The sequence below is a fragment of the Wolbachia endosymbiont (group B) of Episyrphus balteatus genome (assembly GCF_947250575.1).
GTDB lineage: Bacteria > Pseudomonadota > Alphaproteobacteria > Rickettsiales > Anaplasmataceae > Wolbachia.
This window is the reverse complement of the sequence record NZ_OX366325.1, coordinates 1,038,088-1,268,773: the sequence shown is the minus strand read 5'-3', so window position 1 is coordinate 1,268,773 and position 230,686 is coordinate 1,038,088. Positions and strand designations below refer to the sequence as shown.

The 230,686-nt window shown below is 34.2% G+C and carries 208 protein-coding genes, 14 tRNA genes and 12 pseudogenes (2 of these 234 running past the window's edge); 116 read left to right on the top strand and 118 right to left on the bottom strand.

Going from position 1 to position 230,686, the window contains the following annotated elements; translation table 11 throughout:
- From OOL05_RS06070 to ccmE, 4 genes and pseudogenes are all read left to right on the top strand, one after another.
- Nucleotides 1–1,132: the 3' portion of an NADH-quinone oxidoreductase subunit N gene (locus OOL05_RS06070; RefSeq protein ID WP_264730216.1), read on the top strand. The gene continues 254 nt to the left of window position 1, outside the view; only the last 1,132 of its 1,386 coding nucleotides appear in the window; the start codon falls outside the window, past its left edge; it ends in the stop codon at nucleotides 1,130–1,132.
- A 4-nt stretch (nucleotides 1,133–1,136) separates the two neighbouring features.
- Nucleotides 1,137–1,972: pseudogene (locus OOL05_RS06065) on the top strand (biotin--[acetyl-CoA-carboxylase] ligase).
- The gene (locus OOL05_RS06060; protein ID WP_007302385.1) at nucleotides 1,969–2,106 is read left to right on the top strand and encodes a CcmD-like small membrane protein; all 138 of its coding nucleotides are present in this window, start codon (nucleotides 1,969–1,971) and stop codon (nucleotides 2,104–2,106) included. Before OOL05_RS06065 ends, OOL05_RS06060 begins: the two are co-directional and overlap by 4 nt.
- Nucleotides 2,090–2,482 (top strand): cytochrome c maturation protein CcmE, encoded by a 393-nt coding sequence (gene ccmE / locus OOL05_RS06055; protein ID WP_264730214.1) that lies wholly within the window; start codon nucleotides 2,090–2,092, stop codon nucleotides 2,480–2,482. Before OOL05_RS06060 ends, ccmE begins: the two co-directional genes overlap by 17 nt.
- Before the next feature lie 77 nt (nucleotides 2,483–2,559).
- Here the strand turns inward: ccmE and OOL05_RS06050 are convergent, their stop codons facing one another.
- The 4 genes and pseudogenes from OOL05_RS06050 to tnpA all read right to left on the bottom strand — a co-directional run bounded on the left by OOL05_RS06050 (nucleotide 2,560) and on the right by tnpA (nucleotide 5,762).
- Nucleotides 2,560–3,021 (bottom strand): hypothetical protein, encoded by a 462-nt coding sequence (locus OOL05_RS06050; RefSeq protein ID WP_264730213.1) that lies wholly within the window; start codon nucleotides 3,019–3,021, stop codon nucleotides 2,560–2,562.
- An 86-nt stretch (nucleotides 3,022–3,107) separates the two neighbouring features.
- Nucleotides 3,108–3,578 carry a hypothetical protein gene (locus OOL05_RS06045; protein ID WP_264730212.1) on the bottom strand — a complete coding sequence of 157 codons (471 nt, stop codon included), beginning with the start codon at nucleotides 3,576–3,578 and terminating at the stop codon, nucleotides 3,108–3,110.
- Nucleotides 3,579–3,620: 42 nt separating this feature from the next.
- The gene (locus OOL05_RS06040; protein ID WP_264730210.1) at nucleotides 3,621–5,087 is read right to left on the bottom strand and encodes a magnesium transporter; all 1,467 of its coding nucleotides are present in this window, start codon (nucleotides 5,085–5,087) and stop codon (nucleotides 3,621–3,623) included.
- A 283-nt stretch (nucleotides 5,088–5,370) separates the two neighbouring features.
- Nucleotides 5,371–5,762 (bottom strand): annotated as a pseudogene (tnpA, locus tag OOL05_RS06035) (IS200/IS605 family transposase).
- A gap of 240 nt (nucleotides 5,763–6,002) precedes the next feature.
- Between tnpA and OOL05_RS06030 the strand changes: the two are divergent.
- Nucleotides 6,003–6,242, top strand: coding sequence for a hypothetical protein (locus tag OOL05_RS06030; RefSeq protein ID WP_264730208.1), 240 nt, complete (start codon nucleotides 6,003–6,005; stop codon nucleotides 6,240–6,242).
- Nucleotides 6,243–6,267: 25 nt separating this feature from the next.
- Here OOL05_RS06030 and OOL05_RS06025 read toward each other — a convergent pair.
- Together OOL05_RS06025 and OOL05_RS06020 are read right to left on the bottom strand one after the other, a co-directional pair.
- Nucleotides 6,268–7,086: pseudogene (locus OOL05_RS06025) on the bottom strand (IS630 family transposase).
- A gap of 116 nt (nucleotides 7,087–7,202) precedes the next feature.
- Nucleotides 7,203–7,793: a nitroreductase family protein gene (locus OOL05_RS06020; protein WP_010403959.1), complete on the bottom strand. Its 591-nt coding sequence runs from the start codon at nucleotides 7,791–7,793 to the stop codon at nucleotides 7,203–7,205.
- Between the two features lie 85 nt (nucleotides 7,794–7,878).
- Here OOL05_RS06020 and OOL05_RS06015 point away from each other — a divergent pair, with 85 nt between their 5' ends.
- The 6 genes from OOL05_RS06015 to petA all read left to right on the top strand — a co-directional run bounded on the left by OOL05_RS06015 (nucleotide 7,879) and on the right by petA (nucleotide 13,321).
- Nucleotides 7,879–8,406 (top strand): biotin transporter BioY, encoded by a 528-nt coding sequence (locus tag OOL05_RS06015; RefSeq protein ID WP_010403957.1) that lies wholly within the window; start codon nucleotides 7,879–7,881, stop codon nucleotides 8,404–8,406.
- A complete protein-coding gene (locus OOL05_RS06010) occupies nucleotides 8,403–8,801 on the top strand; it encodes a DUF1284 domain-containing protein (protein ID WP_064085958.1) in 399 nt (132 codons plus the stop codon). Before OOL05_RS06015 ends, OOL05_RS06010 begins: the two co-directional genes overlap by 4 nt.
- 68 nt (nucleotides 8,802–8,869) lie before the next feature.
- A complete protein-coding gene (locus OOL05_RS06005) occupies nucleotides 8,870–9,736 on the top strand; it encodes a tetratricopeptide repeat protein (RefSeq protein WP_264376159.1) in 867 nt (288 codons plus the stop codon).
- Nucleotides 9,737–9,800: 64 nt separating this feature from the next.
- Nucleotides 9,801–9,873 (top strand) — tRNA-Val (locus OOL05_RS06000).
- 51 nt (nucleotides 9,874–9,924) lie between these two features.
- Entirely contained in the window at nucleotides 9,925–12,627 is a 2,703-nt protein-coding gene (gyrA, locus tag OOL05_RS05995) for a DNA topoisomerase (ATP-hydrolyzing) subunit A (protein ID WP_264376160.1), read from the top strand.
- 94 nt (nucleotides 12,628–12,721) lie between these two features.
- The gene (gene petA, locus OOL05_RS05990; protein ID WP_264730205.1) at nucleotides 12,722–13,321 is read left to right on the top strand and encodes a ubiquinol-cytochrome c reductase iron-sulfur subunit; all 600 of its coding nucleotides are present in this window, start codon (nucleotides 12,722–12,724) and stop codon (nucleotides 13,319–13,321) included.
- A 327-nt stretch (nucleotides 13,322–13,648) separates the two neighbouring features.
- Here the strand turns inward: petA and OOL05_RS05985 are convergent.
- A pseudogene (locus OOL05_RS05985) lies at nucleotides 13,649–14,467 on the bottom strand (IS630 family transposase).
- A gap of 118 nt (nucleotides 14,468–14,585) precedes the next feature.
- On the opposite strand from OOL05_RS05985, the gene OOL05_RS05980 reads away from it, so the two are divergent.
- Together OOL05_RS05980 and OOL05_RS06805 are read left to right on the top strand one after the other, a co-directional pair.
- The gene (locus OOL05_RS05980) at nucleotides 14,586–14,714 is read left to right on the top strand and encodes a hypothetical protein (RefSeq protein WP_264376161.1); all 129 of its coding nucleotides are present in this window, start codon (nucleotides 14,586–14,588) and stop codon (nucleotides 14,712–14,714) included.
- The gene (locus OOL05_RS06805; protein WP_406718456.1) at nucleotides 14,680–14,808 is read left to right on the top strand and encodes a reverse transcriptase N-terminal domain-containing protein; all 129 of its coding nucleotides are present in this window, start codon (nucleotides 14,680–14,682) and stop codon (nucleotides 14,806–14,808) included. The genes OOL05_RS05980 and OOL05_RS06805 overlap by 35 nt, the downstream gene beginning before the upstream one ends.
- A gap of 25 nt (nucleotides 14,809–14,833) precedes the next feature.
- Here OOL05_RS06805 and OOL05_RS05975 read toward each other — a convergent pair.
- Nucleotides 14,834–15,654: pseudogene (locus OOL05_RS05975) on the bottom strand (IS630 family transposase).
- A gap of 80 nt (nucleotides 15,655–15,734) precedes the next feature.
- Nucleotides 15,735–15,962 (bottom strand): annotated as a pseudogene (locus OOL05_RS05970) (transposase); the annotation flags it as partial.
- 274 nt (nucleotides 15,963–16,236) lie between these two features.
- Here OOL05_RS05970 and cutA point away from each other — a divergent pair.
- The 3 genes from cutA (at nucleotide 16,237) to OOL05_RS05955 (ending at nucleotide 17,201) form a co-directional block, all read left to right on the top strand.
- On the top strand, nucleotides 16,237–16,572 hold the full coding sequence (gene cutA / locus OOL05_RS05965) for a divalent-cation tolerance protein CutA (protein ID WP_010402294.1): 336 nt from the start codon (nucleotides 16,237–16,239) through the stop codon (nucleotides 16,570–16,572).
- Nucleotides 16,563–16,634 (top strand) — tRNA-Gln (locus OOL05_RS05960). The genes cutA and OOL05_RS05960 overlap by 10 nt, the downstream gene beginning before the upstream one ends.
- Nucleotides 16,635–16,772: 138 nt before the next feature.
- Nucleotides 16,773–17,201: a hypothetical protein gene (locus tag OOL05_RS05955; protein WP_264730201.1), complete on the top strand. Its 429-nt coding sequence runs from the start codon at nucleotides 16,773–16,775 to the stop codon at nucleotides 17,199–17,201.
- Here the strand turns inward: OOL05_RS05955 and OOL05_RS05950 are convergent.
- Both OOL05_RS05950 and dapE read right to left on the bottom strand, forming a co-directional pair.
- Complete coding sequence (locus OOL05_RS05950) at nucleotides 17,198–17,488, bottom strand: hypothetical protein (protein WP_007301973.1); 291 nt, start codon at nucleotides 17,486–17,488, stop codon at nucleotides 17,198–17,200. The genes OOL05_RS05955 and OOL05_RS05950 overlap by 4 nt on opposite strands.
- A gap of 440 nt (nucleotides 17,489–17,928) precedes the next feature.
- Nucleotides 17,929–19,125 carry a succinyl-diaminopimelate desuccinylase gene (dapE, locus tag OOL05_RS05945; RefSeq protein ID WP_264730199.1) on the bottom strand — a complete coding sequence of 399 codons (1,197 nt, stop codon included), beginning with the start codon at nucleotides 19,123–19,125 and terminating at the stop codon, nucleotides 17,929–17,931.
- 42 nt (nucleotides 19,126–19,167) lie between these two features.
- On the opposite strand from dapE, the gene OOL05_RS05940 reads away from it, so the two are divergent.
- The gene (locus OOL05_RS05940; RefSeq protein ID WP_264376164.1) at nucleotides 19,168–20,433 is read left to right on the top strand and encodes an iron-containing alcohol dehydrogenase; all 1,266 of its coding nucleotides are present in this window, start codon (nucleotides 19,168–19,170) and stop codon (nucleotides 20,431–20,433) included.
- A gap of 554 nt (nucleotides 20,434–20,987) precedes the next feature.
- On the opposite strand, the gene OOL05_RS05930 is transcribed toward OOL05_RS05940, so the two are convergent.
- The 6 genes from OOL05_RS05930 to dnaE all read right to left on the bottom strand — a co-directional run bounded on the left by OOL05_RS05930 (nucleotide 20,988) and on the right by dnaE (nucleotide 27,566).
- Nucleotides 20,988–21,059, bottom strand: a tRNA-Met gene (locus tag OOL05_RS05930).
- Entirely contained in the window at nucleotides 21,059–22,351 is a 1,293-nt protein-coding gene (purB, locus tag OOL05_RS05925; protein WP_064085669.1) for an adenylosuccinate lyase, read from the bottom strand. The genes OOL05_RS05930 and purB overlap by 1 nt, the downstream gene beginning before the upstream one ends.
- Before the next feature lie 236 nt (nucleotides 22,352–22,587).
- A complete protein-coding gene (gene rplI, locus OOL05_RS05920; RefSeq protein ID WP_010402757.1) occupies nucleotides 22,588–23,142 on the bottom strand; it encodes a 50S ribosomal protein L9 in 555 nt (184 codons plus the stop codon).
- A gap of 3 nt (nucleotides 23,143–23,145) precedes the next feature.
- The gene (gene rpsR / locus OOL05_RS05915; RefSeq protein WP_010402759.1) at nucleotides 23,146–23,424 is read right to left on the bottom strand and encodes a 30S ribosomal protein S18; all 279 of its coding nucleotides are present in this window, start codon (nucleotides 23,422–23,424) and stop codon (nucleotides 23,146–23,148) included.
- The gene (gene rpsF / locus OOL05_RS05910) at nucleotides 23,424–24,197 is read right to left on the bottom strand and encodes a 30S ribosomal protein S6 (RefSeq protein WP_264376165.1); all 774 of its coding nucleotides are present in this window, start codon (nucleotides 24,195–24,197) and stop codon (nucleotides 23,424–23,426) included. The genes rpsR and rpsF overlap by 1 nt, the downstream gene beginning before the upstream one ends.
- Nucleotides 24,198–24,245: 48 nt before the next feature.
- Complete coding sequence (gene dnaE / locus OOL05_RS05905; RefSeq protein WP_264730195.1) at nucleotides 24,246–27,566, bottom strand: DNA polymerase III subunit alpha; 3,321 nt, start codon at nucleotides 27,564–27,566, stop codon at nucleotides 24,246–24,248.
- Between the two features lie 200 nt (nucleotides 27,567–27,766).
- Here dnaE and OOL05_RS05900 point away from each other — a divergent pair, with 200 nt between their 5' ends.
- Nucleotides 27,767–28,885 carry an ankyrin repeat domain-containing protein gene (locus tag OOL05_RS05900; protein WP_264730193.1) on the top strand — a complete coding sequence of 373 codons (1,119 nt, stop codon included), beginning with the start codon at nucleotides 27,767–27,769 and terminating at the stop codon, nucleotides 28,883–28,885.
- Between the two features lie 197 nt (nucleotides 28,886–29,082).
- Here OOL05_RS05900 and OOL05_RS05895 read toward each other — a convergent pair whose 3' ends face one another.
- Nucleotides 29,083–30,042, bottom strand: coding sequence for an LD-carboxypeptidase (locus OOL05_RS05895; protein WP_264730191.1), 960 nt, complete (start codon nucleotides 30,040–30,042; stop codon nucleotides 29,083–29,085).
- Nucleotides 30,042–30,659, bottom strand: coding sequence for a lipoyl(octanoyl) transferase LipB (lipB, locus tag OOL05_RS05890; RefSeq protein WP_264730189.1), 618 nt, complete (start codon nucleotides 30,657–30,659; stop codon nucleotides 30,042–30,044). Before lipB ends, OOL05_RS05895 begins: the two co-directional genes overlap by 1 nt.
- 298 nt (nucleotides 30,660–30,957) lie before the next feature.
- On the opposite strand from lipB, the gene OOL05_RS05885 reads away from it, so the two are divergent.
- Nucleotides 30,958–32,133 carry a phage portal protein gene (locus OOL05_RS05885; RefSeq protein ID WP_264730187.1) on the top strand — a complete coding sequence of 392 codons (1,176 nt, stop codon included), beginning with the start codon at nucleotides 30,958–30,960 and terminating at the stop codon, nucleotides 32,131–32,133.
- Between the two features lie 53 nt (nucleotides 32,134–32,186).
- Nucleotides 32,187–32,636, top strand: coding sequence for an ankyrin repeat domain-containing protein (locus OOL05_RS05880; RefSeq protein ID WP_064085664.1), 450 nt, complete (start codon nucleotides 32,187–32,189; stop codon nucleotides 32,634–32,636).
- Nucleotides 32,637–32,705: 69 nt separating this feature from the next.
- Here the strand turns inward: OOL05_RS05880 and OOL05_RS05875 are convergent, their stop codons facing one another.
- Both OOL05_RS05875 and murJ read right to left on the bottom strand, forming a co-directional pair.
- Nucleotides 32,706–35,186: an AsmA-like C-terminal region-containing protein gene (locus tag OOL05_RS05875; protein ID WP_264730185.1), complete on the bottom strand. Its 2,481-nt coding sequence runs from the start codon at nucleotides 35,184–35,186 to the stop codon at nucleotides 32,706–32,708.
- A 375-nt stretch (nucleotides 35,187–35,561) separates the two neighbouring features.
- Complete coding sequence (gene murJ, locus OOL05_RS05870; protein ID WP_264730182.1) at nucleotides 35,562–37,058, bottom strand: murein biosynthesis integral membrane protein MurJ; 1,497 nt, start codon at nucleotides 37,056–37,058, stop codon at nucleotides 35,562–35,564.
- Between the two features lie 144 nt (nucleotides 37,059–37,202).
- Between murJ and OOL05_RS05865 the strand changes: the two genes are divergently transcribed.
- From OOL05_RS05865 to OOL05_RS05830, 8 genes are all read left to right on the top strand, one after another.
- A tRNA-His gene (locus OOL05_RS05865) sits at nucleotides 37,203–37,278 on the top strand.
- A gap of 147 nt (nucleotides 37,279–37,425) precedes the next feature.
- A complete protein-coding gene (locus OOL05_RS05860) occupies nucleotides 37,426–37,986 on the top strand; it encodes a hypothetical protein (protein WP_264375806.1) in 561 nt (186 codons plus the stop codon).
- An 89-nt stretch (nucleotides 37,987–38,075) separates the two neighbouring features.
- The gene (mnmG, locus tag OOL05_RS05855) at nucleotides 38,076–40,124 is read left to right on the top strand and encodes a tRNA uridine-5-carboxymethylaminomethyl(34) synthesis enzyme MnmG (RefSeq protein ID WP_264730181.1); all 2,049 of its coding nucleotides are present in this window, start codon (nucleotides 38,076–38,078) and stop codon (nucleotides 40,122–40,124) included.
- A gap of 1 nt (nucleotide 40,125) precedes the next feature.
- Complete coding sequence (locus tag OOL05_RS05850; protein WP_264730179.1) at nucleotides 40,126–41,922, top strand: aminopeptidase P family protein; 1,797 nt, start codon at nucleotides 40,126–40,128, stop codon at nucleotides 41,920–41,922.
- A 94-nt stretch (nucleotides 41,923–42,016) separates the two neighbouring features.
- Nucleotides 42,017–42,382: a hypothetical protein gene (locus tag OOL05_RS05845; RefSeq protein WP_264730177.1), complete on the top strand. Its 366-nt coding sequence runs from the start codon at nucleotides 42,017–42,019 to the stop codon at nucleotides 42,380–42,382.
- A 97-nt stretch (nucleotides 42,383–42,479) separates the two neighbouring features.
- On the top strand, nucleotides 42,480–43,124 hold the full coding sequence (locus OOL05_RS05840) for an alpha/beta hydrolase (RefSeq protein WP_149168658.1): 645 nt from the start codon (nucleotides 42,480–42,482) through the stop codon (nucleotides 43,122–43,124).
- A 5-nt stretch (nucleotides 43,125–43,129) separates the two neighbouring features.
- Nucleotides 43,130–43,909, top strand: a complete 780-nt coding sequence (locus OOL05_RS05835; RefSeq protein ID WP_007302062.1) for an SDR family oxidoreductase — start codon at nucleotides 43,130–43,132, stop codon at nucleotides 43,907–43,909.
- A gap of 90 nt (nucleotides 43,910–43,999) precedes the next feature.
- Nucleotides 44,000–45,028, top strand: coding sequence for an ankyrin repeat domain-containing protein (locus OOL05_RS05830; protein ID WP_264375802.1), 1,029 nt, complete (start codon nucleotides 44,000–44,002; stop codon nucleotides 45,026–45,028).
- A gap of 254 nt (nucleotides 45,029–45,282) precedes the next feature.
- Here the strand turns inward: OOL05_RS05830 and OOL05_RS05825 are convergent, their stop codons facing one another.
- The 6 genes from OOL05_RS05825 to OOL05_RS05800 all read right to left on the bottom strand — a co-directional run bounded on the left by OOL05_RS05825 (nucleotide 45,283) and on the right by OOL05_RS05800 (nucleotide 54,068).
- Nucleotides 45,283–48,180: a hypothetical protein gene (locus OOL05_RS05825; RefSeq protein ID WP_264730173.1), complete on the bottom strand. Its 2,898-nt coding sequence runs from the start codon at nucleotides 48,178–48,180 to the stop codon at nucleotides 45,283–45,285.
- The gene (locus OOL05_RS05820; protein ID WP_264375800.1) at nucleotides 48,161–50,515 is read right to left on the bottom strand and encodes a VirB4 family type IV secretion/conjugal transfer ATPase; all 2,355 of its coding nucleotides are present in this window, start codon (nucleotides 50,513–50,515) and stop codon (nucleotides 48,161–48,163) included. Before OOL05_RS05820 ends, OOL05_RS05825 begins: the two co-directional genes overlap by 20 nt.
- A 54-nt stretch (nucleotides 50,516–50,569) precedes the next feature.
- Nucleotides 50,570–50,935 carry a hypothetical protein gene (locus OOL05_RS05815; RefSeq protein ID WP_010402638.1) on the bottom strand — a complete coding sequence of 122 codons (366 nt, stop codon included), beginning with the start codon at nucleotides 50,933–50,935 and terminating at the stop codon, nucleotides 50,570–50,572.
- A 104-nt stretch (nucleotides 50,936–51,039) separates the two neighbouring features.
- Nucleotides 51,040–52,413 carry a DUF350 domain-containing protein gene (locus OOL05_RS05810; protein WP_264730171.1) on the bottom strand — a complete coding sequence of 458 codons (1,374 nt, stop codon included), beginning with the start codon at nucleotides 52,411–52,413 and terminating at the stop codon, nucleotides 51,040–51,042.
- Between the two features lie 132 nt (nucleotides 52,414–52,545).
- Nucleotides 52,546–53,541 (bottom strand): NAD(P)H-dependent flavin oxidoreductase, encoded by a 996-nt coding sequence (locus tag OOL05_RS05805; protein WP_214303224.1) that lies wholly within the window; start codon nucleotides 53,539–53,541, stop codon nucleotides 52,546–52,548.
- 5 nt (nucleotides 53,542–53,546) lie between these two features.
- Nucleotides 53,547–54,068, bottom strand: coding sequence for a cytochrome b (locus tag OOL05_RS05800; RefSeq protein ID WP_264730168.1), 522 nt, complete (start codon nucleotides 54,066–54,068; stop codon nucleotides 53,547–53,549).
- 265 nt (nucleotides 54,069–54,333) lie between these two features.
- Between OOL05_RS05800 and OOL05_RS05795 the strand changes: the two genes are divergently transcribed.
- The gene (locus OOL05_RS05795) at nucleotides 54,334–55,506 is read left to right on the top strand and encodes an NADH-quinone oxidoreductase subunit D (protein ID WP_264336240.1); all 1,173 of its coding nucleotides are present in this window, start codon (nucleotides 54,334–54,336) and stop codon (nucleotides 55,504–55,506) included.
- Nucleotides 55,507–55,524: 18 nt separating this feature from the next.
- Here OOL05_RS05795 and recJ read toward each other — a convergent pair whose 3' ends face one another.
- A complete protein-coding gene (recJ, locus tag OOL05_RS05790; RefSeq protein WP_264730166.1) occupies nucleotides 55,525–57,264 on the bottom strand; it encodes a single-stranded-DNA-specific exonuclease RecJ in 1,740 nt (579 codons plus the stop codon).
- Between the two features lie 665 nt (nucleotides 57,265–57,929).
- On the opposite strand from recJ, the gene miaB reads away from it, so the two are divergent.
- A complete protein-coding gene (gene miaB / locus OOL05_RS05785; RefSeq protein WP_264730164.1) occupies nucleotides 57,930–59,252 on the top strand; it encodes a tRNA (N6-isopentenyl adenosine(37)-C2)-methylthiotransferase MiaB in 1,323 nt (440 codons plus the stop codon).
- 64 nt (nucleotides 59,253–59,316) lie between these two features.
- Here miaB and OOL05_RS05780 read toward each other — a convergent pair whose 3' ends face one another.
- Nucleotides 59,317–59,550: a hypothetical protein gene (locus tag OOL05_RS05780; protein WP_010402600.1), complete on the bottom strand. Its 234-nt coding sequence runs from the start codon at nucleotides 59,548–59,550 to the stop codon at nucleotides 59,317–59,319.
- 138 nt (nucleotides 59,551–59,688) lie between these two features.
- Between OOL05_RS05780 and ileS the strand changes: the two genes are divergently transcribed.
- Together ileS and OOL05_RS05770 are read left to right on the top strand one after the other, a co-directional pair.
- Nucleotides 59,689–62,859, top strand: coding sequence for an isoleucine--tRNA ligase (gene ileS, locus OOL05_RS05775; RefSeq protein ID WP_264730162.1), 3,171 nt, complete (start codon nucleotides 59,689–59,691; stop codon nucleotides 62,857–62,859).
- Nucleotides 62,860–62,903: 44 nt separating this feature from the next.
- Nucleotides 62,904–65,735, top strand: coding sequence for a hypothetical protein (locus tag OOL05_RS05770; protein WP_264730161.1), 2,832 nt, complete (start codon nucleotides 62,904–62,906; stop codon nucleotides 65,733–65,735).
- Here the strand turns inward: OOL05_RS05770 and pheT are convergent.
- Nucleotides 65,732–68,071 (bottom strand): phenylalanine--tRNA ligase subunit beta, encoded by a 2,340-nt coding sequence (gene pheT, locus OOL05_RS05765; protein ID WP_264730159.1) that lies wholly within the window; start codon nucleotides 68,069–68,071, stop codon nucleotides 65,732–65,734. The genes OOL05_RS05770 and pheT overlap by 4 nt on opposite strands.
- Before the next feature lie 112 nt (nucleotides 68,072–68,183).
- Nucleotides 68,184–68,453 carry a hypothetical protein gene (locus OOL05_RS05760; RefSeq protein WP_010402566.1) on the bottom strand — a complete coding sequence of 90 codons (270 nt, stop codon included), beginning with the start codon at nucleotides 68,451–68,453 and terminating at the stop codon, nucleotides 68,184–68,186.
- A 216-nt stretch (nucleotides 68,454–68,669) separates the two neighbouring features.
- Here OOL05_RS05760 and OOL05_RS05755 point away from each other — a divergent pair, with 216 nt between their 5' ends.
- The 6 genes from OOL05_RS05755 to OOL05_RS05730 are packed head-to-tail and all read left to right on the top strand — an operon-like array spanning nucleotide 68,670 to nucleotide 73,215.
- A complete protein-coding gene (locus OOL05_RS05755) occupies nucleotides 68,670–69,395 on the top strand; it encodes a F0F1 ATP synthase subunit A (protein WP_064085861.1) in 726 nt (241 codons plus the stop codon).
- A gap of 59 nt (nucleotides 69,396–69,454) precedes the next feature.
- The gene (locus OOL05_RS05750; RefSeq protein WP_006014985.1) at nucleotides 69,455–69,682 is read left to right on the top strand and encodes a F0F1 ATP synthase subunit C; all 228 of its coding nucleotides are present in this window, start codon (nucleotides 69,455–69,457) and stop codon (nucleotides 69,680–69,682) included.
- 3 nt (nucleotides 69,683–69,685) lie between these two features.
- Nucleotides 69,686–70,165, top strand: a complete 480-nt coding sequence (locus tag OOL05_RS05745; protein WP_264730157.1) for a F0F1 ATP synthase subunit B family protein — start codon at nucleotides 69,686–69,688, stop codon at nucleotides 70,163–70,165.
- A 7-nt stretch (nucleotides 70,166–70,172) separates the two neighbouring features.
- Nucleotides 70,173–70,649, top strand: a complete 477-nt coding sequence (locus tag OOL05_RS05740) for a F0F1 ATP synthase subunit B family protein (RefSeq protein WP_010402542.1) — start codon at nucleotides 70,173–70,175, stop codon at nucleotides 70,647–70,649.
- Between the two features lie 5 nt (nucleotides 70,650–70,654).
- Entirely contained in the window at nucleotides 70,655–72,244 is a 1,590-nt protein-coding gene (locus OOL05_RS05735) for a glycosyltransferase family 2 protein (RefSeq protein ID WP_264730155.1), read from the top strand.
- Nucleotides 72,226–73,215: a COX15/CtaA family protein gene (locus OOL05_RS05730; protein WP_264730153.1), complete on the top strand. Its 990-nt coding sequence runs from the start codon at nucleotides 72,226–72,228 to the stop codon at nucleotides 73,213–73,215. Before OOL05_RS05735 ends, OOL05_RS05730 begins: the two co-directional genes overlap by 19 nt.
- Here the strand turns inward: OOL05_RS05730 and OOL05_RS05725 are convergent.
- Both OOL05_RS05725 and OOL05_RS05720 read right to left on the bottom strand, forming a co-directional pair.
- Nucleotides 73,198–75,177 carry an acetyl-CoA carboxylase biotin carboxylase subunit gene (locus tag OOL05_RS05725; RefSeq protein WP_264730151.1) on the bottom strand — a complete coding sequence of 660 codons (1,980 nt, stop codon included), beginning with the start codon at nucleotides 75,175–75,177 and terminating at the stop codon, nucleotides 73,198–73,200. The two genes, OOL05_RS05730 and OOL05_RS05725, sit on opposite strands and share 18 nt — an antisense overlap.
- Nucleotides 75,178–75,238: 61 nt before the next feature.
- Nucleotides 75,239–75,910, bottom strand: coding sequence for an ankyrin repeat domain-containing protein (locus tag OOL05_RS05720; RefSeq protein WP_264730149.1), 672 nt, complete (start codon nucleotides 75,908–75,910; stop codon nucleotides 75,239–75,241).
- A 151-nt stretch (nucleotides 75,911–76,061) separates the two neighbouring features.
- Here OOL05_RS05720 and gltX point away from each other — a divergent pair, with 151 nt between their 5' ends.
- Entirely contained in the window at nucleotides 76,062–77,414 is a 1,353-nt protein-coding gene (gltX, locus tag OOL05_RS05715) for a glutamate--tRNA ligase (RefSeq protein WP_264730147.1), read from the top strand.
- A gap of 835 nt (nucleotides 77,415–78,249) precedes the next feature.
- Here gltX and OOL05_RS05710 read toward each other — a convergent pair.
- Complete coding sequence (locus OOL05_RS05710) at nucleotides 78,250–78,705, bottom strand: Hsp20/alpha crystallin family protein (protein WP_017532141.1); 456 nt, start codon at nucleotides 78,703–78,705, stop codon at nucleotides 78,250–78,252.
- Nucleotides 78,706–79,077: 372 nt separating this feature from the next.
- Here OOL05_RS05710 and OOL05_RS05705 point away from each other — a divergent pair, with 372 nt between their 5' ends.
- Nucleotides 79,078–79,785, top strand: coding sequence for a pyridoxine 5'-phosphate synthase (locus OOL05_RS05705; RefSeq protein WP_010402508.1), 708 nt, complete (start codon nucleotides 79,078–79,080; stop codon nucleotides 79,783–79,785).
- Nucleotide 79,786: 1 nt separating this feature from the next.
- On the opposite strand, the gene OOL05_RS05700 is transcribed toward OOL05_RS05705, so the two are convergent.
- From OOL05_RS05700 to rplM, 3 genes are all read right to left on the bottom strand, one after another.
- On the bottom strand, nucleotides 79,787–80,089 hold the full coding sequence (locus tag OOL05_RS05700) for an HU family DNA-binding protein (RefSeq protein ID WP_264730146.1): 303 nt from the start codon (nucleotides 80,087–80,089) through the stop codon (nucleotides 79,787–79,789).
- Nucleotides 80,090–80,234: 145 nt separating this feature from the next.
- Nucleotides 80,235–80,684, bottom strand: coding sequence for a 30S ribosomal protein S9 (gene rpsI / locus OOL05_RS05695; RefSeq protein ID WP_010402504.1), 450 nt, complete (start codon nucleotides 80,682–80,684; stop codon nucleotides 80,235–80,237).
- Nucleotides 80,684–81,142 (bottom strand): 50S ribosomal protein L13, encoded by a 459-nt coding sequence (gene rplM, locus OOL05_RS05690; RefSeq protein ID WP_006014941.1) that lies wholly within the window; start codon nucleotides 81,140–81,142, stop codon nucleotides 80,684–80,686. The genes rpsI and rplM overlap by 1 nt, the downstream gene beginning before the upstream one ends.
- Nucleotides 81,143–81,261: 119 nt before the next feature.
- Between rplM and OOL05_RS05685 the strand changes: the two genes are divergently transcribed.
- From OOL05_RS05685 to OOL05_RS05670, 4 genes are all read left to right on the top strand, one after another.
- Entirely contained in the window at nucleotides 81,262–82,485 is a 1,224-nt protein-coding gene (locus OOL05_RS05685; protein WP_264375843.1) for a TolC family protein, read from the top strand.
- A gap of 10 nt (nucleotides 82,486–82,495) precedes the next feature.
- Nucleotides 82,496–83,011 carry a PopZ family protein gene (locus OOL05_RS05680; RefSeq protein ID WP_010402496.1) on the top strand — a complete coding sequence of 172 codons (516 nt, stop codon included), beginning with the start codon at nucleotides 82,496–82,498 and terminating at the stop codon, nucleotides 83,009–83,011.
- A gap of 75 nt (nucleotides 83,012–83,086) precedes the next feature.
- Nucleotides 83,087–83,665, top strand: coding sequence for an RlmE family RNA methyltransferase (locus tag OOL05_RS05675; RefSeq protein ID WP_064085440.1), 579 nt, complete (start codon nucleotides 83,087–83,089; stop codon nucleotides 83,663–83,665).
- A 169-nt stretch (nucleotides 83,666–83,834) separates the two neighbouring features.
- A complete protein-coding gene (locus OOL05_RS05670) occupies nucleotides 83,835–85,109 on the top strand; it encodes an ankyrin repeat domain-containing protein (RefSeq protein WP_264375812.1) in 1,275 nt (424 codons plus the stop codon).
- A 529-nt stretch (nucleotides 85,110–85,638) separates the two neighbouring features.
- Here OOL05_RS05670 and OOL05_RS05665 read toward each other — a convergent pair.
- The gene (locus OOL05_RS05665) at nucleotides 85,639–87,216 is read right to left on the bottom strand and encodes a lysine--tRNA ligase (RefSeq protein ID WP_264730143.1); all 1,578 of its coding nucleotides are present in this window, start codon (nucleotides 87,214–87,216) and stop codon (nucleotides 85,639–85,641) included.
- Nucleotides 87,217–87,280: 64 nt separating this feature from the next.
- Here OOL05_RS05665 and OOL05_RS05660 point away from each other — a divergent pair, with 64 nt between their 5' ends.
- The 9 genes and pseudogenes from OOL05_RS05660 (at nucleotide 87,281) to ltrA (ending at nucleotide 103,553) form a co-directional block, all read left to right on the top strand.
- Nucleotides 87,281–87,577, top strand: coding sequence for a type IV secretion system protein VirB3 (locus OOL05_RS05660; protein WP_006015054.1), 297 nt, complete (start codon nucleotides 87,281–87,283; stop codon nucleotides 87,575–87,577).
- 9 nt (nucleotides 87,578–87,586) lie between these two features.
- Complete coding sequence (locus OOL05_RS05655; RefSeq protein WP_010402460.1) at nucleotides 87,587–89,992, top strand: VirB4 family type IV secretion/conjugal transfer ATPase; 2,406 nt, start codon at nucleotides 87,587–87,589, stop codon at nucleotides 89,990–89,992.
- On the top strand, nucleotides 89,985–92,558 hold the full coding sequence (locus tag OOL05_RS05650; protein WP_264730141.1) for a TrbL/VirB6 family protein: 2,574 nt from the start codon (nucleotides 89,985–89,987) through the stop codon (nucleotides 92,556–92,558). The genes OOL05_RS05655 and OOL05_RS05650 overlap by 8 nt, the downstream gene beginning before the upstream one ends.
- Nucleotides 92,559–92,575: 17 nt before the next feature.
- Nucleotides 92,576–95,107, top strand: coding sequence for a TrbL/VirB6 family protein (locus tag OOL05_RS05645; protein WP_264730139.1), 2,532 nt, complete (start codon nucleotides 92,576–92,578; stop codon nucleotides 95,105–95,107).
- Nucleotides 95,104–98,010 (top strand): TrbL/VirB6 family protein, encoded by a 2,907-nt coding sequence (locus tag OOL05_RS05640; RefSeq protein WP_264730137.1) that lies wholly within the window; start codon nucleotides 95,104–95,106, stop codon nucleotides 98,008–98,010. Before OOL05_RS05645 ends, OOL05_RS05640 begins: the two co-directional genes overlap by 4 nt.
- 81 nt (nucleotides 98,011–98,091) lie before the next feature.
- Nucleotides 98,092–101,337, top strand: a complete 3,246-nt coding sequence (locus tag OOL05_RS05635; protein ID WP_264730135.1) for a TrbL/VirB6 family protein — start codon at nucleotides 98,092–98,094, stop codon at nucleotides 101,335–101,337.
- Nucleotides 101,321–101,737: pseudogene (locus tag OOL05_RS05630) on the top strand (WD_0853 family protein); the annotation flags it as partial. The gene OOL05_RS05635 and the pseudogene OOL05_RS05630, both read left to right, overlap by 17 nt.
- A gap of 378 nt (nucleotides 101,738–102,115) precedes the next feature.
- Complete coding sequence (locus OOL05_RS05625; protein ID WP_255446080.1) at nucleotides 102,116–102,238, top strand: hypothetical protein; 123 nt, start codon at nucleotides 102,116–102,118, stop codon at nucleotides 102,236–102,238.
- A gap of 43 nt (nucleotides 102,239–102,281) precedes the next feature.
- Entirely contained in the window at nucleotides 102,282–103,553 is a 1,272-nt protein-coding gene (gene ltrA, locus OOL05_RS05620) for a group II intron reverse transcriptase/maturase (protein ID WP_264377358.1), read from the top strand.
- Here ltrA and OOL05_RS05615 read toward each other — a convergent pair.
- The 3 genes from OOL05_RS05615 to OOL05_RS05605 form a co-directional block, all read right to left on the bottom strand.
- Entirely contained in the window at nucleotides 103,527–104,357 is an 831-nt protein-coding gene (locus OOL05_RS05615; protein WP_264730131.1) for an ankyrin repeat domain-containing protein, read from the bottom strand. The genes ltrA and OOL05_RS05615 overlap by 27 nt on opposite strands.
- A gap of 258 nt (nucleotides 104,358–104,615) precedes the next feature.
- On the bottom strand, nucleotides 104,616–105,713 hold the full coding sequence (locus tag OOL05_RS05610; RefSeq protein ID WP_264376044.1) for an ankyrin repeat domain-containing protein: 1,098 nt from the start codon (nucleotides 105,711–105,713) through the stop codon (nucleotides 104,616–104,618).
- 91 nt (nucleotides 105,714–105,804) lie between these two features.
- Nucleotides 105,805–106,056: a DnaJ domain-containing protein gene (locus tag OOL05_RS05605; RefSeq protein WP_236607909.1), complete on the bottom strand. Its 252-nt coding sequence runs from the start codon at nucleotides 106,054–106,056 to the stop codon at nucleotides 105,805–105,807.
- 169 nt (nucleotides 106,057–106,225) lie between these two features.
- Between OOL05_RS05605 and OOL05_RS05600 the strand changes: the two genes are divergently transcribed.
- Both OOL05_RS05600 and hisS read left to right on the top strand, forming a co-directional pair.
- Nucleotides 106,226–106,798 (top strand): NifU family protein, encoded by a 573-nt coding sequence (locus OOL05_RS05600; RefSeq protein ID WP_006015115.1) that lies wholly within the window; start codon nucleotides 106,226–106,228, stop codon nucleotides 106,796–106,798.
- The gene (hisS, locus tag OOL05_RS05595; protein ID WP_064085321.1) at nucleotides 106,795–108,018 is read left to right on the top strand and encodes a histidine--tRNA ligase; all 1,224 of its coding nucleotides are present in this window, start codon (nucleotides 106,795–106,797) and stop codon (nucleotides 108,016–108,018) included. The genes OOL05_RS05600 and hisS overlap by 4 nt, the downstream gene beginning before the upstream one ends.
- On the opposite strand, the gene surE is transcribed toward hisS, so the two are convergent.
- Both surE and OOL05_RS05585 read right to left on the bottom strand, forming a co-directional pair.
- Nucleotides 108,015–108,785, bottom strand: coding sequence for a 5'/3'-nucleotidase SurE (surE, locus tag OOL05_RS05590; RefSeq protein WP_264376043.1), 771 nt, complete (start codon nucleotides 108,783–108,785; stop codon nucleotides 108,015–108,017). The genes hisS and surE overlap by 4 nt on opposite strands.
- A gap of 202 nt (nucleotides 108,786–108,987) precedes the next feature.
- Nucleotides 108,988–110,427 (bottom strand): hypothetical protein, encoded by a 1,440-nt coding sequence (locus OOL05_RS05585; protein ID WP_264376042.1) that lies wholly within the window; start codon nucleotides 110,425–110,427, stop codon nucleotides 108,988–108,990.
- A 145-nt stretch (nucleotides 110,428–110,572) separates the two neighbouring features.
- On the opposite strand from OOL05_RS05585, the gene OOL05_RS05580 reads away from it, so the two are divergent.
- Both OOL05_RS05580 and OOL05_RS05575 read left to right on the top strand, forming a co-directional pair.
- Complete coding sequence (locus OOL05_RS05580; RefSeq protein ID WP_029237623.1) at nucleotides 110,573–111,847, top strand: APC family permease; 1,275 nt, start codon at nucleotides 110,573–110,575, stop codon at nucleotides 111,845–111,847.
- A 70-nt stretch (nucleotides 111,848–111,917) separates the two neighbouring features.
- On the top strand, nucleotides 111,918–113,204 hold the full coding sequence (locus OOL05_RS05575) for an APC family permease (protein ID WP_264376041.1): 1,287 nt from the start codon (nucleotides 111,918–111,920) through the stop codon (nucleotides 113,202–113,204).
- Between the two features lie 28 nt (nucleotides 113,205–113,232).
- Here OOL05_RS05575 and OOL05_RS05570 read toward each other — a convergent pair whose 3' ends face one another.
- Complete coding sequence (locus tag OOL05_RS05570; protein WP_015587974.1) at nucleotides 113,233–113,658, bottom strand: hypothetical protein; 426 nt, start codon at nucleotides 113,656–113,658, stop codon at nucleotides 113,233–113,235.
- Between the two features lie 138 nt (nucleotides 113,659–113,796).
- Here OOL05_RS05570 and OOL05_RS05565 point away from each other — a divergent pair, with 138 nt between their 5' ends.
- Nucleotides 113,797–114,819, top strand: coding sequence for an aspartate-semialdehyde dehydrogenase (locus tag OOL05_RS05565; RefSeq protein WP_264730128.1), 1,023 nt, complete (start codon nucleotides 113,797–113,799; stop codon nucleotides 114,817–114,819).
- A gap of 1 nt (nucleotide 114,820) precedes the next feature.
- Here the strand turns inward: OOL05_RS05565 and OOL05_RS05560 are convergent, their stop codons facing one another.
- Nucleotides 114,821–115,897: a 5-(carboxyamino)imidazole ribonucleotide synthase gene (locus OOL05_RS05560; protein WP_010402894.1), complete on the bottom strand. Its 1,077-nt coding sequence runs from the start codon at nucleotides 115,895–115,897 to the stop codon at nucleotides 114,821–114,823.
- A gap of 106 nt (nucleotides 115,898–116,003) precedes the next feature.
- Between OOL05_RS05560 and apaG the strand changes: the two genes are divergently transcribed.
- Nucleotides 116,004–116,408 carry a Co2+/Mg2+ efflux protein ApaG gene (apaG, locus tag OOL05_RS05555; protein ID WP_010402892.1) on the top strand — a complete coding sequence of 135 codons (405 nt, stop codon included), beginning with the start codon at nucleotides 116,004–116,006 and terminating at the stop codon, nucleotides 116,406–116,408.
- Nucleotides 116,409–116,610: 202 nt separating this feature from the next.
- Here apaG and OOL05_RS05550 read toward each other — a convergent pair whose 3' ends face one another.
- Nucleotides 116,611–118,209, bottom strand: coding sequence for an ABC transporter permease (locus tag OOL05_RS05550; RefSeq protein WP_264376040.1), 1,599 nt, complete (start codon nucleotides 118,207–118,209; stop codon nucleotides 116,611–116,613).
- A gap of 130 nt (nucleotides 118,210–118,339) precedes the next feature.
- Here OOL05_RS05550 and trhO point away from each other — a divergent pair, with 130 nt between their 5' ends.
- Nucleotides 118,340–119,185, top strand: a complete 846-nt coding sequence (trhO, locus tag OOL05_RS05545; RefSeq protein ID WP_264730125.1) for an oxygen-dependent tRNA uridine(34) hydroxylase TrhO — start codon at nucleotides 118,340–118,342, stop codon at nucleotides 119,183–119,185.
- Here the strand turns inward: trhO and OOL05_RS05540 are convergent.
- Complete coding sequence (locus OOL05_RS05540; protein WP_264376038.1) at nucleotides 119,182–119,598, bottom strand: hypothetical protein; 417 nt, start codon at nucleotides 119,596–119,598, stop codon at nucleotides 119,182–119,184. The two genes, trhO and OOL05_RS05540, sit on opposite strands and share 4 nt — an antisense overlap.
- A gap of 137 nt (nucleotides 119,599–119,735) precedes the next feature.
- Between OOL05_RS05540 and OOL05_RS05535 the strand changes: the two genes are divergently transcribed.
- Nucleotides 119,736–119,894: a type II toxin-antitoxin system RelE family toxin gene (locus OOL05_RS05535; RefSeq protein ID WP_019236727.1), complete on the top strand. Its 159-nt coding sequence runs from the start codon at nucleotides 119,736–119,738 to the stop codon at nucleotides 119,892–119,894.
- A gap of 324 nt (nucleotides 119,895–120,218) precedes the next feature.
- On the opposite strand, the gene OOL05_RS05530 is transcribed toward OOL05_RS05535, so the two are convergent.
- Both OOL05_RS05530 and OOL05_RS05525 read right to left on the bottom strand, forming a co-directional pair.
- Nucleotides 120,219–120,491, bottom strand: a complete 273-nt coding sequence (locus OOL05_RS05530; protein WP_264730123.1) for a type II toxin-antitoxin system RelE family toxin — start codon at nucleotides 120,489–120,491, stop codon at nucleotides 120,219–120,221.
- Complete coding sequence (locus OOL05_RS05525; RefSeq protein ID WP_007302130.1) at nucleotides 120,454–120,663, bottom strand: DUF6290 family protein; 210 nt, start codon at nucleotides 120,661–120,663, stop codon at nucleotides 120,454–120,456. Before OOL05_RS05525 ends, OOL05_RS05530 begins: the two co-directional genes overlap by 38 nt.
- A 199-nt stretch (nucleotides 120,664–120,862) precedes the next feature.
- Between OOL05_RS05525 and OOL05_RS05520 the strand changes: the two genes are divergently transcribed.
- Entirely contained in the window at nucleotides 120,863–121,267 is a 405-nt protein-coding gene (locus tag OOL05_RS05520; protein WP_264730121.1) for a hypothetical protein, read from the top strand.
- Nucleotides 121,268–121,383: 116 nt separating this feature from the next.
- Here OOL05_RS05520 and OOL05_RS05515 read toward each other — a convergent pair whose 3' ends face one another.
- Together OOL05_RS05515 and OOL05_RS05510 are read right to left on the bottom strand one after the other, a co-directional pair.
- Nucleotides 121,384–121,659 carry a type II toxin-antitoxin system RelE family toxin gene (locus tag OOL05_RS05515; protein ID WP_264682880.1) on the bottom strand — a complete coding sequence of 92 codons (276 nt, stop codon included), beginning with the start codon at nucleotides 121,657–121,659 and terminating at the stop codon, nucleotides 121,384–121,386.
- Nucleotides 121,650–121,865: a hypothetical protein gene (locus OOL05_RS05510; RefSeq protein ID WP_264730119.1), complete on the bottom strand. Its 216-nt coding sequence runs from the start codon at nucleotides 121,863–121,865 to the stop codon at nucleotides 121,650–121,652. The genes OOL05_RS05515 and OOL05_RS05510 overlap by 10 nt, the downstream gene beginning before the upstream one ends.
- A gap of 233 nt (nucleotides 121,866–122,098) precedes the next feature.
- Between OOL05_RS05510 and OOL05_RS05505 the strand changes: the two genes are divergently transcribed.
- Nucleotides 122,099–122,641: a hypothetical protein gene (locus tag OOL05_RS05505; RefSeq protein ID WP_264730117.1), complete on the top strand. Its 543-nt coding sequence runs from the start codon at nucleotides 122,099–122,101 to the stop codon at nucleotides 122,639–122,641.
- 357 nt (nucleotides 122,642–122,998) lie between these two features.
- On the opposite strand, the gene OOL05_RS05500 is transcribed toward OOL05_RS05505, so the two are convergent.
- Both OOL05_RS05500 and OOL05_RS05495 read right to left on the bottom strand, forming a co-directional pair.
- Nucleotides 122,999–123,085, bottom strand: a tRNA-Ser gene (locus tag OOL05_RS05500).
- A 31-nt stretch (nucleotides 123,086–123,116) separates the two neighbouring features.
- Nucleotides 123,117–123,905, bottom strand: coding sequence for a DUF2163 domain-containing protein (locus OOL05_RS05495; protein WP_029237622.1), 789 nt, complete (start codon nucleotides 123,903–123,905; stop codon nucleotides 123,117–123,119).
- Between the two features lie 77 nt (nucleotides 123,906–123,982).
- On the opposite strand from OOL05_RS05495, the gene OOL05_RS05490 reads away from it, so the two are divergent.
- Nucleotides 123,983–124,168 (top strand): hypothetical protein, encoded by a 186-nt coding sequence (locus OOL05_RS05490; RefSeq protein WP_264730114.1) that lies wholly within the window; start codon nucleotides 123,983–123,985, stop codon nucleotides 124,166–124,168.
- Between the two features lie 120 nt (nucleotides 124,169–124,288).
- Here OOL05_RS05490 and OOL05_RS05485 read toward each other — a convergent pair whose 3' ends face one another.
- On the bottom strand, nucleotides 124,289–126,331 hold the full coding sequence (locus OOL05_RS05485; protein ID WP_264730112.1) for a WD0745 family porin: 2,043 nt from the start codon (nucleotides 126,329–126,331) through the stop codon (nucleotides 124,289–124,291).
- Between the two features lie 328 nt (nucleotides 126,332–126,659).
- On the opposite strand from OOL05_RS05485, the gene OOL05_RS05480 reads away from it, so the two are divergent.
- Nucleotides 126,660–127,973 (top strand): lipase family protein, encoded by a 1,314-nt coding sequence (locus OOL05_RS05480; protein WP_007302125.1) that lies wholly within the window; start codon nucleotides 126,660–126,662, stop codon nucleotides 127,971–127,973.
- 42 nt (nucleotides 127,974–128,015) lie between these two features.
- On the opposite strand, the gene OOL05_RS05475 is transcribed toward OOL05_RS05480, so the two are convergent.
- From OOL05_RS05475 to OOL05_RS05460, 4 genes are all read right to left on the bottom strand, one after another.
- Nucleotides 128,016–128,843 carry a 3'-5' exonuclease gene (locus OOL05_RS05475; protein WP_007302124.1) on the bottom strand — a complete coding sequence of 276 codons (828 nt, stop codon included), beginning with the start codon at nucleotides 128,841–128,843 and terminating at the stop codon, nucleotides 128,016–128,018.
- On the bottom strand, nucleotides 128,836–129,720 hold the full coding sequence (gene era / locus OOL05_RS05470) for a GTPase Era (RefSeq protein ID WP_007302123.1): 885 nt from the start codon (nucleotides 129,718–129,720) through the stop codon (nucleotides 128,836–128,838). The genes OOL05_RS05475 and era overlap by 8 nt, the downstream gene beginning before the upstream one ends.
- Before the next feature lie 41 nt (nucleotides 129,721–129,761).
- Nucleotides 129,762–130,220 carry a hypothetical protein gene (locus OOL05_RS05465; protein WP_264730110.1) on the bottom strand — a complete coding sequence of 153 codons (459 nt, stop codon included), beginning with the start codon at nucleotides 130,218–130,220 and terminating at the stop codon, nucleotides 129,762–129,764.
- A gap of 102 nt (nucleotides 130,221–130,322) precedes the next feature.
- Nucleotides 130,323–130,395 (bottom strand) — tRNA-Gly (locus OOL05_RS05460).
- A 159-nt stretch (nucleotides 130,396–130,554) separates the two neighbouring features.
- Here OOL05_RS05460 and OOL05_RS05455 point away from each other — a divergent pair.
- The 4 genes from OOL05_RS05455 (at nucleotide 130,555) to OOL05_RS05440 (ending at nucleotide 132,600) form a co-directional block, all read left to right on the top strand.
- Nucleotides 130,555–131,175 carry a ribonuclease D gene (locus OOL05_RS05455; RefSeq protein WP_007302121.1) on the top strand — a complete coding sequence of 207 codons (621 nt, stop codon included), beginning with the start codon at nucleotides 130,555–130,557 and terminating at the stop codon, nucleotides 131,173–131,175.
- A gap of 79 nt (nucleotides 131,176–131,254) precedes the next feature.
- Entirely contained in the window at nucleotides 131,255–131,581 is a 327-nt protein-coding gene (trxA, locus tag OOL05_RS05450; RefSeq protein WP_007302120.1) for a thioredoxin, read from the top strand.
- A 39-nt stretch (nucleotides 131,582–131,620) separates the two neighbouring features.
- Nucleotides 131,621–131,697, top strand: a tRNA-Ile gene (locus OOL05_RS05445).
- 561 nt (nucleotides 131,698–132,258) lie between these two features.
- Nucleotides 132,259–132,600, top strand: a complete 342-nt coding sequence (locus tag OOL05_RS05440) for a hypothetical protein (protein WP_264730108.1) — start codon at nucleotides 132,259–132,261, stop codon at nucleotides 132,598–132,600.
- 15 nt (nucleotides 132,601–132,615) lie between these two features.
- Here OOL05_RS05440 and OOL05_RS05435 read toward each other — a convergent pair whose 3' ends face one another.
- On the bottom strand, nucleotides 132,616–133,749 hold the full coding sequence (locus OOL05_RS05435) for an alpha/beta hydrolase (protein WP_264730106.1): 1,134 nt from the start codon (nucleotides 133,747–133,749) through the stop codon (nucleotides 132,616–132,618).
- 180 nt (nucleotides 133,750–133,929) lie between these two features.
- Between OOL05_RS05435 and OOL05_RS05430 the strand changes: the two genes are divergently transcribed.
- From OOL05_RS05430 to OOL05_RS05415, 4 genes are read left to right on the top strand one after another with little or no spacing between them, the layout of a single operon-like run.
- On the top strand, nucleotides 133,930–134,589 hold the full coding sequence (locus OOL05_RS05430; protein ID WP_264376025.1) for a CADD family putative folate metabolism protein: 660 nt from the start codon (nucleotides 133,930–133,932) through the stop codon (nucleotides 134,587–134,589).
- Between the two features lie 22 nt (nucleotides 134,590–134,611).
- Nucleotides 134,612–134,998 carry a dihydroneopterin aldolase gene (locus OOL05_RS05425; RefSeq protein ID WP_052264775.1) on the top strand — a complete coding sequence of 129 codons (387 nt, stop codon included), beginning with the start codon at nucleotides 134,612–134,614 and terminating at the stop codon, nucleotides 134,996–134,998.
- Nucleotides 134,995–136,248: a dihydropteroate synthase gene (folP, locus tag OOL05_RS05420; protein ID WP_264730103.1), complete on the top strand. Its 1,254-nt coding sequence runs from the start codon at nucleotides 134,995–134,997 to the stop codon at nucleotides 136,246–136,248. The genes OOL05_RS05425 and folP overlap by 4 nt, the downstream gene beginning before the upstream one ends.
- Nucleotides 136,245–136,724: a dihydrofolate reductase gene (locus OOL05_RS05415; RefSeq protein WP_052264777.1), complete on the top strand. Its 480-nt coding sequence runs from the start codon at nucleotides 136,245–136,247 to the stop codon at nucleotides 136,722–136,724. Before folP ends, OOL05_RS05415 begins: the two co-directional genes overlap by 4 nt.
- Nucleotides 136,725–137,217: 493 nt before the next feature.
- Here OOL05_RS05415 and purF read toward each other — a convergent pair whose 3' ends face one another.
- Entirely contained in the window at nucleotides 137,218–138,603 is a 1,386-nt protein-coding gene (gene purF / locus OOL05_RS05410; protein ID WP_264375095.1) for an amidophosphoribosyltransferase, read from the bottom strand.
- Between the two features lie 249 nt (nucleotides 138,604–138,852).
- Here purF and OOL05_RS05405 point away from each other — a divergent pair, with 249 nt between their 5' ends.
- The gene (locus OOL05_RS05405) at nucleotides 138,853–140,085 is read left to right on the top strand and encodes a hypothetical protein (protein WP_264730101.1); all 1,233 of its coding nucleotides are present in this window, start codon (nucleotides 138,853–138,855) and stop codon (nucleotides 140,083–140,085) included.
- A 131-nt stretch (nucleotides 140,086–140,216) separates the two neighbouring features.
- Here the strand turns inward: OOL05_RS05405 and OOL05_RS05400 are convergent, their stop codons facing one another.
- From OOL05_RS05400 to def, 3 genes are all read right to left on the bottom strand, one after another.
- The gene (locus OOL05_RS05400; protein WP_007302313.1) at nucleotides 140,217–140,744 is read right to left on the bottom strand and encodes a demethoxyubiquinone hydroxylase family protein; all 528 of its coding nucleotides are present in this window, start codon (nucleotides 140,742–140,744) and stop codon (nucleotides 140,217–140,219) included.
- Between the two features lie 446 nt (nucleotides 140,745–141,190).
- Nucleotides 141,191–141,964 (bottom strand): uracil-DNA glycosylase, encoded by a 774-nt coding sequence (locus OOL05_RS05395; protein ID WP_264376021.1) that lies wholly within the window; start codon nucleotides 141,962–141,964, stop codon nucleotides 141,191–141,193.
- On the bottom strand, nucleotides 141,954–142,493 hold the full coding sequence (gene def, locus OOL05_RS05390) for a peptide deformylase (RefSeq protein WP_010403849.1): 540 nt from the start codon (nucleotides 142,491–142,493) through the stop codon (nucleotides 141,954–141,956). Before def ends, OOL05_RS05395 begins: the two co-directional genes overlap by 11 nt.
- A gap of 137 nt (nucleotides 142,494–142,630) precedes the next feature.
- Between def and ftsA the strand changes: the two genes are divergently transcribed.
- The gene (gene ftsA / locus OOL05_RS05385) at nucleotides 142,631–143,869 is read left to right on the top strand and encodes a cell division protein FtsA (RefSeq protein WP_010403853.1); all 1,239 of its coding nucleotides are present in this window, start codon (nucleotides 142,631–142,633) and stop codon (nucleotides 143,867–143,869) included.
- Between the two features lie 296 nt (nucleotides 143,870–144,165).
- On the opposite strand, the pseudogene OOL05_RS05380 reads toward ftsA, so the two are convergent.
- From OOL05_RS05380 to OOL05_RS05365, 4 genes and pseudogenes are all read right to left on the bottom strand, one after another.
- A pseudogene (locus OOL05_RS05380) lies at nucleotides 144,166–144,984 on the bottom strand (IS630 family transposase).
- A gap of 29 nt (nucleotides 144,985–145,013) precedes the next feature.
- Complete coding sequence (locus OOL05_RS05375; protein ID WP_264704516.1) at nucleotides 145,014–145,322, bottom strand: hypothetical protein; 309 nt, start codon at nucleotides 145,320–145,322, stop codon at nucleotides 145,014–145,016.
- Nucleotides 145,323–145,639: 317 nt separating this feature from the next.
- Nucleotides 145,640–145,704 (bottom strand) — tRNA-Val (locus OOL05_RS05370).
- A gap of 17 nt (nucleotides 145,705–145,721) precedes the next feature.
- Nucleotides 145,722–145,797: transfer RNA gene (locus OOL05_RS05365), tRNA-Ala, on the bottom strand.
- Between the two features lie 299 nt (nucleotides 145,798–146,096).
- Between OOL05_RS05365 and OOL05_RS05360 the strand changes: the two genes are divergently transcribed.
- Together OOL05_RS05360 and nuoF are read left to right on the top strand one after the other, a co-directional pair.
- Nucleotides 146,097–146,169 (top strand) — tRNA-Lys (locus tag OOL05_RS05360).
- Between the two features lie 17 nt (nucleotides 146,170–146,186).
- Nucleotides 146,187–147,440, top strand: a complete 1,254-nt coding sequence (gene nuoF, locus OOL05_RS05355; RefSeq protein ID WP_264730098.1) for an NADH-quinone oxidoreductase subunit NuoF — start codon at nucleotides 146,187–146,189, stop codon at nucleotides 147,438–147,440.
- A 22-nt stretch (nucleotides 147,441–147,462) separates the two neighbouring features.
- On the opposite strand, the gene infC is transcribed toward nuoF, so the two are convergent.
- The 3 genes from infC to nuoI all read right to left on the bottom strand — a co-directional run bounded on the left by infC (nucleotide 147,463) and on the right by nuoI (nucleotide 150,562).
- Nucleotides 147,463–147,981 carry a translation initiation factor IF-3 gene (gene infC / locus OOL05_RS05350; protein ID WP_010404127.1) on the bottom strand — a complete coding sequence of 173 codons (519 nt, stop codon included), beginning with the start codon at nucleotides 147,979–147,981 and terminating at the stop codon, nucleotides 147,463–147,465.
- An 11-nt stretch (nucleotides 147,982–147,992) separates the two neighbouring features.
- A complete protein-coding gene (gene thrS / locus OOL05_RS05345) occupies nucleotides 147,993–149,894 on the bottom strand; it encodes a threonine--tRNA ligase (protein WP_264704515.1) in 1,902 nt (633 codons plus the stop codon).
- A 185-nt stretch (nucleotides 149,895–150,079) separates the two neighbouring features.
- Nucleotides 150,080–150,562, bottom strand: a complete 483-nt coding sequence (gene nuoI / locus OOL05_RS05340; protein ID WP_264376017.1) for an NADH-quinone oxidoreductase subunit NuoI — start codon at nucleotides 150,560–150,562, stop codon at nucleotides 150,080–150,082.
- Between the two features lie 131 nt (nucleotides 150,563–150,693).
- Between nuoI and mnmE the strand changes: the two genes are divergently transcribed.
- From mnmE to OOL05_RS05325, 3 genes are all read left to right on the top strand, one after another.
- Entirely contained in the window at nucleotides 150,694–152,022 is a 1,329-nt protein-coding gene (gene mnmE, locus OOL05_RS05335) for a tRNA uridine-5-carboxymethylaminomethyl(34) synthesis GTPase MnmE (RefSeq protein WP_264376016.1), read from the top strand.
- Nucleotides 152,023–152,069: 47 nt separating this feature from the next.
- Nucleotides 152,070–152,154, top strand: a tRNA-Ser gene (locus OOL05_RS05330).
- 170 nt (nucleotides 152,155–152,324) lie between these two features.
- The gene (locus tag OOL05_RS05325; protein ID WP_264376015.1) at nucleotides 152,325–153,329 is read left to right on the top strand and encodes an NAD(P)/FAD-dependent oxidoreductase; all 1,005 of its coding nucleotides are present in this window, start codon (nucleotides 152,325–152,327) and stop codon (nucleotides 153,327–153,329) included.
- A gap of 615 nt (nucleotides 153,330–153,944) precedes the next feature.
- Here OOL05_RS05325 and OOL05_RS05320 read toward each other — a convergent pair.
- Nucleotides 153,945–154,313: a TrbC/VirB2 family protein gene (locus tag OOL05_RS05320; RefSeq protein WP_007302310.1), complete on the bottom strand. Its 369-nt coding sequence runs from the start codon at nucleotides 154,311–154,313 to the stop codon at nucleotides 153,945–153,947.
- A gap of 128 nt (nucleotides 154,314–154,441) precedes the next feature.
- Between OOL05_RS05320 and OOL05_RS05315 the strand changes: the two genes are divergently transcribed.
- From OOL05_RS05315 to OOL05_RS05300, 4 genes are all read left to right on the top strand, one after another.
- Nucleotides 154,442–155,257 carry a YihY/virulence factor BrkB family protein gene (locus OOL05_RS05315; protein ID WP_007302309.1) on the top strand — a complete coding sequence of 272 codons (816 nt, stop codon included), beginning with the start codon at nucleotides 154,442–154,444 and terminating at the stop codon, nucleotides 155,255–155,257.
- Entirely contained in the window at nucleotides 155,244–156,008 is a 765-nt protein-coding gene (locus tag OOL05_RS05310; RefSeq protein WP_007302308.1) for an SDR family oxidoreductase, read from the top strand. The genes OOL05_RS05315 and OOL05_RS05310 overlap by 14 nt, the downstream gene beginning before the upstream one ends.
- A gap of 437 nt (nucleotides 156,009–156,445) precedes the next feature.
- Nucleotides 156,446–159,733 (top strand): carbamoyl-phosphate synthase large subunit, encoded by a 3,288-nt coding sequence (gene carB / locus OOL05_RS05305; RefSeq protein ID WP_264376013.1) that lies wholly within the window; start codon nucleotides 156,446–156,448, stop codon nucleotides 159,731–159,733.
- Nucleotides 159,734–160,004: 271 nt separating this feature from the next.
- Nucleotides 160,005–160,352: a diacylglycerol kinase gene (locus OOL05_RS05300; RefSeq protein ID WP_064085518.1), complete on the top strand. Its 348-nt coding sequence runs from the start codon at nucleotides 160,005–160,007 to the stop codon at nucleotides 160,350–160,352.
- Nucleotides 160,353–160,358: 6 nt separating this feature from the next.
- Here the strand turns inward: OOL05_RS05300 and OOL05_RS05295 are convergent.
- The 3 genes and pseudogenes from OOL05_RS05295 to OOL05_RS05285 form a co-directional block, all read right to left on the bottom strand.
- Nucleotides 160,359–161,313 (bottom strand): annotated as a pseudogene (locus OOL05_RS05295) (RluA family pseudouridine synthase).
- Nucleotides 161,313–163,112, bottom strand: coding sequence for a coiled-coil domain-containing protein (locus OOL05_RS05290; RefSeq protein WP_264730094.1), 1,800 nt, complete (start codon nucleotides 163,110–163,112; stop codon nucleotides 161,313–161,315). Before OOL05_RS05290 ends, OOL05_RS05295 begins: the two are co-directional and overlap by 1 nt.
- A gap of 45 nt (nucleotides 163,113–163,157) precedes the next feature.
- Nucleotides 163,158–165,182: a ComEC/Rec2 family competence protein gene (locus tag OOL05_RS05285; protein WP_264376011.1), complete on the bottom strand. Its 2,025-nt coding sequence runs from the start codon at nucleotides 165,180–165,182 to the stop codon at nucleotides 163,158–163,160.
- Between the two features lie 96 nt (nucleotides 165,183–165,278).
- Between OOL05_RS05285 and OOL05_RS05280 the strand changes: the two genes are divergently transcribed.
- Nucleotides 165,279–165,355: transfer RNA gene (locus tag OOL05_RS05280), tRNA-Met, on the top strand.
- A 364-nt stretch (nucleotides 165,356–165,719) separates the two neighbouring features.
- Nucleotides 165,720–165,983 (top strand): hypothetical protein, encoded by a 264-nt coding sequence (locus OOL05_RS05275; protein WP_264375198.1) that lies wholly within the window; start codon nucleotides 165,720–165,722, stop codon nucleotides 165,981–165,983.
- A gap of 426 nt (nucleotides 165,984–166,409) precedes the next feature.
- Here the strand turns inward: OOL05_RS05275 and tmk are convergent, their stop codons facing one another.
- On the bottom strand, nucleotides 166,410–167,003 hold the full coding sequence (gene tmk / locus OOL05_RS05270) for a dTMP kinase (RefSeq protein ID WP_010403811.1): 594 nt from the start codon (nucleotides 167,001–167,003) through the stop codon (nucleotides 166,410–166,412).
- 102 nt (nucleotides 167,004–167,105) lie between these two features.
- On the opposite strand from tmk, the gene OOL05_RS05265 reads away from it, so the two are divergent.
- The 3 genes from OOL05_RS05265 (at nucleotide 167,106) to OOL05_RS05255 (ending at nucleotide 170,655) form a co-directional block, all read left to right on the top strand.
- Complete coding sequence (locus tag OOL05_RS05265) at nucleotides 167,106–167,678, top strand: thioredoxin family protein (protein WP_064085908.1); 573 nt, start codon at nucleotides 167,106–167,108, stop codon at nucleotides 167,676–167,678.
- Between the two features lie 5 nt (nucleotides 167,679–167,683).
- Complete coding sequence (locus OOL05_RS05260; RefSeq protein WP_010403808.1) at nucleotides 167,684–169,402, top strand: monovalent cation:proton antiporter-2 (CPA2) family protein; 1,719 nt, start codon at nucleotides 167,684–167,686, stop codon at nucleotides 169,400–169,402.
- 92 nt (nucleotides 169,403–169,494) lie between these two features.
- Nucleotides 169,495–170,655 (top strand): aspartate kinase, encoded by a 1,161-nt coding sequence (locus OOL05_RS05255; RefSeq protein WP_264730092.1) that lies wholly within the window; start codon nucleotides 169,495–169,497, stop codon nucleotides 170,653–170,655.
- Between the two features lie 15 nt (nucleotides 170,656–170,670).
- Here OOL05_RS05255 and recF read toward each other — a convergent pair whose 3' ends face one another.
- Nucleotides 170,671–171,750 carry a DNA replication/repair protein RecF gene (gene recF, locus OOL05_RS05250; protein WP_007302298.1) on the bottom strand — a complete coding sequence of 360 codons (1,080 nt, stop codon included), beginning with the start codon at nucleotides 171,748–171,750 and terminating at the stop codon, nucleotides 170,671–170,673.
- A gap of 8 nt (nucleotides 171,751–171,758) precedes the next feature.
- Nucleotides 171,759–172,226 (bottom strand): thioredoxin-dependent thiol peroxidase, encoded by a 468-nt coding sequence (gene bcp / locus OOL05_RS05245; protein WP_010403789.1) that lies wholly within the window; start codon nucleotides 172,224–172,226, stop codon nucleotides 171,759–171,761.
- A gap of 63 nt (nucleotides 172,227–172,289) precedes the next feature.
- Here bcp and gshB point away from each other — a divergent pair, with 63 nt between their 5' ends.
- Complete coding sequence (gene gshB / locus OOL05_RS05240; RefSeq protein ID WP_007302296.1) at nucleotides 172,290–173,216, top strand: glutathione synthase; 927 nt, start codon at nucleotides 172,290–172,292, stop codon at nucleotides 173,214–173,216.
- Here gshB and OOL05_RS05235 read toward each other — a convergent pair.
- Nucleotides 173,201–174,223: a UDP-N-acetylglucosamine--N-acetylmuramyl-(pentapeptide) pyrophosphoryl-undecaprenol N-acetylglucosamine transferase gene (locus tag OOL05_RS05235; RefSeq protein ID WP_010403780.1), complete on the bottom strand. Its 1,023-nt coding sequence runs from the start codon at nucleotides 174,221–174,223 to the stop codon at nucleotides 173,201–173,203. The genes gshB and OOL05_RS05235 overlap by 16 nt on opposite strands.
- A gap of 73 nt (nucleotides 174,224–174,296) precedes the next feature.
- Between OOL05_RS05235 and OOL05_RS05230 the strand changes: the two genes are divergently transcribed.
- Nucleotides 174,297–174,656, top strand: a complete 360-nt coding sequence (locus tag OOL05_RS05230; RefSeq protein WP_264376009.1) for a hypothetical protein — start codon at nucleotides 174,297–174,299, stop codon at nucleotides 174,654–174,656.
- A 1-nt stretch (nucleotide 174,657) separates the two neighbouring features.
- On the opposite strand, the gene lpdA is transcribed toward OOL05_RS05230, so the two are convergent.
- The 5 genes from lpdA to der all read right to left on the bottom strand — a co-directional run bounded on the left by lpdA (nucleotide 174,658) and on the right by der (nucleotide 180,595).
- On the bottom strand, nucleotides 174,658–176,043 hold the full coding sequence (gene lpdA / locus OOL05_RS05225) for a dihydrolipoyl dehydrogenase (protein ID WP_264730089.1): 1,386 nt from the start codon (nucleotides 176,041–176,043) through the stop codon (nucleotides 174,658–174,660).
- Nucleotides 176,044–176,644: 601 nt separating this feature from the next.
- The gene (locus OOL05_RS05220; RefSeq protein WP_264730087.1) at nucleotides 176,645–177,448 is read right to left on the bottom strand and encodes an aminoglycoside phosphotransferase family protein; all 804 of its coding nucleotides are present in this window, start codon (nucleotides 177,446–177,448) and stop codon (nucleotides 176,645–176,647) included.
- 63 nt (nucleotides 177,449–177,511) lie between these two features.
- A complete protein-coding gene (locus tag OOL05_RS05215) occupies nucleotides 177,512–178,003 on the bottom strand; it encodes a disulfide bond formation protein B (RefSeq protein ID WP_264730085.1) in 492 nt (163 codons plus the stop codon).
- A gap of 93 nt (nucleotides 178,004–178,096) precedes the next feature.
- Nucleotides 178,097–179,137, bottom strand: coding sequence for a hypothetical protein (locus tag OOL05_RS05210; RefSeq protein ID WP_264730083.1), 1,041 nt, complete (start codon nucleotides 179,135–179,137; stop codon nucleotides 178,097–178,099).
- A gap of 132 nt (nucleotides 179,138–179,269) precedes the next feature.
- A complete protein-coding gene (gene der / locus OOL05_RS05205; RefSeq protein ID WP_264376004.1) occupies nucleotides 179,270–180,595 on the bottom strand; it encodes a ribosome biogenesis GTPase Der in 1,326 nt (441 codons plus the stop codon).
- A gap of 135 nt (nucleotides 180,596–180,730) precedes the next feature.
- On the opposite strand from der, the gene OOL05_RS05200 reads away from it, so the two are divergent.
- From OOL05_RS05200 to OOL05_RS05180, 5 genes are all read left to right on the top strand, one after another.
- The gene (locus OOL05_RS05200; RefSeq protein WP_264730081.1) at nucleotides 180,731–181,555 is read left to right on the top strand and encodes a hypothetical protein; all 825 of its coding nucleotides are present in this window, start codon (nucleotides 180,731–180,733) and stop codon (nucleotides 181,553–181,555) included.
- Between the two features lie 124 nt (nucleotides 181,556–181,679).
- Nucleotides 181,680–183,206, top strand: a complete 1,527-nt coding sequence (locus OOL05_RS05195; protein WP_264376002.1) for an acyl-CoA carboxylase subunit beta — start codon at nucleotides 181,680–181,682, stop codon at nucleotides 183,204–183,206.
- Between the two features lie 675 nt (nucleotides 183,207–183,881).
- Nucleotides 183,882–185,108, top strand: a complete 1,227-nt coding sequence (locus OOL05_RS05190; protein ID WP_264730079.1) for a M61 family metallopeptidase — start codon at nucleotides 183,882–183,884, stop codon at nucleotides 185,106–185,108.
- A 65-nt stretch (nucleotides 185,109–185,173) separates the two neighbouring features.
- Entirely contained in the window at nucleotides 185,174–185,428 is a 255-nt protein-coding gene (locus OOL05_RS05185) for a hypothetical protein (RefSeq protein ID WP_019236861.1), read from the top strand.
- 223 nt (nucleotides 185,429–185,651) lie between these two features.
- Nucleotides 185,652–185,825 carry a hypothetical protein gene (locus tag OOL05_RS05180; RefSeq protein WP_264730077.1) on the top strand — a complete coding sequence of 58 codons (174 nt, stop codon included), beginning with the start codon at nucleotides 185,652–185,654 and terminating at the stop codon, nucleotides 185,823–185,825.
- 141 nt (nucleotides 185,826–185,966) lie between these two features.
- Here the strand turns inward: OOL05_RS05180 and OOL05_RS05175 are convergent.
- Nucleotides 185,967–186,039, bottom strand: a tRNA-Thr gene (locus OOL05_RS05175).
- Nucleotides 186,040–186,058: 19 nt separating this feature from the next.
- On the opposite strand from OOL05_RS05175, the gene OOL05_RS05170 reads away from it, so the two are divergent.
- Genes OOL05_RS05170 through pdxH form a run of 3 tightly spaced genes read left to right on the top strand, consistent with a single transcriptional unit; the run spans nucleotide 186,059 to nucleotide 187,592 of the window.
- A complete protein-coding gene (locus OOL05_RS05170; protein ID WP_164819321.1) occupies nucleotides 186,059–186,202 on the top strand; it encodes a hypothetical protein in 144 nt (47 codons plus the stop codon).
- Nucleotides 186,168–186,983, top strand: coding sequence for a bifunctional DNA-formamidopyrimidine glycosylase/DNA-(apurinic or apyrimidinic site) lyase (mutM, locus tag OOL05_RS05165; RefSeq protein ID WP_029237631.1), 816 nt, complete (start codon nucleotides 186,168–186,170; stop codon nucleotides 186,981–186,983). The genes OOL05_RS05170 and mutM overlap by 35 nt, the downstream gene beginning before the upstream one ends.
- Before the next feature lie 15 nt (nucleotides 186,984–186,998).
- Nucleotides 186,999–187,592, top strand: a complete 594-nt coding sequence (gene pdxH / locus OOL05_RS05160; RefSeq protein ID WP_264375999.1) for a pyridoxamine 5'-phosphate oxidase — start codon at nucleotides 186,999–187,001, stop codon at nucleotides 187,590–187,592.
- A 107-nt stretch (nucleotides 187,593–187,699) separates the two neighbouring features.
- Here the strand turns inward: pdxH and OOL05_RS05155 are convergent, their stop codons facing one another.
- Entirely contained in the window at nucleotides 187,700–188,497 is a 798-nt protein-coding gene (locus tag OOL05_RS05155) for a phosphoribosylformylglycinamidine synthase subunit PurQ (RefSeq protein WP_064085770.1), read from the bottom strand.
- Complete coding sequence (locus OOL05_RS05150; RefSeq protein WP_264730075.1) at nucleotides 188,494–189,747, bottom strand: PstA family ABC transporter permease; 1,254 nt, start codon at nucleotides 189,745–189,747, stop codon at nucleotides 188,494–188,496. Before OOL05_RS05150 ends, OOL05_RS05155 begins: the two co-directional genes overlap by 4 nt.
- 102 nt (nucleotides 189,748–189,849) lie before the next feature.
- Between OOL05_RS05150 and OOL05_RS05145 the strand changes: the two genes are divergently transcribed.
- The gene (locus OOL05_RS05145) at nucleotides 189,850–190,008 is read left to right on the top strand and encodes a hypothetical protein (protein WP_264730073.1); all 159 of its coding nucleotides are present in this window, start codon (nucleotides 189,850–189,852) and stop codon (nucleotides 190,006–190,008) included.
- Here OOL05_RS05145 and rplS read toward each other — a convergent pair.
- Together rplS and trmD are read right to left on the bottom strand one after the other, a co-directional pair.
- A complete protein-coding gene (gene rplS / locus OOL05_RS05140) occupies nucleotides 190,001–190,378 on the bottom strand; it encodes a 50S ribosomal protein L19 (RefSeq protein ID WP_007302278.1) in 378 nt (125 codons plus the stop codon). The two genes, OOL05_RS05145 and rplS, sit on opposite strands and share 8 nt — an antisense overlap.
- Complete coding sequence (trmD, locus tag OOL05_RS05135; protein ID WP_010403659.1) at nucleotides 190,375–191,073, bottom strand: tRNA (guanosine(37)-N1)-methyltransferase TrmD; 699 nt, start codon at nucleotides 191,071–191,073, stop codon at nucleotides 190,375–190,377. The genes rplS and trmD overlap by 4 nt, the downstream gene beginning before the upstream one ends.
- 74 nt (nucleotides 191,074–191,147) lie before the next feature.
- Here trmD and purC point away from each other — a divergent pair, with 74 nt between their 5' ends.
- Nucleotides 191,148–191,870, top strand: a complete 723-nt coding sequence (gene purC / locus OOL05_RS05130; RefSeq protein WP_264377528.1) for a phosphoribosylaminoimidazolesuccinocarboxamide synthase — start codon at nucleotides 191,148–191,150, stop codon at nucleotides 191,868–191,870.
- Here purC and purM read toward each other — a convergent pair.
- Entirely contained in the window at nucleotides 191,867–192,904 is a 1,038-nt protein-coding gene (gene purM / locus OOL05_RS05125) for a phosphoribosylformylglycinamidine cyclo-ligase (protein WP_264730070.1), read from the bottom strand. The two genes, purC and purM, sit on opposite strands and share 4 nt — an antisense overlap.
- 137 nt (nucleotides 192,905–193,041) lie before the next feature.
- Here purM and OOL05_RS05120 point away from each other — a divergent pair, with 137 nt between their 5' ends.
- The 3 genes from OOL05_RS05120 (at nucleotide 193,042) to virB9 (ending at nucleotide 194,778) form a co-directional block, all read left to right on the top strand.
- Complete coding sequence (locus OOL05_RS05120; protein ID WP_012481935.1) at nucleotides 193,042–193,317, top strand: hypothetical protein; 276 nt, start codon at nucleotides 193,042–193,044, stop codon at nucleotides 193,315–193,317.
- A complete protein-coding gene (locus OOL05_RS05115; protein WP_125855783.1) occupies nucleotides 193,302–193,667 on the top strand; it encodes a histidine phosphotransferase family protein in 366 nt (121 codons plus the stop codon). Before OOL05_RS05120 ends, OOL05_RS05115 begins: the two co-directional genes overlap by 16 nt.
- A 325-nt stretch (nucleotides 193,668–193,992) precedes the next feature.
- Entirely contained in the window at nucleotides 193,993–194,778 is a 786-nt protein-coding gene (gene virB9, locus OOL05_RS05110; protein ID WP_007302273.1) for a P-type conjugative transfer protein VirB9, read from the top strand.
- A 7-nt stretch (nucleotides 194,779–194,785) separates the two neighbouring features.
- On the opposite strand, the gene OOL05_RS05105 is transcribed toward virB9, so the two are convergent.
- Together OOL05_RS05105 and mraY are read right to left on the bottom strand one after the other, a co-directional pair.
- Nucleotides 194,786–195,379 (bottom strand): ribonuclease HII, encoded by a 594-nt coding sequence (locus OOL05_RS05105; RefSeq protein ID WP_213863879.1) that lies wholly within the window; start codon nucleotides 195,377–195,379, stop codon nucleotides 194,786–194,788.
- 5 nt (nucleotides 195,380–195,384) lie between these two features.
- Nucleotides 195,385–196,365, bottom strand: coding sequence for a phospho-N-acetylmuramoyl-pentapeptide-transferase (gene mraY / locus OOL05_RS05100; protein ID WP_264375220.1), 981 nt, complete (start codon nucleotides 196,363–196,365; stop codon nucleotides 195,385–195,387).
- A 157-nt stretch (nucleotides 196,366–196,522) separates the two neighbouring features.
- Here mraY and OOL05_RS05095 point away from each other — a divergent pair, with 157 nt between their 5' ends.
- Both OOL05_RS05095 and OOL05_RS05090 read left to right on the top strand, forming a co-directional pair.
- Entirely contained in the window at nucleotides 196,523–197,500 is a 978-nt protein-coding gene (locus OOL05_RS05095; protein WP_264730068.1) for a hypothetical protein, read from the top strand.
- Nucleotides 197,501–197,568: 68 nt separating this feature from the next.
- Nucleotides 197,569–198,132, top strand: coding sequence for a DNA-3-methyladenine glycosylase (locus tag OOL05_RS05090; protein ID WP_010403621.1), 564 nt, complete (start codon nucleotides 197,569–197,571; stop codon nucleotides 198,130–198,132).
- 200 nt (nucleotides 198,133–198,332) lie between these two features.
- On the opposite strand, the pseudogene OOL05_RS05085 reads toward OOL05_RS05090, so the two are convergent.
- Both OOL05_RS05085 and OOL05_RS05080 read right to left on the bottom strand, forming a co-directional pair.
- Nucleotides 198,333–198,560, bottom strand: a pseudogene (locus OOL05_RS05085) (helix-turn-helix domain-containing protein); the annotation flags it as partial.
- A 149-nt stretch (nucleotides 198,561–198,709) separates the two neighbouring features.
- Nucleotides 198,710–199,729, bottom strand: a complete 1,020-nt coding sequence (locus tag OOL05_RS05080; RefSeq protein ID WP_264730067.1) for an Mrp/NBP35 family ATP-binding protein — start codon at nucleotides 199,727–199,729, stop codon at nucleotides 198,710–198,712.
- A gap of 79 nt (nucleotides 199,730–199,808) precedes the next feature.
- On the opposite strand from OOL05_RS05080, the gene OOL05_RS05075 reads away from it, so the two are divergent.
- Nucleotides 199,809–201,179, top strand: a complete 1,371-nt coding sequence (locus OOL05_RS05075; RefSeq protein ID WP_264730065.1) for a WD_0033/WD_0034 family tandem repeat-containing protein — start codon at nucleotides 199,809–199,811, stop codon at nucleotides 201,177–201,179.
- A 79-nt stretch (nucleotides 201,180–201,258) separates the two neighbouring features.
- Here the strand turns inward: OOL05_RS05075 and OOL05_RS05070 are convergent.
- A pseudogene (locus OOL05_RS05070) lies at nucleotides 201,259–201,640 on the bottom strand (IS4-like element ISWosp8 family transposase); the annotation flags it as partial.
- A 390-nt stretch (nucleotides 201,641–202,030) separates the two neighbouring features.
- Between OOL05_RS05070 and OOL05_RS05065 the strand changes: the two are divergent.
- Nucleotides 202,031–202,258, top strand: a pseudogene (locus OOL05_RS05065) (ankyrin repeat domain-containing protein); the annotation flags it as partial.
- Between the two features lie 102 nt (nucleotides 202,259–202,360).
- On the opposite strand, the gene tyrS reads toward OOL05_RS05065, so the two are convergent.
- Nucleotides 202,361–203,623: a tyrosine--tRNA ligase gene (tyrS, locus tag OOL05_RS05060; protein WP_264730063.1), complete on the bottom strand. Its 1,263-nt coding sequence runs from the start codon at nucleotides 203,621–203,623 to the stop codon at nucleotides 202,361–202,363.
- Nucleotides 203,624–203,853: 230 nt separating this feature from the next.
- The gene (gene rsfS / locus OOL05_RS05055; RefSeq protein ID WP_064085463.1) at nucleotides 203,854–204,171 is read right to left on the bottom strand and encodes a ribosome silencing factor; all 318 of its coding nucleotides are present in this window, start codon (nucleotides 204,169–204,171) and stop codon (nucleotides 203,854–203,856) included.
- Between the two features lie 128 nt (nucleotides 204,172–204,299).
- Here rsfS and OOL05_RS05050 point away from each other — a divergent pair, with 128 nt between their 5' ends.
- The 3 genes from OOL05_RS05050 to OOL05_RS05040 are packed head-to-tail and all read left to right on the top strand — an operon-like array spanning nucleotide 204,300 to nucleotide 206,158.
- On the top strand, nucleotides 204,300–204,899 hold the full coding sequence (locus OOL05_RS05050) for an adenylate kinase family protein (protein WP_264730062.1): 600 nt from the start codon (nucleotides 204,300–204,302) through the stop codon (nucleotides 204,897–204,899).
- The gene (locus tag OOL05_RS05045) at nucleotides 204,892–205,380 is read left to right on the top strand and encodes an RNA pyrophosphohydrolase (RefSeq protein ID WP_264730060.1); all 489 of its coding nucleotides are present in this window, start codon (nucleotides 204,892–204,894) and stop codon (nucleotides 205,378–205,380) included. Before OOL05_RS05050 ends, OOL05_RS05045 begins: the two co-directional genes overlap by 8 nt.
- Complete coding sequence (locus OOL05_RS05040) at nucleotides 205,370–206,158, top strand: TatD family hydrolase (RefSeq protein ID WP_264730058.1); 789 nt, start codon at nucleotides 205,370–205,372, stop codon at nucleotides 206,156–206,158. The genes OOL05_RS05045 and OOL05_RS05040 overlap by 11 nt, the downstream gene beginning before the upstream one ends.
- A gap of 5 nt (nucleotides 206,159–206,163) precedes the next feature.
- On the opposite strand, the gene mdh is transcribed toward OOL05_RS05040, so the two are convergent.
- From mdh to OOL05_RS05005, 7 genes are read right to left on the bottom strand one after another with little or no spacing between them, the layout of a single operon-like run.
- Nucleotides 206,164–207,108, bottom strand: coding sequence for a malate dehydrogenase (mdh, locus tag OOL05_RS05035; protein ID WP_064085466.1), 945 nt, complete (start codon nucleotides 207,106–207,108; stop codon nucleotides 206,164–206,166).
- 3 nt (nucleotides 207,109–207,111) lie between these two features.
- Nucleotides 207,112–207,687 carry an NADH-quinone oxidoreductase subunit C gene (locus OOL05_RS05030; RefSeq protein WP_017532371.1) on the bottom strand — a complete coding sequence of 192 codons (576 nt, stop codon included), beginning with the start codon at nucleotides 207,685–207,687 and terminating at the stop codon, nucleotides 207,112–207,114.
- 1 nt (nucleotide 207,688) lies between these two features.
- Complete coding sequence (locus OOL05_RS05025; RefSeq protein WP_007302257.1) at nucleotides 207,689–208,192, bottom strand: NuoB/complex I 20 kDa subunit family protein; 504 nt, start codon at nucleotides 208,190–208,192, stop codon at nucleotides 207,689–207,691.
- Nucleotides 208,183–208,536: an NADH-quinone oxidoreductase subunit A gene (locus OOL05_RS05020; RefSeq protein WP_064085468.1), complete on the bottom strand. Its 354-nt coding sequence runs from the start codon at nucleotides 208,534–208,536 to the stop codon at nucleotides 208,183–208,185. Before OOL05_RS05020 ends, OOL05_RS05025 begins: the two co-directional genes overlap by 10 nt.
- 17 nt (nucleotides 208,537–208,553) lie before the next feature.
- The gene (locus tag OOL05_RS05015) at nucleotides 208,554–208,922 is read right to left on the bottom strand and encodes an HIT domain-containing protein (protein WP_006014413.1); all 369 of its coding nucleotides are present in this window, start codon (nucleotides 208,920–208,922) and stop codon (nucleotides 208,554–208,556) included.
- A gap of 6 nt (nucleotides 208,923–208,928) precedes the next feature.
- Complete coding sequence (locus OOL05_RS05010; RefSeq protein WP_010403548.1) at nucleotides 208,929–209,210, bottom strand: hypothetical protein; 282 nt, start codon at nucleotides 209,208–209,210, stop codon at nucleotides 208,929–208,931.
- Between the two features lie 3 nt (nucleotides 209,211–209,213).
- Nucleotides 209,214–209,948 carry a hypothetical protein gene (locus OOL05_RS05005; RefSeq protein ID WP_264375987.1) on the bottom strand — a complete coding sequence of 245 codons (735 nt, stop codon included), beginning with the start codon at nucleotides 209,946–209,948 and terminating at the stop codon, nucleotides 209,214–209,216.
- Between the two features lie 184 nt (nucleotides 209,949–210,132).
- Here OOL05_RS05005 and OOL05_RS05000 point away from each other — a divergent pair, with 184 nt between their 5' ends.
- Nucleotides 210,133–211,509, top strand: coding sequence for a UDP-N-acetylmuramoyl-tripeptide--D-alanyl-D-alanine ligase (locus OOL05_RS05000; protein WP_264336529.1), 1,377 nt, complete (start codon nucleotides 210,133–210,135; stop codon nucleotides 211,507–211,509).
- Between the two features lie 33 nt (nucleotides 211,510–211,542).
- Entirely contained in the window at nucleotides 211,543–212,508 is a 966-nt protein-coding gene (locus OOL05_RS04995) for a complex I NDUFA9 subunit family protein (protein WP_064085471.1), read from the top strand.
- An 8-nt stretch (nucleotides 212,509–212,516) separates the two neighbouring features.
- Here the strand turns inward: OOL05_RS04995 and OOL05_RS04990 are convergent.
- The 4 genes from OOL05_RS04990 to rpmF all read right to left on the bottom strand — a co-directional run bounded on the left by OOL05_RS04990 (nucleotide 212,517) and on the right by rpmF (nucleotide 214,910).
- A tRNA-Arg gene (locus tag OOL05_RS04990) sits at nucleotides 212,517–212,590 on the bottom strand.
- Between the two features lie 142 nt (nucleotides 212,591–212,732).
- Nucleotides 212,733–213,689, bottom strand: coding sequence for a beta-ketoacyl-ACP synthase III (locus tag OOL05_RS04985; protein WP_264377619.1), 957 nt, complete (start codon nucleotides 213,687–213,689; stop codon nucleotides 212,733–212,735).
- Complete coding sequence (gene plsX, locus OOL05_RS04980; RefSeq protein ID WP_010405337.1) at nucleotides 213,682–214,719, bottom strand: phosphate acyltransferase PlsX; 1,038 nt, start codon at nucleotides 214,717–214,719, stop codon at nucleotides 213,682–213,684. Before plsX ends, OOL05_RS04985 begins: the two co-directional genes overlap by 8 nt.
- An 8-nt stretch (nucleotides 214,720–214,727) precedes the next feature.
- A complete protein-coding gene (gene rpmF / locus OOL05_RS04975; RefSeq protein ID WP_029237672.1) occupies nucleotides 214,728–214,910 on the bottom strand; it encodes a 50S ribosomal protein L32 in 183 nt (60 codons plus the stop codon).
- 234 nt (nucleotides 214,911–215,144) lie between these two features.
- Between rpmF and OOL05_RS04970 the strand changes: the two genes are divergently transcribed.
- On the top strand, nucleotides 215,145–215,927 hold the full coding sequence (locus OOL05_RS04970; RefSeq protein ID WP_029237671.1) for an MlaE family ABC transporter permease: 783 nt from the start codon (nucleotides 215,145–215,147) through the stop codon (nucleotides 215,925–215,927).
- The gene (locus tag OOL05_RS04965; protein WP_010405332.1) at nucleotides 215,920–216,621 is read left to right on the top strand and encodes an ABC transporter ATP-binding protein; all 702 of its coding nucleotides are present in this window, start codon (nucleotides 215,920–215,922) and stop codon (nucleotides 216,619–216,621) included. Before OOL05_RS04970 ends, OOL05_RS04965 begins: the two co-directional genes overlap by 8 nt.
- 259 nt (nucleotides 216,622–216,880) lie before the next feature.
- Here the strand turns inward: OOL05_RS04965 and ffh are convergent, their stop codons facing one another.
- From ffh to rseP, 8 genes are all read right to left on the bottom strand, one after another.
- Nucleotides 216,881–218,224 (bottom strand): signal recognition particle protein, encoded by a 1,344-nt coding sequence (ffh, locus tag OOL05_RS04960; protein ID WP_264730052.1) that lies wholly within the window; start codon nucleotides 218,222–218,224, stop codon nucleotides 216,881–216,883.
- Nucleotides 218,209–219,768 (bottom strand): proton-conducting transporter transmembrane domain-containing protein, encoded by a 1,560-nt coding sequence (locus tag OOL05_RS04955; protein WP_064085475.1) that lies wholly within the window; start codon nucleotides 219,766–219,768, stop codon nucleotides 218,209–218,211. Before OOL05_RS04955 ends, ffh begins: the two co-directional genes overlap by 16 nt.
- A gap of 627 nt (nucleotides 219,769–220,395) precedes the next feature.
- Entirely contained in the window at nucleotides 220,396–220,800 is a 405-nt protein-coding gene (locus OOL05_RS04950; RefSeq protein ID WP_264730050.1) for a hypothetical protein, read from the bottom strand.
- An 85-nt stretch (nucleotides 220,801–220,885) separates the two neighbouring features.
- Nucleotides 220,886–223,699 carry an FAD-dependent oxidoreductase gene (locus OOL05_RS04945; RefSeq protein WP_264375983.1) on the bottom strand — a complete coding sequence of 938 codons (2,814 nt, stop codon included), beginning with the start codon at nucleotides 223,697–223,699 and terminating at the stop codon, nucleotides 220,886–220,888.
- Nucleotides 223,700–223,744: 45 nt separating this feature from the next.
- On the bottom strand, nucleotides 223,745–224,176 hold the full coding sequence (fabZ, locus tag OOL05_RS04940; RefSeq protein ID WP_264375982.1) for a 3-hydroxyacyl-ACP dehydratase FabZ: 432 nt from the start codon (nucleotides 224,174–224,176) through the stop codon (nucleotides 223,745–223,747).
- Between the two features lie 4 nt (nucleotides 224,177–224,180).
- Nucleotides 224,181–224,741, bottom strand: coding sequence for an OmpH family outer membrane protein (locus tag OOL05_RS04935; protein WP_010404220.1), 561 nt, complete (start codon nucleotides 224,739–224,741; stop codon nucleotides 224,181–224,183).
- Nucleotides 224,742–227,075, bottom strand: coding sequence for an outer membrane protein assembly factor BamA (bamA, locus tag OOL05_RS04930; RefSeq protein ID WP_264730047.1), 2,334 nt, complete (start codon nucleotides 227,073–227,075; stop codon nucleotides 224,742–224,744).
- A gap of 7 nt (nucleotides 227,076–227,082) precedes the next feature.
- Complete coding sequence (gene rseP / locus OOL05_RS04925) at nucleotides 227,083–228,198, bottom strand: RIP metalloprotease RseP (protein WP_010404225.1); 1,116 nt, start codon at nucleotides 228,196–228,198, stop codon at nucleotides 227,083–227,085.
- Between the two features lie 99 nt (nucleotides 228,199–228,297).
- Between rseP and OOL05_RS04920 the strand changes: the two genes are divergently transcribed.
- Nucleotides 228,298–228,564: a succinate dehydrogenase assembly factor 2 gene (locus tag OOL05_RS04920; RefSeq protein WP_010404229.1), complete on the top strand. Its 267-nt coding sequence runs from the start codon at nucleotides 228,298–228,300 to the stop codon at nucleotides 228,562–228,564.
- Here the strand turns inward: OOL05_RS04920 and OOL05_RS04915 are convergent.
- The 3 genes in view from OOL05_RS04915 to OOL05_RS04905 are tightly spaced (at most 43 nt apart) and all read right to left on the bottom strand, a layout consistent with a single transcriptional unit that may run on beyond the window.
- Nucleotides 228,542–228,859, bottom strand: a complete 318-nt coding sequence (locus OOL05_RS04915; protein ID WP_010404232.1) for a cell division protein ZapA — start codon at nucleotides 228,857–228,859, stop codon at nucleotides 228,542–228,544. The genes OOL05_RS04920 and OOL05_RS04915 overlap by 23 nt on opposite strands.
- Nucleotides 228,860–228,902: 43 nt before the next feature.
- Entirely contained in the window at nucleotides 228,903–229,181 is a 279-nt protein-coding gene (locus OOL05_RS04910; RefSeq protein ID WP_264730045.1) for an HU family DNA-binding protein, read from the bottom strand.
- Between the two features lie 19 nt (nucleotides 229,182–229,200).
- Nucleotides 229,201–230,686: the 3' portion of a 30S ribosomal protein S1 gene (locus tag OOL05_RS04905; protein ID WP_264730043.1), read on the bottom strand. Its footprint extends 167 nt past the window's final position; only the last 1,486 of its 1,653 coding nucleotides appear in the window; its start codon lies off the right edge, out of view — the gene reads right to left on this strand; its stop codon occupies nucleotides 229,201–229,203.

The window sequence follows — 230,686 nt, the reverse complement described above, 5'->3', positions numbered from 1 at the left end:
GCTGAATTTATCAAAATATGACTATAAATATGAATTTTCAATACTGATTCTTTTTGCGCTATTTGGCATGATAACTTTGGTTTCAGCAAATAGTCTGATTTCTTTTTATTTAGCTTTTGAGTTGATGAGTATATCTTTGTATGTTCTTGCGAGCTTTAATAAAGATTCAGCTTATTCATGTGAAGCAGGAGTGAAATATTTTACACTTAGTGCACTATCTTCCTGCATTATGCTATATGGAATGTCGCTGCTTTATGGATATACAGGACAAGTCAATTTCTCTGAGCTCGGTTCATTCTTGCAAAACCATCAGATAACTTATGGAATAGTTTTTGGGTTAGTTTTTATCCTTATTGGTTTGTGTTTCAAGCTTGCTATTGCTCCTTTTCATATGTGGGCTCCAGATGTCTATCAAGGTGCACCTACCATAGTAACTGCGTTTTTTTCTACGGCCCCAAAAGCTGCACTTGTAACATTTTTAATTCGATTGATGAATGAAGAGTTAGTAAATGTAAAAAGTTATGTTCAGCCTATTTTCTTATACGTTTCAGCATTGTCTGTGCTTATCTCAGCTTTTGGGGCCTTGCGTCAGCAAAACTTAAAAAGGCTGTTTGCTTACAGTTCAATTGGTCACATTGGTTTTATATTTGCTTCACTTTCTATTTTTACACAAGCAGGAATAGATAGTGCCTTAATGTATTTGGTGATATATATCATCACAAGCATAGGGCTATTCTCATATCTCGTACAAATTGACGATGATGATTGTGATATTGCAAATTTATCTGGTATAGGAAAAAAGCAACCAATTTTAGCATTCCATCTTTCTATACTATTACTCTCGATGTCGGGAATACCTCCACTTGCAGGTTTTATCGCTAAATTTTTTATATTCAAAAGTTTAATAAATTCTGGCTTTATCAGCCTGTCTTTGATTCTTGTAACAGCGAGTGTGATATCATGCTACTATTATTTAAATATCATGAAAGTTATGTATTTTGATAAAGCTAGTGGTAATAAGGTTGCTTATTCTAAGGGTCTATTCATTATCACTTCAGTGGCTTCACTGATCAATCTCGTTCTTTTCTTGTATGTAGAAGATCTTGACTCACTCATTAAACTAAAGGGCTGACAAGGTGATCCTTGAAGGTTTTCGTATTTATCATTACAAAGAAGTTCCAAGTACTAATAAAGAAGCATTGGGTTTAATTGAGAAAGGGATATCTAATGAAACTATTATTATTGCCGATAAACAAGCAGAAGGCAGGGGACGCACTGGAAAAAGCTGGATTTCTCCAGAGGGTAATCTCTATGCAAGTTTGATAATTAACCAAGAAACGGATGTCAGCAAATTGACAGAATTGACTTTTGTGACTGCTCTTGCTGTTGGAAATACTTTATTATCGTTAAATTTCTTGAATAATCAAACCCACTGCGGTGTCATCCCAGTGCGTGACACTGGAATCCATACTTTTTCTTCTGGATCCCAGTGTCACGCACTGGGATGACAAGAGATCAATTCATAAACGATCTCAATCTTCAACATAAATGGCCAAATGACATTCTAATCGATAGCAAGAAAATAAGCGGAATATTGCTTGAAAAAAAATCCAATTCAAATTGGCTCATTATAGGAATTGGAATTAATGTCAATCATGCGCCACTGCCAGGCACAACGTGCATTAGCAATTACGGTGAATCTGTGTCTAACATGGATCTATTAAAGGAATTAATAATAAATTTTAATAAGCTAAGAAAGCAATGGCTATTTGATGGGTTTTATGCTATAAGAGAAATGTGGTTAAAAAAAGCATTCAAAATGAATGAGCAAATCAGTGTAAAGTTAGCTGACAAATTGTATGAAGGAATTTTTGCTGATATAGATAAAAGTGGTAAATTGTTGTTGCAGCAAAAGGATGGAAGCTTAATTTATTTTGATGCAGGTGAGTTATTTATTGGCAGTGCATTATGAATACATATGTAATTTTTGCTTACCTTATTAGTTTCATACTGATTGGTGGAAATTTGATTTTTACCGTTTCTTGCTATACTAAAAGTAAAAAAATTCTAGAAAGCCTGAAAGATAATAATGAAGAAGAAACATAAGCGATTACTTATAACTTCAGGAATTTTCTGCTTTTTAAGTTGTGCAGTTTTTTTTATTTTAACAACGCTCAAAGAAAATATCTCATTTTTCTATACAGTAAGTGAGGCAATAGTTTTACCAAATAATCAAAAGCCAATCCGTGTTGGTGGAATGGTTGTTGAAAATAGCGTGATACGGAGCGAAAGCGAAGTAGTTTTTCAAATGACAGATTTTAATAAGAGCATTATGGTGAAATATCAGGGAATACTTCCACCAATGTTTTCAGAAAAAAGTGGTGTTGTTGTGCAAGGTAAAATATTTGATAATGGTACCTTTCTTGCAGATACGGTGTTTGCAAAACATGATGAGAACTATAAGCCGAAAGTCCTAAAATAGATTTCCTAATGCAGCTGTATTGAAACGATATGTAGAGAGAGTAACAGCCTGCTAGCAAGCTGTTACTTTCCTAACTACTATAATATATCAGAGTGAGTTGGTGCTTCCCATTCTACGTTATTATGGTCAATTATTGCTGCTTTTAATCCTTCAACTTCTCCCCTTAGGTGATCAAGTTCTTCTGCCCATGTTCTATAGTTTTTATTATTATCAATAAATCCATCCTGTTGAATTAACTGATTCAAATGAGATAAACCTTCGGCCAAGTGTTGGTTCATATCAATAAACTCTTCTCTAAGTTGTGCTATGTTGTCCATAATTGAGACACGCAAGCCCGAAACAAACTTCTCATTTAAATCGTAGATTAACTTATCCATAACTTGATAGACGTAATGAATTGTTGCAATTTTATCTTCAATGTCCTCAAAGTTTGTGGGCTTAACTTCAACTTCTATATTGTCTATTTCTTTAAAGTTGAAATCGCTCATTTGGTTTATTGCTTCAAAGTTATTTTCGCTTTCTTGTTTACTATTATTCATGCTAACTCCTATAAAATTAACTCAGCTACATTGAAATGGTATGTGAAAAGAGGTAACAGCCTGCTAGCAAGCTATTACCTTTTTTATTAAAGCAACCCGTTCTCTTCGCCAGTAGCATAAGATAATCGAGGGAAGCTTTCAAACGAGCCTGGCTGCTCTGCAGTAAAATCGTCAAAATCACTTCGAATCTTTTGAAGTTTATCGTTTATTGTCTTTGTATTTTTCCCTATAGTATCTATAGTTGCTGACAGTGACTTCACTATGCCATTTTCAATTTGATTGTTTAAATCTGTGTTATATTTATCAATACTTTTCATGAGGCCATCATAAAACTTTTTTAAGTATTTTGCATCTATAGATATAAATGGGATCTTATTAATGTCGTCTTTGCTCATTTCCTTAGTTATATCAAACTGCATCTTTGTTTTTTTTTCAGTTACTGTGTCTATTTCTGGTGTTAAAAACGTTAGTTTATTAAATTTAAGTTTCTGAAATTGTGCTAAATCATTTGAATTATCTCCTTCACCAAAATATAATTCTGCATTGCTTTTACTCATAATAAGTTACTCCTATAAAAAATTGGGTTTCATAATAAATTGCTACCATACAAGTAGCATTGAATCGTTACTGTCTTCCACTGTTGTTATAAAATCTGGAGCTTCAAACGTGCCTGGCATATCATCCTTGATTTGCTTGAGCATCTCCTTGATTTCCTCGTTATGTTTACTCTGCTCGTCAAGTTTCCCTTTTAATTCATCAATGATAGCATTGGACTGATCTTTACTGCCAAGATTACCAATCACAGACATGACTTTCTCATGAGGCAGTTTGTGAATAATATCTTTCAGCTCTTCTGCACCTAAGTTATCCAAAAGTTCTTTAAACTGCTCATGAGACATACTATGAGCAAAAGCTTGAAGTTTTTCTGGTTTGTCAACTAAAGACTTAATAACTATCTTAATCTTATCAGAATCAGTTAACTCGCGAGCGACTATTGCAAGTTTCTCGTGGTCTAGCTTATTAATTAAATTATGTAATGTATCTTCTTCTAAAGTTTTTACTAAGATTGGAAGTTTATTTTTCAACGCGTCGTCCAAAATAGTGTTTATCATTTTCTCATTTGCATTTTTTATTAGTTCTACAAACTGGTCATTACTCATTGTCTTGATCATCATCTCGAACTGATCCATTTTAAGGTGAGGGAAAATTTGTTTTACTTGATCTAGGTTAAAGTCTTTTACTAAGTTCGTAACCTGATTCTCATTTAATAAGGGGACTATTATTCCTAACTTTTTTGAATCCAATGTGTGAGTAAGGGCTTGTAATTGATGATTGGTTAAATGATCCACTAAAGCTAGAAATTGTCCATCTGTTAAGTTTTTTGCTAGGACCTGCAACTGGTTTGAGCTCAGCTCAGGAATTATTTTTTGCAGTTGCCCGTTACTAAGAGTATTGGCAAGGGTCTTTAGTTGGTTTTCTGTTAAGCCCTTAAAAAAAGTTTTGGCGAACTCACTTGATATTAGTACACTCTTTGGTATCTTAGACGATGTTATATCTTCTATCACCTTTGCTGTATCATGGTGTGGCATACTGTATTGTAATATCTTGTTGTCAGGTGAATCGATTATGTTTCCTTCCTTATCTGAAAAATAATATTTATCGTCACCAAGACCTGATTCCTCCCATGTTAAATATTTGTACTTCAATTCTTCACTTACAAAATTATGATAACCAGTTTTATCTCCTGTGCCCCAATTTAATGATAGTTTAACTAATCTATCATTGTCATATGCAAATGAATTACTGTTCTTATAATAACCAGGTTGATCATCTAGAATATATCTGTTTTGTTTTTCTTCTACGCAATACATTCCTAATCTATCAAGAAAATCGCTACAGAATTTTATAGATAATTCTAGCGTATCGTCTTCTTCACTTAGCGATATAAGCTTGACTTTTTTCATAGATTGAGGATTTTTAATGTTAGAATACACTTCATATCCACTAGATCCGCATGAAAATTGCTGTCCAGGTACCATCTTAAAGACATGTTTTTTTCCACTCATAAGTATTATCTAATAAATTTAATTATAGCTATTCTAGCATTTAATGATTAATTTATAATTAAATTAGCATGTATTGGAGTCATAATAACAAATATCACTAGAGAATTAGTATAAAACCCCGATAGAATAAATAGGCTGGCTTTATGGTATGTTGAAACCTATATTGGTGGAGGCAAGCGTACTTTTCGAACTCACTCTCTCGAATATTATACAAAATGAGTAAAGTGAGTAAATAAAAGAATTTAATTTGTACTTAATGACATCTCAATTCAACCACTATGGATTAAAATCCAAAGATTGAGAGAGAGCATAGAATGCTAACTTTCGACTTACCAAATTTATCTTCTTTTTTAGAGTGATTTTCAATATGATTTTTTATCATTACAAAGTAGCCTACTAACCATAACTCAGTATCTTTTTCTCAGCTCTGGAAAGTTTTGCTGGAACTTTTTCCTTTTATTAACTGCACTAACTTACTAATACTGAAGTATGGGGTACAGAAACGTATACATGTTGACGCAACTCTACCTCTGATAATTTCTACTTCCACATACTTCTTGTACAACTTCTTTTGTTTTCTGACCAATATCTCCAACTCATAATGGATATCGATATTTTGTTATCCACACTATGTGATATATATACAGAGTGACTGCTTTTTCTATAATATTCCACATTCTTTCAAATTTTTCACCTTAAAATTATATTCTTGAAAGGATTGTCCAGGGTTTTTCTCCCAAATTTGGGAGAATAAAGAAAAATTGAGATGATTTACAGCAAAAACGAAATTAGAACAAAGCCCTTCTACAAGGAAGCTCAAAAACTTCAACAAAATACCATAATATTCAAAAATCCTTTGTTTTTCTGATGTATCTAATTACTATATAAAAGCTTTAGGTAATATAGGGGGTGTGTATGCTGAGGACACAACATCGAGTAAGTAATCTAAAAAAAGAGATTAATTCAGAAATCATTGATCGGTTGAAAGAGCAGCTGAATAAGCAACAAAACAGTAAATCTTTTCAATTTAAAAATAGAATAAGACGTCAATATAATCCTGATGATACTAACATTGCTAAATTGTTTCTGGCGATACGTGAGCATAGAACGGATAATCCTCAGCTAAATAAGATTAGTGAAATTGAAGGGTTATAGCTCTTTTCATAATAGTCCGAAAAGCTTATAGAAAAGCGGAATCAACAGCATGACGAAAAGATGTGAATAGAGGACTAGCTCTGTTTTTTATAGCAAACCAATGATGCTCAATTTTGTTAAAATCGGGAGAATAAGGCGGTAGATATAAAATTTCTGCGCCAACTCCTTTAGCAAATCTTATTAGACTTATGAAAAGTAGCATTATCAAGGATAACAGTTTGTCCAGGTTTCAAAATCGGTGTCAGAAACTGCTCAAACCATTTATTAAAGATATCCATATTACAGTGGCCTTCAAATGTTAACGGAACAACTATTTTTCTGCCGTTTAAGGCTGCAATCATACTGATTCGTTGAATTTTTTTACCAGATTTTAGAGCATAAAACCTCTGTCCCTTCTGGCAATATCCATAACTCGGTGTTATCAATGCCAGACTCATCTATATAAACTAAGTTTTGAGGTTCTTTTGTTGCTATAATTTTCAAAAATTCAGCGCGTTTTTCTTCGTTTCTTTCTTTGTATCCATATGTCTTTTTTTGCGTGTGAGTCCAATTTTTTTAAGAGCTCGATGGATCGTTGGGATACTAACATTGCTCCAAAGCTTAGCCATTTCCGATACCACCATATTTTTTAGCAAATTCAGTAAATTTATTCCAGTCAGTAATTTTGTGATTATAACCTCCATTTCCAAGTTTTTTTGACTGAAAATCTCCTGTTTCTTTTCTTCTTTGCTGCCACTCCCATAACGTAGTTCTTCCAATTTTAAATCTTGCTGCCACCGTTTCCCTGCTCTCTCCTTCTTCTAGTGCTTCCATTGCTTTTTTTATAACTATATGCTGCTGGCATCCTTACCTTCACTACTATAAAACCTTATTTTACCTCGTTTGGACTATTATGAAAAGAGCTATACTTACCAGATAATCCTATTTTTAAGGTATTGAGAGAGGGGTGGTCAAAGTAAGTTAACTAGTTTTTGGCCACTCATCATAAAAAAATATTTCTTCTATTGGTCTTCTTTTCTTCTTACTTGTTTCAGCGCCATCTTCTTCGTAACCAACCGCTATCACTGACATTACATTAAAATCATCGGATATGTTGAATTTTTCTACTATTTTATCTCTATCAAATCCACCCATTTGATGAGCCATTAAGTTCATAGCTGCAGCCTGTAGCATAAGTGCATAATTTGCTGCACCAGTATCGTGATTAGCCCAAAAATTTTCACCTTTGTCAGATTTACGGAAATTCTTAGCGCTTAGAGATATAATTAGTATTTGTGCATCTTTTGCCCACTTTTGATTAGATTCATCAAGGCAATTTAGCAGCTTTTCCCATGCGCTTTGATTGTTCTGTTTGTTGCATATTACGTATCTCCAGGGTTCATCACCAAAACATGAGGGAGTCAGCCTTACAGCTTCCATTAAAATATCCATGTCTTCCTGAGATATTGCTCTTGTAGGATCGTATGAACGTCCGCTGTGTCTTGCTTTCATCAACGATAATAGATCTTGTTTACTCATCATTTTTAATTTAATAGTGCATAAATAATTCATTGTAGCACAATATGAGCAAAATTTAAATTGCAAAACCTCTCATACACATATATGACATTTAATAAGTTATTTTTATTGGGAAAGTATGTTTATAACACAATCTAGCAGCAGATCAACACTGGCTGAAATATTGTCTTGCGTTTTACTTTTATTCTTGATGGCTCAAATAAGCATACCATTGCAGCCTGTGCCTATCACATTGCAAACTTTAGGAGTAATGCTTATTGGGCTTAAATTTAACCGCAGAACAGCATTCTATTCTGTGCTTACATATCTATCACTTGGTGCAGCAGGATTGCCTGTTTTTGCGAATTTTTCTGGTGGTTATCACATTTTTCTCGGGCCAACAGGTGGATATTTGATTGGCTGTTTAGTTGCTGTTGTAGTAATGAGCAGAGTAAATGAATTACTGAACTCTAAATATAAATCATTTATGTGTAATTCTTTAAGTTGTCTGGCGGGTACAGTCGTAATCTTTATTTGTGGTATTAGTTGGCTTACTATTTACGTGGGTCTGAAACAAGCAATAATGGTAGGTGTTTTACCATTCATCCTTCCTGGTTTGGTAAAAATTTTTCTACTTGTAGCAGCTTTGCAGTATTTGAAAAAGTGATAAGGTTTCGTCCTCATCATTTTATGTGCACTCTTGCATTTCAAGGGTATGGATATTCTCAGAGCTTTGTAGAAAATTACAAAAAGATAGCAAGTAAAGTAATTAGTGATCCTAATACTAAAATCGAAGTAGTTGATAATCTTGACACTATTTGTAGTGTTTGCCCAAACCAGACTAAACAAGGTAAATGTACCACACAAGCTAAAGTTTTAGAGCTAGATAGAAGGCATATGGAAATTTTAGGAATAAAAATTGGCGAGATTTTGACCTGGAGTAAAGCAGTAAAAAGAATTAGAAAGAAAATGTCTTTAGAGAAATTTGACTACGCATGTGAGGAGTGTAATTGGCAACCATATGGAATCTGTAGAAGTGCTCTTTTAACTCATTCTAAATAGTATCTGCCAATTAATAATATCTTTATTATTATATTAGATAAGTAATTTAGCATTTATGAATTTGTAATGTGTTGCGTATAGTTCAAAGAAATAAGATTTACTGGTTACGCGCTGCAGCCAATGCCACAACACTAGGATCTATGTTTGTCTGCATGTTAATTTGCGTTGTGATTTTATGGAGGTCTTCTGTTACCTATGCTAGTGAAAATTTGGAGATACAGAAGGTCTTTGATAGTGTTGTCAAGCATATAAAAGCTGATAAAAAATATAAAGATCTTGATGTTCTCGAGAGAAAAAGTGACAAATTTAATATCAAAATTTCGCAGAATTCTGGCAAGAATTTTGACATATACTCTATTTTAAAAAAAGCAAAAGATTCCTTTGAGTTAGGAGATAGTGAAACAGCTACTTCTCTCCTCAATCAGATTATCGCAAGATTTCCTTATCATGAAAGTGCTTTAATTGGACTAGGGAATATCTATTACGCTAACAAAGAATTTAAAAAAGCTGTAGAGATTTACACAAGACTGTTAAAAGAATATCCTAGCAACCCTTATGTATTAAAGAATTTTCTGACGATAATCTCACAATATGATCCTAATTTAGCATTGAGTGAAATGTTGAAATTGTATGATACACTCAGAAATAGCGCCCCTTTATCAGCAAATTTAGGTTTGATCTATATGAAAAAAGGGGATTACGTAAAAGCTAAAGAATATATGAAAGCAGCAATTTCTTTAGATCAAAACAATATTTTTTATACCTATAATTTAGCTGTTATTCTAGATAAGCTCTCAGATTTTAAAAATGCCACAGCATGTTATTCAAAGTTGTTGAACATGTCAAAAAATGCAAGTGAAAGAATACCTTTATACAAGGTAGCAGCAAGGCTAAAATTTATACAACTCCATAGTGCGTACCCAGCGATTCCATAAGAGTTGCTTGTATCGCTATTTTTGTTTACAACAACAACATTGAACTATAGAATTATATCTAGAGGGGCAATTAGCTCAGCTGGTAGAGCATCTCGTTTACACCGAGGAGGTCGGCAGTTCAAGTCTGTCATTGCCCATTAGCCTAGTTGAATATTAATATTACAATTATTTCAATCAAAGTATAGAAAATGCAAGACAACATAGTACCAGTTTCAATAGTGAAAGAGCTAGAGGATTCTTATCTCTCCTACGCAATGAGTGTGATCATAAGTCGAGCTATACCTGATGTGCGAGATGGATTTAAACCTGTTCATAGGCGCATATTATACGCAATGTCGAGGGCTGGGTTCGATGCCGGTAAACCGTATAAAAAAGCAGCTCGTATAGTCGGGGATGTAATGGGAAAATATCACCCACATGGTGACATGGCTATCTATGACTCCTTGGTCAGGATGGCTCAAGATTTTTCTCTTCTTTTACCACTTATTGATGGGCAAGGTAACTTTGGTTCGATAGATGGAGATCCGCCAGCTTCAATGCGATATACAGAAGCAAGGCTCCACAGAGTGTCGCATTTTTTACTAAATGATATTGACGAAGATACAGTTGATTTTAGGCCAAACTATGATGGAAATGAAACAGAGCCTGTTGTACTGCCTGCAGAATTTCCGAATCTATTGGTAAATGGTGCAAGCGGTGTTGCAGTTGGTATGGCAACCAATATTCCTTCTCACAACCTTGGAGAAATAATAGATGCTTGTATGTTATATATAGATAATCCTGAAGTTACTTTGGATGAGTTACTTGAAGTGATGCCAGGACCGGATTTCCCAACTGGGGGAACGATTCTTGGAAGGTCTGGAATAAGATCAGCATTTGCAACGGGTCGTGGATCAATTGTTGTGCAAGGCAAGACTCACATGGAAGACCTGTCACAAGATAGGCAAGCAATAGTGATTGATGAAATACCTTACCAGGTAAATAAAGTAAAATTAATTGAGAAGATAGGTGAGCTTGTAAAAGAAAAAAGAATTGATGGCATAACAGAAATTAGGGATGAATCTGATAAGTCTGGTATTAGGGTAGTAATTGACCTCAGAAGAAATGCTGAAGCAAGTTTTATACTTAATCAAATATTGGGACTAACTCCACTAAGAAGTAGTTTTAGTGTTAACACTTTAGTCCTCAACAACAACAGGCCTGCTTTGATGTCGTTGAAAGAAATTATAGCTGCTTTTATTGATTTTAGAAAAGAAGTATTAATCAGGAGAACAGAGTTTCGTCTAAGAAAAACGAGGGAAAAAGCTCATATATATATAGGGCTCTACATTGCGGTCTTGAGCATAGATGAAGTGATAAAAATCATCCGTGGTGCAAAAGATCCTGCGGAAGCAAGTAGAGAACTTTTAAATAAAGAATGGAAAACTTCAGCTGAGATAAACACAATTATTGGATTAATCTCAGACAGCACAAGCTTTTTGAAAGACGGAGTGTATAGATTAACTGAGCTGCAAACGAAAGCTATTCTTGACATGAAATTGCAACGTTTAACAGGCCTTGAAAAAGACAAATTAGAAGCTGAGCTAAGTTCAATGATCAACCTGATAAAAGAATATATCGCTTTTCTTGGCTCAGGAGAGAAGTTGATGAAAGAAATAAAAAACAATCTACAAGAAATAAAGAACAGATTTACTGTGCCGCGAAAAACTTCAATAGAGGAATCAGATACGGACATTGAAGCTGAAGATCTAATTCCACAAGAGGATATGGTGATAACCGTAACTATGAATGGTTATATCAAGCGTGTGAAGCTTTCTCATTATAGAACTCAGCGTCGTGGTGGAAAAGGAAAGCTAGGACAAGGATTAAAAGAAGAGGATGTAACCACAAAATTATTTGTTGGGAATACCCACACTAGCCTTTTATTCTTTTCTAATATTGGCCGAGTCTATAGATTAAAAGTTTATAAGTTACCTATTGCAGAGCCAACTGCACGTGGAAGAGCACTTGTTAATATATTCCCGCTTAGCGATGGTGAAACTATAACTAATATAATGCCATTACCAAGTGAAAATGACGAAAATCAAAACATAGTTTTTGCTACTGCTCATGGGAACATAAGGCGCAACTCTTTAGCAGATTTTCACTATATTCCAAGCAATGGAAAAATAGCAATCAAGCTCGATGAAGGAGATAAGTTAATATCAGTTAAAGTATGCAATGAAATTGATCATGTTTTTCTTTCAACAAGATTCGGCAAAAGTATCAGATTTGTTGTAAGTGATGTGCGTCAATTTAAAAGTCGCAATTCAGATGGCGTAAGAGGTATCAGACTTGCAAAGAATGACAGCGTGATATCTATGACCATATTAAATGGGATAGGTGTAGCAACAGAAACAAAAGAACTTTACTTAAAAGTTCCACTTGCAAAAAGACTGGGGACTGCAATTAATAACTCCATTGATTCTAAATTGGAAAAGACTTTGAATGATTTAGGAATAGATAACAAACTGTTCTTAAAACTTGCAATGAATGAGGAGTTCATATTAACTATTACTGAAAATGGCTTTGGTAAAAGAACTTCTGCGTACGAGTATAGGGTAACAAATAGAGGTGGTGTTGGTATTACAAATATCCTTACTACCGACAGAAACGGTAATGTTGTTGCTAGCTTTCCAGTTGAACAGGGTGACAATATCATGCTTATTACAGATAAAGGAAAGTTAATTCGTATTTCAGTAAATGATATCAGAATTGCAGGACGTAGCACTCAAGGAGTCACTCTGTTTAAAACAGAGAGTAGAGAAAAGGTGGTGTCAGTAGCGAAAGTTGAGGATCCCGATTCCACTGAAGATAGTATTTCCGAAATTGACAACTCTGTTTCTTCTTAACTGTATAGCAAAGGTTAAACAAATAGTGCAAATTTCTATTGATTAATCTATAATATTTAAATTAAAATATATGTCTATGTTCAAGTAGAGATTGATGGATAAGAAGTTAACTAAAAATAAAAAATCATTGACGAATGAGAAGAATAAAAAAACATCTCTTGTTAAAGATTTTGCCAAAAATAAGAGTAGAAGAGATTTTATCACATTAACTACGTGTGCCATGGCAGGTATAGGAGCTGCAAGCGGTCTTTGGCCATTGGTTAAGTCTATGAATCCTTCTGCTGAGGTTTTAGCGATTTCTACGGTTGAGGTTAATCTATCTGATATTCAAGAAGGACAAGGAAAAAAGGTAAAATGGCAAGGTAAGCCAGTATTTATCCGCAAGCGCACAAAACAAGAGATTGAGGCTGCAAGAGCCATAAATGCAGAAAATTTGAGAGATCCTGAATCAGATGAAAAAAGAGTATACAAAGGAAAAGATGAATGGTTAATTATGATTGGAATATGCACCCATCTTGGATGTGTACCAGTTGATCACGCTACAAAAGACGGCAACGGTTGGTTCTGCCCTTGTCACGGTTCATATTATGACACATCAGGCCGAGTAATTGGCGGTCCTGCACCAAAGAACATGGCTATACCTGACTACTTTTTTCCAAGTGAAAATATTGTAGTAATTGGCAAGAAGGCTTAACGGATTTTCATAATTAAAGTAATAAAAGTATATTGCATTTCAAGAAGCACACTGACTTCATAGGCAAAGCTCTTGAAGTCTATCAAGCTAATTTTATACTATGCACATATTCGGGTGATAATTAAGAAACTTGCCTGCCAAATTTTCAGAGTTGACAGCTAAATTTAAAACTTGTTCCTTTGCGTCAGAAAAATTCTGACTAACTTGCTTAAAGTTATTTTCTAACTCTTCGAGGATGGAGCTGAAATTAAAAAAACTTTTCTGCATTTTATCAAGATTTTGAGTTATATAGCTTAATATAGCTCTTTTCATAATAGTCCGAAAAGCTTATAGAAAAGCGGAATCAACAGCATGACGAAAAGATGTGAATAGAGGACTAGCTCTGTTTTTTATAGCAAACCAATGATGCTCAATTTTGTTAAAATCGGGAGAATAAGGCGGTAGATATAAAATTTCTGCGCCAACTCCTTTAGCAAATCTTATTAGACTTATGAAAAGTAGCATTATCAAGGATAACAGTTTGTCCAGGTTTCAAAATCGGTGTCAGAAACTGCTCAAACCATTTATTAAAGATATCCATATTACAGTGGCCTTCAAATGTTAACGGAACAACTATTTTTCTGCCGTTTAAGGCTGCAATCATACTGATTCGTTGAATTTTTTTACCAGATTTTAGAGCATAAAACCTCTGTCCCTTCTGGCAATATCCATAACTCGGTGTTATCAATGCCAGACTCATCTATATAAACTAAGTTTTGAGGTTCTTTTGTTGCTATAATTTTCAAAAATTCAGCGCGTTTTTCTTCGTTTCTTTCTTTGTATCCATATGTCTTTTTTTGCGTGTGAGTCCAATTTTTTTAAGAGCTCGATGGATCGTTGGGATACTAACATTGCTCCAAAGCTTAGCCATTTCCGATACCACCATATTTTTTAGCAAATTCAGTAAATTTATTCCAGTCAGTAATTTTGTGATTATAACCTCCATTTCCAAGTTTTTTTGACTGAAAATCTCCTGTTTCTTTTCTTCTTTGCTGCCACTCCCATAACGTAGTTCTTCCAATTTTAAATCTTGCTGCCACCGTTTCCCTGCTCTCTCCTTCTTCTAGTGCTTCCATTGCTTTTTTTATAACTATATGCTGCTGGCATCCTTACCTTCACTACTATAAAACCTTATTTTACCTCGTTTGGACTATTATGAAAAGAGCTATAACTAAGAAGGTGGCCCACTAAATGCTTCTATGTGGAGGGATTGTTTAAGAAGCTAATGCCTAAAGTAATATTTGGGATATGCAGACGTAAACACTTTAATTTGGAAGGTAAAGTTGTGAATAGTAGTGAATATGTTATGAGCCAACAAAATGTTAAGTATGAATGGAATTTGGCGCAAGCTTGAGAAATCTTCATTTAAGCTACAAAAACGAATTTACCGAGCTTCACAATGTAATGATATCAAGAAGATGCATAATCTTCAGAGGTTATTACTATAGCCCTTCCCATAATAGTCCAAAAAGGTCATAAGAAAGAAGAATCGACAGCATGACGAAAAGATTTGAATAAAGGAATGTTTTTCCTGGTTCTGTTTTTTATAGCAAACCAATAATGTTCAGTTTTGTTAAAATCTGGAGAATATGGAGGAAGATATAAAATTTCTGCACCAACTCCTTTAGCAAATCTTATTAGACTTATGAAAAGTAGCATTATCAAGGATAACAGTTTGTCCAGGTTCCAAAATCGGTGTCAGAAACTGCTCAAACCATTTATTAAAGATATCCATATTGCAGTGGCCTTCAAAGGTTAACGGAGCAATTATTTTTCTTCCACTTAAGGCTGCAACCATGCTAATTCGTTGAGTTTTCTTCCCAGATTTTAGGGCATAAAACCGCTGTCCTTTCTGGCAATACCCATAGGTTCAGTGTCCAGACTCATCTATATACACTAATTCTTTAGGTTCTTTTGTTGCTATAACCTTTGAAAATTGAGCTCGCTTTTCTTCATTTCTTTCTTTATATCCGTAGGTCTTTTTTTTCTTGTGAATCCTATATTTTTAAGTGCTCGATGAATTGTTTGTCTACTAATATTGCCCCAGCATCTCTGACTGAGTTTTGCCACCTTGCTCATTTGCAAATTCGGCAAATGCATTCCAGTCGGTAATTTTATGCCACGCTTCCAGGCTTTTTTGACTGAAAATCTCCCGTTTTCTCACGTCTTTTCTTCCACTCATATAAAGTTGTTTTTCCGATCTTAAATCTCTTGGCAACAGTTTCTCCACTCTCTCCTTCATCCAATGCTTCCATTACCTTTTTTCTTAAGTCATAACTATATGCTACTGGCATCCTTACCTTCCACTACTATCAATCCATATCTTACTCTTTTTGGACTATTATGAGAAGGGCTATACTGACAAAATTCATTTTTGTTGCAAATACCCTTTTATAAACCCGACTGTTTGTCTTAAACCAATTCTAAAGAAACTGACGATTATATGCACTAAAATCACAACTTTATCACTATAAATATAGTTGCCGCCCTGCATTTTTGGACAATTCTCGTACCAATTTTCTATGGCGTCATTGATATAACAAAAAATGCTTCCTCTTTCTTGGAGAAATTTGTTATATTCATGGCAGTTACTGACTCTCATTTTTTATGGCATATTTTTTCTTCAACAGTTAAATGGCTGTTTTATAATGAATTTTGTCAGTAACTGCCAGTTCTTTTCACTTGAGCGATGCAACAAAGCCATCCCAGTGTCACGCACTGGGATGACAAGAGGAGAACTACTGGGATGACAAGGGGAGAGCTACTAAATGACATCTTCAATTTCTGTGTGTCAAGCACTGAAGAGGTCTCTCCTATTTTCTCTTGATGAATAAATCTAAGTAGAGTATAGTAAAAATGCATTTATGTAGCGGTTAATGAGCAATTTAGTTTTAGTCTATATAACTTTTTCAAACTTGAAAGAGGCTAAGGCTATTTCTGAAGAATTGTTAAACGAGAAGTTAATTGTGTGTGTAAATATATTTCCTGAAGTAAATTCTCTGTATTTATGGGAAGGTAAAATTAATAGTAATTGTGAAGTGGTGACAATTATGAAGAGTAGGAATGATCAGGCTGATAAGATTGTAGAAAAAATCGAGGCAATGCATTCTTATGATCAACCAGCCGTTGTGATAATACCCATAGGAAAAGCGAATAAATCTTTTACTAATTGGGTTAATAATGTTATTGATATAAACAATATTGGGGTGTAGCCAAGTGGTAAGGCAGCGGTTTTTGATACCGTCACGCGAAGGTTCGAATCCTTCCACCCCAGCTTTATTAAAGTGTGCGTGAAATGATATCACTTTTTTATAAATTAAGGTTATTTAATTATATACTGGGCAGCTTGAAAGATATAGTTGTCAAGCTATTTCTTTTCACTCTGTATCTTTATACATCGAGCATTATGCTTATGTTTCTCACTAATGGTTTTTGGTATACTGTAGAGTTTAGCTCTTTCAAAAATGCATTTTACCATTTGTATCAATATTTAAAATGGTATTATGAAAATAGAGATGATTTGGGTTATGGAGTTTCTATTAGAATATTAGTAGCGTTTCTTACTCCGCATTTTCTCTACAAATTATTTTCTGGCACAGGCTGGAAGTCTTTTTTCAAGGAGAAGATAGTTCAGATACTCAGAACAAGAAGAAAAATGAGTAATAAACCAAATGGCAGTAGTTATGGTTATAGTAATAAGAACAGTTACGGTAACAATAATCTTCAAGAGGCAGAACGGAAAGTGAATATGATAAAGCAGCTATTAATCCAAGATATAGATGAAGCTATAGAAAAAAGATTAAATGATATTTTTCTTGGTGAGAGGGGTAAACCTCATTAAAAGGGCTTTATCTTTTTTAGAATTGGCTGTATTTTGTTTTTTACGTATAACGGATCGCAATCAGCCAGTATACATGTTTCAACAAAATCTTGACTGAAGTCTGATAGCCAGGAAATTGCTTTACGTTTCTCTACCAAGCTTTCTGTTTTTTTACAGTTACTTGCTGCATCAATCATTGCCTGTGATATCACTGATTGCCACAGTATGCAGTACCTTTGTATATCATCTAAAGTGCTATTTGCTTCGTGATGGTGAAAAAATTCTTTGAAATTGAAGTTATTTGACATTATGTACCTCTTTAAGTTGAAAATTAGAATTTGAAGTAGTGCGAAAGTTGTCTGCTGCAATGAGTAGCCTTTATGACAGTCAGACCGGGTTTTATGTGAGCTATAAATGTTTAAGAAATTATATCTATTCAGATCTATGTGAAACCAGTGCTTCTTTTCTTGTTATCCGAGCTGGGATCCAGGTTGACAAAAGCGCTTTACAACGTTTTGTGTACAAAACACCAGTGTTGCATGACACTATTTGTTCTTATACCCTTTTTGTCTATCTTATTTTGTCACTCTGCTGAACAGATAATTTTCGCCAATAAGCTTTTTACTGAGTTTTTGTTATTGAGCTTGCACAGATCAAAGACAAGTTTTGAGTCAAAAATACCCTTAATATTATAATAAGGGGCTGGTAAAATGTGTCTAGTAAGTTTTCTTCTCTATGCAACTGCACCTCAAGCTAATAATGGACCATCAGGCGTATTACCAATTACATTGATCTGGTTTAATATTTTATTAGTGGGGTAAAAATAATTTTTTATAAACTCCTTATATATAGCTGTTAATTTATGTATATCGTCTATTGATACGCATTCATTTACCTGATGTGCGGTTTTGTTGATCATACCAAATTCAATTACTGGACAAATATCCTTAATAAACGCAGCATCAGATGTGCCACCACTTGTGCTCAGCACAGCATCAATACCGGTAATTTTATTTATCGCATCAAGCATAATATCAGTATTGCTGTCAGGATTAGAGAGAAAAACGTCCCTGCTGTTCTGCATAGAAAGTTTATAATCGTTAGTCACATTGGTGCATATTGCATCAATCATCTTATATAAAACGTCTGGTGTTTGTGTATTGTTATATCGAACATTAAAACCTGCTGCTATTGAACTAGGTATTAGATTATTAGTATTATTTCCAACGTCGATAGTAGTAATTTCGCAATGTGAAGGCTGAAAGTATTTATTACCAGTATCAAAAGTGGTATCTTTTATCTTACTTAGTATCGATACCATTTTATATATTGGATTATCTGCTAGATCTGGGTAGGCAACGTGCCCTTGTTTACCATGGCAAATCAATTTAAATGTTGCAGAACCTCTTCTACCTATTTTTATGGTATCACCTAATTTCTCACTACTCGTTGGTTCTCCAACTATACAAAAATCTATCTTTTTTTGCTTACTTTTCATCCATTCCAAAACTTCCTTTGTTCCATGTTCTTCCGCGCTTTCTTCAGCACTGGTAATCAATGCACTGATTGAACCACTGAATCGAAACTTACCTGCAACTGAATCTACCATAGCAGCAATAAATGCGGCTATTCCACTTTTCATATCAGCTGCTCCTCTTCCATATAGCATTCCATCTCTAATTTCTGGCTTAAATGGATCAGATATCCAATCTTTTAACTCACCTGGTGGTACAACATCAACATGTCCAGCAAAACACAAGTTTGGTACTCCATTTATATATTTCGCATAAAGATTTTTAACTTTATCACCAAACTCTAAAATCTCACATTCAAAACCACTTTTCTTGAGAATGGCTGCTATATGCTCTATTGCCCCATCGTCTTTTGGTGTTATACTTTTAAAAGAAATTAATTTCTTAGTTAGTTCTACAGGGTCAATCTTCATATCAATCTTGAAATACTAACATTACCGTATTGTAAACATTCTATGCGATATTTAAAACAAATATTACAGCACACAGAACAAGTTCTTATTAGGGAAGTAACAGTACTTGCTGATAATATCTATGAAATATGTAGACAATATGGAAATGACATTTTTCTGATTGCAGATGAAAATACAGCAAAACTTTTAAACAAAAACATACTTAATAAAGTTTCTCATTTAATTATTCCAGCCACACCTGTCATTCCAGCGCGTGACTATGATGGATCGCAGTGTCACGCTACTTGGATGACACCAAATAGAATGAACAGAGCTGCTTCTCTCCAAGCTGTAAACCTAGTTAGAAATAAAGCAAAAGATAGTGACTTAATGGTTGCATTTGGCAGTGGCACTGTTAATGATATCTGTAAGTACGCAAGCTATTTAGAAGGCAAAGACTACATATCCTTTCCAACAGCTGCTTCCATGAATGGATATAGCTCTGCAAACGCTTCAATATTAGTTGATGGATATAAAAAATCGTTCGGAGCACATCTTCCAAAGGCAATATACATTGATACCGATATAATTGCCAACGCACCACCACGCCTCACATTAAGTGGATTTGCAGATTTCATCTGCCGTTCAACAGTACAAGCCGATTGGCTATTATCTCATCTATTACTTGGCACAGAATATAATGAACTCCCCTTTAAACTTGTTCGCAATCTGGAGGAAATTTTGCTCAGAGAACACTTGGCACTTGCTAAAAAAGATAAAAGAGTAGTTTTATTACTTATGGAAGCCTTATTGATTTCAGGACTCGGAATGGTGATGTCAAAAGGCAGTTACTCTGCAAGTCAAGGAGAACATATGATAGCTCATGCAATTGAGATGGTAACACAGGATTATTCCTCCTCGTTACATGGGGAAAAAATTGCTGTGACAACGATTACCATGGCTAACTTGCAAGAGGAGATATTGTCAATACGAAACCCGATTACCAAACCGATCACTTTAGATGTAAAACATATAACTCAGTGCTTTGGTAATACCGAATTTATAAAAATTCTAAAGCAGAAGCAAATGATGCAGCAAAAAATTCAAGAGATTATTTGCAAAGAATGGAGTAATATTTCTAGTTTAATTAAGCAAAATTTACTATCTGCAAAACACCTGCAGAAAGTATTTGAAGATCTATCAATTCCGTACTTACCGGAGCATCTTAATTGGAACAAAGAGCAATATTGCAAGGTAGTCAATCTTACATTTGCAACAAGAGATAGATTCACCTTTCTTGACCTGGCTGGTTGTATAGAAAAAAGTTAGATTTTGTGTATTCGTTCAGTAGGGTAGCAAAATAAGATAGACAAAAACACAGTAACAAATGGTGTCATGCAAGTAGCTATCCAGCCTTTCTTAACAACAAAAACTTAGCATGACTTTTGTGCTCAAAAAACTTCTGGATTCCAGCATCAAGTGCTGGAATGACATGGTAAAATATTATTCAAGTAGCCTCTGTTCCAGTACCTATTCGGTGTCATTCAAGTCAACTCTTTTCTTGTTATCCCAGTGTCTAGACACTGGGATCCAGAAAACTTCACTTTAAATGAGTGCATTAGATTGTCTTTATATAGATGCCAGTGTCAGCTACTCGGATGAAATTCATTTAGTTGTCTTTTCTCATCTACCTTACCACTTTCTTGAACGGATACCATTAGCCATTCCCCTGAATAGATACAACAAATGTTGTATCTTTATCACTTCACATACATTATTCCATATACTATATGAACAACTGAAAAAAAACTTCAGTTAATTGACAATGAATCACGTTATTTTGTCAAGTGCGCTGCTATCGCCAAACCATAGCTTAGCTTGAGTGGCTGAGGAGGGATTTGAACCCCCGACCAAGAGATTATGATCCTCCTGCTCTACCACTGAGCTACTCAGCCTAATTAAAAACCTTGCTATATATGTAATCTATATGTTTCATATAATACTTCAAATCAAACAAAGACTCAAGTTTTTCAGAGTCAATAATTCCATGCAAGGATTTATCTTGTTTCAATTCGAACAGAAAATCACTGTTATCTTGCTTTACTTTCATTGCATTATTCTGAACAATTTTATATGCCTCTTCCCTCGCCAAACCACTATTTACCAACTCGAGTAATACTCGTTGTGAAAAAACCAAGCCTTTTGAAGAATTTAAGTTCTTTTCAATGTTTTCCTTATTGATCACCAATTTATCTATCAAATCTGTTAATCGTACTAAAGCAAAATCCATTGCTATACAAGCATCAGGAGCAATGCATCTTTCCACAGACGAGTGCGATATATCTCGTTCGTGCCATAATGCAACATTTTCTAATGCAGGAAAAACATAGCTGCGTATTAAGCGTGAGAGCCCAGTCAAATTCTCACTTAAAATAGGATTACACTTATGCGGCATAGCAGAACTTCCCTTCTGACCAGTGGAAAAATACTCAGAAATTTCTCCAACTTCAGTTCTTTGCAAGTGACGTATTTCAACGGCAATATTCTCTATTGAACTTGCAATCACTCCTAAAACTGAAAAGAATATTGCGTGTCTATCACGAGGAATGACTTGAGACGATATGGTTTCAGGTATAAGTCCCATTTCTTTCGCTACATACTCTTCAACAAACGGATCAACATTTGAAAAATTACCTACTGCACCTGATATTTTACAAATCGAGATCTCTGTTTTCGCGCTAATTAATCTCTGATAATTGCGTTTAAATTCAGCATAAAATCTAGCAAATTTTAATCCAAGAGTTGTTGATTCTGCATGCATTCCATGACTGCGCCCAACACAAACAATATTTTTATAGTCCTCAGCCTTTTTTTTCAGTGCTGAAAGTATATTTTTTAAATTTTCGAGCAAAATATCACATGATTCCTTTAACTGAACCGCAAGGCATGTATCTAAAACGTCAGAACTTGTCATTCCATAATGAAGATAACGAACATCAACTCCCGCTTCTTCAGCAACATATGTTAAAAAAGCTATAACATCGTGTTTTACAATGGATTCAATTTCGTTAATACGTTCAATATCAAATTCAATAACATCAGAGAGCTTCTGAGCAACACTATTTGGAATCACTCCTAACTCTGCTTGAGCTTCACACGCTAATTTTTCTATTTTGAGCCATATATTAAACTTATTTTTTTCTTCCCAAATGGAAGACATTTCTTTGCGGCTATAGCGTGGGATCATTTTTGATTTATTTCAATAATGGTGTCATTCCAGTGCATGACACTGGAATCCAGATATAAAAGTATTTGCAAATTATTCAATGGACAACGGATTCTAGAAGCATAAAATAATGTCCATGATGAAATAAACTGGACCCCAGTGTCACGCACTGGGATGACATGAGGGGAGCACTGGGATGATACCAGCTTAGCAATGGAAGACATTTCTTTACGACTATAACAAGGGATCATCTTTGATCAGCTATCATCACCATCAGTAGCTTCTTTACTCGCATCTTGCTCTGCCTCTTGTTGCTCAGATTTCTGATTTTGCAACTTTACTTGCCTCAATTCATGTGCATCTTTTTCAGATCTTACAACGTATATAGTAATTGGAACTATCACTTTACTATGTAATTCTATATTTACTTGATACTCGCCCAAATTTTTGATACTTATTCCACCAAAAGATAAACTATGATGACTTATATCATATCCTTCTTGTAATAAAGTTTTTGCAATTTCACGTGTGGTTACAGAGCCAAAAATCTTTCCATCCTCTGAAGCTTGCTTTATTAATATAATAAATTTATCATGCAGTGATGATGCAAGCACTTTTGCTGCATTTAATTTTTTGATATTTTCTTCTTCCAATAATAAACGCTGTTCCTCTAACTTTATTAAATTTTCCTTAGTGGCTTTCATCGCCTTTTTTTGTGGAAAAAGAAAATTACGTGCATAACCTGGCTTAACTTTGACAACTTCACCAAGCTTACCTAAAGTTGTTATATTTTCCTTTAAAATTATTAACATAAATTACCTAACTTTTTTAGTACAGTAAGGAGCAAGAGCTAAAAAGCGTGCTCTTATAATTGCTAAGCGCAACTTTCTTTGTTTTCTTGCGCACACACCTGTTAACCTTCTAGGTAATATTCTACCATAGTCAGAGGTGAATTTGGACAATAAATCTATATTCTTATAGTCTATGTCCTCATCTTTAGATGCAGTAAGAGGACAGACCTTAGGACGCCTAAAGCCAGTTCTGTTATTTACAGACACGTAAGAATTATTAAAACTATTTCGTCTTTTCATCATTATGCACTTTTCTCCTCAATTTGTTTATCCAGCATGTAAGATTTACCTTTAAAAAACTCATTAACCCGTACAGACAAGTGGCGAATAATATTCTCATTCAGTTTTACTCTACGCTCAAATTCATCCATAATGCTTGAAGTAAAACTTATACACATCATACAGTAATGACCACTTTTCATCTTATTTATTGGGTATGCAAAATCCAATAGACCCCAATATTCATATTTTATCAATCCTGAAGCTTCAATATTTTTCAAAAGCACTTCCAGCGTTTTACTCAATTGATTTGAGTCTACTATTTTAAAACTTTTTAAAACCTCTTGAAGGGGCTTTATTAGATGTTGTGAAATATTTTCCTTAAAAGCATTTACTACATTATAGATAAATGCACTTTTAGTGTTAGCTCCTGGAAGGTCCATAAAATTTTGTTTTATTCCCGTATCACTTAGTTCATTTTTCAATTCTTTATCGATTCTTGACTTTATTTCTTTTAAATTTGAAAAATCTTCTTCCAATTCAACCCATAAAATTTTTGTCAGAGTTTCAAAAAAATCAGAGTAAACAATCAGACTTTTTTTAATGCTTTCAGTACTTGCCTCTAGCTCTTGTTTTGTAACTGTGCTATGTTCTCTTTCTATGAGACCTTTAACCTCCTGAGAAATAACATCTGCTTTAATATTTTTCAACAAAATAGCCAATTCTTGGACCATTTCTTCTACTTCTTGCTGCAATAAGTTCGGTTGTGCTATAAAAGTAAATTCATAGAGATTCACTATATCTTCCTTTAATATCAATTAAACACTTTATTATATAAAACTTTTTTATATAAGCAAGTTATTTGTATTAATTTCTACGCCTTCAATCCAACTTAAGTGAGATATTTCATAAATAGCTTGGGGGGTGATTGAATATGTACCTGGCAACAAGATGCTGACTTTATGTTTTTTGAGAAGAAACTTTAGCATTATTTTGGTTTTGCCTCCATTTTTCAACACTGAATTCAACTCCTCAGCAACTTTTTGCGAGTCTGCACATACAGCAGTTAAAACTAATCCTTTCATTAGAGAAGTAACCTTTTCTGTAAATTCAGATATGTCCTTTCCTGATAGTCTCGTTGTGTTTTCTGAAATTTCAAGATCAATTATCACAAATGCTCCAGGTGAAAATAGATTCCTTTTTTCTTCTATTATTTCATTATTGTAGAATGCTATTTCAGAAACATTGTGGGGATCAGAAAGTGTTAGGATAACAAATCTTCCACGTTCTGAGGTTCTCATACGCACATTTAATATTACACCAGCAGTTTTTATTGTCTTACTCTCTCCGATAAACCCAATATTTAATTTTTTCAAGAGAGTTCTAAACTTTTCAAGTGGATGATTAGTTAAGTAAAATCCCAATGAAAATAACTCATGCTCTAATTTTTCCTCTTCATTAAAATCTTCCACGTTCTCAAGTTTTGGCTTCAGAATATCAAGATTACCAAATAAAGCAGCTTGATTTGACTGCCTATTTTTATTTGCAAAGTAAATCAATGTGTCTATTGACTCGTATAACTGCTTTCTATTTTTGTGCACACTATCGAAAGCTCCAGATTTAATTAAGCTTTCTAGCGCCCTCTTATTTATCATATGACCAGAATTTTGAATAAATTCCCATATGTCCTTATAAGGTGCATTTACTATTCCTTCTGCTGTAGCAAAACCAACATTACGCAAAGCAGCAATTCCGTAGCGTATGTGCTCACCCTCTATTGAAAATTCAGCCTTAGATTTGCTGATATCAGGCGAAAGAACAGCAACTCCACTGAATTTTGCAGCATGATAAAACAAATTCAGTTTGTCTCTATCATCAATGTTGAGATTCATCAAGGCCGTAAAAAATTCTAGCGGGTAGTTAGCCTTAAGGTAAGCTGTTTGGTAAGATATAATCGCATATGCTGCAGCGTGGGATTTATTAAATCCATAACCAGCAAATTTTGCAACAAGATCAAAAATATAACTTGCCCTGTCGTAGTCAACACCATTCTTTGTTGCTCCTTGAACAAAAAGTTCACGTTGTTTATCCATCTCCTCTTTAATTTTCTTACCCATAGCACGTCTGAGTAAATCTGCTTCTGCGAGGCTATATCCAGAAAGAATACGGGCTATTTCCATCACCTGTTCTTGGTAGATTATTACTCCGAATGTTTCTTTTAACACCTCCTCAAGCAATGGATGAATATAATCTGGCTTTTCAAGCCCGTGTTTTCTTGCAATGTAAGTTGGAATGTTATCCATAGGCCCTGGGCGATAAAGAGAAATTAAAGCGATGATATCTTCAATGCAGTCTGGCTTTAGTTTGATTAAAGCTTCTCTCATTCCCGAACTTTCAAGCTGAAACACTCCGATTGAATCACCTCTTGAGAGCATTTCATAGGTTCTTTGATCAATCAAAGAAACCGAGGAAATATCAAATTTTTTTTCATCACGATTAATTAAACGACATACATGATCTATTAGTGTTAGCGTACCAAGTCCAAGAAAATCAAATTTTATTAACCCAGCTTTCTCTACATATTTCATGCTGTATTGAGTGATTGGCAGAGCCGAATTTGGATCATAATAGACGGGAACAAAATTTTCTAATTTTTGATCGCATATTACAATTCCAGCAGCATGAGTTGAAACGTGACGATATATTCCTTCGAGCTTTAGTGATATATCAAGAAGCTTTGCAATTACCTCATCACTATCTCGTTCTTTCTGTAGGTTTTGATCAAGCTCTATCGCTTGCGATAAAGTTACAGGATTTACTGGATTAAATGGAACCATTTTAGATATTTTATCCACTTGAGAGTAAGGCATTTGCAATACTCTACCAACATCACGCAATACTGCCCTTGCTTGCAATTTTCCAAAAGTGATTATTTGAGCAACATAACCGTACTTTTTCTGAACATAATCAATAACCAGGTCCCTTTTCTCTTGGCAGAAATCGATATCAAAGTCAGGCATCGATACACGATCAGGATTTAAAAATCTTTCAAAGATCAGACCAAACTTTATTGGATCAAGATCTGTAATTTGTAAGCTCCAAGCAACAATCGATCCAGCACCAGAACCTCTTCCCGGTCCAACTGGAATGCCATTTGCTTTGCTCCAACGAATGAAATCAGAAACTATCAAAAAGTAGCCAGCGTAGTTCATCGAAGTTATTACGCTTAGTTCGTAATTCAGCCGATCGTAGTATTGTTTAAGGTCTATGTCCGTTTCATTTGCAATGCGGAATTCTAATCCTGCAACTGCCTGCTCCCTCAGTTCTTCATTCTCAGTTTTATTTTCTCGACAAGGAAATTTAGGCAAGATAGGCTGCCTGCTTCTTGGCATGTAAGAGCACCGCTTAGCTATCACTAAAGTGTTATGAATTGCTTCGGGAATGTCGCTGAACAGTTCCTCCATTTCTGCCACAGATTTGAAGTAATGCTCGGTAGTTAACTTCTTTCTGTTATTCTCGAGAGCATAACTGCCCTCCGATATGCACGTTAATATGTCATAAGCCTCATAGTCAGACTTATTTGGAAAAAACACATCATTCGTTGCAACTAGTGGTATATTGCGCTGATAAGCAAAATCTATTAAAGCTTCTTCAAGCTCTAGCTCTTTATTCAGCCCATGACGCTGCAATTCAACATATAAATGACCATCGAATGCTGAGAGCAGTCTTTTTATCGTTTCTTTATCTTGCTTCAATAACAGTTGAGCCAATATGCCGTCATATCCACCAGTTAAGGCGATTAGGCCTGAACTTAAATTTAATAGCTCATCAAAATCAACGTAAGGAATATCGCTGTTATTCTTGCACTTTTTAAAAGACTCACTCACCAAGGTGACTAAATTAGTGTACCCTTGTTCATTTTTTGCAAGTAGGAGTATTGATAAATTTTGTTCTAAGTGTCGAACGATAATATTGCATCCTATTATTAGCTGTATTCCCTTATTTGCCGCATATTCTGCAAACTCAAGTGAGCCAAATAAGTTGCCTGAATCAGTAACTGCAACTGCCGGCATTTTGTTCTGCAAACAAAGACCAATCAGCTCCTCAATTTTAACCGAACTCTCAAGCAGAGAATAAACGCTATGAACACGCAAGTGTATGAACATAAAAAACTTTAGATTAGCAATAAAAGGATAACATTAATTTGCTCGTAGGGATATGAAAAGGTCTAACACTGAAATAACACCAAAGAGGCTACTTGAATCTAATTTACTATTCACAATCCCAGTTATTAGCTTGTTTTAATTGACTTTTTATCATAATTATGTAATAATTAAATAACTCTTTTAATATTGAAGGTAAAATCATGACAGGAGAATATGAATCACTGGAAAAAGTACTGAGGACGATTGAGGCTGAGAAAGATTTAAATCTCAATAATATAATTGAGAAAATACAAGAAGAACTAAAGGAACAGGATCAAGGTCTATATAAAGATTGGGAGGAAGGTAAATTTGATGTAAATCATGGATTTAGCTTAAATATTTCAGGGATAGAGTACTCAAAGCTTCCGTTACTAATAATAGCTGCTCGGAATGGTTACATAAAGACAGTAGGGGTTTTACTCGGAGTAGGAGCAAATGTTAACGTAGTGGATCAATGTAAAAGGACTCCTTTACATCATGCTGCTTTGAATGATCGCGTAGGCACAGTAGAGGTTTTACTCAAAGAAGGAGCAAAAGTTGATTCAGTAGATCAATATGAAATGACTGCTTTGCATAATGCTGCTGAGAATGGTCACAAAAAGATAGTAGGGATTTTAATCGAAAATAAAGCAGATAATATTGATGCGAAAAATTGCAATGGTAGTACTGCTTTGTATTGTGCTGCTTTAAATAATCACGCAAATATAGTAAATGCTTTAATCAAAGCAGGAGCAGATGTTAATGAGAAAGATATAAGTGGGTGGACTGCTTTGCACTGTGCTGCTAGTAATGGCCACGTAGACACAGTAGAGGCTTTAATCAAAGAAGGAGCAAATGTTAACGCAGTAGATAAAAATGGAATGACTTATTTAGATTATGCTGAGAAACATACTAAAAAGTGTGCTGAAGAAAAGTATGCTGAAGAAAAGTATGCTGAAGAAAAGTATGCTGAAGGTTATGCTAAGGGTAAAAACGTAATAAAAGCTCTATTAGAGGAAGGAGGTGGCTCTTTTGTGAAAGCGCGTAATAAATCAATGATTGCCGGTGGAGTAACTGGATTATTAGGCACTGCTATAGCAGTGGCACTTTTTACAACTGGAACAATTGCAGCTCAGTTGATACCTATCGTTATAGCAGTGGTTGCAGTTATAGCAGCAGCACTGGTAGTTGGTTGTGCTACATATGAATTGTTAAAGCCTAGTACTAAAGTTGATGGAGCAGAGAAACCATCTGCCGCCTTAATAAATGGACAGCAGGGAGTTACTAGCATTCCTTCATAGTAGAGCGCGTGACGCAGGTTCCTGGATCCCAGTACTGGGATGACAACGAAGGGGCTGCTTGAATAACAACGAAGGGTTATTTGGATAATAGCCGTACTTGATCTGGATTCCAGTGTCTAGGCACTGGGATGACAAGAAGGAGGGCTACTTGAATGGTTGAAGGGAAAGTGCTGGAATGAAAGGAGTGTAAGATAAAGCTACTTGTATAACTGTTGCACATCCATAAACTCCTTCTCGTCTTGAATGCTGATGATAGTGTGAGTGTTAAGAGGTAAAGGGTCATTTATATGTCCATGGCCTACCCCTTTCATTGTAAATACAGGAAAGTTAACACTCTTTGCAAACCTTTCTTTTACAATTTCGACAAGATTATCATTATAACAGTTAACAAAGTCACCGAATATTACTGCATCTACTCCATCAAAAATATGAGCTTGTTTTAGGTGATCTAGACTGCGCTCAATTGAATATGGATAAACTCTTATGTCTTCTAAAAATAGAATTTTGTCTTTTGCATTTATTTGCCAAGCAGTTCCTATACTGTTTTCAACCAAAGTCATATTACCACCGATGATTTTAGACTCTAATCTGCCATTTTTTAGTCTAACTCCATTATTTATCATCTTTAAGTTGTCAAATCTGATAGAGTTGCGTTGGTTAAGAATTAATTCTTTTAATTTTTCAACAGAGCTTTCAGCAACAGAGTTATTTACTATCATTTCCAACATGGTGCCGTGGAGGGTTTGCCAGTCGTATTTAACTTGCAGATAAATATGTAAAGCAGTGATATCACTATAGCCTATAAGAATTTTTTTGTTTTGAGCAATTCTTTCTTTTTTATCATTGGGCAGCTTTTCTAGGTAAGGAATTAGCCGAGAAGCCCCTTCTCCTCCTCTGATACACCAAATTATTTTGCTATCATCAGTGAGCGCATTAACCAAATCATTCGCTCTAAACTCATCAGAGTTAGAATAAAATGGGTTGTCATTACTGTATATTTTCTCCGAAATGTGAGGATTAAAATCCAAAGTTTTTACGTATTCTCTTATAGTAGGCAGATCTGATTCTTTTCCTTTCGAAGAAGGAGCAATAATATCAACTTGATTTGCAGGATTAGTGAGTAAAAGGCATAGAAAATAAAGAATAGAAAAATACATTAAAATATCTTATGAAACTCTTGCTTTAATATATCATCTAATTCGCAAAGAGAAACTTTTACTCCTAGTTTTTCCATTGATGTAACGCCGTAATCTTTTAGTCCACAAGGAATAATACCCTTATAGTGGGAAAGATTCGGAGAGACATTAAGTGCTATGCCATGATAAGTTACCCATTTTCTCAAGCGAATGCCAAAAGCTGCTATTTTTTCTTCTACTCCGTTGTTGTTCACCCAAATGCCTATTCTATCTTCCTTAAATTCCCCAAGTATATTAAAGTGTTTTAAAACATTTATGATCCAATTACTTAGGTCTCTGATATATAGTTTTATGTCACATTTGTTTCTTTTTTTAAGATTTAGCATTAAATATATAATGCGCTGCCCTGGTCCGTGATATGTATATTTACCACCCCTACCTGTTTTATATATAGGAAATAATTTTTCAATAATCTCATCATCTGTTGCACCGATTCCTGCAGTATAAAGTGGAGGGTGCTGGAGTAGCCATACTAACTCATCAGATAAATTATTGTGAATTTGTTGAATTTTTGCTTCCATGAATTTCACAGAATGGTTATAATCAATGAGTTGGTTAGATATTAGCCATTCTGTCATATTCAATTTCTTTAGGTCTATCAATGTCATTCCAGTCTGGAATCCAGAAATTTGATTGTAGATAGCACACTGAACTGGTAAGCATAGCTGTTTTACGCTAAGAGGAACGTCTTTGACTAAATTGTATAAAAAGATGGATCCTAGTGTCAAGCTACTTGGATGACAAATATGGGCTACTTGAATGGCACTATCGCAAACGAACTAGTGTCAGCTACTCAGATGACATCATTCTTGTAACACTAATTGATATAATTCAACTACAATTTCAAATTTTTAACAAAATTTTCAGGAGGCACATATGAATTTTAACATTTTTCAAAGAAAGAAAAGCAGTGAATACTCTGCTTTGCAACTAATGATGGAACCAAGTTGGAGTAGGCGTGATTATGTAAGTTTTGCTGAGGAAGGTTACATAAAAAATGTTATTGCCTTTCGAGCAATTAATATGATCGCAAGTGCTGCATCTTCGGTACCTTTTACTCTCTGCCAGCTTACTGACCAGGGAAAATCACAACTAAAAGCGCATCCATTACTGAAGTTACTTTATTCTCCTAATCCAATGACATCAAAATCGGAATTTATTGAAGGGATTGTGACTTATCGATTAGTTAATGGCAATTCTTATGTATTGATGATTGAGGCGCAGAATAAACCAACAGAGCTTTATCTTCTGCGCCCTGATAGGGTTGAAATTATTCCAGGGAGAAGTAACGTTCCTTATGCCTATCGTTATACCGTAAATAACAACAGTTATGACTTTAAAGTTGATAAATTGACTGGGCGTTCAACAGTACTGCATCTTAAAACCTTTAACCCTTTGAATGATTGGTATGGACTTTCACCAATTGAGGCAGCTGCATATAGTATAGATCAGCATAATCAGGCTGGTGCTTGGAATCAGGCAATGCTGCAAAATGGAGCAAGACCAAGTGGTGCAATAGTTGTAAAATCAGAAAAGGATGGAAGTGGTGGAAACTTAAGTCAAGAGCAATATCAACGCTTAAAAGCACAGATAAACGATCATTATTCAGGTCCTGTTAACGCTGGAAGACCAATATTACTTGAAGGGGGCTTAGAGTGGAAGGAAATGAGCTTATCACCGAGAGATATGGATTTTATTGAGTCTAAACACAGCTCAGCTCGTGATATTGCACTGGCTTTTGGCGTTCCGCCGCAGTTGCTTGGCATACCAGGTGATAATACTTATAGCAATTTGATCGAAGCACGTCTTTCCCTTTGGGAACAGACGATTTTACCAACGCTAGAAAATATTATCTGTCACCTGAATTCTTGGCTAGTGCCCAAGTTTGGTAAAGATTTATGTTTGTCATATGATAAAGACGCGATAGAAATTCTAATGGAGAAAAGACAAAAGATGTGGAAATACGTGCAAAACGCAAGCTTCATGACGCTCAATGAAAAAAGAGAAGCTTTTGGCTTGCCACCGTTACCCGGTGGTGATAAGTTGAATTGATATTTATATAGTGTAGATATTTATACTAAGCTGTAATAAACTGGGGGTATTTTATGTATCAAGAACAAGGAAATTCAGTAAGTAATTCTCGATTTACTCTTCCTCATATAGAATTGTTATCGACATGCAAAGCGAATGTTAATGCAGCAGATCATAAGGGTGCTACTCCCTTACATTATGCTGCTTGCGGAAACCGCTTAGAGGAAATGAAATTATTGCTTAAAAACGGAGCGAGTGTTAATGCAGTAGATCATAATGACGCTACTCCCTTACATTATGCTGCTTGCGGAAACCGCTTAGAGGAAATGAAATTATTGCTTAAAAACGGAGCAAATGTTAATGCAGTGGACAATTCTGGTTTTACTCCTTTGCATTTGTCTGTTTGTGAAGGCTACACGGAGATAACACAGTTATTGCTTGGAGAGACAGAGAGTCCAAGCACAAGCTGCAGCGACGCAAGCATTGAGAATGTACAAACAATCAATCAGTCTTATCATTGGTGAGAGTAGAACATCTTTTACTAAGGTCTAACTTAAAGATAGATGGTCCCTTAAATCCTACATCTAAATGAGTTAACTATTTTTCTTGCTAACTAAGGTGTTGTAAATTTGGTCTACATCAAAACTCATCTTAGGGCACCAAATAGGGCCATCTAAGTGTGCCTCGATATAAAGAGGACTATTATGATTTGGTAGTATGAAAAAGAGTCTGAATATAGAAGTTAAGGAGAAATTAGATAAGATTAAATTAGAAGAGATAGAACCTGATGCTTGATCGGTACTAAACTGTGAACTAGTTGAACATACACCACTGTTAATACTTACTTTTCCATTAATATTTTCAAAAAGCGTACTGCCATTATATATATCAACGTAAGCAAGCTTGGAAATTTCAGGTTTATTCTTACTGCTTAACAACTTAGTGATGAATGAATTAAAATCCACATTTGTAAACTCTATTTTCTGTGCTTGAAAGTTTACATTTCCTGATAAGTTACTAGCCCAATCATCAAAGCTTGTTCCTTGAGTTTTGATTTCACCACTTAAGCTTATCTTGCCATTTATGTTATTAACTCCTATAACTTCCTTGGTGTCCAAATTTGCAATAGAAAATTTTGTGTGAATTGAGCCTGCTTTTAGATAACCCTGAAAAAACATTTGTCCATGTTCTAGTATGTAACTTATCTGTTTGATAGTGATAGTGTTGTTTCTTATCACTGTATCCAAGTTAAAATCTTTTAAGACGTTTTGCCCAATTTTAAATTCTGTAGTTTTGATTTCCACGTTTGCATCAAAATCTCCTTTCTCATCTAAAAAATTAAGCTGCTTTGTTGACCATTGAATTTGATTTATTTCATTTCTTGAGTTTCTTTTTACCTCTAATAGTTTTGGTAATTTAAAGATATTTCCATTAAATTTATTACCTGTAAGGTTTACGTCTAATAAAGGCTTAGTGTATTTTTGATCCACTAATATTTTTACACTACCGGTAATGTCGAAATCTTCTCCGAATAACTTTATTTTATCTGCAACTAGCTTGTTCTCTTGTATTTTTAATGAAAAATCCAAATCTTCAATTTTTGTGCCATTGAATATAGAATCTTTAACACTAGTTCTTATATTTACATCATATTTAAGATTTTTCAGCCATTGCACTTTGCTGAATAATGAATAATCATATTTATCTATATTAATGTTATGTATGCTAAATTTGCTATCGATCATATTGTGTTTTTTTGTGTGATTTACCTTAATTGATCCTTGCCAAGATTCTTTGTTATTTAGCAATCTGATATCTGAAAGAGATAATATTCTAGGTGCTAAATATAGTTTAGAACTTGCTGTAAATTGACTTTTCTCTCTTTCTTGCATCTTGATAGAAGGTAAAATATGTGAAATGAACGACTCACCCTTTATCAATATATCACCATTAAATTCAGACAAGTTGCCATTGTTTGAAACTCTTCCTGATAAGCGAGATATATTATTGGTTCCAGGAAATTGAAGAAGAGTATCAACGTTTATTTCGCCATTAGCAAATTTTAGCGTAGCATGAAATTTGTCTAATATCCTGTTTTGATATTGAATATTTGAAGCTTCCATATTAAAATCCAAGCTCAGGTTCTTTGGCACAACCTCTCTAAAAGATTCTAAAAGACCCTTCATATCTGTTGTTTTGTGTGAGCCGTTTTTTAGGTCGACTTTACTAAAACTAATATTGATATTAGTATGATCACTTTTTCTATCATTTTGTATTATACCAGTGCCTTGCATGCTTTTGGACTCAATTTTTAAATCAGTTGCCGTAAACTCGCTTTCATTGAGATTGATATTGGATGATATCTCAATATTTTCGCTGGGAATCACATAAGAAAGGAAGCTAAGATTAATGATTTTTGCTAAATTGCTCACAGAACCGGAACTGTTATTGATTGTCAGTGTTAAATTACCCTGTTGATTTCTATTACCTTTAAATAGCAAATTTGCAAAATTTGAATCAACACTAATGTGTACATTATTTTTTGTGACATTAACCTTTCCAGAAAAATCGTAATTGTTGTCACCAATCTGTACTTCACCAAAAAACTGCTTATTTTTTTTTATAGCAACTTCCTTGATGTTAATAGTATCGGCGTTAAAACTTATTTGGCTGTCCTTTATTAATATATCAACTATATTATCATTGGCTTTCGTATTTATAATATTAAGTAAATTTTCTTTGTTGCTTTTCATGCCCAAAAATGAGATTGACTTTGGTTGCAATGAAAATGAAAACAACGATGGCCTTATTTCAATTTTTTTTGCACTAATTAAATCTGATAATTTTTGTTCCTTGTTTTTGTTATATTGTACATATATATTGTGAATAGTAAGTTTTGGAGTAATGAGCGAAACTTCAATTTTTCCTCCAACATGTACTTTAGCATCATACGTCTTCTCTAACTCTTTTACGATATATTCTCTGTAGCCACTCCAATCCTTAAAAGTTGCAGCAACGTGCATGAGAATTAATAGAAACAAGATTGATGATATGGCGTATAAAGAAAGTTTCATAATAGACCTCTCATTCCAGCATCCCTTCTCTTCTTGTCATCCCAGTCTGGGATCCAGGAAATTTGATTAGACATTAAGTTAATTAGCAAAAAAGTAGCTATTCTTATGTTAAAACACAGCATTTTTACATGAGAAGCTGGTCTGATGAGCACTGGGTTCCCAGTGGAAATTGCTCTCAAACCACAACACTCATACAGTTGTGTGTGTGACACTGTGATCCAGTGTGACTTAAATAAGGTTTTCCAGATTATATAATCAACAAAATTTCTGGATCCCAGTGCTTGACACTGGGATGACAGGAATAGGTTATGGAATGAAAGGAGTGGATATTGGAATAGTAGCTGAAATGACATATAGCAATACAAAGGGTGTAATTTATACATATTTCAAATTATTCAAATTTCCTCTAAAAATTAGGTAAAGAGTGCTAGAATAAATAATAACACTCAAAGCTATTAAAGTTACTAAATAAACAATACGAGCTAGCCCTCTATCGAAAAACAACCCTGCTGATAAGTAATTAGAGAGATAAAGAACTATTGACATAACCAATGTTGCAGTGAGAATTTTTACAATATTTAGTAATAATGCTTGGCTAATCTTATACATCTTATTTATTGTTAAATAATTAATCAATAAAATAGAATTTATCCAAGTGGAAATGGAAGTAGCAATAGCAATTCCTATATGTTGGTATTTGTTCATTAATATGAGATTTAGTATTACATTAATTCCAAGGCACGTTAATGAGAACATAGTTGGTATTTTTAGCTTTCCCCTAGCAAAGAATGTGGGTAGCAATACTTTATTTATAATAAATGCGGGTAAAGAAAGAGAAAATGCTACTAATGTAGGAACAGTTTGCTGCACTGCATAATAATCAAATCGGCCGTAAGAAAAAAGCGTAAGTAAAATTATGTCAGGAATAATGATAAAAGCAGCAGTTATTGGCATAATTAATATTAACCCTATATTAAGGGCCTTGTTCTGTATTTTGACTATATTCTCAGTATCATTTATTCGTTTTGAAATCAGAGGAAGAAGTACTGTACCAATTGCAGTGCCAATTACTCCTTGCGGTAGTTGATTTAGTCTATCGGCATAATATATATAAGAAACTGCATTTGGTATAAAACTCGCCATGATTGTGTCAATCCATACACTTATTTGTATTACACAATTGTTGATAATTGCAGGTATCACACGTTTAAAAAATAATTTTACTTCGTTACTTAATTCTAAACTAAAAGAAAAGAAAGCCTTTAATTTGTATGCACTAAATACTATTAAAAGTAGCTGCAAAATCCCTCCAATCAGGACGGCTATAGAAAGGTTATGAGCCGGTGTTTCAATGTAAGGTAAAAACAAACTGATGATTAAACAGAGGTTCAAAATGATTGGTGAAATAGCTGTTGAAGCAAAATGCTGTTTTACTTGCAACATTCCACCAATAAGTGATGCGATTGACACGAAGATTATGTAGGGCATCATAATTTTCGACAAAGTTACAGTAAAGGTAAATTTATTTTGGTCAAATCCAGGAGTGAAGATTTTGATCATGTAAGGGAAGAAGGTTTGTGTGATAAGGCAAAAAATTACTAGAATAATAAACGTAATGGATATTACACTACTTGCGAAATTAAATGCCTTTTTATTATCATATGACTCTGCAGAGTATAATGGTATGAATGAGGTAGTAAATGCTCCCTCTGCAAAAAACGATCGAAATAAATTAGCAAAGCGAAACGAGGAAAAGAATATATCTGCAAGAGAAGTTGCACCAATAACCGTAGCAATCAATACATCTCTTATTAGCCCTAAAATTCTTGAAATAGCTGTAAAAAAACTAAATGTGAAAATACTTTTAAACATATCACGATTTCAATACGATTAACTATAATGCTAAAAGCATAAATGAAAATGTTTATTCGCTAAACTTAAAACTCTATGCAAAAGTAGGTAGCTTAAATAATTAATTGACTATTTATGCTTGTGTGTTAGAAATTTTATACCTTGGCGGGCGTAGCTCAGTTGGTAGAGCGTCAGTTTGTGGTACTGAATGTCGCCAGTTCAATCCTGGTCGCTCGCCCCACTAAAAATTTCCACTTTACATAAATATAAACATTAGATATTTTTGCACGTCCGTTAGCATTCCTTGTTGCTTTAGTATTTAGATGGCGGAGGGGAAGTTTGCGATTTAGAGTAAAAATGATGCCTATTAATTAGTGAGAGGGATTGTATGTATATTTGTTTGTTAGCTTATAGTATAGTGTCAGCACTAGGAGTATTAGCTTGGTGGTTAAGTTTTGACACTTCATCACCTTTAGCCATAGGTGGAATTGCTGGTTGTATAGCTCCAGCATTGATTGCGATTTTTCACGTAGGATGTTTGCTATATAAGTTTTGCAAAAGAGATCCTATTGAGGAGGATCATGGAAAAGTAGCAAATTTTTTGAGTTTGATGATATCTACAAGCGCTGCAATTGGAGTTACACTTGCTGGAAGCATAGCTGCTATTTTTCCTAATCCAAAAATAGGATTTACATTAATAAGTGGAATGATAGGGCTGATAGCACCGATTTTAGGGCTTTTTGCAACTGTAGCTATAGTGCATTGTGTAGATGAAACAGCAATTAAATCTGCAGTAAGTGCAATTTCGATTACAGATTCTACATATGTCAAAATATCTCAGGAAGAAGAAGTAGATGAATGTATTACCTTTCCGGAAGAAGAAGTTAATAAAAGTATCATTTTTCCCAAAGTTGAAAAAGTTTTTTCTGCGAGAGAGACGGCAGTTTGAGCTAAGTTAGTGTGCAATGTTGTAATCTGTAAAATTTGACATCAATCACTGATAGTTGGAATATTATAGAGTAGGAATTACTCAAGAAGATGCATAAGTACGATGTAGTGGTAGTAGGTGGCGGTCATGCCGGGTGTGAAGCAGCTACAGCTGCAGCTCGCCTTGGTGCAAACACACTACTTATAACTCACAAAATTTCAACTATAGGAGAGATGTCTTGTAATCCAGCAATTGGAGGAGTTGCAAAGGGTGTTGTAGTTAGAGAAGTAGACGCCCTTGATGGAATAATGGGGAGAGCTATCGACCGAGCAAGCATACACTCGGTCGTTTTAAATGGCAGCAGAGGCGCAGCGGTATGGGGCCCACGTGCACAGGCAGACCGAAAATTATACAAAAAAGCAATACAGGAAATTATTCTAAATTATAACAACTTGACAGTAAAAGAAGAGTCAGTTGACGATTTTCTTATCGAAAGTGATAGCAATGGAGAATCTTATATAAAAGCTGTAATAACAGACTCAGGTGAACGTATACTGACAAGCAGAGTTGTTTTGACTACAGGGACTTTTTTACGTGGTGTGATTCATATAGGAGAGCAAACAACTCCTTCTGGAAGAATGGGAGATAAACCTGCAATAGAGCTTGCAAATACGCTAAAGAAGTATGATTTTAAACTGGGCAGATTACGTACCGGAACTCCACCGAGGCTTGATCGTGGCACTATAAACTGGTCGGTATTACAAGAACAAGTGGGTGACAATCCACCTACACCATTTTCTTATCTTACAGAGAAAATTAACCAGCCTCAGGTTTCATGTTTTATTACTCATACTAATGAACATACACACAAAGTAATTCGAGAGAATCTTCACAGATCAGCTTCTTCATATTTAGATAACGTTATTGCACCAAGATACTGCCCATCAATTGAAACTAAAGTTAAAAAATTTGCAGAAAAAAATAATCACCAAATATTTCTAGAACCAGAAGGGATTGATGATAACACTATATATCCAAATGGAATTTCAAATTCATTGCCCATCGAAGTGCAGTATGAAATGATAAAGAGTATAAAAGGGCTTGAAAATGCAGAAATATTAAGACCTGGATATGCAGTTGAATACGATTATATCGATCCACGAGAGCTATTTCATACTCTCGAAACTAAGAAAGTTAAAGGACTATATTTTGCTGGTCAAATTAATGGTACCACTGGATATGAAGAAGCAGCCGGGCAGGGAATTATTGCCGGAATCAATGCAGCATTCTCTTTATCTCAAAAAAGTTTTGTTCTTCATCGTACAGACTCATATATCGGTGTAATGATAGACGACTTGGTCACTAAGGGAATTGCTGAGCCTTACAGATTATTCACCTCGCGTGCAGAATATAGACTGGCAATCAGGTCAGATAATGCAGATAGAAGATTGACACAAAAAGGTTATGACATCTCTCTTGTGTCGCATGAGAGATACTCTGTTTTGCAGGATAAACTTAAATCCATTAAGCAACTTGAGGAGAAATTAGAGAGCCTAACAATTACTCCTGAGCAGCTCAGGTCCTATGGCATTAAAATATCTTATGATGGAATAAGAAAAACAGCATTAAATTTGCTCGGTTATCCAAATATTGACTGGAATAAATTACGAGAAATATGGCCAGAGTTAAACATGGATTCCAGTGTCAGCTACTTGCATAACACCAAAGCACCTCTTCCTGTCATCCAAGTAGCTGACACTGGGATCCAGTACTTGAATGATGATAGAATGGATGCAGTTGACACTGAAAAAAATGTAGATTCCAGCGTCATGTGCTGGAATAACACTATAACTGATAGCATAGCCAAGAATGAAATATATGAAGCAGTTGCAATTGAAGCAAAATACAAGCCTTATTTAGTAAGACAAGAAGCCGATATGAAGTTTCTACAAGAGGAAGTTAATACTCAAATTCCAACTAATTTCAACTACTCACAGATTAAAGGCTTGTCAACTGAAGTGATAGAAAAGTTGCAGTCAATAAAGCCAGCAACAATTGGTATTGCGAAGCAAATACAAGGTATCACTCCAGCAGCGATAGTTAGCATATTAGTGTACCTTAGGAATAAGAAAACGAAAATAGCTGCTAATTCTGCGTAACATGTCAAAAATCGAAGAATTTCGCTCTTTTATGCACGAAATAAATGTTGATGCATTTATGTTGAATACTAAAGACGAGTATTTAAATGAATATTCAAAAGAGTTAGCAGAGTTATGTGGCTTCACGGGAACAAATGGGCTACTTATCGTTACAAAGAGTAATAAGTGCCCATTTTTTACAGATGGACGCTATATCACACAAGCTCGCAGTCAGCTCGATCAGGGCAGTTTTCGAGTATATAATATACAAGAAGAGGATCCACACAAATGGGTAAAAGCAAACTTAACATTGACTACCTCACTGGGTTACTATCCGCAATATTTTACTATGAAGGACATAAGAAAATATGAAGGCATTTGTAAACTAGTACCATACTTAATTAAAAAAGATAGTAGTCATAAAGCACAAACAATAGTCTCACATGTATCTGGTGAGAGTAGTAAGGATAAATGTGAAAGAGTAGCTAAAAACATAGAGGCTGAAGCAGTGCTTCTGACTGATCCAAATTCAATTTCGTGGTTATTAAATTTAAGAAATGAAAGTGCTGAATATACTCCTTGTATATTGGGTCGTGCTATATTATATAAAAATGCCAATGTTGATTTATTTATTCAAGATAAAGAACATTCAACTATAGAAGCAAATTTTGATAACCATATAAATGTTTTTGATATTAGTGAGCTAGAAAATTCACTACATAAGTTAAATTTGGTGGTGATAGATCCAAGCACGACTCCAATGAGCATTATGAATGCAATAGATCCCTTGTATAACCATTATTTAAATGAAAAATCAGCTTCGGTGTCATTCCAGTGCTTGACCAGAAATAAAAAAGCATGGATCCCAGTGTCAAGCACTGGGATGACAATAAGTAATGAAAGAGGTCTAATAGAAAATAAGCAGATAATTGAGAAGGAGGATCCTTGTTTGATTCACAAAGCAGTAAAAAATCAAACTGAAATAACTGGAGCTATAAGTGCGCACATCAAAGATGGAGTAGCAGTTATAAATTTTCTATATTGGCTTGAAAACAATATTGACAGTGAAATTACTGAGCTTGAAGCTGAAGAAAAAGTTTTAGAATACAGAAAAGAGCAGAATTTGTTTAAGCAATCGAGTTTTCCAACAATTTCAGCATTCAACGAGAATGGAGCAATCATTCATTATCGTGCAAGCAATAAGACAAATAAAGTCATTCAAGAAGATGGGCTGTATTTAATTGACTCTGGTGGTCAGTACCTTGATGGCACAACCGATGTTACAAGAACTATAGCAATTGGTAGTCCAACCAATGAGCAACGAGCTCACTACACAATAGTATTAAAAGCTCACATTGCGATAGCAAGTGCGGTCTTTCCTTCTGGCACTACTGGTGGAGAATTGGACATATTAGCGCGTATACATTTATGGAAATTTGGAATGGATTACATGCACGGTACAGGACATGGAGTAGGAAGTTACCTTTCGGTACACGAAGGACCGCAAGCAATATCAAGAGGAAATAAAGTGGAACTCATTCCAGGCATGATACTTTCTAACGAGCCTGGTTATTATATTCCAGGAAAGTATGGAATAAGAATTGAGAATCTGATGTATATTGAAAGGCGAGAAAACGTCTTTTTAAGCTTTAAACAATTGACCTCTGTTCCTTATGATAAAAAGCTAATAGATATACAAATGCTTACTGAAGATGAAGTTAAATGGATAAATAGCTATCACCAATTTGTTTATAAAAATATAGAAAATGGCATAAAAGATAAGGAATGGTTAAAGAGAGTATGTGAACCTTTAAAATAGTTAATTTGTCATTTAATCAAGTATTAATATAGTTGTTCTTGTATTGTTTTTAATTAAAAACAATATATAATATTAGTTTCAAATAGGTGTAATTATGACAGATAAAATGCAAGATGATGAATTTATGAAGCAGTACATGGATACTTGCAAAGAGCAAATAGAAAAATTGGCAAGCGACCCTAATTTGCTTCAACAGACCTTAAAGCCATTCATGCAAATGTCTCAGCAACTTATGGCTGGCGGTATGCTAGAAGGAAATATGCCTAGCATGATACCTGATATGGGTGGTATGGATATCAACAAGATGATTGCTCAGATGAAGGAAATGTATGATTACATAAAGAGTAATCACAAAGAGCTCATGAGAAAAGATGTTTCACAAATTCAAGAGCTTGATGATTCCAGCAGAAGATTGAGAGGCTTGGTCAAGAAATTGATAGAGAAAGTTGAAGCTAAGTAGTATTTATTCATATCAAAGAGCTATAGCAGTAGTGAGGTCTTGTTCCTCAAATTTAGTATTACCATAAAGTTAAATATAAACATAAAGGGATGAAGAGATGATTGAACTACAAAGCCAAGAAATTTGTCCAAATGGAAATAAGAAAAATTTGATTATTTTTTTTCATGGTTGGGGTTCAAGTGGCGATAATTTCGCTCACCTTGCTAAAGTTATGAGCAAATTTTTACCCGATTCATGTTTTGTGGTACCGAATGCTCCGTTTGAGAGGGAAATAGGTGATGGTTATCAGTGGTTTAGTTTAGAGGATCGTAGTGAAGAAGCACTATATAATGGGGTGAAAAATGCTGCATCAATTGTAAATCATTTTATTGATACAAAATTAAAGGAGCTTAATTTAAAAGATACTCAGCTTTCTTTAGTTGGATTTTCTCAAGGGGCAATGCTTGCAATACATGTGGCTCTTACCCGGCTTCAGTCTTGTGCGTCAGTTGTTGCGTATTCTGGTAGATTTCTTTCGCCTTCAAAAACTGCACCGGAGATCAAATCAAAACCTAACATATGTATTATTCATGGTGACGCTGATGATGTGGTACCTTTTTCTTCCCTTGATTTAGCGGTTAAAGCTCTGAAAGAAAATGGAGTAAACGCTCAAGGATACCCAATTCATGGATTAGGCCATATTATTAATGAAGAAGGAATAAGGTTAGGGGTTGAGTTTATCAAGAAGAATTTTGGAAATTAATTTCCATGCACTTGTTTTGCTTTGGTTACGGATATGTAGCTAAATTTCTATCGAAAAAATTGCTAAATTTAGGCTGGAAAGTTAACGGTACATCAAGAAATAAAGATATACAACTTTTTGATTATGAAAAGGTTGATCAAGATCTGCTTAAAAGCGTAACGCATGTTTTAGTTTCTATTCCTCCAGACGGCGATGATGTTATGGAGAGATACGGTCATTGTCTGGAGAATATTAAATGGCTTGGTTATCTGTCTGCAACTAATGTTTATGGTGACCACTGTGGTAATTGGGTGAATGAGGAATCTGAAACAAAGCCTATAGAAATTAGAGGAGAAAAGCGCCTTGAGTCTGAAAAGAAGTGGCTAAGTAGCAAATTGCCTGTACATATTTTTCGTTTGGCTGGGATATATGGTCCTGGTAGAAATGCGCTAATTGACCTGCAGCTTGGCAAAGCAAGAAATGTGAAAAAAATTTTTTCTCGTGTTCATGTTGAAGATATATCGAATATTTTATTTTCTTCCATGCAAAATATAAAGCCTTATGAGATATACAATTGTGCAGATGATTTACCTGCTACGCAATCTGAAGTGGTCACGTATGCAGCCGAGCTTCTCAATATTAGCCCTCCAGAGCCAGTTGAGATTTCTTCCGTACCAAATTACGCACGGGGTTTTTATTTAGGGTCAAAAAAAGTAAGCAATACTAAAATTAAAAAAGACCTTGGTGTCTCTCTAGTTTATCCTGATTACAAGGTGGGTTTAAAGAGTTTGTATATATTAGAATAGAGAAAATAGATTGCCAGATGCAAAAATTTTTCTTGAATGTTCCTTGTTTTGATGTAGTACCACTAGGCATACTATTATATAGAGGTAAATATGTTCAGCACTCAATCGCTCCCGGTTGAAAATATTCTATTACATCAAGCCGCTTATAATGGTAACATAAATGAAGTTAGGTTATTACTTAATGTAAAAACTGATATCAATATCAAGGATAAAAAAGGATTTACAGCCTTGCATTTTGCTGTTTATTCAGGACATTTAGACGTAGTAAAGTTACTAATCAGTAAAGAAGCTAATATTCATGCAAGAACTACTAAAGGCAGTACAGTTTTACACTTTGCTGTTGTAGCTAAAAGCAAAGCTATAGTAGAGGAGTTAATTAAAGCGGGAGCTGATCCCAATATAAAAGACTGTACTGATGGTAAGACACCTTTACATATTGCTGCTCAAAATGGACTTGTAGAAGTTGTAAAGGTGTTACTTAATACTCAAGAAATTGAGATTGATGCTAAAGACAATGAATTTGGTATAACAGCTCTGTACTTAGCCTCTCAGAACGGACATACTGAAATAGTTGAACTATTAATTAGCACAAAAAATGCTGATGTTAACATAGTAGATAAAAAAAATAATGTCACACCCTTGTATCTAGCTGCTCAGAATGGGCATGAAGCAGTAGTCAAGTTGCTTCTTGATAATGGTGCTAAGGTCAATGGCTGTAATGTCGATAGAGATCCTTTAAGTGTAGCTATCAAGAATGGCCATAAGAAAATAGTTGAGTTATTACTTAGTATAGAAGGAATAAATGTCAATATTGGCGATAAGATTGGCAATACACCTCTACATATAGCAGCTATAACAGGCCGCAAAGAAATAGCAAGATTACTATTAGCAAAAGGAGCTGATGCTAATATTAAAAACCATTCAGGAGATACTCCTTTACAAATAGCTGAGATAATTGAAAACTCTACAGTTTTTATGCTTGAAAAGGATACAAATTCAGTACTTCTTGTGAAAAAAGGAGTTAAGGAGCTTTTGTCACAACATGTGAAGAACAACAAACCTAGCTCATCAGTAGATAAAATTGACGTATCTGTTCAGCAGAGTAGCAAAATAAGATAGATGAGAAAACTAGTTTGTGACATTGGCGTCCAGTTAAATTTACATGGATTCCAGTGTCAGCTACTCGAATGACATTATGGAAGCTGTGATGACAAGGAAGGAAGCACTAGAAAGAAATGGGTGTCACGCACTGGGATGACATTATGGGAACTGAGATACAAGAAAAGAAACACTGGTTTGACATGCACCTGAACAGATACTCTCAGTGATGTAAATTCAACTTTACCCCATTTGCAACCATCAGGGTTCTTTGACTATAGACCTAACAATTCTTTTCTAATTTCTTCTTTAATTGTATCAATAATCTTTTTATCAAGTTTATTTATTAAGGAATCATCAATACCTGTGATGTCATCTGGATTTTGTATCATTTTTTCAATAGCATCATCTATTTTTTTTACTCTTTCTTTATTAATTTCATCAAATATAGGTTTTATGTTTGCGTAACCAGGAGCGCCCTTGCTATAACTTTTGCTGCTTTCGTTGATACAACCACCAGCACCATATGTTTTATTCACGTAGTTTTTACTACATTTTGTTACATCTTTATACCCAATCTCACCATTTTCTATATATGCTATTTTATTATCTTTACTAGAGTTTAGCTTGTCCCCTTTCTTAATTTCTTCTTTTAATTTTAAACTTTGTTCATGAATTATTGTATCTTTGTAATTCTTTCCCCCATAGGTTCTGTATGTACCTCCGCCTGCAACAGTAATTAAATCTTTACAAATTGTTTCTGAAGAGTCTCTGCACATTTTTATTAAAGTTGGTCCCCCATCCTTGTTAGATTCATCATCTTCTTGTCCACCACCTCCTTCTGTCACTTTTACTTTAATATAGGGATAATTGGGGTTGATTTTTAGTTTAGCTTTAATGTAATCACCTGGCATTCCTAGTCTACTTACAGTAGACTGAGCTTTATCAGCTATATGACCAGCTTCACCACCTCCCCATGCTTCTATTTCAACGTAATCATACATTGACAGATCATCTGTATAGCCATCTCCAAGCTCATAAAGTTTTTGATCCCTGTTTTCAATAATCTGCTTCTTATGTTTCAATTGTGCTATTATTATTTCACGTAATCTCTTTTTTAAACCCTCTAAATCGAACCTACACAATTTATCAGCATAAAAGACTTCTGTTCTATTTGCTTTAATCGGTTGATTTTTTAATTGTGTGCACTTTTGTATTTCACCTTTCTCGTTTTTTACTGTTTTACCATCCTTATCCTTGCAATCCACTTCTTCATATCTTAAGTAAAATAGTTTATCATTCTTATCTACATACTGTGTTGAGCGACTACATACTCCATCAAAGCAGAGGCAACCATCATCACCGTGATTACAGTTTTTTTCTTCATACTTTCCATCTGTTAACTCATATACTATTTTGCATTTGTCACAATTTTGTTTTGTATCTACCTCTTTATCCTCTTTTGCCATGCAGTTATCTCTAGACTTATTTTCAGCAGGAATGGAAATATATCCTTTTTTATTAAATATTATTTCATTCAGTGCATCTTGTGGCTGTGCTAAAACCTCAATTGTTTCGTTACAGGGAAAATAATAAAGCTGATCAGACTCCTTTGAATAAACAGTATTGTATTTATTGTATCTTGCTCTCATTGACTTCAGTGATATTAGCTCACTTCCTTTTTCAAGAACGAATTCCTCCGGTTCTGGTTGCCACCCAGAAAGGCAGAGCATTTTACTTTTAGGATTTTCTTTATATTTTATTTCTACTTTTGGATATCCTGAGCCATCTAGTTTGCACTTACCATTCTGAAGCTCTTTACATTCTGCTTCGATATCGGGAACATACCCATATTTTTCTAGAACTTCAAATTGCGAATTATTTTTTAATATACCTTCTATTACGCTATCGATGTCGCTTTTACTGTTACTGCTATCAGTTGTTTTTGCCACTATTGCTGGCTTTACTACTTTTAAAGGTAGATGGCCAACATATGTAGGAGAATTTTTATTAACATAAAAAGTACAGATGCCATTACTGTGAGTTCCACGTGCGTCATAAGTACAAACGTTCTCACTCATCTTCATTTTTACTTTTAGCGTATTTTCGCCTTTACCCTCATTAGGCTTTGGTATGCTCACTTCTTCAATCTTTGGAGCAGGTGGCGCTGGGAAGCAGCGAGCAGGAAATTGTAATTTTCTTTCGGACTCTTCTTCCTCAGTACCATAGTATTCAGCGCAGAGCTGACCTTTTTTTCTATAGGTTTTGAGATAATGGATAGTATCTTTAATAGTAAATGGATAAATTGGAGTATTCTCACTATTTGAAAAACCGCGCGGAAAAGGTAGCTCCCTTCTTTCTTTCAGCTCACCAATAATGACTCCAACTCTTGGATGGAAATAATCATTTTCTTCATTTGTTATAGGAACAATTCTAACTTGTGGTGGTGACATCGCAAGTTGTTCACAAAATGGAGGTGGGCCAGGTGCAAGTGGTACAGGCACACATTGTACTTTGGTTTGATAGCAGGTATCGCAAACATTTTCCATATTCCCTGGACGGAAAATATTTTCCCCTGAAAAGATTCTAGAAAGACCTCCAAAAAAAGTGTCCATACAAGCCCCTTTCTGACTGCAAGCACATATTTTAGGGGCATTAGCAAATTTTACTTTTTCTTCATCAGTAACACCATCTGCCCATTCCCATTCAAGGCGTTTCGCAATTCCTTCTTTGATTTCTTTACTGTTATCTGTCTTAATTGTTCCATCAGCTAACATTCTATCTCCTTCCCAATCGATAAAAGCTGCTGCAGAAACTCCAGCACCTGTGGCTTGTGTGCCATATATTTTGTGGCAAGATGTTCCACTGGATAATATATAACAGTTGTCGTTCCCTTCGTAGTCGCAGACCTTAATCTTTGGATTAAAATAACCATCAATTCCTTGGTCTTTTACTTGTCTTACTGTAATATATTGGTATAGCTTTTCATCAACTTTAAAACTACCTTTAGTACCAAAAGTAAAAATTGCTAAAAAACCCTCCAAAGCTTTTTTGCCTCCAGCTTCAAGTGTAGTATTACTCTCTACAAGAGGCGGACAATCAGCATATCCTTGATAAGAAAGACAAAATATCAAGGAGAATATCAATAAAAAATTAAGCTTTACATTTTTCATAGAACGCCGGTAACCACTTACTCACTTTTTCGCCTTTTTCCTTTATTGCTTCATACATATACTTTATAGTCTCTTTATTAGCTGAAAGTACATGTATTTCTTTCATATTCTTCAAATCTAGATTTAAAGTTACTAAACCTTTGTATTGCTTTATCAAAAATAAACCTTCCTGTGTTGGTGTTTGCAAAATGACATTCAGTTCCTCTTTCGACAGAGAAAATGCTTTCATGTATAACCTGTTTGCATTTATGTTCGGCATCAGGATTCTCGTATCGACATGCTTATCTAAATATTGAGTAAACTTGCTAGCAAATGCTAGGTTTAAGTTTTCAGTACTTAGAATTACTACAACATTTAACTTTGTCATTCTTTGCATCCAGTCGTCAAACTCTCCCTCTGTAGGAAAAATATTACTTATCTCCCATGCTTCATCCAAAACAAGTATTGCAGGTGAGCCATCACATTTTGCTTCGAAAGAGTATAAGAAATAGTAAAGTATCACGGACATACATTCTTTTTGCTTAGTGAGATTTGCAGTATTGAGGGATATAGTTTTTGTTCCCCAGTCAATATCTGACTCATCACCATCTTGGAATAAGTAAGCAAATTCACCTTCACCACACCATTTACTTATTTTGCCTCCAAGAAGTAAAAGCACTTCAGAAATTTGAGAAATAGATCGCGATTCTCTTGGTATAGCAAATATAGAATCTACAATTTTTTTTGTCTTTTCTTCTACGTCTACCAAACTTGCATCTGCAACCATCCTTTTGATCAATTCAACAAGCATATTGCGATTAGAAGCACTATCTTCAATGTTCAGTGGGTTAAATTTTAGACTTTTATCTTTATATTTTGGATCAATTATGTAATATTGGCCGCTTACTGCTTTAGTAAATATTATTGATTTTCCAGTATTATCCAATATAACAATCCTAGGGTTAAATTTTCTTGATTCCGAAAGTAAGAAATTGATCAGTGAGGTTCTACCTGAATTTGGAGCTCCAAGTATTGTGGTATGACCATTATTTTTCTTTCCATGAAAGTTAAAAAAGTAAGGACTGCCTTTTTTTGAAAAAAAAACTGTTACTGCTTCTTTCCATCTTCCTCCTTTTAACGTACCTGATGTAAAATCATGCAACATAGCAAAGCTGCAAGCATATTTTTCTAATATATTTTTTGGTTGTGTAACAAAAGCAAAGTTTCCAGGAAGCTGTGCCCAAAAATGATTTTCCATGTGCAGATCAGTTCTAAACATCATCAACCCGATTAACGACATTACAGAGGATAAATCGCTGATATTTTTAGCTAACCTATTCTTATCATCTGCAAAGATTGTAACAATAATTTTCTGTTGACAAAAATCCATAGCAGAAATTTTTTCAAGCTCTATTATTTCATTTATTCCTGAGTTTTGAAGTAAGGTATTGTCCTCACTGATTTGCAGTATATTAATTTGTTTTTTAAATTCTTTTACTGCTTTATTATTACTAGTAAATATTATTATTTCTGTGATGATAAGCTCAGAGTCAAGTTGCAAACACCTATCTATATTTTCTAAGGGGATTTCTCGATATTCCTTTATGCAAAAAATAGAACCAAACTTCTGTTGACCTTCAAACGATGTTTGAAATTTATTGAAACCAAAAGCTACTTTTAAATTTTTAACATGCTGCGATAGATCCCTTTCACATATTGGATAATCTTTGTGCGTTAATGTAATAATGTAATGGAGAAATTCCATCATTTGAGAATATATTTTGCCTTCACTAGACCTAAGGCCCAGTTTTTTAGCTCCAAAAGGTTCTAAATCTTTTTGAATCAGGTCAGTTATTTTTTGTAATTCTTGATGATTTTTTTGTAAAAATAACTTGTGCCTATTCTTTATCCTGCCAAAAAAAAATGCATTATTAATATGTTTGCCAAAATCACTAAGTAACACCACAATGTATAACTCATTTATATACTGTAGTTTACTATCAACTAGTTTATTAAACCACGTTGAGTGTAGCTGATCGGAAAAGTCTGCAGTTTTATTCCACTGTAAGCTCAGTTTATTGCGCTTACGGACAGTGTGAATCCAAACTGTAAAATATAAACTCTGGATATTTTTTGATATACTTTTTCTAATTTCAGTTCTAAGATCACCATAGTTATCAACTGAAGAATAGTCTTCTAACTTGATTATTTTTAACAATTCCCCCTGTTTTGTTAGTATAGTTTCTTCATCGTAGTGGCAAGCATAAGGGATAAAATCTAAATTAATACTTTCTAGTAACGCTAAATTGTTCTTTTTTTCAGAATTAGAGCTAGTGGCCGGTACTTTTGGTTGCATACAACATTATGTGTATTCAATAAAAAGATAATTAAAAAACATAAAAATACTATCTTAATTTTTATCTTTTTTTTCGCTGTCGGGCTGTAATTTTATATCTTTTGCAAAGTTGAATTTTTCTTTCAAGTAATCTGTTGCTTTTTCTGTACTCCCAAACATCATGATCAGTACACCAAACAGTATCATGAAGAAAATTAGACCTCTGAACACTACTGCAAGTATCACTGTAGCTATACATAACCCTATAATTGTCGAAGGATTCATATTTTCCATAGTATCTTTAACTGAAAATGAAGAAATAAGTTCTTTCAACGTTCCTGGTATATTTTTCAATTCATCACTTGCTTTGCTAGAACATGACATGAAGATAAAACTTAACAGGGCTACAATAGCAAAAACTCTACCCAATTGAATACGCATCAGCTAAATACCTTTAAGATACTCCTTAACTGTAACAATTTTTACATCAATAGGCAAGAACCGAATTCACTTGCTCACCATAAGTAACTCATATTTAACTTTTATCACTGTGTTAGCCCTTTATTATCAACAAGAGGACTCACACTAATGGATATCAATTTACTTGACAGAATATTTGAACAAAATTCAGCAGCAGCAGCTGTAGCAAACACTGCAGCCACCACAAACAGTCCTGCTCCTACTAATCCTGATGTCATTGCTCCTGCAAAAATGCACCCTATTGCTAAGAGAGCAGAACTTGTTACAAGTGCGACGTGAAGGTTTTTGTTATTGAGTTGTTTAATTTTACTATTATTTTCATAATTATTGGATTGCATTGTATCTTTTACCTTACTGCCTGTCACTGAGATCACACAATGAGGACCTTCTTCAGTCTTCTTATAATGTTTAGAAGGGGATCTTCTTCCGCTTGGGCCTTTGGGCCTTGTTTTGTTCGGATGTGCTAATTTTGTTTTTTCTTCATCTTCTAGTTGCAAACTATTATCTTCCTCAGCAGGGTTTAATTTTAAGTGTACACTTTCCTCAGATGAAATGCTTGTTACTGAAGTTAAGCTGTTCCTTCTGCTACTTGATGCCAAGCTAGATGAATTTATTCGACTATCTAAATCACTACTACTACTGAGTTTAGAAGTATTTGCACCACTTGGCACTTCTACAGCATTCACAGTTATATTAGGCTTTTCATTTTTTAAATCTTTACTATCAATCGAAAGATCAGATTGACTATTCAATTGTGATTGTGTGATCTTCTTTCTTGCTTGCGGTTGTTTTGATGTAAGAATTGTTGAAGCATCATAACTATCTAAACTTCTCAAGGAATTATATGTTCCAGAGATTCCTTTTCCACTTACACCCTTAGCTAAAGAATCCTTTTCCAGAGGATTAATACCTGAATTTTTGGGAATTTCAACTTCACCAGAAAGAATTTGTTTGTTAAATAGTTCCATAGTATTATTTTGTCTATTTGCTTGATTACTTCTAAGACTTTTCTGATTTTGAATAGTGCTACTAGAATGATCTTTATTGTTGCTCTTTTTAGTAATCTCTGAAATTATTTTTAATGTTTTCCCTTTTATTGTTGGTGATCTTTGTGATGATTTTTCTTCATTGTTAAGTACTGAAGGTTTCATTAATTCCCCTGACTCTATCACTTTTTTTTTCAATGCTGGAAGAAATTTCTCAGTGTAATAATTATAATATTTTTCTTGCTCTCTCAGTAATTTTTCTAATTGAATTAATACATTGGGATCAGCTCCATTGTTGAACAACTCTATGCATTTTTTGATAGTTCCATCTCCATCTTTTTTTGGACTTTGATTGCTATGTGTTTTTTTTGTTACCTTCTTGTATATAGTGTCGTACAATTTTTGGTTAATATCTACTTCATTACTCTGAGTTTTTTTTGAAGTACTTAGCATAACATCTCTCCATACATAACAAAATGTATAGATACCTCTTTAGCGTTAATTTTACATTAAAACTAAGCGGTTATGCCTTATTACGGATAATTATAGCAATTTGCTAACTATTTGCTTTGCTGATTACTGGTTTTACATTTCAACATAATTGCTTGCCTGTTGAACTAACATATCTATCACTTCTTTTACAGGCTTTTCTCTATCAACCATGCCAACACTTTGACCGGCCATTAAAGATCCTGTTTCAACATCTCCATCAATTACTGCCCTTCTTAAAGCTCCAGCCCAGAACTTTTCTATTTCAAGCTGCCCATCTTCTTTTGAGATTTCTCCATTTTGATATTTATCAATAATGTCTCTTTGATGCTCCATAAAATCGTCACTTGCTTTGTTAACTATAGCCCTTACTGGAATTACAGGGAAATCAGCACTAATCTGCACAGAAGATACAGCATTACGCGCAGCTGATTTGATGAATACTTCTTTAAAATTTTTGTGAGCGATTGACTCATTCGTGCAGACAAATAATGTACCTATTTGACAGCCACTTGCTCCCATTTCTAGGTAGTTCACTATCATTTCGCCTCTTCCTATTCCACCTGCAACAAACACCGGTGTTTTCTCATTTTTAAAATGAGGTAATATCTCTTGTGCGAGAACAGAAGTGCTAACAGGACCGATATGTCCTCCTGCTTCCATACCTTCTATTATTAACGCATCTACTCCCATTTTTACTAACCTTTTCGCGAGGCTTAATGCTGGTGCAAAACACATAACTTCAATGCCCGCACTCTTGATTTTTTCTATATTAGGCTTCGTTGGTAGTCCACCGGCAAGCACTATATGGCTTACTTTCGTTTCAATGCACACATCTATCAACTCACTCAACTTTGGGTGCATAGTAATTAGATTTACACCAAATGGTTTGTTAGTTAATTTCTGTGTCTCTATGATTTCTTTTTTCAGTAAGTCTGGAAACATTGCACCGCAAGCAATCACGCCAAATCCACCAGCATTTGAGATTGCTGAAACCAAATTTCTCTCTGAAACCCAGCTCATAGCACCACCCATTATGGCAAACTCACTACCGAGAAAATTTGTTCCTTTTTTCCAGAGGCTATTTAACATACAACCTATATCATACGTTTAAAAATGTTTTGTTTATCTATAAATGTGTGTTTTAAAGCACCAATTATATGCAAGGCTATAAAGAGTATCATAAAATATGCAAGTATCGAGTGTAACTGATTAGCTGCACTAGCTAGATCTTCATTATGGTTAATTAATAAAGGGATATGGAAAAAATATTTGATCTCTTTGCTAGAAGCAGAAGACATGACATAACCAGATAGTGGCATTAGCATCATCAAAGAATACAAACCAAAGTGTATCGTTTTGCTCGCATTGATTACGAATCGAGAAAAATTGGCTGGTAATGGCGGAACATAAGTAAAGACGCGAAAAAATATACGTACTATAATTAATCCAAGAACGGTGATGCCACAAGCCTTATGAATAGCGTATATGCTGAATTTAATTTCACTGCTAATCGGCAAACTTTTCATGTACAGTCCAGAACAAAGCATACCAATAATAAGAGCAGACATTAACCAATGAATGATCCTTAAACCTAAACTATATTTATTGTCTTTCATTAATTTTGATTACTCTAAAGTAGAATTTATATAGTAGAAAAACTATTTCTCAATCAAAATTATCTATACATAATTTCGCTGCCTTGATCAACATAAGTGCAATAATTGTATGTGACACATAAACATTGTCTATCAGATCATGAAGAAGTGGTGAAGTTTTTGAGAGTTTTTCTATTGTAACGATGAGTTATAGCTTGTACAAGAAGCCTATTGACTTTAAGCACATTTTACCCTATACAATTCCAATACCTTAAGCTACCAAAGCATGCCTGATCTAAAGACAATGATGCTAAATTTTGGTCCTCAGCACCCAGCTGCACATGGGGTGCTACGACTTGTTTTAGAGATGGATGGTGAAGTGATCGAGAGAGCAGATCCCCATATTGGGCTTTTGCACCGTGGCACTGAAAAATTGATAGAACATAAAACATATCTTCAAGCTCTGCCTTATTTTGACCGCCTTGATTATGTGTCACCAATGTCACAAGAGCATGCATATTCGTTATGTGTAGAGAAATTATTGCAGTGCGAAGTTCCGATTAGGGCAAAATATTTGCGTGTTCTATTTTGTGAGCTGACAAGAATACTAAATCATTTACTAAATATCTCTTCCCAAGCGCTTGATGTTGGGGCAATGACCCCTCTTTTGTGGCTCTTTGAAGAGAGAGAAAAAATACTCGAGTTCTATGAAAGGGCCTCAGGTGCAAGATTTCACGCAGCTTATATAAGGCCAGGTGGACTTGCAGCAGATATCCCAGAAGGTTTGATTGAAGATATTGCAAAATTTATAGAGCAATTTCCAAAGTATATAGATGATGTTGATGAGCTTCTAACAGAAAATAGGATATGGAAGCAACGCACTGTAGGAATTAGTGAAATATCAATAAAACAGGCGCTTGATTGGGGCTTTAGTGGACCAATGCTCCGTGCTGCTGGGCTTGCTTGGGATCTGCGAAAAAGCCAGCCATATGAGATATATGACCAATTAGATTTCGATATACCAATTGGCCAAAATGGTGACTGTTATGACCGTTATTTAGTAAGAATGGCGGAGATCAGACAATCTATCAGCTTGGTGAAGCAATGCATAGAGAAGATGCCTGAAGGGTCAATAAAAACTGAAGATAGAAAAATTTCTCCACCGCCAAGAGCAGAAATGAAAGAATCTATGGAGGCTATGATTCATCATTTTAAGCTTTATTCAGAAGGATATCATGTGCCAGAAGGTGAGGCATATGTGGCTGTTGAAGCGCCAAAAGGTGAGTTTGGAGTATATATAGTTTCAGATGGTACCAATAGACCTTATAGATGTCGAATAAGAGCACCTGGCTTTGCGCATTTACAGGCCTTAGATTTCATGGCAAAAGGACACATGCTTGCTGACATTGCAGCAATTATCGGTTCACTCGACATAGTCTTTGGTGAGATTGATAGGTAATTATTTTAAAATAGTAACTTAACTAATGGTTAAGACATCTTCTATCATAAATTGTATAAATTCATTGCCATTCCAGTAATTCATAGAGATTTTACCCAAAATGGCTTTAACATTACCCTGCATAATAGCAGAGCCGAGCTCAGTATTTGCACAGCGAAACGCAATAGCTTTGACCATAACATTATCGTCAGCAATAAAACATTTTATATGGTCAACTCCTATAACTTCCGGCTTTCTTATCTTTGCCCCTTGAATGATGAATCTTGGTTCAGGATTGCCAGCTCCAAATGGCTCTAAGCGCTGCAGTTGATTCCAAAGGGATAAGTTTATTGCTTTAGCTGTTACTATACCATCAGCTTTTATAGTTTTATCGTTTGTGGAGTTTGCAAATCTTTCAGTAAAAAAATCATGTAGATCACTTATTTTATCTTCTTCAATCGAAAATCCTGCTGCCATACTGTGACCACCACCTTCAATGATTAGGTTGGTAAATTTTGCAGAAAGAACCGCAGCACCAATATCTACTCCAGAAATTGACCTACAGCTTGCTTTTCCTATTCCATTGTTTAAAGATATTACTATCGTTGGTAAGTGAAACTGCTCTTTTAGTCTTGATGCAATGATACCAATTATTCCCTGGTGCCAATTACCACTTACCATTATAAAATTTACACCTAAGTGGGCAAAATTTTCCGCTTGTGTTGTAGCTTCCAAAATAGCCTCATTTTCTAGCATTTTTCTTGCATTATTCAAATCTATTAGTTTTAGCGCGATTGAATGTGCATCATCATCATCATCGGTGGAAAGCAACCTTGCACCGAGCGATGCTTCTCCAATTCTTCCTCCGGCATTTATACATGGCCCAATACTAAACCCTAATCGCGAAACACTTGGTTTTTCAAGGATTCCCAAAGCGTCAAACAAAACACGTAAGCCAACATTTTTTCTTGCTGACATAACTTTTAATCCTTGTAAAACAAAAGCCCTATTTAGGCCTGTAATCTGCATAACATCACAGACAGTTCCAAGAGCAACCAAATCCAGTAGATCAAATAAATCTGGTTCTTTTTTGTTGGTAAAAAATCCTTGCTCACGTAGGCTTCTGTTAAGAGCAACAATTAGCAGAAATGACACTCCAACTGCTGCTAAGTTATTATAAGGAGAGCTCTCATCAAGGCGGTTGGGATTAACAACTGCTACAGCACTTGGTAATTTTTCTGTTCCAAGGTGATGGTCGACAACTATAATATCAAGTCCAAAGACTTTTGCATCTTCTATTGGTTGATATGCAAGCGTACCGCAATCAACAGAAATACATAAATCAATACCATTCTTTTTAAGTTGTAATAAAGCATCTGTGTTCAATCCATAGCCCTCATCAACACGATCTGGAATATAGATTATAGAGTGTGTCCCAATCGCTCTTAGGTACCTATTAATCAATGCTGATGACGTTGCACCATCAACATCGTAATCACCAAATATTGCAATATTCTCATTATTGTTTATTGCTTTTATTATGTGAGAAACAGCTTTATCCATATCAAGGAGGTGGAAGGGATCTGGTAATAGCGATCTGATTAGTGGGTGTAAGAAGTCATGTGCATTTTCTATGTTAACACCACGAGCAACTAATATTCTTGCTAATATTTCTGGCAACTCAAATCTCTGTATAAGAGTAAAAATCTCCCTTTGATCTGCTTCTTGTAACTTCCACAGTGCATTTGTTATGCTGCGTTTTTCAATATCAAGTAGCATATTTTTTGTAAATAAAACTACTTTACCAGAACTTTTACGCTTGTTCTATAATTGTGTTAGACTTCTGTATAACCTAAAGAAAGATATAGGAGAGTGTCACTCGAAAGGAATCACATTTATTTTGACAAAGAGCATCTGTAAAATCTGATACTTCTTCTTGCATAACATGCTCTTTAATTAGTATTATATCTATATTAGCATATAAGTGTGAATATTATATTAGTGTAATTACTTTTTGGTATACATAACAAATTTATGCCTGGAAACAGTTTTTGGTTACTCAAACCTTTTCTACCTTTATTTCATATTCTTTAAAGTATTTTTTGCACTTTCTTTATAAAAACCATAGGTACCAATCGGTTTTTAGCTTAAGAATAAAGGTTAAGTATCTGGAATTCTGGACATAAAATCCTCCTGAAAGATTAGAAAGAAAATGCAGCGCATATACAACAGAATTTGAACACGTGCTGAAGAAGATACACTACGTTTTTTTTGAAAAATTGACTGAAAAGTCTGCAGACGAAGATAGATTTTTGAGCTCTTAAAATACCTCTATTGTTAGAGTAAGGAAAGCGAGAAGGTTTGTCAAGCAATCTTTATTGGCTGTTGTACTAGAATTCAGTTTTTCGTATAATTTGCTAGAATTTGTGTGAAGAATTTTAAATATGAAAGGCCTATATATTAAAACTTACGGCTGTCAGATGAACGTTTATGACTCCATTTTAATGGAGAATATAGTTAAGCCTTTAGGGTTCAACGTTGTTAGTGATGCAGAACAAGCTGATTTGGTGATATTAAATACTTGTCATATTAGAGAAAAGGCAGCAGAAAAGCTTTACTCAGAGCTTGGAAGAATCCATTCATCACAAAAAAATAAGGAAATGACCATAGTGGTGGCTGGATGTGTAGCGCAAGCAGAGGGAGAAGAAGTGTTCAGAAGGGCTCCTTTTGTTGATATTGTTGTTGGTCCGCAGAGTATTTCTGCTTTACCGGAGTTAATAGTCAAAGCAAGCAGAAGTAAAGGTCATGTAATAAATACTGATTTTCCAGAAGTTGCGAAGTTTGATAAATTGCCAGATGAATGCTATGGCAATAGCCAGGGGTCTTCTGCGTTTCTTGCCATACAAGAAGGTTGTGATAAATTTTGTACGTTTTGTGTGGTACCATATACACGCGGGGCTGAGTATTCACGACCAGTAAATGAAATATTCCGTGAAACATTGAAGTTAGTTGCAAATGGGGCAAGGGAAATCAATTTGCTCGGTCAAAATGTTAATGCTTATCATGGAGAGTGCGAAGGAGAGGTGTGGGATTTAGGAAAATTAATTAGTCACATTGCTAAAATTGAAAAGCTAGAAAGAATCCGCTACACAACTTCTCATCCAAGAGATATGCACGAATCTCTCTACTTGGTACATGCGGAGGAATCAAAACTCATGCCGTTTGTTCACCTACCTGTGCAGTCAGGTTCGAATAAAATATTGCATGCAATGAATAGAAAACACACGGCAGAGGAATATTTGGGAATAATAGACAGATTGCGCAAATTGAAACCTGAAATTGAATTTTCTTCTGATTTTATCGTTGGCTTTCCTGGAGAAACTGAAAAAGATTTTGAAAAAACTATGAAATTAGTAGAAAAAATAAAATATGCTCAGGCTTATAGTTTTAAATATAGCCCAAGGCCAGGAACGTCAGGGGCGGAAAGAAAAGATCAAGTACCAGAAGAGGTTAAAACAGAGCGCCTTCTTCGTTTACAGGAATTAATTAGCAAGCAACAACTTGAATTTAATCAGAGTATGATAGGAAAAACTATTCCTGTTCTATTCAGTGATAAAAAAGGTAAACACCAAAATCAAATTATTGGTAAAAGCCCATACATGCAATCAGTATGCGTTGATGATCCTGACGATAAATACAAAGATAAAATAGTAAATGTAAGGATATTGGAAGCTCGGCAAAATAGTTTGTTGGGATGCGCTGCCTAATTAGAGAAAAGTGCTCCCATGGTCTCATGTAGAAGCACTTTGTGTGTTTTTATAAGTTTATAAGCTATCTAGATTTAATCCTTAAAGGACTACAACTCTCTGTTACGCAATCATATGAGACTTGATATAATAGATTTGCGGGATTTTTTTTCTTTTCCCACTGATAGTGTACTTTTTCAACCTTTCCAGAATTATTATATTCATAAGAAAGCGATCTCCAAATAACGCTGCTTTTACTATTATTTTTGTTAGCATCGTGAAATTTCTGATAAGGCCAACTGTTATTGTCTTTATTCATCTTTAACTTAAGTAAATAAGTCTGATTTATTAATATGCTGTATAATAATGTCAACACCTATCAATGTTTATAGAAACAGAGTTTTTGGATTTGTAATTTTCTGGAAAGCTCTATATTCTTTGATTTTATCCAGTTAAAATGAATATGAAGTATTATCCTGATACAAGCAGCAGTCCTGATTTTTCATTGCTAGAAAAGGAAATCATAAAATTTTGGCAGGAAAATAAAGTTTTTGAGCAGTCAGTCGAGAAACGTTCCAAGGATCATTGTTTTGTATTTTATGATGGGCCTCCGTTTGCAAATGGACTTCCGCATTACGGACACTTGCTTACTGGTTTTATAAAAGATGCATTTGCAAGATATCAAACTATGCTGCAAAAAAGGGTTGAACGCAGATTTGGTTGGGATTGCCATGGGCTACCGGCTGAGATGGGCGCGGAAAAGGAACTTAGAATATCTGGTAGAACTGAGATAGAGAAATTTGGCATTGAAAAATTCAATAATCATTGCCGTACTTCTGTGATGAAATTTTCATCAGAATGGGAGAAGTATGTAAATAGACAAGCAAGATGGGTAGATTTTCACAATGACTATAAGACTATGGATAAGTCATTCATGGAGTCGGTCATGTGGGCATTTAAGCAGCTTTATGATAAAGGTCTGGTGTATGAATCAATACGCGTTGTTCCCTATAGCTGGGCGTGCGAAACTCCACTCTCTAATTTTGAAACAAGGCTTGATAATGCATATAGAGAAAAAATTAGCAAAGCTGTAACTGTTGCTTTTGAACTTTTAGAAAATCCAAAGCAATTTAAACAAAAATGTAGATTACTTGCTTGGACTACAACGCCTTGGACGTTGCCGAGCAATCTTGCACTGGCAGTAGGGGAGGATATTGAGTATTGTATGGTGTTAGTAAATGGTGAAGTCTGCATCTTTGCTGAAAGTTATTTAGAGAAATTTGTCAGCCACTGTGAACAAAGCAATATTCAATATGAAAACTGTAATACAAAACTTAAAGCGAGTGATCTTGCAGGTCTTTCCTATAAACCACTGTTTGATTACTTTAAAGATACAAAGAATGCGTTCCGTGTTTTCATTGCTGATTATGTTACAGGAGAAGATGGTACTGGTGTTGTGCACACTGCTCCTGGATTTGGTGAAGAAGATTTTTACCTTTGCCAAAGCCATGATATTCGAGCTGTTTGTCCAGTTGATAACGCTGGAAAATTTACTACTGAAGTTTCAGATTTGGCAGGAGTTCATGTTTTTGATGCCAATGATACAGTAATCAAGAAATTAAAAAGGCAGGGGAGCTGGTTTAAAACTGAGCAATATATTCACAATTATCCACACTGCTGGAGAACTGACACTCCTTTAATCTACCGCACTATGCCTTCTTGGTATGTTGCTGTGACAAAGTTTAAGGGAAGAATGACAGAGCTAAATAAGAGAGTTAATTGGATGCCAAATCATATAAGAGATGGTCAATTTGGAAAATGGCTTGAAGGAGCGCACGACTGGTCTATTTCACGCAATCGATTCTGGGGTACTCCAATTCCTGTGTGGAAATCAGACGATGCAAAATATCCAAGAGTAGATGTGTATGGCTCAATAGCAGAACTAGAGCGAGACTTTAATGTTAAGATAGATGACTTGCACAGACCGTTTATCGATACTTTGACGAGACCAAATCCTGATGATCCAACAGGAAAATCAGTTATGCGTCGTGTGCCTGATGTGTTTGATTGTTGGTTTGAGTCTGGCTCGATGCCGTTCGCGCAAGTTCACTATCCGTTTGAAAATAAAGAATGGTTCGAGAAAAATTTCCCTGCGGATTTTATCACTGAATATATAGCACAAACAAGAGGATGGTTCTATACGCTTTTTGTGCTTTCCACTGCTTTATTTGACAGTGAGCCATTTAAGAACTGCATATGCCACGGTGTGGTTCTTGATGTGAAAGGGCAGAAATTATCCAAACGTCTGAATAATTATGCGGACCCAATGGAAGTGTTTGACAAATATGGTTCTGATGCGCTGCGTTTTCTTATGCTGTCTGGTTCCATTGTCTGCGGTGGTAATTTACTACTCGACAAAGAAGGAAATTTAGTGCGTGATGTTCTGAAAAACGTAATAAAACCTATTTGGAACAGTTATCACTTTTTCACTATGTATGCAAATGCAGATGGAATTAAAGCTGAGATTTGTAGGGATTATCAGAATACTATTGATTGCTACATGATTTCAAAATGTTTTGAAGCTGTGGAAGGTATGCGAGCTTCTATGAACAACTATAACTCTCAGGAAGCTTGCAAAATCTTGACAGATTTTTTTGAAGTGCTAAATAATTGGTATATTCGTCGCAGTCGCGAGCGTTTTTGGAAAAGTGACTTAGATCAAGATAAAACCGACGCTTATAATGTTCTGTACACAGTTTTTTATTACATACTACGGGCTGCAGCTCCTTTGTTGCCACTCATAACAGAGACTATATGGCAAGGGCTTAAGTACAAAGAAACATCTGTTCATTTGGCTGATTTTCCACAATCAGATAGATATGACAGTGAACTCATTGCCAAGATGGATTTGGTAAGGGAAATATGTAATGCTGCACTCTCTATTAGAAACATGTTTAACATACGTATAAGGCAGCCACTTGGTAGCATGACTATTTATCATAAGTCTTCCTGCAATTTTCTTGAAGATGAATATCAAGAGATGGTAAGAGATGAGGTGAATGTAAAAGCACTAGAAATAGTAAGTGAATTGAAAGAGGTTGCATCACTAGAGTTAAAATTAAATTTTCCTGTGCTTGGAAGAAAAGTTCCAGACAAAATCAAGAAACTAGTTCAATACGTTAAGGAAGGAAAGTGGAAGCAAGTTGAAAACGAACAGATATTTTTGGGAGATGAAACAGAGAGCTATACTATGGAAAAAGGTGAATATGAACTATTATTAAAAGCAAACAGTGAATATTCTGCTGTGTTTGATAATAACAAAGGAGTTGTTATTCTAAATACTGAATTAAATAATGAACTAATTCTAGAAGGGCTGGCAAGAGATATTGTGAGGCTTATTCAAGAAACTAGAAAACAAGCTGATTTTCATATATCAGATAGAATTAGAGTAACAATAAAAACAGAAGATGAGAAAGTTAAAGAGGCAATAAACAGGTGGGATGAGTATATAAAAGAGCAGACCCTTGCATTGTCTTTGGAGGTTAATGTGGAAATCGGAACCGACTTTTATTATAAGGAGTACCAAGATTTGATAATTGGTATTAAGTTAATAAAGTTGCAAAGTTAGTAATGTTTATGCTATACTTAAATTACTTTAAGTAGGGTGGTGATATGAATCAAGTTGTTGCAGATGGTCATAGAGAAGTTATTGATTTAAATAACAACAGTGATGGTTCAGGTGAAGTAAAATCTACTTCCGATGTTACTTCGGAAGAAGAAGAGGAGTTTTTTGATGCTATGGAAGATGTTTCTAATGTAGAAGAAGGGAATGATTTAGGTCTTGCTAATTCAGAAGAGGAAGAAGAGTTTTTTGATGCTGTAAGTAAGCAGGATTGGTTAATTAAACAAATAGCTGCTTTTAATGTTCCACTGAGTATATTTCATTATAAAGATTATAATTCTGAGTTTTTTACTTCCTGGTATAATATGTCAAGTGAAATATTTAAGGAAATAAACAGAGCTTGTCCAGAGAAGAAAGTATTAAATTTAGCTCTGTCAGTTTTAATGCTTCCTTATATTGCTTTTACTGCACTGGGGTTAGTCATATACAGTAGATTTAAAGCAAATAGCAAGACACAAGAAGGTGTAGTGAAAGATAAGACAAAAAAGAGTGAAACAGGTGTGCCAAAAAGATTGGCATATGGCGCTCTTGCTGCAATGGCAATTTTTGTTAATGTGACTGTGCTTGTAGCCTTAATCGTTCCTGCAACAGTTGCTTTGGCTACTTTTTATCTTTTAAATAGAGATTTATCTCACTCTTTAGTTACTGCTCTTAAAATAACTATGGGGCAGTATTCTAATAAGCACCAAAATATAGAGGTATCTTTTCATGAAATGGAGGTTTCTGAGTCAAGCATTGCATATGATATGGAAATAAAGTTTCCACCGCAATTTAAACAATTACTTAGAGATTTATGCGATAATGAAAATAATCAGTGGTTTAGTGTAACGCGGGATTCAGAGCGCAATATCGTACTGAAATTGTCAACTAACATCAATTTAAAAAATGGTCTTAAGCCCTTGCGTAATAAAATCAAGAGTGTGCTTGCAACTTCGATTCAAGAATGCGCAAGAACTATGGAAGAGCTGATGAAGCTAGAAAAGAAAGATATTACACATGATAAACTGAAGGAATTGTTGAACGAATTCAGGCTGAAAGTTGTAGATAGTATAGGCCATCAATTGACAACTCATTTGATAGAAAATGCTTATCAAGTTGCCTTCATACAAGCAATTAAGTTTCAGCAAAATAGACGGGGAGAAGATTTTTCACTGGAGGATGAGCTAAAAAATACTTTAGTGAAACAGAAATTAGACAGTCAAGGTAAGGAATTACCAAATGAGAAAGAGATGATAATAGGAGATATAAAAAAACTGAAAAATAAAGAGGCACTTGATTTAGCTGATGAAGATGATCGATTAGAAGCATTGGGAAAAGTAGGTGGGATAACAAGAGATATAAGTGATGATGCACTTCCTGTATTTAAAGCAGAGTGGGAACGACTTAAAGAAGAAGGGAAAATAGCTAAGAGTACAATCATTGATGTTTATAAGGATATATATCCTCAAGAAACGAAGAAAGCTCTAGATAACACTAAAAGAGAGATTGAGTGTTTAAAAAAAGAAGGACAGGAAAGATATATTAGGATACATGAAAAATTGAAAGCAATATATGATGAAGGAAAAAATAACTTAACAGACAATGATTTAAAAAGGAAATTAGAAGGTCTTTTTAAGTTCGAGTATGGTGATCAAGAAGTTGAGCGAAGGCTAGTAAAATCAGTAATGAGAAAAGCAAAGGGTGAGTTAAGCCTGTTAGGAATACTAAGCTTAATAGACCAGTTTCGAGATTTAGAAGAGGAGATAAAAGGTCCTTTGAATGGGGAAAGTTTAGAAGAAGCTTCAGGTAAAGTGAATGATTTTATAGCAAAGATGTATTTAGAAATAACGAAACGTAAAACGCAAGATTTGTTTAAAAGTCAAGCAAAGGGTATAGAGAATTCATGTAAGCTGTTAGAGGAAAAGGAGCCGGATTTAGTACAGAGGATTAATGTGCACCGAGTGAAAATTGCAGAATGCTTAGATCAACCTATATCGTTAAGAGAAGTAATAGAAGTAATAGAAGAAAGTGAGGATTTAAATAAGTACTTAGAAGATGAGCGAAAGAGAAAAGGAGAAAAGCATCCAAATACAAAGCTAATACAGAAGCACTTAGAAAATAACAAAGAAATTCTAAAAGCATTAGAACAGTTAAAATTAGAAAAAGAAGGATTGTTGATAAATGAAAAAACAAAAAATAATTATAGAGAAGAGCTAGAATCTCGTGAAAAAATAAAATTTGCAATAATAGAGGATGATTTACTGGAGGCGTTCGAGCATGAAATTTTTGATGAAGAAGCAATTAAGAAGTTGCTAGAGAAAGCAGAGCTTAGGTACTATTTGGCAGAAAAGTGCATAAAAAGTCCTGTAATTAAAATGAAAGATAATATCAAACACTTTTGTCAAGATTTATTGTCTCCTCTAGTAGATAGATTAGCAAATCTTATAATAAATAATGTACCAAAAGATAATGAGAGTGGTGTGTGGAGGATTTGGAACTCTCTCAAAGTTGGTTTTAATTATAATGTGATTGGATGGTCAGCTACTGTAAACAAAGATAATAGCACAGAAGGGAAAGCATTGAGTGTGGCACATGATACTAATAAGGAAGTAGAGACATTTCTTCAACATTTTCAATCAAGTTATGAAGAAATTAGAGTTTTTTTAGGTAATTTATTTTCTGATGATGGAACGACATTTAAAAATGATGTCTGGCCTAAAGTAGAAGAGCATTTGCATGGAATGTGGGATAGGTTTTTCAAGGATATTGAATTCAAGATAGGGAATAAATTGGATGAAGTAAACGTGACACAGCAAAATCAGGAAACGGCGATTACGGCTTAATAATGAGCTCTCAAAGTTCCTTCAGTATTTTCACACACTAAGTTTACTATCATATTTGATTCTTTTTGGATTTCCTCTTCAGTTAAAGTGTGAGTTGGAGAGCAGAAAGTAACTGAAAATGCTATAGACATCTTATTCGATTCTATATTGTTTCCATGATATACATCAAATATCAAAACTTCTGTGATGAGCTCTGAGCTTTTTTTCACCATATTGATTATACTGCCTGCTGCTACATCTTTATTTACAATAAATGCAAAGTCGCGTTTTACACTTTGATATTTATAATCGATAAATTTTTTTCTACTTATAGGTAAATTTTCGATATTTTCTAATATCAACTCAAAGCCTACAATTTTTTGTTTGATGTTAAAAAAATCCAATATACTCGGATGCAATTCTCCAAAATAACCAACTATTTTACTTCTAAAAGATAAGGAGCCTGATTTTCCTGGGTGATAATATTCTTTTTCTGCTCTCTCTATTGCTAAATTATCACAATTGACATTAAAAAGTTCCAAAGCTGTTATTAGGTCAGCCTTTGCGTCAAAAATATCTATTTTTCTATCAGTGTTATAGTGGTTTTTCGGCGAATTATTTCCTGATCTAATTCCACTTAAAACGTACTTAGATTGAGCTTCGTTATTATAAATTGGCCCAATTTCAAAAATTGCAAAATCAGGTGTACCATGGGCAGTATTATCTGCAGTAACTTTTAACAAATTTGGTATGATGCTTGGTCTCATTATATTGAAGTCATTATTAAATGGGTTGTCGATAATAAATAATTTATTCAAGTAACCAAACTTCTTAGCTGTTGATTCACTCATAAAAGACCAAGTTATCACTTCATGAAACCCTCTGCTTGTCATTAAAATGCGCAAATCATCTTGTGTCTCTTCTTCTACTGTAACGTCTTCTGCTAGTTGCTCTTCCTTTATTTTATCATAGCCGTATATTCTTACTACCTCTTCAACTAGGTCAGCAGGTATGGTTATGTCTGGTCTCCAGCTTGGTACTTGTATATTCCAATTACCTTCGGTTTTTTTATCGATACTAAACCCTAGCTTTGTTAAAATATCGAATACCTCATTAGGTGATGCAGATACACTTCCAAGTTTGTTTGCATTCTGATAATCAAAATTTATCTTGGTATAAGCCTTATTCAAATTGCCAGCAGACACTATGCTTGACACTTCTCCGCCACATAAATCCAAAATCATTTTGGCTGCAAGATTGAGTCCATCAAGGGTAAATTCAGGGTCAATTGAACGTGCAAATCTGTAACTTGAGTCTGTGGAGATGCCTAGCTGCCTTGAAGATTTAGTGATGGAGATGGGGTCAAACCAAGCAGACTCTAAAAAGATATCAGTAGTTTCAAGAGTGCATTCACTGTACTTACTTCCCATAATTCCAGCAATTGCCTGAACGTTTTTATCATCAGAAATAACGCTTATGTCTTTGTTCAATGAGTATTCTTTATCATTTAAACCAATAAATTTTTCTCCATCGTTTGCTTTACGTACTGTGAGCTCTCCTTCTATTTTTTTTGCATTATATGTATGCATTGGGCGATTAAAGGATATCATGATGTAATTAGTAATATCAACTATTGCAGAAATGGAGCGCATTCCTATCGATTCCAGACTATCTTTTAGCCATTTTGGACTCTCTTTATTTTTTACATTAGTGATATATACTCCACTAATAAAACTCTCCCCATCGATGACTTTGACGTTTATTAGTGAGTTCATAGAAGCGGTAAGTTGTGGAATGATTAAAGTCTTTAACGTTCCAATTCCAGTTGCTGCTAGATCACGTGCTATTCCATAAACACCTAAGCAATCTCCACGGTTTGGAGTGATGTTTATGTCAATTACAGGATCGCAATTGAAAAATTTATCTCCTGTTTTATAATCATCAGAAAGCTCGATTATTCCTTCACTTTCATCTTGAGTCAGCGAAAGCTCAGAGGCAGAGCAGAGCATCCCTTCACTTAGCACTCCTCTTATTTTTGTAGGCTTAATTGTAAAGTTGCTTTCTGGCAATGTGCTACCAAGAGATGCAAGTACAGTCTTCATGCCTTCTTTAACATTTTTTGCTCCGCAGACTATCTGCAGAACTTTACTTCCATCATTTACTCTACATAATTTTAATTTATCAGCATTTGGATGAGGTGCGACTTCTAATACTTCTGCAACAACAAACCCGGCCAATCTGGAATTGTCGATCACATTCTCTACTTCCAACCCTATGTGAGTTAATTTATCAGTAATTTCCTCTAAACTAGCATTGGTTTCTAAGTACTCTAATAACCAAGATAATGTGAACTTCATTTATTTAACAGAAAATAAAAAAGTTATTGTAATGTAAAATATAATGATTTTAAAGCTTGTTGTAGTGAGTAGCTTCTCTAATTGTAAAAAACGAAGGAGAAGCCTACTTTTTCTACAAAGAAAGAATTTTCTTTATATCACCTTTGCAGTCCATTTCCATGCAGAGTTGAATGTTCATATTGTGATCATCTATATGGAAATTATAAATGTAAGCATCACCAGTGAAATTTCCTATAACATCATGGCTTTCATTTAGCATTTCACCTGCCATGTGGAAAAGACCAGTGTCTGAGTTAGAAGAATAATCTGTAAACTTGATGTACCCGTTACCACATTCCTGTTCTAAATTTAAAGGTGGATTAGTAAAATCTATTTCGTTCATAATTGCCTCATATTAAAATTAAATTATAGTTAAAATAAGATGTTAAGTCAAGAATTTAGAATAAGATTGGTAGCTGACTATAATTTGCATTTTAATTGTATATTTTGTTAATATGTTAATGCTATAATAATACAGAGCTCCTTATATTAATTCTTGACTTTATTCTATAAAATTTATACTTTATTTACTGCTGCAGTTTAAGTATACAGGGTCAAAATGGCGTTAAATCCGCTAGAACAATTTAAAGTATATACAATAATAGAACTACCAAAATTATTTGGGTATGACATAAACTTTACCAACTCATCTCTTTTTATGATGATCTCGGTGATATTAATGGTACTGTTTTTGCTCCTTGGAATAAGAAAAGGTGCAGTAATACCAGGGTATTTGCAAGCTGCAGTTGAATATGTATATGATTTTGTTGTTTCAATAATAGAAAGTAACACTGGAAGCAAAGGTTTGGAGCACATTCCTTTGATATTTACAGTATTTATTTTCATTTTATCGTGTAATTTAGTTGGTGTTCTTCCTTATAGTTTCACAGTTACAAGTCATGTGATAGTTACCTTCGCTTTATCAATGGTGGTTTTTACTTATGTAACGATTGTTGGGTTTAAAGAAAGAGGAGTAGAATTTTTACGCATATTGCTACCAAAAGGAACTCCTTCGTGGCTTGCACCTATAATCATCATTATTAAATTATTTGCTTATTTAGTAAGACCGATTAGTTTATCAATAAGGCTTGCAGCAAATATGATTGCGGGTCATACAATCATCAAAGTGATAGCAGGATTCGTCATAAATATGAACATATTTTTTACACCTGCACCTTTTTTGTTTATAATTGCACTAATAGGATTTGAAGTATTTGTTGCAGTTTTGCAAGCTTATATATTTACTATATTAACATGTGTATATTTGTCAGATGCAGTAAAGTAATTGACTTCCTTGCAGAATATTTTACAATTATATTATAAAGAAATAGTTAAAGGTAATATATGGATTTAGTGGCTTTAAAATTTATAGCAATTGGTTTGGCTGTATTTGGAATGCTCGGTGCTGGTTTAGGTATAGCTAATATCTTCTCTGCTATGTTAAATGGGATTGCGAGAAATCCTGAGTCAGAAGGTAAAATGAAAAGTTACGTTTATATTGGTGCTGCCATGGTTGAAATCATGGGGTTGCTTGCGTTTGTACTTGCAATGTTATTAATATTTGCTGCTTAACAGATGCCACAGCTTGATGTTTCAACTTTCTCTTCTCAAATTTTTTGGTTTTTGATTTTTTTCTCTTCACTTTTTTTTGTAGTAAGTTGTTTATTCTTACCAAAGTTAGATGAAATAATAAACACTAGGAGTAAAGCAGTATTAGATTCTTTTAATAGTTCTATTCACCTTTTAAGACTTGCAGAAGAGCAGATTGCCAAGTATGATGCAGCTTTAAACCAAGCTAAAGTACGGGCAAAAAAAATCATAGATGATGCACTTGCTCAGGTGGAAGAAATGAGAGCGAGTGTTAAGAATATATTAGAAGAGGAAGACAAAAAAATAGTCAAGCTTGTTGAAGAAAGAGTGGCGAAATTTAAATCTAAGCATATTAGTGAGTTAAAACAAATGGCTACTAGTATTGCTTTAATTTACTACACTAAGTTAACTAATTCTGAAATTGAAGAGGAATTTGTTGCTGACTTGGTGTCCAAAGAATTTTAGGGTTTTTATGTCTACATTACTAGTTATAAGCCTTGCTTTTTTAGTAGGTTTTATCCTCTCATATAAATTGCTAAGGAAGGTAATAAAAAACGCGCTTAACAATAAACGTAACAAAAGCAAGTTTTCAAGTGAAGAAACTGAAAAATTTAGAAAAGATATGTTGGAGTATTACAAAAAATCTTCTGAAAAATACAAAAAATTAGATGCAGAAGTTAACAAAATGATGAATGAAGCACTTGATAAGGCTAATAGTATTATTAAGCATAATAGACAGCAACTCGATCAAACGTTAGATGAAAATTCCCATTCTAATTTGAAGAAAGTTACTGACCAAGTTGAAAAAGCTCTTGGGGATTTACAAGCTAACACAGCGAGTATAGCTGCTGATGCTGTAAAAAAAATAATGCATGAACGTAAAGATGATAAGCGTAGTAGTGAGGTTATATCTTCGTTTTCACGTGACTTGAGCAAAAAGTTGCATTAAGTTTAATGCCTGTACTTCAAACTGATAATGTAGAAAAAATTAAATTTGATTCTAGTTTATGCAAAGAACAAGAGAAACTTTTCTACTATAGGTTTAATATAATTCCTTGGCAAAAATTAAATGATACTACTTTTTTTATGGTTGAAGACATAAGCCAAGATATCAACCTTTGGGTCGAATCTCATTACGGTATTGAATATGTATTGATAAAAGTAGATAGCAAACAGATTTTAAATCTTCTTAACTCACACTTTGGTATTTCAGAATTCGCAAGTAACTACTTATATTATAAGAATCCTAATTTTTCAGCTAAAAGCATTAGGCTCAGTTCAATCTTTTTTTCCTCTTTCTTTGTTATGATTTCGACTTTAACACTGACAAAAAAATATGCATATTTTGCTTTGGTGTTGATATTTATAATCGGATGTTCTAGTTCTTTATTCAAATTTGTAACTAAAATTTTTGGCTTGCGTAAAATTTCTAACCAAAAAGCAGATTATGATAAGATGAATGAACCTATATATACTATTTTATTGCCTGCTTTTAAAGAGAATGCGGTTATAAAGCAATTGATTAAGAGCATTGAAAGTTTGGATTATCCAAAATCAAAATTAGATGTAAAGCTTGTGATAGAGAGCGATGATCAAGAAATGTTGGCAGCTATAGAAAAATGCACTTTACCACAGTATTTTGAAGTAATAAAAGTGCCTCATTCTCTGCCTAGAACAAAAGCTAAGTCATGCAATTATGCTATGAGCTTTGCTAGAGGAAAGTATGTGGTAATATATGATGCAGATGACAAGCCAGATCCGTTGCAGTTAAAAAAAGCACTAATTGAATTTAATAAGGGCGACGAAAAGTTGGCTTGTGTACAGGCGAAATTAAATTACTATAACTTTGGTTGCAATTTTCTTACAAAATTATTTTCTCTCGAGTATATGAGCTGGTTTCAATATTTTTTGCCTGGATTTCAAAAAATGAACATGCCAATACCTTTGGGTGGTAGCAGTAACCATTTTTCAGTGGAAATTTTAAAGAAAGTGCTTTTTTGGGATGCTTACAATGTCACTGAAGACGCTGACCTTGGTTTGAGACTTGCGCAAATGGGATATAAAACCAGGATTATTGATTCAGAAACATTGGAAGAATCACCAACTACTGTGTTTGCTTGGATCAAACAAAGAGCACGCTGGATTAAAGGTTATATGCAAACTTATATCGTTCATTTAAAAAATATAAAATTACTTTTTAAGCACACTGGGCTTAAGGGAGTTTTGCTATTAAACCTTTTTGTTGGTTCCTCAGCTTTTATATTTTTCACGACTCCTTTTTTGTTACTTTCATTGGTGCTGACTCAAATTTTGAATGAATTATTCTTATATTATTTTATAATAGTATACGGTATTAACTTGATTTTTTTGATAATAGCTATCAGACAACAAAAAATGCCTTTTTATTTTTATATAGTATCAATATTTTTTCCCGTCTATAGTCTACTACATAGCGTTGCAGCTTTTCTCGCTTTGTGGGAATTTGTTATTCACCCTCAGCAATGGAATAAAACTCAGCATGGATTATGGAAGCAAAACCTGTAGCTATTTGGCTTTTTCTCTGCTCTCTCATGGTGATTTGCATGGTGGGAATTGGTGGATTTACCAGACTTTCAAAAGCAGGATTGTCAATCACGGAATGGAAACCAATTACCGGAACATTGCCACCGCTGAGTGAACAAGACTGGCTAAAAGAAAAATCAAAATATGAAGCTACACCTGAATATAAAGCATTTAATTATGGTATGAGTATGGAAGAATTCCGCACCATATACTTAATAGAATACGTGCATAGACTAATTGCAAGGCTGACAGGTTTAGTTTTTATCTTACCATTTATATACTTTACACTAAAAAAAAGAATACCTAAAAATGCAGTAATAAGGTTATCTACAGCACTATTATTTGGAATTTTACAAGCTTTTGCTGGTTGGTATATGGTAAAAAGCGGTTTGGTAGTCAATCCTCATGTTAGTCACTATAAGCTTGCACTTCACTTACTGCTTGCGTTGGTTATCTTTGCATTATTGTCGTATCAATTTTTTGATTACCAAATCAAACCAAGGCAAACTAAACTTAAGGTTAGTACATGTTACATATGGATAATTTTAATCCTAGTGACAGTACAAATAATCTTCGGTGCATTTGTTGCAGGGCTAAATGCTGGTTTAATTTACAATACCTTTCCACTGATGGATGGACAAATTGTTCCAGAAGATTTATTTTTCTTACAGCCTACATGGCTCAATATCTTTGAAAATAGAGTAACAGTGCAATTCATACACCGGGCATTGGCATTGCTGATATTAGTTCTGACAGCAATACTCACAATAAAAAATGCTAGTGTAAAACCAGCATATATTATGCTACTCTCCGTCATTATTCAGGTAATTTTAGGAGTAGTCACTTTGTTCCTGCATATACCAATGGCCATTGCCATAGCCCATCAAATGTTTTCATTTATCTTATTTGGGTCAGGTTTATATTTCTTGTGTTATTTAAGAAAGCAGATCTAATACCAAATCACCAGCCTGTACATTTTTCCCCTCTGTAACAGGGATATTTTTTATCACCATTTCTGATTCAGCACATATGATATTTTCCATTTTCATTGCCTCCACAACAAAGAGAGGTTGTCCTATTTCTACCTGATCTCCAGCATTTACGTGTAATTTAACTAATAAACCAGATATTGGAGATTTCACAGTGTCTACTGAAATCCCTTCTGTTTTGTTGTTTAGCATTAATTTGCTTAGTTTAGCTACATGAGGTTTCAATACACAACATTTAGCTTTCATACCTGCGTGTCTTATAAAGTATTTGCTGCCTTGCCTTTCTATTTTAAGTGCTATGTTGTTATCATCATTAATTGTTATATATAGCAATCTGTAACTTGATTTCCACTTACCCACCACGGAGTATTTATTGTGGTTATATACTGTTGTTAATGTGTTATCTTGATATTTTGCATTTACGGAGTACTCATTATCGTCTATTTTCACTATGAATGCTTCATCTATTGACTTACTGTAATACTTTCCCTCATTTTCTAAGTGAACATACAGTGCAGCAAAAATAAATATTTTAATATATTCCTCTGTGATAAAATCGCCTTGAAACCCACTGGGATAATGGTCTGGAATGAATCTTGTGTGAAGCTTTGCTGCAATAAAATTTGGATTATGGAAGATGGATTCTAGAAATTCTATGTTGTTTGTTACTTCCCCTATATAGCACTCAGACAAAGCTTTTTGCATTCTGCTGATTGCTTCTATTCTATCTTTTCCATATGTTATAACTTTTGCAATCATCGAATCGTAGAACATGCTGATTTCTGAACCGCTAGCTACTCCATCATCTATTCTTACATAATTATTTTCATCCGGTTTATCGTAATATTTTATTCTTCCGCTGGAAGGGAAAAATTTCTTTGATGGATCTTCAGCGCAAATTCTGCTTTCTATTGCAGAACCAGTAAGTTTAATATCATCCTGATTGAATCTCAATTTTTCTCCACAGGAAGTTCTAATCATTTCTTCTACTATGTCTATTCCAGTTATAAATTCTGTTACTGGATGCTCAACTTGTAATCTCGTATTTACCTCAAGAAAATAGAAGTTTTGGTCTTTATCTACAACAAACTCGACAGTACCTGCTGAAAAATAACCAACTTGCTTTGCCAAAGAAACACATTGGGCATACATTTTTTGTCTTACTTCTTCACTAATAAATGGACTTGGAGTTTCTTCCATTATTTTCTGGTTATTCCTTTGTATCGAGCATTCCCTCTCTCCAAGACACACTATATTGCCATATTTATCTGCTATGATTTGTATTTCAATGTGTCTTGGCAGCTCTATATATTTCTCTATAAAAATACTGCCATCTTTAAAACTTTTCTCCGCCTCATTTGTTGCTGATGTAAATGCTAGTTCAATTTCTTTTTTGGAATGTACAATTCGCATTCCTTTGCCACCACCACCTGATGCAGCTTTGAGCATAACGGGAAAACCAATCTCTTCAGCAACCATGGATGCGTGGTCAGCATCTTCGATCTTACCCATATATCCTGGCACTACATTTACTCCAGCTTTTCTTGCCTCTTCTTTTGCTGTTATTTTATTGGCTGTAACTTCTATTGTTTCTGCACTTGGACCAATGAAATCTATGTTATGTTTTTCCAGAGCACGGGGAAAATCTGGATTTTCTGCTAAAAACCCATAGCCAGGATGAACTGCCTCAGCACCTGTTTCAACTGCCACCTCGCATATTTTTTCAATATTTAAATAACTCAGGCAAGAAGGTGAAGGACCAATGTACTTCGACTCATCTGCTTGCCTTACATGCACAGAATTTACATCTGCATCTGAATATACGCATACACAAGATATGCCCATCTTGTGCGCAGTTTTGATTATTCTGCAGGCAATCTCCCCTCTGTTCGCTACTAAAATCTTACTATACTTCTTTCTTATCATCTTATCAGTATACTTTCTTAAGTTAAGAAAGTAAATTTCTATATTACTACCTGCAAATACTTCACACTGGGGCTAAACCACCCTCTAAAAGTTGCATAACATTAGGATCTGTCACTATAGTACTTTCGTTATAGAGGCCATATACCTCGTTACATGCCTTAAATAACAGATATGAAGACCCTCCAGAAGCTATTGTCGCTATTGAAGCCAATGCAAGAGATTGAGAAGCCGAAAATAGAAGATACAAAGATACACACATAGCGGTAGCACACACTATAGCTCCTACTATATATAAGCATATATGAAACTTCTTATTACATATAAAGCCACATTTTATATCTGCAATTTGCTTAACTTCCTTCTGCTCTGAAGGATCCAAGAAGTAAAGAGGTGATACTGCCTTATTATCCTTAATATAGCTTTTATCGAGGAGTGCTTCCTTAATATATTTCTTGTTATTCTTAAATTCCTTTTCTAATCTTTTTACTTTTTCCCAATCTTTAGCTTCTTTTGCTTTCTTGACTTTGCTCTCAGTATCTTCTTCTAAATACTTTATGATCTCCTGTAACGCAGATAATAGAAACCCTTTACTTGCTGCTATATGAAATGGGTTTCCATTTTCATCAATTCTATGCTTAGCTACACAAGCAACTCTTTTCTTGCAAGCTTCAATAAATTTATTTTCATCCTCTTTTGTTACAACTCCTCTTGCAATTTCAAATAAATTATCCATATATACACCTCACTGCATTCACTAATATTAAATTATACAATGCAGTTTGTTAAAAATAAATGTAAATTGATCTTTCAAATTTACTATAGTTCCACGTTGTTGCAAGTACAAATTTTAGTTATCATCGGTTACGTTATCACAATAGACAAATATGCCAGGTATAGTCACTAGATTCGCTCCATCACCAACAGGATTTTTACATATTGGAGGAGCTCGTACTGCGTTATTTAATTGGCTCTATGCGCAGCGTCATGGTGGGGAGTTTTTGCTAAGGATTGAAGACACTGACAGAAAACGTTCAACACAAGAAGCAATTGATGCAATAATGGATGGGCTAAAATGGCTTGGAATAAACTATGATGGAGAAATAATATACCAATCGAGAAGAATAGCTAGACATATTGAAGTTGCAAATCTTTTAGTTGAAAAGGGTAGGGCGTATCACTGTTACTGCCCTGAAGATGAAGTTGCAGAAAAGAAGGCAAGAGCAAGAGAAGAAGGAAAAATATATAAGCATAAGTGTACTCATTCGACATCAAGCGAAAACCCTGTTGTCCGTTTCAAAGTGCCAGACTCAGAAGATATTGTTGTTGACGATAAAATATACGGCCAAGTTACAATAAGTAGCGATCAGCTTGATGACATAGTAATCTTGCGCTCTGACAATACTCCAACATATATTTTTGCTGTAGTGGTTGATGACCATGATGCCGGAATAACCGATATTATACGTGGCTCTGATCATCTCACTAATACCTTCAAGCAATTACTAATATATCAGGCTCTTGATTTTGATGTCCCACGCTTTGCACATGTACCGCTAATTCATGGAGAAGACGGGAATAAGTTATCTAAAAGACATGGGGCTACAAGTGTTTGCGATTATGAAAAGATGGGAATATTGCCACAGGCAATGCGTAATTACTTGCTAAGACTTGGCTGGAGTCATGGCAACGATGAGATTATTAGCGATGAGCAAGCAATAGAGTGGTTTAATTTAGAAAGCATCGGTCGTTCACCTGCACGGCTCGATTTCAAAAAACTGGAGCATTTAAATAATCATTATATTAGTAATATGAGCAATGAAGATATTCTGACTCTAATGCTTAGAGAAAATACTCTAACTGACAAAAAAAAGGGCTATTTACTGCAGGGACTGACAGAGCTGAAAAAAAGAGCAAACTATCTGACCGAATTATTGGACTTAGCAAAATTTTATATTCAAGTTGATTTTAGTGAAGAAGCTCAGCAAATTGTCAAATCTAACCTCAATGTAATTAAGTTACTTGCATCATTTCTTTCGAGTGTAGGTAGTGAAGATTGGAATAAGAATTTTTTATCTTCTCAGATTAAGGAATTTTCAAAATTACATAATATAAAAATGAGCGATATATACCACTCATTACGCGCCCCAATAACTGGAATAATGGATGCGCCTGGAATCATCGATATCATGGTAATTCTTGGTAAAGATGAGTGTATAAAAAGATTGCAAGCAATTTAAATAAAAAATTGCTTGACAGACTCTAGTAGCTTCATTATAGTGGAGAATGAAGATTTTTTAGGATCCAAAATCTATCTTCACCTGCAGGTTTTTTCACCAAATAATCAAATTTCAGCAAAAAATATATAAGTTTATTTTTGCTAGCTCTTTATTCATATAGGAGGGTTTATGTCTAGAATTCCTGATACTTGACTTTTATTTTTAAGTTAAAAAAACAATTGGCGCCTATGGTTTTCACATTAAATCATTTTAAATTGTTAAAGTTAATACGGGCTTTTTTTGCCTTTTTTTATTGGTATTTTTTTCATATTTTATTATATCATTATACTGTGGTACCATATAGACTTCAGTTTCATGATAAGGGGAGCAGGCTCCGTCTCAGCTATGGAATTAAAAAATGACTATGCATAAGATCTAATGGTGTGTCTAATCTATAGATAATTTTTTGTATTGCTAAGTTAATATTTTACATATCTGTTCAGCAAAGTGGCAAAAAAGACAAGTAAATGAGTATCATGAAAGTAGCTTACACGTAGCTGTAGGAATATTCATTTTTTAAGGTAAATTACACAGCAAATATTGTCATTCAAGTACTGTAATTCCAGCTTCTATAATGTCATGCCAGTGCTCGACACTGGCATCGAGCAAAATTTATCACAAACAAGACAACATTTTCAATTAAAAAATCAGTGTCTGGGTGCTAAGATGACACCTTCATAAGGGAGCCAGCATCAGCTACTTTCATGACACTCATTTAGTTGTCTTTTTTGCCACTTTGCTGAACAGATATTAAAATAGCAAGCCTCAAGGTCAGAAGCCTGCTATTACTTACTGGTTACTTTACATCAATTTTCTTGATGTGTTTCTCTGACTTAGGTATGGTTACATGCAATACTCCATCTAAAAAGTTGGCAGATACCTTATCTTGCTCTACATTTGTTGGAAGTTGAATAGATCTATAGAAAGAACCATAGTACCTTTCTTTATGGTAAAACTGCTTATCTTTTGATTCATTATTACATGTTTTTTCACCCTTCACTATTAAGTTATCGCCAGATATACTAATGTCTATGCTTTCTTTAGGAATACCTGGTAACTCTAATGATAGGCAATAGCTTTCCTTTGTTTCATAAAAATCACAAACTGGTAGTAGACTACTGCCTCTTTTGGAAAGCTCTGGGTTCCATCCTGTAAAAAAGCTATCAAATATGTCATCAACGGCTCTTTGTAACCCTCTTACACTAAAATTATCACGATTATTGTTTTTATTTAAATGAACTATATTACTCATGTTGTACCTCCTTTTACTAATACATGCATTACATAATCACTCCACTTATTAATTTCAATCCTAAATCTAAAATTTTTTAGATGCGAAAAATTTTCCCCGTTTACTATAACTTGATTATGAGAAAAAATCTTGTTTGGATTACCACGAGTAGTTCTATAAACTAGATTAACTGTAAAAAAGGGCAAGTGTATGCAAATTTATTACTTCTCTTTCCACTTCCACAATCAAACAATTTTGAATGTTTCTTATTTGACTTGCCAATAATGAGAATTGGTATAACTGCTAGCTCCGTCTTTCAGCTATGGCATTAAACAATGACATGCATAAGATCTAATAATATGTATAATTTATAAATAATTTTTGAGGTAAATTGTGAAATTGGGCGTTAATATTGATCACGTTGCAACCCTTCGCAACGCACGTGGAGCTTCTTATCCAGATCCATTAAAAGCAGCAAAAATAGCTATTGATGCTGGAGCAGATTTTATCACCGTACACTTACGAGAAGACAGAAGGCATATCAGAGATGAGGATGTATTCAATCTAAAACAAAACATTAGCACTGAGTTAAATCTTGAAATCGCAGCTACGGAAGAAATGCTCAAAATAGCAAAAGAAGTAAAACCCTATTCGATTTGTATAGTACCAGAAAAAAGAGAAGAATTAACAACCGAAGGTGGCCTGAATATCGTGAATATGCACAGTAAACTTTCTGGTATAATAGAGGAAATGCATAGCTTTGACATAAAAGTCTCACTGTTTATCGATCCAAATATTAATCAACTAAAATATCTTGAGAAGCTAGAAAGAAAGCCTGACATAATAGAAATTCACACAGGGGATTACTGTGATAATCCATCAGAAGAAAAATTAAAACTTATTACTAACTCTGCAGAATACATTAATAAGCTAGGAATAGAATGCCACGCAGGGCATGGCATAAATTATAAACATGCTAAAAGAATAAAAGAGATACCTCACATCTCAGCTCTTAATATAGGCCATTCTTTAATCAGCGAGGCTATATTTCATGGCTTACATAGTGTAACTAAAAAGATGAAAATGACAATATCTAAGTAGCTTATACTTTCTCTTTGGTATTTAAAGTACTTGAAAGAGCTTGACTTGCTTTAAACCTTACTCTTTTCTTTTCAGGAACGGTCATAATCTCACCATTTTGAGGATTACGGCATTGTCTTTCCTTACTTATAGCAGTAGAGAGTGTCCCTATTCCATGCAAACGTATTTCACCTTTACGATTTAGATCGTTCTTGATTGTTTCCATAAAAATATCATGAAGCTTACCCAAACTAGCTTTTGTTATATCTATACCTTGACTAGAGCACTCTTGACTCAGTTGGTTTACTATATCTTCTTTACTCATAAATTACCTTAATATTGAAAAATTACATAAACAGCATATTATGCTAATGCCAATAGTCAACTAAATTCGTCATAAAAAGAGAAAATGTCATAAACCCTTGTAAGAACTTGTATAATATTTACAAAAAAATACCATTATGAAACAATTATCTCTTAGAAAACTGACATTTTTTCCGAGCTTTATGTTGACCATATTTCTTACGCTCAACAACACGTGAATCTCTAGTTAGGAATCCACCCTTACGTAATATAGAGTGTAGATCTTGACTTATACTACTTAAAGCTCTGCTTATTCCATGAGCTAAGGCACCTGCTTGGCCAGATAGTCCTCCACCTTTTACAGTTGCAAACACATCATACCTGTCTAACATAGAAGTTACTATGAATGGCGCTTTAATCATTTGACACACTGATTCTCTTTTAAAATAAGAAATTAAATCATCTTTTTTATTAACACTAAATTTTCCACTTCCTGGCTTTATCCATACTCTTGCTACAGATTCTTTCCTTCGACCTGTGGCATATGAACGACCAAGTGAGTCAATCATTGCCTTTTTTGGCTGATCATTATTATTTATTTTCACTTTTTGCTCCATTATTTCTTATTTTTACGATTTAAAGAGGCAAAATCTATTTTTTCAGGTTGCTGTCCTTGATGCTTATGTTCTGAACCAGAATAAACATACAAATTTTCAAACCGTCTACGTGCCATAGGACCATCATCAAGCATTCTTTTTACTGCCATTTTTATCACACGCTCAGGGAATTTGCCATTTAAAATATTATCTGGAGTAGTTTTCTTTAAACCACCAGAATAACCTGTATGCCTATAGTAGATTTTATCTTTAAGTTTCTTTCCGGTAAAATGTACCTTTTCTGCATTAACAATAATTACATTATCTCCACAATCCATATGAGGTGTGTATTCAGGCTTATGCTTTCCACGCAATAGCGCTGCTACAAACGCTGCAAGCCTTCCTACTACTAATCCTTCTGCATCTATAACAAGCCATTTTTTATCGACTTGTTTCTCTTTTAAGAAAAAAGTTTTCATATATCAATACATAACAGTAGATTATGATATACTAAGTTGCTTGATAGTGTCAACAACATTAGTTATTGATTATTAAAGTAATTTATGCTAATAACTTTAATAATATGCTAGAAAGCAAAATGTTTCGATTGATTATTATATTTGTAATCGCTTTTAGTGCTATAGATTGCTATGCAATCGATTTGGAAGAGGCTATAAGCAAAGCTATCAAAAATAGCTCAAAAATAAAGTCTCAATTTTACCAATATAAAAGCGCAGAAAAATATTATAAATCTTCTGGGTTAGCTGGATTTTTACCTGACATTAATTTACAATATAATTTCGATAGTAGTTTTAGCCTGGAAAACTCTGGAAAGCATCTAATATTAAGTCAAAGAATAATAGATGGTGGTGGCACCTTTGCTACATTCAGTCGATCAAGTAATCTTCTCAAAGCAGCAAAAATGCAATTTCAGCAGTCAAAACAAGAGCTTGCACTTAATGCTGTGAAAGCATATGTTAATGTTTTACAAAAGGTAGAAATATTAAAACTGAGAGAACATAGAGAACGCGTTTCTTTAGAACATTTGTCAGCTATGAAAAAACGCTTTTCCCTTGGAGAAGTTACTAATGCTGAAGTTTTGCTAGCAAAAGCAAAATTTTCGTCTTCTATATCCGAAAGAGTTGATGCTGAAGGTAAATTAAAATTGGCAAATATTGCTTATTATCATTTGATTGGCGAAGATGCTGATGAACTTTCTGAAGCTAATGATAAACTACCTTCTGTCCCAGAGCTAAATGAATGTTTACAATTAGCAAAAACCAATAATTTATCTCTAAAAGCAGCAGTTTATCAAAAAAGAGCAGCCGGAATGGAAGTGATCGCTGAAAGTTCCAAGTGGCTTCCTTCTTTAAATCTAAGAGCAAACAAAAATTTTGGGAAAGATGGTGTAAAATTAGACAAGCTATTAGAAAATGTTCATATAGTTTTTACTCTTGATGTTCCAATCTTTAAAAAAGGAGCGAATGCTTTTGGTGTCAGTAAAGCTAAAATGGATGCAAAAAAATCTACCTACGATTATTATGAAACGGTAAAAAATATAGAAGAAGCAGTTGTAAATGCTTGGAATAACGTGCTGACAGCAAAAGCTATTATTAAAGCAAGTCAAGAAGCGGAAAAAGCAGCAGCTTTAGCATTGGAAGGAGTTAAGCAAGAGGTAAACTTAAGTTTAAAGAGTACATCTGACCTTTTGGACACTGAAGATGCATTATTTAAAGCACGCTCCGATCTGGTTGGAGCAAAAAGCAATTATGTAATTAGTGTTTACAACTTGCTTTTTATGATAAATAGTATAAACCTTTAAATTTAATGGTATGAGCGATAATCAATCTGTAAAAGATATCCTAGAAGATATAAAAAAAGCTATATCGGGTAAAAATGCAAGTGTTGATAAAGCAGAAGTAATCGATGAAGATGATGATGTACTATGCCTTGAAGAGGAGTACCCAGAAGACATCGAAGAAAAAGAAAATAGTGAAGAAGAGAATGATTGTCAAAGTGAGAAAATGAATAACCAATTTAATAGTTACAACTCAGAAGAGAAAAATTTGTATGATAATATCCAAATGAGTAATAACAAAGTGAGCTATCAAGAACAAAGTAACGAGCATTTAGTTTTAAAAGAAAATATGGAGGAAATTAAAACATTGCTTGAAAAGATGCAAAGCGAACTACGGCATAAACAACAAAAAAGAGCGGATCTTACTGTTGAAGAATTAGTTGTATCTCTTTTAAAACCTCAGCTTTCAGAGTGGCTGAATAAGTATCTACATGCATTGGTAAAAGAAGTAGTTGAAAAAGAGCTCAAAGATATAATCAATAATAAGTAGGTTATTAGTATAAAGACCAGAGTAAAAACAGCTAGAGGTAGAAAGTTATCTTCAACAAGATGGCTACATCGCCATTTGAATGATCAGTATGTGCAAAAAACCAATAAGGACGGTTATAGATCGCGCTCGGCATATAAGTTAATAGAAATAGACGATAAATTTAAACTACTCCAACAAGGGCAAAAAATTATTGATCTTGGCGCTTTTCCTGGTGGATGGTCACAAGTTGCATCTAAGAAAGGAGCGAGTGTGATTGCTGTTGACATAAAACCAATAAACGCAATTAGTGGAGTAGAGTGTATACAGTGTGATATTATCAGCGAACTTGAAATTTTAAGAGAAAAATTCAAGGATCACAAATTTGATGTAATTTTATCTGATATGGCACCAGAATCTTGCGGTTTAAAATCGTTAGATCATATCAGAATTATGCTTTTATGCGAAGCAGCGCTCAATTTTGCAAAGCATTTTTTGAATCATGATGGCAAGTTCGTAGTAAAAATTTTTCAAGGAGAGTCTGATAAAGATTTCTGCAATGAGCTAAAAAAAATGTTTAAAACAGTAAGATACTTCAAACCAAAATCAAGTAGATCTGAATCTACAGAAATGTATTTGGTCAGCTTAGGCTTTATTGGTAGCAACTCTTCTATATAGAAGAGACTTACAGAAAAGTTGACGAATCTTATCCTATTAAACTGAAGATTAATAACGCTCGCACAAAAGCCCCTTTTTCTTGCTTGAGTGTTTATGATAGTTAATAAAATTCTTGACTTTATTACTTAAGTATATAATAATTAAAGTATATTATATAGGAGAGTTTGATATGTATTTAGAATTGTTGAAACAGATATTAAGTATAGTAAATCGTGCAAATGATTTGAATGGTAATAACATAGTTGAAAAAATAAAAGAGGAACTAAAAAAAAGAGACCTCCCTGCTTATCAAGATTGGGAGAAGAGAGATTTTAATATAAATTATGAATTTAGTAATAATGATTATTATAACAAAAAAGAATTAACATTATTACATGCAGCATTTATAGATAATCAAGAAAATGTAGTAAAAGTTCTATTAGCAGTAGACGGAATAAATGTTAATTTCCAATATCAATCTGACAAAACCCTTTTACATTTGGCTATTGAAAAAGGTGACGAAAATATAGTAAAAGCTCTATTAGCAGTAGACAGAATAAGTATTAATTTGAAAGATGTAGATGAAAAAGCTCCTTTACATTTGGCTATTGAAAAAGGTAATGAAAAAATAGTAGAAGCTCTATTAAATAAGGGGGCTCGTGTTGATTTGCAAGGTGAATATGAAAAAGCTCCTTTACATTTGGCTATTGAAAAAGGTAATGAAAATATAGTAAAAGCTCTATTAAATAAGGGGGCTGATGTTAATTTGCGAGATAAAAGTGAAAGCACTCCTTTACATTTGGCTATTAGAAAAGGTAATGAAAATATAGTAAACGCTCTATTAGCAGTAGAAGGTATAGATGTTAATTTGCGAGATAAAAGTGAAAGAACTCCTTTACATCTTGCTGCTGAGAAAGGCAAAATGGAGATAGTAGAGGCTATATTAGCTAAGGGGCCTAAAAATATTGATTTGCCAGATACATGTGGACGCACTCCTTTGTACGTTGCTGCTCGGGGACATCATAAAAAGATAGTAAGAGCTCTATTAAAAGCAGGTGCTGATCCTTTATTAGGTAATCGTGATAACAAAACTCTAGATAAAGAACTTACTGAAAAAGCAATTATGCTAGCAATAATCTCGGGTGTTGGTATATTTGTTATTGCATCTGTTGTAGCTGCGATAATAGTTACTTCTGCATATTTTATTGGTGTGTCATTATCAGTAGGTGCTATGGCTGGGATAGCTGTGGCTGCTGCTGTACTCACAGGACTTGTTGCTGGTGGTATTATATATGAAGTGTTGAAGCCTTGTGATGAGTTAAAGGAGGCTATTGCAAAAGAAATATCAAAGCTTAGTCAGAATAGTGCAGTGGACGATAGTAAGCCTGATTGTAGTCTAGAAAATCCTGGAACAAGCTTACTGGCACCATTAAAATGTTTTATAAATAATGTAAAAAGTTTTTGAGTTATTTAAGGAAGAAGTCTCTTCTTCCTTTTTTTTCCAATTTTTTATTTAGCAAGGTATCTAGATACCTTGCTTAACACCAAAACAGAATTAAGGTTTAAACATCCTAGGTGTATTAACATTCATTTTGAAGACAGCAAATGGTGTCATCCCAGCGCCCTCTTTCTTGTTATTCCAGTACTGGTATTCAGAAAACTGACCAGGTTGGTCACGCGCTGGCTCTCTAAAATTACTTTAGCTACAAATATTAAGAAATTTACTAAATAAAAAAAGACAAAAGAATCCCCGTATAGCTAGTTTTAATAATGTAAATTGATAATGTGCTAACAAGCGCGATTTGGCTGAATGTAGAAAAAATAAAAAAAGCCGCTATAATTTTATGTAATTTGCCAATAAATATCTGAGTTTTTTACTGAATTTTGTCGTTGAGCCCAAAAACAAGGATAAATACCTTTATCAGTATAATAAGGAAAGTGGGAAGGTTTGTCAAGTAATAAAACTAGAGGGCTCAAATGAAAGAAGGTAAACTCTAAAGTGTACGTTCAGTAGCACTTTCTATAAGAGAGATTGTATTATCTATTCCATAAAGCTTGATAAAAGATCCCATTCTAGGACCGGTTTTTTGGCCAAGCAGCGTTTCATATAGCAACTGAAACCAATCGCGTAAGTTATTGTAATTATGTTTTTTTCCGATGGAGAAAACCTGAGATTGAATCTCTTCAGCAGTGGCTGTAATAGGCAGGGAATGTAGGTTGCTCTTTAAATCTAGTAACGCTTCTTTCTCTTTTTCGTTTGAAGCTTTATACGCTTTTGTTGGCTTGATAAAGTCGTGATAATACCTCACTGCAAAATCCGAAAGCCTATCTAGCATTTTGTTGCTTTCTGGTGTAACGTTTGGTGCATAAGTTGATATAAAACCCCAAAGAATCTCTTTATTTTCAGCATTACAAGCTGCTGCCAGGTTTAAAAGTAACGAAAAATTTATGCCTGAAGTTTCTACGTTTGGAACTTTACCCTGGTGGATGTGCCATACAGGACTGTTTACATCCTTTTCTTTACTTTCATTATAACGCTTAACAAATTCCAAATATTCATCAGTTGATTTTGGTATCACATCAAAATATAAACGTTTAGCTTTTTTAGGACTCTGAAAGATGTATAACGCTAAACTCTCTGTGGGTGCATAAGTTAGCCACTCCTCAATTGAAATACCATTTCCTTTTGATTTTGATATCTTCTTTCCTTCTTTATCAAGAAATAACTCATAGCAAAACAAAAGCGGTGGCTTTTCTCCAAGTATTTTACATATTTGACTTGAAAGCACAGCAGATGGAGTCAAATCCTTTCCATGAGCTTCGTAATTAACTCCGAATGCAGCCCACCTCATCCCCCAATCAGGTTTCCATTGCAGTTTACATTTTCCTTTTGTCACTGGAACTTCTATTTTTTCCCCGTTTGGGTCTTCATACGTGATTGTTCCTTTATCTGTATTTGTTTCAATTACTGGAACTTGTAAAACTTGGGAAGTTTTTGGGCATATCGGCAAGAATGGACTGTAAGTCTGCTGCCTTTCTTCCCGAAATGATGGAAGCATTACTTCCATCACTTTATCATAATTTTTCAGCAGGAGTAAAAGTTTTTCATCGTAAACGCCAGATTTATAACACTCTGTTGCACTCCTAAATTCGTATTCAAATCCAAACAAATCAAGAAATTTACACAACAACGAATTCATGTGATGACCATAACTCTCATGAGTGCCAAATGGGTCAGGTATCATGGTTAATGGCTTGTTCAGATTCTCTCTTAGCATTTCCTGATTTGGTACATTATCTGGTATTTTTCGCAAACCATCCATATCGTCGGAAACTGCAATGATTTTGGTTTTTATACTAGGAGCTATTTTTTTTAGAGCGCTTGCAATAACTGTGGTACGAAAAACTTCCCCAAAAGTACCAATATGTGGTAAACCCGAGGGACCATAACCAGTCTCAAATATTATCTCTTTTTTATTAGGGAATTCTTGTAGTATTTTTTCTGCTTCTTGAAATGGCCAGCTTATAATCATTGAATTTAAATTAATTATCTTACCTAAAGTGCTATTCATTTCAATAGATTTTTAATTAATGATGTAGTATTAGTGTTAGAGCTCTTATTAGAAGGTTAAAGATATGTCTACTGGCAGCATACAAACGAATCAATTATTTAAAGGTCTTACAAGACCTGCAATGCTCTTTGGTGTGAGTTATATGTTTGCAATATTAAACGTTCTAATTTGCATGCTAATTTTCATTAATACAAATGATCTTAGAGTAATTCTCCTGATGTTACCAGGTATACATGGACTTGGCTATATAGCTTCTGCAAAGGAACCGTTGTTTATTGAGTTATTTATGGTAAAGTTGGGAAAATGTTCCAAATGTTTAAATCGGTTTTATCATGGAGCCAATTCTTATGACATTACTTGATGTTATGCAATGTTGAGATTTAGAGCTATTCAATCAAAGAATAAATCTATTCTAAGTAGAGAGGTTCACGCTGCCGAATTTATACCTTATTCTTGCTATTGGAATAGTACAACCTTGATAACAAAGCAGAATTGGTTAGTTAAATTTATAAAATTAAATGGCTTTGCGTTTGAAACGGCCGATGATGAAGACTTGGTGATACAAAATAATATCAGAAATCAGATGCTAAGAAGCATTTCATCTCCAGCATTTAGTTTGTACTTTCATACCATCAGGCGTAAGAAGAATATCTTTTCTGATGAATTTGCAAACCAGAGTTTACCAAATTTTTTTGCTAACCATGTAAATCTAAAATGGAGAGAAAAACACGCAACTAGGCAATCTTTTATTAATGATTTATACATTACGATTATTCGTAGGGCAGATACAAAGGGAGTAGAATTTTTATCACATCTACTGAAAAAATTTGGGCATGTAACTTCAAAACATGCTTGGGAAAGTGATATGCGTGATACCTATGAAGATTTAGAGGAAACGACAAATCGTATAGTAACAAGCCTTAGGAATTATTCGCCTAAAGTCCTTGGAGTAAAAGAAACTCCAAACGGGCTGTTTTGTGAAATAATGGAGTTTCTGTCTAGAATTGTAAATTGTGGCTTTGTTACAAATACGCTTTTTCCACTAAAAACTGAAATATCAAGATACTTACCAGTTCATAGGTTATTTTTTGGCCATAAGATGATACAGGTTGTGACTCATAATGAAAGTAAATATGCTGGAATAGTTAGTATCAAAGAATATGGAAATAATACTTCCGCAGGAATGCTTGATTCTTTTTTACAACTTCCTTATGAATTTATTATCACGCAGTCTTTTCAATTTACAAATAGGCAAATGGCAATTGCGAAAATGCAGATACAGCAAAATCGTATGATACAATCTGCAGATAAAGCTATTTCTCAAATAGCAGAAATTTCTCATGCGCTTGATGATGCAATGAGTGGTAAAATTGCGTTTGGTGAACACCATTTAACTATCTTATGTATAGAAAAAAGCCCTAAATCATTGGACAATGCTTTATCATTGGTTGAATCGGAGCTTTCTAATTGTGGTGTTTATCCTGTTCGTGAGAGGGTTAATCTAGAACCAGCATTTTGGGCGCAAATTCCTGGTAATTTTGATTATATAGTAAGAAAAGGTACAATAAGTAGTCTTAATTTGGCCGGTTTTGCATCTCAACATAATTATCCTACTGGTAAAAAATTCAATAACCACTGGGGAGATGCTGTTACAGTTTTTGATACAACATCTGGCACTCCATTTTTCTTCAACTTTCATATAAGGGATGTTGGACATACTATGATAATTGGGCCAACAGGTGCTGGCAAAACTGTTTTAATGAATTTTTTATGTGCTCAAGCAATGAAATTTTCTCCAAGAATATTCTTTTTTGATAAAGATCGCGGTGCAGAAATTTTTTTAAGAGCACTTGGTGGTATCTATACTATAATAGAACCAAGAACTAAGACAAATTTTAATCCTCTGCAACTTGACGATACTCCTGATAATAAAACATTTTTGATGGAATGGATAAAATCTTTAATTTTAGTGTACAACGATAAATTCACTTCAGAAGATATTGCTAGAATTAATGATGCAATTGAGGGAAATTTTAAATTAAAAAAAGAAGACAGATTTTTGAGAAATCTTGTACCATTTTTAGGACTTGCGGGCCCTGATACTCTAGCTGGAGCAATATCTATGTGGCATGATGATGGCTCTCATGCTGCAATATTTGACAATAAAGAAGATTTGCTAGATTTTTCAAAAGCAAGAGTGTTTGGCTTTGAAATGGCTAGCTTGCTAAAAGATCCTGTTGCTCTTGGGCCGGTCTTGATTTATTTGTTTCATAGGATTAGTATATCGCTTGATGGCACTCCATCTATTATTGTTCTTGATGAAGCATGGGCGTTAATAGATAATCCAGTTTTTGCACCTAAGATAAAAGACTGGTTGAAAGTGCTGAGAAAGTTAAATGCTTTTGTAGTTTTTGCTACTCAGAGTGTTGAAGATGCAAGTAAAAGTGCTATTAGTGATACGCTTGTACAGCAGACAGCAACACAAATTTTTTTGCCAAATCTGAAAGCTACTAGTGTCTATCGAGATGTTTTTATGTTAACTGAACGTGAGTACATACTGATCAAACACACAGATCCAAGTACTAGATTCTTTTTAGTAAAGCAGGGAGTTAATGCTGTAGTAGCTAGAATAGATCTGAAAGATTTGGATGATGTGGTCAACGTGTTATCTGGACGTGCGGAAAGTGTTCTATTGTTATATGATATACTGAAAGAAGTCGGAGATGATCCAAAGATGTGGTTGCCTGTGTTTTATCAAAAGGTGAAAAATGTTTAAAACTAAACTGTCATTACTTTTAGTTGCGATATTTTTGTTAAATATAGATTTTTTGCTCTCGTATCCAGTGTTTGCAGATACAGTAAGTGGTACTGACAAAACGGAATTTGTTAGCAGATTTAATTCTACTGGTAGCTTTAGCCGTGCCTCTAATCCTGACTGTAAGGCGTTTGAAACATCTGCAGCAGTTGCTGGGATAGCAATTGCTATTGGTGCAATATTTACTGGTATTGTTTTGATTGTCTCTTCTGCTGGTTTATTTACTGCTCTTGTTATCGTTGGAATGATAGCTGCAATTGTTGGAGTCTGGAAGGCAGTTGGGGGACTTATTGTTTGTCAGCATAGTTTTGTTAGGCATCCAGTTGCATACGATAATGATGGGAGATATAAAAATTTTAAACTAAAAGATACAGGTTATAGTGGTGATACAGATAAAAATTATCGAACAGAAGATGAATATTTTTCTGCATTACAGAAAAGATCAGGAAAAGATGGAAAACAAACAGAGAAAGATATTTTAAACTTTACTGATTGGGATGTTGTGAATGTTGATAGGGAACACTACTACTGGCCAAAAAACGGTGTGCAATACAGTGAATATATAGAAATATGTCATCGAAATCCTTTAACTTTTGGTAATCTTTTTAACAAGAAAGACTTTGATTCCAGAGAAAAACCTGGATACATAGACTTTGATGTAAGGGAAAAAGATACTGGATATGTAGATGGGTCATGGTCCCCGACGGTCGATGGTGAGCTGAAATGTAAAGTTCTCAAAGCAGGACAGAGCGAAGACATATATGGATCAACGTTCAGGGCAGTGAGAAAAATGGGTAGGTTATGTGTGGAATTGGCTGAAGTTAGGGCAGCTGGAACTGCTTGGCCGCAAGGAATTGATATAGGATGCACGGAATTACCACCTGATCCGATTGCTCCTATGTGTGAACAATCTGTGATATTATTCAAAAATAAAGATGGTACAGGTGGTGAAGAAAGGAGTTTTATCAACAGGGATGACGATTATAAAACTCTTATCAGGAAAAAAGAAAAAGAAGGAAAAATTTTTGTAGGTTATGACAATAAAAGCTGTTTTAGCTCGTATGTCTCTGAAGCTTGCTACAATCAAGCGGGAAGTAAGTCATTATCTCCTATTCCTATAACTTCTATGATAGTGCAATGCATTAAGGAATCGTTAGATAATTTAGTGGCAGGTATTGATTCAAGTGGTAACTTACTTACAGACAAAAATGGACATGCTAAGGGTAGTTTTTTGTCTGTAGCACAAAAAAGACTGAAGAACACTGTTACTGCTATCTTAATTTTAGCTTTGATATTGTTCTCTATAAAAGCCATGTCTGGTGGAATGCGTAGTCCACAAGAAATGTACATGTTGATCATTAAATTCGCTTTAGTGATTTACTTTACGACAGGTAGCACTATGTCTCATTATTACGGGGAATTAACAAAACTTTCGAACGGCTTATCAGAAATAGTGCTTAAAGCTTCATCTGAGAGTAAAAATATATGTAATTATGAGGCAGGTAAAGATTATGAATACGATCGTGCAGGGCAGAAGGTATCCTACAGTTATCTTGCACCTTGGGATAGGCTTGATTGCAGAATTTTATTTTATTTAGGTGCCCCTTTAGATGGAATTGGTGGCAAAATTGGTACTGGAGGTGTTGCAACGTTAGCGGTTTTGCTTGGCGCTGCTCCTGTCTTGTTAGTTGCAGGTTCGGTGATTGGTATTATTTTCGCTGGTGGACAAATTTTAGTAGCTCTTGTCTGTATATTTATGGCCATTTTGCTGATGATGGTTATTTTGTGGATGTGCTATGTATTTATTTTATCTCTAGTTGCTTTAAGTGTAATTGTTATTCTATCACCTTTGTTTATTCCTATGGTTTTATTCCAACACACCAAAGGATATTTTGACGGCTGGGTGAAAGAGTTGATTACCTATAGCTTATACCCGGTTATCCTTTTTGCGTTTTTATCCTTTATGTTCATAGCATGTGATAAAATCTATTTTAAAAATTTAAATTTTAAACTGGACGAGTCATATAAAAATGAACAACCAGACAAGTCATATGAAAGGAAACAAGCAGAAATCTCATATAGTAAGAAAAAACAGTGGTTTAAATTGAAAGATGGGGAATGTGATAAAAATGAAACTACTCTCGCATGTATGATGCAAAATTATAGCTTTAAAAAGAGCAGCATACTTGGTCTATTCGACTTTACATATATGGAGTTTGGCAGCTCTCTAATCGGAGAATTATTAAAATTGTGTTTAGTATTATTCCTCTTTTACCACTTTTTAAACGTTCTTCCCGGCATGGCTGCTGAGCTTGCTGGTAATCACAGGGCAGCACTTGGTTCAGGTAGCACTCCTGCACAAATGGTGAATAAAGCTTTATCTGCTGCCAAAGCTGCTGCTGGAGGTGCTGGTCAAGTTGCTGCTGCGGCTGTAAATAAGGCAAGAGGGGCTATTGGAGGAGGTGGAGATGATAATAAGGGATCGGGATCTTCCTCTAGTGAATCTATAAAACCAGGTGGAGAGTGAGCGCAGGTGAGTAACAGATGTTTGAACATTTGAGCAACCAAAACTTGGTTAAGCTATGCATAAGTTTTGTGATACTCTTTTTATTATCTGGGTGCGGGTGTATTAAGCCAGAAGATTCATCAGGCTTGCGTGAGAAATTGGATATAGTGTCAACAGAGCAGAAATGGGTTGATTCTGGAGTTTATATTTCGGATAAAATAAAAGTAACAGAGATTAATATAGTACCTAATAAGGTTAATTTTTGTTCGCAATATAAAGATTTTGCAATTGAACCTGGAGTAGGAAACGTTACATTACCGTTTGCGCTTAAAGATGGCGATGCGATAAGCTTTAGTGTTGTTGGAAGTAAAATGTGTAAAAACGATAATGGCACGGTCACCTATAAAAAAATTGACGAGAGTTGCGGTGAAGGAGAGACGGAGTATTTTGCACATGTTTTAAATCAAGAGAATTGTCAAGGTGAAATATGCCCTAATAAATATATCATAGGTAACGCAAAATGGTTGAATGGAAAAGAATACTGGAATCCAAGTTTTGTAAAATCTGATCAAGATGAAAAGGAGATTGAAAATATCATTAATTCTATAAAACAAGGAGAAAATATAGACTGCAGGAGGCTTTCAAGCAGTCAGAAAGTTGAGATAGATACGTACCTTTTAAATCTTGCGTGTGAGAATACATGTTATTATGCCAGTCAAGATTGTGTGCAAATTGAATCTAATACTATAGATGGCAATAAACGTAATGTAGCTAAAAATCTTGCCAACGAACTAGCTGTTGGAAAAGTAAGTAAGGAAGAAGCTATCAAGAAGGCTGTAGATGGTATAATGGGAGTGTTAGATGATAGCAACATAGCTAAAGGACACAGCGATAGTTCAGATGGTGAAAAGGATAAAGTAAATACAGAAAAAAATACCAAGGGAGCTGTGGATGATATAAGAAAAAAGAAAATGAAGAGGATAAAGACTTACATTCCATCATTAAAGGTGTCGATAGGAGGAAAGGAAAGTTTTAAATATGTAAGGAGTGATGGTATACGAACTAACTTTGATTATAAGATCAAAAAAGAAAACTATGATAAGGGTACAGAGTTAGTATTTACACTTAAAAATGCTAAAGAAAAGAATGCTGGTAAAGGGGGATATAATATAAGGGTCACAAAGAGCCATAGTCTAGCAAAAAACTTATATATACATGTTTCTGATAAGTTTCCTGAGCACAATCCTGGTGAAATTCTGGGGGATATACCTGTGAATATCAGTGAAGTTCATAATACTGAGTATATGGAAAGATTAAAAGAAAAGCTAAAAGACAAGAGTGGCACTATATATTACGGAATAAGAGATCATGGCTGTGATTATAAGAAAAATGAAGGTCAGTTTAGCATTAACCTTACAACTAAAGAGCCACCTGTAAGAACTTTTAGTGCGATATATAATTTTTTTGATGAAAAAGTAAAAATTGCATTTTTTGGTTCCAGTTATAAAAATTCAGAATGGAATCACTCTGAATCTAGTCCCGTGAAGTCTCTTTATCAAAGTTTTTTAGCGTCAAATAGAACAAAGACTATCAGATCCACAATAGTGTCGTTATTAGTGTTATATATAACTTTATATACCCTTTATTACTTTTTTGGATTGTCTCATGCTTCTACATATGAATTTTTAATTATATGTGTAAAGATAGGAGTTATTACCCAATTGCTGAACGATAACAGTTGGAGTTTTTTTTATAACAATGCATTTTCTATTTTTGTTAATGCTCCAAAACAGTTAATAGAAATAGCAAATTTCAGAGGTACAACATCAAATGTTTTTGAATTTCTTGATTTACCGCTCAATAGGTTTTTATCAGCACACTCAGTGTTACTAATAGTATCTCTTATATTCTCTGGTCCTTTGGGTATTGTATCGTTTTGCTTGGTGATTTGGGGTTTGATAACAGTGAGCTTATCGATGTTTAACGCCTTATTTTCTTTTATCACATCTATAGCAATAGTTGCATTATTGCTTTCCTTGGCGCCTCTTTTTATTATTTGCCTTCTATTTGGATATACTAGACAGATGTTTCACAATTGGGTCAAAAATTTAGCAAGATTTGCAATTCATCCGGTAGTGCTTTTAATTTTTATATCATTAATAAGCCAGGTTATGGATTATATTGTGTATTCGGTCTTTAATTTTGAGGTCTGCCCTACATGTATACTTAATCTTAACTTAAAGATTTTTAATCCTTGTATTATTTATGGTTATGCTTCCAAACATGCACCTAATATCACCGCTATGATGGCTTTTGTGATTTTGGGACATGCTATGAAAGCTTTAGTTGAGGCATCTTCAACAATATCTGATTCGTTGTTTGGTGTTTATGTGGCAAGCGAACCAGGAAGGCAATATCAGCAAAGCTTAATGGGAACAGTAGGTTTAGATGAACAAAGTATCCAAAGAAGAGCAGGTCAGCAATCTGGTACACCAAGTCGAAGACCTCAAATACCACAATCAGCTCAAAGATCAGCACCTAAAATACCGACAAACACAGGAAATCAATGATGAGCAGAAAATCATTATTATTGATACTATGTCTTGTAATTACTGGCTGCACAATGGATTGTGTTGAACCTGGGCTGCAGAGCAGAAATACTAGTGTCAGTATAGATGTTCCAGTTCGTGAAGCTGGCGAAGGAGTTAAAATTCATTGGGTTGATTCTGGTCAAGTAATTAGCAAGGATGAGAAAATCAAATTTACTCTTGGTGGGTCAGTAAATTTTTGTCCTCTTAAAGAAGGGAAAAATCCAAAGAGAGTACTTGTGCCCGCTGTATTTTGTGCTAATGATTTAATACCAAATTACAGTAATAAGTTAATTGATAATGCTAGTCTTGATGAACGAGAAATATGTGGGGATATAGGCTTTGGAAATAATGAATTCTATAGCAATAGACGTTATGTAGATACTGGAATTAAAGCAAATCTTGGTGATAAGTTAAGCTTTAGCTTAGTTCCCAGAGAGATAACGATTAATTATGACAATCCGGAAGGGAAAGGTATCAGCTTTGATGACAATTGCTATAGAGCTGAAGAAAATGATAAAAAAGACAAAGCTACAATAAAAGACATGCTCAATGGAGGAACGTTCTTTTGTGGAGAAAGTGGTAAGAGGACTAAAGTAGAATTTCCTAAGATTAATAAAGAGAACATAGAAGAAAGAAGAGTGCTAGTTGGTAATGGCTACACTCCATATGATAATAAGGTACATTTTAATAAGGATTATATTCAAAATTCATGGATAAATGGTGCATTGTTAGATTTACGACGAACTAAAATAGGACTGGATAAATTATGTAATGGGAAAAAATGTGATTTTAATGAGATAAGCAAGTACAGCTCTTATGAGCTTAATTGTTACTATCAAAATATATGTTACAACGCAAAAGGTATAGGGGAGAATTGCGTCTCTTCTATAAGGTATGAGAAGTATGATAAAAGAAATACATGTGACATGTATTCTCACCTTAAACGTATTGAGGATGAACTAAAAGAGATTGAAGAAAATAAGAGGGATTCTAAGCAGATTGACATTAATTTAATATCAAATTCTAAATTAAACTTCAAAGAGGACAGAGAAGATATTTCTTGGGCTGAGGCTCTTGTTGCAAAAGTTGGCGATCTTAATAATCAGAATACTGCTAAAGGTATTCAATGTTTTCCAGAGAACAAGGGTGCAAAAGGGGATAATGTGTGTTCGCAAATTGGTGATAATTTTGAACATTTTTCTTTGAAATTAAATCATGATTATAAAATAGATGAAAAAGATATAATACCTGGTAGTAGTGTGATGCTTGCTATAGCAAGCAATGGCAATTACTTTCTTCATAGAGGTGGATATCATGTTGCAGTGACTAGATCATGTAACTTCGATAGTGGTGAAAAACTGTATATGTACTTGGGTGATAGCCCGCCAGAAGATCCATCTGCTCGAAAGACTAATAATTTCAAAAAAGTAAAGAAATTAGATAAAATAACAGAGGATAATGTAGACTATTACATAATAGATGGAAGTCATTTAAAGGATAAAGAGTCTAAAAAGATATACTTTGGTATTAATGTAGAAAACGTAAAGAAAGATGATATTACGGACAAAGAAGGCAAATATTATGAAGATAACAAATACACAGTAAATTTATTTTTAAAAAGAAAAATAAACGATTTTATTTCATCAACTGTAAACAAGATTTTTGATTTCATAACAGACGGGGGTGAAGACGGAATTAAAATTCCATATGAAGGATATAGAAAGGGGCTTCTACAAGGAATAAGAGCTTTGCTTATTCTATACGTTATATTTACTGTTGTTGGCTATATGCTTGGAACAATACAATTAAGTAAATTCGATTTTATTATAAGAATATTCAAAATAGCATTTATAGCTTTTGCTTTTAGTGATAGAAGTTGGGAATTCTTTGGTACAACTTTGTCTGGGCTTTTTGTTGAGGGTAGCATTTATTTAGTTGATAGTTTTTCTGGCTATATAGGAGAAGGAGGTAAAAAATTTGCATTCTTAGATTTAACAGCGGGAGTATTATTTACAGGAGAAACATGGCTGAAATTTTTGTCTTTAATGCTATCAGGACCTTTTGGCTTTATTGCATTTTTGGCAATACTTTATGCCACTTTTGTGTTTTTAAGATGCATTATTAGTGCTACGTTTAAGTATGTAATATCTACTGTTTTAGTAGCATTTTTATTGTCGTTGGCACCTTTATTTATCGTATTTATTCTATTTCAACAAACTAAAACATTATTTGATAATTGGATAAAAACGCTGGCTCATGTTTCATTGCAACCAGTCATTTTATTTTCATCCTTGTCTCTTTTAAACCAGTTAATGTATTCAGTTCTATACAACCTCACAAATTTTTCTGCATGCTATCAATGCTTAATTAGTGTAAATTTTTTATCGTATGATCTGTGTCTTATGAAATCAATATTACCTCTTGGGTATAGTCCTGGTACTAGTGTTGATGTTGCGTTCAGTACTGGAGAAAGGGCTGGTGGGCACTTTGCAGCATTACCTATAGATCTAATCCAGGCATTTATATATCTCATCATTGCTAGTGCAATGGAAGCTTTTGTTTCTATATCAGAAACTATGGCGCAGGCGTTGTTCAGCTCTGGTTATGGAGTTGCTCAAAGTGTTAGTCATATTTCTAGGAGCGCATCACAAGCTATGCTGTCAACTGTTGGCCTTGATGATAGAACCCAAAATATGATACATAACATCAAGCAGGGAATGAGTAAAGATCGTAGCAAAATTGAAGCTAAATTGCCTGATACACCAAAGCAAGCAGATGGGAAAGGGAGTGCTGGCAGAGAAATGAGCAAATCTGAAACACTAAGCCAGCCAGATAAGCAAAAGGATTCTGATAAAACAAAAGGACAAGTCAAGGAAGATTGATGAGATATATGGAGTAACTAATTAAAAAGATATTTGAAGTAAGGTTTTAGAAATTTATTCTGTATTGGAAAAAGTTTAGGTATGCAATCACGCTTAGGCAAATGTTGGTTTAGGTTATTAATTTTGGTAATCTGTGTTCTGGTTACAGGTTGTAGTAAGAATGATATGCCTTTTCCAAGATGTATATCTGCTGATTATTTTGGTCCTGAACCCATTGCAATTGGTGCTCATTTTTCAAGAGATCATGATGCTTTTGTTCCAGAAGATAGAGAAATTATTGATCCTAATACTGGAGAAATTAATTATGGTTTTCACTCTAATCAAGTGGTGAAGTGGAAAGATACTGGATTTGAAACCAATGGAGATAGTTTAGTAGTACGAGTAAATGGTGCATGGACATCTTGGAGCAATAGTAATAAGAAGAAATCTCAAAGTAGTTATAGTTTGGAAAGTTTGGAGCAGTTAAAATATGCAACCAAATTTGAAAGAGGGGAAGGTGACAACAGTCTGCCTGACTTTCACTTAGTTTGTAATGATTATAAATCTAGCATACAAAAATTTTCAAGTAAGCCTAAAGCAAGTTGCACTGTAAAGTGCAAGTGCATTAATGAAGATGATAGCGCAAATACAGTATCACGTGGTGCTCCATGTTGGTTTACCAACGGTCATGGTGCTTATCTTTTGTTTAAAACGGGGAAAGGTGATCCTAACGAAAATCTAAAGTTAATGCGCGATCCTCAATATCCTACTGTACATCTAGGTTACAACTCCATGGCAGAAAATGGGAGCGGTCTTTTTACTTTAGACAGAGATAACACCATATTACAGGACAGGAATTGTAATACGGTGAGGTTAGAAAAAGGATGGAAAATATATGTAAAGATATTAGATAGATATTATCTAGATAATGCAGGTGGCTACTCTTTTGAATTTTTGAGCGGAGTGCAGAAACCAAGTAACTTTGGATTTTTTGATTACGTTTATAACTATCTAAAATGTGTATTATTGATTAACGAAAATTGTAAAAAGCATTTTGATAGCAATGATCCTGCAGCTGCACAAGCGATGTTTCAAAATATAGCTGAAAAAAGTACGAGCTTTCACAATTTTGTTCTTTCCTTGCTTGTTCTATTTATAGTGATTTCATCGCTTCTTTATCTTTTTGGAATGATAAGAGAAACTAAGCATGATATGCTCATCAGAATGATGAAAATCACTCTAGTAATAGTGCTTATATCTCCTGGAAGTTTTAGATTTTTCTATGATCATTTTCTTGTTTTATTTGTTAAAGGTCTTGAACAATTGATAAGCATAATTACTAATTTTGCTTCCAACATGAACACCGGAGGTAATTCAAACGTTGCTCAAGGAAATGAAGCTAAATTGTTTAGCTTCATGGAGGATATGTTTAATAAGTTTTTTGCTTACTCTGTTTGGAAAAAGTTTGCAGCATTTTTACATTATCAAATGTGGGCAAGTCTCCTTATGATACCGGCAATTTTTATAGGGATTGTCTTATATTTCCTGCTGTGTATGTATGCTTACATAATATTCCTTTCTGGTTTTATGGGTATAGCTTTTCTTGTAGCTATAATGCCGCTATTCCTAATCTCTATTTTATTTTCACCACTGAAAAGTCTATTTGAGGGTTGGATAAAATTCTGTATTAGTTTCTGTTTGCAATCAATTATGATATTTACCCTGCTGTCATTACTTGCTGCGATGATAATGAATACCTTTTATAAACAGTTAGGCTTTACTGTGTGCTATAATAAATGGCTTGAAATAAAGTTATGTGCTCCAAAATGGGTATTTGGTGGTTTTTGTATAATTGATAAAGAATACTTTAGCTGGACTCCAGGGCAAATTTTTGTACCTTATGCTATTGGAGAGGCTTCTCCATTGAACGTAGATAAGAATATAGAAGGTATAGAAAAACTAAGTAGAATAGGTGGTACAGTAAAGTTTACTGGTGGCGCTGGATATATCCCTCTTCCACCAGATTACATTAATAAAGGTTTTCGTTATATAGATTATCCTTTCTTTAATCCAATTCCTGGAACTAAAGATAATCCAGCAGACCACTATATTGCGGAAAGTGATATGATAGTTAGTAATGGCTGTAGTGCAAAAGATCTAGTACGCTTAACAAATAGTTTATCTCATGCATCAGAGAGGGCTGACATTATATTACTGATCAACAATATAGAGAAAAGGATAGGTGATGTTAGTGAAATAATAAAACGCTACTGTCAAGATATAAATAAATGCAATAGTTATAGGGAAATAATTAATGAAATAAGATCTTTAGTGCGGAGTGCGATAAAAAAACAAGGTTGTAGAATACTGAAACTTCATGATTTATATAAGGATCCCAACAGTGAATACTGTCAGAAATGTAAAGATTGTGAGGATTGCAAAAATTATAAAGAAAATAGTGATTACCAAAGGGTGCAAGACATACAGATAGGTTATTTAATCAACGCAGGAGAGATCTTTGTATTGTTCTTGCTTTCGTTTTTGATGTTTTCTTTGAAGGAGTTTGTACAACAGATGGGCTCAAGCATTGCCGGTGGTGGGTTTGGTGTTTACAATATATCTAGTATGTATCAAGCATCACCTGTGACTGGTTTAATGCAGGGATTAAAACAACAGATGCAAGATAAAATTGGTGGAGGGCTAGAGTCTTTAGGTAATTGGGCTACTCATGTACCGGACAGATTAGCTGGAGGTACAGCTAATTTGCTAGGTAGAATACCAGGAGTTGGGGGTGTGCTGAAATATTCTATTAATGTGCCACGTAAGCTTGTAGGTGCTACTATTGAAGCAACAAAATTTGCAACATTACCTAAAAATGATGTTGATAAGCTTGAGGAAAAAATCTACAGGGCGTTTGGAATTGATAAAGAAGATATTGCACATAGAAGAATTGATAAATATTTAGAATATTATAAAGGATATGTAGGATCACATTTGGGCTATACAATAGAAGATGCTATGAAGTTTACTTGGGAACATGGTCTCGACTCTATAGGAATTAACCCTGCTACAGGAGAAAAGGATGGTTACCAGCATAATCTACTCTATAGAGCAAAAACATATAGACGGGAATTTCTTGAGAAGCTTCATGACTACACTATTGGCCGCAAGAGAGAACCAGAAGAAGATGAATCATCAAAAGAAAATAAGCCTAATCAATCAAATCGAAAATTAGGTACGGAACCAGAAACCCTAAAAAACACTACAGAAGCTATACGTGCCGGAGAAGATAGAGAGCGTCAAGATAATGAAAGGAATGAGAACATAGAGAATGATGAAGAATCGTAATTTCAAAGGGCTAAGTTATTATGGTCTTCAGCAAGACGAAGATGGTAATATCAAGTTAAACGATTACAATGATGTTTTAAATGCGCGCAGAGCGAGGGTAGATTTGTTACTAGATAGCACTAAGCAAGGTGATGTTAGTCTTTCAAAGCTAAATAAAGCTCTGAATGAGAGACTTATAGATGATAAAGGGCTATCGTCAGAATTTGACAAAGAAGACAAAGAAATTGCACAGAAGGAGCTTAAGATGTTCTCTATTTTAGACAATCTTGATAATCTTGCAAACATTGAAAGTGAAGATCTATTAGAGGTTAGTTTGTTACTATCAGATCTTAGTTTTATAGAGAGAAATATTGTGTTGAATGCCGATCAGAGTTCTGATCTAATAGGGTTCAAAAGTCTAGTGTGCCGTAGAGACACAAGGAATGTTCAAGTAAGAGCAAACTAAGTGCAAAAGCTACGCAATAGATGGGGGTGGGCCCCTCGGAGCCGGCTTACAAGAGCAGGCTTCAAACAACCATAAGCTGCTTTGGTAAAAAGCTAAGGTAGTGAGCGTTATGGAAAAGGCGCAAATATGCGTCATGTGTAAAATAGAGAGATGAATGAAAATGAACCACTGATAAAGTGTCGAAAGGAATTGGATGATGTCAAAACCAGGGGTTAGACTTAACCTGGGATAAATCTATCGGGAGCTTGTTTACTGGATAGATGGCGTCCGGCATAGAGGTGGCATGAATCTATTTTGGGCTATTGCGTGGAACTGCGGGAACCTGTCGTTTCGATGATAAGGGAGAAATCCAAGGAGCTGATCTCTGAGGATGAGAGTACCGATGCGGAAAACAGGGGCGGATCAGCTCGTAGTAGTGAAGAAGTTTCTGTAATGGAAATGGAGCGAAGGAGCTGAGTTATTTAGTTTTAGTTATTTATCAACCGAAAGGGAGGAGTTAATGAATAAAACAAAGTCTTTTGATATACCAAAGCAACTTATTTGGAGAGCTTATAAACAAGTATCGAAAAATAGAGGTGCTGCTGGTGTAGATGGGGTTTCGATAACAAAGTTTGAGGAAAATCTAAAAGATAATCTATACAAACTATGGAATCGTATGACATCCGGAAGTTATTTTCCAGAGCCTGTAAAAGCTGTAGCAATACCGAAAGATATGGGAGGAGGACAAAGAATTTTATGTGTTCCTTCAGTATCAGATAGGATAGCGCAAACAGCAGCAACAATGTATCTCGAACCGTTAGTGGAGCCAAAATTCCATGAGGATTCATATGGTTATAGATCGAATAAATCAGCATTGGATGCGGTAGATACAGCGCGTAAGAGATGCTGGAAGTACGATTGGGTGGTAGACCTTGATATATCAGGGTTCTTCGACAATCTGGATCACGACTTAGCACTTCAGGCTATCAAGAAACACACAGACTGCAAATGGGTCATACTATATGTTGAAAGGTGGATGAAATCCCCTATACAACTTGCAGATGGCAGTAAAGTAGTTAGGGATAAAGGAGTTCCGCAAGGAGGTTCAGTTAGCCCAATCATCTCTAATATATTCATGCATCATGTGTTTGATATATGGATGAAAAAGAACTATCCGACGGTACCATTTGAGAGATATGTGGACGATGCGATAGTGCACTGCAGAACAGAGAAACAGACAAGATTTGTGAAAGTAATGATCGAAGAAAGATTGGCTGAGTATAGGTTGAAATTACATCCTAAAAAGACACAGATAGTGTACTGTAAGGATGACAATAGGAGAGATGAATTTCCTAAACAAAGTTTTGATTTTCTGGGTTACACATTCAGACCCAGGTTAGCAAGAAATAAAATAGGGAAGCATTTTGTTTCATTTCTCCCAGCAATTAGCAACAAGGCCAAGAAAAAGATTACTACAACCATAAGATCATGGAAAATGCTACGAAATACGCATATAACATTAGAGGAGATATCAGGAAAAGTAAATCCAATAGTCAGAGGCTGGTATCAGTACTATGGCAAATTTTACAGAACTGAGGTCTACAAATCTCTAAAGAATGTAGAGCGGCATCTAGAAAAGTGGGTCAAAAGGAAATATAAGAGACTCAGGAGTCACGGAAGACTAGCAAGACAATTTCTAGGAAAGGTGAGAGATAGGTCTCCAAATATTTTCTATCATTGGACACTAGGTTTAGGGTCAAAAAGGCTAAATAATGGGAGCTGTATAAGCTGAGAGGTTTATGTACAGTTCTGCGAGAGACTGGTAGGGGAAGTTCCACTGGTCTACTCTCCCATTGGCACTCTCTGCTTCTGCAGCAATTTCTTTTATCGTTTTGCCGGAATAAAATAACTTAACATAATCTGATGGTGTCTCGTTCCTTATATCTTTAACATTATCAATATCAGCACCATTATCGTATAACAATTTTATCATTTCAGGGCGTTTTGATCTAATAGCTAAATATATAGGTGTTTGCCCCTGTTCGTTTTTAACATTGACATCAGCACGATATTCAATAAGAAGCTCAACTATTCTTGAGTAGTTTTTTTCAATAGCAGCATGTAGGCATGAATTTTGTGAATAAGCAAGAAGATCAAATTTGCCATTTGGGCTAGCACCATGTTTAAGTAAGACCTCCACTTTTTCCGGACTATTCTTGTCTATAGCCCAACCTACAAGAGTGCGTTTTTCACCAGCATATGAAAAATAGCCACTAATGCTTGCCTTTTTATTGATTAAAAGCTCTATCATTTCTGTAGTGCCCTTTGTAACAGCATAGTATATAGGTGGCATACGAAAATAATCCTCAATATTAACATCTGCACCATTCTCAATTAAAAAATTCATCATTTCTAAATCTCGGTTACTAACAGCAATCGATAAAGGTGAGTTACCATTTCTATCTTTAGAATTAATAACATTAGTAGTATGTGTCTTTCCTTCTCTAATATACTCCTCAGCTTTTTGAAAATCACGTTCCTTTACTGCAGAACGTAGCCCGTCTCTCCATTTTTCAACTTCTGTTTTTGTAACCATAATCCCTCCTAAAGGATAAAACTTTTGATTGTATATCACATAATTTATGCATATACTAGTAAAATTTATATGTAAAGCTAAAGAAATTCCACAACGCAAGAGATTATTTATTTCATCACGTGCTACATTTAGTTTTCGTACAAAACATCATAAATCTCCTTAATTTCGTAGCAGCTTATTCCTAATATATAAGAGCTTAAACTTAAAGAGGATTATACGAAAATAAGCACTTAAGCTTGAGTGCTTATTTTAACTGATTTAAAGGGACTTTTGATGCATACCTTTAGATATTGTTAAATTGCTTAATGAACTTTCAGGACATTGATAAAGTTTTTTACACTTACTAAGTGCTGTCTCGAAGTTTTTTTCTATAGTGTTAAGCTTTCTTTCTCTAATTTCTTCTATTGTGAGAAGTGAATTGTCCAGTGTCCTTGAATATTTTTTTCCTGTGAACTTACTCATTGCTGCAGCAGTTAGTAGAATTATTCCATTACAATCAACTTGTGAAGAACTAATTGGGCTACGATCTAAGTGGTCAACAGATTGCTGTGCAGGAGGTAAAGTAGGAGCACTGCTGAATAAGCCATTGAGTGTGGCAGTGGTTACCCAACTAAATATACTATTAATAAAAGAAAAAGGTTTTACTGCACTGCTTGGTGCAGGATCTGGAGTATCACCAGCTTCCAATCCTATCTTAGTATTTGCTCTGGTGGAGGCTGAGAAAGGGTTCGCTGTACTACTTGCTGCATCTGGAGTATCACCAGCTTCTAATTCTAACTTAGTATTTATTCTAGCAGAAAGTAATAGTTCTGTACAATTATTTTTATGAAATCTTAACACAGCTAAGAATATTTTTTTTATGTCACAGCCATCACTGCAAAGACTTTCATAACCTGGAATAACCTCAAATGCTATTTTGCCATTTGTACTTCTAATATTAACATCAATATTATGATCAAGCAGAACTTTTGCTATATCTAATCGACACTGATAAAGTGCTAAGTGTAAAGCTGTAAAATTTTGCATTCCTTGAAAGCTAGTGTTGCCGTGAATACAATCAAATACAACTTTCTCCATATCATATGTTACAACAATGGATACGGAAGGAACAATGCACGCATCACTCACAGCATTAACACGAGCACCATTGTTAATCAAAAACTGCAATATCTTTGAGTTAGCTCTGTAAGTAGCAAAATGTATAGGTGCCATGCCATATTGCTTACCATTAATAATATCGTTTTGTACACCTTTAATCTTTGCCTTTCTAACACATCTTTTAACTTTCTCAAAATCAAGTTTGTTTATAGCAATAAACAATTTATTCCTTAACTCTTCTATTCTGTATTTTCGCATCAAATACCTCCTATAAGACAACGCCCTTGGCTTTGTATCACATGATTTAGTATTTACAAGTAAAATTTACAGAGAAAACAATAGTTAAAAATTAGGTCTTTAGCAATCTATCACGTGCTGCGTTTAACTTTTGTGCAAAATATTCCGAGCCTCCCTTGTCTGGATGGACCAGTTTCATTAAATTTTGGTATGCCTTATTGATTTCATTTTGGCTTGCCTCGGAATTCAGCCCCAGTATTTTTAATGCTTCATCTTTGGACATATTATCACCAGTGTAATTTTTGGTGTAACTTTTACTGCTGTTAAATTCGTTCAAAAACTTACTTAATATAGAGTTCATCATAAAACTTATGTTATTTCTCTTTGCCAAAAAGAGAAAAAATACAACAACGCTAGGTAAAACAAACGTGATTATTGTGAATATCAAAAAAAGGAAGAAGATGAATGACATGTATATTTTTTTATCATTTTATGATTAAATAGTAACAATTATAATTGTCATGGTAAATAACATGTTTATCCAGATTGAAGAAACACCAAACCCAAACACGCTGAAATTTCTTCCTGGTTTTGAAATTCTGAGCGAAGGAGAAACAGCTGATTTTTCAAATGCAGATGAAATAAAGAACTCCAAACTAGCAGTAAATCTTTTTCAAATAGAACATGTTGTAAGAGTATTTTTTGGGCATGATTTTATTTCGGTAACAAAATCAGATAGAATGAATTGGGATATAGTAAAGGTGGAAATTTTAACTACAATTATGGATCACTTTACTTCTGGTGGAAAAGCATTTGATAAAGAAGGAGTAAGTGATAATAAAATGCTAGAGGAAGAATTCTTTAATGAAAATGATATAGAAATTGTAAATAGAATAAAAGAATTGATGGAAAGTTATATTAAACCTGCAGTTGCTCAAGATGGTGGTGATATCAAGTTCCGTGGCTATAAAGACGGAATAGTTTACGTTGAACTGCAAGGAGCTTGCTCTGGGTGCCCAAGTGCTGCAATTACCTTAAAACAAGGAGTGCAGAATATGCTAAGCTATCACATACCAGAAGTTTCAGGTATAGAGACTATGCTATGACTAATCAAACAGTTAGAGGAACAAAAGATCTCCTGTTTGATGAATGGTACAAGTTTAAACACATAGAGCAAACAGCAAGCAGAATCTCAAGTTTATACGGCTTTTTACCTGTTCAAACTCCGATATTTGAATACACAGAAGTCTTTACAAAGACTTTAGGTGATAGCTCAGATATTATCACTAAAGAGATGTATACTTTTATTGATAAAGGGGGAAAGAGCATAACTCTGCGTCCTGAGTTCACTGCAGCTATTGTTAGGTTACTCATTGAAAAAAAACTGCAAACGCCGATAAAATTATTTTCAATAGGGCCTGCATTTCGCTATGAAAGACCGCAAAAGGGAAGACAAAGGCAATTTCATCAGATAAATTTTGAGGTTTTTGGCATAGAAGATCCAAAAGCTGATATTGAATTGATATCACTCGCTCAGCACTTACTAACTGAATTTGGCATCAATAAAAATGTAAAGCTGGAAATCAACTCTCTGGGTGATAGTGAAACAATAACTCAGTATAGAGAAGCTTTGATATCGTATTTAAAAAAGTTTCAAAATGACCTATCAGAAGATAGTCAAAATAGATTGATTAAAAACCCACTCAGAATATTAGACTCTAAGGATAAGACAGATAAAGAAATAATCTCTGACGCACCAAAAATCAGTGATTATTATACAAAAGAATCTTCATATTTCTTTGACCAGGTGTTAAATGGACTGCAAGCTCTTGGCATACCTTACACTGTAAATAGCAAATTAGTTCGAGGTCTAGACTATTATTGTCACACAGTATTTGAATTTGTCACAGAAGATTTAGGTGCACAAGGAGCAGTTTTTGCCGGTGGAAGATACGATAATCTAGTATCTTCAGTAGGTGGAAAACACACTCCAGCAATAGGATTTGCAGGGGGGATTGAGCGTATAATGGAATTAATCAACTATGCTGAAAAAAAAGAGAGGCCTATTTATATAATTCCAATCGGTGGAGAAGCTGAAGAACATGCTCTAACACTTGCAAGTGAATTACGCAGAAATGGTTTATATGTGATTTACGAATATAGTGGAACTCTAAAAACCCGAATGAAAAAAGCAAATCAAGCAAATGCAAAAGTTGTATTAATCTTTGGTGATGAAGAGCTAAGCAGTAAAACTTTAAAAATTAAAAATATGGACACGGGTGAAGAAAAAATGATTGCTCGCGATAAAACCGTAGAAAATATCTAATCAGAAGCAATAGGAGTGTTAGCTATAGAAGAAAATTCCTCTGCACAAGAATTTTTCATAGCATTTAATATATCATAATCTGTAAAATCTAATTTTATCGGTGTAATAGTAATAAAACCTCCTTTTATTTTATCTACACTACCACTGCCTGAGTGTTCCCGAGACCAATTTAAGCTCAAAGAACCATTTAAGTTTTCAGTAAAAGTTAAATCACCATCAATGTTATATTCACCTTGTTCAGCAAATTCGACCCCTTTCACTTTTTCTGTAGCAGGAAAATTTATACTCATCACTATATCTTTAGGCCAACCAACTTTCATTAGCTTGCTGATAACCTTTGGTGCAAAAACTTTTGTATTGTTCCAGTCTATTTTATCATGATAAACTTGGCTCAGCGCAATAGAAGGTATAGATCTTGCAGCACCTTCCATTGCAGCACCGATTGTGCCTGAATAACAAATATCATCTCCGACATTTGATCCAATATTTACTCCAGATAATATTAAGTCTGGTTTCTTATTCATAATTTTATTTAACGCGATAATAACACAATCTGCGGGAGTACCAGACACACTAAACTCCCTTTCACTATGTTGGTTTATTCTAATAGATTGTTTCACTGGGTAATCAAGAGATCTTGCAGATCCACTCCTGTCAGTATCTGGTGCCACTATCCATACTTCCGATGCAAAATTGTGTGCAATTTCTTTAAGTAGTCTTATTCCTTCACTTTCAAAACCATCATCATTTGTTATCAATATTATCATATGCAGCACTCGACTATCAAAGTATACTAATGAGGTTTGAAGTTTCTTTTCATAACCATAACAAAGAATCTGCTACAAATCAATAAGGAAAAATTAGAAGACGGCCAGATTGCCATCGTTTAGTTTGCTGTGAGTTAATTGTAAATACCAATTTTAGCTTCACGCCTAACTCACAATCAAAGCTTAGGCAAGTCTCAGAGCTCTAAGCAGCAGAGAATCTTGTATGCCCTGCAAAAAATGCTTTCATCTTTTCAAGATAAGTAGATGGTTCTGCAGGAACTTCTATCTCATTTATCTGATAAGATATTGCTGCATCTATGACTTCATCTGTTATTAATTCTCTCAGCCTTTGTTTTATTTGCCCTCTTCGAATATGTTCTCCATAGTCATTATAAAACTTCACATATAATTCTTTAAACACAAATTCTTTTATAGCATCTCTCATATGAGAAATTCCATCCTTTACTTCATCATTTGCATTGCTCAAATCCACTCCAGAACCTAGCGAATATAAGTCGTCAAACTTTTCTTTTAAAATCTTTATTTTAAAGTAGTGCTTATCTACAGATTGCTCAAGAAATTTTTTAGTAGCATTACCTGCCAACTCTCCTATTATCTGAGGTTCTAGTTGAGCTGCAAAATTATTTTCTGCTTCAAGGCCACTTAATGCATAAATGATACGATTAAGCATTCCAGGACCACATTGGCGATTACTTTCCTCAAAACGAACCAGCAATATGGATTTCAACAGCTCTACATCTGCATTTTGCTTTGTTGCTGCAATTAAAACTAAATTTATGGCCTGTGTTAATGTCAGTCCGGTTTTAGAATCTACCCATCTTACCCATTCTCCTTCTCTATAATTATCTACCTTCAAATAAGGTGCTATCAGTTCTTTCTGAGGATTTGTCAAACCTCTTATATAACTTTTAAATTCTTCATTCAGCTCGTTTGACGGACTACCATATTCTTCCTTTAATTTTTTGGCACACTCAATAACGCTTTGCTCAAAACTTCTAGTATGAACATTCTGATTACCAGTACCTACATCACTTACATTAAACAAAAAGCTCATTTGCTTTACACTTAAACCCAGAGGCGAGAAGAGCTTTATTAATGGATACTTTATTAACTCAAGAAGTGCTACTGGGATCAATAATATAGTATTAATAAGCACTAAACATATTCTAAGACCCAACGCTCTACTATTTGATAATGTTCTGCTAAGCTCTGATATCTTCGATGAACAATACAAAAATGGTAATTGGATACAATATATTGAGTATATAGAAAAAAATAAAATCTTATCTTTCAACCCTATTGTCGGGTCATTATATACTTCAGAAAAAATGTTATCATCACTATTTTCATTTTTGAAAGATTGATAGCTACTTGTAATCTTTTCTGTAAAAATAGAACAGAGCTTATGCAGTCCGTAGCACAAAACACAAGTGGCAAGTAAAACTGCAAGTGTTCCAAAAACAGCTAACACCTCACTTGAAGTTTTGGCAAGAAGGAATGCATAAAGCGCATCAATAAAGATCTCAAGTAAGTAGTCAAATAAAAAAATTGCTCCAATAGCAGCACCAACTAATAGAACATACCCACAAACAACCAAAAATGTTTTTAACCTCGGATTCATAAACCACTTCTTAATAACCTATTAATATACTTCTCATTATATGCTTAAATTAAAAAAATGCAAATTTTTATACAAAAAAGATCAATTGAAATTTTCGAGCTTCAGCTATATTGTTAATATATTCAGATAAAAATTAAACATTGTCGTGTCAAATAAAATAGGCTTTTTGGCTATTTTCGCCTTGGTGATCAGTAGCCAAATCGGCTCTGGAATTTTTATGCTCCCAATTAGCCTTGCACCATACGGCGCTTATAGCCTCATAAGCTGGGTTATATCAGGATTTGGTGCTATATCTCTTGCTTTAGTTTTTGCTTCACTCTGCGCAAAATTTCCAGAAACGGGTGGTCCTCATATTTATGTGAAACATGCCTTTGGCTCTACAGCAGCTTTTTTTGTTGGCTGGACATATTGGGTAAGCTCGTGGGTAAGCTCAACAGCTGTGACAATTGCAAGTATCGGTTATTTAGCCCCGCTTTTTCATAATGATATACAAGATATACGTTTGCTTTTAGAAATAACATTAATTTTAGCTATTATGCTAATAAACTTAAGGGGAGTAACTACTGCTGGGCATGTTGAGCTTCTGCTGACCATTGTTAAAATTATTGCACTTCTCGCAATACCTATCGCAGGGTTGTTTTTCTTTGATAAAAATAATTTTATTGTAAGCGAGGAAGTATCAAACTTTACAATATCACAAACTCTTGCTCGTTCTACACTCCTTACTCTATGGTGTTTTATTGGACTTGAATCAGCAACGGCACCTGCAGGATATGTCAATAATCCCTCTAAAACAATACCAAGGGCTATAGTGCTTGGAACAGTCTGTGTTGCTGTGATATATTTCATCAATAGTCTTTCAATTATGGGATTGATAAGTTGTAATGACCTAGCTAGTTCAAAAGCACCATATGTTGATGCGATAAAAATTATGTTTCCAGGTAATTGGCATTTAATTATTTCTGTTGTTGCCTTTATCGTTTCTGTAAGTAATTTAAATGCTTGGTTTTTAGCTGATGGACAGGTCACCTTAGGCCTTGCAAAAGACAAGTTAATGCCGCAATTTTTTGGCAAAAAAAATAAGCATGATGCTCCATTATGGGGAATAATACTCAGTACTTTGGGGGTGTTAGTTTTACTTATCCTAACGTCAAACAAAAGTTTTGCTGAGCAAGTAACTTCAATAATTGATATCTCTGTGGTGTCATTTTTGTTTATCTACTTAGCATGTAGCCTTGCTTTTCTCAAAGTTAATATACAAGACAAAAGCTACTGCAAATTTTTAATTGGAGGTGTGGCTGTATCTTTTTGCTGTTGGGTAATATACGAGACTTCTATAAAAACATTGTTAATATCAAGTCTATTCCCTTTAAGCGGAACACTTATTTATCTACTTTGGTATCATAAACTAAAAACTTAACTTAAATTTTTTATTTGCTAAAATTCTTAAGCTATACTACTGGCTTACATTAATAGAATTAAGAGGTATTGTGTCAAATAAAATAGGTTTTTGGGCTGTTTTTGCTTTAGTCATTAGTAGTCAGATCGGCTCTGGGGTTTTTATGCTTCCAATTAGCCTTGCTCCATATGGCGCTTATAGCCTTATAAGTTGGATGATATCAGGAGCTGGTGCTGTGTCTCTTGCGCTAGTTTTTGCTACGCTATGTGCAAAGTTTCCAGAAACAGGAGGTCCTCACGTTTATGTGAAACATACTTTTGGTCCTGCTGCAGCGTTCTTTGTTGGTTGGACATATTGGGTAATCTCATGGGTTAGTACAACAGCTTTAATAGTTGTGGGTGTTGGCTATCTTACACCATTTTTCCATGAAGATATCAAAAGTATGCGTTTATTTTTAGAGCTGTTGTTATTTACAATCATTACATTAATAAATTTAAGGGGAATAGCTACTGCAGGGCACGTTGAGTTTCTGCTCACGGTTGTGAAGGTTGCTGTATTGCTTGCAATACCTGTAGTAGCGTTGTTTTTTTTCGATAGAAATAATTTTATCATAAGTGAAGAAATATTAAGTCTTACAACATCGCAAATTCTTGCCCGCTCTACACTCCTTACTTTATGGTGTTTTATTGGACTTGAATTGGCAACAGCACCTGCAGGGTCAGTTGATAATCCAGCTAAAACTATACCAAAAGCTGTGGTGCTTGGCACAGTTTGTGTTGCTGTTATATATTTTATCAACAATTTTGCAATTATGGGATTGATCAATGGCAACAATTTAGCAAGTTCAAGAGCACCATATGTTGATGCGATAAAAATTATGTTTTCTGGTAATTGGCATTTAATTGTTTCTATAGTTGCATTCATTTTTTGTGTTGGCAGTCTAAACGCTTGGGTTTTATCTAGTGGACAAGTTGCTTTTGGTCTTGCAGAAGATAGACTAATGCCAAAATTCTTTGCTAAAAGGAACAAGCATGGCTCTCCTTTTTGGGGAATAACAGTTAGTTCAATTGGAACTGCAATTTTACTAATTCTCACTTCAAACAACAATTTTGCCCAGCAGATTACGTCGATTATTGACTTTTCTGTAATTTCATTTTTGTTCGTTTATCTTGCGTGCTGTTTTGCCTTTCTAAAGGTTATTATACAGGAGAGGAGTTGTTATAAGCTTTTAATTGGTAGCATAGCAACAACCTTTTGTTGTTGGGTGATATTAGAAACCCCTGTAGGTACTCTGCTGACTTCGAGCCTGTTCACTGCAAGTGGCATACCCATTTATTTATTTTGGTACTGCAAAACTTCTGTGCAACAAATTCAGTAGTGAGAGATACACTTTAAATGGTTAATATTTATGGGCCAAGATTTTTTTTCTCTTTATCTACTTGTTCAATATTACCATTCTCAAGTTTGCTACCTACTTCTTCTGTGCGTTTATTATCTATGTAGATCTCATTTTTTGCTTTATTAGAAAGACCTATTTGCGATTGCAGTTTTTTATACTCTTCTTTTTCAGGCGTGAAAATTTTCACTAAAAATCTTCCTATTATTGGTATTGAACTTAAAAAATCTCTTAATCCAAAAGATTCTTGCTTCTTGTTTGAAAGATGCTGGTCTATCTTAGAAATTTTTACACCATACTTTTTATCATCAAAATTTATCGCTGGCTTGCTTTTTTTCGAAAGAACATTTTGAATCTCTAATCTATTGACTTTTTCAGGCTTTTGAAATTCAGATACTGCAGGTTTGACCTTAGTGTCATCATGTTTTTTACTCATTTCATTCTACCATGCAATATTACTAGTGTCTTATAATTATAACTAAATTATGGTTAATTGCAAGGTAAAAATATTAAAGTAATTGTAAATTTTATCAGTAAAAATATAATATAGCTTTAAAATCAGAGGTTTATTTATATGGGATGTAAGATTGCAGTTATTGGAGCAACAGGAAGAGTAGGATATGAGGTATTGACCATGCTTGCTGAGTTTCAAAAAGAGGGAAAATTTTCGATAGATTCTGTTGTTGCTTTTGCATCGAAAAAATCAAAGGGAAAAAAGGTGAGTTTTGGTGACAAAGAGTTAACAGTTTTATGCCTTGAGGATTATGATTTCGTTGGAACTAATATAGCCATTTTCTGTGCAGAATCTCATGTTTCTGAGAGATACGTACCAATTGCAACTGAGGCTGGGTGCGTTGTGATAGATAACACTTCCTATTTTAGGATGAAAGAAGGCGTGCCACTAGTTATTCCAGAGATCAACAAAGATAAAATTACGGAATATAAAAACCATAACATAATATCTAATCCAAACTGTACTACAATACAAATGTTGCTGGCATTACATTTATTACACAAAAAAGCAAAAATAAAGAGAATCGTTGCTTCAACTTATCAATCAACTTCTGGTGTAGGTAAAGCAGCAATGGATGAGCTTTACAATCAGACAAAAAAAATCTTTATGAATGAAGCTAAAAAACCTGAAATATTTCCTAAGCAAATAGCATTTAATTGCATTCCTCATATAGGAGAGTTCATGGAAGATGGTTCTACAAAAGAGGAGTGGAAAATGCAAGAGGAGACAAAAAAAATTTTAGAAGAGGATATAAAAGTAACTGCAACTTGTGTACGAGTACCTGTTCTTGTTGGTCATGCTATAGCAGTAAATGTAGAATTTGATCAGCATATAACTGAAGAAGAAGCTCGTAAAATGCTCAGTGAAGACGATGGAGTTTTAGTACAAGATAAGCGCGAAGATGGTGGATATATGACTCAGATTGATGTTGTGCAAGAGGATGCCGTATACATATCGCGTATTAGACAAGACGATACCGTTAAACACGGATTAAATATGTGGATAGTAGCTGATAATCTACGCAAAGGTGCAGCACTAAATATAGTGCAGATCTTGGAGATCTTGATCAAAGAGCATTTATAGCTCAATAACTTAAATCTATATTGACATGTCCCATTTTACGCTTGTCCCTAACCTCTTTTTTCCCATATATGGTTAAACTAGCTTTTTCGTTGCTCAAATATTTGTGAGAATTATATATATCATTACCTATTATATTTTTTGTCATGCAAGGAAAGCGTAATACTACTTCCTGCATAGGTAATCCGCATATTACCCTCACCAGCTGCTCGAATTGACTAACGTTGCATGCATCCAAGCTCCAGTGGCAAGAATTGTGGGGTCTTGGGGCCAATTCATTAACTAGTAATTCATGATTTTGAGTGATGAAAAATTCAATAGCTAGGATTCCTACTACATCAAGTGCAGTTGCTATTTTCTTTGCAGTTTTTTGTACCTCTTGGGCTAATTTATTATCTATTTTAGCTGGTGCTATTGAAGTATTAAGTATTCCGTCAACGTGGTGATTCTCTGCTATAGGAAAAAAAGCTACTTTACCGTTTTTATTTCTTGCAACGACTATTGAAACCTCTTTCAGTAAATCAACACTTGCTTCAAGAATGTACTCTTTATTCCAATCGAAGGAAGCAAATTGCTTCAGTTCAGAATCATTTTCAATCACATATTGTCCTTTTCCATCATAACCCATTTCTGTTGTTTTTAGCCTCACTGGATAGCTAAAAGTTTCACTACTTTCTAGTAGCTGATTATAATTTTGTATACTTTTGTAATCAGCAGTTTTTATGCTTAAATCTCTAATAAAATCTTTCTCTCTCAGCCTATTTTGCGAAATGTGTAACGCCTTTTTGCCTGGATAAAAATCTGCGTGCAGCGACACAATATCAATTGCACTACATGGAATATTTTCAGACTCAATAGTGACTAAATCCACACTCTGTGCAAAAGATTCAAGTGCCCTCTTATCACAGAAGTCTGCTATTGTTAAATCATCAGCAACAGAACAAGCTGGATCGTTTTTAGCACTGGCAAAAATATGCGTTTTGTGCCCAAGTTTTATTGCAGCGATAGCAGTCATTTTACCTAATTGCCCACTTCCTATTATTCCTATCACTTTTTTATCCAGTGGATCTGTTTTGTTCATCATGTAGATTAATATTTCCTAGTTAGAGTACGATAATATGCTTGGAAAATCTATGAAAAAAGTGTATAATTGAAGTGTGTTAAATTTTTATCATGAACACTTTACGATGACCATGAAATACACACTTATTACTAATTCTGTTGAAGTTACAGTTTTGCCAATTTACATTGAAGAGCAATCCATTCCTTATGAAAATTGTTACGTATGGATGTATAATGTTAAGATAAAAAATAAAAGCTCATCAACCATTCAATTATTAAGTCGCTATTGGCGAATAATAGATCATAAGGGCAAAATAAATGAAATTGCTGGAGTTGGTGTTATTGGAGAACAACCTGTAATAAAATCTGGAGAGGTATTCAAATATACAAGTGGAACATACTTAAATACACCATCAGGAATAATGCAGGGTAAATATGAATTTCTGAACGAAGAGAGCATAAAAACCTTTGATGTTATGGTACCACCCTTTTCCTTAGATAGTCCATACGTTAACACTAGACCTCATTGATCATCAAGATAGTGTATTTGTTTAAGTGCATCTGAAACCAGTGCTTCTTGTTTTGTCATTTGAGCTTCCATAATGTCATCCGAGTAGCTGATACTGAGATCCAACTAAGTTGATAAACACGAAAGCACTGACCATTTGCTTCTATAGTTGTCTTTTTTCGTCTATCTTATTTTGTTACTCTGCTGAACAGATGCAAAATAGTTTATTTTTGATTCTTATCATCAAGTGTGAATAAGATTATTGTAGAGGTTAAACCTATAATAACTATCATTAACGAAAATGGGGCAGCTTCTCTATAACGCTCGTCGCTTACAAGTTCATATATTCTAGTTGATATAGTTTCAAAATTAAATGGTCTGATAATTAGTGTTGCCGTGAGTTCTTTTACCGTATCCATAAACACGAGCAGAAATCCCGATAGTATGCTTTTCTTGATAAGGGGAATATGAATATTCAGGCACGTGGAAATAGGCCCATGACCCATAGTATATGCAGTCCATTCAATTTCATTTGGTGTTTTTTTGAGTCCCGACTCTATCGCTTTGAAAGATATAGCAAAAAAACGAAATAAATATGAGTAAACTAATGCACCAATAGTTCCTACCAAGCTAATTTCCACAATATATTGAGTAATGAAAGAAGATATTCTGCTTAAAAACATTATTATGCTAATTGCAATAATTGCATTTGGAATTGCATATCCAAGAGAAATGAGACGTGCTATATTGCTTATTACCTTATTTTTACGTGCTGTATATCCAATAATTATTGCAATGCTGATCGAGATTAGCGCGGTAATAAATGATAAACTAATACTGTTTGCTATTATATTATAGAATCTTGCTTCGTATATGAAAAAGCCTTTCTCTATGCTCCAATATATAAGTGGAATCATTGGTAAAATAAAGCCTATTAATATCGGCAATAAACACATAAGATAAGAAAAGATCAACGATATAGAACCGTTTATACTACGTTTATTGTGATAATCTGCATTAGTATTGATTGAAGAGTAAGATATTTCTCTTTTTTGTAGTTTTTTCTCGATAACTATTAGTGTTGCAACGAAAATCAGTTCTGCAACTGCCAAAACAGTAGTTGAATATTTGTCATGCAATAAAAACCAAGTACGGTATATTCCTGTCGTGAAAGTATCGATAGCAAGAAACTGTGGTGTGCCGAAATCTGTAATTACTTCCATTAGTACCAAGGATAACCCAGCTATAATTGATGGACGTATGGAGGGTATGATGACAGAAAACAGACTCTGTAATGAGGAGAACCCAAGTGTTGATGCAATAGTGACTGAGTTACTAACGCTCTTTAGACTTGAGCGGACCAACATATAAACGTATGGATATAGACTAAATCCCATTACTAATATTCCACCACCTAGGGATTTGATCTCGGGAAACCAATAGTCACCTTTGCCCAATTGAAAAGTATCTCTTAACAAGCTCTGAATCGGACCTGAAAACTCTAGCGTATTTACATAAACAAACGATACTATATATCCAGGAATTGATATCGGAAAGAATAAGGCAATCTCAAAAATTCTACTTCCGGGAAACGAAAAAAATGTAGTAAGCCAAGCTGGAATTACTCCAAATATAAAGGATATTAACCCTACTCCTACCATCAAAATTAACGTATTGAGTATATATTCAGGAAAAAGTCTACTAATTACCCATCCAGAGTTTGCTGATTCTGTAAATAGAATCGATATTAACGATAGTATAGGGCAGACAAATAATACACTTACTAAAAACAAGAATATATTTTTAAATACTCTCAGAAACATTAACTTGAATCTATATTTGATATTAAAATGTTATATGCAAAAACTAAAGATATCCAGTAATTAACAGCCGTCCTATTGAATATCTTCATAATTTTATATATTATGTTTTAAATCGATAAACTAATTAATTATGAGTTTTGTCATTGCAACTTTCTATCATTTTGTAAAACTCTCTAATTATTATGACATGAAAGATGAAATAAAAGTTGCATGCGACAATGTCGAATTAAAGGGTACTATACTCCTTGCAGAAGAGGGTATTAATGCAACCGTATCTGGTGAAAGAAACGCGATTGATAAAATATTCGATTTTCTACGTTCTGATTATAGACTAAGGGACCTTACATGGAAAGAGAGTGCAGCAGAATATCAACCATTTAGTAAGATGAAAGTGAGATTAAAAAGAGAAATTGTGAATCTTGGTGTAAGTAATCTCGATACTTCCGTTAGAGGTCAGTACATTGATCCAGATTATTGGGATGATTTTATCTCTCAACCTGATGTTTTAGTGATAGACACACGAAATGATTACGAAGTAAAACTAGGCAAGTTTAAAAATGCAATCAATCCACATACTCAGCGTTTTCGAGATTTTCCTCAGTGGGCAGAGTCTTTCTCTGAGAGTAAAGATCTGAAAGTGGCTATGTACTGCACTGGTGGAATCAGATGTGAGAAATCTACAGCATATATGAAAAGCCTTGGATTTAACGATGTTTATCACCTTAAAGGCGGTATTCTTTCCTACCTTGAAAAAACTGGTAATAAAAGTGGTAATTGGGAAGGCGAGTGTTTTGTTTTTGATGATAGAATTGCTGTTGATCACTCACTCGCCCCAAGTGATAAAATAAAATGCATATTCTGCTCAAGTAAAGTTTCAACTGATGAGCTGAAATCAGTTCCACGTGGCCAGGTAGTTTGCTCTGATTGTAAATCTTTAAGTATTGAAAGAAAGCTAGAATTCAATACGAACCTCTAAGAAAATCTGCTTATTGCACACTTACTAACCTCAATTTTATCAAGACATTTACCTACGACATAGCCCGCTCCAGCTCCAAGTAACGCACCAACTATAGCAAATGCAATCAACACTACACCAGAACCGCCAATAAGAGCTAAAGTTTCTTGCCATAAACAACATGCTGCAACTAGACCAGCAGCTAAACCAATTCCTGCACCTCTGCACCTAAGTTTCATATTATTACTAATATTGTAACCTCTTCTAGATTTTATGTTATGACTAGTATTGTTACTTATCCAATCAAAGGTTTTGATATCTAGGTTTTTGTCCATAAAAGCGATAAGCTCACCTATTGTTTTTTTATGTAAATTATCTAAAAATATAACTTTACCTTTTACATTTTGTTCAAATACATTTTGTTTGCGTGTCATTTATTTTTCCATACTATTAGAATATATTTTTACTACACTTAATGTCTTAATAGTTGGTAAATTCCCATACAAGAATAAGTAGATAATCTTACCACTATAGGTGGGACTAAAGCGCTGTAAGATTAAATTCCTGAAAAATGTTAGTAAGAAGAGCTTTTCCAAAAACAATAAAGTTAAGAGTTGAAGAGATAGTAAAAGAGCGACTTACAGTTAATCCAATTGATTTTGGTGAATCGTTTTGTTACAAACTCAAAGGATACAGAAGACTGAGAACTGGCGATTATCGTATCATGTAAATGCTGCAAAGTATGAAGTGTTTCAATAAAACACAGAAAAGACATTTACGAGTCTGAGGCTCCATACTAGTATCCTTCCAGTATTAACTTACTGTAACCTTTCCAGTTGAGCCACTGCGATTCTTTGCAACGTTTATTCTCTAATTCGTTATTAGCATCGATTTTATAGTCTGTAGAGTAGTAAAATTATAGGGGTATAGTCAAAAAATGAGTTATTTTTGAGCTGAGCAAAGCCACCTAAGGTGAAGAGGAAAGAGGGCTGTATAATGAAATATACAATGCTTATAGGAAGGTTCTAACTTTTATAGATGTATTCTCTATGCTCTATTGCAGTATTATTACTGTACGTTCTAATTTACTTATCCTATAAACCAAACGATAATCACCAGATCTTATTCTACGATGTCCTTTGAACTCACCGAGCAAGGGATCTCCTGCCTTCTCAGGAGAAAGTGTAAGACGCTCTTTTACGATTTCTTTTACCCTTGACCATATTGTCTTTGGAAGATTTGGAATGTCTTTGTGAACTACATTTTCCTCATAGCAGATTAAATACTTATCACCAGTTGATGTCTTCATGCCTGATGAATTTTGCATTTCGAGTGTCACGTTGAATAGCAAGTTTGGCTATTGCCATATCTTCTTCATTTTCAATTGCTTCTTGTATAAACTGCTCTGCTAGCTCTTGAGCTGATTGATTCTTTACTTTAGCTAAACGAGTAAGGTTTTTTAAAACTTTTTCACTAATGTTAATACTTGAATCAGCCATAAGTTTTACCAAGTTCTACTACTGTATAATTATACAACATTTTCCTAAAATTTTCAATAAAGAATGGATCAGGAAGGAAGGGTGTATATTACTTGTTTTAACTTTCGTGAAAACTGTATTGAGAAATAACCATATCATTATTAATATATTAATATTTATATGTTAAAATTGTACTAATTTTTTAATTAAGGAGAATGTTATGCCATCTAATTTACAAAGAGGTATTGTTGCTGAAAATTCAGGAACGAGGGGAGAAAATATATTCAAAGGTCCAGAACAAAAGTTGGATAATCAATCAACACAGTATGGAAAAACACGTGTACACCGAAATGAATCAAATTTGAATGATTTGGATCAGGACAAGGGGGTACAATCAGCTGATACATTAAATGGTTGCCATAGAGAATGCGAAGGAAAATGGCCAGGTGATGGTTGGTGGGCAACAGCAGAGCGAAATAACTGCAAGTGGTGGTGTCATCTGAGAGATACTCATGGCGAATTTAGATCTGATTCACAGGAGTCAACCCCTACTGATATAAGTGATACATTAAGAGGTATTGGAGACAATTTCCATGCTCTCGCAGATTCATTTTCTGTTCTGTAGCAGATACAGTAAAAAGTGTGAGGCTTCTTTATTTTTCCTAAAATTTTCAATAAAGAATTATATCGGAAGAATGGATCAGGAAGAAGGGCTGTATAATGTATATTTAATGTTTATATTTATTTTTTATAAATATCACATCTATGTCCTATCTCTGTGATAGTTACTATTTGTTCTAATTGATTTACTCTATAAATTATACGATATTCACCAACTCTTAACCTTCTACGTCCTTTTAAGCTGTGGTGTAATGGTTCACCGAGGTTTATTGGATCAACTGTAAGACGTTCTTTTATAGCCTTTTGGATTCTTAGCCTTATTGTTTTTTGAAGGTTTGGTAAATCTCTCTCAACAACACTTTTGAGAGACTTAACTTTATAATGCTCTAATCCCACTTTACATCTTTGTAATCAACTGTTTCTGCACCTTCAACATCACGCTCATCAGAAATTTTAGACACTAAAAAGTCTTCAATTTCAAGCTCGATTGCTTCTTTAAGTAGTTTTTCTGCTAATGCTTGAGCAGGTTGCTTAGTAAGTTCAGATAATTCAGCAAGATGCTGTAAAGTTTCTTTACTGAAAGCTAAATTAGCGTTTGCCATAAGTTTTACCAAGTTCTACTACTCTATAATTATACAACATTTTCATGAAATTTTCAATAAAGAATTGTTAAGGTGAAGAGGAAGGAGGGCTGTATAATTTGTTTTAACTTTCGTGAAAACTGTATTGGAAAGCTAATATACTATTAATACTATATTAGTACTAATATATTAAAATGTTAATCTTTGGGAGAATATTATGTCAATAGGTAGATGGAATTAGAGGGAAGGTATTTTTGAAAGACGAATTTGGTAAAGACGAATTTGGTGTTGGTAATAGGGAAAAGTGCAATAAGATATGTACCCGCGGTAAATTTTTTGATAAGGAATGCTCTGATAAATGTCTGTATCAGCTGATTAGGTCAGCTGATGGGCATACTGATGATGTCAAAAAATGCTTAGTAGAGAATGTTAAGGGAAAATGTGATTTAAAAATTGTAGATGTTGGTTGTATGACTGGAGCCCAGGATCTACCTAAAACTTATGCAATACCTGGATATGATCCTAATGTGGGTAATTTATTGATAGAGAGCAAAGCGAAAGAACTTCACAATTGTCACAGAAACTGTGAAGATAAATACAGTTCCTGGGATCTAGTCGGTAGAGGAAAATGTAAGGTAAACTGTGATGAGAGGTATCCTACTAACGGTGACATGTGTGATGAGGTACTGCCTATCAAAAAGTGCGCTGATGAATGTAAATCTGCTATGTCTACTATGTATAAATTATCTCAGGCACATGCAGCAGAAATGGACACTTACGATTTAATGTCTGTTTAACAAAAAAGTGTGAGGCTTCTTTATTTTTCCTAAAATTTTCAATAAAGAATTATATTGACATATTATGGTAGGTTAAGTATATACGGGTATTAGCTTTTGCTGAGGTTAGGGAGAAATGACACAGACTAAGTATAGTATTGCAAGATATTGTTAGGAATAGGGAAGGTATGCTGGCTACTGGATGTATTTCTATTACTCTTCGTCATCAAAAATCAAGAAGGCTCTGCAACTTGATAACTCTATTCTTTTATTGACGTAGATGACTCTGAAAAATTGCGGAGCTGAAGTGCTAATGCTATATGGTTATTACGTTCAAGAACAAAACGGAAAATCCTATGTTATACTAGAAATAATGTGCGGAAAAGGGGGGATTCGAACCCCCGACATATTTTCATATGTGCACGCTTTCCAAGCGTGTGCTTTAGACCGCTCAGCCACCTTTCCATACTTATTCATAATATTAAAAATTATGCTGCTAAACAACTGGTATATATGGTTCGCCACGGAAATTCACAGTATTGTTAAACTTGTTTTTGCACGTTAAAAACGCTTTATCACAACCTGCAAGTATCGAATATTTATCTCCGGTAGAAATTTGATATGGAGGAGAAGCAAATAATGTAACTACTTTATTTTTGTATTCTTTAACTACAACTTCAAATGTTGCTGAACTAAACACTCCGTGCTTATAATATCCATCGCTTTCGATTAAATTAGTGTCTTCAAATCTTCTTTCATCTATCACTTTAGTAATTGTGCTCATTCTACTAAACTTTTTAGCATCAGCTTTACATCTATCATCGCAAAATTGTGCCCTGCATACAGGAGAATATAGCTCTGTTATGCTTCTCTCAAGCTTTGTCGCAAGACCTCTAATTTCAGCGATAAACCTCCCACTATTTAATGTTACTTTACCAAAAGTTCCTGCATGCAAATTCATAATTCCCTGACTCAAATCTTTATAATTCACAAGAAATATTTCAATATTTGCAAAGTCATGCCTTCCTGATAAAACATCTTTTTCTTTAATATCAGCACTATTTAATATTCCTTCAATTTCTAGATTATCAGTTCTCAAATCGCTATTTAATATTATACTGCTGGCTATAAAACCGCTTGAAGATTTATAGAGTATATTATTGAGATTTAAATCTTTATCATAGTCAGTGAATCCCATTACCTCCCCACTTACAAGTGTTAATTTCCAGCAAGTAGCGATGGTAAGTAATTCTCCAGTTAAATGGTTTTTTAGTTTGGTTTGCATACTGCTTAATTGATTGAATTTGAAAACGTTCGATAGGTAAGGGATTATATCCATTATCTGAGTAGCCATAGGGTGTCATGCCAGCGCCCAGACATTGGCATCCAGTTAAATTTACGAGTATAAAAGTAATGTTAAAATACAACGTTTCTGATGATGATGGAAAAATGGATCCCAGTGTCAAGCACTGGGATGACACCATTTACTATGCAAATTGCCACAATTTTCGTACAGCTGTGACTGGGATGACATTACTTATTGTGTGAATAAAATAAATACTCGTAGAGTTTGTTACGCACTGGCTTATGTTTATTTGATCGACAAATAAACACTAACAGACAAGACACACACCACATTCAAGTTGTGGTGTGTATTACTAGAACAAATTAGAAAGAAAACTTCACACCAGTTAGTAGAAGAATTCCTTGGTTAGAAGGTACATCAGTATCTTTTTGGTCTTTCAGCGCACCTTGTTCATCAGTCATAAAATAATGTAAGGCTGCATAAGGAACAAACTTGCTCTTATTGCAAGAAGATAGATCATACTGAACACCAAGTGCAACATCATGAAGCATATCTTTGTCGCTCATTCTGCTACCAAAGTATGTCAAGCTTGTGTAGATATTATCATATTGATAACCAGCACCTGCAGTCCAATACATGGTGTCCTTGTCATTAAATTGCTTTAAGCCATTTTTTCTAACATCATCATTAGTATCTTTATATTCTTTTGAAGTAGGGTTGAGTTCCTTGATACTCTTCGGTTGACCAGATTTGCCTAAATATGCAAAAGAAGCAGCGAATTTTATATTTTGACCTTCATCAATCTTATAATCAGCGCTTACACCCAAATTAACACCCATCAGGTCATTGTACTCTACAAATTCCTTATAAAGATGCTTATCTTTACTTGGCTCTTTTGCCAAGCCAAACTCACCAACTACGGAAGTTTTAACTTTTATATTATGTTTACTAAAGTCATATTCATATGATGCACCAGCACTTATTATATGCTGGTAATCTGGTCCAACATGTCTTAACGTTTCCTCATTCTTTACCCCTGTTACCTTATTACTTGAATCTTTGAGGAAATCTGGAGCTATTTCTTTTACAACGGATAAACCACTATCGTAGCGAGGTGAGTAGCTAAGACCAAATCTTGCACCCATATAATTCGGCGAGTAGTAAGCAGCTCTAAACGGCAATGTGGTCATAACCTCTTTGTTGTATTTTCCTGCCATACGGAAGGAGAGTTTTTCGCTCTCGCTCGAGAAGCTTTCAGTGTAAAGACGTGGTGTTACGTAAAATGGGAAGTTTGCAGCACTTCCTTCTAAGTTTACTTTTCTGAACCAGTCACTATCTGCAGCTCCATCAACAGTTGCAATTCTTGTTGCATCAAGTCTCATCAGAGACTCAGGACCAAACTGATAGCCAAGTTTCAGATCACCATATTTTGAATTCAAAAACACATGTGCACTTCTACCTCTTGCAGCATTCACGCCTTGTGAAGCTCCTTTACCTTCAGTAACTGGAACATGGAATTGTACATCGGCACCATAACGAAGACCAATATCCTCATTTTTATTTTCAGCTCTTAAGTGCAATATTGCATCTGAAATCATGCCCATGTTTTCACTGTAATCACCAATATTCCCTATCCCTTTAGGAAATATTGGATTTGCTCCTTTTATACTATCTGGAGTATTGTTAAAATAATCTGTAGATTTACCTGGCATAACATTATAATGGTTATAGCCACTTAGCCCATGGTTACCATAACCTTGAGAATCAACAACGCCACCGAAAGTTATTCTTAAACCATCCCCTTGATTGGTATTGATAATATCAATACCACCAACTGAAACAACAGGACTTGCCTTACCTTTTTCCTCTGTATTGCTGTTAACAACTTTTACATCCTTTTTTATATCTTTAGCTTCAATTTTAGCATTCTTAGTTTTAGAACCCTTAATTTTTGACTTTTCTACATTAGAATTTTTAGTGCTTAGAGCTTTCGCCTTTGAATCCTCTATAAGCTTTGCTTTTTTCTCTTTTGCTAGCCTAATTTCATCTTTTTTCTTTTGTTTTGCTACTAATTTTAACTCTTCTTTTTTCTTCTTTTGTTCAGCTGCTAATTTTAACTCCTCTTTTTTCTTCTGCTCAGCTGCTAATCTTAGTTCTTCTTTTTTCTTAAGCTCCTCAGCTTTTTTTCTTGGATCAGCATTACATATCCTGTCCATTTTTTCTTTTAGTTTCTTATTTGACGTCTTCATCACTTCCATCTTTCCAGAAGTTTTGATTGACTCGTTACTCTCTTGCTTTTTTACTTCCTTCATACTCTCGTCAGAAAAGTCAGCAGCAAAGCCACTGAAAGAACATAAAGTCAATAGAGAAGCTAGAGCAGTTCTAGTATAAATAGATTTTTTCATGAAGTGCCCCCAAAAAATTTTAAAATCATAACATAAATAGTATAAAGGTGTTGAAAATCCAACTTAAAGCAACCTTATAGCGAAAATAAAAGTAAAATGCAATACTTTAAAAGCAACTTTCTTAATACGCTCAACGTGTATATTAACCAAAATTTAGTACAGAGGTTTGCTTGTTAGTGTATTATAACTCTATACTTATTCTATGGAAGTAAAATTTACTCAAGTGAAAGTACATAAAGATTAAAATATTAATATAACTATTGACAATAATATTAGTTTATATTATAATTAGTGAATTATTGTTTTATTTTTAATAATCAAGGTATTTATGGATTTTAGTTTTTTACGAAATTGGTTTAGCACTACAGGTGCTGCTACAGGGTCAGAGCCAGGTAATACTGAACAGCCAGATTCTATTTCAGTAGATGATGGCAAATACGAGATGAAAGAATATGACGATGAATTTGAGATCATTGAAGATTATGAATTTATAAATCGTGCTGATCCAAATGAGCCATGTTCTTTACCTTCTGACTATAAAATAGATGAAAGTATTGTAAAAATTGCAGGATTTGATCGAGAGAAATTATTAGAAATGGGTAATTTCTGCAAGATAAGCTATGGCGATGATGATGGTAAATTAAGTAAAAAAAGATGTAACAACCTAGCTCAAAGAGTATACAAAACTGAATTTGAAATTGTAGAAGATTTTGAAATTGTTCCATCTACTGAAAAAATGTATAAAACTAGAGCTGAACTCATCAGCGAAGGTTATGAAATTATTCCATTTGGTAATAGCTTTGAAAAAGATGCTGGTCACGTTTTTATAAAAGGTAAAGAAATAACAATAGCTTACCATGGTACTCGTCTGAGCCAGAGTTTTAATGATGGAATTACTGATATAAATGTACTTTTTGCTACTTCGGAATTTTTACCTGAAGGTGGAAGAATTCATTGTGGTTTCTATAATTCATTTATGGATTCATGGCCTAATCTGTATGGCATTTTGAAATCTCATGCTGAAAAACAGGGATCAGAAATCAAGGATTTTAAAATTAATCTCACAGGTCACAGTATGGGAGGAGCTATTGCTAAGATAGCTGCTTTATGCCTCAATAAAACAGAAGGAGCTGAAGATGTTCATGTTGCAACTTTTGGTGATCCACGAGTTTTTGATCTTACTGCTAGTGAATTTTATAATGATGTTCTTCAAGAAAAAACCATTAGAGTAACTCAACATAGACAAGACCCAGTACCAGCGGTATCACCTGGTATTTGTGGTTATGCTCATGTAGGTGCACAATTGAGAATATCAGTACCTGAAGGATATTTTGTTCATCAAATAGATGGTTATCATGAAGCCATTAAAATAATGGATGAAAAAGATTTCCGATCGAACAATAACGTTTCTCTCTTTTATTACCCTTCGAGAATATTAAGTCGAATTAACTGTGCAGTTTTAGGTAATGCTCAATATTATGCTGCTAATTTAGGTAATTATATTCTTGGTGGACAAAATTTTTTCGAGAAAGTAAAAAAGGAATACCAAGATAAAAACTTAGAAAATTTTTCTAAGCTTGAACAAGCAGAAGTTAAGCAAAGGGCACATCAAAATGTCTTTTCTACTACAAGGAGTTTATAACTACTATACAGAGCAATCATTAGATTGCTCTGTAGCATCTATTCATTTAAATTCAATATAAAAATTTCCACCAGAAGTTATTTTCCATTCTTCTTTAAATTTCTTTAGGTGTTCTTTTTTTTCGCATTCTAAAAGCAGTTCTTCTATGCTCTTATTATAGCTTTCTGTAGTAATTCTTCCTTGATGATGCATAAACCTCAAATAAATCAAATAAGTGTTAATCACATCTGTTTCACAATAATCGCGAATCTCTTGTATTTTGCCACTATCATATAAGTCCATAACTTGTGAACCATCAACTCCAATCTTACCGGGAAGATTAAATGCTGCGCAAACTTCGTTCATCTTCATTCTTGCAGAAGCTCCAAAATCAGAGAGAGATTCAAGCAAATCACAATGCCAATCACTACTGTACCTCTGATTGTAACTATTCCACTTATCGCCAGCTTTGTGAAAATATTCTGCTTGAATGCCATGAACCATAGCACGGTACTTCAGTACCGGTATATCAAAAGTGCGTCCATTGAACGAAACTAGTCTTGGCTTTTTCTCTGATATGTAGTTAAAAAATCCCTTTACTAGCTCTTTTTCATTGGAGTTTACTGTGCCTCCAGATCTTATTTCTTGTAGTGTGAACATTTCATAACCGCTCTGGCGTGTTATATTACAAAGTAAAAAACTAATGACTACAACAAGGTGGAAGGGCTGACGCAGAAAAGAGTTTTGCCCGTTTGTTATTTCAAGATGATATTTTGTTAATGCGTTCCTCTTTTCTTCTACACTGCTATCATCACTAATATTTAGTAAATTCTTGCAGGAATTTACATCTGGTATAGTTTCAATATCAAATACTAACAAAGAATTAAGCATTACTTATATATTCCTCAGGGCGATCAGTCCAAGGTCGCACTTTTACGAACAAAAAGAGATGAACTTTACACTCAAATAACTTTTCCAATTCTGTACGCGCCTCGATATTAATTTTTTTTATGCTACTGCCGTCTTTTCCTAGCACTATTTTCTTATGATTATCTTTCAATACAAATATGATCTGTTTTATGACTAAACTCTTATCTTTTTTTTCCTCAAATTGTTCAGTTATAACAGCTGTAGAGTATGGCAATTCTTCACGTAGGTTCAAGAATAACTTTTCTCTCGTAATTTCCGCTGATAAAAAATCAGCTGAGGAATCAGTTATTTGATCTTTTTCATAAAACCAAGGGCCTATCGGTGCAATTTCAGACAAGTAACTAGTCAGATCAGAAAGTCCATCATTCTTCAGTGCCGAGATCGTAAAAATTTTTTCAAACTTATAAAGCAAATTTAGGTGCTCATGTGCCATCTTGAGCTCTGATTTCTTTACTAAATCAGTTTTATTGATAACCAAAATGCATCTGCCTTTTGTGCGCTCCAGTCGTGCAAATATCGTTTTTATTCTTTCTATATTTTTTAGGTAATTGTTTACATCAACAAGCAATAAAGTAATGTCACTATCCTTAACTGCTCCCCATGCAGATTTGACTAAAGCTTTTTCAAGATTTGTTTCTGCTGAAAACACTCCCGGAGAGTCAGTAAAAACAATTTGCGCATTGTTGCATATAGCAACACCCCTTACCTGTGTCCTTGTTGTCTGCACTTTAGGGGTGACAATTGCAATTTTCTTGCCTACGATGCTGTTAATTAGCGTTGACTTTCCAGCATTTGGCAAACCAGCTATCGTTACAAATAAGCATTTTTCTTCTTTCACAAAGGAAATTATAAAGAAAACTAAATGCTAACGTCAATTGATTATTTTGCAGGTAGATTGCACTCTTCCTCTTTTGAAGAAAAACGCTCAACTATAGGTGATATAATATAATCATTCACTTTTTCAGCTATTGGTTCAATAACACAAAATGTTACAAATACCCCTGCGATTACTGCTATGGGTGCTATCACCGCACCTGCTAAAGCTGCCGATCCCATTCCAAGCATTGCACCAGGGAAAACAGCAGTTGCAGCTGCAGCAAGACCAACTCCAGTTGCAAAGCTTGCAGCACATGAACAAGCACCAATAAAAAAACTTTCTTTGGAAAATTTTTCATTATAAATAAATTTACATGCAAGTAAGGCTGCCGAAACCGCAGCAATAATTCCACCCATTACTAAAGGTGATAAAGCTGTAAAACTGAGTCCCAAACCTGTAAGTGCTCCTATTGATGTAGCTATACCTAAGTCAAATAACATTGGTTTAGTCTTGTTGTCCATATAATCCTCCTAAATAATAATTTTCTAAAAAGCTTTTAGCTACTTTTAGTATAGCTGAACTAGTTGAATAGGGGAAGGAAATTTTTTATGTTAAAATTAAAGAGCGGGAGAAGGGGTTCGAACCCTCGACCTCAACCTTGGCAAGGTTGCGCTCTACCAACTGAGCTACTCCCGCAGTTAAATTCTGCTTAGATTCTACTTCTAATTATAGGTACATATTACAATTTGTAAACCCTACATGCATGAAAATCATGAGAGCCAATTTTCTATGATCTTTTCGTATACTTAAAACTCATTTTTGATTATTGTATGTGTCATAAAACATATTAAATTTATGAGAATATTTATATATAAGGACGACCTGCCAGCCAGTGCAATACCGAATGATATAAAATCTATAGCTGTTGATACAGAGGCAATGGGGCTACTGCATAGCAGAGATAGATTATGCCTTGTTCAGCTCTCTTTCAATGATGGCAACGCTCACTTAGTTCAATTCAAAAACGATTATACAGCTCCAAATTTGAGAAAAATATTAGAGGATAAAAATATAACCAAAATATTTCACTTTGCGCGATTTGATGTGAGTATAATACATTACTACCTGCAAACTTGGGCACTGCCTTGCTATTGCACGAAAATAGCCTCACGTTTAGTTCGCACCTACACAGATAATCATAGCTTAAAAGAGTTGTGCTTAGAACTACTTGATATAAAATTAAATAAGCAACAACAATCTTCTGATTGGGGAAATGAAAATTTAACAGACAAGCAAAAAAGTTATGCTGCATCTGATGTTTTATATCTCCATAAAATAAAGGAAAAGCTAGATTTAATGCTAGAACGTGAAAATAGAAAAGAATTAGCCGAAAAGTGCTTTGAATTTCTTCCTACTCGTATTGAGCTAGATTCAATGGGTTGGGGGAGTGTAGATATCTTTAATCATCATATGTAATCACTTCACTTGAATCCAGAAAAATTTAGTTGATCAGCTGTTAATTGATACGCTATATTTATAAAAATTTAGGTATTTTATGAGTGATGATATTAAAGCGGTAAATGATCAAAATTTCGAATCTGAAGTTGCTAACCACAAAGGATTTGTGCTGGTAGATTTTTGGGCAGAATGGTGTGGACCATGCAAAAGTCTGATGCCACGTATCGAGCAATTGGCTGAGGATAGAAAAGGCAAGATCAAGATCTGCAAGTTCGACATAGATGGAGAAACTGAAGTGCCAAGTAAGTATGGAGTTCAATCTATACCTACTTTAATCATATTTCAAGATGGTAAGGAAATTGCACGCAAAATTGGCGCAATAAATGATTTACACAGTTGGGTTGATAGTGAAATAAGCGAGTAGACAAATTTCCTTTTGCGTGTATTATAGGTGTTGATAAAAGGGATTGTAGCTCAGTCGGTTAGAGCAGTTCGCTCATAACGAATTGGTCGTAGGTTCGAGTCCTACCAATCCCACCACTATCGATACAATTGCAAGGTCTACTTTCTTGGATAAGCTTTTTGCCTTATTAAAGTACTTGGTTGTTAGTGTTTGAAAAATCCATGATATTAGATTCCTTGCATAACTGGAATTCAAAAATTCCAGCGCGGTTTTCTTATTGGATCTCAGCTGGGATGACGCCTGGTTATGAAAGAAATCTATTGTCAAAAAAAATTACTTCCGCGTATTTTGAATCTGATTATAATGACAATTAGAGATATTTTAAGAGCTCAAATTTGTCTGCAGACTTTCAATTAATCTTTCAATAAAAAGCGTGCTCTTCAGCTTATATCTGTCGTGTGTGCGCTGCATTTTTTTCTAATCTTTTTATACAGGAGGATTTTATGTCCAGAATTCCAGATACTTGACCTTTACTTTAGCTAATCACAGGCGCCTGTGATTTTTATAAAGAAAGTGTAGGAAATAACCAAAAACTGTTTCCAGGCATAAATTTGCCATGTATACCTAAAAAGTAATGGTATTAACATAATGTTCATATTTGCATGCTAATATTAGAATTATTTGAATTGGAGAATATTATGCAACAACAAGCATCAAACAGAGAGAAAGGGATTAAATTTATGCTGAATCAATGTCGTCAGAAATGCTATGTCAACAAAACAAAACAGACAGACCAAAAATGCCTAGATGAATGCCGTGAGTATCACTATCCTAGAGTTTTGAAATTTTGTAAGTTGAAATGCGATTCCTACACAAAAAAACAGACAGACCCAGAATTCCTAGATGAATGCCGTAAGGAGTGCATTTCTAAATTTTATCCACAAATTAGTGAGAAATTATTAGCTAGTGAAAACAATCTCTATGATGAAAGCACAGAATTATCACTTATGGCAGATACTCTAGATGCAATGTTTTTTTAATCACAAAAGAAACACTTATTGCAATATTTGCAGAGATGTTAGCTTTTTAGATATACCCTGACTTATTGAATAATTCTTTAAATTGGTAAAATACTGTTTCTTTTCCTCTATTTCTTTTTCACTATTCTTTCCACATATCGCTTCTGTTTTTATCTCTGGTTGTTTCTCTTGATTGAGAGAGCCCTTCTTTTCAAAATAATTATCTGTGAATTCTAAAAAGAGTGAAATCAGCTCAGGAAGATTGTATTTGTGTTCACTTGATGAGCACAATTCTGTAATCGAAGAAAAGTGAATATCATCTGCCTTAATAGGTAGTAACGATAGAAACTTATTCCAGCATTTTTTCATTATTCCAACTTCAGGTTCAAGGTTTTTTATTTTAGCTAAGTTGGCATGCTCCATAAAAAACTCTTTATATTGCTCAAAACCTTCAAAAGTTTCTTTTTTTTGGTAGTTTTTTTTCCTATGACTTTTTTCTATGTCAGCAATTTTAGTACCTATATTTGCCTGCTTACTAATAAAGCCATCGTTCTCTAAGTTAAAACAAATTGTGTATGGAGTAATGTCGTTTACTATTGTGTGTGGCTTAAAGTGCCAACCAAAGCATTTGAGTATGAATTTTATTATAGGAGGAAATAGCCATTTAGGTTTTGATATGTGTAGTAATTTCACTACAAGTTTTTTGAATGAGCTAAAGGATTTATTGATAATGCATCTTAAATGAATATTTTCATCTTTTTTAAACTTTTTATAAACCTCCGCAGCTATTGGTCCTCCAGCACAGCTTCCATACAGTACTATATTGTCTGGGTGAATGCCTTGCTTTAGAAGATCTGAAATGACTCCAATTCCTGCATTTACTCGATTTCGACCGTTTAAAGAATGGCCTTTGCTTTTTCCAGAACCAGGAAAATTAATAAGGTGAACATCCATACCTGCTTCAGCTGCCCAATTCCATTCACTTTTGTCTTCATTTGGCTCTTTTTCAAAAGTATATGTAAGCCCTGGAAAGTAAACTATATGCTTTTTCTTTCTGCTATCTGCACTGCTCTTCGAGTTTGACATCACGATCTTTTGAATTCGCATTCCATTTTGAACTTCTACGAACTCTTCCCTAATTTTTATTGTATTTTCTTCTGTTACTTTCATTTTGCGTTTTTCACTATATTGATTTAATAATACATGAAATTTTAGAAAAAATCAATTTTACTAAAAAATTAACTTATAGCGTATCTATCTTTATATTTATTGGAATTAAAGTAGTAGTGAGAAATGCCTCTTGACATTTGATAAACCTAAACGTAGCCTAAAACAATTTACTGTTTATTTATGACATTTGTTCAATTACTTAATAATCAATTAGATAGTTTACACTTATTAAAACACCCATTTTACGAGTCATGGAATGAAGGTGGCTTAAGCCTGCAGGCTCTGCAAACCTACGCTAAGGAATATTATCACCATGTTGCTGCTTTTCCTCGTTATATCAGCGGTATACATTCCTTGTGTCCGAATTTGAAAATGCGGCAAGTTTTACTTGGTAATTTAATAGAGGAAGAACAAGGCGACGAGAATCACCCAGAATTATGGCAGCGTTTTGCTGAAGGACTGGGAGTAGCACGTTCAGAACTTTGTGAAAATGCACAAATTAAGGAGACACGAGAATTAGTTGATGGTTATTTTGACATTGTAAAATCAGATTTTGCAGCAGGTCTTGGAGCTCTGTACGCTTATGAACGTCAAACTCCAGAGGTTTCTAAGTCTAAAATTGAAGGTCTGAAAAAACACTATTCAATAAATGATGAGCGTTCTCTCAAATTTTTTACCGTTCATATGGGAGCTGATGAGTGGCATTCTGAAGAATGTGCAAACCTTATTGCAGATTTAAACGAAGAAGAACAAGAGAAAGTTATGCAAGGCGCTGAAAAAGGAGCAAAACTCTTATGGGGTTTTCTTGATGGCATGATGAATGTTGATGTTTGTCATTAATTATAAGTAGATACTAAATTCAGTGGTAGCATGTAATCTTCTTATATCTGATTTACGGCTTTGGGTTCATTTGGGATGTAGTGCAGAAGAGAAGTCTTCTCCCCAATTGGTGAGTATTGACGTTGATTTCACTTTTAAATCTCCTCCTTCAGGGCTTACAACTGATCAACTTAAAGATACTATCTGCTATTTGGAAGTAGTGCAAAATATTCAATCTCTTGTTCAGGGCAAGCAATTTAATTTAATCGAGCATTTAACTCATGAGATATACAGAGCCATTAATAACCTTTTGCTGCGAAAGAAGCATATTATTTCTTCTGTCAGGGTGACTACTCACAAAATCGCACCACCAGTTCCTGGTGTGCATGGGGGCGTTTTTTTTACTTACTGTAATGAATTGCAAGAATGATCTATATTTCTATTGGATCAAATATAGGGAATCGCCTTTCCCATTTACAAAGAGCTACTGAGTTACTAAAGAAGCGCTATTTAAAAGACTTAAAGTCTTCGATCATTCTAGAAACTGAGGCTATTTTACCAAATGGTGCTCCACCTGAGTGGAATAAGCCATTTCTTAACATGATTGTCTATGGAAGTTGTTCTTCTTCTCCTGAGGAGCTACTAAAAGGCTTAAAACAAATCGAATGTGATATTGGTCGTCCACAAGTCTACGAAAAATGGGCACCTCGTGTTATTGATTTAGATATTTTGTTATGGGATGATCTAACGCTTGATACACCTGACCTTAAAATTCCTCATCCAGAATTGGTACACAGACCATTTTTGCTCCACTTGATGGCAATGGTTAACAAAACTTTTGCTTTCAATGTTCAAGAATGTTTTTCAAAGAGTTTTACGCTTTCACCAAAGCTTATGGGTATCGTCAATATTACCCCTGATTCATTTTCAGATGGTGGTCTTTATTATGATGCGAATCGAGCAACCAAGCAGGCATTGCAGTTGGTATCAGATGGTGCAAGCATAGTTGATCTTGGAGCTCAATCAACAAGGCCTGGAGCTTCAATAAAGACGCCAGAGGAAGAGTATGAACGTCTAAAAACAGTACTTGATAATCTTAGCGACTATATGAAAAATGGTGATATTGAAGTCAGCATTGATAGTTTTTGGCCAGACGTTATTTTAAACGTTTTGAAGCACTACAATATTGCCTGGGTAAATGATCAGAAGGGAGATCTGAGTAGTAATACCTTAAAAGAAGTTGCTAGCAGTGGGTGTAGTGTCGTTATTATGCATTCACTTTCGATACCACCACATAAGGACAATATTATTCCACATGACACTGACCCAATTGATATCATAAATAATTGGGCAGAGAAGAGCATTAACAAACTACTAGGCCTGGGTTTTGATGAAAATTCAATAATTATTGACCCTGGTATTGGTTTTGGCAAATCTATGTATCAGAATATTCAGATTTTACGCAGTATAGAAACTTTACAAAATTTTGGCTGCAAGGTTTTAGTTGGCCATTCCAGAAAGTCATTTATTTCCTCTTTTTCCATAGAATCTCCCTCTAATAGAGATTTAGAAACAATTGCTACATCTGCTATACTGCAAAATAAGGTTGATTTCCTTAGAGTGCATAATGTACGCGACCACATGAGATTTTTTGTAGCCCAAGCTGTCTTAAAAGGATGAAGATTATTGGAATTATGGCTGTTGACCCTAATGGGGTAATTGGAATAAATAATGATTTGCCCTGGCGTTATCCAAGTGAATTCAAACATTTTTGTCAAGTAACCGACAAGCAAGTTATTGTGATGGGAAGAAAGACATTTGAAACCGTGCCTCAGAGCATACTAAAGAATCGTACACCTATTGTTTTCTCCCGTAACAAGTGTTTTAATAGAGGTCCAAAATGTACTGTTGTCTCTTCCATGCAAGAATTTCTGTCAATTCAAAGTAGTTCTCAAGTCTTTGTGATTGGTGGGGCACAAATAGCACACCTTTTTTTAGAGCATAACCTAATCTCAGAATTTATTATAACTGAAATTCACAAGCCCTATAAGGGTGATACATACCTCAATTTAGCATTTTTTGATGGATGGAATAAAACTATTCTCGTCAGAACAGAAGACTATACTATATTCAATTGTATCCGTTCAGCAGAGTAGTAAAATTATTAGCATAAAAGTAATCAGCCTTTCTTACCAACAAAAACCTAGCATAACTTTTGTGCTCAAAAGATTTCTGGATTCCAGCATCAAGTGCTAGCCTGAAGCTTTAGCTATAAATATTAAGAAATTTACCAAACGAAGAAAAAAGGCAGAAGAATCCTCGTGTGACGAGTTTTATAATGTAAATTGGCGCTATAATAATGTGCTAACAAGCGCGTTTTGGCTGAATGTAGAAAAAATAAAAAAAGCCGCTATAATTTTTGTGTAATTTGCCAATAAATATTTGAGTTTTTTACTGATTTTGTGATTGAGCCTGCAGGTCAAAAATAAGGATAAATACTCTTAGTATCATAGTAAAGGGAATGACGAAATTTGTAAAGTAGTTTTCACTCAAATGACGCCCAGGCAAAAACTATATGGTTATGCAAAAAATCTATTTTTAAAACTGTTAATATAACATAGAAAAAACCTCACCTTCATTAATAATAGATTACTTACCAATTGGGTAGTCACCAGTGAAACAAGCATCACAATATTGCGGTGTAGCATTGTTACGTTTTTCTGCTTTAACAGCTCTGTATAGCCCATCAATACTCAAAAAGGCTAAGCTATCTACTCCTATACTTTCCTTTATCTCTTCTATAGATTGAGTCGCAGCAATTAAATCTTTGCAATCTGGTGTATCTATTCCATAAAAACAAGAGTGCTTAATTGGTGGACTTGAAATTTTGAGGTGAATCTCTTTTACTTCTGCATCCTTTAGCATAACTATTATATTTCTGAGCGTACTACCACGCACTATACTATCATCTATTAAAATTATGTTTTTGCCTTTCAAAGTGTGCTTATTAGCATTGAATTTTAATTTTATTCTAACTTTACGTACTTCAGCGGTGGGTTGTATAAAAGTTCTTCCTATGTAATGATTACGAATTATCCCCAGTTCCATAGGTAATCCTGAATGCTTTGCATATCCAATAGCTGCAGGTATTCCAGAATCAGGTATTGGTACAACCATATCTACATTGTTTTTTGGTGGGCTCTCTTCTGCAAGTATTCTTCCTATTTCTTTTCTTATATCATATATGGACCTCTTCTCCATTATGCTGTCTGGTCTCGAGAAGTAAACGTATTCAAAAATACAAAAACTTGATTTTTGCTGTGGGAAAGGAAACATTGAGGCTAGCTTACTATCCGAACTGATGGTAACTAATTCGCCTGGTTCTATTTCTCTAATAAACTCTGCATTTATTATATCAAGAGCACAAGTTTCAGATGCAAGAACGTAAGAACCGTTTAACTTTCCTAAAACAAGAGGCCTGATTCCAGATGGATCACGTACTCCAATAACTACTTCTTGATTGATTGCCACAAAAGAATAAGCACCTTGTATTTGCTTTAATGCATATATAAAACTCTCTAAAAAGCTATCTTTTTCACTGCTTGCTGTCAGATGCACTACTACTTCTGTATCAATATCTGACTGAAAAACGCACTCTTGTTTAATTAATTGTTCGCGTATCGGAGAAATATTAATTAAATTACCATTATGTGCTATGGCAAAATCCCCAAATTTGCCACTTTTGCCAAACATGGGCTGCACTCCAAATTTACTACCACTTGTTGAGTATCGAACATGACCTATTGCACAATCCCCAGGTAAGGATTTCTTTATTTCATCTATATCATCAAATACACTGCTCACTTGGCCTTGAAAGTGATAAGAGTGCAGCTTATCGTTGTTACTGGTTACTACGCCAAAAGACTCTTGACCTCTATGCTGCAAAGCGTGGAGAGCAAGTATAGAGTTAAAAGCAGCACTTTGGTTATAACTTATGCCAAATACCCCGCACTCCTCATGTACTTCATCAAGCATGAAAAATATTAAATAAAGCCTGATTGTACTTTAGTAGAGGCAAAGTACAAGAATTTTATTTGTTAATCCCTTTCAAAGTTGAAGCTTTCTACGGTAGTTTTGATGTATACCAGAAAGTAGGTTATATGCAATTAACCAATTTTGAGATTTTTGACAATTTTTTAGCACTGAAGAGAAAAAGATATTTTTATTGACTTATCTATGTATTGAAGTAATCACTAAAAAGTTTTAGTGGTTATGGTATATAATATGTCTAAGCAAGTAGGTAAACAAGGTGAAAGTAATCTTATTTTAGAGCCTGAACAGTTCTCTAACAGCTTCTTCAATAGTCAACAGAGTAGTTCATCAAATCCAAAATTACCGACTATAAGTCGTAAAGATAGGCATATGGATTTAATCAAGAAAAGGTACGCAAAAAACAAAGATGTTGCAGAATATCTAAGAAGTTATGACTTTATTAAAAGAGCAGAAGAATTGTCAATAATTTATCTTTTTGAGCGAGACTCATCTTCTACGAAATTGCAAATACCATTGACTACAGATGAACAAATTCTAGTTAAAAAATTTTGTGATGAGATAATAAAAGGTATAACAGAACACGATGAGCAAGAAAGCGTTTTAAAGTACATGGAACGCATAATAGAGGGTTATTTAAATCAAGGAATAAGATTAAACTCATATTACGGTAAGGATAATAAGACTGTAACAAATTTTATATTTGAAAAAGTGGAAGAATTAATTAATCGCTTTCATGCAAATCCACACAATTCAACTACAAAAAATATCATACAAAAGATCACTCGTAATTTAGTGTTAAAAGGTGGGGTAGAAAAAGGATTATCTTTTTATAGCGATATTGAAGGCGGATATTACGGCTCTAATTATTTAAATGATCTTAACGAACAATGTAAGAGTAAGAAAAAAATGCTAGAGGGTCTAGCATATGAAGGTATTGTGAAAGAAAATAACAAGCAAATTGATAAATATGATCTTGAAGTAGAAGTAGATAATAAATATTTTTATATTAAGTATCCACAAGGTAGTATTGTTGAAACTGCGAGAACTTTAAATAATGAAAAAGCTAAGGATTTAGAAGTTGGCATATTTCAGATTGAGGAAAGTATAGTAAAAGTTGAAATTACAGAAGATGGAAAAAGAAATTACACAGATATCTTAAAAGGTGGTATTGAAATATTTTTTACTACTAAAATAGGAGAGATTAGTATTTATCTACGGAAAGATGGTAACAAAATGGTAGTAGAAATTGATGAGAAAAGCAAAATAAGGTTTAGCAAGTTAGAAAACAAATCAAGCTTTGGAGGGAATTGTCTTATACAGGGGAAAAGTGTTTTAGAAGTTATGGGCAAGAGTTTTGAAAATATTCCTGAGGAGTTAACTCAGACTATTAAAAACGTTCCATCTACTAGTCTTATGCAAACATGTTTACAACAACAAGAAAACTCTAATAGGGGATTAAATTAATGTATTTTTAGGATAATAATTAAGAAATTAATTATAAACATTCATACGCATTCGATTGTAGTAGAGGATATGGGGCAGCAATTAGCACAAGAACTAAAGGCAAATGTGGTTGGTTGTCAAATAGTGATTGATTAAATCAATTTAGAGAGGTAAATAGCAGCTTTGCAGCTTGTTTTTATGAACAAAGATAAAACGTTGTAGCCAAGTGCGCTTTCGGCATTGTGCTGAATTGCAATATCTCTGTGCTCTAATTCCTCATCGCGAAATTTACTTATAGTTTCTCTTAATTCCCCATCTTCTAAATGTAAGACTTGCTCCTTGTAGTGCTCTCCGATCACTTCTTCAACTGCAGCAGTGCAAGCCATAGCGGCTTTTTTACCCATCATGGCAGTTACAACACCAAGTGATACCCCTAAAGCACCCCAAACTGGCAACAAAACAGTAGGACGAACTCTTTGCTCCTTGATTTTCTCATTAAAATAGTGGAAATGTTTTTTTTCCTGCTCCTCCATTTCAATTATTTTGTCAATTATGGAAGATTTTTTAAGAATAAATTTTTGACCGGAATAAATGCAAATGGCTCCATATTCGCCAGCATGATTTACTCTAATTGCTTGTTCTAAAAAATTTCCTTTCAATTTTTTTATATTGCTTTCCAATGTCTCCTCCCTTTATTTCTGCATTAGTACTACTATAAACCAACATATTATAGAGTAAATAAAATTCCATGCGTGCATTGCACCAACATTGTGATTACAGGAACTCAAGCAGCTATAGCAACGGCAAGAGTTACTTGACGGACTCCGCCATTCTCCTTAAAATAAGGGTGAAGATATATTATTTATCTTCAGTCTGTGCAGATAAAACGACAAAAAGCTCAATATACTTGATGTTTAATTTTTTGCACTATGTGCACTCTATGTCTTTATAAAACTTTTACCCACATAAGCTAAAATGCGCTTATCAAAGCATTTAATACAATGAAAAACGCCAATTAAAAAAATAGGTAGTAGCTGATAGATTTTCTTGTGCCTTTTTCTCTGTTTAGTAAATTTTTCAATATTTAATGCAATTAGCCGGTACTAAGATGATAACGAGTAGTAAGCTAAACATCCGTGTGGTTATTAGTATTATCAAGATATTCTCTAATCTTCTTTAAATCTTCCCAAGCTAAGCGTTTTTGTGCTGGTTGACGAAGTAGATAGGCTGGATGAAATATAGCGGCTGTGGTAATTGCATGAGATAAATATTGGTTAGTATAAGTATGAAATTTGCCACGCAAGTTCGATATAGTCTTTGTGTTATCAAGAAGGCTATAACATGCAATTCCTCCAACTAAAATTAGAATCTGCGGTAAAACAAGAGCAATATGCTTCTCAACAAATGGTCTGCACATATCAAGCTCTAGATCAGTTGGTTTTCTATTACCTGGTGGACGCCAAAACACGGTGTTGCTTATATATACCTTAGTGCGGTCCAGATTAATTGCACCGAGCATCTTATCGAGCAGCATTCCGCTTGCACCACAAAATGGTATGCCTTTCAGGTCTTCATTTGCTCCTGGTGCTTCACCAATAAGCATGATTTTTGCATTCGGATTACCATCAGAAAAAACAGTATTAGTTGCAGTTTTTTTTATTTCACAACCCTCAAATGACTTAACTGCACTTCTTAGTTCATCTACACTACCACATTCACTTGCAAGCTTCCTTGCTTTAATGATCCAGTCACTTGGGAACATGGCTTTTTTCTGCTCGATGACAGAAGACTGTGCAGCTCTCTCATTTTCCACTTTTTTTTCCTCTTCACCTTCAGTTAGCGTGCAGTCAACACCCACTTCATGATAGAACTTCAACAATTCTAGATCTTCATTGTTCATAGTGCCTCTTAACCTTTTGAGCTTTTTTCATAGCCATATCGTACTTCAATTTAGACAAATGTCTAACGTATAATATACCATTTAAATGATCTAACTCATGCTGAATACACCTTGCAAGCCAACCACTAGCTTTTAGCGTCTGTTCTTCGTTATTTAAATTTTTATATTTCACAGTTAAATATTTTGGACGCTTAATTTCATGGCTTTGCTCTGGAATTGAAAGGCACCCTTCTTTGAGAATTACTTGTTCACCCGATAATTCTGTAATTTCAGGATTAATCATGCAAAATTTGCCAGTTGATTCATATCCTGCTGGCCCATCTTCAGCCTTCTCTGGCTGAACGTCCATGACAAAAACTCTCTTCATCACTCCAATTTGCACTGCAGCAAGGCCAAGACCATCTTCATGGTACATAGTTTCGAACATGTCGTTTACTAATTCTTTAATTTTATCGTTTATATCTGTTACTTCACTGGCACGTGTAGTTAACCTTTCATCAGGGGCAATTACAATTGGCAATTTAGACATAAAATTAAAATTTTATGTTTTATTTTTTCCTTTGTACAGTATTTTGGGTATATTAAAATGTTGCTGTATTTTTAATAGAAATATAAATTATTAAAGGAAGCTACAATTTGAATGGAATTGTGTCATAAGGTCAACTAATGTACTCTGCAGTAATAATAAAACCGAAGCGAAATGTTTTTGCCGTTTTAGACGTAGGTACAACAAAAATTATCTGTCTCATTGTTAAGATCAATAGCAACTTCAGCTATAAAATAATAGGAACGGGTTATAAAAGTGCAGAAGGTATAAGCGGTGGATCAATAACTGATGCAAAGCATGCAAGTTACTCTATTTCATCAACTATAGGTTTAGCTGAGCAAGTATCAGAAGAGACTATAGACCAGATATATGTGAATGTAGCCGGATGTGGAGTCTCATCTTTTAACGTATATAACGAAATTATTGCAGCTAATCACGAAATTTCAGACCGAGATATAAAACGTGTAGTCTTTCAGACGTTTGAGAAATATATCGAAGAAAATGTTATCATTCACAATATACCACTGAAATATCACTTGGATGACATGACTGATATAAAAGAGGTTGGTGGATTGTACGGAAAAAGACTATCTGCTGATGTTAATGTCGTCACTGCTTCGCGTCCAGCGCTTACCAACATTGAAAATTGTATAACTAATAATAGCGGGATAAGTATGGCTGGTTGTATTGCTTCCGCATATTCTGCAGGCCTTGCCTGTCTAAGTGAAGATGAAAAAGAGCTAGGAACTGCCATTGTTGACATAGGGGGTGGGTGTACTGCAATTGGAATTTTTAAGAGAGGAAAGCTTATATACACAAGCAGCATTCCAATTGGCGGCATTCACATCACTCGAGATATAGCTTATGGACTATGCACAAGTATAGAGCATGCTGAACGCATAAAAATACTATACGGTAGCACTGTCGTAACTTCAATAGATGAGAACGAATATATTACACTGCAAAACAGTGAAAATGATGAACCGACTCGAGTACCCAAGTCCGAACTTATTGACATCATAAGACCTAGAGTTGAGGAGATATTTGAACTGGTAAGAGAACAATTTCAAGAACAAAAAGATCCAATCAATAAAGTAGTGCTCACAGGTGGAACCAGTCAACTCACAAGCATGAAAGAGATTGCAAGCTATATATTCAACAAACAAGTCCGCATTGGATGCCCTGAGTCTCTCAGTGGCCTTGATGGCGAGTATGATAAAAATCCCGTATTTTCTGCTGCCATAGGCTCTATCAAGCTAATAGTTGACACTTTTTATAAAAATAACTCTGGAATGCTCGGTCAAGATGGTAAAATGAGTAAATTGTATAATTGGGTTAAATCGAAAGTCACGGTTTGATTTTACCAAATAAAGTTTTGATATCCGTCAAAGGAAGTATAAAGAAAATTATTTCAAGATTGATAAATTGATTCGTGATCATACACCTGAAATTATGCGCTCCCATGGAATGATTGTTTATGATATGGTAATGGAAAAAGATGAATATGCTGAACGTCTCATTCTATGATAAAAGATAAAACAGGCTGGATCCCAGTGGGCTTTGTTGCATCGCTCAAGTGAAAAGAACTGGCAGTTACTGACAAAATTCATTATAAATAGCCATTTATAGCTCTTTTCATAATAGTCCGAAAAGCTTATAGAAAAGCGGAATCAACAGCATGACGAAAAGATGTGAATAGAGGACTAGCTCTGTTTTTTATAGCAAACCAATGATGCTCAATTTTGTTAAAATCGGGAGAATAAGGCGGTAGATATAAAATTTCTGCGCCAACTCCTTTAGCAAATCTTATTAGACTTATGAAAAGTAGCATTATCAAGGATAACAGTTTGTCCAGGTTTCAAAATCGGTGTCAGAAACTGCTCAAACCATTTATTAAAGATATCCATATTACAGTGGCCTTCAAATGTTAACGGAACAACTATTTTTCTGCCGTTTAAGGCTGCAATCATACTGATTCGTTGAATTTTTTTACCAGATTTTAGAGCATAAAACCTCTGTCCCTTCTGGCAATATCCATAACTCGGTGTTATCAATGCCAGACTCATCTATATAAACTAAGTTTTGAGGTTCTTTTGTTGCTATAATTTTCAAAAATTCAGCGCGTTTTTCTTCGTTTCTTTCTTTGTATCCATATGTCTTTTTTTGCGTGTGAGTCCAATTTTTTTAAGAGCTCGATGGATCGTTGGGATACTAACATTGCTCCAAAGCTTAGCCATTTCCGATACCACCATATTTTTTAGCAAATTCAGTAAATTTATTCCAGTCAGTAATTTTGTGATTATAACCTCCATTTCCAAGTTTTTTTGACTGAAAATCTCCTGTTTCTTTTCTTCTTTGCTGCCACTCCCATAACGTAGTTCTTCCAATTTTAAATCTTGCTGCCACCGTTTCCCTGCTCTCTCCTTCTTCTAGTGCTTCCATTGCTTTTTTTATAACTATATGCTGCTGGCATCCTTACCTTCACTACTATAAAACCTTATTTTACCTCGTTTGGACTATTATGAAAAGAGCTATACTTTTAGAGTTTATTTCTTGCTCGTTTACAATATAATGAGTTCTTATAAAATCTATGCATGTTTGATACCCTGACCGAGCATTTCTTCCTTCGTCGCCATCTTTAGGAGCTTCTAATAGACAAAGCAAATTATTGAGTGGAAGTTCTAAAATAATATTCTCATCAATATCACTGCTTTCATAAGCTGAATTAAGACTTGCTCTAGGTTCTGGAAGATTTTGCAGTTCTGATGCTAGAGTTTTTGATGAGTATTTTTCTTGTGTAATCCCTGTCACTAATAGTACCTTAGTGTTATTACAGTATACTGTTAAAAAAAGATTTTTGCAACTTAGCACTAATTTTTCTCAATCTAAAATATTTTTCAAAACAAACCTCTCTCTACTGTCAAATTAAATTCTTTTATTGACTTGTTTACTCTATCTAAATTGTTGAAAAATACCCTATATTGTAGAGAAATAGAGAGTATTCTTAATAGATTATGTAAAATATAGAGTTTTTATGGGTAAATATTGACAGTGAGATACCGTGTTTATTTGATTAGTTTTTAGTGTATTTTTGTATTTTAAATTTTGGCTAAAAACTCTCCATTTAATGGGCGATGACAGTGCCGACCCCCTCGGTGTAAACAAGATGCTCTACCAACTGAGCTAACCGCCCTTTTCTTGTTTGTGGATTGGTGGAGGCAAGCGGGATCGAACCGCTGACCTTCTGCGTGCAAAACAGATGCTCTACCAGCTGAGCTATGCCCCCAACTTTTGCTTAAAGCATAAATCACTCAGGCTGAAATGCAAGAAATATTTATTTGTGAGGCTATTGCTAAATAGTGCACAAATTCTGCATTTATGTATAATTCTCTATCTTTTTAGAGTTGTACGTCAGCTTTACCAAATGAATCTTTGAATTAACAAGAAGTTTTCCTTCAAAAATTTTTAATTAAATTATCACTAATACAGTACATTATATAATTTATTTAACCACACATGAAAATTTTAGTTTGATTAAAATGGATAAAAACTATATTACTGTTTAGTATAGCTGAAAAATAAAATGATCCCGTAGCTCAGCCGGTAGAGCAACTGACTTTTAATCAGTGGGTCACGCGTTCGAATCGCGTCGGGATCACTTAGAATCTTAAAAGCATGCTAAAAGAACAGGACAAAATATTCACAAACTTAAATGGTAAAGAAACACCACTACTTGAGGGTGCAAAAAAACGTGGTAGTTGGCAAAAAACAAAGGAATTACTGGATTTAGGATCAGAAAAAATCATTGATGAAGTAAAGAAATCTGGCTTGAGAGGTCGAGGGGGTGCAGGATTTTCTACTGGCCTTAAGTGGAGCTTTATGCCTAAAAATCCTCCAAAAGCATATTTAGTAGTCAATGCAGATGAGTCAGAACCTGGTACATGTAAAGACAGAAACATATTACGATATGAGCCACACAAGCTACTTGAGGGAATTCTTCTGGCTGGCAGAGCGATCAGCGCATCAGCTGCGTATATTTATATCAGGGGTGAATTTTATAATGAACATTTAGTTCTAAAAAAAGCACTTGAGGAAGCCTATAAAGAAAACTTAATTGGAAAAAATGCCTGCAAGTCAGGTTATGATCTTGATGTGTTTATCCATAGGGGTGCAGGAGCTTACATATGTGGGGAAGAAACAGCTCAACTCGAATCCATTGAAGGAAAAAAGGGCTTTCCTCGCATGAAACCTCCATTTCCCGCAGGTGTTGGACTTTTTGGCTGCCCCACTACAATAAACAACGTTGAAACTATATCTATGGTTCCAGATATCCTAAATCGCGGAGGAGAGAGGTTTGCATCTCTTGGTAAACCAAATAATACTGGCACTAAGGTCTTTTGTATTTCAGGGCATGTAAATAATCCATGTAATGTTGAAGAAGAGCTAGGAATTTCACTACGTGAATTAATTGAAAAATATGCAGGTGGAGTGCGAGGAGGTTGGGATAACTTACTTGCTGTAATACCTGGTGGGTCTTCAGTACCATTAATTCCAAAATCTATATGCGATACTATTGAAATGGATTTTGATTCATTGAGAGCTGTACAATCAGGGCTTGGTACTGCTGCTGTGATAGTGATGGATAAATCAACTGACATAATAGCTGCAATAGAAAGATTATCACATTTCTATATGCATGAGTCCTGTGGGCAATGTACACCATGTCGTGAAGGTACTGGATGGATGTGGAGAATTATGAGAAGAATGGTAGCAGGAAATATTAAACCTGGTGAAGTAGATAAGCTACTTGACCTTACAACTCAAATAGAAGGACATACAATTTGTGCGCTTGGCGATGCTGCAGCTTGGCCAGTGCAAGGGCTAATCAGACATTTTCGTCATGTAATTGAAGATAGGGCAGTAACTTAACTTACACTTTTAAGTCGTTTTACTACTTAGCAACCAGAGTTAGAAAATATTGATTTCCTTCCCTTTTAGGCGCTAGCTCTACCTTTGCAATATCTTCAGTATCTCGAATTAGCCGTTCTAATTTTTCCACTCCAACCTCAGTATTTATAAGCTCTCTACCTCTAAATTTCATTGTGCACTTGATTTTATGCCCAGATATAAGAAAATCTCTTGTTTGACGCAATTTTGTTTCATAGTCATGATTATCAATATTGGGGCCCAGCTTAATTTCCTTTATAGTTAATGCTCTTTGTTTCTTTTTTGCCTCGCTTGCCTTCTTTTTTGCATCATATTTTTGTTTACTGTAGTCGAGTATTTTACATACTGGAGGAGTTGAATCAGGTGCAATTTCTACCAAGTCTAAATTGACACCTTGTGCAACTTCCAAAGCTTGTCTTAATGGCACAATTCCAACCATTTCACCATTATGATCAACTAAGCGTACTTCCTTAGCTGTAATGAATTCATTAATTTTGTTTTTATTATTCTTTTGAACTTGCAAGTTTTTCTCCCTTAACTCAAATTAATACTTTTTAAAAGCAATTCAGTAGCCTTTTCCAAAGGAAAAGACTCTTGTTCTTCTGACCCTAAATTTCTCACTGACACAGTTCTATTGATGATCTCATTTTTACCTATAACCCATAATATAGGTACCTTATTTGAACTATGCAAGCGTATCTTATAACTAATTTTTTCATTGGTCAAATCGGTCTTAATTCTAACACCTTGTTCTTTTAAAATATTGCTGATTTCAGTAGCATAACCATCAGCTTCATTTATAATGGTCAGAATAGCAAGTTGCGTTGGAGCAAGCCAAATTGGAAATTTTCCTGCATAATTTTCTATCAAAATCCCAATAAAACGTTCAAAAGTTCCAAGAATTGCTCTATGTAGCATAACAGGGTGGTGCTTTTGTCCGTCTGCTCCTATATAAAAAGCTCCAAGCCGCTCCGGTAAAATAAAATCAACTTGCAACGTTCCACATTGCCAATTTCTACCTATTGCATCTTTCAAAACAAACTCTAACTTTGGACCATAAAATGCACCTTCACCAGGATTAAGTTCATAACTAAGCCCTGCTTCTTTAACTGCTTCAAGCAGTGCTCTTTCAGCTCTATCCCACACTTCATCATTACCTGATCTAGTATCTGGACGGTCTGAAAATTTCACAGAAATTTCATTGAACCCAAGTTCTGAATATACTTCTTTTAAAAGGTCACAAAATTTTACAGTTTCAGAATTCACTTGTTTTTCCATACAAAAAATATGTGCATCGTCTTGCGTAAAACCACGCACTCGCATCATTCCATGCAATGAGCCTGAGCTTTCATTTCTATGGCATGTGCCAAACTCTGCCATACGTATCGGTAAATCACGATAGCTTCTGGTGTGAGAATTAAAAATCTGCACATGACAAGGGCAATTCATGGGTTTTATTGCTAGCTTTTTACTTTCAGATTCATCAATAATGAACATATTTTCACGAAACTTATCCCAATGTCCCGATTTTTCCCACAGCTCTTTGCTTACTAAAATAGGTGTTTTTACCTCAAAGTAGCCATTGTTCATTAACTTTTTTCTGATGTAAGACTCAAGAACATTATATAAAGTATATCCCTGTTCATGCCAAAAAATCTGCCCAACAGCTTCCTCTTGAATGTGAAATAAGTCCATATCCTTAGCAATTTTGCGGTGGTCGCGTTTTTCTGCTTCCTCCAGACGTTTAAGATAAGTATTTAATTCATCCTTATTTCTCCACGCGGTGCCATATATTCTTTGCAACATTGGGCCCTTAGAATCGCCACGCCAGTATGCACCTGCTACTTTCATAAGTTTAAACGCTTTAACTCTGCCAGTTGATGGTGAGTGCGGACCACGACATAGGTCTACAAAGTTGCCTTGTTTATAAACAGTTAGGTTTTCGTTTTCTGGTATTGATGAAACAATATCAACCTTGTATCTTTCACCTATATCACTAAAGAAATCAATTGCCTGCTTACGAGTCCAAACTTCTCGGACGAATCTGTGGTTACTTTTTATAATTTCCTTCATTTTTTTTTCTATTGCAGTAAGATCGTCCGTGGTAAAGGCACGATCTGTAGCAAAATCATAGTAGAAACCATCTTGAATTGTTGGCCCGATAGTAATCTGAGTATTAGGAAAGAGCTCTTTTACTGCCTGCGCCATTATATGAGCAGCATCATGCCTTATTATATCTAAACCCGCTTCGTCACTCAGTTGTATTACCTCTATCTCTGTATCAGATTCAATTTCACGTGAGAGATCATACAACTCACCATTTACCTTAAAGGCAATTGCTTCTCTCAAAGCATCCGGTTGTAATATATCAAAGCCAGTGACTCTACCACTGTATTCTTTTACTTTTTGTTCGGATAAAAAGGTAACTTTTATCATTCATTAGACCTTTTGTCATCCCAGTGCTTGACACTGGGATCCATGTTTCTTTCTTTTCTAGATTCCAGCGTCACGCGCTGGAATGACACCAAAAGGTGAGCTACTGATCTTTCAGTTAAATAACAGTTGTACAAGAGATCTATTACATACTTGCTGTAAGAAATTTTAATTGTTGACATACCTAGTTAATAATACGGCCTGTTCTTTTTTAACCTGAGTGCAATTGCTTCTTCCCAAACTTCACCATTACGCAATAGCTTTTCTTTATTGTACATTAGCTCCTCTCTTGTTTCAGTAGCAAATTCAAAGTTAGGACCCTCCACAATTGCGTCAACTGGACATGCTTCTTGGCAAAGTCCGCAATATATGCATTTTGTCATGTCAATATCATAGCGTGTGGTGCGGCGACTACCGTCTTCTCTTTCCTCTGCTTCAATAACTATTGATTGAGCAGGGCAGATAACTTCGCATAACTTACAAGCTATGCATCGTTCTTCACCATTTGGATACCTACGCAACGCATGCTCACCACGAAACCTTGGACTTAAAGGGCCCTTCTCTATAGGATACCTCAAAGTAACCTTTGGCTTAAACATATATTTTAATGTAATAACAAACCCTTTAATTAACTCTACAAAAGACCAGTACCAAGCTAATTTCTTGAGCATAAAATATTTAAAACTTGTGTCAGTCATTATAAATCATATTATCAGTTTTCAAAATAAATATTTTCACCTGGGTGACTTTTTAGGTATTTTGGTTTCTTAAGTGTAATATTGCTAAGTAGTTTATATCAATAATGACAAACACAAATGAAACTATTTTCGCTTTATCGACCGTATTTGGTAAGTCAGGAGTTGCAGTAGTCAGAATTTCAGGCAACTACGCGCTTAAAGCTTTAAATCATTTTCATATTAAGAAAGAAATTAAACCAAGATTTGCTACTTTAGTTGATCTATATGATGATTCCAGTCAATTGATAGATAATGGAATAATCATCTATTTCCCTGCTCCAAACAGTTTCACTGGCGAGGATGTTATAGAGTTACAAGTGCATGGAAGCAAGGCCGTCATAAAAATCATCTTGGAGGAATTATCAAAAATTTTCGTTATGGCCAGGCCTGGAGAATTCTCACTTAGGGCTTTTCTAAATGGTAAATTTGACTTAACGCAAATAGAAGGGATTGCAGACTTAATTGATGCTGAGACGAAAATGCAAGCTAAACAAGCGATTAAGCAGATATCAGGAGAATTGGAGAGACTATACAGCAATTGGAGGCAAAGATTAATAACGATACAATCCAAAATCGAAGCATATATAGACTTTCCAGAGAACATTTGGGCAGAAAAAAGTGAATTGGAAAAAATTAATAATGAAGTGCAATCTCTCGTGCAGTTGATACAAGAGCATTTAAATGATAATAGACGGGGCGAAAGGTTGCGTGAGGGTTTACATATTGTAATAACTGGTGAACCAAATGTCGGTAAATCAACTCTGTTTAATTTCTTAGCCAAGCGTGATATTGCTATTGTTTCTGAATATGCAGGCACAACAAGAGATATACTTGAAGCTCATATTGACATTGGTGGATACCCAATCATTCTCTCTGATACTGCTGGAATTCGTGAGAGTTCAGATCCAATAGAATCAGAAGGTATAAGTCGAGCGAAAAAAAGGTCTTTTGAAGCTGATTTAAGAATAGAACTATTTCCTTTTGAACAGCGTCATAATATCAATTGCAACGTTGTAAATAGCGATACTATTTATGTATTGAGCAAAGCTGACGATGTTATCAATAATCACAATATAAAAATTAATGGCATAGATCTTTTACCCATTTCTATTCTAAAGGGAATAGGTACAAACAAATTGATCTCTCTCATAAAAGAGAAGGCAAAGGAAAAATTTGGGCATGATAGAGACACTCCTGTGATTACTCGGCAAAGACATAGGAATCACATGCAGAAAGCACTGGAACATTTACAGCGTTTTAATATCTATAATCCAATTGAGTTGATATCTGAAGACTTGAGGCTTGCTGCATTTGAACTTGGTGCAGTAATTGGAATTATTAATGTTGAGGAAATATTGGATAGTGTGTTTAGTAGCTTTTGTGTAGGCAAGTAAGATTTTTATAGATTGCTTGAAATTAAATATTGTGGTAAAAAAGAGGTGGACGGATGGCCGAGCGGTTTAAGGCACCAGTCTTGAAAACTGACGTACGGAAACGTACCATGGGTTCGAATCCCATTCCGTCCGCACTTACTTCTCAGATTTAAAATGTTAGTTAATTTTTAGAGCTTATTTAGATGGTTCGTAACGCTGTAAATCTTATCTAATCTAGCCACATCTTTTAAAAATAAATCCCTTTGTAAATTGACCTTGTTAGCAAAGAAAGCTAATATCTATAAATAGATCACCATCTGAATATGGAAACCGATATCGTAATAATAGGTGCAGGGCCTGTTGGAATATTTACTGCTTTTCAAGCGGGAATGCTTGATATGAGATGTCATGTAATAGATGTTTTGGATCAAGCAGGAGGACAATGCACAGCTCTTTACTCAGAAAAGCCAATATATGATATACCTGGTTATCCTGTAATTACTGCCCAAAAATTAATTGAGCGACTAATGGAGCAAGCTTCACCGTTTGAGCCTGTTTACCATTTAAGTCAAAAAGTGGAAAAGATTTCAAATAACGAAGGTGAAAACTTTACTATCATAACGAACATAGGTACAGAGGTAAAATGCAAAGCCGTTATCATTGCTGCAGGTAACGGAATGTTTGAACCTAACCGTCCACCCTTAAGTGGTATATTAGAATATGAAAATAAATCTGTATTTTATAATGTAAATAAAATTTCTGATTTTCAGGACAAAACTATAGTCATTGCAGGGGGGGGGGATTCTGCGGCTGATTGGACTGTAGAACTTTCTAAAGTTGCAAAGAAAATTTATGTGATACATAGGAGAAAGGAATTTCGCTGCACTCCTGAAACTAGAAATAAATTAGAATCACTTGAAAATAATGGAAAGATAGAACTGGTAGTGCCATATCAATTACACGAACTAGCAGGAGGTAATGGGCAGTTGAGCGCAGTGATAGTAAAAAACATTGCCTCTAAGGAAGAAAAAGAAATATCCGCTGATTTTCTGCTGCCATTTTTTGGATTGTCAATGAATCTTGGGCCAATAAACAGTTGGGGTATAGAGTTAGAACATGGCCGCATAACTGTCGACCCAGCTACACTTAGAACCAGTAGAGATAGAATATATGCAATCGGAGATATAGCTACTTATCCAGGCAAACTAAAATTGATACTAAATGGCTTTGCTGAGAGCGCCATGGCTTGTTATCACATATACAAAGTAATTCACAATTCTCCAGTTAATTTTCAATATTCAACTTCAAAGGGAATTCATCGAAATTAAAGAGTAAAGAGATCCATGAACCTGCATGCAGTTATCTCAAGCATAAGGGAATACAAACGAAAAAGATTACTTTACAAATTCCCCTAACTCCCTTGCCATGATAATAAGAGTATTTATCCTTATTTTTGACCTGCAGGCTCAATCAAAAAATCAGTAAAAAACTCAAATATTTATTGGCAAATTACATAAAAATTATAGCGGCTTTTTAAATTTTTTCTACATTAAGCCAAATCACGCTTGTTAGCACATTATCAATTTAAATTATTAAAACTCGTTACACGGGGACTTTTTTGCTTTTTTTTGCTTGGTAAATTTTTTAATATTTGTAGCTAAAGTAATTTTCGAGAGGTGTTATGTAAGTAGCTGACACACAGCTGTACGAGCATTCATTTTTGAAAGTAAATTGCGTAGCAAATGGTGTCATTCTAGCGCGTGACGCTGGAATCTAGACTTTAACTGATATGATTACAGAAAGAGAATTTATTAGGTAGTTATAGACAGTGAAAGTGGCCATTTTAGCCACTTTCAAGTGAAGGGAATCTCAACAAAGGTTTATGATATAATGTAAAAGTAGCGCCCCTCTTAAGCACTATTTTTACTATCTGTCTCAAATCATCAACTACATTGTCCTGATGCATTACGTCTTTTGTTTCCAGCACATTTTGCAACACATGTACCATTGATCATTTCCTGATTACTAGGGCAACTTATGCAAGCTTCTGCTACACCTGGTGCTATCACGCTCACAATTTTAGGTGCACCAAAAAACACAGCAGTAAATGCACCGAGTGCAAAAAGTGCTGGCCATGGCATTCTGCCAAATATTGCAAGCAAGGCTGCACCAATTATCACTACTGTAATCATCGGTCCACCTATGCTGTGAGTATAGTCTACTATCTTACATATTACTGCTGATGTTTCATCAGCGCTTGCATCAAACGCAAAAGAGAGAATTAAAGCTACAAGTAGAAGAAAATTTTTCATTATGCCTCCGTATTTAACGCTGGATTATCTATCATTTTGATTAAATTTAAGTAAACGGTGAGGATTTTTTACTTAAAAGTATGCTTTATTTCATTTAGAATACTTTTCTTAGTTTATTTATATTACAAGTGCTACAGAAATTTTATAGTATCGTTTATTGCCTTTATCGTGCTTTAATTGACACAATTTATAATGATGGAGTGGAGCATGCAGGGTATCTATCATTTTTAATCCTGTTATCAATATTTCCTTTTCTTATTGTTTTAATAGCCATGGCATCAACGTTCGCAAATTTCTTAGATCAATACAATGTCGGCTGGGCATTTATTATTGATAACATGCCACAGGATATTTTATCATCTTTGATGCCACGTATTAGGGAGATAATATCAGGCCCTCCGCAAAGCTTATTAACCTTGGCAATTGTAGGCGCTGTTTGGACTGCCTCATCGACAATTGAAGGATTTAGAACGATATTGAATAAGGCCTATAAAGTTCCGGTTTCATCGCCTTATATATGGAGAAGGGTGCTCAGTATATTACAATTTTTAGTAATTACGCTTGTTACAACTCTGACTATAGTATTTTTTACATTAGTGCCAATGTTAATTGATTTTTCTTACCAAGGGCTAAGTTATACTAGATATTTACTTATTGAGTTTGTGCTTTTTACTATAGTATCTTGGCTATATTTTACATTGCCAAACATAAAGCAAAACTTATCAGACGTATTTCCCGGATCTTGTGTGGCTGTTATTCTTTGGACGATCTCTGCTTCAGCTTTCAAGCAATATTTAAAAGCTTCCTTTGATCAACTGAATTTGATATATGGAAGTTTAGGTGGTGTGGTAGTATCGTTACTATTTTTTTATGTGCTAAGTTTGATTTTTATATATGGAGCAAAATTTAATTTTCAGCTAAAATATTTCAATGGATCTTGCTAAGGAGAAAGAAATGGGTAAGTTAGAAGGTAAAGTAGCTTTAATTACCGGGGCTTCAGGTGGAATAGGCTCTGCTGTTGCAAAAAGGTTTGTAAGAGAAGGTGCATGTGTGATTCTGATTTCAAGGTTTATCGATCACCTCAAGCCACTGTATAATGAAATTGAAGAGCTTAAAGAAGGCTATGTGAAACTAATTCAGCTTGATCTTTTAGACTTTGAAAACGTAGAAAAACTGGCAAATATGATAGAAAGCCCAAAATTATCAGAATCTGGCACACTTGATATACTGATTACATGCACTGAAATTTTATGTAAGTTGAGCCCTGTTCACGATTGTGAGCTTGAAGATCTACAGAAGGTAATGAATACAAATTTTACTGCCAGTTGGTACTTGCTAAAAAATTTGGGTCCGATACTAAAAAAGTCTAATGCTGGAAGAGCGATATTCATGACCTCAAAGATAACACTTTCTCCTTCCTCTTATCCATATTGGATGCCATATGCTGCAAGTAAAGTTGCACTAGAAGCAATGGTCAAGATATATGCATCTGAGACAAAACATACGAATTTGTGCATAAATGCCGTGTATTCGGAAGAGCCTATCGATAGTGAAATGTATAAGCAAGCATTTCCGGGAAAAGATATATCTGAATTGGTGCCACCTGATAAACTGACAGACAAATTTGTGGAACTTGCTTCTGAAGATTGTAGCATATCAGGACAAATCTTACCACTTAGCAAATCTCCCGAGTAAATTACCATAGTATCTGCAAAGATACCGTTAAGCCCACAACTGTATGAACATTGTGATTTGAGTCCACTAGGAAGGATGTCATCCCAGTGCCTCTATGGTGTCATTCCAGTGTTTGACACTGGAATCTAGTCTTTATTGTGCGGCCACTTATTTAAAGTTAAGTTTTCTGGATCCCAGACTGGGATGACACCTCTGGGCACTGCCGTCATAAAGGAACCAGTGTCAGCTACTTGAATGACATCATTTGCTGTGCAATTTACCTTCAAAAATGAATGTTTGTACAGCTGTGTGTCAAGCACTGGAATCTGCCACGCAAATTGCAATGTTCGTACAGTTATGCGTCAAGCCTAAAAGTAGTTAGCTAATAGGTTTAATAAAAATTCACATATACAGGAAAGATTGGTAACATTACTTGAATAGAGATCGTTATTGTAATTATGCCAAAACGCACAGATATAGAATCTATATTAGTAATAGGAGCAGGCCCAATAGTTATAGGTCAGGCATGCGAGTTTGATTATTCTGGAACGCAAAGCTGTAAAGTATTAAAAAGTGAAGGTTATAAAGTCATTTTGGTTAACTCCAACCCCGCAACTATAATGACAGATCCTGAATTCTCTGATGCAACTTATATTGAGCCGGTACTACCTGAAATCATAGAAAAAATTATAATTAAGGAGAGGCCAGACGCAATATTACCAACAATGGGAGGGCAAACAGCACTTAATTGTGCAATAAAACTTGCAGATGATGGAGTGTTAGACAAATACAACGTAGAATTAATAGGGGTAAATAGAGAAGCAATAAAAAAAGCGGAAGATAGAGAATTATTTCGCCAATCCATGGATAAAATAGGGCTAAAATACCCCAAAAGTATCATTATAAAAAATCAAGAACAAATAAAAAAGGCTTTGGATTACATTGGATTACCAGCAATCATCCGTTCATCATTCACTCTTGGTGGCGCAGGTAGTGGCATAGCATACAATAAAGAGGAGTTTTTCAATATCACAGAAAGTGCTCTAAAAATTTCACCAATAAATGAAGTTCAGATAGATGAATCAATTATCGGCTGGAAGGAATATGAAATGGAAGTTATCCGTGACTGCAAGGATAACTGTATAATAGTGTGTTCAATAGAAAATGTTGATCCAATGGGAGTGCACACCGGAGATAGTATCACAGTTGCTCCTGCTTTGACTCTGCGTGATGCTGAATATCAACAAATGAGAAATGCATCTATAGCAGTGCTGAGGGAAATTGATGTTAGTGCCGGTGGTGCAAATGTTCAGTTTGCAGTGAATCCTAAAGAAGATGGAAGCCTCGTTGTAATTGAAATGAATCCAAGGGTTTCTCGCTCTTCTGCACTTGCCTCAAAAGCAACAGGCTATCCTATTGCAAAAGTTGTCACTAAACTTGCTATTGGCTATTCGCTCGATGAAATACGTAACGACTGTGCTCCAATAATACCAGCAGCATTCGAACCAGTGATTGATTATATCGTCACTAAAATTCCTCGATTTGAGTTTGAGAAATTTAAGGGGACAAATTGTGAATTATCAACCTCCATGAAATCAGTGGGAGAAGTGATGTCAATCGGCCGTACTTTTAATGAGTCACTGCAGAAAGCTTTTCGCTCACTTGAAACAGGGCTCACGGGACTTGATGAAGTGTTTTCTGAAGACACAGATATTAAATCTCAGTTAGCAAAATTGCTGCCAAACAGATTACTGATTGCTGCTGACGCAATGCGCCACGGAATTAGCATAGAAGAAATAAATTCGATTACAGGTTATGATTTATGGTTTTTGCAAAATATACAGCAAATTATATTAGCTGAACAAAAAATCAAGGAAAACGGCCTTCCTGAAACTGCATATGAAATATTAGAGCTGAAAAAAATGGGCTTCTCAGATGCAAGGCTCGCAAAGTTAAGTAATAGACCTACCTCTGTCATCCCAGCTGGGATCCAAGAAAAAAATAGGTGGATTCCAGTGTCACGCACTGGAATGACATCAGAGCAAATTGAAGCAATGAGGAAAAAATTTGGTGTTAATCCAGTTTATAAACGTGTAGATACCTGTGCAGCTGAATTTGAATCGAGCACTGCTTATATGTATGGATGTTATGAGGGAGACATTACAAACAGGGCAGAATGCGAAGCGGACATTTCTGACCGAGAAAAGGTTGTCATTTTAGGAAGTGGTCCAAATCGCATTGGTCAAGGTATTGAGTTTGATTATGCATGCGTTCATGCAGTTTCTGCCACCAAAGAAATGGGATACGAAACAATAATGATTAACTGCAATCCCGAAACCGTTTCAACTGATTATGATACCGCTGATCGTTTATATTTTGCACCACTCATTGCAGAGGATGTGCTTGAAATACTAAGTAAAGAGCAAGAAAATGGCACACTAGTTGGTGTAATAGTTCAAATAGGTGGTCAAACGCCTTTAAAATTAGCCAAAGTGCTGAACGAAAGAGGTTTTAATATCTTGGGTACATCTTTTGATTCTATTGACCTTGCAGAAGATCGCATGAGATTTAAAAATCTTGCTTTGCAACTTAATTTAAAACAACCTGAAAATTCTATCTGTCATTCAGTGGAAGAAGCGTTAATCAACGCAGAAAAGGTGGGGTTTCCATTAGTAGTGAGGCCATCCTATGTCCTTGGTGGTCAGTCTATGTCAATTTTGCATGATATTGATAGCTTCAAAGAGTACGTCCTGAATCACACTAAAATCTTTGAGCATGGTTCGCTGCTTCTTGATAAATTTTTAGTCAATGCAGTTGAGGTTGACGTTGATGCTGTATGTGATGGGGAAAGAGTTTTCATTGCAGCGGTTATGGAGCATATTGAAGAAGCTGGTATCCACTCTGGCGATTCAACATGTTCAATACCGACAAATACATTGAGTGACGAAGTAATAAAAGAGATCGAGCTCCAAACTGAGAGAATAGCATTAGCATTAAAAGTGAAAGGTCTGATAAACATTCAGTTTGCTGTTCAAGAGAGTGATGTATACATACTTGAAGTGAATTTAAGGGCTAGCCGTACAGTTCCTTTTATTTCCAAGGTAATCAATATTCCTATTGCAAAGCTTGCCACTCAGGTTATTTTGGGTAAAAAATTGAATCAGGAAAACAAGCCTTTCAATCATTTTGCAGTTAAAGCTGCTGTTTTTCCATTTACGCGTTTTTCGGGAATTGACACTTTACTTGGTCCTGAAATGAAATCAACAGGAGAAGTGATGGGAATTGACTTATCTTTCGGAGCTGCACTTGCAAAAGTGCACATGGCTGCGGGATACAAGTTACCAACAGAAGGAACAGCTCTGGTTTCAGTAAAAGATGATGATAAAGAGTATATATTGCCTGTTGTACGAATGTTGAAAGAACTGAGTTTTGAAATATATGCCACCAAAGGCACAGCTTTGCATCTGAACAATAACGGCATTGCTGCAAAAGCTGTAAATAAAGTGAGAGAAGGCAGACCCCACATAGTTGATATGCTCAAAGATGGAAAAATAAATCTAGTAATCAATACTTCAAAAGGTGTGAAATCAGTCTCAGATAGCAAAGATATCAGGAGAACTGCTATTTTGCAAAATATAGCTTATAGCACCACAGCTTCTGGGAGTAAAGCGTTAGCGCTTGCAATTCAATATGTAAAGAATAGCAAATTGGAAGTGAAATCATTACAGCAGATACAAAATATTTAAATATCAAGACTATAATAAATTATTACTTATTTCAAAATGAGGATCGTGTAAGCTAAGGAGAGAGAAATTTAATTAAAGGATTTTTGTGTCAGTATCAATATATAACTGCCTTGAGCGTTTGTTGAAAGGCTTTGTACTAATTTTCTTGATTCAAACAATATGCTAGACTTTAACTTAAAAATCTTTGTAAGTGATCACGACTGAAAGGTGTTTTCATGCATTTTTTACCTGAGTGCAATAAGTGTAATTCATTGAGTTTCCAAAATTGATAATGAAGAAAAGCATTACTCGTCTAATAAAAGCAATTCAATACTCCTGTGAAGGAATAAAATCAGCTTTTGTATCAGAAGTTGCGTTCAGACAGGAGTTACTGCTTTTTATAATATGTGTTTCAACTTTGTTTGTTTTAGATGTAAGTAATTTAGAACGTGCAGTAATGGTAAGTAGCCTATTTTTGGTGTTAATTGTAGAAATTATTAACACTGCTTTTGAAACAATAATTGAGCGTATTTCCAGTGAACAACATATACTTTCAAAAAAAGTGAAAGATCTAGGTAGTGCAGCAGTTTTTCTCTCATTAATTAACTTCTTGATAACATGGATGATAATATTGATATGAATGTTGTTAAGATATATTTTCAAATTCACCGATTAAGACTTGCATGTCTTGTGGTAAATCAGAAACAAATTCTATATATTCTTTACTTTTTGGATGATATAAGCCTAGCGTGTGAGCATGTAGTGCCTGTCTATTGAAATTACGGATAAAGTCAGAGTTTTTAGCATGTTTTTCACTTTTACTACTTATTTTTTCCGTAAACTTGATCACCAACTACAGAATGTCCTATGTGGCTCATGTGTACTCGAATTTGGTGTGTTCTGCCTGTCTCTAAAGTACATTTAACCAGGCTTGCTTGCCCTATAATTTTCTTCACTGAATAATGAGTGATTGCTAATTTACCTGCTGTTTTTGTGACACACATCATTTCTTTATTACTGCGTTTTGGAGCAATATGGGTTTTTACTGTTCCTTGCAGATTAGGTAATGCTCCCCAAATTACTGCTAAGTATTCCCGTTTTATTTTACGATTTGATAGCAGTTCAGACAAGAAGCTGTGGGATTGTTCATTTTTTGCAATTACCATGAGTCCACTAGTATCTTTATCAAGCCTGTGAACAATTCCTGGTCTTGTATTTATATATGGAATTTTGCCAAGGTGAGCGATCACTGCATTCAGGAGTGTATTATTGTTTGTTCCAGCACCTGGGTGTACTGTTAATCTACTTTGTTTACTCAGAACTATAATGTCCCCATCTTCGTAGATGATATCAAGCTTTATATTATAGTTAGGTTCAATTGATGTGGATATGTCAGGTTGAACGAGATGTACTATATACTCTTCACCTGGTTTTACTATGTGGTCATTATTAATTATCGGCGTGCCAAGTAATGTTACCCGCTCATCTTGTATCAATCTTTGTGCTTTACTGCGTGATATGTTACACTTTTTAGCTATGTAAGTATCTAGCCTTAATTTTTTTTCGTCACTATTAACATTTAAGGTTATATCTATGGTCACTACCCTGCGCAAGCTACTTTGAATGCTGCATGAACATCTGGATTCACAAAATCAACTTTTGTACTAGGTTGAATTTGAAGGCCGTCTTGTTTTTTAATATGGCAAATTGTTTGAGAGCCATCTTTCCAGTAAATTATTATTTTATTATCAAAATCCCGTAGCGTTAACTCCCTCTTTTCTTCTTTTTCTTCTAGCTTAATAGACTCTAATAAATAATATAGAAAGTCACTTGCTTTACCGTTAACTTTTTTTCTCCATTCATCCATTTTTTCTTGTTCAGATAATTCTTTTTCCAATTTTGCATTTTCTTGCTCCAGCTCTTTCATCCTTTTTTTTGATTTTAATAATCTATGTTTTTCTATTGCTTTTTTCTCTTCATCTCGCTGTTTTTCAAGAGAAGTAGCAGTAATACTGCCTTCACTGCTATTAGGTTCATTTGATTGAGTCTGTTTATTCTTTAATTCTGCTAGCTCATCTTTTACTTTTTTTAGTTCTTCTTCTAATTCGTTCTTTATCTTTTCCGCTTCTTCTTTTTGTTTTTCCAATGTATCTATGAACTCACGATCATCGCTAATTGTTCTTTCTCCAGATTGAAAAAAGCCAACTAATCTGCTTGGTTCAAATCGCTCAACCTTATCTTCAGCGATTTTAATAGTATTCTCTAAACTAGAAAAAATGCTTTCAATTTTTAGTGAATTTGTTCTTTTTGCCAGCTCTTTAGCTTCGCTTAAAATGACCATCATTTCCTTACGCAACTTATCTAAATCTTTTTTGATGTCTCCTCTAATTCCTTGTAGATGAACAAGTGTTTCTTGAATTTCATCATTTGCAGGTTTTAGAAGTTTGCTATCAAGTAGATCTTTAGCTTCATCTAAGCGCTTATCAAATGAGTCAACAATTTTATCTGTAAAATTAGTCAAGTGCTTATCTAGTAATTTTATTAATCGAGATATTGGATCATTTTCTTCCTCATCTTTTGTCTTTTTTTCCATTACCGATACAAAACCACCTCTTCTGCATGGAAAGAGAATATCTAAATTATTAAATTTTTTAACAATATTATGATTATTGTTTATCTCATTGGTTTTTAGCTTGCTGAATGTTATACATATTCCAACGATAGCAATGATACTAGCCAGTACAACTGGAACCCATTCCAAAGCCTGAATATTGGCAAAGCTCAATCTATTTTGTATTAACGCACCAACTATAATTACAGCACTAATTACATATGGTATGGTAAGAAAAATGGCCTTATTTTTATTCTCTTGTATTTGATTATCTAATATTTTTTTCTGATTTTCAGAAATTGGCAAAACTATTGAAAAGTTTGCTTTTTTGGAATCTATAAGACTTAAATTTGGTTTTATCTCTATTTTCAGAGCATTTTCAGCGATTTCACTCATCTCGTTGTCTTTGCCACCTCTAATTTTATTATTTATTAATTCCTCTATCAACTTTTCTCCTTCTTTTATCTCCTGCTTATGCATATATCTCATAGCAGAAGAGGCTACAAAAGTTGTTAAAAGAATAATAGAAACCAAAGTGTAAATTGGCATGAATGTTGGGTTAAAAATATCTGTAATAAACCTTAGATCATTATGGGTTATTATTATTGCAGCTACATAAGCCAAAGAAAATTGAAGCCAAATATTTACAATCGCTATGGGTAGAGTGTTACTTACAGAATATTTCTTTGTTGCACGCCATAACCTAGGAAAAAAACCAATAGCATCATCTATTTTGGCAAAATTATGATCTACTTTAACATTGAAAGGATTTGTTGTATCTAAAGGCATAAATTTCCTTGCATCCTAATTAAGTAATTATATATAAATGATACTTTAAAAACAAGTTTTTGGCTTATGCCAAGGACGATTAGAACGGACTTTGCTAACCTTTATGCCACTATTTGCTAGCCAAACAGAGTGTGTGCCATATGCCTCTAAGTCAGAGTATTTGATGATTTTAGTATTGCAAGCTGGATAGTTAAACTTGCTTAACTGAATTACTAGATCGACATTGTTACAATTTTCTAAAATATCTTCTCTTTTATGAGCTAGCAACACTGACTTATTATTTCCTTTATTATATATACAGTCATAATCATTACATTTTAGCCTTTTGTTTGAATTACTGAATTTAGTATGATTCACAATTTGATTCTGCCCGTTTTGCTTTGCCCACGTTTTGACAACAAAATTTCTGTTTTTTCTAGTAAGGGAATATAGTAAATTGTCATCTTCTTTTACAGCAAGATTATCAGCACTGACTAGAATGTCAGGAGTTGTATACATAGCGCTAGAGAAAATACCTAGCACAATAAAGAAAATTCCAAAGAAACGCCAATTCCTTTCCCACAAGCATAACCATAATAGCCCAAGCGTTATTATAATAATTAATGAGGCAGGAAAAGTGCGAATAGGAATAACCAAATACTGAAGACTGGCAATTGCGTTTGTTATATATAAAACGCTGTCAATTGGGCGTTCCATGAGAGGCGTTATAATCCACTGAGTACCTAAAGGAATCAATAAAACATAGATTATTCCAAGTGGAATAATAATGAGTGTAACTATTGGTATAGCAATCAAATTTGTGATAATGCCACTGATTGAAAAATAGTTAAAATTGTATATTGTGTACGGAACAGTTGCTAAACTTGCTATTATTGAGCTGATCATTATCGACACAAAATATTTTATTATTTTTATTTTGAATAACTTATTAGCATTGATCTGATAGCTGGCAACTAGTGCCAAAACAGCAGAAAATGACATTTGAAAACCTGGCTTTAAGATTGCTTCTGGCTCCACTATGAGTATCACCGAAGCAGCAAACGCAATTGCTATTAATCCTCGATATTTCCTTTCTATGATTATTGCAACAAGTACCAAGATCACCATGATGTAGGCACGCTGAGCAGAAATTTGCATACCGGTAATCAACAAATAAAAGGTAGTTGGCAAGATAGTAAAGAATGCAGATATTTTTTTAGTGTTATATTTAAGAGTCAAAGTTTCAGATATTGCAAATAAATTACGGAATACTATAAAAAATAGACCAGCAACAAACGATAAATGTAAACCAGATATAGCGAATAAATGTGCTATACCTGAATCTCGTATCGCATTCATAGTTTTTTGATCTATCCCGTCTTTTTTGCCAATTAATAATGCAGAGATTATGTCCGCGTGTGGCTTTTTGGTATTTTGCTGTAGGTTTTCATAGATATATTGACGGAAAGATTCTATATACTCTTGAAATTTTCTTGCTTCAGCCTCTTTGTACAGGACTATTTTGCTTGTTGCAAAGCCTGTTGCACTTATTTTCTGATAATATGCTATTCTTGCAAAATCATATGCATATTCCGAAGGCGCAATTTTTGGAGGAAAGAGTTTTGCTGATAATTTTACTTGATCCCCTATTTTAATGCCTTCTTCCGCTTTGGTTTTAACTGATATTCTGATGTTATCCAGCTTGAACTTCGTGTTTTTTATTTCATAAAGCAAAAATTGTTTATATGAGCCCCTATCGTTAATATCCTTCACTGTAGCAACAATATCTTTCACATACCTTTCCTTATCAAGAATGTGAGTATTAACTGAATCTGTTCTGAATTTGCTGGCTGTAAATCCTATGAGCACTGCAATTAAAGAAATGCATAATATTGCGTATTTCCTGTATAATATTGCAATCAGAATTAGTATAGGTGAAAGCAAGAGAAAAATAGATATAGTGAAAGCACAGCTTGGTTCAAAATTTAATGAGAAATAGGTTAAAATTCCTGCACACTGAAAAACAGGGAACCACAATATCAAGTTATATTTTTCATTGCACAGATTGTTATGTATATAATTTACTATCATGTTAAGAAAGGTTAATAGATATATAAATATATGTAATAGTGTGATTTTATTCTTTTATTTATTATTATTACGCATATAATAATAAATAAGCAACGACGCGGGATGGAGCAGCTCGGTAGCTCGTCAGGCTCATAACCTGAAGGTCGTAGGTTCAAATCCTACTCCCGCAACCATCTTTCAATTGTACAAACATCGCGATTTCTCTTATTATAATAGCAATGGTATTTCTGACTCAAAGCTTGTTTCTGACCTGTAGGCTCAATCGCAACATTCAGTAAAAAACTTAAGGTATTTATTGGTGAATTACATTAAATTATAGTGGCTGCATGTCTTTTTTATTTTTTCTACATTTAGCCAAATCACGCTTGTTAGTACATTATCAATTTAAATTATTAAAACTCGCTATTCGGGACTTCTTTTGCCTTTTTTCTATTTGGTTGGATGATTTTATAAATTAATTAAAATATTCATAATATTGATTTCTTATCACAACAATGCTATTATTAAGCTAATATTACTTTTAGTGAGGTATGAGCAATGGTTGATGTGGCTTTTATTGGCGTAAATACGGTTATTGATAACGGATACAGAAGAAAAATAAAACTCGTTATGTCAGGGTTATTTTTAGCTGTATCAGCAGCAACTGCTATCTGGTTTATCTTTCCTGGATCGCAAAATGTACTTGCTCCATTCTTGCTTCCAGCTATATTCCTTCTCTTGACTCTGTCTATGGGATATTATACGTTTCTTTTTGGTTGTGAGAAAAAATCTGTAGTAGAAAATGTTCTAGGTATCTGCTGAGTCAGTTAAGAGAGTGAATTGCCAAGACGGAATCGGATTTTTGCTAGCAGAAACAAGAGATATTACAAAAAATAAGTTTTGTAAAGTACTTTTGTTTTGAGGATCGTAGCAAAGCGCACAAACTTGCTTTATATGTAAGAGAAATTGATAGCGTTGCATCCTCGATAAAAGACGAGGATCTTTTAAGTCACTTTGATCAATTTTTTACCATAACTGAAGTAAGCAATAAGAATAGTAGAAATGAGCTAATTAATCGCGCAAGAATATATAGAACAATAAGTGAAAAACCTAAAAATGAAATACAAAGTTTTTTAGCTAATCAAAAAGAGAGTCTTTCGTATGAAATAACGTCACCTAAAATTGATAATTTTTTACCACAGGTTAATGCAGTAACTGTTTAGGTTAGCAAAAGTTCAATACGTATAGCTAAGTCTTTGCAATATCAATAATTTCATTGTGTACATGATTATCACTTTTTTTTTCAATTCCAGTAATAACATTACATCTATTAGATTCTTTTATAGCTATTTCTTGAAATCCTTTTCGAATTTTATGATAGAAATCAATGCTCATTTCTTCATACTTATTTTTATCCTTTGCTCTGCTGAGTCCAACTTGAACATCAATATCTAAAATAAATGTGATATCTGGATATTTAATTTCCACTAATTTGTGTAAGTCTCTTATTAGACTCAAGTCAACACCTAGTCCATACCCTTGATACGCAATAGTTGAATCGATAAATCGATCACAAATAACTGTCTTTCCCTCTTTAAGAGCTGGCAATATTAATTTTTTCATATGTTCGTGCCTCATCGAGATAAGCAGCAAGAGTTCAGAAATAGGATCAATATTATCCTTAAGTAGTAATCCTCTTATTTTTTCTGCAAAATCAGTACCACCTGGTTCTCTAGTCAATACGACATTATTTTCACCGTGAATTTGCTTGAAATAATTTGCAAGTAACTCAGACTGTGTTGTTTTACCAGAACCATCTATTCCTTCGAAGGTTATGAACATAAATTTTATAATTACAATGCTAAATGCAAGCAGTGTACATAGAAACCATTTGACATTTAAGCAATAAGATCATAAATTATGGTATACAATTCTCTATGAGCTATGGTTACGCTAGACACTCCTAAGATAGATTTAGACTTTACTGCAAAGAATTTCAATCTCCTGGGAGTGGATAACAAATATTATACATTAAGTGACTGCTATGGGGAAAATGGTCTCATTGTAATGTTTATATGCAATCACTGTCCTTACGTTCAATCAATTATTAGCAATCTAGTAAGCGATGTTAATTTGTTGAAAAAAGATTATCAGGTAAACACCGTTGCAATCATGCCAAATGATGTAAATGAGTACCCAGAAGACTCCTTTGAAAACATGATTAATTTTGCCAAGGAAAATCAGTTTACATTTCCATATTTGATTGACAATAACCAAGAAGTAGCTAAAGAGTATGGTGCTGTTTGTACCCCTGATTTTTTTGGCTTTAATTCCAAACTAGCCCTCTGCTATCGCGGGCGTTTTAACAACACAAAAAAAGAGAAAGTTCAAAATTACGAAGTAGGAAGTAGTGATTTATTTCAAGCCATGAAATTTATTGCAGAAACTAGCAATCCTCCAGTTGACCAAAAATCAAGCATTGGTTGTTCAATAAAATGGTCTAATTCTACAGGTTAAATATTATGCACAGCGGCTCTCAGCATTTGTTTGATATTATAATTTTACTCTCTGCTGCTGTGTTTATAGTCATAGCGTTTTGGAAAATGAATATTAGCCCAGTACTTGGTTACTTTGTTGCAGGTGCATTGATTGGTTCTCATGGATTTAATCTGATACATTCAGTTGAAGTAATGGATAACTTTGCAGAGTTTGGCGTAGTTTTCCTATTGTTCATTATAGGTCTTGAATTGACATTTGAACGCCTTATCGCTATGCGTAGGCATGTGTTTGGGTTTGGTTCCCTTCAAGTTATAGTTACCATGATAGCAATATGGTGCATTGCTCTTGCCTTTGGAGTAAATACAAACATGGCAGCAGTTATTGGTGGTGGACTTGCACTATCCTCAACAGCAATAGTGTTGCAGGTTCTGCAAGAAAAGGGTTCTCAAGCAAGCCAAGTTGGTAGATTGTCAATAGCAGTGCTACTAATGCAGGACTTTGCAGTGGTACCTCTAATAGTACTAGTGCCCCTGCTTACTGGCAATTCTGAACACAGCTTAATAAGCTCGTTGGCAGGCTCATTAGTGCAAGCAGCTATTGCATTGGTGTTGATATTTGTAACTGGTAGGTTATTACTGAGGCCATTGTTTTCGGTTATTGCCAAAATGGAGAGTAATGAAATCTTTATATCAACAACACTTCTGATAATATTAGGATCAGCATTTATTACTGAACAATTTCATTTATCAATGGCATTAGGCGCATTTGTTGCTGGGTTACTAGTTGCAGAAACAGAACACAGGAATTCGGTAGAACATGCAGTATTGCCATTTAAAGACTTATTTCTTGGTTTATTCTTTATGACTGTTGGCATGTCTATTGATATTGACCTTTTACTCAATAAGTTACCACTCGTTACTTTATTATCAATTATCCTTATCGTTTTAAAGACGTCCATTATATATACATTGTGTAGATTTTTTGGATTTAGAAGTGCACCTGCAATACAAGCTGGATTACTGCTTGCACAAGGCGGTGAATTTGCATTTATTTTATTCCGTTTAGCAGATGAATTAGATGTACTATCAAGTGAAATCGCTCAAGTGCTTATGATGGTAACTACAGTAACTATGGCTTTTACTCCTCTTTTATCGGGAATTGGAGACTGGATAGCAAATTCATTTAGCACTGAAAAAATAATACTAGACGATGAAGCAATCGAAACAGACACACAAGACCTTTATAATCACGTAATAGTTGCTGGGTTTGGTAGAGTGGGATATATGGTAACAAAAATGCTTACTGCAGAGCATTTAAGTTATGTTGTTGTAGATATTCAATCAAAAATAGTAAAAGAAGGAAAAAATGACAGTTTTCCTATATATCTTGGAGATGCTACAAGATATGAAATTTTAAAATCAGTAGGAATAGAAAGAGCTCAAGCTCTTGTGGTTTCGATAAAGAACGAAGTTACTATAAAGAAAATAGTTTCTCTAGTTGCAGCAAATTTTCCGCATGTAAATATTATAATACGTTTGCCAGATTTGAATAATGTGGAGGTTTATAAAGATCTAGGGGCTAGTAAAATTATTCCCGAAACATCTGAAATTGGATTGCAGCTAGGTGGAGCAGCATTAAGTTTAAGTGGAATTAGCGAAAGTGGAGTTACATCTTTAAAAGGTAAATTTAGAAAAGGCAACTACAGTATGTTAAAAGAACTTGGTAATGATAAAGATGAATAGCCCTATATCACTTTAATTAGTGACCAGAAAAAACACATTTAATTAAGCAACTATACTCTCTAGAAAGGTGAAAAATTGACCTTATTGTAACTATGAACAAAATAATCATAAAAAAATTTGGTGGGACTTCACTAACTGACTTAAATCGAGTTGCAAACCTGATAAAAAATGATATTGAGAAAGGTTGTAATGTAATCGCTGTTGTATCTGCTGCTGCAGGATTCACTGACCAAATGGCTTTTCAAGCTAGGCAAATTTCAAATTTAAATTGTAGACAAGAGTTATCAGAGTATGATGTTCTCCTTTCAGCAGGAGAACAGATCTCTTGCGCATTATTAGCTATCACTCTTCAATCTATCGGAGTTAATGCTAAATCATGGCTCGCCTGGCAGTTACCAATTCTAACGGATAATTTTTATTCTGAGTCTAAAATAAAAAAGATAAAAATTGACCATGTAAAAAGATCTTTTGCTGAGGGTTATACTGCTGCAATCATTGCTGGTTTTCAGGGTATATACGATGATAGAATCACTACTTTTGGTAGAGGAGGATCTGATATCTCAGCAATTGCCTTTGCTGTAGTCTTTGGTATTAGGACTTGTGAAATTTTTACTGATATTGACGGAATATATACAGCAGACCCAAAAATTGTTCCAAGGGCACGCAAGCTTAAATCTATCTCTTACAATGAAATATTGGAGATGTCGTCATCTGGTGCTAAAATATTGCATAATCGTTCAGTACAACTTGCAATGAAGCATAATATTAAGGTGCAGGTGTTATCCACTTTTGAGGAAGTAGAAGGCACTACAGTACTACACGAAAAAGATGTACTGGAAAGATACTTAATTACTGGAATAACTTATAGCACTCACGAAGCTCTTGTAACTTTTACTAACTTTGCAAATACTCTGGATACTTTAAGAGATATAGCAGGAGCAAACGTTAAAATTGACATGATACATGGGTCAAGCTTTTTGATTTCTAAATTTGATGTTGATTTAATGAAAAAGTTATTGAACAAAAATGAAAATTATGTCGTAAACAATAATATAGCTAAAATTTCAATAATTGGTATTGGTGTTATGTCTAACACTGAAGTGATGTACCGCACACTCAAGGTTTTAAGCGAAAAAAAGATAGAAATACTTGCTGTCACAATGTCCGAAATCAAGATCAGTATAGTTGTTCAAAAAAAACACGCTGAGGCTTTAATTAGAGATTTACATACCGAATATGAGCTTGATGTATGACAGCACGCTTGAAATTTATTTACTTGATAATTCAAAAAACTTGAAAGAGCAAAGATAGTTATTGAAATTATCTTGATTTACATCGGTTATCCAAGTTTGACATTGAATGCTTAACACCTCCTCCATTAACACCTTTCTGTAATCTTTATCCAGATGCGACATTATATCGTCAAGCAGAAGAAGAGGTGCTTTATTGTAATGAATACACCTTGCTTTTACACTAGATAAGATGATAGAAAGCAGTAATAGCTTTTGCTCTCCAGTAGAACAAAGATTTATTGGCATGTCCCCTTTTTGGCAAAAAACCCAAAAATTATCATTATGTACAGAAAAGGTTACTCTACCAGTTAATGAGTCTTTTTCTCTGTTTTCCTTTAGACGATTCTGAAAATATTCTGCAGTATCGTTCAAAGTTAGCTGACTGCTAAATTTCAAACTTGCCTTTGGAAAAAACTCACAAGAATGGTTATCAATTGTGTCTTGTAATATCTTTAAAACAGATGATCGCATACGTAAAATATCAATTGCATTGGTAGCCATGACGTTTTCAAGACTAGAGAGCCAACTTTCGTCCAAAATATTCTCTCTAAGCAATTTACTTCGCTCATGCTTAGCTTTTCTATATTTCATGTAGCAATAGGTGTAATTTTCTTCAAATAGTGAAACTATACGGTCTAAAAATTTTAACCTGTCGCTTGGAGAATTAAGAAGAATATAGTCCATTTGTGGAATTAGCCATATTACATTAGATATTCTATACAAAGATGAGTAGCTTGACTGCGTTTTCCCATCAATTTGTATTAATTTCTTATTAAGATTCTTTCCTATACCAATTGAGTTAAGCTCTGCTCCATTGAAAAAATCATAATACACTACCCAACTTTCATTACTGCGCCTATTTTGCATCTCATTGATTTTTGCTTTTTTCATTCCGTTGCTTTTAGCAAGCAATGAGATTGCTTCAAGTATATTAGTTTTTCCAATACCATTTTTGCCAGTTACTACAACTGGTCTATCATCTAAATCCAGTTCAAAGTTTGAATGACTACGAAAGTTATATAATTTCAGTTTTTTTATATAGCAATGGGTAGTCATTCTTTAATTTATATTCTCCTTACTTCTTCTAGAACCTCATCAACATGTCCACTAACTTTTACGTTTTTCCAGATCTTCACTACTTTACCTTTTTTATCTATTAAAAAAGTAGTGCGCTCTATTCCCATATACTTTTTGCCAAACATGCTTTTTTCTACCCAAACACCATATTTTTCCAACATTTCAGCATTTTCATCAGAAACTAAAGAAAATGGCAAAGAATATTTTGCTTTGAAGTTAGCGTGGCACTTAACGCTATCTTTTGATACACCAATTATCACTGTGTCAAGAGAAGAGAAATTTTCTATTTTGTCTCTAAAGCCTTTTGCCTCCATTGTACAGCCCGGAGTATCGTCTTTAGGATAAAAATAAAGGACTACATTTTTTTTATCAAAAAATTCACTCAGCGATAAAATTTCGCCAGAATCTGTTGGCAAACTAAAATCAGGTGCATTATTTCCTACTGTTAATTCCATACTTTGCTCCATTATTAACACTTTTATGGTACTATAGTATATTGTAATAGGAAGGGAGGATAAATGAAAGTAGCTTTTCAAATGGATGAAAATATAAATTTTGAAACTGATACTACATTTGCATTAATAAAAGAAGCGCAGAGGAGAAAGCACGAAATTTTTGTCTATGTTCCTAATAATCTAGCACTCAAGTTAAATCAGTCAATTGCTCTTGCTCAGAAAGTCAGCGTTGATGATTTTGGTTTTACTTCTAAAGAAGATGTAACTATAGATTTGAATGAAATGGATATCATACTTATCAGGCAGGACCCACCTTTTGATATGCGGTACATTACAACAACCTATATCTTAGAAAAGACTACTGCGTTAGTAATAAATAATCCAACAGAAATAAGAAACTGTCCTGAAAAATTAATTACTTCACTATTTCTAGAGCTAATTCCTCCAACTTTGATCACTGAAAATATATCGATGATTAGAAATTTTTGTCACGACTATCAAGATATCATCTTGAAACCACTATATAGCTATGGAGGAAATGACGTAATAAGAATACAAGACCAAAATAGCATTCAAGTGGTAGTCGATCTCATGATTGCAAAATATGAATGTCCTGTAATTGCACAAGCATTTTGTAAAAAGATAAATACAGATAAAAGAATACTGCTACTGGATGGAAAGCCAATAGGAGTAATGAAGCGAGTTCCAAAGTCTAGCGGAGAAATCAGAACAAATATGAGGCTTGGAGCAAGTTTTGAATCTATTGAAATGAATGATAGAGACACTGAAATATGTAATAAAATCGGTCCTGAGCTAAAGAAAAGAGGGCTAATATTTGTTGGTATTGATATTATAGATGACTTCCTTCTTGAAATTAACACAACTTCGCCTACGGGAGTAGTTTATATCAATAAGTTGTATAGTAAATCACTAGAAAAAGAACTATGGGATGCATTTGAAGAAAAAGCAATTCGTCAACTAAGTTCTTGAGCTATTGCCTTAATAAATTCAGTAACTCCATTCCTTATTCTTGTTTTCTTAGTATTATTAGCCATATCACGCAATTTTTGACAATTTTGCAATAAATCAACTAGCAACTCTCCTAGATTCTTTTTCGCGTTACTATTTTGCTCAACCATTACAGCTGCTCCCGAATCTTCAATATGTTTTGCATTATAAAATTGATGGTTATCTTTTGAGTGAGGATAAGGAATATATACAGCAGGACGCTCAGCAAGAGTAATCTCTGCTATTGAAGTTGCCCCCGCTCTGCTAATTACCAAATGAGCATTGGCCAGTTTATTTTCCATATCATCGAAAAACTCACTTAACTCACAATCAATTCCTTCACTTTTGTATAGACTCTTGACCTTGTTTATATTTTTCTTCGTACATTGCTGCGTTACTCTAATCCTCTCTTTTACTTCAACAGGTAGATCACAAATTACGCTGCTCACTACATCATCAAAAAAATTTGCACCCTGACTGCCTGCTATTATTAACACGTTTAAAACTGTTTCAGCTCTAGAATAGCCTTGTGCTTCTATATCGACAAAATTTCCTGTAAAAACGCATTTACTACCTTCTGCATACTTAGTCTCTGGAAAGCTAGTTGCAATTAATTTTGCACTCTTGAAAAAGAATCTATTTACTCTCCCTAAAACTGTGTTTTGTTCATGTAAAACTATAGGTATAGAAAGAATCTTTGCTGCAAGAAGAGTTGGAAAAGAAGCGTAGCTACCAAAACCAATGATTAGCTTTGGTTTTAATTTTCTCGTTTGATACAGTGCTAATACACAACTATACATTAACAAAAAGAGAAACTTCAATTTGTTGCCACTTGGCTTGCACAATGGTAAAATATAACTTTCTATATTGATGGTTTTTTGATCATTGAATAATATACAATTGTGCCCTTGTACCTTTAGTGCTTTTGCTAAGGTTATAGCTGGAAAAACATGCCCACCTGTACCGCCTGTTGCTAGAATAATAGTCATCTGTAAGTAGTAATTTGATAATAGATTGTTAATTATTTTTTAATACTTTGCATGTAAAATTTTATCAAGCTTTATGATAGTTGAGTTAAAAATGCCTAAAAATAGTGACAGTAAAAAAGAATCTAACGTAAAAAATAAGCCTCAAGAGCAAAGCAGAAGCGGAGGTTTATTAAAAAACATAATAAAAGCTCTTTTTAACTCAGTTGTTGATCTACCTCAGCAAGAACAACTCAATAAAAATATTGATAGACAACAAGGTTTAGACAGTAAAAGAAAAAGCCCAGAGGATCTTAATCAGGAAAAAAAGCTTGAAGTGAAAGAAGCAGCTGAAGGGTTAAAAGAAAAGTTAGAAAAATCTGATATTGGTAATCAATCTATTAGAATTGAATCGCCTAATCAGGATAATTGTAGCTCTAAAACAATGGATCGTTAGCTTAACTATTTAACGATTCATCATCTGCAGCAAGTACTGATTCGTGTATAATTTCCGAAATAGTTGGATGAGGAAAAATCGTAGATTTTATGTCGCAGTCTGTTCCCTCTAGTTGCTTTGCAAGAGCGAAATTGCTAATTAACTCTGTTACTTCCGCTCCTATCATGTGAGCTCCAAGAAGTTCGCCTGTTTTTTTGTCTATAATTGTTTTCACTAAACCTTCAGTTTCACTTAGTGCAATAGATTTACCATTAAAGTTGGAGTGAAATTTTCCTACTTTTATATCGTATCCACTTTTTATTGCCTGTTCCTCAGTAAGGCCAACGCTTGCTACTTGCGGATGAGAGTAAGTGCAATTTGGTATGCACTCTTTTTTTAACTTATGAGCATTTTTACCGGCAATTTTCTCAACACAGATTACAGCTTCATGACTTGCTTTATGCGCTAAACATGGGGGACCAGCTACATCACCTATTGCATACACACTTGATTCACTTGTTTCATACCACTCATTCGTTTCAATGAAACCAGAAGGACTCAACTTAATTTTTGTATTTTCTAAACCTATATTTTCAGTGTTTGCTTGCACGCCAACTGCAACAATCACCCTATCAAATTCTTTGCTCTCACCACTACTTAGTAACACTTGAGCAAAGTCTTTATTTTTAGTCAAAGCTTTTACGCTACTGTTTGTATATATTTTTATCCTTTGTTTTGTGAATATTTCTTGTGCTAAATTTGAAATATCTTTATCTTCCAGCGGCAAAATAGTGTCTTTTACTTCTATAATTGTTACATCAACTCCCAAAGTACTATAAAAACTTGCAAACTCTATTCCTATCGCACCAGAACCTATGATTAGTAGAGATTTTGGTAACTTCTTTGGAGTCATAGCGTGCTGCGCATTCCATATTAAATCTCCATCTACTTCGATTCCAGGAAGATTTCTTGCCCTTACACCTGTTGCTAAAATGATATGCTTGGAAGAAATTTCCTCCTCCTTTTTGTCATTAAGAATTTTTATAGTACGATTACCTGCAAGTTTACCGAAGCCTTGATGGACTTTGATGTTATTTTTTTTCATCAAATACTCAACACCACTTGATAGCTTGCCAACAACGTTCCTTGAATATTTCACCATTGATTGTATATTAAAACTTGCATCCTTTACTTTTATGCCAAATTCTTCTGATCTTCTTATTAATCTATAAATTTCAGATGCTCTAAGTAGCGATTTTGTTGGTATACATCCCCAATTTAAGCATATACCACCCAAATTTTCCTCCTTTTCAACAATTGCAGTTTTAAGTCCAAGCTGCGCCGCTCTAATTGCTGCTATATAACCACCAGGACCGCTGCCTATAACTGTAATATCATACTCATTCATCAGTTTTCTTCGTATGCAAAAGACTATATATAACAGATGGAACCCGTATGATCAATGCTCAGGTGCATAGAAGCGGCTTGACAAACCTTCCCACTTTTCTTCTTATATCAATAAGAGTATTTATCCTTATTTTTAATCTCCGCGGGTTTAACAACAAAACTCAGATATTTATTGGCAGATTACATAAAAATTATAGCGGCTACATGTTTTTTAAATTTTTTCTACTTCAGCCAAAACACGCTTGTTAGCACATTATCAATTTACATTATTAAAACTCACTACTGGGGGATTCTTTTGCCTTTTTTCTATTTGGTAAATTTCTTAATATTTGTAGCTAAAATTTCAGGATGTCATTCCAGCACTTCTTATTACCTGTTCTGGATCCCAGTATCTGGGCACTGGGATGACAAAAACATAAGATGACACCGAAGGGGCTACTCGCATCTTTTTAGCCCAAATCACAATGTTCGTACAGCTGTGACTAGTATGATACCTTCCTTATACAAAAAATTTTTTGATAAAAAAACTGGATTTCAATACTGAGATTACATCCTTTCTAGTGGAGATTGCTCTCAAATCACAATGTTCATACAAATATACTTTATGAATTGCGTTTATAATCTCTAAACACTTCATTAATAGTGTGCCAAGCTTCGACAGCGTTCGTGTTTGTGGTAATATCAGCAAGAGCCTTCCATAAAGCCCAGGCACGGCCACGAGTCCAAGTGCTAGCATCCAACGGAAGCATTGCACGGAAGATTTTTCGGCTTTCTCCTCTAAGCAGCGTCCAAGCAATCATTAGATCGCAAGAGGGATCGCCGATCCCCAATCCTCCAAAATCAATGACGGCACTCAATTTTCCTTCTTGCACCAATAGGTTGCCAGCGCTAACGTCACCATGGACCCACACTGGCAAACCTTTCCAAGCGCTTGCTAGCGCTGCTTCCCAGAGCTCGATTGCAGCATTGGCATCTATTCTATCTTTTAGAACGGCAATTGCTTGCTTTGTCTCAGCATTATAGGTTGTTAGTACCCCTCCACGATAGAAATTATGTGGTCCGGGAAGAGGCCCATCTGTAGTATCTATGCGTTGTAAAGCAGCGAGAAATTGAGCAAGGCTGGTTGCAAAGTCATTCAGATCTGCTATGTGCACAGATGCAGCGGTGTTGCCATCAATCCATTGGTAAATAGACCATTGCCACGGGTAACCCTCACACGACTCTCCCATTGCCAAAGGCTTTGGAATTGAAAGTGGCAGTAAAGGTGCCAACCTGGGTAACCACTTTTGTTCCTTTTCCACCTGCATTGCATACTTTGCAGCGCTTGGCATACGCACAAGCATGTGATCACCCAGACGAAATGTTCTATTGTCCCATCCACCGGGCACGATTTGGCAGATAGACAAGATCTTTAAATTGCGGAAACTGGGTGACAACTAAGCGGTGTACAAATGCAGCATCTACTCTTGCTACTTTTTGCACCAATTGTGCCTTAAATTTCTTTCTTTACAATATATCCTACCTGATACAAACAGGGCTACTATAAGATAAATAAGATTCCATGTTGCTAACGAAACACCAAAAATATAATGAGGTCTGTCACAAGACGGAGAGTAGTTAGGGTTTAATAGATTATTTCTTAGCTCTTCTATGCTAACGTTACCACTTGCTTGCTCTGTACAGCCTAAAACATCATGAAATAAGTGGAGTTCAAGACCTACATGATAAAAAGATATTATTGCACCAATGAGATAGCTGCAAAACATCGCATAGATTAGGATTTTGTTGTCTTTGAACATGTACGCAACTGCAAGTAGCCCTGTAACATAGTAAGCTACTCGCTCGTATATACATAACTTACACGGTATCATATTGAAAAAATACTCTAGCACATATGCAAAAATTAAAGCGACAGCGCTTGATAAGAGAAAAATTATAGAACTGTTATTTACATCTGACATAGTTAATGAATTACTACAATATCTGTGAAGAGTCAACTCTTGTTTGACAACGTTTCATGTAACGATAGAACACTAAGTACTATGTTACCACTTTTACACCCTATACATATGCTCGCCGTTGTATATTGGTTCAGTAATCAGCCCTTTCATATCAGTTGCAACTCTAGTATCACTATCTATTTTTGCAATCTCTTCTTTAGTATACAATTCATCCTTGTTTTTCGTCCAGCTATTGTCATATTGAATATCAACTTCTCCTCCATTTGTTTTAAACCCAAATGTTTCTTGCATAAGCAATCTTGCTTCTTCCAAACGTCTATTGTAACGTTTGTTAGAATCTTGATAGCTAGATATAAGAAGAAGAACGTCATTAGAAAGAGTGAAATATACTATCTCTTCCATAATTTTGTAAATCTCATGTTCTGATAACTTAAACAAAGGATAATCTTTTTGAAACTTATTCTTTACTTCATTGTAAATTTCCATAATTTTTACTCTACCAGCATCGCTTAGAGCAATGATAGCATTTTCAATACTTGCTATACCATCATAGTCATAACCTTTTCTGTCATTTTCAGCAACCAAAAAGCCATGCACAGCCTGAATCTCACCAACTTTCTTATCTTCTTTAGGTAAGATATCAAAATCAAAATAGATCATAGGAGACTTCAGTGCTAACAACATAAATATACGCATACTGTCTATCTCAACACCAAAAGATAATCTTTTACTTTCTGGAATAGAGTATAGATCTTTGAAATATTGAGATACATTGTATAAAGGACATTTAGATAGTTCTGTTTTCTTATTTGGTTGTAAGTGAAAGCTGAATTCATACTCTCCTAAATCCAGCTCATTAAAATCTATAAGTTCTATATTTTTGTTTGGGTTAAATTTTCTGTTTGATATTTTATTCTCCAACTCTTTACGTTGCGTAGGAGTAAAACCAGATCCATTTATTACTAACTTCACTACACGCGTATCTTCTCTTTTTGCCCATTCGCTCAATCTCTCCAAATATTTTTCTGGAATCAGGTATCCATATTGCCTTGGAAGCCACTGAAATACTAAAGGTGTATCAACCGTGAAAGTATGTGGAGATCCAGGCCTTAAATCTTGTCCTTTATAATTCATAGCAAAAGTACTAAACAAGTTAATACTTTACTATATAATATTAATTTATCAACTACTTATTTAAGTAATATTATTTACTTATTAAGAATATTAATAAGATAAAAAACTATATTATTAATAAAACAAGATTACCTACTTTACATAGGGATTCTTATTCTTTTTCAAAAGCAATCTGACTGGTACGCCTTCAACAAAGAAGTTTTTTCTAAGCCCATTAGTCAAATAACGTTTATAACTCTCATCAACACTTTCCGGGACGTTGCATACCAAAGAAAAAGCTGGAGGTTTGGTGCCAATTTGAGCAATATACTTCATTTTAATCTCTCTACCTTTTATAAGTGGGTGAGAATGTTTTTCCACAGCATCTATTAGCCAATTATTCAGTTTTGCAGTGCTGATCTTCTTGTTTAAGGATTCACTCACTTCAAGACACTTATCTATCACATCACCACAGCGCATACCTTTCAATGCAGAAATTGTTACAGTTGGCACTTCCAAAAATAACCGAGTCACTTCCTGTTGTTTGACAAATTTTATTAACTTACTTCTGTCATCCTTACCTATTAAATCCCACTTATTTAAAACAATGATAATTCCCTTCCCCCCTTTAATTGCAGCTTCAGCAATTGATAAATCCTGCTGCTCAACGCCAAGCAAGGAATCTAGCATTAAAATCACTACATGAGAGCGCTTTATTGACTCTATACTTTTTTCAACAAATCTTGATTCTAAGTTATCAACAACATTTGCCTTTCTGCGGATTCCCGCAGTATCGATGAGAGTGATTAATTTCCCATTATGGTCGTATGAAATATCCACAGAGTCACGCGTGGTACCAGGTTTTGAGCTTACTATTAGTCTATTTTCTGCAAGTAAACTGTTTAAAAAAGTTGATTTTCCAACGTTTGGGCGACCGATGATTGCAATCCTCAGTCTAATGGACTCACTTTCAGGCAGCTCAGTTTTTTTGTTAAAATCTTCAATAACACCAGCTAATACATCATAAAGATCAATCATACCAAGATTATGTTCGGCTGAGATATACACCGGACCTATGAAGTTGAAGAACTGCAAATAATCAACATTTTCCGATTTATGACTTTCGCATTTGTTTGCTATTAGTATTACAGGTTTGTTCGTTTTTCTCTTCAGCCACTTTGCAAACTCTTTGTTCTGCTCGTTTTGCACTTTTGCATCAACAAGAAAAAAAATTACATCTGCGCTTAATAAAGAAAACTCTATTTGTTCAATAACTTGTAGTGAAAAACTGGTTTGGTCATTCCATCCTCCTGTATCTATAACTTTAAACTCTAAATCACTAATTCTTCCAATTCCTTCACGCCTATCTCTCGTTACTCCTGGAATGTCACTAACTACCGCTGCTTTTCTTCTTACTAGCCTATTAAATAGAGTTGACTTGCCTGCATTTGGAAGGCCTATTATTACTATTTTCAGCATAGTTTAAGAGCGTATTTTATACATAGTAAATTATAATCAAAATTTTTCATTTTAACTATTGACTTGATAGATTATATACCTATCCTAAAATTAGGATATTTTATCTTAAGTTTATTATGTAGAATTGGAGGCGCTATGCATAATGCAAATGAAACTTTAATAATGAATTTCGATCAAGTTGCTCAATTAACTCCTAAAATTTATAAATTAGGGACACCTTATAACAACAGGACACGTATATATAACTATATAACTTTAGCTAAAGCATTGGAGAATCTCAATGATCCATCCCGGTCACATGAAAATAAGGAGCTTTTTTTGAGTGACAATGATGAAGAAATTAAGAAATTTCTGAGTGTAATTCGAAAAGGAATTGCTGAATATACAGGTAATGATTCTGTAGATGTGAGGTTGAGAGGAAAAGAAGATAAATCATTTACTGCATGGGTATCGTTAAAAGAAGGCAGAGGTGAGTTAAAATTTGATAACTCATTTCCTGGTAAAGCCTTAAAGGATAGTAATCCAAAAATTGGAGCTTTTACATTGGTATCTCCAGAAGATAAAAGGTTGGTGCGTGTTTCACAAAGTGATGATGGTGTAAGGCTTTATCAAATACTAAATGAGTCTTGTATAATTAAATTTAACTGGAAAGTGGGTGATAGAGATTGCAGTATTGCTTTAAATATTAGTGAAAATGGTAACGTATTTTGTACTGATTTAAGTGATAATATAAGTCCTAAGGACTTCGAGGAAAACAAAGCTGTAAAAATAAAAATTGGCTATTATGAGAATAAGAAGATGGATAAATATAATGACATGACTCTAGCAAAATTGGTCTCATTGGCTTCAAACTTACAAGGAATTGAAAGAGAAGTTATAACAATTAATCCATCAACAGGTGTAACAAGTGCAAGTGCACAGAATGTTAGTGAGTCTCAGCATTCTCAAAATATTAAATAGAAATTGCTAGCGCATTAATTATCGTACACATACACCGTTGCATGCAGCAACGGTGTATGTGTATAATCAATAGGATTTGTAAGCTCAATAAAGTTTACAACCAATTTGAAAGTTATTTTACTACATGCAAGACTCTGAAATACTAGAAACTCTAAAGATCAAAATATTAGAAGCCGAAAAAGGAGGAGGTCCTGATAGAGTTAACAAGCAACATGAAAAAGGAAAGCTAACCGCTAGAGAAAGGCTGAGTATATTGCTCGATGAAAATTCATTTCAAGAGTATGATAAGTTTGTGAAGCATCACGCAACTGATTTTGGCATGCAAAATGCTGATTTTTTAGGTGATGGAGTTGTAATTGGCCATGGTACTATTTATGGCAGAAAAGTTTTTGTTTATTCTCAGGATTTCACTGTCTTTGGTGGATCACTTGGTGCATCACATGCAAAAAAAATATGCAAAATTATGGATATGGCAATTAATGCCAGAATTCCAATTATCGGACTAAACGATTCTGGTGGAGCCAGAATCCAAGAAGGAGTAAATTCCCTTGCTGGTTACGGAGAAATTTTTCAAAGGAATGTAAATGCATCAGGCGTTATACCACAAATCTCTCTAATCATGGGCCCATGTGCTGGCGGTGCAGTTTACTCTCCAGCGCTAACCGATTTTATTTTCATGGTAAAAAATAGCTCATACATGTTTATAACCGGACCAGATGTAGTGAAAAAAGTTACATACGAGAACGTAAGCCACGAAGATCTCGGTGGAGCAAAAATTCATACGAGCAAAACAGGAGTAGCAGATTTTGCATTCAATAATGAAGTTGAAATGCTACTAGAAATGCGAAAATTCTTCACCTTTTTGCCAGCAAATAATCAAGAGTTGCCAAAAACTGTACCAATCTGCGACTTAATTGATGATGTTGATGAATCTTTGAACACTCTAGTTCCTAGTAATCCTAATACTCCTTATGATATGTATGAACTCATTGAAAAGGTGTGTGATGAAAGGAAATTTTTTGAACTAAAACCCGATTTTGCTCGTAACATCATAATTGGCTTTGGCAGAATTGGAGGAAATACTATTGGTGTTGTTGCAAATCAACCTATGCACCTTGCAGGATGCTTGGATATTGACTCTTCAAGAAAAGCTGCAAGGTTTGTAAGATTTTGTGACGCATTTAACATTCCCATCATCACACTTATTGATGTTCCAGGGTTTTTACCTGGCACGAATCAAGAATACAATAATATAATACAACACGGAGCGAAACTGCTTTACGCTTACGCTGAAGCGACCGTGCCGAAAATTAGCCTTATCACTAGAAAAGCGTATGGTGGTGCATATATTGTTATGAACTCAAAGCATTTAAAAGGTGATATAAATTATGCTTGGCCAACCGCTGAGATAGCTGTAATGGGCCCTGAAAGTGCAGTTGAAATTATATTTAGGCATGAAAAAGAACAGCAAACGTTAATCAAAGAATATAAAGAGAAATTTGCTAATCCATTTTTTGCTGCATCACATGGATACATTGATGACATTATAGTGCCAAGTAAAACAAGGCATCACTTTCACAAAGCATTAGAGCTACTTAAAAACAAGAAAGTAGAAAGAATATGGAAGAAGCATGATAATCTTCCTTTGTAACTTTCCTCTCAGTCTTTATTGTAAGGTCTACAGTGCCGTTACACCAAGTTGGATTACCAATAACGCTAACTTTTGGGTTCCTTTTTTCTATAATATATTCTTATAGCTAAAAAATTACTTCCGCATATTCTAAATCTGATTATAATGACAATTAGAGATACTTTTAGAGCTCAAAAATTTATCTTTGTCTGCAGACTTTTTTTTATTAAACAATCAAACTCATAAAAAAATGTAGCGTATCCTCTTCAGCGTATGTGGGTGCATACACACATACTTAATTTCTGTCGTATGTGCACTGCATTTTTTTCTAATCTTTTTTTCACAGGGGGATTTTATGTTCAGAATTCCAGATACTTGACCTTTACTTTAGCTAATAAAAACCAACTGGTACCTGCGGTTTTTATAGCCTCAAAATTTCAATCAAGCTTCAACTATCATTCAAAGAAACTTATAGTTATTCTTAGTGTTATTACTATAGTAGCAATGCTGATATATGATGATAAGAATATGGATCCTTTATAACTTTTTTCTCAGCCTTTATTATAAGGTGTTCAATAATATGGGAAGAGTAAAGTTTTAAAGAGATAATTAAAATTATCCTTATCACCTACTTAGCAATAAATTATATTTGCTTAATCGTAATTACTTACACTTCTTCAATGTCCTGTTTTATTTATGGCAAACATTAAGCTTAAAAATGTACACAGTCTATTAAATTATATTATTTGTTTTTTCCTTATATACATTCAGTATATGCATTCTGCTATTGCTTTAGATAACTCTTCATCACATTTAAAAAACTTACCTGATTTTTTACCTTTTAGAAAACCTTTTGATAATATAGAAAAAATTATTAGAACTGACAATTTTAGAAGTTTTGATCTTGATAAAAGAAATAAGCTTTATACCAATGCTCATAATAGTATCAGTCTTGTAAATATTATTAATAAAATTATCTTAGCTCAAGATAACTTATTCATACTAGAAAGTAAGCCGTATAATATAGTACTTGTTGATAATCCCAATCTTAGTAGAACTACAGGTGCTGCAGGAAAGGACTATGTAATTATTGAGGGAAGCTTAAAAAAAAATATCAAAGATTATACTAGAGTGATATCACATGAATTAATTCACAGATATATAGGACATATAATAGAGCAAGACAGCGATAAGAAAAATGAAATAAAATATAAGTGGTTTTTTGAAGGATTTACGGAATTTTATGGAGTGAAAACCTTACTTGACACGAAACTTATTGATAAAGATGAGTACTTAAAAATAATTAATATTACTTTAAAAGAGTATTTTAATTCTTTAATACCTAATATTGATTTCGAAAAAATAAATCAAAAACATTTACTTGATCAAAGCATAAGTATGCTAAGCTATAACAAAGGTTTTATCCTTGCAACAATAATTGATGAGAAATTAAATGAGGTTAGTAATGGAAGGTATAACTTATTGACTACTATAAATAGTATAATAAGTGAAATAACTTCAAAGAAAGTTAATTTTAATGTTGACTTATTTGCAAGTCATTTAAAACATTACTTACCAGAGTACCTTATAAAAGACATCATAGCCTCTATAAGAGATTCTAGCATACTTCTCAAATTACTACCCAGCAGATTACTAAATAAAAATTTAACTTTCCAAGATACTGATAAGTATAGTGATATATGCTTTAACTTAACCAGAAGTCTAAAGCTACAAAAGATACGTGGGGTTAAATTAGGTGGTGATTGCCATAATATGGGACTCAAGGATGGTCAAGAACTAAAGTGTTATAGTATTGACTTTAATAGTGGTAATATTAAGTTAAAAGTCCTTGAAAACAAGATACCGAAAGTTATACATTTGAAAGCAAATAAAATGACGAGTAGCATTCCAATATATAAATAGCTCAGATAAATGCTTGACAAAAGCTATAGTAAACCTAGACTTTGCTATTTTAAAGCAAAGTAATTATGGTAAACAATAAAGAAAAACAAGTGGATTTATTATTAGAGCTTCTTAGCGCTAATATCGGTCAAGTTAGTAGTAGTGTCATACTTAAAAGAATAGAAAAGCTTTCAGATAATTTTCATGGTAGAAATAATCACAATAGCCATTGTCAGTTTGATAGAGATGGTGGAGGGCATGGTAATATATGCTGGGCAGATAAGATAAAAGAAGACCTGACTGAGAACTATCATAAAAAGGATAGAGAAATTTCTATATAACTTTTCATTAGAGCTATTTTACGGTAATTATTCAAGAGTTGAAGGATTTGGCAAAAGAAGTCCTTTTGTATTACCGTTAATATGTGTTTCCAATAATGGTGATCTCGATCCACTAGATGATTTGAGAATATGTGTCCCTCATAAGTTTGTTGAATATAACATCAGCAATACTAGTTGGGCTAAGTTCTTATCAGATAAATTTTTTAACAACTTTTTGAGTGATATGGAAAATAGGCCTGATGATTGTAAGCAGTGTTGTTATGAAAATATTTGTGGTGGGGGAAGTTATGGTAACAGGTTTAACCCTGCCAACGTAAGTTTTAATAATCCTTCAGTATATTGTGAGGGATTTTTGGCAAAGGATTATACAATTTCTTTTAATGCATGGATTTTATAAAGAAAAATTACGGCAGGTATTATTGAATAGTAATACTGAAAAAGCAGCTTAATGGTAGTGTATAAAAGGTATTTACTAGACGTTTTTCTATAATCTAATTAGCATCTAGAGGATTGACTTTATGAATATCGTCCTCTAAACTGCCGTTACCAAGATTCGAACTTGGGACCTCGTCATTACCAATGACGTACTCTACCACCTGAGCTACAACGGCAAGTTCACGTATTATGATAATGAATAACATGAAAAAAAATAAGGAAAAAGAAGAAGAGAGAAAAAGATTGGCAAAAGCTTTAAAGCAAAATATTCTAAAAAGAAAAAAACAGCAACAGAGTAGACAAGATGCCAGAACTCCCAGAAGTGGAAGTAATCTCTAACTTCTTATTTGATAAAATCAAAAATAAGAAAATAAGCAATGTGACAGTCAATAATTGTAATTTGCGTGTACCAATAACGAAGAATATTGATGATTTGCTAAAGGGCAAAGTTATAAATGATATCAAGCGTAGAGGTAAATATATAATCTCGAATATAGATGCTAGTATGGCTGTAATCATACACCTTGGCATGAGCGGAAAGCTTATATATGCTGAAGACAATCAAGCACAGAACAAACATGATCATGTGATATTCTTATTTTCTGACAACACTTCACTAATCTTTAATGACCCAAGAAGGTTTGGATTAGTGATTGTTTTAAACAGAGAGCAAGAACTAAATTTTTTTAATAACCTAGGAATAGAACCCCTCACAGATGAATTTGACGGACATTATTTACAGAAGTTGCTAAAGAACAGAAAAGCAAATATCAAATCAGTATTAATGAATAATAAGCTAATAGTTGGCGTAGGTAACATATATGCTTCTGAGAGCTTATTTAGAGCTCGCATATCACCACTTAGGCTAGCACAAGATTTAACATATATAGAGTGCGAAAAACTTGCTATCGAAATAAAAAATACTCTGAGTGATGCAATTGCTGCTGGTGGTTCAACACTGAAAGATTATGCACAGCCATCTGGATCTGCTGGATACTTTCAAAATAACTTTTACGTATATGGTAAAGTGCAAAAACCTTGCAGAATCTGCAACAATATCATAACACTTATACGACAAAATGGTCGTAGCACTTATTTTTGCAATGCATGTCAGAATTAAATTTTATTTTTGCATATGACACTCTTACCTGAAAAAGATCCTTTTGATTTGTTCTCAAAGTGGTATCAAGAAGTACTTAATTTTCCGTGTAAAGAGTCAACTGCAATGACGCTAGCAACGTGTAGCAAAGACTGCATTCCATCTGCAAGAGTGGTATTACTAAAGGAATATAGTAAAGAAGGTTTTGTGTTCTTTACTAACGTAAACAGTAGAAAAGGAAAAGAATTGACTGAGAATCCCAAAGCTGCACTCGTATTTCATTGGACAGAATTTTCTAGACAAGTACGAATTGAAGGAGAAGTTAGGCTTCTAAGCGGCAAAAAGGCTGACGAATATTTCTCCTCTCGAGCACGTGATAGTCAAATTAGCGCGTGGTGCTCAAAACAATCAAGAGTTCTGAAAAATTGGCAAGATTTTGAGCAGGCTATAGAATTGAAAGAGAAAGAATTTCACAATATACAAGTTTCTCGTCCTGACTTTTGGGTGGGATTTTGCGTAATCCCAAAGGTAATTGAATTTTGGCAAGAAGGTGAATATAGGAGACACACTAGATTTAGATATACTCTTGTTGAGAAAAGCAATTGGAAAGTGGAACAATTATATCCCTAACGTTAGAGAAAGCTACTCTGCAGATCAAAAATAAGGATTTATTGTCATAACAAGGAAAGTAACTTTTTATGGCTTAAAAACTTGTTGTATGTAACGTATTGTAATACTTACGCAAAATATTTTAGTGCATTCTCAAATATGAGCATTCCATCACCATATTTTGGCATAGCCACTCCTGAACGTTTACATTTTTCTTTTTCAAGAGGCCAGTTGTCCTGCTGAGTAAAAAATATTCCTCTCTCTGGGTGAGGCATTAAAGCTAAAACTCTACCACTTTTGTCTGACAAAGCTGCCAGGTCGTATATAGATCCGTTTGGATTGTAAGGAAATTGTAAATTTGCATAGTCACCATTTTCATCAACGTAACGCAGTGCAACGGAATTATTTTCAATCAATTGATTTAAAATATCTTGATCCATAAAAAACCTGCCTTCTCCATGAGCAACAGGAAGATATAGCTCACTCAGGCCCCGTAGCCAAACAGAACTACTCTGCGGATTAACTCTCACTCTAATCCAACGACATTGGTAATTACCTATATCATTAGAGGTTAAAGCTAGATTAGAGAATTCTGGAACTAATTTTACTAATATCTGGCAACCATTACATATCCCTATAATAAGCTTATCCTGAGATAAGAAATTTTGAAATTCGTCTAACAAGTTGTTTTTTATACGTAAAGCAAATGCATTACCAGCACCAGTATCATCACCATAGGAAAAACCTCCTGGAATTGCAAGTATATTGCTTAATTTCAGTTCACTTGGATTATCTATAATATCATTAATGTGAACGATTTTTACTTCAATATTATTAATACCAAGCTTTCTGCTGCATTCCATAAATGCAAATGCAGTTTCTTTTTCGCAATTTAAGCCATAACCAGATAGGATTGTAATTTTCATGAATCAAAAAACTCGAACTTTCTTTTTACAAAATTTGCTATTAAATTCAAAGCAAATAGCATTAACAATAAAGCTATAATTGCAATGGCAGCAAGCTCAATAAATGCAATTTCAGGACTACTTGACCATATGTATATTTGTACAGGTAAAACAGTTGCCGGATCGAAGAAGGATGTAGGTGTATCAGCAATAAATGCTACCATGCCTATCATAAGTAAAGGGGAAGATTCGCCTAAAATCCTTGCAATTGCAAGCACTGCACCATGTATTATCCGTGGCAACGCAATCGGTAAAGAGTGATCCAATATCACCTTGATGTGAGGTGCACCTAGCGCAAACGCTGCATCTTTTATTGCAATAGGAACGTTTGTAAAGGCATTTTTTGTTGCAATAATAATATTAGGCAGCATCATAAATGAAAGAGTCATCCCGCCAACAAGCGGTGAAGAACGGGGTAAACCAAATATGCCCAAGTAGAGAGTCAGTCCTACCACACCAAATATTATCGAAGGCACTGCAGCAAGGTTATTCATGCTAATTTCTACAATACTGGTTATTAGCCTATTTCTAGGCATAAATTCATAAAGACAGATACCTGACATAATTCCTATTGGCAATGCCAACGCTAAGCATACTATAATTGTCATTAATGAACCGATAAATGCCCCTAAAATCCCTGCATTCTCAGGCTCACAAGAATCAGACTTAAGAAACAGAGACTTATTAAAAAATTTTCTTACTCTTCCCTTCTCTTTTAACCAATCAAGTAATTTAGCATAATGACCATTCAAACATTTATTTTTATATAGTGAATTGATCACACTCGATGCGGTAAACCAAATCTCATATTCACCACTATCTTTTACTTTCTTACGAAAAAATTTCTCTAGTTCTTTGTAAGAATTACGACTTAAAATTTCGTCACTGTCTTTAAAGTCAATTCCTTCAAACACTTTATGTAAAGAGTTATTGAGTAGTCTAATGGACTTATATCGTAAATCACCAGGATTATTAGTTAAAATAAGATCAGCATTTATTTCAACTGGCAATAAAATTTTCGTTACTGTTAAAGCACTGTAAGAGTTAACTAATATACTTAGTAATATACATATAGGACACCCAATTGAGACAATCAGTGCTGTAAAAGAGCAAAAGCATAAAATGCTGTTCTTTTTATTTTTTCTTTTTACACGAGCATGTACGCGCTTAGATTGAAGTAACTTAAGGAAGTTTTTCTTTATTATACCCATTTACTTTTCTTTACATGAGGATTTGAAAAGACTTTCCCCTTTTTCCAGTGCTTGACACTGAGATCTAACAGGCTTTGCCTGCAAATAATTTTTATATTTTCCATGAAAGCACAAACCAAAAGGAGAATCTGGATCCCAGTGTCAAACATTGGGATGACACCACAGCAGGAGGCAAAGTACAGTTGTGCGCCACACACTGGGATAATAAGAGAGAGTTTTGAGATGATACAATTGACATCACTCCCTATTGTATCTACTTAGATTTTTTTTTAACATAAGTAGTACGTTCTTTGATCCTTGCAGCTTTCCCAAATAGCTTGCACAGATAATATAATTTTGCTCTACGGACCTTTCCCTTTCTCATCACTTGTACTGAAATTAATGCAGGAGAGTAAACAAAAAATTGTGATACTATACTTTCTCCATGACTTACTTTTCTAACTGAAAAAGAAGAGTGTAATCCACGATTTCTTTTTGATATACATACGCCCTCAAATATCTGTATACGCTCACCCGTACTATCAACTACCTTAAAAGTGACCTTCAAATCATCGCCAGGACAAAAAGCTGGCATCTCTTTGGCTAACCTTTGTATTTGTTGTTCGTTAAATTTTTCAAGTAAGTTTGTCATTTATCATCTCCATTCAACAATTCAGGTCGACGTTCCTTTGTTCTAACATATGACTGTTCCCTTCTCCAATCACTTATTTTTCTGTGATTGCCAGACAAAAGAACCTTAGGAACTTTGTACCTACTCCACTGCTCAGGCCTAGTATATTGAGGATATTCAAGCATACCACCACTATAACTAAAACTTTCTTCAGCAACGCTATCGAAATTATTTACTACACCTGGAAGAAGCCTAATACATGCATCAAGAACCACCATTGCAGCTGGCTCACCTCCCGAAAGTATATAATCTCCAATACTTAACTCATAAGGAGTATACACATCAATTACTCTTTGGTCAACACCTTCAAATCGACCACACAATATTGTTACATGAGGAATTTCTGTTAGCTCCTTTGCAATGCTCTGATTAAATTTTGTACCAGATGGAGTCATATAAATAAATCTAGTATTTTTATGAGCAGAAAGCACATTATCAACTGCATTACCAATCACATCTGGGCGCATAACCATCCCTGCTCCACCTCCATATGGAACATCATCTATAGTTGAATGTTTATCTTTAGCAAAAGAACGAATATTTACTATTTCAAGATTCCATATTTTTTTTTCCAACGCTCTTCCAGCAAGAGAATAGTTCAAAAATCCGGGGAACATTTCTGGAAATATGGTTAATATTGTAACATTGAACGCCATTAAGGTTTATTTTAAGTTATTTGGGGCTATACTCTAAGAACAGTAAATTGATATGATACATAGTTAAATTAAATATGTCACTGAATAAAACGATATACGAAGGTAAAGCCAAAGTCATTATTGAAACTGAAGACTCATCAACTGTTATACAGTACTTTAAAGATGATGTTACAGCGTTCAACAAGGAAAAATATGAAATTATTGAGGGCAAAGGAATAATTAATAATCATGTTAGTGCTTTTATCATGGAAAAGCTTGAAGAAGCAGGAATTAGCACGCACTTTATAAACACTCTAAACGAAAGAGAACAGCTAGTCAAAAAACTCAAGATAATACCTCTTGAGATAGTGGTTAGAAACATTGCAGCTGGCAGCTTTTGCAAACGTTTTAATATCAAAGAAGGTGAGACACTTACATCTCCTATAATCGAGTTTTTTTACAAAAATGATGACCTAGCCGACCCAATGGTGAATGAAAATCACATACTATATTTTGGTTGGTTATCCCATAAAGAAATGGAAGAAGTTAAAACTACAACTTTAAAGATCAACAAAATCTTAGTCGACCTATTTTCAAATGCAAATATATATTTAGTTGATCTCAAGTTAGAATTTGGCAAATTGATAAACAACAGCACTAAAATCATTTTAGCCGATGAAATCAGCCCTGATAATTGTAGGCTATGGGATAAAAATACGCATAAAAAGCTAGACAAAGATGTTTTCCGTTTAAATCTAGGAAACTTAAAGGAAGCATACTCAGAAGTTGCAAAAAGACTGTCAGTAAAGTTAGACTAACTAAATACTACTCTATCAAGTGGAGGGTTACATGCCTCATCAAGTTTTCCAATAATCTCAATTTTTTCTCCACGCTTTTGGAAATGGCTTTCCACATCCTTCATATTATCGGGATCTACAATCAGTACTATACCTATGCCGCAATTAAATGTTTTTAACATTTCTCTCTTTTCTATTTTGCCTTCTTCTTTCAGCCATAAAAATATATCTGGCCATTTCCAAGAATTAATATTTATGTCTACAAATAAATTTCCTGAGAGAATTCTTGGAATATTGTCTATTAACCCGCCACCTGTTATATGCGCAATGCCTTTTACCTTTGGCATAATAGGCAACAAAGAATCAACATATATCTTTGTTGGCTTAAGTAATATTTCACCCCAAGATTTATTATTCCATGGAGATATATCATTATAATTTATACCTAAGCTTTTAAAAATATGGCGCACCAAAGAAAATCCATTTGAGTGAATTCCATTTGATTCTAAACCAACTACACAGTCACCTGCTTTCATTATACTACAATTTGGAAGAATTTGCTTTCGATCAACAACACCAACCACAAACCCTGCAAGGTCATAGTGATTGTTACCATACATTCCAGGCATTTCTGCAGTTTCTCCACCAACTAATGCTATTTTAGATTCCTTGCACCCTTCTGCAATGCCCTGGATTACAGACAATAAAACGTTTTTGTTTAAAACGCCTGTTGCAAAGTAATCAAGGAAAAATAAAGGTGTTGCTCCTTGTGCAAGTAAATCATTTACACACATTGCAACTAAGTCTATACCTATAGTATCATGCTTATTCACCTCTTGAGCTATTAATAGTTTTGTGCCCACTCCATCAGTTGAGGAAACAAGTACTGGATGGTCGTATTTCTTACTCAGCGAAGAAAAGTCAAACAATGCGGAAAATGATCCTACTTCACTAATTACTTCTTCTCCTTTAGTCTTTTCAATAATAGGTTTAACTTTTTTTATTAGTTCATTATATAGTTTAAGGTCTATTCCAGATTTAGCATAAGTATTCATAACGCCTTCATAAATCTTATAATTATTAATACTACATTAATGCTTTGACACAAAAAGCGCAACGAAACTTTCTCTTAAATTGACTACTACATGCCTACCAATATAGGGTTAACTTAAATCATTTATACTTTTATCCAATGAATAAAAACATAATGTTAATAACAGAATGCCTATCAGGACGAATTCTTCATGATTTTGCTAGTTCTATGCAAGGAATAGTGGGTGGATTGGAAGAGCTTGAAGAAAACAACCCTAATATGCAAAACGAAGCATTGTCATTGCTTAAAGAAAGCTCCGATGATTTAATATATAAATATAAAGTTATGAAGCAAGCGTATTCTCATTCATCAGATAATTGCAGCTTTGTTAAGACTAAATCCAATATAGAAAATTATTTATTAAAAAAAAAGTAAAGCTTCAGTGGAGAGTAAGTGAATGTCCTACAGAAAACTTAATTGAAAAAATAAATAAGATAATTTCCAATATGGTGATAACTATAATCAGTGCAGTGGCACAAATTGAATTAGTGTCTATTTTATTGACTAAAACAGAAGATAAAACACTACTCACTATAAAAGTAGTAAATGAACATAAATCAATAAGTACATTATTAGTGAGCAAATTAACAAAAAAAAATGATATTCGTTTGGATACAAAAGATATTATTATCTATATGACTTCTTTACTGTTAGAACAGTATAACACTAAAATCAATTGCACTTGTGAAAGTAATTCACTGAATATAGGCTTAACTATAACTTGAGGTGGCTTCATATTTCATAAAAAGGAATCGATACTATAAATTTGAATCTTGGATAAGGAAAGGAAAAATTTTGTGGAGTAACTTAGACATAAAATCTGTAGTTAATTTGCAGGGAGTGTTAAATAAACTGTGTCAAACCGAGAAGTAAAAATAAAATAGAAACAAAAAATGGAGGTTTGACACAGTTTATTTAACACTCCCCTTTTTTCCTGCAGTAATGAATTATTATGAAGCTTGCATTTTCTGTCGCTTACTACTGGGATAGCTTAACAGTTGCAGTGCATGTCTATCAATGATAAAATGAAGATCAGTTTATTTTGATACTATGATTAGGGTACTCTTTGTTGCACTATTATTTTTTTGTGGTGGTTATGCACTTGCAAAACAGGAACCAAGACCAATAGCTGGTGATAACCACATAAAGGTAATGAATTATAATCCACAGGCTATACATAAGTACACGGGCTTTTATGGTTATCAATCCAGCATATTGTTTGAGCCAGGGGAGGTAATAGAGAGTCTTTCAATGGGTGATGCAACCGGTTGGCAACTCCTTCCTCAAGGTAATAGATTATTTATTAAGCCTATAGATGATATTGCCGATACTAATGCAACTATAATTACCAATAAAAGAGTTTATTATTTCGAATTTCATGCTGAAGAAGCAAACGGGCTAGATGATCCAAGGTTAGCATATGAAGTAAGGTTTCTTTATCCACTGTTCAACAGTGATGAAATTTATTCAACGAGTAACGGTGATATTCTAGAGCAAGCTAGTCATACCACTATCCCTGATATAAGTGATATTGAGGTTATAAAGAAAGGCTTGAATTTTAACTATTCCATCTCGCACGTTAAAGGCAGTCAATCAATAATACCAATTAAGGTTTTTGATGACGGAAAATTTACATATCTACAATTTAATAAAATAAACTCTGATTTCCCGGCAGTTTTTATGGTTGATTCTGCAGGATATGAATCCTTGATAAATTTTCGTACAGTTGATGACTACCTGATAATTGAAAGAGTAAGCTCGGTATTTACCTTAAGAAACGGATCAAGCACAGTCTGCCTGTTTAATGAAAACATACCTTTCAAAAAAGGTAAGTGATTAAAGGCTATAGTATTCTTATAGGTGCAAAATTCTTTCTATGGTGCTTCGTAATTCCATGAAGGCCAATAGCGCTGAGGTGTTCTTTTGTTCCATATCCCTTATTTTTATACCAATTATATTGAGGATGTTTATTATGCAATTCTTCCATAAGCCGATCTCTTGTAACTTTTGCAACGATTGAAGCAGCTGCGATTGATATACTTAAGCTATCACCATTCACTATAGATTTTACTTGCCATTTTACTTCAGGTGGTTGATTACCATCAACTAGCACATAATCTAGTTCTAGATTCAAGTTTGCCAACGCACGTTTCATTGAAAGCTTTGTTGCTTGCAAAATATTGTATGAGTTTATTTCTTCTACGCTTGCCATTCCTATACCAAATTTTGCAACAGACGTTATTTTTTCGTATAGAACTTGCCTACACTTAGGGGTTAGCTTTTTTGAGTCGTTTATTCCATCAATAACCGTATCTCTATCAGTAAATATTACAGCTGCAGATATCACTGGACCGGCAAGCGGACCTCTTCCAACTTCATCTACTCCTGCTATAATTCCTGATAATGTATCTTCTAATGTGAAATCTGGATATTTCATAGTTCCTATAATAAGAAAGTTAAAGCAAAAATCGAACAAGCAATAGAAATTATCCAAAATTTTATAACTATTGTATTTTCTGACCACCCTTTCTTTTCAAAGTGATGATGTATTGGTGTCATAAGGAAAATTCTTCTTCCTGCTCCATATCTAAATTTTGTATATTTAAAATATGATACCTGAATAATCACAGATAAAGTCTCTATTACAAAGATTATTCCAATAACGGCAAAAAGCATTTCTTTTTTAATTAGAACACTAGTGAGTCCTAAAGCTGCACCGATTGATAGGCTTCCAACATCACCCATAAATATTTTTGCTGGATGTGTGTTAAACCACAAGAAACTTAAAATAGCTCCTATAAATGCAATGCAGAATAAAGTAATGTTTACATCTGTCTGAGTGATGTATGCAATTAGCCCCAAAAAAGCAAAGGAAGTAATGGCTTGAGTTGCAGCAAGGCCATCTAGGCCATCTGTAAGATTCACAGCATTAGAAGAGCCGACAATTACAAATGCAGCAAACGGAAGATATAGATAGCCAAGGTCGATTGCTACTTCTCTAAATAGAGAAATTTTTGTAAAACCTTCAGCAGATTGTAGCTTAAGTATAAACATACAGACCAGAGTAACGACAAACTGAATAAGTATTTTGGTTTTTGCACTTAAACCTCGGTGGTGATTTGTCTTCAATTTTAAATAGTCATCAATAAATCCAAGTAGAGCAAAAAATAGAGTTATAAATACCAGCAATGAAATTTCTGGTGTTAATTGAGTCCAAAGCAGGATTGGTAATAAAGCAGAAGTTAGTATTATTATTCCACCCATAGGTGGTATATTCTTTTTTGTTATTAAATGACTTTCTGGTCCATATGATCTGATTGGTTGTCCATCTTTACTTATCTTTTTTAGAAGTTTTATAAAATAGGGAAAGAGAATAAACCCAAAAATAAATGAGATAAAAAACGTCTTTGTAGATGAGATCACCTGCCTATTCAAAATTAACTAGATATTATACCAAAAGCTTTACCTAATCTCAATTTATACCTTTTTATCAGCTTATTTTATTTGGAGTAAATTTAGTTATTGATTAGTTATAGCAAAGTTTGCATACTGATATTTAGTTAATGGTAAGAGGTAGCATATGTTAGATTATATTAAAAAGCTTTTTTGGGCTACTACAGTACCTGATAATGAGAGTAGAGTTAAAAATTCTTACACGCATATAGTAGAGAAACCTTCTTTTGGTGATGCAGCTTCAAAGTTGAGTAAGGAAGAAAGGTCAGAAGAGCATCTTGTTCTTCTAAAAGGTAAAGGCAATAGCTCTGGTACAACTGTAACAGAAGGATCGTCTAGTATTCAGAATGCAGTATCAGGCAAGAACAAGCGTGAATATATTAAATTAGACAGTGATGAAGAATGGGATAAATTCTTTAAGTTACAGAATGATCCAGACACTAATACTACAAACAAAGAACCTTTTTCTCCGAAGAAAGGAGAATCTCACTATCATGGTAAAGAGATTGTAGGCAAGATTGCTGACCAAATTAAGGCAGAGATATCGAAGGTATATACCATAGAGTCCATAATGATAAAAGAAGGCAAAAGGGAAGGTAATATTGTTTACCCCACCGTGAGAGTTGTGCTACATGCCAATAAAGAAGGAGTAGATATAGCTAAACTTCTAGGCGGTAGTATATGTAAAGAGTATGGTGTAAGAACAATTACATTTTGTCATCCTAATCAAGAAAAAAAGAGAGGGGCATGTTGCTATATTAATAATGATAGTGATAATGAGGAAAGAGTTTATGAAATAATTAGTGGGTTATATGAAATGACTTTAAAGTGGTATGTTGATGGAAGAGAATGCAAAGTTAAAGTTAACATTGATGGTAAGAATGGTGTAACTCTCCTTGAAGGCAACGGTGTTACTGCAGAGCAGTTGCTTGCAAATAAAGAAGTCAAAATAGGTAAGAGACGTGAGCCAAAATCTTTATATGAAGCGTTAGTACCGCAATTGCAACAAAAGAGCTCTGAATCAGTCAAGGTTTTACAGCAGCCTTCAACAGATGTAACAAATGTGACAACAACACCAACTTCTACTTCTCAGAGATGCTCTTGACTAAATAAATAAGAAAAAGCAAAAATAGTATAACTTGCTTACAAATGTAAGTAACTTGTACTTCTATGATGAATAACACAATATTACCAAGAAATTTCTATGAACGGCCAACTTTAACCGTAGCTGGGGAGCTGCTAGGGAAGATTCTGAAATTTTCTAATTTTAGTGGAATAATAACTGAAGTTGAAGCGTATATAGGAATGGATGACCCAGCTTGTCATGCAGCAAGAGGCTATACTAATCGAACCTCAGTAATGTTTGGTACGCCAGGGTTTTCGTACGTATATTTTATATATGGAATGTACTATTGTCTAAATATTGTAACAGAAGCAGAAGGATTCCCAGCAGCAGTGTTAATACGAGGATTAAAGCTCACTGAACCGCTTGAAGCAAATTTAGGCGGGCCAGGCATACTGTGCAAAAAATTAAACATTACAAAAGAACATAATAAACAAGACCTTACTATAAGTCATGAATTTTGTCTCTATGAATATCACCTCAAACCAGATTATGTGTGCACTCCAAGAATCGGAATTAGTAAAGGCAAGGAGAAATTTTGGCGATTTAAAAGTTGCGTTTTAGCAGAAATGCCTAAAATCACACTCAACAATAAATATAGACCTCCTGCATAAACTAGATAAAAAGGCAAATAGCCTTTTATGTTTACCAACAATAGACTTCTTGGATAACCTAAGGATATTTTTTGATCTTCTATGGGGGAGTTAAACATTCCCTTTTTATAAAACTTTTGCATACTCCTATTTAACTTTAATAGCTCTTTATCTTCCTGAAATCTGGATGTTTTATCAATGCATCTTCTATTCAGCCGTTAGCAAGAACTTTCACTTATTCCATAGCTTTGCACTATATGGAAATATGTACGGTATTTACACAAATATTCGAGTGCTATTAATAAATATATTTGGTTTTCCTCCTCTTGCCTTTTTCTTGGCCTCTTCCTCTATTAAAATTTCTATTATTTTTCCAATGTTTTTCTTTTTACTCCTCTTAGTCTTCGAAGCTTCTCTTCATCAAGTTTACTTACCTGCTCAAAATTTATACCTTCCCTAATATTGCTTCTACTACTTGTTTCTTAAGTTATCCAAGAAGTCTATTGTCTGTTCAGATACGAGGTAGCTGCTGCCATTTGAAATATTTTATTCACCTAAAATTACATTCTACCTATTTTAAAAGTAGTTTAAAAAAACTTTATAGACTGCATACAAAAGACCTAACATCTTTAGCAATGCCTTCATAAATCCTTACTAAATCCTCACTTAGTATTGAAGGATTTCCACAATCAGAAGCACTACATATTTGCGGATCTAGAGGAACTCTGCTCAAGAGTTTGACTCCCAGCTCTTCAGACATTTTTTTTGCACCACCTTTTCCAAATATGTGTATTTTTGAATTATTTTGAACAAAATAGCTCATATTTTCCACAATGCCGATAATTGGCACGCTGAGCTTTGTGAACATATCATAAATTTTTTGTGCATCGACTAAAGCAAGCTCCTGTGGAGTTGAAACTATTATTGCTCCAGTTAAACTAAAATTCTCCATCAGACTTAAATGTACATCGCCAGTGCCAGGCGGTGTATCAATGATTAAATATTCTATATCAGACCACCTTGTTCCCATTAGCAAATTGTAAAGTGCTTTTGTGATCATAGGTCCACGCCATATTACTGCGCGGTCCTTATCAATAAAATAGCCAATTGAAATAGTATAGAGACCATGTTTCTCTATAGGAATTGCTTTACCACTCTGTATTTCTGGTTTTAATTTCTCAGTGCCCAACATTTTAGGAATCGAAGGACCATATATATCTGCATCAACTAGCGCAACTTTATGTTTTAATTCTGCTAACGAAAGAGCTAGATTTAGTGCAACTGTCGACTTACCCACACCTCCTTTACCAGAAGCAACGACAATTATATTTTTCACTCCTTCGATATGAAGTTTAGCTTTTTGTTGCCTAGCTTGTTTTTGACCAGTAGCAACTACAGTAACCTTTCCTACTCCCGGTATCGCCTTAACAGCTTGCTCACAATTTTTTCTTAATTCTTCATTTGGCTCAGTAACTTCAAGAGCAAAAGCAACATCTTTACCCTTAATAACAATTGAGGATACTACACCAACATTCTTACCACTTTTCTTCTCTATAACCTTTTTTAGGCTCTCTCTTACGATTTCCTCATTAACCTGTGTAAATTTTTTCCAGAACATATGATGAAATTTTTTCTATTGGTGTATACTAACATAGAATAATTAAACTGCACTGACTTTAAAGCGAGGTTACAAGAATATGCTAAATGATAACAACTTAACACAAGCACAACGAAATTTGCATTTAAAGTTGAAAAAGGTAATATCAAATGGTGAGGAAATTGGTAATATCTTGAAAAGAGCCTCAGAGAATGATTTACTAAAAGTTCTTACAATAGGATATACTAAACGATTTCCAAGAGGTGGGGAACGCACTTTAACACTACTTAGCCTCGCCATATTCAAATGTAATAACGAATGCGTTAATTCTATTTTAATACATTCTCAAAATAACGGTACACTGCAAGAGATTATTAATACTGAAAATATTATAAACTATCAAGATGGTCTGATGTACACCTTAACATCGCTTGGCTTTGCTATACATTACAATAAGCCAAGATATATTAATGATATTTTAACAAAAGCCCAGGACAGTGGAATACTACAAGATATTCTTGCTGCTAGAAATATTGTACAGTATTTCAATACTAAGGAGTATGCTTTAACACCACTCAGTTTCTCTATATATAAAGGTAATAAAGAATGTATCAGTTCTATTTTAGAAAAAGCTCAAAATAATGATATGCTGCAAGGCGTTTTTATTGCTGAAAATATTTTACAGTTTTCAGATGGTCTGACGCATATTTTAACACCAATTAGCTTTGCCATATATGAAAATAATAAGGAATGTTGTAACTACATTTCAACAATGATTCAAAATAATGTTGTATCGCAAGATATTCTGAATAATTGGACATACATTTTAACATTGCTTGGCCTTGCTATATATAGAAATAACAATGAATATGTTAATTCTATTTTAAGACAAGCTCAAAATAATGGTAAGCTGCAAGAAGTTCTTACTGCTAATAAAAATACTATGTGTTCTCCAGATGGTTGGACGTACAACTTAACATCACTTGGCTTTGCTATACATGAAGGTAATCATGCACATATTAATTCGATTTTAACTCAGGCCCAAAATAGTGGTATATTGCAAAATGTTCTTGCTGCTAAAAATACTGTATATTCTCCAGATGGTTGGACGTACAACTTAACATCACTTGGCTTTGCTATACATGAAGGTAATCATGCACATATTAATTCGATTTTAACTCAGGCTCAAAATAGCGGTATATTGCAAGAGGTTCTGACTACTGAAAATACTATAAACTATAAAGACGGTCGGACGTACAGCTTAATACCACTTGGCATTGCTATATATAAAGGTAATATTGAATGTATTAATTTTATTCTAGCACAAATTAATGATATGCCGCAATACATCATCTATGCTGCCTTTCAACCAACTGCAGCGATTAATGAAAGGAATACTAGGATTAGTAGTGCATTAGATAATGTATCTATTTCTTCTAGGTATGTTAGAGAAAATAGCAAAGTCAATTAATTTCTTAAGTCACTCTTTCTTGCAAGTACTACTTTTTTATGTATCTGTTCAGGCAATGGCGTTAACTTAAGAGAATAAATTAGCAAGCTCTCCTAAAGACATTATGACGTTTAGGCTTATCTACTTTATTGCGGCTATACAATCTTCACGTTAACTTTAGTGCGTATTTTAAAAAGGGCTTGAAAGTTTTTTGGTGCTAATAAGCACCTGATAAAGTTTCTGTCTCATTACACCAAATAAAACTGAAAAATTTAAACGATACTCAGCAATTTGATCTGGGTTCCAAGGCTCTTGTGCATCACACATATGAAGTATTGCACATGACCAAGTTTGCACAAAATTCTTATCTCTAAATTTATCTCAGAAAAATTCTCTAATTCTACTTCTACTTTGAGTCGTTTATAGCACTCCTCTATGTGACACCTTAATAGATAAGCTTTACTGATATCTTCTTTATTGAAATAAAATAGAAACCAAAGGTCCTATTTTTTACAGTATTTTACTCCTTAACATCTTTCCTTAAGTTGACGCCATTGGGCTTTGTTGCATCGCTATCTACGATGGATAAAAGATAAAAAATGTAGAATATCAATAGCTTATTATTCTAGCATTTATAGTAAGGACAGTCAGTAAATATCTAAATTTAAGTAAAAGAAGTTTTACTATCATTCACTAATCTAGCTAGAATTCAAGAATTTCAATGCTTTAGCTATTTTAAGTAGAATTAAATTTACTAGTACAAACAATAAATTACTATTCTTAAATTTGATCAGATTGATTGCAAAAAATAAGATTTTCAATAAGCTGCTTGTATAGTTAGCCTTTCATAGATAGTGATGCAACAAAGCCCCGGTGGAGTAACTGCATTATTAGGTACTGCTATATCTATAGCACTTTTTACAGCCGGAGCAATTACAGCTGAGTTAATACCTATAGTTATAGCAGTAGTTGCAATTACAGCAACAGCACTAATAGTTGGCAATGCTATATATAAATTGTCAAAGCCTGATACTCAAGTTGATAAACCAATCTTAGCAAATCGACAGCAAGAAACTGCTAGCGATAGTAGGATTGCCTAGCGATTCTGCCACAGTGTCAGCTGCTTCAATGATATCCATTTGTTCCTATAATTATCTTTTCTTGGCTACCTTATTTTACCACTCTGCTGAACAGATACAAATTCACTTTCTTACTTCACTCACTAAAATTTTAATATGGCGTTTCTTTCCTGCAGATAATTTGATAAATGGCTGACCTTCAAAGCTTTCAGAGTTTATTGTATAGTTAACATCGTTTATAGTATTATCATTAACTTTACATCCATTTCCCTGTATTAAACGCTTTGCCGCACCTTTTGAAGGTTCAAAACCGGTGTCATGAAGCAAGTCTATCAGGAGTATGCCATTTGCAACTTGTTCTCTTGTGATAGTGTAACCAGAAAGCAATGAACTGTCTTCATTTTCAAAAGCAGAGATTGCAGCAGATCGTGCAAGTTTCGCTTCTTTACAACCGTGACATATTTTTGTCACTTCTGTTGCCAAGACCTTTTTTGCTTCGTTTGTTTCTTGATCCTTCAAGGACTCTAGTTTTTTAATTTCATCAATTGATAAATCAGTGAAAAGTCTCAAAAAACGACCAACATCTTGATCATCAACATTGCGAAAATATTGCCAGTAGTCATAGGGCTTTAGCATGCTACCATCAAGCCATACTGCTCCACTTTCAGTTTTGCCCATCTTTTTTCCTTGTGCGTTTAATAAAAGAGGTGTGGTAAGACCAAACAGCTCAGGTAAATTTAACTTTTTGCCAAGTTCAATTCCGTTTACTATATTTCCCCATTGGTCTGACCCTCCAATCTGGAGACGACAGCCATACTTTTTATTCAACTCGACAAAATCATAGGCTTGTAACAACATGTAATTAAACTCGAGAAAGCTTAGATTTTGCTCCCTATCTAGCCTAATTTTCACACTATCAAAGCCTAACATGCGATTTACAGAAAAATGTGTCCCTATATCACGCAAAAAGTCTATATATTTTATGTTATCTAACCAATCTGCGTTGTTTACTATGATTGCACCAGTTTTTCCATAATCGAAAGATATCATCTTCTCGAGGGTTTTCTTTATACCAAGTATATTTTGATTGATATCTTCTATCGGCAAGACGCTTCTTGCTTTGTCTTTACCAGATGGGTCACCAATTTTTGTTGTGCCACCTCCAAGTAGAATTATTGGCTTATAACCGAATTTTTGTAGGTGACGGAGCATCATGATTTGAATGAGACTGCCAATATGCAAACTTGGTGCCGTACAATCAAACCCAATGTATGCAATTATATAATTGTCTTGTGATAATAGCTGGTCTAACCTATCAATGTTTGTACATTGATATAGGTATCCTCTTTCTTGAATGAAGTTTAAAAACTCGGATTTATGTTTCATAATATGTTATTTTGTGTGTAAACGGTGTTGTTAACGATGGCGTCATTCCAGTGCTTGACGCTGGAATCCAGTTTATTATGAAATTTCATCAAAAATGTTGTATAGTGTGCTCGTTTATGATTAAGTTTTCTAGATTCCAGTGTCAAGCACTGGAATGACACCACCAACTTCATAAGGGTTGCCTTCAAAATTACAACATTTGAGCAAGTGTATACCAGCTACCTGGATAATCAATTCCATAACTCTTCTATCTTATAATATTCTCTTACTTCTGGCCTGAATAGGTGAACCATTATACCTTGAAAATTCACAATCACCCAGTTACCTTCATCCATACCTTCTACATCTATTTTATCATATTGCTTGAGATTTTTCATCACTTGCTCAGCTAATGCTTTTACATGGCGGCTCGAATCACCGGATGCAATGATCATATATTTTGCAATGACAGTTTTATTCTGTACATCAAAAGTAACTATATCTTGACCTTTGTTTTGATCTATTACATCTACAATTGTATTTTTTATTGATTCTGTATCACCATTCATTATTCTAAATTATATAATTTATCTGTAATGATACACTCAAAATTTCTGAATATGAACTATTTTTGATATGTTTCTAGTGTAACGTTTATAATACATATATTTGTAATATATGATAGTTTTCTGATGGTATGATCATTTACTTAATCGGATTTCCGGGTAGTGGCAAACTTACGATTGCAAAAGAGCTGTGTAATATTATTGATGGGGTGATAGTAGACAATAACCTGTTTAATAATATTATATTTGATATGATTGATTTCAGAAACGCTGAGGTTACAAGTGAAATATGGGAAGAAATTTTTGTGATTAGAGAGAATATATTAGCAATATTGGAAAAATACCATATAGAATCAAAGCATTATATATTTACAAACGAATTGATAAAAGGTGATTCCTATGATCAAAAAGTATATAACTCAGTGGTGAATTTAAGTAAAAAAATGAACGTGGAGATTCTCCCTGTGGTGTTATATTGTAATAGTGGAGAACTAGTAAAGCGCGTTCAATTAAAGGAAAGAGAGCAGGAGAGAAAAATTACTGATTCAGATTTTGCTATGAGAAGAATTAAAGGAAAGAAACTATTTGTGCCTCAAGGTTCACTTGAAATTGATAACTCAAACTTAAGCGCAAAAGAAGTTGCAAAAAAAATTGTTGAAAAAATGAATAGTAAAAAAGTAGTTGGAACTTCTATGATAGATAATTTAGCAACAGAGAGTATTTGTGATTAGTGAGGAGAAAGAGTATCGCCCTTGTGTTGGCATAATGTTATTTAACAAACAGGGAAATGTTTTTATTGGAAAACGCTTTGATAGTGACTCTTATTGGCAGATGCCACAGGGGGGAATTGATGATGGTGAAGAGCTAGAGCAGGCAGCGCTACGTGAGCTATTGGAAGAAGTTGGTACTGATAAAGCAGAAATTGTGGCTAAAAATAAAGAGTGGATACACTATAACTTACCTGAGGAAGTTATACCAACATGCTGGAATGGGAGATATTCTGGCCAAAAGCAAAGATGGTTCTTAATGAAATTTTGTGGGAAGGATAAGGATATTAATATTAACTATACTGATCATCCAGAGTTCAAAGAGTGGCGTTGGCAAAATGTGGATGATTTGGTAGCCAGTGCCATACCGTTCAAAAAAGAAGTTTATAAAAAAGTGATAGAAGAGTTTTCTTCTATCATAAAAGGATCTATTTATGATAGTTGATTCTCATTGTCATCTAATTTATTTTTCTGATGATGAAATACCAAAGGTAATTTCAAGAGCAGAGCAAAATGGTGTGAGAATTTTGCATAACATATGTATAAGCATTAATGATATCCCTAAATTATTAAAAATCTCTTCATCCTATGATCAAGTCTACTGCTCCGTTGGTATACATCCGCTTGATACTAATGTGGAAAAAGGTGAGTGTATAAATGCTGATGAATTGATTGAATTTACTAAGGGCAAAAAGGTAATTAGTATCGGTGAAACCGGATTAGATTTTTATAAATCTGATAATAAAAGCAATCAAAAAAAAAGTTTTGCATCACATATAGAAGCGGCAAAAGTAACAGGATTACCTTTAGTTATTCACACTAGAAATGCTGATAGTGAGATGATTGATATGTTAAATTCAGAAATGAAGAAGGACGCTTTTAGTGGAGTAATGCATTGCTTTGCTTCTTCTAAAGAGCTTGCTTATAAGGCTATGGACTTGGGATTATACATTTCATTTTCTGGAATTATTACTTTTAAAAATGCGAACTTACTAAGAGAAATTGCACAAAATGTGCCACGTGAGCGTGTTTTAGTTGAAACTGATGCACCTTATCTATCTCCTGAGCCTTACAGAGGAAGAAAAAATGAACCGGCAATGGTGAAATATGTTGTGAATTGTTTAGCAGAATTATGGAATGAATCGCCGGAACAAGTAGCAAAAATAACTACAAATAATTTTTTTAGACTGTTTTCGACGCTTGAGCTCAAAGAAATTCTATAGGGCAATTAATTTAGCTGACAGAGCTCTTTTACTGCACTTACAGATTTATAAAACATCTCTTGTTCACTATCGTTCATTTTAACTTCTAGAACTTTCTCAACTCCATTTTTGCCAATAATAGTAGGAACACCAATGAATAAGTCTTTCACACCATATTCACCATTAAGATAAGCAGCGCATGGTAATATACGCCTTTTATCTTTTAAGTATGATTCTAGCATACTTATGGCTGAAGATGCAGGAGCATAGTATGCAGATCCAGATTTAAGTAGATCAACTATTTCTTTTCCACCATTACGAGTGCGCTCAACTATTTCATCAACTTTTCCTCGCGTAATCAAACCCATCTCAATGATTTGGGTAAGTGGAATGCCAGCAATTGAAGCATAATTGATTAGTGGTACCATAGTGTCACCATGTCCTCCAAGCACAAAAGCAGATACATCTTCGACAGAAATATTTAACTCACTTGCAAGAAAATAACGAAAACGAGCAGAGTCAAGCACTCCTGCCATACCAATAATCATATTAGTTGGCAGGCTTGAAGATTTGTATACTACTGAAACCATAGCATCTAAAGGATTGGTAACCACTATTACAAATGCGTTTGGAGAATGTTTTTTAATATTTTCCCCAACCTCTTTCATTACTGCAGCATTAGTTTGCAGAAGGTCATCTCTGCTCATTCCAGGTTTTCTGGCAATGCCAGCAGTTATTATAATTGCGTCAGAGTTTTTTATATCTTCATACCTATTTGTACCAGTAATATTGACATTAGATCGATCAATAGGAGATGATTCTGTAATGTCAAGCGCTTTACCTTGTGGTATTCCATCGCTTACATCAAGCAAAATAACATCTCCTAGCTCTCTTAGTGCAATCATATGGGCAAGAGTCCCACCGATATTTCCTGCACCAATCAAAGATATTTTTTTTCTTTGTGCTGTCATTTTCTACTCCTTTATATTTACTTTTGTGGCTTTACTACCTTCCCAAGGGGATAAGCTGTCAAACATACGAAAATCTTGTGGTAAGTCTATAGGATTATATACAACCTTTTTTGCCTCTATATCGTATCTTACTTCCTCGTAGCCAGTGAGAGGAAAATCTTTTAACATTGGATGACCTTTGAATCCATAATCCGTTAAAATCCTACGTAAATCTGGGTGATCAGAAAACTCTATTCCATACATATCAAATACTTCACGCTCAAACCACGAAGCTGCGTTAAATATCTTTGCTACACTTAGAGGTATATCACCTTCACATAACTGAAGCTTTATGTGCACTCTGATATTGTGTACAACGCTGAGCAAATTGTATATTAGCTCGAAACGTTTTTCTCTATCTGGGTAATCAACTCCAAAAACGTCAACTAATAATTCAAGCCTACACTTTTCATCATCACGTAGAAAGAGTAAGTGATTTTCAATGTCATTCAAAGCTGAATATATTACAATAGTGCCATCATTTTTCTGAATACATTCACATTTAGTCTTTTTTTGTATGTATTTTGCAGTTTTATCCATGCTATATATTTTTAGTTCGTTTTATTTTATTTTGTAGACATAGCATTCCATATAGCAACGCCTCAGCAGTTGGAGGGCATCCAGGAACATACACATCAACTGGCACAATTCTATCGCAACCACGGACTACTGAGTAAGAATAATGATAATAGCCACCGCCATTTGCACAACTTCCCATAGAGACAACGTATTTGGGATCTGCCATTTGATCATAAACTTTACGCAATGCTGCTGCCATTTTATTAGTTAACGTGCCAGCAACAATCATAACATCTGCTTGCCTTGGGCTTGCACGAAAGATTATGCCATATCTATCAAGATCATAACGACTGGATGCAGTGTGCATCATCTCTACTGCGCAACATGCAAGACCAAATGTCATTGGCCACAATGAACCAGACCTTGCCCAGTTCATTATATAATCTATTAAATCGCCAAATTTAGTGATAAGAAAACCTTCTTTTTTGTAACGATTCCAGTCGCCATTAGATAAATTTATTCCCATTCCAACGCACCTTTACACCACTCATAAATAAAGCCTATAGTAAGTATTGCAAGGAATATCATCATAGACCAAAATCCGCAATAGCTTATTTTAGATAAAGAAACGGCCCAAGGGAAAAGAAAAGCAATTTCTAAATCGAATATTATGAACAATATTGCAACTAAGTAAAATTTTATGTCGAAACTTTTTCTGGCTCTTGATAAAGGATTAAAGCCACACTCATATGTAGAAAGCTTTTCACCATCTGGGTTACTGACTGCAAGAAACATAGGTAATACACCTAAAGTAAAGGATACTACAATTGATACACAGATAAAAATTAATATGGTTAAATATTCACTCATTTAAAAAACATATAACACTATGAATTTACATGCTTTCCTAATCTTTTACCACCTAAAATATGTATGTGAAAGTGCGGTATAACTTGCTCTCCATCTTTACCGTGATTAGTAACTAATCTATATCCTGTTTTTTCTAAGTTATATTTATGTGCTATTTCTCTAACAGTTTTAAAAAAACTTACTATTTCCTCTTCGGAAGCTTTCAGAACAAAATCATCGTATGAAACGTATTGAGCTTTTGGTATAACTAGAATATGAACTGGTGCATCAGGATACTTATCACGAAAAGCTAGCACATTTTCATTTTTATGTATTTCCTCATAAGACAACTCACCTCTTAATATCTTAGCAAAAATATTAGTGTCATCATAAGCTGTACTACCCATACTTTATTAAATTCCTGGTCCTCTTCTATTTTGCTTATGATTTGGTGTAGAAGGTGGGCTTATTGCTGCTTCGCTAGAAGCATCTTCAAGACTTGAAACGTCTTTTAGCTGTATATCTTGTCCACGCAAAACTGACCCATAGTCCATTTGGTGTCTTTTTGAAAACGTTTCTATTCTTTTTGCCCTTCTTGCAGCAATAACTTCTGGTTGTAAATGATACATATCTCCAGGAACAGTTAGGCTATGATACCTTTCCTCTATTTTAACTTCTTTCATAACACTCTCCATAATTTATTTCCCCCTACCTCTTATGCTTTCGCAACTTTCAAAATCTTGTTTAATAGCTTTTTGCCAATTATTTAAAATTTTCTCTGATGACTTTTCTTTACCTATAGACCTTATAACTTCTTGTGACTGTTGCTTTTTACTATCGTATCCACTATACAACTTTTCTGCAATATCATACAGCAACTTTCGGTCTGTGTGAACTTTAAACTCTCCACCAGTAATTTTTGCCAAATTTTTGAGATCATAATCAATTTTATTATAAATTCCTTCAAGAGCGTACTTTTTCATTACTTTTTCATCTATACCTGGATTTTTATCTTTTATTTCTTGGATAATCTTCTCAACATCAACTTCAATTACAATTTTGTTTTCTTCTCTAAAAATAGTTATATTTGGCAGATCTTTCCTTATTTTATCTAATTTCTCTGGACTCAAGTAAGGTATATCCCCCGTTAAAGTTCTTGACGCTAAAAAACTTACCTTACCTTTTTCTTGTTTTGTTATTTGTATGCCAAGGTACTTACTAGCTTCTGTGGTTTTTATAGGTGGGTCATATTTCTCTTCTTCTTTAGGTACATCACTCACAGCCTTTTTTAATGAAACTTTAGCATCATGCTTCATTTCATCAATTGAAGCAAACGGTTTCTTTATAGGATAAATAAGTGCTTTAGGCACAAGAAAAAACACGCCTTTTATCTTAGCCAAAATAGACTTTTTATTTGACTCATCTTTTGCCATACATACCTCCAAGTCACTTTCTACAATCAGATAGTAAAATACACTCAATTATAGACGAAAATATTTAAGCTTGTATATCTATTATAAGATGAAATTATAGAGATAGCAATCATTATTTGTACATTACCAAAGTATGTAGTATTTTTGCTGCTTTTCTTGTTCAAATTACCTTTAAAGATAAATTATGTTAAAATGGAACGCAAATAATATTATCGATGCTACTGGCGGAAGAGGGGAGGGTGTTTGTAATTCGGTATATAGCTCAAATATTTCAACGGATACAAGAAGCATAAAAAAAGGCGATTTATTTATTGCTCTCAAGGGAAAGAAATTTGATGGGCATGATTTTCTACATGAAGCATTTTTAAAAGGAGCTGTTGCTGCGGTAGTAAGCGAAGATAAATATAGAAATTTTCCTCTAATTATTGTGCAAGATACTCTAAAAGCTTTGCATAATATGGCATCATATTACATTAGAAATGTTCTTGTTAATGCTAAAGTTATTACAATTACAGGTAGTGTCGGGAAAACGACTACAAAGGACATGCTGCACACTGTTCTATCGCAATATGGAGCGTCTTATGCAAACAAAGATAACTTGAATAATAATATAGGATTACCTTTTACTATTCTAAAAGTCCCAAAAAACTGCCAGTACTTAATCCTTGAAATGGGAATGAATAGAGCTGGTGAGATAAAAGAGCTATCGAAGATTAGCAATCCGGATATTGCAGTTATTACCAACATCGAACCTGCGCATGTTGAAAATTTTTCATCTCTACTTGATATTGCGCAAGCGAAGTTAGAAGTCCTATGTGGTATGAAAAATAATGGTACTTTGATTTTGAACAAGGATAATAAACATTATGATTATCTTTTATCAAATGCTGACAGAAATGTAGTGAGCTTTGGTAAGAATGAAAGTGCTACTGTTCGTTTGTTAGACCTAATAAGAAACGATAGCGGTATAAATTTAAAAATTAAACCGCACAACGGTCAAATTATAAACTGTAATTTACGTTTGCGGGGTGAGCATTTTACATACTCTGCATTAGTTGTGACAGCAGTTGTGCAAAGTCTAGGACTTGATTTATCGAAATTACCACTAGCACTTGAGAATTTTACTGTAACAGAAGGTAGAGGTAATGTTCATCAAGCTAAATACAATGGAAAATTAGTACATTTGATTAACGACTCCTATAATGCTAACCCTACTTCAATGAAGGCTGCAATAAGAACTTTAGGTACATATTCTAATTTAAGAAAAGTGGCACTACTCGGCGATATGTTAGAACTTGGTAATGAAAGCATAGTATTTCATACAGAATTGCTTGACTCTATAGTAGAACAAAATGTGAATAAAGTTCATACAGTTGGTAAATTTATGTTAGAATTGAATAAACTTTTACCGGAGAATATAAAAGGCATGCATTTCGATGATTCTAACCAATTGAAAAGTAATTTAGCTAATATTGTTCAAGGTAATGATGTAATTTTAGTTAAAGGTTCTCATGGAATGAGAATGGACCTTATAGTGCAGGAATTCACAATAGAATATTAAATAAAACTATTGTATTAATTTAAAGTTAAGTTATTGGAAGTTTTAACTGTGATAAAACGTATAGTTATTTTTGGTGGAACGGGATTTATAGGAAAACACATCGTAAGACGCTTGGCAGCGGCGGGGTATTTAATAAGAATATTTACTCGTGATCAGGAAAAAGCTGCTTGTCTAAAGTTATGTGGCAACTTAGGGCAAATATCAATACTTGAAGGAGATTTTTTTAATGAAAAATCAATTTTAGAAAGTATGGAGGGGTGTGATGTTGTTATAAACTTAGTAGGAATATTATATGAAAAAAGAAAATACGATTTCTATACAGTTCATGTTGGAATAGCTGAAAGAATAGCAAAAGCTGCGCAAATAAAAAATGTATCCATGATGATACATTTTTCTGCCATGGGAATAGAAAATGATAAGTTATCAAAATATGCCCAAAGTAAATTGAAAGGTGAGAAAGCTGTAGCTTCGGCGTTTCAAGGAGCAATGATAATTAAGCCCAGTCTTGTATTTGGTAAAGAAGATAATTTCTTTAATAAATTTGCAAGATTAGCAACAATTCTTCCTTTTTTGCCGTTGATCGGTAGTGGAATAACGAAGTTTCAGCCGATATGTGTAACAAACTTAGCTGAAGTGGTATACCGTATTATCAGCTTTAATAAGCAAGATAAAAAAATTTATAATATAGGTGGATCAAAAGTTTACTCTTTTAAAAGCTTATTAAAGTTTATTCTGAATGTGACTAACAGAAAGTGTCTACTGATCAATGTACCTTTTCCAATGGCAAGATTGATAGCCTTTTTCTTAGAAAGTAAAGTTGTTTCTGTGCTGTTAAAACCTATAACTGGAGATGCAAGCCCTATACTTACTCGAGATCAGGTGAAAGTTATGATGAGTAGTTCAATCGAAAAGTCAGATGATCTCGAAACAATGAAAATTAGACCACTAGCAATTGAAAATGTGGTACCAGAATACTTGAAAATTTATAGAAAGCATTGATAGAAGAATGTGCCCGGTAGGATTCGAACCTACGACCCACAGCTTAGAAGGCTGTTGCTCTATCCAACTGAGCTACGGGCACACATCATATATAAAATGCTTCTTAGTACACGTGAAGTCAAGTATTTCTTGTGAATATAATGTTTGTGATAATATCTCAAAACTTTGTCAGTACAGCATGTAACGATAAAACTGAGAAAAAAGAAGCGTGGGTAATAGGAAGTCTAATAGCGCAGTAACACAGAACCCCAGGCTAAACCTGCACCTATTGAAATCAGCAATATCAGATTTCCTGACTTTATTTTTGATTCTTGTACTGCATAGTCTAAGGCTAGTGGAATTGACGCTGCTGAGGTGTTTGCATGCTTATCAACTGTATTAATTACTTTTTCTATAGGAAAATCTAATTTCTTTACTACTGCTTCAATAATGCGAATGTTTGCTTGATGGGGAATTAACCAGTCAATATCAGTAATCTTTAAACTATTGCATTTTAGAGTTTCCTCTACTGAGGCTGTTAATTTCTCTACTGCATGTTTAAACACTTCTCTTCCATTCATAAGTATCTTTCCAGAATCACGAGTAGAGGATATTCCTCCGTTTGTACATAATAAGTCCACATTGCCATCAGAGTGTAAGTTTGTTGATATAATGCTACTGCTACTCATTTCTGATTTCATTATCACTGCACCAGCACCATCACCAAAGAGTACACAAGTTGACCTATCTTCCCAATCAACAATCCTAGACATTATTTCAGCACCAATAACAAGCGCGTATTTAATTCTATCGTTAGACTTTATAAGTGAATCAGCAACTGTAACTGCATATATAAAACCAGAGCATGCTGCCTGTACATCAAAAGCAAATGCGTTTTTACACTTTAATTTACTTTGTATAATCGTTGCACAGCTAGGAAAAGTTTTGTCAGGTGTTGTTGTTGCAACTATGATCAAACCAATTTCATCTATTGAAATTTTCGCTTTTTCTATAGCATTTTTCGCTGCATTAACAGCTAAATCTGACGTTAGTTCTCCTTCATCTGCTATATGTCTTTGAACTATTCCTGTTCTTTGCCTTATCCATTCATCGTTTGTTTCAACTATCGATGCAATTTCGTTATTACTCAAAATTTTTTTTGGTAGGTAAGAACCAGTGCTCAATATGAAACTTTTATTCAATATGACTTACCCCGTTAATTATCTTCTGGTTTAAATTTTCACTGATTGCATTTACTGCAAATTTTATAGCGTGAGCAAAAGAAATAGCATCAGAATTTCCGTGGCTCTTTATAATGATACCATTTAGCCCTAGAAACATAGCTCCACTTCTAATTTTAGGATTAAAACGCTCTAATGCTTTATTTAGCTTGGGTTTCAACAATATGCCGACAAGCATTTTTGTCATCCATGAATTAAATACTTCCTGTTTTATTAGACTGATAAAAGTACCAGCAGTTGCCTCAGCTGTCTTGAGCATTACATTACCAACAAAACCATCAGCAACAATTACGTCTATATTACCATCTAAAAATTCACTTGCCTCTATATATCCTTTGAAGTTAATACTTGGAGCATTTTTGAGTAACTCAAAAGCTCCTCTTACTGAGTCAGTACCTTTCACTTCTTCTGTACCAATGTTTAGCAAAGCGACTTCAGGATTTTCAACTTTTAATGCTATTTTTGCAAATATACTCCCCATTAATGCAAATTGAAATAATGAGTCAGTATTACAGTCAACATTTGCACCAAGATCAAGCAATGCAAAGCTTTTTGTCTTAGTTGGACAGACAGATGCAATAGCAGGACGATAGATATTGGGTAATGTTCCTAAAATAAATCTGGAGATAGCCATCAATGCTCCAGTGTTGCCTGAAGACACCATTCCAAAAGCTTTACCTTTTTTCACTGCTTCAACAGCTGCCTTCATACTTGAATCTTTGCGATGTTTCAGTGCAAAAGAGGGTTTATCATTTGGAAGAACATTATCAGAGCAATGGGTAAATTCGGAGTTATCGATTACTTTTTTGTATTTTGAAAGCAAAGGAGATATTTCTTTCTGATCTCCATAAATATGAAAAAAAACTTCAACACCTGGATCAACAAGATTATCCAAGAAAAAACTAGCACCCTGAATTACGGAAAGAGGTGCAAAATCCCCTCCCATAGCATCAAGTGCGATAACTATGTTGTTGTTGACCGTGGGTAACATATCATGAGTTACTCCGCCTTTTGTTTAATGAAAACACGTTTTCCTTTGTAACTATTGTCAACTGCTATGTTGTGAGGCAACATGAATTCTCCAGTTGTTGCACATACCACAATATTCTTAGGCTTAATAGTATGATGAGAACGATGCATATTACGCCTTGACTTTGACTTTTTTCTCTTCGGAACTGCCAAAACTTACTCCAATTCAATTATATAACACAATTTATTAGTAGCATGTTTTTTACAAGAAGTAAATAGCGAAATAAGTAAGGTTTTCTTATACAATTCAGTCTTATAAACTTAAACTCAAGCATTTTGATCAAAGTATATTGAACTTAAGATATATCTTGACTATACTCTGCGATAGAGTTAATAAAAATTTTAATAAAATCAGTAAAACTAATTTTTAGCTAAGATAAATGCAAAGTGAGTTCCTTTGATGTAAACAGTGTTAGAATAATCGGTAGGTGCTTTATCAACTTTCTGTTGAGGCTTGGTAACGCATTTGTGTTTTTTATTCAATCTCTATACCACTGCTTTGTGCCACCGTATTATTTTAGCAATGTAGCAAAACAAATTATAGAGATAGGCTTTTTCTCTTTACCAATTGTTGGGCTCACTGGAGTTTTTATAGGAGCGGTTATAGTTTTACAAAGTAGCTTAAGTGGTCTATTGATTAATCAAGAACAAGTAGTACCTAAGCTTGTTACGATCACTATCATTAAAGAGTTAGGGCCAGTTTTGATTAGCTTAATAATGGTAGGAAAGGTTGGGTCCTCAATTGCAGCAGAAATTGGCACGATGCGCATCACTGAACAAATAGATGCACTTACAACTTTGGACATCAATCCTTTCAAATATTTAATTGCACCAAGAATTCTAGCGTCAGTTATAGTATTTCCAATACTTACAGTATGTGCAGATCTAATAGGAATATTTGGAGGGTATGTCACCGCAGTCTTTGAATTTAACCACAATTTAAATATATACATAAAATATACAGCTCAATTCTTTAATATAAACGATTTTGTTGTTGGGCTAATGAAAGCGACTGCTTTTGGGGCTATAATTTCTGTTTCAAGTTGTTATTACGGTTACCATTGTAGAGAAGGTGCACGAGGAGTAGGTGTTGCTACAACATCAACTGTTGTTTTTTCGTCCATATTGATCATTTTAGCAAACTACTTGATTACTTTGATACATGTATAGCCCCATAATATCAATATTGAACCTAAGCTTGTCTTTTGATGATAGAACGATATTAAACAACATAAGTTTTAATATATCGAAGGGGGAATCATTAGTCATACTTGGCGGCTCAGGAAGTGGTAAATCTGTATTAACAAAAATAATCATTGGATTGCTAAAACCAGACTCAGGGTCTATTAAAATAAATAGTGAAAGCAAAAATAAATTTGGAGTCTTATTTCAAAATTCTGCTTTATTTGACTACGTTACAGTGTGGGAAAATATATCTTTTAATTATAAAAAGCGCTTTAATATCAGTGAAAAGGAGGCAAAACAGCTAGCAATCGAGAAGTTAAATGATGTTGGACTGGAGGAAAGCATAGCAGATATGTTTCCAATCGAGCTATCAGGCGGAATGAAAAAAAGAGTAGCACTTGCAAGGGCGATTGCGCACAATCCAGAAATTATTGTATTGGATGAGCCAACTTCAGGATTGGACCCAATTATGTCAGATATGGTAAACGAGATAATAATAAAATTATCTAAAGACTTTAACCCTACAATTATCACGATTACACATGATATTCATAGTGCATTTAAAATAGCTGATAAAATAGCAGTATTATACGAAGGGAATATTATCTACCACGGAACTGTCCAAGAAATACAAAATACTAATAACGAATATATAAAAAAATTCATTCATTATATATAGCTATAGGTTTACAAACGATATTGTGAATGCCATATCTACCCTAACTTGAGCTACTGACAATTGTCGTTCTGTTACTAGTGTAGTGCCACGGTGGTATGGTGTGTTAGCTATAAAACAACGCATTAAATATAGCTAAAGTAACTTATATCAATTTTTATTACTATGCCAATTCCAACTGCGGAAATTTATTGAATTTGTTACTTCACTACTCAACAGCAATTACAATTGATGATTTTATTTCATTCTACTACCTGCTGATTTATTTTCTGCTCAGCATATCCATTAAATCAGATTCTTTGAGTTTATTATGATCAACTTTACTGAATTTATTCACCATAGAGCTCATTTGATTATACTGCTTAATTAGAAGATTAACGTCAGTTACACTTGTTCCGGACCCCTTAGAAATTCTAAGTCTTCTTTTGCCATTTAAAATATCTGGATTTTGCCTTTCTTTTTCGGTCATTGAGTTTATGATGGCTATATATTTTTTCACTTTATTGTCGTCTGGCACACTGCTACTTAGCTTTTTTGTGAATGAACTAGGGATGAATTTCATTATGTTGCTAATGCCATCCATTTTACTCAGAGTTTTTAACATTCCCACTAGGTCGTTTAGGTCGAATTTACCCTTTTTTACTTTCTTTTGTAACTTATCAATTTCTTCCTGACCAACAATCTCAGCAGCTTTTTCAACCAATGATACAACATCACCCATGCTAAGTATCCTTTTTGCAATTCTATCGGGATAAAAATCATCGAGGTCACTTAATTTTTCACCACAAGCAATAAATTTAATTGGACAATCGGTGATCATTTTCATAGAAAGAGCAGCACCACCACGTGCATCACCATCAACACGGGTGAGAATAATGCCGGTTACACCTATTACCTCATTGAATGATTTGGCAATGTTGACCGCATCCTGGCCTATCATTGCGTCGGCTACTAAAATAACTTCTGCAGGTGAAGCTATTTCCTTTACGGCTTTCAACTCATTCATCATATTATTGTCAATATGAAGCCTGCCTGCGGTGTCTACTATTAATACATCATAATTATCGTTCTTTGCTGCTGCCAGTGCCCTTTTTGTAATTGCAATAGGCTCCTCATTTATTACTATAGATAAAGTTTGTACGTCTATCTGTTTACCCAGCACCTCAAGTTGTTTCTGGGCAGCCGGCCTATAAATGTCTAAAGAGGCAAGCATCACTTTTTTCTTTTGCTTTTTTAGCTTTAAAGCAAGCTTTCCTGAGGTAGTTGTTTTACCTGCACCTTGTAAGCCCACCATCATAATCACAGCAGGGGGTTTAACTGCTAGATTTAAGTCACTTTTCTCTGATCCGAGAACTGCAACTAAATTATCCTGCACAATTTTAATTATCATTTGTGCTGGAGAAACACTTTTTATGACTTTTTCCCCAATCACTTTATCTTTAATGTCGTTGATGAATTTTTTTGCAACTTCAAGTGAAACGTCAGCTTCAATTAAAGCTATACGTATTTCACGCATGGCAAGATTAAAATCATCTTCAGAAATGATCGACTTTCCTCTCAGTTTACTAAATACAGAATTTAAACTTTCAGTTAACGATTTAAACATAATAGCATTAGTAGAATACTCATTAAAAAGAGAGAAGAAGCTGAAACAAAACTTACTGAGTTATAACTTATCACTTCTTTAAGTTTAGTAATATTATTAAAGTATAAATTAGTAAGTGAATTAGTCAAGTTTTGCAGTACGTTGGCAGACATTTCTCTCACTTTAAAGACCAATTGATTGAACAGCAAGACAATATAGGGTACGAAAGCTCTAAAAATCCAATCAATATCCATTTTAAAATTTATTCTTGGGTAAAATAACTTGCGTAAAGGAATAAACAATAAAGTGGTACATAATAACAAATTAAATTGCGACAAAATATTTTTTGTGTTGTACACAAAATCGAAAATCGAAGGGTTATTGTAAATAGGCAAGTAAGGGTTGCCAGCAATTATACATATGAATGCTAAAATAATCATTGTTATTCTACCTTCTTTCCCTTCTGAAGGTTTGGACTTGCTTTTAGCGATAAATATGTAATAGAAAAACTTGAGCCCCACGCTTAAATAAAGCAGTAAATTTAGAATCTTGTATAAATTTTTATACACTTCTAAATTAGCACCACTTGCTTCAATCTCGGCTGTAATGTATGATTTGCTAATAAATCCAACGGTTCCAGGAAATGCAGCCACTGTGAATATCGCAATTATAGCACACATGCCTTCGACTGACATCAATTTACCCACTCCATTAAAACTAATTGTTTTTGTCCGCGAAATAATCGCATTGCTAACCACAAACAATAATGATTGATAAACAAGAGAGAAAATTATGTGTAGCATCAAAATTGGTATTGCCTTTTCCGAAGGGCTGAGTAAACCTCCTGCAATAATCAGCAAGCCCATTTGTCCTACAACATTATAGCATAGAAATCTACGAATATTTTGCTCAAGAGAAGCAAATATAATGCTGTAAATTACAGTGATGGCGCCTACAAGTGCTAATATTTCAGTACAATCTTGCCATAGGGTGTAAGTGTGTAAAAGCATCACTAAAAAAGAGACTTTAGTGGTAAATAAAGAGAGATATGTAGTGCCATGTAGTGATGCAGCAGGATATGCATCAACAACCCAAAACGAAAAAGGAAAACAAGCGCAGTTTATCAATAAACCCAAAATTATCAGGTTAGTGCTTTGAAGTGCCAATCCTGCTGTCAATATAACTCCAACCAAAAAGTGTACACAAGCGTACCTTATTGCAGATCCACTATCTCTACAGCTAGCTGCGATAATAAAAAATGCACTGATGGTCATTAATTCAAAGAATATTATAACCAACATTATCTGCTTGGATAAAATTGCACAGAGTGAGCAGGTAGTATAAGCAAAAAAAGATAGCATCTCTGAAAAAGTCAAATTTTGTGTTGGTAGAACAGCTAAAAATGCAACTGATAAAAAAGATATTAGTACGATACGAAAAGATAAATCAAAATTTAGAACTGGATGAGAGCAATTCAGTGTAGTACCTAAATTTTCAGGTAATATTAGGACTATCACTATTAATGTAGTCAATAGAAATAGCAATAAAAATTTATAAAGTTGCACAATGATGTAAAACAGTATGGTTTATGCTACCTCAACATACAAATAAAATCAATTTGCATATTAACCACTAGTTAAGCTAATTACCATATAATTATATCAGGGTTTAGAAGGTTATAGAGAAACCGGTCAGATTAGGTTTTTAATCTAATCTGACCGATAGCTTTAATAGTGAGGTAAGCTTTAATATAGCACTCCTAATTCACAGTGTTACACTCGTGCATAATTTATTTTTAATTTGTGCACGAGCGTTAGTAAATTATTTACTTTTTGAAATAAAATTTGGCATCAATTCAATATCCAGAACTTCAGTAAGTCTGCTAGTTGAGAGTGATTTACTTTCTTTGTTTTAAGTATCTGCATAAATCTAATGGAGCTGCCAGTTTTCAATGCACTCATTCGACTTTTATGCTCTTCGCAATATTTGATTCTATTAAAGAATTCTTTGCTAATCTAGTCTTTAACGCTTTTTTTAGATACCGCCGCGGTGTCTCAGCATAGATTCCGCTAACACGTAGCGGAATCTTAAATTGTTTTAGCTATAGATCCCTGTATCAAGTACTGTAATGACGGCATTCGAGTAGCGGACACTGGAATCAAGAAAGCTCTTTAGTAGCTGTATAATGAAAATTAGATCATAAAATCCTCTGACAGCACATTCTGTGTTTCACCGTCATCCATAACTGTGTAATCAATATCATATTTATCGAATTCATTGCGCATCCTAGTGAAATGTCCTTTATCATGATCCAAAAGAACACTTACGTATTTAAAGCTATCATTAAAAAGATCATTATAAATTACTGGAGATTGAACTGTGTAGGATGTTGTACACTCATCTTGACCGTTATTATCTTTACAAAGGGACATTTTTCCTGTTTTGCCAGTATCATCTTTAGTAGAAATAAGAAATTTCATACCTACGTCTTCGTTTTTTGCTATAAACTCCTTACACTTTCTACTTTTTGCAGAACATGGTCCTATAGCTATAGAGTAGCTTTCTTTTGGAAGTTTGAATATTAACTCATGTGTCATAATACTACCTTAATAAAAATCATTATTATAGTATAGATTTATTAATAAATAATATACATTATGGTATAATTAGTACAAAATAGGTTTAACCAATCTCAGTAGGACTGCCAGTTGGACCCATAAGAATTATTTGTTCACCTTTTTTAAAACATTTACATAAATTAGTGGAACCGCCAGTTTCAAGCACAATAGTAGAAATAAATCCTTTTTTTTTGTCTACTTCAGTGCCGGTTACTGCTATACCTTCCATAGTGAGGTGAGTTTTTCTGCTATTGGTTTCAAAATTTTGCAACCTAAAGAATTGTCCAGGTTTAAAATTCTTTGCCGCAAGTGGTGCTTTGATCACTATTTCCACAACTTTGTCTGTTAAATATTGAACTTTTATAACCTTTGCAGTGAATTGCTCTTTGATTCTATTAAAGAATTCTTTGTTAGCTTGACGGAACAGCGTCACTCCAGCGCGTGACGCTGGCTGATTAGCTGTTTGGATCACTCCACTCAAAAGCTGAGAAATAATAGGGTAGCCGTTCTTAGCACTTGCCATAGCTTTCACGACGCTGCCACTATACGAAGGATGAAGATCACCAAAAAAGCTGATTGTTTTATTGCCTTGCTTATACACTAATATTCTATCTTTATTTTGCATTTTAGGAGAAAATATTGGGTCTATTTCTTTTCCTGATGAATTCAAATGAGTAAAATACCCATTACTTAATTTAAAATGCTTTTTATCTTCTGTTGCAATAACTGTATTTGGCTCAGTACCTGCTGCTATAAAAATAGAACGTGCTTTTATACGTTTGATTTCGCCGGATTTTGTGTCTATCAGTTTTATTGACTCAGCATGGTTATATTTATCTGTCACAACTTCAACTGGCTCTAAGTTTTCAATAAAGTAAATCCCTTCTGATAATGCGTTTTGCACCTCTTCGCTATTTAATCGATAACTTGGCGAGTCTTTCAGCTCTTTTCTATATACAACTTTCACTCCCCCAAGACTCTGCATTAACTCTAATATTTTTATTTCTCTACTTTCTTTTTTTGCTAATTCTTGCTCTGCTTGGATCAACTTTGCGTGCGATATGAGCTCATTCGCAATTTCGTGCTCTTCTTCTGTCCAATCTTTTTCAACACAGTCTTTTCCGTACTTATCAACCAATATTTCATAACGAAGAAGAAATTTTTCTACTTGAATTGGATAATACGCTAAAGCTTCAGTGGCAGTGTCAATCGCAGTAAGCCCAGCCCCTATTACAACTATCGGCATACGAACTTGCAGACTTGCTATAGAATCAAATTTAAGAGCGCCAGTCAGTTGTAACGACATAAGAAAGTCAGATGCCATACGCACTCCACGAGCTAGTATATTCTTTATTTTGATCATTCGTGGCTTGCCAGAGCCAAGTGCTAGGGCGATGTGATCAAAACCCGAGTTGAACGCGTCATCAACATTAATCGTGCCACCAAAACGAATACCTCCATAAAGTGCGAAATTCTCACGTCTTTCCAGCAAAAGTCTAATGATTTTTAGATAGTTTTTGTTCCATCTAGAGGTTATGCCATACTCTGCTACTCCACCAAATCCACCAGCTGTGCGTTCACTTAGTTTTTCATGCTCGAAATCTTTAATTAGCTGAAAATTATCGATCAAAGGTTCAATCTTTAGTCCATCAATGGCGATAACGTTATGCCCATCGTTTAATAAATGATGAGCTAAATTAAAACCCGCAGGACCAAGCCCTACAACTAGGACGTTTTTTCCTGTGTTTCCTTTTGGCAATGGACGCTGAAAATTTAAAGGATTCCAACGGCTAAGCAGAGAATATATTTCAAATCCATACGGTAAACTAAGCACATCATCTAGAATCCTTGTTTCAATCATTGGCACATTTACAGGCTCTTGTTTCTGATATATGCATGAGTTCATGCAATCATTGCATATTCTTTTCCCAGTAGCTGCACATAATGGGTTATCTATTACCACAATTGCAAGGCTTGCTATGCTGTACCCTTCGCTTTTCACCAGATTCATTTCTGATATTTTCTGTTCTAGTGGACAGCCGTGCAATTCAACTTTGAGTGGGGACTGTTTAAAGTTATTGTCGTTATTACTTAGCCCCTTTGAACAACTGTCCTTATTTTGCTTATGACAAAATATGCAGTAATGAGCATTATCCAATGCTTTATTCAAACTCACCTTTTCACTTGTCAGATCAAAACCATGTCGTCTTTTTGTTTTGCTTGAATACAATACCTCAACTTCGTCTACTTCTTTTTTGAAGAACGATACGAGATTTTCGTGATCAATTTTTCTGTGAATACTAAAAAGTATACTCTGTTTATTTTTTACTCTCCACGCTGCATATTGCGCTGCAAGTTCTATTTCTTCTTTGTGATCCTCTTTATTTTCCAACCAACGCATCACCTGCTCAGCAAAATTTTTTTCTGTTGTTGGTAGGGCAAGAAAGCGATTTAATTTGCTGGTAACATAATCAATATCTATATCTGCTATATCAGTGTACTTCTTTAATGCATAGCGTTGAACAAATAACCTTTTACACTTATATATTGCAGCAAAGTCGTTGTGCTTTTTCTTTAGCTCCTCTGCTTCTTTTCCAATATTAAAAAGTTTTGCAATAAATTCATCAAGTAAATATGAGAGGTCTATTATTAACTGACTATCTGTCATTTGAGTGGCCAACATTGGTTGTTCTATGGATCCCAGTGTCAAGCACTGGGATGACATCAAAGAAGAAGCTGCTTTTTCTCTTGCTTCAATTAATGAACAAAACAAGCTTTCATCGCACGATTTTATATAATCTAAAAACGTCTCATCTAATTTTATTAATCCACTACAAGTGTATAAGTTTGAAAATGAGATTTTGAAATTCAGTTGCATTGTTATACTATACAGTGTACATACTGTTTCTTAGAGATGAAGATTTTATTTGTCTTGCAGTCTTGCTAAGATTGTTGCTTCTGCAGCTTTTTCTTCCCCAACATATGCAACACACTCAAATTTGCGTGCACCCAAACACGCATTTTTTATATTGGATTGAAGAACCAACGTGTCCCCTGGAATAACTGGTCTTCTGAATTTTGCGTTTTCAATAGACATAAAGTAAACAACTTTATTTTCTATTGTTTCTTTACCGAGGACACATATAGCAGATGCCTGAGCTAAAGACTCAACTATCAAAACTCCTGGCATTATCGGATGGCCAGGAAAATGGCCAATAAAAAATGGCTCATTGAAAGTCACATTTTTGATTGCTTTTATGCTTTTACCATGGTCACATTCTATTACTCTATCTACTAAGAGAAACGGATAAGAATGTGGTAGTATTTTTATAATATCACTGATATTAAATTGCATAAGCCTACTCAATGCTTTGCAAAGCAAATTCAGGTATTTCCTTATTTACATTTTTTAATACCACATCTGATAAATCAACCTCATCCATAGAGTATAGAACTTGGTTTTTTTTTGAAATAAATAGTACTAAATCTACATTGTTTTTTTCTGCCGTTCTTTTAGCCACTTCTTTTATTTTGTTAAAGACACTTTCTACTGCTTCTCTATAGTTTTCTTCTAAATTTGACATTTTCTTAGCGTAATTATCCCTAACGCTTACAGTGTACTTACTAAATTGTTCCGTCTTTTCTTTTTTTGCTTCTTCTGACAAAAGGTCAAATTCTTCTTTCGATGGCTTAAATTTTTCTAACTCATTTTCAAATTCTTGCTGTAATCTAGAATTCTGCTCCTTTATTTGTTGTTGTATATTTTGCAGAGCCAGAGATTCGTTGATAACTTTGTCACTATCAATAATGGCAGCCTTTGTATTAATCGCGCTCTGAGGTTGATACCCTACAAACTTATACCCTACAAATAAGGAAACAATTAAGGCAATGACTGATGTAAATAACTGTATATATTTCATTCAAATCCCCGCTTCAATAGAAATTTTAACGTTTGGTGATGGTATTATATCATAAGTTTCCTTTACTAAAGGAAACCCAAAATCTAATCTAAGTCTACCAAAAGGAGAGGGCATTGAAAAGCCAAAACCTGGTGATACTCTTATAAGCTTACTATCGTAATATTTTCCACTATATATCTTCTTTTCATCTAAACCAAAAAGTGTTGCGTAGTCAACAAATAGTGAGCCTTTGATACCAGCATAGTCGTATAATTTAGATAGTGGAAAATCTACTTGCTGTGTTAAATTAAAATAAGTTTTGCCTCCCAATGAGCTTTTATTTTTGTCTTCTGCTCTTGGTCCAATGCCGGAAAGGTCAAATCCTCTAATTTCATTACCACCTTTAAAAAAGTGCTGGCCAATATTTAGCTCTTTATCGGTATAAGAGAAAATATGACCTGCTGCTATTTTAAAGCGCAATGTTATATCATCATCAATTTTGCTTAGTATAGGGCGTGTATAAAAAGACAAAAACTCAGATTTTAGGAAATTTACATTTCCTCCCAATCCTGAAATATCCTGATTTAAGCGCAATAAATATCCCTCTTTAGGAGTATAGAGGTTATCCAGTTTATTGTATGATAACGTATATCCCACTGATGAAACCTGATACTCACCTTCTTGATCTCTTATTATCTCAGAGATATCCTCATCTTTTCCACTCTTATTGTCCATATGTATATGGTTATATTTATAAGAATAGCGAATAGAGTTGGTTAGATTTTCTAAAATTTTATAAGATAATTTTACTGTTCCTCCCCAGTCACAAGTATCAAAAGTGGTGTTTGGCTTATCTTGTTTTTCATAAAATATACCTACGCCTAATGACGTATCAGAATCGTTAAAATTATTTTCAACAGCGTCTATACTAGTAGAAAGAACATATTGACTTTTTTCAAGAGCAAAAGATACCTCTTTACCACTACCAAATAAATTACGATCTGTGAAATCGGTTTTAACAAATACTCCACCAGGAAGAGACATGCCACCTGTTAAAGATAACGAGGCAGTTCTTTTTTCTTTGACATTTAAATCAAGATTTACTGCATTTTCATCCACTATATAACTATTTATTTTTACTGTTTCAAAAAAATCGCTATATATAAGTTTTCTACGTGATTTTTGAATCTCAGATGTGTTATATGCGTCGCCTTCTGCCATGCTAAGTTTTCTTCTAATTACTTTATCTAAAGTGCGGTCATTGCCATCAATAGTAATTTGGTTTATATAAATCTTTTTACCTGGTAGCACTTTGTAAGTTACATCCACAATATTGTTATGTTGTGTATATTCTGGATTAACTTTTGCAAATATATATCCTTTTTCGTTTAAATGTTTACTTATTTTTTCTGCTGTATTGTTAATTTTAACTCTATTAAATATTTGATTATTTTCCTCTTTGATAAATTCTAATATTTCTTCCCTTAAACTTAAATCCTTAATCTCAGTTTCAATATCAACTTCATTATTTCCAAATAAGTATTGCTGCTTTTCATCAATCAAAAAAGTTAACTCTATTTGGTTGTTATTATCAACCTCAACAATTGGTTGGATATTATTTTGAATATATCCCTTAGATGAATAGAAGCGATCAAGCAGTTCTGTATTAATCAGTAGATATTGAGGTGAATAATGAGTTCCGCTTTTAAAAATGGCTCTAAATAACTTACTAAATATATCATTGCTATGCCTTTTGATAACTTGCTCTAGCTCATTTGCTGAAAAGTTTTTATTACCTATGAATCGTAAACCCTTAATTTTAGACGTTCTTCCTTCTTTTATCTTAAAAATTAGGTTTATCCTATTGCTACCAAGCTTATCTAGCTCATATGCAATTTTAACACCAATTTTACCACTGTTCCTATAAAGAGTAGCTAGATTTATTAAATCGTTTTGTAATTTTGTTTCAGTGAAAATAGTTAGTGATTTTGACTGGATAACGTTATTTAGCAACTCTTTACTGTTAAATAACTTATTGCCTTTCAATATTACTTTGTTAATCAATGGATTCTCATGAATTTTTACTACTAAGTTTTTTTCATCATCGATATAGGCGTTAATACTAGCAAATAACTTTGTTTTATATAAATCTTTTATAATTGAATCTACATCATCATCATTTATATGACTACCTGGTTCTAATTTTGTATAAAACCTTATTGTTTGATCACTTACTCGCTCATTGCCAATATACTTAATATTTTTTATCTGTACTTTTTCTTTATTTTCTAGAGCAACAAGTAGAGTGGGAAAAGAAATAAGTATTATTATTAGTATGTGAAATAACTTTTTCATATGTATCTTAAAAAAGATGCCTAATATCATTTGTGATTGCAACTGCCATCAACAAAAACAGTATGGTAGCACCAAAAGTGACTGCATATTTTTGATATTTCAAACTCAAATCTCTACGTATAACTGCTTCTATAATATAATGAAATAAATGCCCACCATCTAGTAGTGGTATTGGCAGCAAGTTAATTGCAGCTAAATTAGCTGAAATAATTGCCATAAAATATAGAACCATCATAAGTCCCTTTTTAGCTGATTGCCCTGAATATTTTGCAATTTTTATTGGCCCACCTATTTCATTTATACTCCTTTTACCAACAACAATTTGAAAGAGTGCTTTGATTGTTAAACACATAGTGTGGTAGGTTTCATTCACTGATAGGCTAGCAGCTCCAAGAAAAGATGACTGTTTTAACCCTATCATATTAATTGAGGTAATTCCTATAGTTTTTCTTTCTATTATGTTACCAAAGACATCTCTATCCTCAACTGTAAACGGAGTTAGAATAGTTCTGTACTCTTCGTTATTTCTTCTATACTTAATTTCTATTCTTGTTTCAGGGTTGGACATTATCACGCGTGAAATATCTTCAAAGTATTTTATTTTGTACTCATTGATCTGTGTAATAGTGTCACCTGGTAATAGGCCAGCTTGCTTTGCTGCACTTTCTTCAATTACATTACCAATTACTGGTGGAGTACGATAATAACCTGCCACGCTGAAAAATATTGTGAAAGCTATAACGGTAAATATCATGTTTGCAAAAGGCCCTGCAAAAACTATTGCTGCTTTTTGATATCGAGGTTTTGTATGGAATGAGTATAATTTTTCTTCTTCAGTTAATTTTTGTTGATCAACAGGAACGCTTGCTGCATTAGTATCCCCTAACATTTTAACGTAGCCACCCAATGGAAAGGCACTTAATTTCCATCTAGTTCCAGACTTGTCGTTAAAACCAAAAATTTCAGGACCAAAGCCTATAGAAAAAGATTCAACTTTAACCTTGCATGCTTTAGCGACAATATAATGCCCACATTCATGCACGAATACTATGATAGAAATTATTAAAGAAAACGATAAAAAATAATATATTCCAGCGCTAAGTTGATGAGAAATTAATTCCACCTATGTTTTAAATCTTAATCAAACGTTGAGTATATTAAAATGCGCCTTGCTTGACAAGTATTTAGTTTAGTCTTTAAATTAAAAAAAAGTTTAATGACAATGATAGATATCTCCTTATTAAGAAGAAAACTGATGTATAGGAGTTGGCATAGGGGTTGTAAAGAAACTGATATACTTTTAGGGCATTTTGCATTGAAATATCTTGATAAATTTTCCTTAAGTGAACTAATTGAATACGAAAAAATAGTTGATCTTGATGATTGCGAATTATATTGTTACATCACTCGTAAGAAACTTCTCCCCCCTGATTTGAGTAGTGAGGTAGTCGATTTGATTGCTTGCTTTAATCACTTATGCACCCAATAATCTTGTTTACCCTATCTAATACTTCAGCATATTCTACTCTTTTTTCCTCCCTATACTTTTTGCATTCTTGATTTATTTCGTCTAATCGCTTTGTTAATTCTAAAATTTTATCTTCGAGAGTCAATGCTGCAAGTAAGAAATTTAATGCATCTGAGCCCTTACCTCCAGTTCTTTGAGATATGGAGCTAACTAGCTTGTTGAAGCTATTAGCAAGTTGTAATAAATGGTCCTTCTTTTTACTTTCGCAAGATATTTTATATGTGTTATTATGTATAACTATTTCTACTACTTGCATATGATGCTATATTGTACAACTTTCAAATTTACAATATAGATTTTTATTCATTTATCAAGAGGGATAACTTTTTACTGCTACGAAAATAAGTTTTAAAGTATTGATGTTTTGCAACCTTCTGTGACGTCAAATTACTTGCTTCTTTCAAGTTATAGCTTCTAATTGAAAAAGAACCAAACCCCCTGATTTCAACTCTATTATGATATTTCAACGTGTTTGAAAACACTCGAAAGAAACTATCAACTATGTCTGCTATAATGATCTTATCTAACAAAAGGTGTTTTTTTGCCACTTTTGCTATTATATCAGATTTCGTTGCCATTTATATGAAGCACAAGAAGTTATTTGGCAGATAATATTATATTATATTTTTCAACACCTATTACTTCAACTTGTATTTTTTCTGATATAGAAAACTTTTTATTTTCTGGTAAATGCTCTTGATCTACTAAAAGGGTTACATTGTTCTCAACCTCAACGATTAGACCATTTTCCTCTCTCTTACTTACAGTAACCTGAATTTTATCCCCTACTTTAACTTTCTCTATCAGTTCTTCAAGAGGATCATACTCTATTTGCTTTACTCCAAGATAAATTCTTGTCCGATCTACGTTAGCCCTTATCACTTTTGCTTCTATTTCATCACCTACATTATACTTTTTTATCTCATCTGAATTGTTTTTCGACCAACTTAGATTTTGCATATAAATTGTTCCTTCTACGTCCTCAGATATCTCAGAATTATCAAAAGTCACAGATATTTGTGAACCATTGTTGCTTTTAACTTTACCAGAAACAATAGAACCAAGAGGATATTTATCAATAAATACTTGCCAAGGATTCTCTACGCACCTTTTTGTGCTTAAACTCATCTTATTTTTAATAATGTCAATACCGAGAATTTTTACATCCACTTCTTGTCCTATTGTTACAAAACTACTGATTGGTAAATTACTCTTGCTCCAAGTTATTTCTGATGAGTGTACCAAACCCGCAATCCCAGGTTTAATCTCAACAATGAATCCACAATCTTTTATACCCGTTACACATCCTTTGTGTACGCTGTTAATTGGACATTTTGACTCTAGATCTTGCCAAGGATTGTCTCCTAATTGTTTTACACCCAGGGAGATTTTTCCATTTTCTCTATCTATTTTTATAATTTTAGTTTTTATATGCTGACCATAAGAAAAAATTGCAGATGGATGACTTACATTACTCCAAGAGATATCTGTAATATGTAGCAGCCCATCTATAACTCCCACTGTATCTGATTCATGAATGCCAACAAATGCACCGTAGTGAGTGATGCTTTTTATTTTGCCTTCTACTACATCACCTTCATTTAAAGATTCTAAAAACTTAATTTTTTCACCAGCATGCAATTTCTCTAATACCAGCTTTCTTGATACTACAATATTCCCCTGCTTCTTATCCATTTTAAGCACGATGAATTTTTGTTCAGTTTCAATAAGGTGATTAGCATCTTTTATTTGCTTCAAATCCACATGACTCAGCGGTAAAAACGCACTTATTCCATCACCAAGATCAACAATAAAACCGCATTTAATTGAGCGTTTAATGATTCCTGTTACTTCATCTTTTGTAACTGCGCTTTCTTCCAATTTATTCCATTTTTCGTCTCTGATTGCTTTCTCACGACTAAGAACAACATTACCATGGTAATCTTCAATTCTTTCAACATAAACTCTAATTTTCGAGCCAACAGTGATATCATCATTACAACTGAGCTCCTTAATCAGAATTCTTCCGTCTGACTTTAAACCAACATCAACCACAATATCATTAGAATTTCTTCTTGTGATT

Coding starts and splice junctions, on each gene's coding strand:
- OOL05_RS06060 (WP_007302385.1), top strand. CDS start 1,969: ATGAATACATATGTAATTTTTGCTTACCTTATTAGTTTCATACTGATT.
- ccmE (WP_264730214.1), top strand. CDS start 2,090: ATGAAGAAGAAACATAAGCGATTACTTATAACTTCAGGAATTTTCTGC.
- OOL05_RS06050 (WP_264730213.1), bottom strand. CDS start 3,021: ATGAATAATAGTAAACAAGAAAGCGAAAATAACTTTGAAGCAATAAAC.
- OOL05_RS06045 (WP_264730212.1), bottom strand. CDS start 3,578: ATGAGTAAAAGCAATGCAGAATTATATTTTGGTGAAGGAGATAATTCA.
- OOL05_RS06040 (WP_264730210.1), bottom strand. CDS start 5,087: ATGAGTGGAAAAAAACATGTCTTTAAGATGGTACCTGGACAGCAATTT.
- OOL05_RS06030 (WP_264730208.1), top strand. CDS start 6,003: ATGCTGAGGACACAACATCGAGTAAGTAATCTAAAAAAAGAGATTAAT.
- OOL05_RS06020 (WP_010403959.1), bottom strand. CDS start 7,793: ATGAATTATTTATGCACTATTAAATTAAAAATGATGAGTAAACAAGAT.
- OOL05_RS06015 (WP_010403957.1), top strand. CDS start 7,879: ATGTTTATAACACAATCTAGCAGCAGATCAACACTGGCTGAAATATTG.
- gyrA (WP_264376160.1), top strand. CDS start 9,925: ATGCAAGACAACATAGTACCAGTTTCAATAGTGAAAGAGCTAGAGGAT.
- petA (WP_264730205.1), top strand. CDS start 12,722: ATGGATAAGAAGTTAACTAAAAATAAAAAATCATTGACGAATGAGAAG.
- OOL05_RS05980 (WP_264376161.1), top strand. CDS start 14,586: ATGCCTAAAGTAATATTTGGGATATGCAGACGTAAACACTTTAATTTG.
- OOL05_RS06805 (WP_406718456.1), top strand. CDS start 14,680: ATGTTAAGTATGAATGGAATTTGGCGCAAGCTTGAGAAATCTTCATTT.
- cutA (WP_010402294.1), top strand. CDS start 16,237: ATGAGCAATTTAGTTTTAGTCTATATAACTTTTTCAAACTTGAAAGAG.
- OOL05_RS05955 (WP_264730201.1), top strand. CDS start 16,773: ATGTTTCTCACTAATGGTTTTTGGTATACTGTAGAGTTTAGCTCTTTC.
- OOL05_RS05950 (WP_007301973.1), bottom strand. CDS start 17,488: ATGTCAAATAACTTCAATTTCAAAGAATTTTTTCACCATCACGAAGCA.
- dapE (WP_264730199.1), bottom strand. CDS start 19,125: ATGAAGATTGACCCTGTAGAACTAACTAAGAAATTAATTTCTTTTAAA.
- OOL05_RS05940 (WP_264376164.1), top strand. CDS start 19,168: ATGCGATATTTAAAACAAATATTACAGCACACAGAACAAGTTCTTATT.
- purB (WP_064085669.1), bottom strand. CDS start 22,351: ATGATCCCACGCTATAGCCGCAAAGAAATGTCTTCCATTTGGGAAGAA.
- rplI (WP_010402757.1), bottom strand. CDS start 23,142: ATGTTAATAATTTTAAAGGAAAATATAACAACTTTAGGTAAGCTTGGT.
- rpsR (WP_010402759.1), bottom strand. CDS start 23,424: ATGATGAAAAGACGAAATAGTTTTAATAATTCTTACGTGTCTGTAAAT.
- dnaE (WP_264730195.1), bottom strand. CDS start 27,566: ATGTTCATACACTTGCGTGTTCATAGCGTTTATTCTCTGCTTGAGAGT.
- OOL05_RS05900 (WP_264730193.1), top strand. CDS start 27,767: ATGACAGGAGAATATGAATCACTGGAAAAAGTACTGAGGACGATTGAG.
- OOL05_RS05895 (WP_264730191.1), bottom strand. CDS start 30,042: ATGTATTTTTCTATTCTTTATTTTCTATGCCTTTTACTCACTAATCCT.
- lipB (WP_264730189.1), bottom strand. CDS start 30,659: ATGACAGAATGGCTAATATCTAACCAACTCATTGATTATAACCATTCT.
- OOL05_RS05885 (WP_264730187.1), top strand. CDS start 30,958: ATGAATTTTAACATTTTTCAAAGAAAGAAAAGCAGTGAATACTCTGCT.
- OOL05_RS05880 (WP_064085664.1), top strand. CDS start 32,187: ATGTATCAAGAACAAGGAAATTCAGTAAGTAATTCTCGATTTACTCTT.
- OOL05_RS05875 (WP_264730185.1), bottom strand. CDS start 35,186: ATGAAACTTTCTTTATACGCCATATCATCAATCTTGTTTCTATTAATT.
- murJ (WP_264730182.1), bottom strand. CDS start 37,058: ATGTTTAAAAGTATTTTCACATTTAGTTTTTTTACAGCTATTTCAAGA.
- OOL05_RS05860 (WP_264375806.1), top strand. CDS start 37,426: ATGTATATTTGTTTGTTAGCTTATAGTATAGTGTCAGCACTAGGAGTA.
- mnmG (WP_264730181.1), top strand. CDS start 38,076: ATGCATAAGTACGATGTAGTGGTAGTAGGTGGCGGTCATGCCGGGTGT.
- OOL05_RS05850 (WP_264730179.1), top strand. CDS start 40,126: ATGTCAAAAATCGAAGAATTTCGCTCTTTTATGCACGAAATAAATGTT.
- OOL05_RS05845 (WP_264730177.1), top strand. CDS start 42,017: ATGACAGATAAAATGCAAGATGATGAATTTATGAAGCAGTACATGGAT.
- OOL05_RS05840 (WP_149168658.1), top strand. CDS start 42,480: ATGATTGAACTACAAAGCCAAGAAATTTGTCCAAATGGAAATAAGAAA.
- OOL05_RS05835 (WP_007302062.1), top strand. CDS start 43,130: ATGCACTTGTTTTGCTTTGGTTACGGATATGTAGCTAAATTTCTATCG.
- OOL05_RS05830 (WP_264375802.1), top strand. CDS start 44,000: ATGTTCAGCACTCAATCGCTCCCGGTTGAAAATATTCTATTACATCAA.
- OOL05_RS05825 (WP_264730173.1), bottom strand. CDS start 48,180: ATGAAAAATGTAAAGCTTAATTTTTTATTGATATTCTCCTTGATATTT.
- OOL05_RS05820 (WP_264375800.1), bottom strand. CDS start 50,515: ATGCAACCAAAAGTACCGGCCACTAGCTCTAATTCTGAAAAAAAGAAC.
- OOL05_RS05815 (WP_010402638.1), bottom strand. CDS start 50,935: ATGCGTATTCAATTGGGTAGAGTTTTTGCTATTGTAGCCCTGTTAAGT.
- OOL05_RS05810 (WP_264730171.1), bottom strand. CDS start 52,413: ATGCTAAGTACTTCAAAAAAAACTCAGAGTAATGAAGTAGATATTAAC.
- OOL05_RS05805 (WP_214303224.1), bottom strand. CDS start 53,541: ATGTTAAATAGCCTCTGGAAAAAAGGAACAAATTTTCTCGGTAGTGAG.
- OOL05_RS05800 (WP_264730168.1), bottom strand. CDS start 54,068: ATGAAAGACAATAAATATAGTTTAGGTTTAAGGATCATTCATTGGTTA.
- OOL05_RS05795 (WP_264336240.1), top strand. CDS start 54,334: ATGCCTGATCTAAAGACAATGATGCTAAATTTTGGTCCTCAGCACCCA.
- recJ (WP_264730166.1), bottom strand. CDS start 57,264: ATGCTACTTGATATTGAAAAACGCAGCATAACAAATGCACTGTGGAAG.
- miaB (WP_264730164.1), top strand. CDS start 57,930: ATGAAAGGCCTATATATTAAAACTTACGGCTGTCAGATGAACGTTTAT.
- OOL05_RS05780 (WP_010402600.1), bottom strand. CDS start 59,550: ATGAATAAAGACAATAACAGTTGGCCTTATCAGAAATTTCACGATGCT.
- ileS (WP_264730162.1), top strand. CDS start 59,689: ATGAATATGAAGTATTATCCTGATACAAGCAGCAGTCCTGATTTTTCA.
- OOL05_RS05770 (WP_264730161.1), top strand. CDS start 62,904: ATGAATCAAGTTGTTGCAGATGGTCATAGAGAAGTTATTGATTTAAAT.
- pheT (WP_264730159.1), bottom strand. CDS start 68,071: ATGAAGTTCACATTATCTTGGTTATTAGAGTACTTAGAAACCAATGCT.
- OOL05_RS05760 (WP_010402566.1), bottom strand. CDS start 68,453: ATGAACGAAATAGATTTTACTAATCCACCTTTAAATTTAGAACAGGAA.
- OOL05_RS05755 (WP_064085861.1), top strand. CDS start 68,670: ATGGCGTTAAATCCGCTAGAACAATTTAAAGTATATACAATAATAGAA.
- OOL05_RS05750 (WP_006014985.1), top strand. CDS start 69,455: ATGGATTTAGTGGCTTTAAAATTTATAGCAATTGGTTTGGCTGTATTT.
- OOL05_RS05745 (WP_264730157.1), top strand. CDS start 69,686: ATGCCACAGCTTGATGTTTCAACTTTCTCTTCTCAAATTTTTTGGTTT.
- OOL05_RS05740 (WP_010402542.1), top strand. CDS start 70,173: ATGTCTACATTACTAGTTATAAGCCTTGCTTTTTTAGTAGGTTTTATC.
- OOL05_RS05735 (WP_264730155.1), top strand. CDS start 70,655: ATGCCTGTACTTCAAACTGATAATGTAGAAAAAATTAAATTTGATTCT.
- OOL05_RS05730 (WP_264730153.1), top strand. CDS start 72,226: ATGGAAGCAAAACCTGTAGCTATTTGGCTTTTTCTCTGCTCTCTCATG.
- OOL05_RS05725 (WP_264730151.1), bottom strand. CDS start 75,177: ATGATAAGAAAGAAGTATAGTAAGATTTTAGTAGCGAACAGAGGGGAG.
- OOL05_RS05720 (WP_264730149.1), bottom strand. CDS start 75,910: ATGGATAATTTATTTGAAATTGCAAGAGGAGTTGTAACAAAAGAGGAT.
- gltX (WP_264730147.1), top strand. CDS start 76,062: ATGCCAGGTATAGTCACTAGATTCGCTCCATCACCAACAGGATTTTTA.
- OOL05_RS05710 (WP_017532141.1), bottom strand. CDS start 78,705: ATGAGTAATATAGTTCATTTAAATAAAAACAATAATCGTGATAATTTT.
- OOL05_RS05700 (WP_264730146.1), bottom strand. CDS start 80,089: ATGAGTAAAGAAGATATAGTAAACCAACTGAGTCAAGAGTGCTCTAGT.
- rpsI (WP_010402504.1), bottom strand. CDS start 80,684: ATGGAGCAAAAAGTGAAAATAAATAATAATGATCAGCCAAAAAAGGCA.
- rplM (WP_006014941.1), bottom strand. CDS start 81,142: ATGAAAACTTTTTTCTTAAAAGAGAAACAAGTCGATAAAAAATGGCTT.
- OOL05_RS05685 (WP_264375843.1), top strand. CDS start 81,262: ATGTTTCGATTGATTATTATATTTGTAATCGCTTTTAGTGCTATAGAT.
- OOL05_RS05680 (WP_010402496.1), top strand. CDS start 82,496: ATGAGCGATAATCAATCTGTAAAAGATATCCTAGAAGATATAAAAAAA.
- OOL05_RS05670 (WP_264375812.1), top strand. CDS start 83,835: ATGTATTTAGAATTGTTGAAACAGATATTAAGTATAGTAAATCGTGCA.
- OOL05_RS05665 (WP_264730143.1), bottom strand. CDS start 87,216: ATGAATAGCACTTTAGGTAAGATAATTAATTTAAATTCAATGATTATA.
- OOL05_RS05660 (WP_006015054.1), top strand. CDS start 87,281: ATGTCTACTGGCAGCATACAAACGAATCAATTATTTAAAGGTCTTACA.
- OOL05_RS05655 (WP_010402460.1), top strand. CDS start 87,587: ATGTTGAGATTTAGAGCTATTCAATCAAAGAATAAATCTATTCTAAGT.
- OOL05_RS05650 (WP_264730141.1), top strand. CDS start 89,985: ATGTTTAAAACTAAACTGTCATTACTTTTAGTTGCGATATTTTTGTTA.
- OOL05_RS05645 (WP_264730139.1), top strand. CDS start 92,576: ATGTTTGAACATTTGAGCAACCAAAACTTGGTTAAGCTATGCATAAGT.
- OOL05_RS05640 (WP_264730137.1), top strand. CDS start 95,104: ATGATGAGCAGAAAATCATTATTATTGATACTATGTCTTGTAATTACT.
- OOL05_RS05635 (WP_264730135.1), top strand. CDS start 98,092: ATGCAATCACGCTTAGGCAAATGTTGGTTTAGGTTATTAATTTTGGTA.
- OOL05_RS05625 (WP_255446080.1), top strand. CDS start 102,116: ATGATAAGGGAGAAATCCAAGGAGCTGATCTCTGAGGATGAGAGTACC.
- ltrA (WP_264377358.1), top strand. CDS start 102,282: ATGAATAAAACAAAGTCTTTTGATATACCAAAGCAACTTATTTGGAGA.
- OOL05_RS05615 (WP_264730131.1), bottom strand. CDS start 104,357: ATGGTTACAAAAACAGAAGTTGAAAAATGGAGAGACGGGCTACGTTCT.
- OOL05_RS05610 (WP_264376044.1), bottom strand. CDS start 105,713: ATGCGAAAATACAGAATAGAAGAGTTAAGGAATAAATTGTTTATTGCT.
- OOL05_RS05605 (WP_236607909.1), bottom strand. CDS start 106,056: ATGATGAACTCTATATTAAGTAAGTTTTTGAACGAATTTAACAGCAGT.
- OOL05_RS05600 (WP_006015115.1), top strand. CDS start 106,226: ATGTTTATCCAGATTGAAGAAACACCAAACCCAAACACGCTGAAATTT.
- hisS (WP_064085321.1), top strand. CDS start 106,795: ATGACTAATCAAACAGTTAGAGGAACAAAAGATCTCCTGTTTGATGAA.
- surE (WP_264376043.1), bottom strand. CDS start 108,785: ATGATAATATTGATAACAAATGATGATGGTTTTGAAAGTGAAGGAATA.
- OOL05_RS05585 (WP_264376042.1), bottom strand. CDS start 110,427: ATGAATCCGAGGTTAAAAACATTTTTGGTTGTTTGTGGGTATGTTCTA.
- OOL05_RS05570 (WP_015587974.1), bottom strand. CDS start 113,658: ATGAGTAAAAAACATGATGACACTAAGGTCAAACCTGCAGTATCTGAA.
- OOL05_RS05565 (WP_264730128.1), top strand. CDS start 113,797: ATGGGATGTAAGATTGCAGTTATTGGAGCAACAGGAAGAGTAGGATAT.
- OOL05_RS05560 (WP_010402894.1), bottom strand. CDS start 115,897: ATGAACAAAACAGATCCACTGGATAAAAAAGTGATAGGAATAATAGGA.
- apaG (WP_010402892.1), top strand. CDS start 116,004: ATGACCATGAAATACACACTTATTACTAATTCTGTTGAAGTTACAGTT.
- OOL05_RS05550 (WP_264376040.1), bottom strand. CDS start 118,209: ATGTTTCTGAGAGTATTTAAAAATATATTCTTGTTTTTAGTAAGTGTA.
- trhO (WP_264730125.1), top strand. CDS start 118,340: ATGAGTTTTGTCATTGCAACTTTCTATCATTTTGTAAAACTCTCTAAT.
- OOL05_RS05540 (WP_264376038.1), bottom strand. CDS start 119,598: ATGACACGCAAACAAAATGTATTTGAACAAAATGTAAAAGGTAAAGTT.
- OOL05_RS05535 (WP_019236727.1), top strand. CDS start 119,736: ATGTTAGTAAGAAGAGCTTTTCCAAAAACAATAAAGTTAAGAGTTGAA.
- OOL05_RS05530 (WP_264730123.1), bottom strand. CDS start 120,491: ATGCAAAATTCATCAGGCATGAAGACATCAACTGGTGATAAGTATTTA.
- OOL05_RS05525 (WP_007302130.1), bottom strand. CDS start 120,663: ATGGCTGATTCAAGTATTAACATTAGTGAAAAAGTTTTAAAAAACCTT.
- OOL05_RS05520 (WP_264730121.1), top strand. CDS start 120,863: ATGCCATCTAATTTACAAAGAGGTATTGTTGCTGAAAATTCAGGAACG.
- OOL05_RS05510 (WP_264730119.1), bottom strand. CDS start 121,865: ATGGCAAACGCTAATTTAGCTTTCAGTAAAGAAACTTTACAGCATCTT.
- OOL05_RS05495 (WP_029237622.1), bottom strand. CDS start 123,905: ATGCAAACCAAACTAAAAAACCATTTAACTGGAGAATTACTTACCATC.
- OOL05_RS05490 (WP_264730114.1), top strand. CDS start 123,983: ATGCCAGCGCCCAGACATTGGCATCCAGTTAAATTTACGAGTATAAAA.
- OOL05_RS05485 (WP_264730112.1), bottom strand. CDS start 126,331: ATGAAAAAATCTATTTATACTAGAACTGCTCTAGCTTCTCTATTGACT.
- OOL05_RS05480 (WP_007302125.1), top strand. CDS start 126,660: ATGGATTTTAGTTTTTTACGAAATTGGTTTAGCACTACAGGTGCTGCT.
- OOL05_RS05475 (WP_007302124.1), bottom strand. CDS start 128,843: ATGCTTAATTCTTTGTTAGTATTTGATATTGAAACTATACCAGATGTA.
- OOL05_RS05465 (WP_264730110.1), bottom strand. CDS start 130,220: ATGGACAACAAGACTAAACCAATGTTATTTGACTTAGGTATAGCTACA.
- OOL05_RS05455 (WP_007302121.1), top strand. CDS start 130,555: ATGAGAATATTTATATATAAGGACGACCTGCCAGCCAGTGCAATACCG.
- trxA (WP_007302120.1), top strand. CDS start 131,255: ATGAGTGATGATATTAAAGCGGTAAATGATCAAAATTTCGAATCTGAA.
- OOL05_RS05440 (WP_264730108.1), top strand. CDS start 132,259: ATGCAACAACAAGCATCAAACAGAGAGAAAGGGATTAAATTTATGCTG.
- OOL05_RS05435 (WP_264730106.1), bottom strand. CDS start 133,749: ATGAAAGTAACAGAAGAAAATACAATAAAAATTAGGGAAGAGTTCGTA.
- OOL05_RS05430 (WP_264376025.1), top strand. CDS start 133,930: ATGACATTTGTTCAATTACTTAATAATCAATTAGATAGTTTACACTTA.
- folP (WP_264730103.1), top strand. CDS start 134,995: ATGATCTATATTTCTATTGGATCAAATATAGGGAATCGCCTTTCCCAT.
- OOL05_RS05415 (WP_052264777.1), top strand. CDS start 136,245: ATGAAGATTATTGGAATTATGGCTGTTGACCCTAATGGGGTAATTGGA.
- purF (WP_264375095.1), bottom strand. CDS start 138,603: ATGCTTGATGAAGTACATGAGGAGTGCGGGGTATTTGGCATAAGTTAT.
- OOL05_RS05405 (WP_264730101.1), top strand. CDS start 138,853: ATGTCTAAGCAAGTAGGTAAACAAGGTGAAAGTAATCTTATTTTAGAG.
- OOL05_RS05395 (WP_264376021.1), bottom strand. CDS start 141,964: ATGAACAATGAAGATCTAGAATTGTTGAAGTTCTATCATGAAGTGGGT.
- def (WP_010403849.1), bottom strand. CDS start 142,493: ATGTCTAAATTGCCAATTGTAATTGCCCCTGATGAAAGGTTAACTACA.
- ftsA (WP_010403853.1), top strand. CDS start 142,631: ATGTACTCTGCAGTAATAATAAAACCGAAGCGAAATGTTTTTGCCGTT.
- nuoF (WP_264730098.1), top strand. CDS start 146,187: ATGCTAAAAGAACAGGACAAAATATTCACAAACTTAAATGGTAAAGAA.
- thrS (WP_264704515.1), bottom strand. CDS start 149,894: ATGATAAAAGTTACCTTTTTATCCGAACAAAAAGTAAAAGAATACAGT.
- nuoI (WP_264376017.1), bottom strand. CDS start 150,562: ATGCTCAAGAAATTAGCTTGGTACTGGTCTTTTGTAGAGTTAATTAAA.
- mnmE (WP_264376016.1), top strand. CDS start 150,694: ATGACAAACACAAATGAAACTATTTTCGCTTTATCGACCGTATTTGGT.
- OOL05_RS05325 (WP_264376015.1), top strand. CDS start 152,325: ATGGAAACCGATATCGTAATAATAGGTGCAGGGCCTGTTGGAATATTT.
- OOL05_RS05320 (WP_007302310.1), bottom strand. CDS start 154,313: ATGAAAAATTTTCTTCTACTTGTAGCTTTAATTCTCTCTTTTGCGTTT.
- OOL05_RS05310 (WP_007302308.1), top strand. CDS start 155,244: ATGGATCTTGCTAAGGAGAAAGAAATGGGTAAGTTAGAAGGTAAAGTA.
- carB (WP_264376013.1), top strand. CDS start 156,446: ATGCCAAAACGCACAGATATAGAATCTATATTAGTAATAGGAGCAGGC.
- OOL05_RS05300 (WP_064085518.1), top strand. CDS start 160,005: ATGAAGAAAAGCATTACTCGTCTAATAAAAGCAATTCAATACTCCTGT.
- OOL05_RS05290 (WP_264730094.1), bottom strand. CDS start 163,112: ATGCCTTTAGATACAACAAATCCTTTCAATGTTAAAGTAGATCATAAT.
- OOL05_RS05285 (WP_264376011.1), bottom strand. CDS start 165,182: ATGATAGTAAATTATATACATAACAATCTGTGCAATGAAAAATATAAC.
- OOL05_RS05275 (WP_264375198.1), top strand. CDS start 165,720: ATGGTTGATGTGGCTTTTATTGGCGTAAATACGGTTATTGATAACGGA.
- tmk (WP_010403811.1), bottom strand. CDS start 167,003: ATGTTCATAACCTTCGAAGGAATAGATGGTTCTGGTAAAACAACACAG.
- OOL05_RS05265 (WP_064085908.1), top strand. CDS start 167,106: ATGGTTACGCTAGACACTCCTAAGATAGATTTAGACTTTACTGCAAAG.
- OOL05_RS05260 (WP_010403808.1), top strand. CDS start 167,684: ATGCACAGCGGCTCTCAGCATTTGTTTGATATTATAATTTTACTCTCT.
- OOL05_RS05255 (WP_264730092.1), top strand. CDS start 169,495: ATGAACAAAATAATCATAAAAAAATTTGGTGGGACTTCACTAACTGAC.
- recF (WP_007302298.1), bottom strand. CDS start 171,750: ATGACTACCCATTGCTATATAAAAAAACTGAAATTATATAACTTTCGT.
- bcp (WP_010403789.1), bottom strand. CDS start 172,226: ATGGAATTAACAGTAGGAAATAATGCACCTGATTTTAGTTTGCCAACA.
- gshB (WP_007302296.1), top strand. CDS start 172,290: ATGAAAGTAGCTTTTCAAATGGATGAAAATATAAATTTTGAAACTGAT.
- OOL05_RS05235 (WP_010403780.1), bottom strand. CDS start 174,223: ATGACTATTATTCTAGCAACAGGCGGTACAGGTGGGCATGTTTTTCCA.
- OOL05_RS05230 (WP_264376009.1), top strand. CDS start 174,297: ATGATAGTTGAGTTAAAAATGCCTAAAAATAGTGACAGTAAAAAAGAA.
- lpdA (WP_264730089.1), bottom strand. CDS start 176,043: ATGAATGAGTATGATATTACAGTTATAGGCAGCGGTCCTGGTGGTTAT.
- OOL05_RS05215 (WP_264730085.1), bottom strand. CDS start 178,003: ATGTCAGATGTAAATAACAGTTCTATAATTTTTCTCTTATCAAGCGCT.
- OOL05_RS05210 (WP_264730083.1), bottom strand. CDS start 179,137: ATGAATTATAAAGGACAAGATTTAAGGCCTGGATCTCCACATACTTTC.
- der (WP_264376004.1), bottom strand. CDS start 180,595: ATGCTGAAAATAGTAATAATAGGCCTTCCAAATGCAGGCAAGTCAACT.
- OOL05_RS05200 (WP_264730081.1), top strand. CDS start 180,731: ATGCATAATGCAAATGAAACTTTAATAATGAATTTCGATCAAGTTGCT.
- OOL05_RS05195 (WP_264376002.1), top strand. CDS start 181,680: ATGCAAGACTCTGAAATACTAGAAACTCTAAAGATCAAAATATTAGAA.
- OOL05_RS05190 (WP_264730079.1), top strand. CDS start 183,882: ATGGCAAACATTAAGCTTAAAAATGTACACAGTCTATTAAATTATATT.
- OOL05_RS05185 (WP_019236861.1), top strand. CDS start 185,174: ATGGTAAACAATAAAGAAAAACAAGTGGATTTATTATTAGAGCTTCTT.
- OOL05_RS05180 (WP_264730077.1), top strand. CDS start 185,652: ATGGAAAATAGGCCTGATGATTGTAAGCAGTGTTGTTATGAAAATATT.
- OOL05_RS05170 (WP_164819321.1), top strand. CDS start 186,059: ATGAATAACATGAAAAAAAATAAGGAAAAAGAAGAAGAGAGAAAAAGA.
- mutM (WP_029237631.1), top strand. CDS start 186,168: ATGCCAGAACTCCCAGAAGTGGAAGTAATCTCTAACTTCTTATTTGAT.
- pdxH (WP_264375999.1), top strand. CDS start 186,999: ATGACACTCTTACCTGAAAAAGATCCTTTTGATTTGTTCTCAAAGTGG.
- OOL05_RS05155 (WP_064085770.1), bottom strand. CDS start 188,497: ATGAAAATTACAATCCTATCTGGTTATGGCTTAAATTGCGAAAAAGAA.
- OOL05_RS05150 (WP_264730075.1), bottom strand. CDS start 189,747: ATGGGTATAATAAAGAAAAACTTCCTTAAGTTACTTCAATCTAAGCGC.
- OOL05_RS05145 (WP_264730073.1), top strand. CDS start 189,850: ATGAAAGCACAAACCAAAAGGAGAATCTGGATCCCAGTGTCAAACATT.
- rplS (WP_007302278.1), bottom strand. CDS start 190,378: ATGACAAACTTACTTGAAAAATTTAACGAACAACAAATACAAAGGTTA.
- trmD (WP_010403659.1), bottom strand. CDS start 191,073: ATGGCGTTCAATGTTACAATATTAACCATATTTCCAGAAATGTTCCCC.
- purC (WP_264377528.1), top strand. CDS start 191,148: ATGTCACTGAATAAAACGATATACGAAGGTAAAGCCAAAGTCATTATT.
- purM (WP_264730070.1), bottom strand. CDS start 192,904: ATGAATACTTATGCTAAATCTGGAATAGACCTTAAACTATATAATGAA.
- OOL05_RS05120 (WP_012481935.1), top strand. CDS start 193,042: ATGAATAAAAACATAATGTTAATAACAGAATGCCTATCAGGACGAATT.
- virB9 (WP_007302273.1), top strand. CDS start 193,993: ATGATTAGGGTACTCTTTGTTGCACTATTATTTTTTTGTGGTGGTTAT.
- OOL05_RS05105 (WP_213863879.1), bottom strand. CDS start 195,379: ATGAAATATCCAGATTTCACATTAGAAGATACATTATCAGGAATTATA.
- OOL05_RS05095 (WP_264730068.1), top strand. CDS start 196,523: ATGTTAGATTATATTAAAAAGCTTTTTTGGGCTACTACAGTACCTGAT.
- OOL05_RS05090 (WP_010403621.1), top strand. CDS start 197,569: ATGAATAACACAATATTACCAAGAAATTTCTATGAACGGCCAACTTTA.
- OOL05_RS05080 (WP_264730067.1), bottom strand. CDS start 199,729: ATGTTCTGGAAAAAATTTACACAGGTTAATGAGGAAATCGTAAGAGAG.
- OOL05_RS05075 (WP_264730065.1), top strand. CDS start 199,809: ATGCTAAATGATAACAACTTAACACAAGCACAACGAAATTTGCATTTA.
- tyrS (WP_264730063.1), bottom strand. CDS start 203,623: ATGAAACATAAATCCGAGTTTTTAAACTTCATTCAAGAAAGAGGATAC.
- rsfS (WP_064085463.1), bottom strand. CDS start 204,171: ATGAATGGTGATACAGAATCAATAAAAAATACAATTGTAGATGTAATA.
- OOL05_RS05050 (WP_264730062.1), top strand. CDS start 204,300: ATGATCATTTACTTAATCGGATTTCCGGGTAGTGGCAAACTTACGATT.
- OOL05_RS05040 (WP_264730058.1), top strand. CDS start 205,370: ATGATAGTTGATTCTCATTGTCATCTAATTTATTTTTCTGATGATGAA.
- mdh (WP_064085466.1), bottom strand. CDS start 207,108: ATGACAGCACAAAGAAAAAAAATATCTTTGATTGGTGCAGGAAATATC.
- OOL05_RS05030 (WP_017532371.1), bottom strand. CDS start 207,687: ATGGATAAAACTGCAAAATACATACAAAAAAAGACTAAATGTGAATGT.
- OOL05_RS05025 (WP_007302257.1), bottom strand. CDS start 208,192: ATGGGAATAAATTTATCTAATGGCGACTGGAATCGTTACAAAAAAGAA.
- OOL05_RS05020 (WP_064085468.1), bottom strand. CDS start 208,536: ATGAGTGAATATTTAACCATATTAATTTTTATCTGTGTATCAATTGTA.
- OOL05_RS05015 (WP_006014413.1), bottom strand. CDS start 208,922: ATGGGTAGTACAGCTTATGATGACACTAATATTTTTGCTAAGATATTA.
- OOL05_RS05010 (WP_010403548.1), bottom strand. CDS start 209,210: ATGGAGAGTGTTATGAAAGAAGTTAAAATAGAGGAAAGGTATCATAGC.
- OOL05_RS05005 (WP_264375987.1), bottom strand. CDS start 209,948: ATGGCAAAAGATGAGTCAAATAAAAAGTCTATTTTGGCTAAGATAAAA.
- OOL05_RS05000 (WP_264336529.1), top strand. CDS start 210,133: ATGTTAAAATGGAACGCAAATAATATTATCGATGCTACTGGCGGAAGA.
- plsX (WP_010405337.1), bottom strand. CDS start 214,719: ATGTTACCCACGGTCAACAACAACATAGTTATCGCACTTGATGCTATG.
- OOL05_RS04965 (WP_010405332.1), top strand. CDS start 215,920: ATGTATAGCCCCATAATATCAATATTGAACCTAAGCTTGTCTTTTGAT.
- ffh (WP_264730052.1), bottom strand. CDS start 218,224: ATGTTTAAATCGTTAACTGAAAGTTTAAATTCTGTATTTAGTAAACTG.
- OOL05_RS04950 (WP_264730050.1), bottom strand. CDS start 220,800: ATGACACATGAGTTAATATTCAAACTTCCAAAAGAAAGCTACTCTATA.
- OOL05_RS04945 (WP_264375983.1), bottom strand. CDS start 223,699: ATGCAACTGAATTTCAAAATCTCATTTTCAAACTTATACACTTGTAGT.
- fabZ (WP_264375982.1), bottom strand. CDS start 224,176: ATGCAATTTAATATCAGTGATATTATAAAAATACTACCACATTCTTAT.
- OOL05_RS04935 (WP_010404220.1), bottom strand. CDS start 224,741: ATGAAATATATACAGTTATTTACATCAGTCATTGCCTTAATTGTTTCC.
- bamA (WP_264730047.1), bottom strand. CDS start 227,075: ATGAAAAAGTTATTTCACATACTAATAATAATACTTATTTCTTTTCCC.
- OOL05_RS04920 (WP_010404229.1), top strand. CDS start 228,298: ATGATAGATATCTCCTTATTAAGAAGAAAACTGATGTATAGGAGTTGG.
- OOL05_RS04915 (WP_010404232.1), bottom strand. CDS start 228,859: ATGCAAGTAGTAGAAATAGTTATACATAATAACACATATAAAATATCT.
- OOL05_RS04910 (WP_264730045.1), bottom strand. CDS start 229,181: ATGGCAACGAAATCTGATATAATAGCAAAAGTGGCAAAAAAACACCTT.